Origin of the sequence: Aquabacterium fontiphilum, from assembly GCF_009909205.1 — a bacterium.
Classification (GTDB): domain Bacteria; phylum Pseudomonadota; class Gammaproteobacteria; order Burkholderiales; family Burkholderiaceae_C; genus Aquabacterium; species Aquabacterium fontiphilum.
In genome coordinates this window covers 283,664-484,424 of record NZ_JAAAPN010000001.1, presented here as the reverse complement: position 1 = coordinate 484,424, position 200,761 = coordinate 283,664, and the positions used below count along the sequence as shown (strand labels likewise).

Here is a 200,761-nt window from a genome sequence, read left to right as displayed (position 1 = left end):
GGCTGCCATCGCGCCGATCACGATCGAGGTAGTTGAGCTGCAGGCTGCGGCCTTGCGGGTCGGTCACCTTGATGAGCAGCCCGCGCGGGTCGTACTGCAGACCAAGGATCTCGCCACTGGGCGCCACGATCTGCTGCAGCAGGCCCGCGGCGTTGAAGCTCAGGCGCCGGCCATCGGCCCACACCCATTGGTAGCGGGTCTGCGGGCCCTGTCCTTCGATGAAGATCTTGCCGTGCTCGGGGTTGGCCGGGCTGCATACAGCCGGGTTGCGCCAGTCGCGGCCAAAACCCAGGCGCGAACCATCGGCCTGCACCACCTCCAGTTGCCGACCCTTGGGATACAGGCGGGTTTCATATGACAGCCTCCAGCCTCGGCCCAGCAAGCCGTTTGGCGTCGTGGGTGTGCTGTGCACGCTGTTGTAGTGCCGAACCAGCTCCAGCCCCAGCACCCCAGGCAGCGGTGCCAGGTCCACCTCCCGCTGGTACTTGTTGCCCGTCAGCACGTTGATCGGGTTGCCCGCACCCACCTGGCTTTGTTGCGTGTCCGTGCTCGCAGGGCCCGATTCACCACATCGCGGGCTACCCCCAGCCCCCGCGCCGCATTGCCCCCCTCCACTTGACCCGCCGGGACCACCGGTGCTGTTGGTGGTGATCTGCGCCTGCAGACCGGCACACGCCAGCAGCAGGATCCACTGGATCCCGAAGCGGCCCACAGCCAGACGGAGGCTTTTCTGCGTTCGACCTTTTTCCATGTACGTCACCTTTCGCGCGGAGACACGATAAATCGCTCATCTGTCGGCGATGCGCGCCCTCCCCCGTAAGGGGGTATCGAGCCGGGCCTGAAGTTGCAACAAGTTGTGCGAACGCACGAAAGCCTCTGCACGACACATGGCATTAACGTGAATAGAATGCATGTTTCTTTCAATAACGTGAACTCCTTTCATGCTGGAAATCCGCCACCTCCGCTCCTTGGTCGCCATTGCCGATGCCGGCAAGCTCGCCACGGCGGCCGAGCGGGTGCACCTGAGCCAGTCCGCGCTGTCACACCAGATCCGCGCACTTGAAGACCACCACGGCCTGGCCCTGTTCGAGCGCACGCGCCAAGGGCTGCAGTTCACCCCCGCTGGCGAGCGCCTGCTGACGCTGGCGCGCAGCGTGCTGGGCGAAGTCAGCGCGGCCGAGCGCGATCTGCAGCGCATGAAGGGCGAGACCACCGGCGAGCTGCGCATCGCACTGGAATGCCACACCTGCTTCGACTGGCTGATGCCCGTGATGCATGCGTTTCGGCAGCGCTGGCCCGAGGTCGAGGTGGATCTGGTGGCGGGCTTTCACGCCGAGCCGCTGGCCTTGCTCAAGGAAGGCCGCGCAGATCTGGTGGTCGGCTCGGCGCCCAAGGCGACGCGGGCCTGGCAGGTGTCGCCGCTGTTTCGCTTCGAGATGATGCTGGTGGTGGCCAACGACCATCCCTTGCGACACAAGCGCTTCGTCACCGCCAAAGATTTGGCCGATGAAACGCTGATCACCTATCCGGTACCGGATGCACGCATCGACCTGATCCGCGAAGTGCTGACGCCAGCCAAGGTCAATCCCGCACGCCGAACGGCCGAGCTCACCGTGGCCATCGTGCAGCTGGTGGCGAGCCGCCGTGGCGTGGCCGCCCTGCCCAGCTGGGGCCTGCAGAGCTACCTGGAGCACGACTACGTGCAGGCCGTGCGCATCGGCCCCAAGGGCCTGTGGAGCGAATTGCACGCCATCTGCCCCAAGGCGCAGGCCGCGCGGCCCTACATGCAGGACATGGCCGAGATCATCCGCCAGCAGTGCGCGCAGTTGCCCGGCATCGAATGGCTGGCATGATGCCGCCATGATGCTCGACACCCTGGAACACGAGACCGGCCCCAACCCGCAGCGCAGCCTGATCATCCTGCACGGCCTGGGCGCCGATGGCAGCGACTTCGAGCCCGTGTGCGCAGCGCTCAAGCTTGATGACCTGGGGCCCATCCGCTTTGTGTTGCCCAGCGCGCCGGTGATGCCGGTGAGCATCAATGGCGGCTACCGCATGCGCGCTTGGTACGACATCCGGCCGGTCAGCGGCCCCGAGCGCGAGGATGCGGCCTCGATGCTGGCCTCGCAGCAGGCCGTGGCCGCGCTGATCGACCGCGAGGTGGCGCGGGGCGTGCCAGCCGAGCGCATCGTGCTGATGGGCTTCTCGCAAGGCTGCGCGATGACGCTGCTCACTGGCCTGCGCTACCCGCAGCGCCTGGCCGGCCTGGTGGCCCTGTCAGGCTATCTGCCGCTGGCTGAGACCACCGCGCAGGCGCGCCACCCGGCCAACCACGACACGCCCGTGTTCATGGCGCATGGCGATGCCGATGGCGTGGTGCCCATGGCGCGCGGGCAGCATGCGTTTGCCGTGCTCAGACGCCTGGGCCAGCCCGTGAGCTGGCACGACTACCCCATCGATCACAGCGTCTGCATGGAAGAGATCGACGACATCGCGGCCTGGCTGCGCGGTGTCTGGCGCTGAGCGCGCGCACGCTCCAGCACATAGTCGATGAAGGTGGACGCGGCCCGGGTGTGATGCCGGTTGGGCATGTAGAGCATCATCATGCGCATGCCGAAGATGCTGAGCTTCCAGTCATCCAGCGTGGTCAGCACCTCGCCTTGCGCCACCAGGTCGCTCACCACGTAATCCGGCACCAGCCCCACCCCCAGGCCGGCCACGATGGCCTCGCGCAGAAAGAGAAAGTTCTCTGACGTGAGCGTGGGCGACAGCGGCACCTCATGCCGTTCGCCTTCCAGGTAAGCCGCCAGCCGCAACTGCCGGCCCACCACGCCCGAGGTGATGATGGGCGCGCGGCCCAGTTCATCGAGCGTGCGCGGCAGGCCATGGGCTTCAACGTGGCTGCGTGCCGCGCAGGCCACATAGCGCACGGGTCCCATGTCGCGCGCCACCAGGCTGTCGGGCGGCGTCGAGAGCACGCGCACGGCGATGTCCACCTCGTCACGCAGCAGGTCGGTCACGCGGTTCTCGAACGCCACGTCGAGGACGATGCCGGGGTAGGCGCGCTTGAAATCGATCAGCCAGGGCGCCACCACCATGTGGCCATAGCCACTGGGCAGGCTCAGGCGCACGCGGCCTTGCAGCGTCTGCCCCAGCGTGGTGACCGCCTCGCGCGCGGCGGCCAGCTCCTGCCGGATGCGGCGCCCGTGCTCGTAGAGCTGTAGCCCCACTTCGGTGGCCTGCAGCTGGCGGGTGGTGCGGCGCACGAGCTGCGCGCCCAGTTGTTGCTCGAACTGCTTGAGGTGGTAGCTGACGTTGGCCCGCGTCATGTTGAGACGGCGGGCGGCCTCGCTGAGGTTGCCGGCATCCAGGATGTCGACCAGCAGGTCGAGGGCGGCGGCGTCGAAGTGTGCCAATTCGTGAAGTTTGTCAAATCGGATTTGACAGTCTGTCAATGGCAACCCCGATTGTCAAGAACAAACCCGAAGCGAACAATGTCGCCATGCCTTCCCGACCCATGCCCCCGAACTACCTCGCCCTGGCCGAGGCGCGTGCGCGCACCGTGCCCCAGGCAGAGGGCCACGCGCCCCGGCCCGTGCGGCACGTGGGCGTGGTGGGTGGCGGCACCATGGGCGCCGGCATCGCCGTGGCCCTGCTGCAGGCCGAGCTGACGGTGACGCTGGTCGAACGCGACGACGCCGCGCTGCAGGCCGGCGGCCAGCGCATCCGCACGGTGTTCGACGGCATGGTGACCAAGGGCAGGCTCACGGCCGAGGCGGCGAGCCAGATGCTCGGCCGCCTGCGCCCCAGCACCGCACTGGCCGATCTGGCACCGGTGGATCTGGCCATCGAGGCCGTGTACGAAGACATGGCCGTCAAGCTCGGCGTGCTGGCCGAACTCGATCGGCACTGCCGGCCCGGGGCCATCCTGGCCACCAACACCTCTTACCTGGACGTCAACGCGATGGCCGAGGCGATCAGTCGCCCGGCCGACGTGATCGGCCTGCATTTCTTCTCGCCCGCCCACGTGATGCGCCTGCTGGAGGTGGTGCTGACCGACCACGTCGCGCCCGATGTGGTGGCCACCGCGCTCGATCTGGCCCAGCGCCTGCGCAAGGTGGCGGTGTGCGCCCGGGTGTGTGATGGCTTCATCGGCAACCGCATCCTCGCGGTCTACCGCGCCGCGGCCGACCACATGGTGGAAGACGGCGCCAGCCCGTACGAGATCGACGCGATGGCGCGCGCCTTCGGCTTCCCCATGGGCCCGTATGAGGTCAGCGACCTGGCCGGGGGCGACATCGGCTGGGCCACGCGCAAGCGCCGCGCGGCCACCCGCGACCCGCGCGCCCGTTACGTGGCCATTGCTGACCGCCTCTGCGAAAACGGCTGGTTCGGCCAGAAGACGGGCCGCGGCTGGTACCGCTACGCCCCAGGCAGCCGCCAGGGCACGCCCTGCCCTGACGTGATGGCCATCATCGAGGCCGAGCGCGGCAAGGCAGGCATCACGCCCCGCCGCTTCACCGAAGCCGAGATGCAGACACGCTACCTCTGCGCCATGGTCAACGAAGGCCTGCGCGTGGTCGGCGAAGGCATCGCGCTGCAGCCCTCGGATGTGGACGTCGTCATGGCCCACGGCTATGGCTTCCCGAAAGACAAGGGCGGGCCGATGGCCTGGGCCGATGCGCAGGGGCTGGAGACGGTGCTGGCGCACATCGGCCGCCTGCACGACGAGACCCGCGCGCGCGACCCCCTGTTCTGGCAACCCGCCCCGCTGCTGACGCAGTTGGTGGCCGAAGGGCGCACATGGATTTGAACTTCACCCCCGACGAGCTGGCCTTTCGTGAGGCCGTGCGTGGCTTTCTGCGCGACGACGTGCCCACCAGCCTGACCGCCAAGGTGCGCAACGGGCAGCACCTCAGCAAGGCCGACCATGACACCTGGCACCGCCTGCTGCACCAGCGCGGCTGGCTGGCGAGCCACTGGCCACGCGAATGGGGCGGCCCCGGCTGGAGCCCGGTGCAACGCTTCATCTTCGACAACGAATGCGCGCTGGCCTATGCGCCGCGCACCGTGCCCTTCGGCGTGAACATGCTCGGGCCCGTGCTGATCAAGTACGGCAACGAGGCACAGAAGCGCCACTGGCTGCCGCGCATCCTCAGCGGCGAAGACTGGTGGTGCCAGGGCTACTCCGAGCCGGGCGCGGGTTCGGACCTGGCCGCCGTCAAGACCACGGCCGTGCTGGATGCCTCGGGCGAGCACTACGTGGTCAATGGCCAGAAGACCTGGACCACGCTGGGACACCACGCCAACATGATCTTCTGCCTGGTGCGCACCGACCGCGAGGCCAAGCCGCAAGAAGGCATCAGCTTTCTGCTGATCGACATGCACACGCCGGGCGTCGAGGTGCGGCCCATCCTCACGCTTGATGGCGCACACGAGGTCAACGAGGTGTTCTTCACCGACGTGCGCGTGCCGGCGGCCAACCTGGTCGGCCAAGCGAACAAGGGCTGGAGCTGCGCGAAGTACCTGCTCACCTATGAGCGCACCAACATTGCCGGCGTGGGTTTCTCGGTCGCGGCGCTGGAGCGCGTCAAGGCCGTGGCCAGCCGCGTGATGAAGGGCGGCCGCCCGCTGCTGCATGACCCGCTGTTTGCCGCGCGCCTGGCTCGCGTCGAGATCGACCTGGAGAACATGAAGACCACCAACCTGCGCGTGATCGCCGCCGCGGCCGAAGGTGGCGCACCGGGCGCAGAAAGCTCCATGTTGAAGATCAAGGGAACCGAGATCCGCCAGGAGCTCAGCGCGCTGCTGCGCCGGGCGATGGGCCCGCAGGCCATGGCGCTGTGGGATCACGTTGACGACGAGCAGACGACCGACCAAACCCTTGAGCACAACGCCAAGCAGGACGCCAAGCAGGACGGCCCGCCACTCGAATGGGCCGGTCAGCCCGAGGCGGCCTTCGCCGCGCAGCAGTACTTCAACAACCGCAAGCTGTCGATCTTCGGCGGCTCCAACGAGATCCAGAAGAACATCATCGCCAAGATGATCCTGGGGCTGTGACCATGAACTTCACGCACACCGAAGACCGCCGCATGCTCAGCGCCTCGCTGGGCCGCTTCATCGCGGATCGCTACGACTTCGACACCCGCCAGAAGATCAGCCGCAACCCACAGGGCTACAGCCCCAACCGTTGGCAGTCGTTCGCGGATCTCGGCGCCATCGGTGCGCTGTTTGCCGAACGCCATGGCGGCCTGGGCGGAACGGGCCATGACATCAGCGTGGTGTTCGAGGCGCTGGGGCGCGGGCTGGTGCTGGAACCCTTTCTGCCCACAGCCGTGCTGGCCGGCAGCGCCATCGCCCACGCCGGCAACGACGACCAGCTCAGCCTGCTGCCTGCGGTGATCGAAGGCACATTGATCATGAGCCTCGCCCATGAAGAGGCGCAGACGCACTACCAGCCCGAACAGGTGCGCACCCAGGCCGTGCGCGAAGGGGCGCACTGGGTGCTGCAGGGGCGCAAAACCATGGTGATGCTGGGCCACCAGTCGGAGCTGCTGGTGGTGTCGGCGCGCACATCGGGCCAGCCCGGCGATGCCGATGGCCTGTCGCTCTTCGTCGTGCCCACCGACACGCCTGGCGTGCGCGTGCGGCCCTTCCCCACAGCCGATGGCGGCCGCGCGGCCGATGTAGCGCTCAACGGCGTGGTGCTGCCGCCCTCGGCCCTGCTCGGCGAACTGGGTCAGGGCCTGGCCACGCTGGAGTACGCCATGGGCCGCGGCGTGCTGGCGCTGTGTGCCGAGGCGCTGGGCGCCATGGAAACCATCAAGGCCGCCACGGTGGGCTACCTGCAGACGCGCCGCCAGTTCGGCAAGCCCATCGGCAGCTTCCAGGCGCTGCAACACCGCATGGCCACCGTGCTGCTGGAGATCGAGCAGGCCCGCTCAGCCGTGATCAACGCCGCCGCCGCGCTGGACGAGCCCGACCGCATCACCCGCGAGCGCGCGCTGTCTGCGGCCAAATACACCATCGGGCGTGTGGGGCAGATGGTGGCCGAAGAGAGCATCCAGCTGCATGGCGGCATCGGCATGACCTGGGAGCTGCCCCTGGCCCACTACGCCAAGCGCCTGGTGGCCATCGACCACCAGCTGGGCGACGAAGACCACCATCTGGCGCGGTTCATCGCGCTGGGCCAGGCCTGAGCGAAGCTGACCGGGCGTGAACCGCGCCTACCATTGCGCCATGAGCACCGACCACGCATCCTTCAACTGGGCCGACCCGCTGCTGCTGGACGACCAGCTCAGCACCGATGAGCGCCAGGTGCGCGACGCCGCACGCGCTTATGCACAAGACAAGCTGCTGCCACGCGTGACGCTGGCGTTTCGCAACGAGCAGACTGACCCGGCCATCTTTCGCGAGATGGGCGAACTGGGGCTGCTGGGCGCCACCATCCCGGCCGAGTATGGCGGCGCGGGGCTGAACTACGTGAGCTACGGGCTCATCGCGCGCGAGGTCGAGCGGGTGGATTCGGGCTACCGCTCGATGATGAGCGTGCAGTCGTCGCTGGTGATGCTGCCCATCTACGCCTTCGGCAACGAAGCGACACGGCGCAAGTACCTGCCCAAGCTGGCCAGCGGCGAGTTCATCGGCTGCTTTGGCCTGACCGAGCCCGATCATGGCTCCGACCCGGCCAGCATGAAGACGCGCGCCACACGGGTCGACGGCGGCTACACGCTGCGCGGCAGCAAGATGTGGATCAGCAACGCGCCGATTGCGGATGTGTTCGTGGTGTGGGCGCAGTGTGAGGAAGACGTCGGCGGTCGCGTCAAGGACCAGATCCGCGGCTTCGTGCTCGAGAAGGGTTGGAAGGGCCTGAGCGCACCGGCCATCCACGGCAAGGTGGGGCTGCGCGCGAGCATCACGGGCGAGATCGTGATGGACGAGGTGTTCGTGCCGGAAGAGAACGCGTTCCCGACGGTGCGCGGGCTGAAGGGGCCATTCACCTGCCTGAACAGCGCGCGCTATGGGATCTCATGGGGCGCGATGGGCGCGGCCGAGGATTGCTGGTTTCGCGCGCGGCAGTATGTGCTCGACCGGCAGCAATTCGGCCGGCCGCTGGCGGCCAATCAGCTGATTCAGAAGAAGCTGGCCGACATGCAGACCGAGATCGCGCTGGGCCTGCAGGGCAGCCTGCGGCTGGGGCGGCTGAAGGACGAAGGCAAGGCCGCAGTCGAGATCACCTCGATCATGAAGCGCAACAACTGCGGCAAGGCATTGGACATCGCCCGCCTGGCCCGCGACATGATGGGCGGCAACGGCATCAGCGACGAGTTCGGCGTGGCGCGGCATCTGGTGAACCTGGAGGTGGTCAACACCTATGAGGGCACGCACGATGTGCACGCGCTGATCCTGGGGCGGGCGCAGACCGGGATTCAGGCGTTCTTCTGATCTGCGCGAGGCCTTTACCGGACGGCCTCGTCGATCTCTGGCTGCATGTCCGGCGTCCGCGCGGCGGTCCTTGGCGGCAGCGTCGTGGCGCCTCGCGTGCCGTTGCGCTCGATGTCGTCGGCCAGCAGTTTCATGATGGCGATCTCCTTGACCTGCGCACGGATGATGTCATCGGCCAGCTTGCGGACGCGCGGGTCTCGTATGTTGGCCTTGCGGGCGTTGTTGATCGCGATCGAGTGATGCGGAATCATGGATTTCATGAACGCCACGTCATCAATCAGCGTCTGCTCACGGTTGATCGCGAGCACGCCAAAGCCCAAGAAGATGGCCCCCGCCAGCACCGCCAACTTCATCGCCGGGCCTGCGTACATCTTCCACATGAAGCCCAGCATGATGACGGCCATGACACACCCCATCACGACAGACGACACCAGCCGCGTCAGGCTGAACGTGGCGTGCTCGCCGGTGTAGACCAGTTGATACATCAGCGGGAACATGACGATGGTCGACGTGGCGATCATGGCGAAGAACCTGCCCCAACCCATCTTCATGGCGTGTTGCTTGGCGTCATGCTGGTCGTTCATCGTGCTGAGCCCCTTGTGGCAACGTGTGCTGCGTCTGCGGCAATCGCTGTGCCTGTGGCGTGCGCCCAGCCTCACCCCCCGGCCCGCCCGGCTTGACGATGCCGGTCCCGCTCAACGAGCGGGACTGCCCTGCGATGCTCTCAGCCAGGTGGCGCCGAGGAACTCGCTGCGCGGCCTGCGGCCACTCCGCTCAAACAGCCTCGGCGAGCTTGATGGACAAAGCGCGCTGCGCGCGCCCACCTGACTGCTGCGCTTCTCGGCGACATCGAAGGCGCCGGGCAGGCCGGGGGATGAGGCTGGGGGATGAGGGGCTGAGGCGAGGTGAATCGAGCGACCGAATGTGCGGTGTCGGTGATGGGAGACTGCTATGCAGCGATTGCTGATATCTTTCTGATCGAACCGAAGGACTGGTTAGCTCGGAGAACCAGACATTGGGTCCATATGCCAAGCGGCAAAACGGCCAAATGGATAAGCAGCGCGACGCTTAGCACAGCACTCCGCGAAGAAGCCCCTGTCTGTTGAAAATGAAGCATCGCGGCAGCAAGATTGGGCACCCGCTCGACATGACGCCGACCTACCCCTCCCAATCAAGGCGTTCGGCGCGTTCATCATGTCGTTCGGCGTCCATCTCATATCCTTCAGCGAGGCGATCCAGTGCCTTGGCCGTATGAGGGTGTTCATAAGCGACCGCCTTGGCCCAAGCACGATACTTGGCCGCCTCACTGCGTTCAAGAGCCCCACCGTCGCGCGGCATGCGTGATGTCACACCTCGCAGATTGACTTTGCCCACGCAAAAGCCATCCAGCATCGCTTTGTTGCGGAAGAGATCGAGCACGTCGCGCACAGGCTCCGCCGGCCAGACTCCATCCGCCCCCATTGGCGATGCAGCAAGCATGGTGCCGATGCGATCAAGGGCAATTTCCTCGCGTCCAACGGCCTTGGCAAGACTGCGGGCCTCCTTGATCCAGTTTTCCAGCGCCTTACCGTCAATCGTTCCGTCGCCACGCGTACCTGGCAGGCGATTCCAGAGTCCCAGCAGGCTGTAGGCCTGATGCGCAACTGCACTCGCCTGCTCAGCATCTGCTGGTTCATCCTCAACCACACCACTGTCCTCTGCTGGCCGGAAGACTGCGCTCAGCATCTGAATGAAGAGCTCCGGATCCTCTGACAACGCCTGGAGGAGAACCTTCGGTGGGCGGGAAGAGTCCTCAAGCAGCTGAAGGTAGTTCCACTCCAGCGCGACCAGTGTCTTTCGGTCTACGTCGTCCCGCTCGTCAAGCAAGGCAAGGATATTGGCAACGTGATACTGGAACATGGTCGCATCGTTGCCACTCACGTCATCTTCGACGGGCTGATGCGCGGCCTGCTGCAGCAGCTCAATCAGCAACGCTGATGACAAGTCCACCTTGCCGTTACCGTCGGCCAAGGCGAGTGCATGACGCGCCCGTCCCGCCTTGATGAATTGGTGGATGGCGTATGCGGTGTTGGCACTGTCGCCATCCACCCAAAACACAGGGGCACGTTTCCAGTAGTTGACCTCCGTTTCGCCCCCGATGTCTGCAACCTGATCCCAGACCCATCGCTCCATCGGAAGCGCACGCAGCACCGTCATCAAGGCATCGTCGCCCCAGTGCTCTGCGCATGCCCTGTTGATCAAGCCGACGCCCCAATCTGCGCCCCGCCCCCGCAAGCCAGACACGATCAAACCATGTGCGACGTCACGTTCGCAAGGGTTGTCGCTGCGCGCGGCTGCTTCAATCAACTTGTCTACATCCTCGTTCGCGAGGCCGCCGTCATGCAATGCCTTGCCAATGAAGCCGGGCGCGTCGCTCAGCCTGGATAACGCCAACACGCCAGCGATGCCTTCGCTCGCGTAGAGGGCGTGAGCCGCCTCGACACGGGCGGCATCGACGGCCCGCTGCTCGGCCTCCCAGCCTGCCTTTGGCGGGCTGGGCAACGCCACTGCCTGCTTGAAAAGCCACGCCATTCGCTGCAAGTGATCGGCAGGGGTGAAGTGATCGTAAATGGCTGCCAGACGGTCCAGCACAGCGGGCTGCAAACACCAATCTGCATCCGGGAACTGCCTGTGGCGGTGCAAGACATCGCGCAACTTATCCCAGAAGATCATGCGATCCTCCTGGCGGGTGATGAGCGGTTCTTTTGCCACGAGAACATCCACGGCGGCATCTGGGCCCGGCGCGAGGTCACCAAGTCGGTCAAGCAGCGCCACCCAGCGCACCGGTGTCTCCCCGACATCCGCGAGAAGGCGTTCGCTGATGAGCGTGGCACCGCGCTGTATCAGCCCCCATGTGACGACCTCGACTTCATCAACGCTGAAGTCGCGCCATCGAGGCAAGGGCGAAGGAGTAGACGAATCACGCCCACGCGGCAAGATGCCCAGCATCAACTTCCAGGCCGCATGGGGTTCGCGTTTACGGATCAGGTCCAGTGCACGCAGTCGCTCGTCGAGCGTCGCAAAGGTCTGCGGATGCCACAGCAGATGAATTCCGCGCAGACTGCGTGCGGGACCGTTCGCATAGCGTCTTGGCTTGACGTCGATGGCGTCCAACCGTGCCAGGAGAAGTGTCACACGTGGCATCCACTGCGGCGACCAGGCCAGCGACTCCAACGCCCACATCAAATCGGACAGGTACTCGGTGCCATTCAGCCCGCCTTCGTCTGAGCCGAACAGCGCGCCGATCGGTGGACTGGCTTGGTCCAGGCTGTCCTCCACCGCAGACAGAAAGGCTTCGGGAGAGGCTTCGGCCAAGAGGCGGAAGTCGCGCGACAATGACCACCACCGTCGTCCATCGGCGTCGTGCAGCAGCCTTTCGACAATCGCATCCGCTCGCCGCGACGCGTTGGGTACCGTGGTGACTTCTTTGCCCCAGAGCGCAATGAGGATCAGAACCTGCCCGATCCCATGGCGCAGCATCCCGGAATACACCGGGCGGACGCCTTTGATCGCGGCCATCCAGCGTTCACCAGGCGCCATCTCGAATCGTGGGTCGGCTGAACCCAATACAGCATGAGCGGCGGACTCGAAGCGTTCGATGTCCCTCACCGTCAGGTACCGCGCCAGCCGCAGCCAGGCGTCGTACGGTGAAGCGACGCGCCATGTGGCACCCACTTTCTGCAGTGGGCTGTCGAACTGGCCGACATAGGGCGTCAGGGCAGCGGTGACCCGGTCATAGGGCGCATCGGCAAGTTCCGACAAGCGCGCTTTATCCGCTTCGACGTTTTCATCCCAGCCCCCGGCAAGCAACGCGGCCAACAGCTCATGGGGTGGCGGGCTATCTGCCCACGTGGGCTTACTGCCGGCGGCTGTCGGGATCAGTCGGCGCAAAACAGCGAGGTTGCGAGCGCTGTCGCGTGCCAGGGCTTGGGCTCTTGGTTCGGCGATCCCTGCAGCCTGAAGCGCGCAGGCAATGCCTTCCCTTGATGGCCGAGCCAATGCGCGAACTTGCCCGTTTGAGGCTACGTGCTCGTCATAAGCCTGAAGCACGAAGTGCCCTCGGTCAGCCAGCGTTCGGGCAAGACCCGGCAACTGCTCGGTCAGAACGATGATCAACTCGCTCTGCGCGTTGGCGAGCGCCCGAGCTGCCTCGGCGGTGGTGGCCACAATGGAGCGGGCACGGTAAGCCTTGCTCAGGTCTTCGGGCAGCTCACTGAGTGCGGCATGGAAAAACGCCACCACTTCATCGGTGGTTGTCGCCTGCAAAGACAACACCGACGGCGCGCCACGCAACCAGCGGAGCACCATGGCGGCGTCTTGGTCGCGGTCGGAGAGCACAAGCTCTTCGGTCAGCGGCCACTGCGTGGCTCGCGACCATTCCACCCACATCTCGTCAAGCTCCCGCGTACCGGGCGGCCGCTTGTCCAGTCGAACTGCCAACCACAGGCCAACGGCAGGGGCCTGTTCAATCCAGTGAACTAGGTCGTCAGCGTCATAGACGCGCACGTCAAGCCATGGGCCTTCGGCTTTTTTTGCTGACGCCCATTCGTCTTTTTTGGGCCAGTGCTGCAATGTGACAAAGATGTAGGTCGATGACGCTGGGTCAACCCCATCGGGCTCAGCCGTGCGTTTGCGATAGTCTTTTTCAGCCTTCCCGGGAACGTCGCTGCGCTGAGCACTGAGCTCCCAGCCCGCAGTACCGGCGGGTACGTATTCGCTGGCAACGTCACATACGGTTCTGGCGTCCCAGCCAGGATGTCGAACGCCTTCGTCGGCGGGGATGCGCATCCGAACCGTGTTTCCGTGAGTAGCCCGGATCAAAAACGCCAACAAGGTCGGCAAGCTGAAGGCGCCATCTATGCGGCCTGCCCACTCTGCCAAGTCCGCACCACTGACCCATCTCACGGGCATGCCCGGACGACTGGACTGGCCCGCGATCGGCACCGTTGGACCCATCACCGCGCCGGTGGACAAAAATCGAATCCCCTCCCTTTCAAGGGCGGAACGGATGGCCTGGGCGTTATTGGCCACGGGTGTCCGGCGACCGCGCTCGAAGTCAGCCACTGTGGATGTGGCGACGTTGGCCGCCTTGGCAAGATCCTGCTGCGACCAAGCCAAAAGCGCCCGGGCGGCCTTAACGCGGCGGGGATCCAAGTCGGGGGTCGATTCTGGTTCAAGCAAGCTCATGTCATACTAATTATATGACATCAGCAACATCATCCAACTTCGCCTTTCTTGTCGGCAATTTCTGATTTTTGCCTACAATAGGTAACATGAGGACCAAAGGTCATAGGACACACCGCGAAAACGCGCTCCGTCTAACCAGGGCGCTGGGGATTGCGCGCGCACGCGATTTCAAGGCCGCAGGCATTCCACTCGTCTACCTGAAGCGCATGACCGACGCGGGCGAGCTGACACGCCTCAGGCGTGGGCTTTACCAGGAGCCAGAAAACGTAGGGTCACATGTAGCGCACGATCTCGCAGAAGCCGCGCGCCTGGTGCCAAATGGGGTGATCAGTCTGATCAGCGCCCTGAACTATCACGAGTTGACCACCCAGTTACCGCATGCCGTCTGGATGACGATTCCACACAAGGCCCGCTCGCCTCAAACGCCGGGCTTTCGCCTGGAAATCGTCAGGGCCACCGGCGAGGCCTTGACGGCCGGGATCGAGCATGTCGAGGTGGAAGGCGTCCACGTGCCGATCTACGGCGTAGCCAAAACTGTCGTTGACTGCTTCAAGCACCGACGCCACGTTGGTGAGGATATCGCCATTGAAGCCCTGCGAGATGCCCTTCGCCAACGGAAAACCACGCCTGGCGAGCTCATGGCATTCGCGAAGATTGACCGGGTTGCCGGTCTGATAGAGCCCTTGATCAAGGCCATGCAATGAAAGACATCGCGGCATCGATCCGACAACGGCTCTACAACCACGCCCGCCAGCATGGCGAAGACTTCACCTGGGTGCTGAGCCGCTACGCCATCGAGCGATTCCTGTTTCGCCTGAGCCTGACCGAGGCTGGCGAGCACTACGTGCTCAAAGGCGCCACACTTTTCGTCACCTGGCCAGAGCATGTCTCCCGCCCAACCAAGGACCTTGATCTTCTAGGTCAGGGCAGTCCTGATCCAATCGCCTTGACGGACTTGTTTGCGCGCATCTGCGCCGTCAGTGCACCCGTAGATGGCATCGTTTTCGATCTAACAACATTGAAGGTCGAGCCTGCCCGAGAGGCTGACAAGTACCAGGGCGCGACGCTCAGATTGCAAGGGCTCCTTGACCGTGCAGTCATTCCAGTGCAGATCGACATCGGATTCGGCGATCACGTCTACCCAGCGCCTAAGCGCGCAGACTTCCCGTGCCTGCTCGACGATCTACCCCGGGCCAGCATCCTGATGTACCCGCCAGAGACGGTCGTTGCAGAGAAGTTCGAAGCCATGATTCGGTTCGGCGAGGCCAACAGTCGGCTCAAAGACTTCTACGACATCTGGCTTGCAACCCGAACTTTCACCTTCGACCTAGCGGCGATGGTTGAAGCGGTGTCCGGCACGCTACGACGCCGCGAAACCTCTGTTCCCACATCCATGCCTATAGGGCTTGGCGATACATTCGCGTCCTTCGTCGAGCAGAAGGGCCAATGGACAGCCTTCTTGCGACGCACGCGCCCGACTGTCAACCCTCCTGAGTTCGCGCAACTGGTAGAGGAGTTACGCCGCTTCTTTCGCCCGATCATTACCGGATTGGCACAGCCCGAGGCTGCTCAAGGACAATGGGACCGGCATGCAGCAACATGGCGCTAAGCAAGGGCGTAGACATGTTCTCGGACGCTTCCGGCATGAAGCCCCAAAGCGGTTTGGTCCATTCCGTTGATTTGTTCAATATTGCAGCGGCGCATTCAAGTGACTGCTTTCGTCGGTGGCGGGCGTTCGCTCAGGTCTTGCCGAATGACTTAGTTCAGCCTGTAGCAGCCACCCAACCGCATCCGCTCGGCTACCACTACAGCGCACTCCTGACTCCCCTCCCCTACCCCACCGCCCCCCAAACAGCCCCACCGAGCGGCCCACACAGCGAAGTAAAGGAGGAGTGGCCGGCGCAGCCGGGCACGGGGGACATGAGCGGCGTGGGCCGCTCGGTGGGGCTGTTGCGCGCAAACCCAGGCAAACTGGACGCCACAACCAGCAACCCAGGAGCCCACCATGCCCGCCATGCGCCTCATCGGCATGCTTGATTCACCTTACGTCCGCCGCGTCGCGATTTCGATGCGCTGCCTGGGCGTGCCCTTCGAACACGAAGCGGTGTCGGTGGTCAGCACCTTCGAACAGTTTCAACGCATCAACCCGGTCGTGAAGGCGCCCACGCTCATCTGTGCCGATGGCGAGGTGTTGATGGATTCGTCGCTCATCCTGCAGTTCATCGAGGCGGCGCACACCGGCGGGCGGGCGCTGTGGCCGAGCGACCCGGCCGAGCTGCAGCATGACTTCCGCGCCTTGAGCCTCGCGCTGGCCGCATGCGAAAAAGGCGTGCAGTCCATCTACGAACGCAACCTGCGCCCGGCCGACAAACAGCACGCGCCTTGGCTGGCGCGCGTGCGCGGGCAGCTGGCCGCCGCGCTGGCCGGGCTGGAACACGAAGTGGTGCAACGGGGCGCTGCACTGGCGCCGCGCGACGGCGTGCCCGCGCGGCAGGCGGGCATCACGGCGGCGGTGGCCTGGCAGTTCGTGGGCGCGGTGGAGCCCGATGTGGCCCACGCCCAGGCCTACCCTGCGCTGGCTGCCTTGGCCGCGCAGATGGAAGCCACCGAGGCGTTTCAGTCCTTTCCGCCCGTGGGGCCCGGCGTGAGCCCGCCTGCGGCCTGAACGCCCGCGCAGCCCCCCAAATCCCGATTGGCATCAGGGGTGCTGCCCGAAGTTGTGGCATGGGCGAGCGGCCAACAGAATGGCCGCACACCAACCACTGCGGGGATCACCATGAAACACCTCTTTGCCGCCCTGGCGCTGGGCGCGGCCGCGTTGCCGGCCGTGTCTGCCACGACCTTGGCTTACTGGGATTTCAACAGCGACGACGGACAGGTTTCGACCGGCTCGCTGCTGCCTTCTGAAGGTGGGGGCACGATGGCCTTGATCGGCGGCGCCCAGGGCCTGTTCACCTCGGGCTCGCCGGGCGACCCGGCCGGCTTCCCGCTGGACAGCGGCTGGTCGGTGGGCGGCTTCCCGGCGCAGGGCACGGCCTCAGCCACGGCGGGGCTGGCGGGCTTGGTGTCCACGGTGGGCTACCACCAGATCGTGCTGTCGTTCGACCACAAGACGCAGCCCAGCGGCAACAAGTGGTTCGCCGTCGAGGCCACGTCCGACGCGGGCGACGCATGGGCCCGCGTGGCCACCTTCGCGGTGCCAGCGGCCGACACGTGGTCCACCGCCAGTTTCGACCTCACGGCCGCCCTGCCCGGCCTTGCCAACCAGGCAGGCTTCGGTTTTCGGGTGGTGGCCATCTTCGAGCCCGGCACGCTGGCCTACCAGGCCGTCGAGGCCGGCTACAACGGCGACTTCGGGCTGGTGATCGACCGGCTGACGGTCCAGGCCACGCCAGTGCCAGAGGCCGGCTCGATAGCTCTGGCCCTCGCCGGGTTCGCAGGTGTGGCGGGGATAGCTGGCAGGCAGGCGCGGCGGGGGCCCTGCCCTTCCTAAGCGATTGATTCATCTGAATTCACCGTACGAAATGCGAATTCGAGTTTTTTACGGTGATGCATTACCTTCCCATCTCTGATGCGGCTACCCGCCATGCCATCGACTCGGCCGCTATCCATGCGGAATGGCTGCGCGCGTAGGCCGCTTCTGTGTGCATCCAGGCTGGTGCGCTGGCCACCCAGGATGTCGATCTCTTGTGGGCCGCCCGCAAGCGGGTTCAGTTTGTCAGCATGATGGCCCGGCTCGACAGCTCCATGCTGACACTGCTGCAGCGTGCGGACGCGTTCCTGAACACGCCCCGGTTTGAGCAGACCGTCGTGTCGGCCACGGGACGGATGGCACACATGCTGGATGAGCAGTTGCTGCTTGGGTAAGGGCCCGCGGCACGCCGCCTGCCCATGCGTTGCCTGAGGGCGCCTCGCCCACCGCCTGACCGGCCTGGAGACCCACCATGCACATCCTGCTCACCGGCGCCAGCGGCTTTCTGGGCCGACACATTGCCGCGGCACTGCAAGCCGCCGGCCACACGGTGCAGCCCGTGTCGCGCCGGCAGGGCCATGACCTGTTGCAGTTGCAGCGCCCGGTGGACTGGCTGCCGCTGCTGGCTGGGGTCGATGCCGCCATCAACGCCGCCGGCCTCATCGGCGAAGCGGGCGCGCAGACCTTCGAGGCCGTCCACACGGCTGCGCCCACCGCGCTGTTTGCCGCCTGCGCGCAGGCTGGCGTCGGGCGGGTGGTACAGATCTCGGCACTGGGGGCCGATGCCCAGGCCTTCTCGGCCTTTCACCTGAGCAAGCGCGCCGCAGACGACGCGCTGCGCGCCAGCCCGCTGCGCTGGATGGTGTTGCGACCCGCGCTGGTCTATGGCCCGGGTGGAGCCAGCGCCCGGCTGTTCATGCGGCTGGCGCGGCTGCCGGTGATCCCGGTGCTCGAAGGCGGGCGCCAGCCGGTGCAACCCGTGCACGTGGGCGATGTGGTGGCCGCCGTGTTGGCCGGCGTCGACACGCCCGATGCCGGTCAGACGGTCGACGTGGTCGGCCCCGAGGTGATGACGCTGGCCGAGTGGCTGCAGGCCATGCGGCGGGCCCAGGGTTGGCCGCCGGCCCGCCTGGTCGATGTGCCGCTGGCGTTGGCGCGCGGGGCGGTGGCCCTGGGTGGCCTGTTCACGCCGCTGGCGCGACCCGACAACCTGCGCATGCTGCGCACCGGCTACACGGCCAGCCCCGAGGGGCTCACCGCCTTGCTGGGCCGCCCGCCGCTGCCGGCCACGCCCGCGCGCATCCTCACCATTCTCGACAGGAGCCCATCATGAGCTACCTCACCCTCAAGACCATCCACATCCTGAGCATGGTGCTGCTGTTCGGCACCGGGCTGGGCAGCGCCTTCTACAAGTGGATGGCCGACCGCAGCGGCAATGTGGCCCACATCGCCGTGACCAACCGCCACGTGGTGCTGGCCGACTGGCTGTTCACCACGCCGACCATCGTGATCCAGCCACTCACGGGCCTGTGGATGGCCCACATGATCGGCCTGCCGCTGAGCACACCCTGGATCGCCATCAGCCTGGGGCTCTATCTGCTGGCCGGCGCCTGCTGGCTGCCGGTGGTGTGGCTGCAAATCCGCATGCAGCGCCTGGCCGAGGCGGCTGTGTCGGGCGGCACGCCGTTGCCCGCGAGCTACTGGCGCATGGCGCGCGCCTGGTTCTGGCTGGGTGTACCGGCCTTCATCGCGATGGTCGCGGTGGTGGTGTTGATGGTGATGAAGCAAACGCCCTGGGCCTGATGCCCGACAGGCGAAGGAGACGACCATGGACAACCTGATGCAACGCGCACTCGGCCCGCGGTGGGCCCAGCTGCCACCGGCCTTGCAGGCGCACTATCTGCAAGGGGCCGACGGCATGGCCATGGATCGCGGCCACATGGATGTGAGCTACCCGCGCTTCATGCAGCCCGCACTGAGCGTGCTGCGCTGGGTGGGCGCGCTGGTGCCCCGCCGGGGCGCACAGGTCGCCACCACCGTCTTGCGTCGCGCGGCCACAGGCCGGCTGCACTGGCAGCGCACGCTGACCTTTGCCGACGGCGAGGTGGTGCACTTCAACAGCGCCTGGGAGCCCGGCCCACACGGCAGCGTGATCGAGTTCGTGAACCCGCTGCTGGGCCTGGAGATGAAGCCGTTCGTAGAGGGCGCGCAACTGCGTTACGAGGGCCTGCGCTTTGTCCTGCGTCTGGGCGGGCGGCTGTTCACCTTGCCAGAGTGGCTGCTGGGCCACACCACCATCGTCGAAGAGGCGGTAGACGACACCCACTTTCGCATGGATTTCCGGATGACGCACCCGGTCGCGGGCGAGGTGTTCCGCTATGCGGGCGTGTTCGCCGCGGGGGTGTCCGATTCTCAATGACAGGGTTCGACTCCATGTGCAGGTGGCGCCAATGGCATAAATTGCGCAAAAGCATCACCGGGAGGATCGGCCAATGCAAGGCGTGCAGTGGCGCAATCGGCTTCAGGGCGGCGGCGCCCGCCTGCGCATCGGGCTGGCGTTTTCTGCGCTGGCCATCGTGCTGTTTGGCGGCGTGGGTTACTTCTCGGGGCGCGCAGCCTGGTTGCAAAGCGAACGGGAAGCCGCCGCGACCCTGCAGCAGGTGGCCGACCGGCTGGCCCAGCGGCTCGACGCCGACATGGCCGCCCGCTACCGCGACATCGACCAGCTTGCACAACTGATCGACCTGATGGCGCTGCAGCCCGACCCGGCACGCTGGCGGGAACTGCTGGAGCAGGTTCAGCAATCCAGCCACCACTACAGCTGGATCGGCGTGACCGACCGGCAAGGCAAGGTGATTGCGGCCACACAAGGCCTGCTTGAAGCGGTCGACGTGAGCCAGCGGCCCTGGTTTGCGCAGGGCCTGCAACAGACGAGCGTGCTGGGCGTACATGACGCCAAGCTGTTGGCCTCGTTGCTGCCTGCGCCGGCCTCTGGCGAGCCGCTGCGCTTCGTCGACGTGGCCGCCCCCTTGAAGCAGCAAGGCCACACCGTGGGCGTGATCGGTGCACATCTGAGCTGGGAATGGGCCGATCAGCGGCGGCGCGAGGCGCTGGCGGCGCACACAGCGCGCGCAGGCATCGAGATCGTGTTGACCACCGACGGGGGCGACATCGAGCTGGGCCCGCGCGAGCCCGCCCTGGGTGAGGGGGCCAGGCAAACCATGCAGACACTGCTTCGCACGCCGCAGCCGCTGCAATGGTCTGACGGGCAGCGCTATCTGACGGCCACGAGCGCCAGCAAGGCCATGGGCGATTACCCCGGCATGGACTGGTGGGTGGTGGTGCGCCAGCCCGAGGCGCTGGCCATGGCCGAGCCGGCTGCGCTGGCCAGGCGCCTGTCGTGGACGACGGCGCTGGGCGTGGCGCTGTTTGGCGGCCTGGGATGGCTGCTGGCCGACAGGCTCACGCGCCCATTGCGGCAGGTGGCCGCCCATGCGCGGGCGCTGATGCCACACGCCGGCCCGCAGCCACACGACGAGGTTGACCAGCTCGCCCAATCCTTGAGTGGCCTGCTGGCCGACTTGAAGCAGCGCGAAAGTGAGCTGACCGCGCTCAACGCGGCACTGGAGTCGCGCGTGCAGGCGCGCACGGCCTCGCTGAAGCAGGCCAACGAGGACTTGCGCGCCTTCAGCCGCAGCGTGTCGCACGACATCCAGGGGCCGCTGGGCTCGATGGCGTTGCTGCTGCGCCAGACGCTGGACGCAAAGGGCACCGACCTGCCCGCCGGCGTGCAGCGCACGATGGGCCTGGTGGCGCGGGAATGCGAGCGCCTACGCCAACTCTCGGCCGAGCTGCTGGCGCTGGCCATGGTCGAGCAACGCGAGATGGCCTGCGAACGGGTCGACCATGCGGCGCTGGTGGCCGAGGTGCTCGACGAGCTGCGCGCCGCCGCGGCGGGCCGCTTCCCGGATGTGGTGGTGGGCGAGTTGCCGGTGTCATGCGGCGACCCGCTGATGCTGCGCCAGGTCTGGGCCAACCTGTTGTCCAACGCGGTGAAGTTCTCGGGCAAGGCCGATGCGCCCCGCATCGAGGTGCGGGCCGAGGCGCAGGGCGATCACCTGGTCTTCACGGTGGCCGACAACGGCGAGGGCTTTGACGAGGCCCAGGCCTCGCGGCTGTTCGGCGTGTTCCAGCGCCTGCACAAGGCCTCGCAGTTCCCGGGCACGGGGGTGGGGCTGTCCATCGTGCGAAGGGTGGTCGAGCGCCATGGCGGACGCGTGTGGGCCACATCGCCCGCCGGTGCAGGCGCGCGCTTCCATGTCGAACTGCCCACCCAGGCCTGTGAGGACAAAGCGGACCCAGCCTGACGCCGCCACGCGCTTGCGAGACAATCTCGCCCATGAGCACGCAGCCGGCCGCCCCGCTTGACCGCCACCCGGATCACGACCCCATGCCGCAGCCGCCCGAGCCGCCCGACATCAACGCGTGTTGCGGCAGCGGTTGTGATCCGTGCATCTTCGACGCCCATGACATGGCCATGGACGACTACCGTCAGGCGCTGAGGGCATGGCAGTCGCGCCAGCCCACGGCTGCGGCGCCCGCGGATGGGCCTGATCAGGCGAAATCCCAGACCAGGTGCTGACCGGGGCCCGACATCATCACGCTGCTGCGCGTGGCCTTGCACTGCCAGCGTGACTCGGGCATGGGCGACGCAGCCGTGAGCGCAGCCGGCGTCAGGGCCACCGCACACACCCCACCCGGGTCGCGCACCGAGGCATACCGAATCCAGTACACGCCACGATCGGCCGCCGCTTCGGCCAGCGCCTGGGTGGCGCTGTAGTCGTTGGGGTGCTGCCAGGCCTTGGCGTGGCGCGACCAGGGCTTGGCCATCAGATCGGCACAAGGGCCTTGCACCTGGGCTTGGAAAAAGGTGTGGCGCGTGATGAGCGATTCGCGCACGAGACCCGCGCTGTCCATGATGAAGCGCCAGCGCCAATAGGCCACTTCGGCCGCAGCCGTCTTGAGCTCGGCCGCGCCGTACCAGACCCCCAGCGTACCGGCGCGCCGAAAACGGCTCGGATGCGCCGGCCGGTAGCGAAACGGGGTGAACAGGAGGTAATGCTGGCCGGGCGCGTGCGGTCGCAAGGCGGGCTTGCTGCCTTCCAGCAGCTGTTCGAGCACATCCTGCTCGGCTGCGCTGTCGACCAGTCGCATGGTCGAGGCAATGTGTTGATCCTCTACCCCGCGCCACGCGGCCATGGCCTGCTCGGCCACGTGCTCAGTCAGCCAGTCTGGCGACCAGTCAAGGCGCTTGGTCTGGCTCACGCGGGCGCCCGCATGCCGTCGAGGTAGTTGAGCACGGCCACCAGGCCGTCTGCACGCTCGATGAGCTTGATCGGCTCGCCACCAAGCGCCCGGTTGGCAGAACGCATCCACAACAGCCGCTTTTGATCGTCGTGGCCCACCAGGGCATCCAGCCCGCGGAACACGCGCACGAGCATCAGGGCCAGTTCGCCTTCTTTCGAGGCCGGATCGATGCCCTTGTCGCCATGGTGGATGCGGGAAATGGTGGGCGCGCTCAGGCCGATGACCCGCGACAGCGCCGCGCCACTGAGCCCGAGCATCTCGGCCGCGCGCACGGTGGCCTTGCCCAGCACAAGCTGGGGCGTGGCCTCGGGGCGCAGGGCGGTGACGGCGGGCATGGCGCGGGCTCCGGTTACTTTCAGATGAAATTTTTCAGCGCTGATCTGAAACTATTTCATCATGCCGGGCGCACTTCGTCAAGCGGCGTGCGGATCACTGCCGGTCCCGCCACCTGCTGCCGCCGCCTCGCGCAGCTTGTCCTTCTTGCTCTTGCGCTTGCCCTTGATGCCGCCCGTGCCGTCGGGATCGGTCAGCGGGTTGCGCAGGGGCTGGGGCTTGGTCGGCGCCGTCTGCTTCATCTCGAAGCCCGGCACCTGCTCGCGCGGCACGCGCAGGCCCTGCCGCTTCTCGATGAGGCGGAAGTGGGCCTCGTTGTCGGCGTTCACGAAGCTCACGGCCACGCCGCTGTGGCCGGCGCGCGCGGTGCGGCCGATGCGGTGGAGGTGGTCGTCCGGTGAGCGCGGCAGGTCGTGGTTGACCACCGCGGGCAGCGCCTCCACATGCAGGCCGCGCGCGGCCAGGTCGGTGGCCACCACCACCTGCAGCTCGCCGGCCTTGAAGGCCTGCAGCACCTCGCGCCGCGCGGTCTGGCTGGCGTCTGCGTGGAAGGCTGCCGCCCGGATCCCGTGGCGCTGCAGCTTGAGCGCCACCATGTCGCACGCGTGACGCGTGGCCACAAACACGAGCACCTGGCGCCAGCCCTCGGTCTGGATCAGATGGCGCAGCAGCGGCGTGCGCTGGGCAGCGTCGACCTGGATGGCGCGCTGGTGGATGTCGGGCACCGAGACGGCCTCGGCGCGCACGTCGATGCGGGTGGGATCGTGCAGCAGTTGTTCGGCAAGCGCCTCGACCTCCGGGGCCAGCGTGGCCGAGAACAGCAGATGCTGGCGGCGCGCCGGCAGCAGCGCCAGCACGCGCTTGAGCTCGTCTTCGAAGCCCTTGTCGAGCAGGCGGTCGGCCTCGTCCAGCACCAGGGTCTGCACGCCATCCAGGCTCAACGCGTTGTGGTCGATCAGATCGAGCAGGCGACCCGGCGTGGCCACGACGACGTCTGCCCCGCCGCGCAGCCCCATCATCTGCGCGTTGATGGACACGCCACCGAACACGCAGCCCCAGCGCAAGGGCGCATTCAGACAGGCCGACGCATCGCGGATGGCCTCGCCGATCTGCAGCGCCAGCTCGCGCGTGGGCGCCAGCACGAGCGCCCGCGTGGGGCGACGGGCGCCCGCCCCTGCCCTGGACGCAGGGCCACGCCGATGTGCGTCTTCGATCTGTTGCAGGATGGGCAGCACGAACGCCAGCGTCTTGCCCGAGCCTGTTTGCGCCAGCGCCAGCACGTCGCCGCCAGCCAGCGCCGCCGGGATGGCCGCCGCCTGCACCGGCGTGGGCGTCGACAGGCCGAGTTCGTCGACCGATTGCTGCAGACCCGGGCCCAGGCCCAACTCGGCAAACCCTGCCGAGACTGGGTCGGGCACGGCGTGGTCGGGCCCGCTCACAGCGCCCTCACCTTCACCGACTTGCCCTTGACCTTGCCGCCTTGCAGGCCCTTCAAGGCCTTGTCGGCAATGGCGCGGTCCACGGCCACATAGGTCGAAAACTCGTTGACGTTGATCTTGCCAATCTGGGCGGCCTCTAGCCCCAAGTCTTTGGTCAGCGCGCCCAGCACGTCACCGGGCCGGATCTTTTCCTTGCGGCCACCGAGGATCTGCAGCGTGACCCGCGGCGGGCGCAGCGGCTCGCGCTCGGTGGACGGCGTCAGTTCGCTCAAGGGGTGCCACTCGCTGGCGCGCCCTTGCATGACGTCGATGCGGCCCACCCGGCCCATCTCGTCCATGCTGGCCAGGCTGAAGGCCCAGCCCGATTCACCGGCACGGCCGGTGCGGCCCACACGGTGGGTGTGCACCTCGGGGTCGGGTGTGATGTCGACGTTGATGACGGCTTCGAGCTGCGCGATGTCCAGCCCGCGCGCGGCCACGTCCGTGGCCACGAGCACGCTGCAGCTGCCGTTGGCGAAGCGCACCAGCACCTGATCGCGATCACGCTGGTCGAGGTCGCCATGCAACTCGAGCGCCACGATGCCTTGCGCCTGCAGCACGTCGACCAGATCGCGACACTGCTGCTTGGTGTTGCAAAACGCAATGGTGCTGGACGGGCGGAAGTGATCGAGCAGCAGGCCCACGGCGTGCAGCCGCTCCGATTCCTTCACCTCATAGAAACGCTGGCGGATGCGGCTGGTGTCATGCTGTTCGGCCAGCTTGACCTCTTGCGGCTCGCGCATGAAGCGGCGCGCCAGCTTGTCGACGCCTTCCGGGTAGGTGGCCGAGAACAGCAGTGTCTGGCGCTGCTTGGGCGCCTGCGCCACCACCTGGGCAATGTCATCGGCAAAGCCCATGTCCAGCATGCGATCGGCCTCATCGAGCACCAGCGTCTGCAGGCCGTCGAGGTTCAGCGTTTCGCGCGCCAGGTGGTCCAGCACCCGGCCCGGTGTGCCCACGATGATGTGGGCGCCGTGTTCCAGGCTGGCGAGCTGCGGGCGAATGGGGCTGCCGCCACACAGCGTGACGACCTTGATGTTGTCTTCGGCGCGCGCCAGGCGACGGATCTCGGTGGTGACCTGATCGGCCAGCTCGCGCGTGGGGCACAGCACCAGCGCCTGCACGCCGAAAAAGCGCGGGTTGAGCCGGGACAGCAGCGGCAAGCCAAAGGCCACCGTCTTGCCGCTGCCGGTCTTGGCCTGGGCGATGAGGTCTTTGCCAGCGAGCGCCAGCGGCAGGCTGGCGGCCTGGATGGGCGTCATCGCCCGATAGCCCAACGCCTGCAGGTTGGCCTGCATGGCCTCGGACAGAGGCAATTGCGAGAAGGACGGGCCGCTGACGGCGGCGGGCGTGGTCGGGCGGCCAGAAGCCGGGTCAGACGCCGGGGTCGCCGGGTTGGCCGGCGAAGTAGAAGAGGTCATGCGCGATTATCAGCCCCAGTGCACCGCGGCGTCGGTCGAGATGGCTTCGGTGCGGTGTCGGGGCATCTCGCACAGCCCTTGCGCATCCTGCAACGCCTGCACCCGGATGGTGGGCGGTTGAGACTGGACCGAGCCAAAGATGGTGGCGAACGACACGTCGGCCGCGTCGCGCCCGGTACCAAAGCGCACAAAGCCCATGGGAATGGCCGTGCCAGATGGGTCGAAGATGTACCAGCGGCCACCGAGAAACACCTCGACGTAGGCGTGGAAGTCGGTCGGGCCCAGCGCCGGATCGGCCCCGAAGTCGATGCCGGTAGCAAAGCGCGCCGGAATGTTGAGCGCGCGGCACAGCGCAATCATCAGATGCGCAAAGTCGCGGCAGACCCCGCGCCCCTCATTGAGCGTGTCAATCGCCGAGGTGGCACTGGTGGTGGTGTTGCTCTCGAAACGCACGCGCTGCCGCACCCAGTCCTGAATGGCCACCACGCGCGCATAGCCCTGCGGCAGCTGCCCGAACTCGGCCATCACCAATGGCCCCAGCAGGTCGGACTGGCAATAGCGGCTGGGATAGATGAAGCTCAGCACCTCGGTAGGCAGCCGAGCCACTGGCGTCTCGGCGATGAGCTCGGGGGCACAAATGTGGTGATGTAAATCGACCACCGCGTGATAACTCACCCTCAAAGGACCGGCCCAGGCACTCAGACGCAGGTAGCGGTTATGGCTGACCGGATCGGTGAAGACCTGGGGCAGGACGGCCTGGCTGATGTCCAGCCGTTCGCTGCGGATGACCTGACAGCGGGTGTGCGCGCCATGGATGTTGAATACGAAATCGGCGCCGGGGGGTGCCACTTCGTACACAAGGTCGACGGACAGTTCAATGCGGACCACGGGAATCTCCAGGGCCACACAGGAACGCGACCAACTTTCCGATCCCATTGTGGCCCACATGCGCGCGCCCCGCGCGCCATGCCGGCATCACCCCGCTTTCAGTCGGAGATCGTCACGCCGGGCATGAACGCCACACGGCCCTTGATCTCTTGCGCGGCTTCGGTTGGCTCGGGGTAAAACCACACGGCGTCGGGCTTCATTTCGCCATTGACGAACAGGCTCAACCACTGGGCCTGGCCCTTCCAGGCGCAGCTGCTTCGGTGGTTGCTGAAGGTCACGTACGCGTCCTTCAGCGCAGCGCGGGGAAAGTAGTGGTTGCCTTCGAGGGTGACGATGTCGTCGCTTTCGGCGATGACGACGCCGTTCCAGATTGCTTTCATGATGGGGCCTTGTGTGCTGCGGCGCGCCAGGCGCCATCGGGCGCATGCTACGCCAGTTCGGCAGCGGGCCCGGGCGTTTGGCGCAGCGCATGCAGCTGCCACGCGATGCAGGCCAGCGCGGCGCCCAGGCCTGTGGTCAACATGGGCCAGCCGCCATGCTCCCACAACCAGCCGCCGGCCCAGCCCAGCGTGCCGCCGCCCAGGTAGTAGCACAGCAGGTAGGCGGCCGTCGCCTGGGCCTTATGGACGCCGCCCTCGCGCCCGGCCCAACCCGAACACACGGCGTGCAGCGCAAAGAAGCCGAACGTCATCAGGCTCAGGCCCGCCACGAACACGGGCAGGACGGGCACGCACGCCAGCGCCAGACCCACGGCCGTGATCGCGGCCGAGCCCATGGCGACGCGGCCCATGCCATGGCGCCCGGCCCACCGCCCCGCCAGGCCGGATGACAGCACACCAAAGATGTAGCAGGCAAAGATAAGCCCCGCGTGAGCCGGCCGCAATGACAGCGGCGGGGCCTGCAGCCGAAAGCCCGCGTAGTTGTAAGCCGCCACAAACAGGCCCGAGGCCAGCGCACCACACAGGTACAGGCGCGGCAGGCGACGGTTCAGCAGCACGCGGCGCCAGATTGCCCAGGACACCCAGGCGCCCTGGCGCGCGCCCCGGCCAGCCGGCAGCGCCGCAGAGGCATGGCCCGGCGAGAGCATGCGCGCAATGCACATCAGCGCCGGCACACACAGCGCCGACACGGCCAGCAGGCACGCGGGCCAGCCGACCCACTCGGCCATCACACCAATGCCCACACGCCCACACATGCCCCCCAGCGCCGTGCCGGCCACATAGGTGCCCATGGCGCGCGACAGCCGGCTCGCGGGCACCGCCTCGGCCACGTAGGCCATGGCCGTGGCCGGCACTGCGCCCAGACACAAGCCCATCAGCGCGCGGGCCCACAGCAACTGAGACCAACTGGCGCTCACGGCCGACAAGGCATTGAAGATGGCCGCCGCCAGCAGCGCAGACAGCATCAGGCGCCGCCGGTCGGTGGCCGCGCCGCGCAGGGCGCTCACAAAGAGCGTGAGCGCCAGTGTGCCGATCGACACGGACAAGGCCAGCGCGCTGTCGGCCGCGCGAATGCCGAACTGCTGCGCAAACGCCGGCAGCAAGGGCTGCGCCGCATACAGCAGGGCAAACGTGATGAAGCCGACCAGGAACAGCGCCCATTCGGTGAGGCGGGTATCTGAAGGCAAGGCAGCCGGGGGAGAAGACAGCAGAGACGATGACACCGCGCATTCTTGGATGCCGCTCACCATCTGTCCAATATATTGTTCATCGACAAACCATATGATCTGCATATGCCCATCGAGCTTCGACACCTGCGCTACTTTGTCGCCGTCGCCCAGGAAGGCAACGTCACGCGCGCTGCCGCCCGGCTGCACATCAGCCAGCCACCGCTGAGCCAGCAGATCAAGGAGCTGGAGCAGATGCTGGGCGTCACCCTCTTCCAGCGCACACCGCTGGGCATGGCCCTGACGGCCCCGGGCCAGGTTTTTCTGAACGAAGCACAGCGCACGCTGCAGGCCGCCGAGCAGGCCCAGCAAGCGGCCGTGCGTGCGGCGCAAGGCCGTACCGGCACGCTGCGCGTGGGCTTCACCAGCTCGGCGGCCTTCAACCCAGTGGTCGCGGGCACGCTGCGAGCCTTTCGGCAGCGCTGGCCCGATGTGCAGCTCATCCTGGAGGAGACCAACAGCACCCACCTGACGGAAGCCCTGCTGCAGCGCACGCTGGACGCGGCCTTCCTGCGGCCCGGCCAGGCGCTGCCGCCGGGGCTGCGCGTGCACCGCTTCGCGGACGAGCCGATGCAGGTGGTGCTGCCGGCCAGCCACCCCCTGGCCAGCCGCAAGCGCGTGGCCCTCAAGCAACTGGCGCACGAGCCCTTCGTGCTCTTCCCAAGAGCGGTGGGCCTCAGCCTGTACGACGCCGTGGTGGGCGCCTGCCAGGCCGCTGGCTTCGAGCCCCAGCGCGGTGTCGAGACGACGCAGCTGTCGTCCGTCATCAACCTGGTGGCCGCCGGCATGGGCGTGTCGATCGTACCTGCCTCGCTCACGCAGATTCAGGTCGCCGGTGTGCGCTATCTGGGCGTCCAGGGCCGTGCGCCGCGGGCCACGCTGGGCCTGGCCGTGCACAGCACGCACCCGACACCGACTGTCGACAACCTGATGCGGATTGCGCAGACCGGCCCCCGCCTGTGGGACACTGGATGTCAGCCATGAGCCTGCCTTCGCCCCCCGCCATGACGCACCTGATCGCCGCCGTCGAGGTGGCGGCGATGATTGCCTTTGCCTTCTCGGGCGTGTTCGAGGCCGCGCGCAAGCGGCTCGATGCCGTGGGCGTCTGTGTGGTGGCCGGCCTGGCGGCCTTTGGCGGCGGCACGCTGCGCGATGTGCTGCTCGATCGTCGGCCTTTTTTCTGGGTCGAGCATGCGGTGTGGTTGTGGGGCCTGCTGGCGCTGTGCGCGGCGGCCATGCTGTTCATGCGCGCGCGCCACTTCGCGCCCACGAGCCGGGCCATGCAATGGCCCGATGCGCTCGGCCTGGGCCTGTTCACCGCCAGTGGCACGCAGATCGCCCTCAACACCGGCTCGCCCGCATTGGTGGCGGTGCTCATGGGCGTGATCACGGCCACCTTCGGCGGGGTGTTGCGCGACGTGGTGTGCAACGAAATCCCGACTGTCTTCCGCGATCACCGGCCGTATGCCGTCTGCGCCTTTGCCGGCGCCTGGGCGTTGGTGGGCATGCAGTGGCTGGGCGCGGCCGATTGGCTCGCCCTGCTGGCGGGCGCCGCTGTCGCCAGCCTGTTGCGCATGGTGGCGCTGTGGACGGATTACAGCCTGCCGCAGTGGTCGGCGGGCGACGAAACGTGATTCAGTGAACTCACCCCGCCGAGGTCGTGGCCTTGGGCGGCTTCACGCGGATGACACGCTGAAAGAACAGGCTGTTGGGCACGCGCATGAGGCTGCCTTCCGACTCTGGCGCCGTGTCGCGCAGGGTGGTGTAGATGAGGTTGATGTCCATGACCTCGCCGGCCAGCCCCGCCTTGTCGCCGCTTTCCAGCAGCTCGACCTGATCCTGCAGGCGAAACGGCCGCGTGGTGAACAGCAGCATCGAACAGAAGATGTTCGACAGCACGCTCCACGCTGCGAAGAACGCGACGGCCGCCACGGTGGCAAAGCCGGTGAAGGCCGTCCACAACACGGTGCCCGACACGCCCAGGCGATCCAGAATCAGCAGCGCCGCGCTGGCGAAGATCACGAAGCTGCCCACCCGCCGTGCGCCCACCGTCAGCTCCAGCGGCAGGCGGTGCAGCTCACCCAGCCGCCGGAGGAAGCGGCGCAGCAGCCAGCGCAACAACTGCGCCACCAGCACGATGAGCACGATCTGCAGGCTCAGGTGGATCAGGTCGAACCAGGGGTCGGCCCATTCGGGCAACAGGCTTTTGAAGCGGTGGATCAGCATGATGCCCCTGATTCTAGGGAGGACTGTTTTGGTGCGCCGGGCACAAGGGTTGCTCGTGCGGAGCATGCCCACCCCTTTTCATGTGGTGCTCAACCCCGGATCCGGCCGGCAGGACCGGGACGCACGCCTGGCGCTGATCCGCTCAACGTTGGAGGCGGCGGGCCGTACGTTCGAGCTGGCCGTGGTGAAGCGGCCAGGAGAGTTGACGGCCGTGGGCCGGCGCATGCTCGCGCGGGCGCAGGAGACGGGTGGCGCGCTGGTGGCCGCCGGCGGCGACGGCACGATCAACACCCTGGCCGGTCTGGCCTTGCGCGCCGATGTGCCTTTCGGGATCCTGCCGGGTGGCACGTTCAACTATGTGGCCCGGGCGCATGGCATCCCGACCGACACCGAAGCGGCCCTGCAGGCCTTGCTGCAGGCCCGCGAGCGGCCGGTGGCGGTGGGCATGGTCAATGACAGGCCGTTTCTGGTCAACGCCAGCATGGGCATGTATGCCCAGTCGCTGGACGACCGTGAGGTGTTCAAGCAGCGCCTGGGGCGCAGCCGGCCGGTGGCCCTGCTCGCAGCCGTGTTCACCGCGCTGCAACGCCACCGCCACTGGGTGATCACATTGGAGGCCGACGGCCAGGAAACCACCGTGGTCACATCGACGCTGTTCGTCGGCAACAACCATCTGCAGTTGGCCCAACTGGGCTTTGTGGAAACCGATGCGCCACCATCCGACACTTTGCTGGCCGTGGTCACGGCGCCTCTGTCGCGGCCCGCCATCCTGGGCCTGATGCTGCGCGGTGCCATCGGTCGGCTGGCCGAGGCGGATGGGGTGCGTTGCCTGCCGTTTCAGCGGCTGACCGTGTCGCCCAAGCTCCTCCACAAGCCCCGGCGACTGAAGGTCGCCACCGATGGCGAAACCGCATGGCTGACGACGCCCTTGCGTTTTCAACATGCGCCCCAGCGGCTGCGGCTGCTGGTGCCGGCGTGAGGCGCCCATGCCGCTGGTCATGCTGCTGTCCGACCCGCACTTCGGCACCGAACGGCCCGAAGTCCTGCGCGCGCTGCTGGCCTTGGCCGCGCGAGAGCGACCCGAGGTGCTGGTGTGGTGCGGCGACCTGACCCAGCGCGCCCGACGGGTGCAATTCGACGCCGCGCGGCACGCGAGTGAACAGATCGGTGCGCACCACACGGTCTGCGTCCCCGGTAACCACGACATTCCGCTGTTCAATGTGCTGGCGCGCATGTTCGACCCGTATGGTGGTTACCGGCGCGCCTTCGGGCCGCCCGAGGATGTGCGCCTGACGCGGCCGGGCCTGTCGCTGATCGCGCTGAACACCACGCGCCCGTGGCGACACAAGCACGGCGAGGTCTCGCGCGCGCAGATTGCACGCGCGGCACGGTGGCTGCGCCGGGCGGCGCCAGGGCAGCTGCGGCTGGTGGTGACCCACCAGCCGGTGTGGGTGGCCCACGCCCGAGACCAGCGCGACCTGCTGCGCGGACATGCGGCTGCGTTGCGCGCCTGGGCAGCCGCGGGCGCCGATGTGCTGGTCAGCGGCCACATCCACCTGCCCGGCGTCGCCACCGTCCCTGTGTCGTTCACAGGCCGCGTGCGGCCGCTGTGGTACGTGCAGTCGGGCACCGCGGTATCGAGCCGGGTCCGCCGAGGCACGCGCAACGCGGTGCACCTGATCCATTACACGGTGCCGCCGGCCCCACCAGCCGTGTTGATCGAGCAGTGGGAGTTCGACCCTGCGCAAATGGCGTTCCACCTGGCGCACGCGCAGCCGCTGTGAGCCGCCGTGCGCCCCTTGCGGGCACACGGCCTGCCCGGATGGCGCAAGGCCCCGGCCGGGGTCACACAGACAGGAGCCGCCATGAACGACACGCTTGACACCCAACGCCGCATTCAGCAGGAACAGGATCAGAAGGACCAGCAGGCGCAACAAGCCAGCGACAGCGCGCAGAGCGACGATGAAGGCATCCAGGCCGGTGCACGGCCACAGCCCACCGACCTGCCCGCGCAGCATCTGGACAAGCCCGGCATCGAAGCGGAGCTGGAACTCAAGCCCCGTTACGAGGCGCCCAATTACAAAGGCAGCGCAAAGTTGCAGGACATGGCGGCCGTGATCACGGGCGGCGACTCGGGCATCGGCCGAGCGGTGGCCGTGCTGTTCGCGCGCGAAGGCGCCGATGTGGCCATCGTCTACCTGAGCTCGCATCAGGATGCGCAAGACACGCAACGTGCCGTCGAAGCCGAAGGACGTCGCTGCATCCTGATCGCCGGCGACGTGAAGGATCCGGCCTTCTGCCGCCGTGCCATCGAGGAAACCGTGCAGGCCTTTGGCAAGCTCGACATCCTCGTCAACAACGCCGCCTTCCAGGAGCACGCGGCCTCGCTCGAAGACATCACGGACGAGCGTCTGGACGAGACCATGCGCACCAACATCTTCGGCTACGTGTACATGGCCCGAGCCGCCCTGCCCCACCTGCGCCAAGGCAGCAGCATCATCAACACCGGCTCGGTGGTGGGCCTGCGCGGCAGCGCGCAGTTGCTGGATTACTCAACCACCAAGGGCGCCATCCACGCCTTCACCAAGTCACTTGCGCAAAACGTGATCGACAAGGGCATCCGCGTGAACGCGGTGGCGCCCGGGCCGGTGTGGACGCCGCTGAACCCGGCGGATTCACCCGCTGACAAGGTCAAGGACTTCGGCAAGAGCAGCGACATGAAGCGCGCCGCCCAGCCGGAGGAGTTGTCGCCCGCCTACGTGTTCCTGGCCTCGCCCGCGTGCGCGGGCTACATCACCGGCATCGTGCTACCGGTGACCGGCAGCGTGGGCGCCATCTGATGGAGACAGTCATGAACGACAACGAACTGGTTGAACGCATCACCGCGCTGGTCGACGAAGAGCACCGGCTGCGCGAGAACACGGATGAGGCGGGTGCCCACGTTGAGCAGCTGCGCATGATCGAAGCCCAGCTCGACCAGTGCTGGGACCTGCTGCGCCAACGACGCGCCCGACGCGAGGCCGGGCTGGATCCCGACGACGCGCGCCCGCGCGATCTGGGCACGGTGACGCACTACCTCAACTGAAGCAGGGCAAGGTGCACAATGCGGGCGGTTGATGAGCCTGCCGCCCGATTGTGAAGTCTTCCATCCACGTGGTCGATGTCGACCGCCTTGAAACCTGGAGCCGCTACCGCAACGGTCTGTGTGACCGCTGCGCCGCCAACTGCTGCACCATGCCGGTGGAGGTGAAGCTCGCCGACCTGGTGCGCCTGGAAGTCGTCGATCCCTTCGAGGCGGAACACGCTGCGCCGAAGGACATCGCCAAACGGCTGACCAAAGCCGGGCTGATCGAGCGCTTCAACCACAAGCACGGCATCTACACGCTGGCGCGCCGCGCCAATGGCGACTGCCGCTTTCTGGACGCCCATACACGGCGCTGCACCGTGTATGGCCAGCGCCCCACCACCTGCCGCACCCACCCACAGGTGGGCCCGCGCCCGGGCTTTTGCCCTTACGGTCCCAAGGCCGAGCCCGTCATGGCTTGAGGTCGGTCAGCCAGGTCAGCCGGCCGTGGGCCAGCTCGTCGAGCCCGCGACACACCGCCTCAGCCCGCGTGGCATCCACCTGGAAGCGCAGGGTCACCGCCTGGTCGTGGTCCACCGACAGCAGCGTGGCCCCTCGCGCCTCCAGCTCGCGGCGCAGCGCGCCTTCCATCGCGTAGGCGGCTGAACATGCGTGGATGCTCAACCGCACGATGGGCACTTTGACGCCCCCGAGCAGCGCCTGTGCCACCGTGTCGGTATATGCCCGCACGAGGCCTCCAGCGCCCAGCGGTGTCCCCCCGTAGTAGCGCACAACCGTGGCGAGCACGCCCTCCAGGTCCTGGCGGCGCAGCACCTCCAGCATGGGGCGGCCGGCTGTGCCGCTGGGCTCGCCGTCGTCGACTGCGGCGGACTGCCCGCCGGCCAGCAAGGCCCAGCACACGTGGGTGGCGGTGGGATGATCGGCCCACAGCGCCTGCACCACGGCTTGCGCCGCGGCACGGTCCGGCACCGGCTGCACGCAGCCGATGAAGCGGCTCTTCTTGATCACCAGCTCGCTGTGAACGGGCGACTGCAGGGTCAGGGGCATGGGAAGGCCTGGCGCGCGATCAGGCCTCAGTCGGCGGCTCGGCCAGCACGGTGCGGTTGCGGCCGGCATGCTTGGCGGCATACAGCGCGTCATCGGCACGCGCGAGCAGCCGGTTGATGTCCAGCCCGTGGGTGTTCGAATCGGCCAGGCCGATGCTGATCGTCAGGCGCACGGGCGGCATGTCGTCACCCACATCGACCCACTGTCCGGCCACGGCCTCACGCAGCCGGTCAGCAAAGCGCACGGCGTCATCGGGCTCACAGTAACTGAGCAGCGCCACGAACTCTTCACCGCCCAGGCGGGCCACCACATCACCCTGGCGCATGCCGTTGCGCAGGGTCTGTGCCATGGCCACCAGCACGCGGTCGCCCGCCGCGTGGCCCGCGGTGTCGTTGACGCGCTTGAAGTGATCCACATCGATCAGCATGACGACCACGTTGAACTCATGCCGCTTGGCCCGCGCCAGCTCGGATTCGGCCGTCTCGAAGAACGCCCGTCGGTTGGGCAGACTGGTCAGGAAATCGGTGGCCGACTGGGCACGCAGCGTGTCGATCAGCTTGTCGCGCTCTTGTTCGAGCGTCTCGCGCGCCTGGGTCGCCTGGCGCAAGGCCTCGGCCCCTGCGATGACCTCGGCCATCTCGTCCTGGGCTTGCGGGCGGGGCAAGGGCTGGCTGAGGTCGCCCGCGCTCATCGCGTGCAACGCAGACGAGACCTGCGACAGCGGGCGCACAAAGCGCTGGAACGCCATGCGCAGCATGACCAGCACCAAAAACAGCGCCACCGCAGTGGTCATGCTGACCACCAACAACGTACAGCGGGACGTGGTCTGCACTGCGGCGCTGCGCTGCTCGGCTTCGAGCAGCAGCGCATCGCGCAGCCCGACAATGGGCTCCATCAGCGGGACATACCGGGCCGCGAACTCTGCTGGCGTGAGCCCGAAGCGGCCGTGGGCGTAACCGGTATCGAGCACCTGCCGCAAAAAGGCCTGCCCCTGGCCGAAGTAGACCTGGTCCATGCGCTCGTGTGCGGCGCGCACGGCGGGCGTGGGCTCTTCCATCCCCGCGCGCGCTTCGAGCAGGTCGTGCAGCTGCGCGATGCGGCCCTTGACCTGATGAATGGCCGCCACCTCTTCCGGCGCAAACGGCGCCTGACGCGCCAGCGCGGGCGTGAACAGCGAGCCCAGCAGCCCCGCATACTCGCGCAACTCGCCTGCACGCCGCGCGCCCCAGACCACGGTGGCCAACGACGGGTCGGCGTGGTGCGCATCGTCCGCAAACAGGATCACCGCAGGCGTGAGCATGGGCACCAGGGCCACCATGCCCTGAACCGCCTCGCGGATGGCCGTGGGCTGCCGCTCGCTCTTGGGCGTCGCGGCGAGCTGGTCCACACGCTGGCGGGCCAGCTGAAGCGCCATGCGGTAGGCCTCGGCGCGCTCACGGGCATGCAGGTAGGGCCGATCGCTGCGCGGCTCGGCCAGGACGGCGTGGAGTTGCGAGAAGGCCAGATCGGTGCGCATGCGCGCCTTGCGCAGGCGGTCGCGCAGCACCGGGTTGCCGCCCGGCACCTCATCGCCCAGCACACTGTTACTGGGGCCGCGCTCGCGCGACACCATCTCGACGGCCACCAACGCCAGGCGCAGACGCGCCACCGCCTGCTGGCCCTGCTGCGCGCGATCAAGCTGGCGCCATTCCAGCCACATCAGACGCGAGACCGCCAGCAGGATGAGGAGCATCAGACCGACGGTGATCAGCCGAAACCAGCCCCGCAATGTCAGAGAACGCTTGTCGTTATCCATGTTCTTGAAGCGTGGGCGCGCACCTGCGGGCGGTGCGACACATGCCGGACCGGGTATTCTCGCACCACAGACCCTCTGGAGACCACACATGACTGTGTTCCACCGCTCGTTTGCGGGGCTGGCCCTGGCCCTGCTGCTGACCGCCTGCGGCACGCCCGTCGTCAACCCGGTCACAGGCCAGGCCGAGCGCTCGGTGATGGACGAGCAAGCCGAGATCCGTGAAGGCCGCAAGGCACACGACCAGGTGCTCAAGGAGTATGGCCGCTATGACAATGCCGCGCTGCAGGCCTATGTGAACAACATCGGCCAGAAGCTGGCCGCTCAGTCTCACCGCGCCCACCTGACGTGGACGTTCACCGTACTCGACAGCCCGGAGATCAACGCGTTTGCGCTGCCCGGCGGCTACGTCTACGTGACGCGCGGGATCATGGCCTACATGGACAGCGAGGCCGAGTTGGCGGGCGTCATCGGCCACGAAATCGGCCACGTCACCGCGCGCCACGGTGCCCAGCGCGCGACCCGCCAGCAGACGGCGGGGCTCGGCGTGCTGGCCGCCACCGTGCTCGGCGCCGTACTCGAAGGACAAGGGGTGCGGGGCGCGACAGACTTCGCCAGCCAGGTGTCGCAGACGGCGGCTGCCGGCTTCATCGCCTCGTACAGCCGCGAGCAGGAGCTGCAGGCCGACCAACTGGGCGCCGAGTACCTGTCGCGCACCGCGTATGACCCGAAGAACATGGTCAACGTGATCAACCTGCTGAAGAACCAGGAGCGCTTCGCGGCCGATGTGGCCCGCGCCGAAGGCCGCAGCGTGCCCAGTGGCGCGAACTGGCTGGCATCCCACCCGAGCAACGACCAGCGGCTGGCTCACATCCTGAGCGTGGCCAATGCCTACAAAGGCCAGGGCCAGTACAGCGACGACGGCCGCGCACGTTACCTGAAAGCCATCGAGGGCATGACCTTCGGCGACAGCCCCGAGCAAGGGCTGGTCCGAGGGCGCCAGTTCTACCATGTGCCGCTGAACCTGGCGCTGACCGCCCCGGCAGGCTGGCAGATCGTCAACAGCCAGGAGGCCATCACGCTGGTCAACGGAAACCGGGATGCGGGCCTGGTCATCCAGCTCGCCCCCGCCAATGCGGGACGCGACCATGAAGCGCTCATCCGGCGCCTGGTGCAACCGGTGGACGGCCGCATCGAGCGCCGCAGCCTCAACGGGCTGCCCGCCACCCACTTCACCGGCACCGTACGCAACGCCCAGGGCGCGCAAAGCAGCGTGCGCCTGACGGTCGTGACCGGCCCGGGCGACCGCCTCTACCTGCTGCGCTACGCCGCACGTACGCCGCAGGCGCTGCAGGGATCACTGCGCGAGATGACCGAGGCCGAGAGCAGCTTCCGCGCGCTGACCACAGCCGACCGCCAGGCGGCCAGACCCTGGGTCCTCTCAACAGTGCCATTTCCGAAAGGCGGCTTTGCCGAGTTGGCACGCACCAGCCCGCTCACACCTCAGCCTGAGGGCCAGTTGCGGTTGATCAACAGCGTCTACGGCTCCGCCCGCATGCCCGCCACCGGCGAGCCGGTGAAGACAGTGCGCTGACCCGCTCAGTGGGCCGGGCCGGCGTGCGGCTCCCACTCCATCAGCACGCTGGCCGTCTCGACCAGGCGCCACAGGTGGGGTGGCATCTGCAGGATGCGCTCGGGCGTGCGGGCCTCACGCACCCAGGCGCCGATCTCGGCGTGCTGGTCGGGCGTGAGCAGGCGAAGGGTGAGCATCTCGTCGAGCAGTCTCATGGCAGCCCCTTTGTCGCAACGCACAGGCAATCCTGTGAACCCAATATGGCACACCCGGGGCGCCGGGATCAAACGAAAAGTGCACATGCGGGCGGCCATCCCCCCTGGATCGGGGCGGCAGCCCCCCGCTGCGTCACAACGTTGTCAAAGCGGAGTCAATGACAGACGAAAGGCAAACGGCCCGATTTGTTGCCTCGCGCCGAACTGGTGCGTGAAAGCCGCACTGTTGCGCATTAATCGCCTTGCATGGCTGTCGATACTGCCTCCACGCATCACGGATGTGGAGCCCGAACGGGACCAGGCGAGCCGTCCGGACGATGCGACTCAACCCTCAATGGAGTCCACACATGCTCGCCAGAATGACCATCTCCAAACGCCTGTATCTGGGCTTTGGCCTGCTCATCATCCTGATGGTGGCCGTGACCGCTGTCGCCACCCGGCAAGTTGCCATCATTCAACAGGCCCTGACAGACAACAGTCAGGTCAACATCCCGATCCAGCGCTACGCCATCAACTTCCGGGGATCTGCCCACGACCGCTCGATCGCCATCCGCGACGAAGTACTGGCCAACACGCCCGCAGACCGTCAACGCGAGGCGCAACGCATCACCGAGCTGGCACGCTTCTACGCCGAATCCGCATCGCCACTGGAGACGCTGATACAGGCCCCGAACGCCGACCCGGCCCTGCGTGCGCTTTACGCGGACATTCAGGCAATCGAGGCACGCACGGTGGCCACCACAGAAGCCATCCAGAGGCTGACCGCCCAGGGCGACCTCGATGGCGCCAAGAACAGGCTCTGGCAAGAGGCCAAGCCGCAGTACGAAGCATGGCTGGCTGCCATCAACCGCCTGATCGACCACCAGGAAGCGCGCATCCAGGCGCAAAGCAAGCTGGCGCTGACGGAAGCGGCAGACTTCCTCATGACCATGCTCGCGACGGTGGCGCTGGCGCTGGTCATCAGCGGCCCGACCGCATGGCGCATCAGCCGAAGCGTGCTGGATCAGCTGGGAGCCGAACCGCATCAACTCGAAGCCATCACCCAGCGGATGGCGCAGGGCAATCTGCAGCCCATCGCCGAAGCGCAGGCGGCACGCGCGGGCAGCGTCCTCGCGTCACTCGGCGCCATGCAACAGGATCTGGCACGGCTGGTCGGCCAGGTCCGTTCCGCCGCGGGCAGCGTGGCTGAGGGCACCACCCAGATCGCTGCAGGCAATACCGACCTCAGTCGGCGCACTGAAGCACAGGCCAGCAGCCTGCATCAGACCGCTTCGGCCACCCAGCAACTGGCTCAGGCCGTCGAAGCCAACGCCGAAACTGCCGCAGAGGCCAATCGGGTGGTGAGCATGGCCTCACAGGCAGCAACCAAGGGCGGCATGGTGGTAGGCGACGTGGTTCAGACCATGCGCGACATCAACGAATCCTCACGCAAGATTGCAGACATCATTGGCGTGATCGACGGCATCGCCTTCCAGACCAACATCCTGGCGCTCAACGCCGCTGTCGAGGCCGCACGGGCTGGCGAGCAGGGGCGCGGCTTTGCGGTGGTGGCCTCAGAGGTGCGTGGGCTGGCCCAGCGCTCGGCCAACGCCGCCCGCGAGATCAAGGGCCTGATTCAGAACAGCCTGGAAAAGGTCGAGAACGGCTCACAGCTGGTCGAGCATGCCGGGCAAGCCATGGATGACATCGTGTCGCAGGTCCATGAGGTGACAGCGCTGATCACGCGCATCGCCGATGCCTCCATCGATCAGCAGACAGGCATTTCGCAGGTCGGAGAGGCCATCGGCGTGTTGAATCAGACCACTCAGCAAAACGCTGACCTGGTACAGCAAAGCGCCAGCGCCTCGACGAGCCTGCAGCAACAGGCCACGCAACTGGCCGACACGGTGAGCGTCTTCAAGCTTGCGTGAGCCGCCCGAGCCGCCACAGCGACGTCAGCTCGCGCGAGCGGGCAGCGTGCAGCGGGTCGTCGCGGTCGTGCGCCTTGCCATGACGCGGGCGGGTGTCCAGCCGGCCCAGCACCTGCAGCCCGCCGTCGGCGATCCACTGCGTGAGCTGCTCGCGGCTGCGCAGGCCCAGGTGCTCGGCCAGGTCGGACAGGATGAGCCAGGCCTCGCCGCCCGGTGACAAGTGGGCGCCCACGCCCGCGAGAAAGCCGCGCAGCATGCGGTGATCGGGGTCGTAGACCGCCTGCTCGACCGCGCTGCTGGGCTTGCCCGGCAGCCACGGCGGGTTGCAGACGATGAGGCCCGCTTGGCCGGGCGGAAACAGGTCGCAAGCCAGCAGGTCGACCCGATCACGCAGGCCCAGGCGCCGCAGGTTGTCATCGGCGCAAGCCAGCGCGCGAGGCGAGAGATCGGTCGCCACGACGCGGGCCACCCCCTTGCGCAACAACACCGCGGCCAGCACGCCCGTGCCGGTGCCGACATCCCAGGCTGCGGCCTCTCGCGCCGGGCCGCCAGCTTTGCTGTCCTGAGGCTGCGGGTTCAGAACAGCCGGCAAGGGCGCCTGGGCCACCAGGTCCAGGTACTCGCCGCGCACCGGCGAGAACACGCCGTAATGCGGATGCAGGGTGGCACCACCCAATGCCGCCACCGGCACGCCCTTTTTGCGCCACTCGTGGGCACCGATCAGGCCTTGCAGTTCGCGCAAAGGCACCACACACGGCCCATCTGCTGGTCCATAGGCTTCGGTGCAGGCCGCACGGACGTCCGGGGCGCGGCGCAGCGCGATCGTGTAATCGGCATCCAGCATGATCAGCACCCGTGCCAGGATGCGCGCCCGCTCGGCCTGGGTCTTGCGGTGCAGGTGGAAGGCCTGCGTCAGATCCGGTGGGGCACCCGCCACGCCTTGGCGAGCGGGCTGGCGCGCCTGCCGCTTGTCGATGCGCCGTCCCAGCGCCTGCAGCAACTGGCGTGCGTTCTGGAAGTCACCCCGCCACAGCAGGCCCGTGCCTTCGCAGGCCAGGCGGTAGGCGGTGTCGGCCGGCAGCGTGTCGTCAGCCAGCACGAGCTTCTTGGGTGGCAAGGCACCGGTCTCGCTGCGCCAGCGTGCCGCGTGGGTCTGGCCGTCCTCCGTCCATTGCAGGCGGGGCGCATCGTCGGTCGGGGCGGGGGCTTCGCTCATGCGGCCGCATGGTAGCCCTGTTTTATGCGACAGTGATTCCTGCGCTCACCCCGCGCGCCACACATAAAAGCCAGGATCGACTGCCATGAACGCCCCCACCCACACGACGACCGTGCGCGGCGCCTGCCCGCACGACTGCCCCGACACCTGCGCATTGCTGACCACCGTGGCAGATGGCATCGCCATCAAGGTGCAGGGCAACCCGGCGCATGCGCAAACGGGCGGCGTGTTGTGCACCAAGGTGTCGCGCTACACCGAGCGCACCTACCACCCCGAGCGCGTGCTGCATCCGCTCAAGCGCGTGGGCCCCAAGGGGTCAGGGCAGTTCGTGCGCGTCAGCTGGGACGAGGCGCTCGACGACATCACTGCGCGGCTCAAGGCCATCGCGGCACGCGACCCCGAGGCCATCCTGCCCTACAGCTATGCGGGCACCATGGGGCTGGTGCAGGCCGAGAGCATGGACCGCCGTTTCTTCCACCAGCTGGGCGCCTCGCTGCTGGACCGCACCATCTGCGCCTCGGCCGGCGGCATGGCGATGATGTACAGCGTGGGCGCCAAGATGGGCATGAAGGTCGAGCAGTTCGCGCACAGCTGGCTCATCCTGATCTGGGGCGGCAACCCGATTGGCAGCAGCCTGCACTTCTGGCGCTACGCCCAAGAGGCCAAACGCCAGGGCGCGCGCCTGGTGTGCATCGACCCGCGCCGCACCGAGACCGCCGAGAAGTGCCACACGCACATCGCGCTGCGGCCCGGCACCGATGCGGCGCTCGCGCTGGCGATGATGCATGAGCTGATCACCCACGACTGGCTGGACCACGACTACATCGCGCGCCACACCACCGGCTGGCCGGCGCTGCGCGAACGCGCTCTGCAGTGGCCGCCCGAACGCGCCGCCGAGGTCTGCGGGCTGGACGCGCAGGTGGTCCGCGATCTGGCGCGCGACTGGGGCACCACGCAGCCGGCGGCCATCCGCCTGAACTACGGCATGCAGCGCACCCACGGCGGCGGCAACGCAGTGCGCGCCGTGGCCTGCCTGCCCGCGTTGACAGGCGCATGGCGCCATGCAGCAGGCGGCATGATGCTCAGCGCATCGGGCCACTTTCCGGTTCAACGCGACGCGCTCAGCCGCCCGGATCTGCTGCGGGGGCGCACGCCCCGCACCATCAACATGTCGACCATCGGCGACGCGCTGCTGGGCCTGCAGCCCGAGACGGCACAGCGCCCGATCGAGGCGCTCGTCGTCTACAACAGCAACCCGCTGGCGGTCGCGCCCGAATCGGCCAAGGTGGCCCGCGGACTGGCACGCGACGACCTGTTCACCGTGGTGCTCGAACACTTCATGACCGACACGGCCGACATGGCCGATTACGTGTTGCCGGCCACCACGCAGCTCGAGCACTGGGACATCCACGCCTCATATGGCCACACCGACGTGTTGCTCAACCGGCCGGCGATTGCGCCCGTGGGCGAGGCGCGGCCCAACACGGCCATCTTTCGGGCGCTCGCACAGCGCATGGGCCCGGCATTCGGCTTCGACGACCCCTGCTTTGCCGACGACGACGAAACCTTGTGCCGTCAGGCTTATGGCGATGCGGTCGACTTCGAAGCCCTGCTCGACCATGGCTTTGTGACGCTGCCCGTGCCGGATGCGCCCTTTGCCGAGGGTGGCTTTCCCACGCCATCGGGGCGCTTCGAACTCTTCAGCGAGCGGCTGGCCGCGATGGGGCTCGATGGCCTGCCTGATTACCTGCCCAACCACGAGACGCCGCAGCCCGGCAGCCGCTACCCGCTGGCGATGATCTCGCCGCCCGCACGGCACTTCCTGAACTCCAGCTTCGCCAATCTCAAGAGCCTGCGCAGCATCGAGCGCGAGCCCGTGCTCGAAATTCATCCTCAGGATGCAAAGGCGCGCGGCATCGCCGATGGCGACCTGGTGCGCGTGTTCAACGACCGGGGCGAGCACCACTGTCGCGCGGTGGTGGGCGAGCGTGCCCGCCCGGGCGTGGTCAACGGCCTGGGCATCTGGTGGCGCAAGGACGGGCCCAACGGCACCAACGTCAACGAGCTGACCAGCCAGCGCCTGACAGACATGGGGCAGGCCCCGACGTTCTATGACTGTGCGGTGCAGGTGGTCAAGCTCGTCGACTCAGCCGCGGCCTGACTGCCACCACTGCAAGACCCCGCGCCCCACCCAGCGGCCATTGGCCATGGCCGCCGTGAGCAGGTAACCACCGGTGGGCGCCTCCCAATCCAGCATCTCGCCGGCGCAGAACACGCCGGGCAGATCCTTGAGCATGCCGTGGCCATCCATGGCTTCCAGCCGCACGCCACCCGCCGTGCTGATGGCCTCATCCATCGGGCGCGGAGCGACCAGGGTCAGCGGCAGGGCCTTGAGCGCCAGCGCGAGCTGCAATGGGTCTTCCATGCGCTCGGCGCCGAGCACCTCGTACAGCAGCGCCAGCTTGAGCCCATGAATGTTCAACACGCTCTTGAGATGCGTGGGCCAGCTGCGCGGCCCACGCGGACGACGTACCTTTTCCAGCACCTGCTCGGGCGGGTGATCAGGCAGCAGATCCAGCGTGAGCGTGGCACGGCCCTCACGCTCGATGGCGTCGCGCAGCCGGGCTGCAAACGCATAGATCAGGCTGCCTTCCACGCCGGTGTCGGTCAGCACGAACTCCCCTTGCTGGCGCACGGCCGCCCCGTGCGGCAGGCTCACCGAGGCTGCAACCGGCTTGACCGGCTGCCCGGCGAAACGCCCTCGCAGAAATGGGCTCCATCCACCCGCCACGTCGAAGCCGCAGTTGGCCGGCTTGAAGCGCGCGACATCCACACCGCGTCGGGCCAGCTCGGGCAGCCAGCTGCCATCCGAGCCCAGGCGGGCCCAGCTCGCGCCGCCCAGGGCCAGCACCACGGCATCGGCGTCGATCACGTGCTCGCCCTCAGGCGAGGCCATGCGAAGTCGGCCCGCCTCGTCCCACCCCTGCCAGCGATGGCGCGTGTGTACCTGCACGCCGCTGGCGCGCAGCCGCTGCAGCCAGGCACGCAACAAAGGCGCGGCCTTCATGTCCGTGGGAAAAACGCGACCGGACGTCCCTACAAAAGTGGTAATGCCCAGCGCATGTACCCAGTCACGCAAGGCCTGAGGACCAAAGGCCTCGATCCACGGTCGGACCTCGTCGGCGCGCTCTGCATAGCGGGCAATGAAGCGCTCCACCGGCTCGGAATGGGTCAGGTTCAGGCCCCCGCGACCCGCGAGGAGGAACTTGCGCCCCACCGACGGCATGGCGTCGTACAGGTCCACAGGGGCGCCGGCCTCGGCCAGCACCTCGGCCGCCATCAGTCCGGCTGGGCCGCCCCCGACCACCGCCACACGAGGGAGCGAGCACGGACGGGGGGCGAGACAGGCAGAAGAGAGGGGCATGGCAAACCAGTGGCATGACGCGACCGACTGAACCCTGGCAGGCTGAGCGGCGCGCGGGCACCGATGTTAGACCGAATCGACCTCGGTCGCGCCGCCTCGGGGCGATCCCGGGCGGCCGACATGGGGACTCCGGCACAATCCACCCCCATGAACGACGCGCTCCCACACGACTCAAACGACAGCGCGAGCTTCGAAAGCCATTTCCGCGACCCCGCCGATGCAGCCAGCCACCCGCTGGCCTGGGCCCTGGGCCAGCGCCAGGGCGTGCTGGAGGCGCTGCGCGGCCTGTTCAGCGGCCCGCAGGCGGGTGTGCAACTGCGGCTGTGGTGCTTTCTGGAGCTGGCCAGCCAGCCTCAAGGACGCCTGTCGCGCGATGATGTCAACCGGCTTTTTCACATGCTGGTGCCCGACTCGCTCGAAACAGCCCTCAAGCGCCTGCGCGAGCTCGACCTGCTGGTGTGGGACGCCACCGCCCAGGACTATCACCTCTCGCCGCTGGCGCAGCAGGTGCACGGCCTGCTGGCCACGCTGACCAGCCCGCCACAGGGCGACGCAGCCGACGAGATGGCCGACCTGCTGGCGCAAGTGGCTGGCGCGCAGCAGCTGGGTCTGGTCAACGCCAACCACCTCAAGCACCTGCATGCGCAACTGGCCCGCCTGCACGACGAATTCGCCGAGGCCATCGCCAGCGGGTCGGAAGCCCGCCTGCGCCTGGCCCAACCGCGTTTCGACCGCGCGCTGCAACTGGTCGACCGAGCCGGCCAGGCGCTGACCGCACTGATCCGCGCCGAACACGTCGACCCGCGCCTGGAGCGCGAGGCCCGCGCCATCGGGCAGGCCCAGGCCCGGCTGCTGGCCATGGCCAGCCAGTTCACCCGCGCATTGCAGCAGGCAGATCGCCAGCGCGTGACACTGGGCTCCACCGGCCTGACCACCTCGGACGTGCGCGCCTGGCTGCAGCGTCATCCGGCCCTGTATGAGCTAATGGGCGAGGCGCTGAGCACGCCGGTGCGCCCGGTGATGGTGAGCCAGCACGACCTGGTGGATGTGGCCGAGGGCGAGTTCGAGCGCGACCGACCCCACGCCGGCCAGGCCAGCGGCCTGCCCCCGCCCGCCGAAGCCGCCAGCGGCACCCTGGATACGCTGAGCCTGCCAGCCGAGCTGGGCGGCCTGATCACGCTGCTCGGCCGCTGGCACGCCGAGGCGCCTGAAGGCGAGCGCCCGCTGGCCGATGCCATCCTGGGCGGCCGCTTTGCCCAGGCGGCCTACCGCATGCAGCTGATGCCCCTGGTGGGCGATGCCCAGGCGCAGACCCTCAAAGGCCAGACGGGCGACCTGGCCCGCGCCCCCTGGCAGTGGGCTTTCAGCCCCCGCCACCAGACCACCACCGACGAGGCCGTGGCCCTGATCAGCGAAGGCGTGATCAGCCCCCTGCCCGTGGATGACACCCCGACCCCATGAGCGCACACCTTGACGATGCGGCCTTGCTGGCCGCCGAACTGCTGGCCCGCCGCTGGCTGCCCCGCCAGCACCCACGCGTGAAGCGCGCCCTGATCGATGCCGACCTGTGGGCCGCCACGCAAGACCGCCTGGCCCAAGTGGGCCTGCGCCTGATCGACAACCTCTACGCCGACCACATCAGCGTGGCCCTGCTGCGCCCGGCCGAAGCCACGGTGTTTGGCGAGGCAGGCCTCAACAGCCACAACAACCTCGATCTGCCGCGCGATGCCGTGTCGCTGCTGGTCGTGCTGTGGGCGCTGATCGTGTTGCCCAAGCGCGAGCGTCAGCAAGCCCGCGCCACCCAGGCCGAGGGCGAGATGCAGAACGACATGTTCGGCAAGGACAAGCCCGTGCCCACGGCCGCCAGCGTCAGCCCTGTCGTGCCCTACAAAGCCCTGCTGGCCGACTTCGGCGTGCAGTTGGGCAAGAAGACCCGCCTGGACACCAACCTCAAGCGCCTGGAGCAGCACGGCTTCATCACCCGCAAGGGCGAAGACATCGCCGAAGGCCCGCTGCTGGACCTGCTGCTGGACTACGACGCCCTGGCCCCACGCATCCTGCAAGGCGCGCTCACCGACGTGCTGAGCCAGGCCAAGGAGCTGTTCGGCCACCTCCCGCAGGCCATGACCCAGCCGCCGCTGGAAGAGATCATCGAAGACGACGAGCCCGAGGCCTGACCGCGCTCAGGCCTGCAAGGCACGCAGCAGCAGGGCTTGCTGGGCCGCGCTCAGTGGCGCCTCGCTGCCGCTTCGGATGCAGTCCAGCAGGTGGCCATCGACCACGGTCACCAGCATGCGGGCACGGTCTGCCGGCTCGGGCAAGCCGCATCGGTGCAACGCCGCCTCGGTGGCGGCCAGAAACTGCGCCCGCATGGGCGCCAGCATGGCCGCCAGCTCGGGCTCGCGCGAGGCCACCATGAACAGCTCGAAGCGCGCCGCCAGGCGCACGCGGTTCGGCGCGCGCAGCCAATCCACCAGGCGGTGCTGCACGCGGGCAAGCAGATCCGGCAGCGTCCAGGCGGGGGTGCCGGACGCATCCGCCGCCGCGGCATCTGCCACCAGGTCCGCCATGTCGAGCGCCACATGGCGTGCCAGCGTCAGCCGCAAGAGATCCAGCCGGGTCCGGCAGTAAAACGAGGTCGAGCCCGCCGGCAGCCCGGCCTGGGCGTCCACCGCACGGTGGGTCAGCGCCCGCACACCCTGGCTGCCCAGAATGGCGATGGCGGCATCGGCCAGGCGGGTTCGGCGATCAGCTTGTTCCATGACAGCGGGTTTCCACGGTGGAGGCGGTTTCTCTACGCCTGTAGATTAGCACTCTACAAACGTAGAGGAACGCCATGACTGCCTTGTTCGCCCCTGTGCCATCTGCGGCGCGCGCCCGCGCTTGCCTCTGCCACGCCGTGTCGGCACTGAGCCTGGCCATGCTGCCGCTCGCAGGTGGCACGCTGCTGGCCACCGCGCCGGGCATCGCGCACGCGACGACCGTCAGCACCGCGCAGGCCTGGGTGCTGCAGGGCGTGCGCCCTGAAGCGCTGAGCTGGCTGTGGGACAACCTCGACGCCGCACTCTTCCAGCGGGGCCACCGCGACAACGTGAACCTGCGCTGGCTGCAACCGCCCGCCACCCCGAACGACCTGGGCTACTCGGCCGGTGCGGTCTACGAGGCCCACGTGCGGTGGGACGGCGTGACGCGCCGCATCACCGTGCGCTATCTGCCGCCCGAGCAGGTGCGCGCGCGGGTGCCCTCGGACAACTTCCTGGGCCGCAAGCCCTACAGCTTCCTGGCGGCCGCGGTGTCGGTGGACGACGGCCTGCCATTCACCGTACTGGTGCACTACACCGCCAGCGGCACACAGTTTGGCGACAGCACCGTCCGCATCGAGGCGCTGGACGCCCCGGAGCCCGCCGTGGCCCGCGCCTACGTGGCCCACCTCAGCCAGACCTTGCAGGGCCTGCAGGCCACGCTGATGAAAGAGCTGGACACCTTCTTCAACACCGTGTTCCTCCAGCGTGGCCATTACCAGATCAGCCCGACCTCGCCCCAGCTGACACGGAGGCTGACGGTGGTCCAGGAGATCAAGGGCATCACGCCCGACATGCTGGCCTGGTGGTGGGACCACATCGGCAACACCGACCGCTACCGCATGTGGCAACCGGTCGACCACGTGAGCTTCGAGTGGGCGGTGGCCCCCACGCGGCCCGATCTGCAGTACGACGTCGGCGCCGTGCAGAAGGTCAAGGAGTACATCGGGACGGGCGTGTGGAGCCTGAGCATCACGGGCGCCGACCCCGCCGTGCAGGCCCCGCCCGTGCCCCTCGTACCGGGCGAAGGCCATTTCTACGCGCGGGCCAACCCCACCTGGCTGGGCAACCTGCTGCCCAGCAACGGCCTGGTGCACAGCTGGCGGGCGAATCCGCAAGGCGATGGGGTGATCCTGACCTCCACGTTCGAGAACACCGCGCTGGCCCAGTTGCTGAGCCGCACCTTCTTCGATGACCTGGGGCGCCACGCCTTGCGCGAGTTCCAGATGCTTCCGCATTTCCTGCCCCGCCTGTACCGCCGCGAGCACCTCGGGCAGTAAGGCGCAGCCAAGGACGGCGCTGCCGGCGCGGGCAGCAGACTCCGGCACAATCGGCGGTTCGCTGCCCGCGTACCGGATTTGTCCCTTTTTCATGTTTCACCTGCAAAGCCTCGAACTGCTGCACTGGGACTACTGCCAGCGCCTGACCCTGCCACTGGACGGCAGCATCATCACCGTGGCCGGTCCCAACGGCTCAGGCAAGACCACCTTGCTGGACGCCATGCGCACCCTGCTGGGCCTGGAGTGCTCGGGCGGGCGCAGCTACAAGACCTACGCACGCCACGCCAACGCCGACAGTGCCTGGCTGCGCGCCACGGTGGACAACCGCCCGCGCAACCGCCAGTCCAGCAACCGGCCCTTTGCCCGCTGCCTGCTGTATGCCGATGTGGTCACGCTGGTGTGCCGCATCGACCGCAATGGCGGCGACTGGACGCGCCGCTACATCATGGTCGAAGGCGATGTGAGCATCGAGCAACTGATCGAGCGTGGTGACAAGGAGTGGCTCGGGATCGACAACTGGCGCAAGCGCCTCGAGGGCGCTGGCCTGTCGCGCGCCATCGCCAAGGTGCTGGCGCTGGAGCAAGGCCAGACCGACCGCCTGTGCGAATACAGCCCCAAAGAGCTGCTGCGCCTGGTGTTCGACGTGTTCGGCGACCAGGAGGTGCTGGACCGCTACGACGAGGCCCGTACCCACCAAAAGCAACTGCTGCAAGAGGTGGAGACCGCCGAGCGCGAGCTCTCGCATGGCAAGGCCCAGCGCGCCGAGCTGGAATCGCGCGTGAACCTCTACCGCCAGTACGAGCTCAAGTGCCAGGAGCGCGAGACCCTGGCCACCGAGGTGGTGCCCGTGCTGAGCAATGTGGAGACGCGCAAGCAACTGGCCAACAAGTTGCGCGAGCTGCACCGCCAGCGCCTGCAATCGGCCGACGACCGTCGCCAGCACGCCCAGGTGAAAGCCGACCTGCTGCAACGCCTGCACGAGCAGACCGCTGCGGCCGAGCGCGTGGAATCGCTAGAAGCCCAGGTGCGCACCGCCCGCCGCCTGCAAGAAGAGGCCCGCGATGCCGAGCGCCCGGTGGAGGCGCTGGTCAAGCGCGCCGATGAGCTGCAGGGCCTGGCCGTGGTGGAGGGCGATGCCGGCCAACTCACCACCCGCATCGCCGAACTGAGCGAGCACAAGCAAAAGCTCTCGGCCCAGTGGCAGCGCCTCAAAGACCAGCGCGACGACGCGCAGCGTGCCTTCGATGGCCTCAAGGGCCAGCGTCTGGCGCCGCCGCCCCATGATGTGCAGCGCTTCCGCCGCGTGCTGGATGACGCCGGCATCGTCCACCACGTGATCGCCGACGTGATCGAGATTGCCGATGAGCGCTGGCGGGCAGCCGCAGAAGGCGTTCTGCGCGGCAGCCGCTGGGTGGTGGTGCTGGCCAACCCGCGTCACGAAGCCCAGGCCATGGCCCTGGCCGAGAAAGAACGCTACCGCCACTACATCGTGGCCGATGCCGAAGACGCCCCCGCCCAGCCCGACCCCCACAGCCTGCTGGCCGTGCTCAAGGTGAGTGCGCCCTTGCCCCACTGGTTGCTGCGCCAGCTGGCGCACATCCGCCGCGTGGACAGCACCGAGGCCGGCGTGAAGGTGGGCGGCGAGTGGATCACCCCGGAGGCTTACCACCGCGACGGCCGAGGCGGCCGCAGCGTGTGGGTGGAGCCCGGCCAGTACCAGTTCGGGGCCTCGGCCGTGGCGGCACGCCGTCACTCCATCGAAGCCCGCTTGGCGCAACTGGATGAAGAGATGACGCGCGTGGTGCGCGATCAGGCGTTTTTTGAGCGGCAGCTGCAAGACGCCAAGCAGGCCGCTCAAGGTTTCACCGCCGCCGCCGAGTTGCTCGAGCGCGAGGCCGAGTTCAACGAAGCCCGTCGCCAACTGCCGGTGCTCAAACAAGCCCGGGTGGACGCCGGCGAGCGCTGGCAAGACGCCGAGCGCCAGCTCAAGCACGCGGTGGTCGAACAGACCAACGCCCAACATGCTTATCGGCAAGCCCAGGAGCGTCTGGCCCATCTGGAGGGCCGCAGTGCTCAGCACGCGCGCGAATGGCAACAACGCTTTGACGACGTGATCGCGCAGGCCGTGATGTCACGCGAGGTCAAGCTGTCGCTGCCCGCGCGCTGGCGCCGCCCCGAGCGCGTGCGCGAGATGCTCGAACACTATGGCAATGCCACCCAGGCCCGTCTGCGCGCCGAAGCCGTCGAGCGCGAGCTCAACGATGGCCAGTGGGAAACCGACGCCACCGTCATCGAGCAGCTCACGCTGATGAACGCCAACGTCATGCGCCAGGAAGACGAGCTCAACCAGCGCAAGGCCAGCAATGTGGCGGCCGGCATCGCGGTGGACAACGCCCGCGAGCGCTACACCGACGTGCTCAAAGCCACCGTGCGCCGCTATCGCAAGAACATCGTTGAGCTGGGGCAACTGGCCGGCGTGGAAGTGAACGCCGAGCTGCCCCACCTGGACGGCGACGACACCGTGCTGCGACAGGCCGAACTGCGGGTGCACTTCAACTTCGATGGCAAGGGCGCCATTGGCCTGAACGACGGCGAAGCCTCGGGCGGACAGCAGGTGATCAAGTCCCTGATCCTGCTGGTGGGCCTGATGAAGGACGACGAGACCCCCGGCGGCTTTGTCTTCATCGACGAGCCCTTCGCTCACCTGGATGTGCGCAACATCCAGCTGGTCGGCCACTTCCTGCGCAGCACACGCGCGCAGTACGTGCTGACCACGCCGATCACGCACAACGTCGAGGTGTTCGAGCCGGCCGACATCACCCTGGTGACGGCCAAGAAGCCCAAGGGCGCGCGTTGGGCCCCGCCCATCGGTGTGCTGCAGCGCCGGGTCCCGGCAGAGGTCTATTGACGCGTTTAGCACGGCCATGGCGCACGCATCGCGCGCAAACCCCTACGACAACGGGCGCCAAGCGTCAGGCGCCCGACAGTCACCCCCTCATCCTCGCTGCAGGATGGGCGCACACCCGGTGTAACACCCCATCATAAAAAAACGGTGTCACGCGAAGCTGGGTGCATGTGTCCACACACCTGTTCGAGGAGAGAACCATGTCCCTGCAATCCCTGATTGGCCGCTGTACCCAGATACTGGGCGGCAGCCTGGCGCTCAGCCTGGCGGCGCACGCCGGCTACTTCCAGTGGGAAACCGTCGAGTTGCCGGCCTCCAGCGGCGCCAGCTGCGGCAACGGCACGCCCTACCGCTTCTTCGTCAACCGCACGCCGTTCACCAGCAAGACGGTGGTGATGTTCGAAGGCGGCGGCGCCTGCTGGGATCAGGCGGCCTGCAAAGGCGGCAGCCTGCTGGCGGCCGTGAACCCCGACGGCGTGCCGGCCAACTACATGAGCGACATCAACCGCCAGGCCAAGCTTGGCCTGGTCACGCCGTTCACCGCACGCCTGCACCCGCTGCAGCGCGTGCAGACGCAGGACTGGAACATCGTCTACCTGACCTACTGCAGCGGCGACGTCCACACCGGCAACAAGATTTCGGTCTATGACAATGTCGATCCGACCAAGCCGCTGACCTACTACCACCGCGGCGCGGTCAACGCTCAAGCCGTGGCCAAGTGGATGGCCAGCAACCTGCCCAAGCAGCCCGCCCACCTGCTGCTGACGGGCTTCTCGGCCGGCGGCGTCGGCTCGGCTGCGCTGTACGCCGATTTCCGCGAAACCCTCAGGCCTCGCAAGATGGCACTGCTGGCCGACTCCGGCCCGCTGTTCGACGTGCCGCGCAACGCCACGCCCGAACAGGCGCCCTCCGTCTTGCTGCACAACAAGATCCGCGACGTGTGGGGCCTGGACGGTCCCAACGGTCTGGTCACCCAGCTGATCACCAAGTACCCACAAGCCGGCTCGGCCGACAACCTCGGCAGCGTCACGGCCGGCATCGGCAAGATGTTCCCGCAGGACCGGATCGGCTACGCCGTGTTCCAGGAGGACACCAACTTCTCGGCCTTCTCGTACCAGAAGTTCTATCCCGAGATCGCCGCCGAGCCGGACAAGACGCTGCGCGAGCGCATGCTCAACGTGAAGTGGCGCCAGGAGCTGCGTCCCTGGATCGCACAGATGAACACGCAACCGAACGTAGGCTACTACATCCCCAACAAGCGTGAACTGAACGGCTCGCACTGCCTGACCATCGTCACCTTTGGCGGCACCAGCATCCTCGACAAGGGGCTGCTGTCAGTGGGCACCTTCCTCGACAACCTGCTGGACGGCAAAGGCACGCCCATCCGCGCCTACGAGGACAAGCCCACCAGCCAGCGCGTGCTGTTAAGCGACTGGTTTGCCGACGTGGTGCTGGGCGGGCTGATCTGAGCGCCGCTCAAGCATAAGAAAAGCGAGCCCGAAGGGCTCGCTTTGCTTTGGCTGGCAAGAGGCCGTGGACCGGCCTCATTCAGCTCACTGAGCCTTACGGCGGCGGGCGGCCACGGCGCCAACCACGCCGAGGCCAGCCAGCATCAGGGCGATGGACTCTGGCTCGGGAACGGGCTGAGCGTAGATGCTGCCGATGTACCCGCTGAAGCCGGGCAGCGCGCTGCCCTTGACGGTCAGGGTGTAGCTACCCACGTCCAGACCAGCCGCGGAGAAACCAAAGCCGTTGTTGTTGGCCGTCAGGGGGCCCACGCTGATACCGTTGATCAGAATGTCAGAGAAGGTCACCGAGTTGTTGATGGCGGCGACCGAGCCGATCACGTCGCTCAGGCCGGTGATCGAGAAGGTGTAGCTGTTCGAAAACACGGTCGGCGAAAAGTCCGTCGTGAACGAGAAGTACAGCTCGGGCGCTGCGGTCAGCGGGCCCAGGTCGCCGCCCGGGGGAACGGCAGCGGCGGTGGCCGCGAAAGTCGAAACCGCCAGCAGGGATGCGGCGGCGAGTTGCTTGATTTGCATGCTTGTTTCTCCTTGAAACGAATCTCCGCCGGTACCGCACTGCGCGAGGCAGACCGGGTAGACCGCACGGACTTAACTACCCGGTAAGCGTATTCTTCCGTTGCCACCCGGTGCGGGATATCCCTCATCCGGGTGATGTCAGTTTGCTCACAGGGCTCACGCCCTGTTTCAAACGCGGAGGCACGCTCGTCGACGTGCGATTTTTGTGCACTCCCTCACAACCCGCACCCCCCCGTTTAGGTGAGTCCGTCATGTATTCGGGCAGGGAAACGTAAAAAAGGCCCCGCAGGGCCTTTTTTAAGGAGTCTTTCAGCCAGTTTCAGGCCGCGAGACGCTGCTCGATCTTGGCCTTGGTGGCGGGCAGTTCAGCCGGCAGGTGGTACGACAGCTGGGTGAACAGCTCATCGTGCAGCTTCAGTTCTTGCTGCCAGGCGGCGGTGTCGATGCCGATCACCGACTGGAACTGCTCCTTCGAGAAGTTCAGGCCGTTCCAGTTGATGTCTTCGTACGTCGGGCTGATGCCGAAGGCGTTCTCCACGCCCTGGGCCTGGCCCTGGATGCGGCCCAGAATCCATTCCAGCACGCGCATGTTCTCGCCGTAGCCCGGCCACACGAACTTGCCATCGGCGCCCTTGCGGAACCAGTTCACGCAGAAGATCTTCGGCGTCTGGGCGCCCGACGCCTGCAGCTTGCTGCCGAGGGTCAGCCAGTGCTGGAAGTAGTCGCTCATGTTGTAGCCCATGAAGGGCAGCATGGCGAAGGGGTCACGGCGCACCACACCTTGCTGGCCGAAGGCGGCAGCGGTGGTCTCAGACCCCATGGTGGCGGCCATGTAGACGCCTTCCGTCCAGTCGCGGGCTTCGGTCACCAGCGGCACGGTGGTCGAACGACGGCCACCGAAGATGAAGGCGTCGATGGCGACACCGGCGGGGTTGTCCCACTCGGCGTCCAGCGCGGGGTTGTTGGTCGCAGCCACGGTGAAACGGGCGTTCGGGTGAGCGGCCTTGGCGCCGGTCTGCTTGGCGAGCTCGGGCGTCCACTCGTTGCCTTGCCAGTCGGTCAGACGGGCCGGCGGCGTGTCGGTCATGCTTTCCCACCACACATCACCCTCGGGCGTCAGGGCCACGTTGGTGAAGATCACGTCGCGGTCCAGCGAGCGCATGCAGTTGGGGTTGGTCAGCGTGTTGGTGCCGGGAGCCACGCCGAAGTAACCCGCTTCGGGGTTGATGGCGTACAGGCGTCCATCCTTGCCAGGCTTCACCCAGGCGATGTCGTCACCGATGGTGGTGACCTTCCAGCCGTTGTAGCCCTGAGGCGGGATCAGCATGGCGAAGTTGGTCTTGCCGCAAGCCGAGGGGAAGGCAGCCGCCACGTGGAACTTCTGGCCCTGGGGGTTGGTCACGCCCAGCAGCAGCATGTGCTCGGCCAGCCAACCCTGGTCGCGGCCCATCGTGGAGGCGATGCGCAGCGCGAAGCACTTCTTGCCCAGCAGCGCGTTGCCGCCGTAGCCCGAGCCATACGACCAGATTTCGCGGGTCTCGGGGTAGTGGACGATGTACTTGGTGTCGGGGTTGCACGGCCAGGCAGAATCCTTCTGGCCTTCTTCCAGCGGTGCACCCACGGTGTGCACACAGGGCACGAACTCGCCGTCGGCGCCCAGCACGTCGATCACGCCCTTGCCCATGCGGGTCATGAGCTTCATGTTGACGGCCACGTAGGCGCTGTCAGACAGCTCGACGCCGATGTGGGCGATGTCCGAGCCCAGGGGGCCCATCGAGAAGGGCACCACGTACATGGTGCGGCCCTTCATGGCGCCCTTGAACAGGGCCTGCTCGCCGGTTTGCAGCTTGGCACGCATCTCGGCGGGGTCACACCAGTTGTTGGTGGGGCCGGCGTCTTCCTTGCGGGCCGAGCAGATGAAGGTGCGGTCTTCCACGCGGGCCACGTCGGACGGGTGGGTCCAGGCCAGGTAGCTGTTGGGGCGCAGCTCGGGGTTGAGCTTCTTGAATGAGCCGGCCGCAACCAGTTGGGCGCACAGGCGGTCGTACTCTTCGGTCGTGCCGTCGCACCAGTAGATGTCCTTGGGTTGCAGCAGCGCAGCCATCTCGGCCACCCAGGCAATCAGTTTGGTGTTTTTGACGTAGGCAGGTGCATTCACCTGTGCAGCAGCAGTCGTCATGAGAAGCTCCAAAAGTAAAAAACAGGGTCTCGACAACGCTCTTTGGCCTTGATCTGCGTGCAACGCCTGCAACCGATCCGGCCCACCAACGCTGTCGACACCCCGCCCGACCACCGCAAGAAGACGCAGATGCCCAAAGCCTGCCGGGCGTCATGCTTTCGTCACAGTGGTAACCGCGTAGTTTAGTGCACCCCAATGTTTTTGCGTTCCCCCCTTGTCCGAGGGACCCGGTCGGGCAAACCGGGCTAGGGTGAGAACGGGGTCACGGGATGTGTCGGTTTTTGTATCCTGATACACCTTTGCGGGCGGCCTGGCGCCGGGTCGCCTGGATGGCAGGCACACTGCCAAAGCCCCGGCCCGCGCCGTTCCACGCAGTCGTCATGTCGTCCCTGCTCACGCCGCTCCACTTGCAGTCCCCTTGCACGCCCTCTGACCCGCTGATGTATCCGATGGGGCTTACCCCGGCGTCACCGGTCAACGCCGTCCGCCGGGGCCTGCTGGTTGCCGCTGGCGGGTTGTTGGCAAGTGGACTGGCCTCGGCCGCGCCCCGGGTCCCGCCGCGCGCGGAAAGCCCTCCCGTGGGCATGGACCCGGTGGCGATGTCGTCGGGCCTGGCCGCGCGCTGGGCCGCAGCCATGCACCGAGACATGGGCTGGCAGGCCCGCTGGCAGGCCCTCGGCAGCTTGGCCGTGCTGGCGCAACTGGAAGCGGGCGACCTGCCGATGGGCGTATTTCTGGCCACGCCTCGGGCAGACGCGCTCGATCGAGCCGGGTTGATCCACGATCGCCATACGCTGGCCTACACCGACCTGCTGCTGGTGGGCCCCAAGGAAGACGTCGCCGGCCTGCGCGGCGCGGGCAGCCTGGTCGACGCCTTGCGCCAGGTGCTGGCTGCGCATGCAGCGGGTGCCGCGGAATGGGACGCACCGGCTGCCGGCGACGCGCTGGCCGACTGGGTAACCAAGTGGTCACCAGGGCTCCCCCGCACCAACCGCCCCCCCGTCTCCGCCCCTCTTTCTGCCCTGCCCTACCGACTGGTGACCCGAGCGGCCTGGTCCGGCCGCGCGGCCGACCGCCAAGCCCGCATTTGGGCCGAGAGCTCGCCCGACCAGGCCGTCGCCCTGCAGGTGGCGCGCTCGTTTCGCAGCCGTCACCCCGGCGCCGGCCTGCTCGTGAAGTGGTTACAGGCGCCGCTGGCCATGAAACAGGTCCGCGCCGGGGCGCCTGGCTGGCGGGCGGCGGGGCGCTGAGTGGCCATGGGCAGCTGGATGCAAATCCTCGGGTGGGCGGGCCTGCTGGCTGCCACCACTGTCTTGCTGTGCATGCCCGCAGCCCTGGCTCTGGCCACCTGGATGGCTCGACAGCGCTGGCGCACCAGCGCCTTGCTGGACGTGGCCATTTTGCTGCCGGCAGGACTGCCGCCCGCTCTGGCGGGGCTGGCCATCTGGCTGGGCTGGCGCCGCCCTGATCTGCAGTGGCTATGGCAGGCGCTGCGCGACTGGACGCCGTTGCAATGGGTTCTGGCTACCTTGGCCGCCTGCTGCCTGCTGACGCTCCCATGGATGATTCGCCTGCTGCGCCCAGCTTTTGAAGAACGCAACCCCATGCTGGCCGGCGTGGCCCGCACACTGGGCGCCAGCGCCTGGCGAGCCTGGTGGACGGTGTCGCTCCCGCTCGCCCGCCCGGCCCTGGTGTCGGCGTTGGCCCTGGGTTTCGCGGTGGCCTTCGGCGAAGCCCTCATCGCCATGCTGGCCATCGCCGCCCTGACACCGGACGCGCTACCTGGGCGCCCCGACTGGCTGGCGGTTCGGGCCGCCCTGCGCGCCGCGCTGCAGGAAGAACAAACCTGGTGGCTGCTGGGTGCAGCCGCGATGACGGTGTCCTTCGTGGGCGTGACGCTCAGTGAGTGGAGCCGTCGGGCCTGGCGACGACAACTGCAGCGCCAGCGACAACAGCGGCAGGGCACGGCATGAGCGAACGCAGCCCGAGCGCGCGCCCCTTGAGCGTGGAGCTCAAGCTCAAACTGGCCGCCCTGGACGTGCGCGCGCAGTTCCGCGTCGCAGCCGGGCGCGTGTGCGCGCTGGTCGGGCGCCCCGGTTCGGGCAAGTCCGGCCTGCTGAAGGCCGCGGCAGGCCTGGCGCCGGCGCTCAGCGGCCGGGTGGCGATCGGGTCCGAGGTGCTGTACGACGCGGCGGCCGGCGTGGACCGCCCGCCTCACGCTCGCAGGCTAGCCTGGCTGGATGGCCAGACCCACCTCTTTCCCCACCTGACGGTCAGGCAAAACCTCGTGTACGGTTGCCGCCAGCCCCAGGCCGGCCCGCTCACCTTTGAGGACGCCATCAACTGGCTGGATCTGGGCGCGCTGTTGGGGCGCTTGCCCGAGCGATTGCGCCCGGCACAGCGAGTCAAGGTGGCGCTGGGCCGGGCCCTGCTGTCACGGCCGCATGCGCTGCTGCTCGATGACCTGCTGGGCAGCGTGCATGACAGCGAGCACGACGCGCTGCTCGACCTGCTGGCCGAGGTGCCCACCCGCTTGCGACTGCCCATGGTGCTGGTCAGCCCGCGCATGCACGACGTGGTACGCCTGGCCGACGACGTCGTGATCCTGCACGAGGGCCGTGTGGCCAGCGCCGGACCGGCTGCCCAGATCCTGTCGGATGTCTCGCTGTCCACCTTTCTCGAGGGTGTGCACGCGGGCAGCGTGCTGGAAGGCGAGGTCAAGCGCCATGACATCGAGTGGCTGCTCAGCGAGGTGGACGTGGGTGGGCAGCGCGTGAGCGTGCCGGCCATGCTGTTTCCGGTGGGCACGCGCGTTCGGCTCAAGCTGCGGGCCCGCGACGTCACATTGCACCGTGATCTCCCGATCGACACCAGCTGCGCCAACCACCTGCGCGGGCGCATCACGCAGGTGATGCTGGCCGGTGAGCACGGCACCTATGGCGCCGTCGGAATCGAACTGGACCGCGCAGTCGACCCGCTGCAGCCCCAACTGGTGGCGGGGCCAACCCTGTGGGCGCTGCTCACACGCAAATCCATTCAGCAGATGGGCTGGGCACCCAGCCAGCCCTGCGTGGTGGGCTTCAAGGCCATGGCCCTGACCGCATCGGCCTGGCGCTGACGCGGTATGCTGCCGGGCATGTCGCTGCTGCCCCGCCAACTGCTCTCCGTCAACGTGGCCCAGGCTGAACGCTGGGAGATCGAGGGGCGCAGCATCCTCAGCGGCATCGGCAAGCGGCCTGTGTCGAGCGTGACTGCGCCACAGCGCATCGCCGTGCGCCCGCTGGGGGTAGAAGGCGATGAACAGGCCGACCTCACCGTACACGGCGGGCTGTCAAAGGCCGTCTACGCCTATCCCCATGAACACTACGCTTTCTGGCAGACGGTGCGCGCGCAGGCCGGCGCGCAACCATGGGGCGAGGCCCTGCCGCATGGCATGCTGGGGGAGAACCTCACGCTGACGGGGCTGCTCGAAGGCCAGGCGTGGATCGGTGATGTGCTGGTCTTTCCGGACTGCACGCTGGCCATCAGCGAGCCGCGCCAGCCCTGCTACAAGTTCGCCGCACGCATGGGCTTCCCCCAAGCGGTGAAGATGATGGCCCAGTCGGGCTTTTGCGGCTTTTACCTGTCGGTGCGCAAGCCCGGCACGCTGGCTGCCGGCGAAGCGTATGAGCTGGTTCCCGGCCCCCGCGAAGTCTGCATCGCCGAGCTGTTTCGCACCAAGATGCGAGGACGCAAAGCCGACTGACGGCTGCGCCCGTGCTCAGTCCTCGTCATCCCAGCGGCGCAACGCCTGGCGCACCCCATCGAGCCACTTGCGCACCTCGGCGCTGGTGCGCAGGGTCTGCGACGCCCACTCAGGCCGCGCGCTCGGGCGCTTGGCCAGCCTGGCCACCAGGGCGGCGCCCTCAGCGTCCAGCGCCAGCTCGATCACCGGCTGGCTCTTGCAGGCAAAGCGCACGGGCTGGCTGCTGCCCTGCTCCACGAGCGGCTTGAGCTCGCGCAACTCGCGCCGCAGCTTGACCAGCGCCTCGTCCGCCTTGAATGGCGGCAGCGCAAAGAAATCACCCAACTCGTCGCTCATGCCGCAGCCTCCCGGCTGACCAGGTTGACCACGCCGGCGGCCACATGACCAGATGGCACATGCGGTGCCGCGTTCTCGACGTGGCCGGTCTGGTCATCGAAAAAGAAATCGGGCTCGAACTCACGCAGGAACGGCCCCTTGGGCAGGCCGCCGAGGAACATGGCCTCGTCGACCTCGATCTGCCAGTTCATCAGCGTGCGGATGGCCCGCTCATGCGCCGGGGCGCTTCGCGCCGTGACCAACGCCGTGCGCACGCGCATGCCGCCCTGCGCCGCGCGCCGCTGCAACTCATGCAGCGCCAGCAACAAAGGCTTGAACGGCCCGTCAGGCAGGGGCTTGTCGGCCCGTTCCACCTCATGCGTGTGGAAGGCATCGATGCCACCCTGCTGGAACACCTGCTCGGCCTCATCCGAGAACAGCACAGCATCGCCGTCGAACGCGATGCGCACCTCCCCCGGGTGGCGGTCGCCCGCACGGGCCGCATGCGGCAGCACCCGTGCCGCCGGCACGCCCGCCGCCAGCGCCTGCCGCACATCCGCCTCATTGGCCGACAGGAAAAGATGCGCCCCCAGTGGCTTGAGGTACTGCCAGGGCGGACGGCCCCGCGTGAACACGCCGCGCTCGATGGGCAAGCCATCGTGTTGCGCCGAGCGAAACACCCGCATGCCCGACACCGGATCGTTGCGCGACAGGATCACCACCTCCACCTGGGACGCCGCCGGCGTGTTGAAGGCCAGCAGCTTGCGTACCAGCGCATGGGCCACGCCTGGCCGCGCCGGCTCATCAACCCGCGCGAGCTGCAGTTGCATGTAGGCGTGGTCGTCCGAGCCTTCGAAGACCTGGTTTTCTTCTTCGAAGTCGAACAAGGCGCGGGAGGAAATGGCCACGACGAGGCGGCCGGTCAGGGAGGCTGGCATAGCGATCCGGACGAGACAGACTGCACAGTATCGCAAAGTCCTTGTTCAAGCTGCTCAAGGGCGAAGTGCGGCGGACGATAGCCCTATCCGGAGCATCCACTAAAGGACAGCACATGAGCTGGCTGCACAACCTGCGTATCGGCGCACGCCTGGGCGCCGGCTTTGGCACCATGTTGGTGCTCACGGCCGCGCTGGGCATCTTCGCCTTGATGCAGCTCTCGACGGTCAACCACACCGCTGAGGACATGCAGCAAAACTGGCTGCCCAGCACGCGTCACGCGGCGGAGATGAACACCGCGACATCGGACTTCCGGATCGCCGAGTTTGAAGCGGTGCTCGCCCGGGACGGTGAAGCCCGAGAGCAAGCGGTCGCCGCGCAAAAGCGTGCGTCCGACGCGCTGCAACGTGGCGCGGCGGCGTACGAGCCACTGATCGCGTCGGATGATGAGCGACAGACCTACACGCGGTTTCAGCAAGCATGGGAGGCGTATGTCGCCGGCCACAAGGAAACCATGGCCCTGGCCGTCAGCGGGCAACAGGACGCCGCGCTGGCCCGATTGAACGGCGACGTTCGCACCCGGTTTGACGAAGCCTGTGCGGCACTGGATGCGCTGACCGAACTCAACGCGGCAGCTGGTCACGCGGCTGGGGAGCGGGGGGCGGCGGTGTACGCCGCGGCCAAGGGATGGATTGCGGCGGCGCTGGCAGCCGTCGCCGCCATCGGCGCCGTGCTCGCCTGGCGGATCAGCCGTTCCGTGACGGGGCCGCTGTCCCAAGCCGTGGCGCTGGCTGAACACATCGCCACAGGGGATCTGAGCCAACGCATCACCGTCCAGGGCCGTGACGAAACCGCCTTGCTGCTCGGCGCCATGCAGCGCATGCAAACCAGCTTGGCCGATGTGGTCGCCAAGGTGCGCAGCAACGCCGAAAGCGTTGCCACCGCCAGCGCGCAGATTGCGCAGGGAAACCTGGACCTCAGCCAGCGCACTGAAGAGCAAGCCAGCTCGCTGCAGCAGACCGCTGCCTCGATGGAGCAACTCGGCGCCACGGTCAGACAGAACGCCGACCATGCCCACGAAGCGAATCGCCTGGCAGGTGGCGCCTCTGGCGTGGCCGAGCAAGGCGGCCAGGTGGTTGGGCGCGTGGTCCAGACGATGCAGGATATCCAGCACAGCTCGCGCCGCATCAGCGACATCCTGTCTGTCATCGACGGCATTGCCTTCCAGACCAACATCCTGGCGCTGAACGCCGCCGTCGAAGCGGCACGCGCTGGCGAACAGGGCCGCGGCTTTGCCGTGGTGGCCAGCGAGGTACGCAGTCTGGCGCAGCGCAGCGCCGGTGCAGCCAAGGAGATCAAGCAGCTGATTTCAGCCAGCGTCGAGCAGATCGACACGGGCAGCAGCCTGGTGTCGGAGGCCGGTCAGACGATGTCCGAGATCGTTTCGGCCATCTCACAGGTGACCACCATCGTCAGTGAAATCAGCCACGCCAGCGCTGAGCAGAGTTCGGGCGTGAGCCAGGTAGGCGACGCCATCGGGCAGATGGATCAGGTCACGCAGCAGAATGCCGCGCTGGTTGAAGAAAGCGCGGCTGCGGCTGAAAGCCTCAAGCAACAGGCCGATGCGCTGGTGGACGCGGTCGCGGTGTTCCGCCTCGCCGGGGACAGGTGACTGGCGCCACCGCCCAGTCGCCGTCACCCGCTCACTGCACAAACCCGATCGGGCTGCGCCGCAGCCCCTGCTCTGGCAGGTCGCGCACCTCGATCGCCCCCCGCCCATCCAGCTTGGCGTTGCCGAAGGCCACCATCAGCGCGCGGCGCATCTCGCGCGGGGCCAGCCGGCCCAATGCCTCCAGCACCGCGTCGCTGAGCTGCTCATCAAAACGCTGACCCCAGGCGTGGTCGGCACGGATGCTGCGGTACAGCTTCGAGGCGATCTTGCGCGCCGCATCCGCATCCGGCATCTCGATCTCGAACACATTCATCCGATTGAGGATGGGGTCGGGGATGCTGCGGATGTCGTTGGCCGTGGCCACCCAGATCACCTGGCTGGCATCGATGGGCACCTCGGCAAACTCGTCGGTGAAGTTGCCGGCCGTGTCATGCTCCAGCAGGCTGTAGAGCGAGCCCAGCGGGTCGTAGGCCTGCTCACCGCCGCTCTTGTCGATCTCGTCGACCACCATCACCGGGTTGGCGTACTGACCCTCAACCAGCGTTTCGAACACCTTGCCGGGTCGAGCGCCCTTCCACTGACTGGAAGCGCCTGACAGGATCCAGCCGGCCGTCATGGCGCTCATCGACAGAAAGCCGTAGCCGGTGCCCAGCAGCTGCGCGATCTCGCGCGCGAAGTGGGTCTTGCCCACCCCGGGCGGGCCCAGCAGCAGCATGGGGGTGAGTTCGAGCGCGTCGGTGCTGTCGGCGCACAGTGCGAGCTGGCGCCGGAGGTCGTCGAGCACGTCATGGAAATTGGGCAACTCGTCGTAGAGGTGCTCCATGGCCGGCAGGCCCGATGGCTTGACCTGAAAGCGCTCCGGGCCTTTCTCGAGCATGCGCTCATAGGTGGCGCGCAAGGCCTCGTGCTCCCGCGGCGGCAGCTTGCCCAGCCGCTTCTCGACATCGTCGAGTCGGTAGACATGCCGCATGTGCGCAATCGGAATGCGCCCCTGGAAGTCGTCTCGTTGAACGGGTACGAGATCGGTACAGCTGCTCATTTCAGCCCTCCAGACAACCACGTCGTGCTGGGATCATTGCAGCAAAGCCCTGAACGCCCCAGCCCGCAATCAAGGGAGATGTTTTGCTTCTTATCACCGCATGGCGGGGGCCCGCAAGGGCCGCAGGGGCAAACCCCAAAGAAAAAGGGCCACGGCGGTAAACCGTGGCCCAATCAAGAGCGTGATGACAGCGTCTGAAAACGACTTTCAAATGTAACAAGTGCGGCGCGTCGCGTCGATCCTCCTTTTGGAGGAAGCCGTATCGGACACTTTGCCTTGTCCGCTCAGCAGACGTGCGGATGGGGAGACGCTGGGGCCAGCCGGATCCCCCGCTGCGCCACGGCCACGACGGCCTGGGTGCGCGTGTTCACGCGCAGCTTGCGGAAGATGGCGGCCAGATGCGTCTTGACGGTGGATTCCGACAGCGCCAGGCGACGGCAGATCTCTTTGTTGGGCTTGCCTTCGAGCAGCAAGCGCAGCACATCGAGCTGACGCGCCGACAGGCCCAGGTCCGCCGCGCCCACGTCCCCCACCCCACCGACACCATCGTCCAGCGTCACAAAGCCCGAATCGTTGGCGGCGTGGGGCAGATCGGGCAGGTAGACGCCGCCCGTCAACACGCACTCCAGCGCCCGCTGCATCTCGACAGCCCTCGCAGTCTTGGGAATGAAGCCCAGAGCGCCGGCATCGATGGCCGACATCACCACGTCAACCCGCTCGTCGGCCGACAGCACCACGACTGGCACGAGCGGCGCCAGCCGCCGCCACGCCGTGAGCGTGTCCAGACCATGATGATCTGTCAGCGTCAGGTCCAGCAGCACCAGCCCCAGGTCGGGATGACGGCGCATGACGTCGGCGGCCTCGCGCAGGCTGCCAGCCTCGTGCACCTCGAGTGCCGGCAGCGCCGCCGTCTGCGCATGCTGAAGAATCAGCAGACGCAGGCCCTCCCGGAACAGCGCGTGGTCGTCGACAAGAAGTAACTTCATGCACGAATCGTAGCGAGCCGTGGGCCCGCTGCCCAGCCCTTCAAGGCCGCCCCCCCATAAGGAGGGACGCCTTGTCCGGCTTTCCGGGTGGTCCGGGAGCAATCCGTGGCGTGGCTGTCTCATGCCCGTCCAAGGGCATGAGACCCAGCGTGCGCAATGAAGAATGCCTACTTCACCCAGGTGTTCATCTGCATGATGGGCATCATCACCGACATCACGATCAGCATCACCACCAGGCCCATCGACACGATGAGCAGGGGCTCCAGGATGGTCGCGATGGCCAGGGCCTTGCGCTGCACCTCGGTCGACAGCTGCTGCGCCGCGCGCTGCAGCATCTGGGGCAGCTGACCGGTCTGCTCGCCCAGCCGGGCAAACATCGACAGCAGACCCGGGAAGCGCTTCTTCGCCGCCAGCGCCGAGGCCAGCGGCGCGCCTTCGCGCACCTGCACCAGGGCATCCATGGCGTCGGCGCGCATGGCCCGGTTCGACAGCGTTTCGGCGGCCGCCTGCAGTGCTTTCAGAATGGGCACGCCCGAGCCCGCCAGCATGGCCAGCGTGCCGGCAAAGCGGGCGGCGTTGTAGCCCCGCGCCAGCCGCCCGATGATGGGCAGCTCCAGCCAGGCCGAATCGAAGCGCAGGCGGAAATCTTCGTTGCGGCGGGCAAACGCCAGCCCGACACCGCCACCGATCAGCCCCAGGCCGAGCAGCCAGCCCCAGTTCTGCATGAAGGCGCTCAGCCCCAGCATGAACTGCGTGAGCATGGGCAGCGCCCGCTTGCTGCTGGAGAACACCTGCGCCACCTGCGGCACCACGAACACCAGCAAGGCCACGACGATCAGCACGGCAAACACCGAGACGATGGCCGGATACAGCGTGGCGCCGATCAGTTTGGATTTGAGCTGCTGCTGCTCTTCCAGGTCGGTGGCCAGCTTGTCGAGCACGGCGCCCAGCTGGCCGCTTTGCTCGCCAGCCGCCACCACCCCCCGGTAGACCTCATCGAACTCGCGCGGCGAGCTTGCCAAGGCCCGCGCGAACGGCGAGCCCGCGTTGACCTCGGCCCGCAGATGGGCGACCAGCTCGCTCTGGCGCGGGTCTTCGGCCTCATCGGCCAGCGCCGTCAGCGCGCGTTCCAGCGGCAGACCGGCCACGACCAGACCGGCCAGCTGCCGCGTCCAGATCGACAGCTCCGACGGCGAAAACACGCGCCGCTGGAACAGCTTGCGCGAGGCCTGGGCGCTGCCCTGCACGACCACCGCGTCAACCTGCAGTGGCACCAGGGCCTGCAGGCGCAACTGCGCGCGCGCGGCCTTGGCGTTGTCTGCGTCGACCAGACCGTTGATGGTCTTGCCGGTGGCATCCAGGGCTTCAAAGCGAAAGGCAGGCATCTGAGGGGGTTCCGATCAAGGGCGCGCGGCGCCTCATTCGCGCGTGACGCGCAACACCTCTTCCAGCGAGGTGACGCCTTGCGCCACCAGCCGATCGCCATCGTCGCGCATGGTCTTCATGCCATTGAGCTGCGCCACCTCGAAGAGCTTGGCCTCGGACGCCTGGGCGTGGATCAGCGCGCGCACCTCGTCGTCGGCCACCATGAGCTCGTACACGCCGGTTCGGCCCTTGTAGCCGGTCATCCCGCATTCGCTGCAGCCCACCGGGTGCCAGCGTCCTTGATCGTCTTCGCGCTTGCAGTGCACGCACAGCTTGCGCACCAGACGCTGGGCCAGCACGCCCAGCAGCGACGACGACAGCAGAAAGGGCTCGATGCCCATGTCGGTCAGACGGGCCACGGCCGAAGGCGCGTCGTTGGTGTGCAGCGTGGCCAGCACCAAGTGACCCGTCAGCGAGGCCTGCACCGCGATCTGGGCGGTTTCCAGGTCACGGATTTCACCGATCATGATGACGTCCGGATCCTGACGCAGGATGGCGCGCAGCGCCTTGGCAAACGTCAGCTCGATGCGGTGATTGACCTGGGTCTGGCCGATGCCGGGCAGCTCGTACTCGACCGGGTCTTCGACCGTCAGCACGTTGGTGGTGGCCGCGTCGACCGTGGCCAGACCCGCGTACAGCGTGGTCGTCTTGCCCGAGCCAGTGGGACCGGTAACCAGCACGATGCCGTGCGGCTGGCGCAGCAGGCGCTTGAACTGGTCGAGCGTGTCGCCGCTCATGCCCAGCGATTCGAGCGTGAACTTGTTGGCGTCGCCTTTGTCGAGAATCCGCAGCACGGCACGCTCGCCATGGGCCGACGGCAAGGTCGAGACGCGCACGTCGACCGCGCGGCCGCCAATGCGCAGCGAAATGCGGCCGTCCTGCGGCAGGCGTTTTTCAGAGATGTCGAGCTCGGCCATGATCTTCAGGCGCGAGATCAGCGCGGCGTGCAGTGCCTTGTTGGGCTGCACCACCTCACGCAGCGTGCCGTCCACCCGGAAGCGCACGACCGAGTTGCGCTCGTAGGCCTCGATGTGGATGTCGGACGCACCGTCTTTCGCGGCCTGCGTCAGCAGCGCGTTGAGCATGCGGATGATGGGCGCGTCGTTGCTGGCTTCGAGCAGATCTTCGACCGCAGGCAGGTCCTGCATCATGCGCGAGAGGTCGACGGCGCTTTCGACCTCGCCGACCACGGCGGCGGCGCTGCCTTCACCGGCTGCATAGGCCGCCGCAATGCGTTGCGACAGGGCCTCGGGCGTGTCCTGCTCGACGGTGTGCACCGGGTGCTTGCGCAGCACCTCGGACAGCGCCGCGGGCGACACCGTCTGGCTGGCCCACAGCGTCAGGCGCTGGCCGTCGTGCTCGAGCAGCATGCCATTGGCCCGCGCATAGGCGTAAGGCAGGGGATGGCGCATGGGCATGGCCGTTCTCCGTGCTCAGCGGGGGGCGACCGGCGTCGCCGTGGCAGCCGGCGTCGCTGGCGACAGCCGAGGCGCGTAGCCCGAATCGGCCGGCATCACCACCGTGGGCGCAGGTGCGCGCGGGTCGTCCAGCGGCTGCGTGACCGGTGGCATGGACAGCTGGTTGCTGAGCCGGAGCGGATCCAGCTGCGGCACCTCGTTGATGCCCATGACAGCATTGGGCATGGGGATGCTGTCGATCTGGCGCTGACGCATGAATTCGTAACGATCCAGTGTGAGCGCATTGCTCGCGTCTTGCGTGCGCATTACCACCGGACGCAGGAAGACCATCAGGTTCGATTTCTTGCGCGTGCGCTGCTGGTTCTTGAACAGGTGCCCCAGCACGGGCAGGTCGCCCAGCAGCGGCACCTTGTTCTCGCCGTCACCATACTCGTCCTTCATCAGGCCGCCCAGCACCAGCACCTGGCCGTCGTCGACCACCACGGTGGTCTCGATGGAGCTCTTGGACGTGGTCGGACCGTTGTTGCCGGCCGTGGACGACACGCGCGCGTCTTCCTGGAAGATCGTCATGCGCACGGTGCCACCCTCGCCGACCTGGGGACGCACACGCAGCGTCAGGCCCACGTCCTTGCGCTCGATGGTCTGGAACGGGTTGACCGAGCCACTGTTCGCACCGGTGTTGGTGAAGCTGCCGGTCACGAACGGCACGTTCTCGCCCACGATGATCTTGGCTTCTTCGTTGTCCAGCGTCACCAGATTGGGCGTGGACAGGATGTTGCCACCGGCCTCGGTCTTGAGGAAGTTGGCCAGGGCGCCCAGGCTGTAGCTGCCATCGCTCAGGCGGCGCGCCACGCCCACGGTGAAGCCCTCCAAGCCCGCCAGCGCCTGCACGCCGCCGGAGACCGCACCGACCAGGCCCTGCCCGCCAGTCACTGGCAGGTTGGTGCCGGCACCCACAATGTTGCGGTCACCTGTGGCGCCCGCCCACTGCACGCCCAAACGGGCGGCCTTCTCGGCATCGACCTTGACGATCATCGCCTCGATGTAGATCTGCGCCCGGCGGCCATCGAGCTGGTCGATCACGGCCCGCAGTTGGCGGTACAGCGAATCGGTCGCGGTGATGATCAGCGAGTTGGTGGCCGGGTCGGCCTGGATGAAGCCCCCTGTGGACGGTTGGGCCGATGCGCCCACCGGTGCGGTGGCCTGGCTGGACGCCCCACTGTTGGTCCCGCCGCCCGTGGTGTTGACGCCACCGGCCGCAGGGTTGGGCGTCGTCGGTGTGGGCGCAGCGCCGCCGCCGGCATTGCCTGCCGCCGCGCCACCACTGCCCGGGAAGGCCGCACGCAGCACCTGGGCCAGCTTGACTGCATCGGCGTTGCGCAGGTAGACGACGTGGATGCCGCTGCCGCCCAGCCCCCCCTGTCCGGGTCGGTCCAGCCGCTGCACGACGTTGCGTATGAGGGCCAGACGCGCCGCGTTGGGCGCGCGGACAAGCAGGGTGTTGGTGCGCGGGTCGGCCATCACGATGGTGCCCTGCGCGCCGGCCGCACCCGGCGCGGCGCCACCGCCGCCGCCATCGGCCAGGCGCTGCACCATGGGCGCCACATCCGCAGCGATGGCGTACTGCAACGGGATGGCTTCGGCATCCGTGTTGGTCGGGATGTCGAGCGCAGCGATCATCTGCGCGATCCGCTGCAGGTTGTCGGCGTAGTCGGTGATGACCAGCGTGTTCGTCGACGGGTTGGCGTTGATCGTGTTGTTCGGGCTGATCAGCGGACGCAACACGGTCACCAGGTTGTTGGCGTTTTCGTGCGTGAGCCGGAAGATCTGGGTGAGCACCTGGTCGCCCGAGCGGCGCACGCTGCCGACGTCTACCGTGCCGGTCTGCAGCTTGGCCTCGGCTTCGGGCACGATCTTCAGCAGGCCTGAGACCTCGACCAGCGCGAAGCCCTGCCCGCGCAGCGCCGCCAGGAAGTTCAGGTAGGCCTCACGCGGCGTCAGCGGCTGTTCGCTGTACAGCGTGATGGCGCCCTTCACGCGCGGGTCGACCAGGATCTGACGGTCGACGATGGCCGCCATGGCGCGGGCCACGCCCTCGATCTCGGCGTTGACGAAATTCAGCGTGACCGACGGGCCGCCCTTCTTCAGCGGCGCGGCCGAAGCGAGCCCCAGGCCCGTCAGGGGCAGGATGCCGGTGTGGGCGAAGCTCAGGGCCAGCGCCGTCACCAGCGCAGTGGCACGGGGGCGAGTCAGAAAGCGGTGCTTCATGCCTTATCCGATCGAAATGACGGAGCGCTCGCCCTCGCGGCGCCCGATGATGTTCAACAAATTGTCCAGCGCGTCGCGCTCGGCCTCACTGGCCCGCGCCTCGCCACGGAAGTACACGCCGGCCGGGCGCCATTCGCCCTGGCCGGTGAGGCTCAGCGCACCTTCTTCGGTACGCAGGCTGAGCGCCGCCTGGCCTTCACCGTCGGCACGCACCTCGAAACGGTAGGAGCCGAGGCTGTCGAGCGTGGTGAGGCTGGAAGACACATCGTCCAGCGCCACCACGGCCATGCCTTGCAGCCGCACGCGGCCCTGGACCCACTCGAAGCCAAAACCACTGGCTGAGAGGCGGGCCACGCCCTCGAGTTGCAAGGTGTTCCACGGGGTGCCCAGCCCGGCCAGCCATGCGGCAGGCCAGCGGGCCAGCTCGCCCGTGCGCTCGGCCTGGCTGCCCGGCGCCGGCACGACAGCCAACCGCACACGGCCCCAGCCCGGTGTCAGCCGCAAGGCCACCGGCTCGGTGATGCAGCAGTCCTGCTGCAGGCTGACATCCAGCCCGCCGCGGCCCAGCGACAGGCGCCAGTTCAGGCGCCCCGGCAGTGCACGGGCATCACGGCTGCCCGCACCGCCCGTCAGCACCACGACCGCGTTGCCACGCCAGACCGTGCCGCGCGAGTCGGCCAGGAGCAGGCGCCCCTCTGTGAGTGAGAGCACCCCTTGCGCCAGCCAGGGCGCCGGCGCATAGGCCAGGATGCCGACCAGCGAGCCGAGGCCGACGCCCCACCAACCCCAGCGACGCCCCGCCTTGCGCATGTTCTCCCAGCGGGCGATCTCGAGCGTGGACTCGAGCCAGCGGGTGGTCAGCGCCGTGGCGCCTTTGAACCAGGCGGGGCGGCGTTGGAAGAGTGACAGGCCTGCCATGATGGTTCCTCAGCGTTCACCCAGGCCGTTGCCCAGCGCCAGCACGATGTTGCCGCTGAATGCGCCGGCCGCCGCAGGCTGGACTTCGGCTTCGGTCACGCGGGCCCGGGCCGCGCCGCGGGCTTCCTGCAGCCAGTCGGCCAGCGCCCCGCCGGGGATGTCGGTGAATGTCAGCGTGGCGCGCTCGCCTTGCAGCGTCAGCCGCGCCGTACCGCCCAGCCGCTCGGAGGCCGCGCGCAAGGCGGCTTCGGCCTGTACCGGCGGCACAGGCGGCCGCTGGCGCAATGCCTGCGCCTCCTGCGCGAGACGCCGCATGGACTCGAGTTCGACCTCGACAGCTTGCATGCGCTCAGGCATGGCGCTCAGCGTGCGCCACGCAGGCCGCAGGCCCACCATCACGACCAGCACCAAGAGCAACACCCAGCCGGTGGCCTGCACCAGGCGACGCTCTCGCGGAGCCAATGCGGTCCAGCGCTCCTGCATCTGCTGGCGCCACTGAGCCAGCGCCTGTCCTTGTTCAGTCATGGCACATCGTTCCCGTCAGCGACCAGGCACCTGCCCGGCCGGCAGCGCGCTCAACAGCACGCGGCCATCACCACTGTCTTGCGCCTGCAAGCCCGCACGGGCCATGCGCACACGGAAGAAGTCGGCCTCCGCCGGCCCCCAGTTTGGCGGCAGGGTCAGCGCGAGTCCTTCTGACCCGTAGCGGAAGGCACCCAGCGTGCGGTCTTCCGGCCAGGCACGCACGACCGCGGCCAGCATGGCCTCCAGATCGGCATCGCCCGGGACACCGGCCAGCATGCGCAGCGCATCGGTTTCGCGACGCATCTGGGCCGCAGGATCGACCACCACCTGCACCTGCGGATAGGCCTGCTTGAGCAGCTGCGCCATCTCGGCCTTGCGGGTCTTGAGCAGGCGCTCCTGATGCCAGGCCCACAGGTTCAACCCCAGCACCTGAACGACGATCAGCACGGCCAAGCCCATGCGGGCAGGCCGCCATTGCGGGCCCATCAGGCGACGCCACTGGTCGTTGAAGGCGTACACGCCCTTGCTGCGCGGCGTGAGTTCGAACTGCAGCAGGTTCCACAACGAGCGCGCAGCCAGCAGCAGATGTTCCGACTCGGTCTGTACCGTGACCGGACGGCCGAGCCAGCGCTCGGCAGGCGCGGCCACCGGCGGGGTGGCCAGCACGCGCGTCTGAGGCGGCAGCGGGTCAGGCAACAGCACGTGGGCCAACGTGCCGGTCAGCGGCCAGGTGGCCACGCCTTCGGTGGTCGACCAGCTCAGCATCACGCCAGCGGCACCATCGCTGCCCGGATCGACCCCTTCCTGCGCCTCATGGAACAAGGCCGTGGCCGGCTCGTCAGGCGCCAGACCCGGCACCACGCGGTCCACACGCAGCTTGGCCTTCTCCAGCGCCATCAGCTGACTGGTCAACCAGGTATGGTCGCATGCGGCGACCCAGCAGGGCTGGCCCACCTTGGCCTGCGGCGACAGCGCCAGGTGCAGGTCTTCCGGGTCGTCCAGTACGGCGTCTTCGAGCATCCCAGCCAGCGCCGCGCGCAGGCGCGACGCAGGCGCCTTGGGCAGGGTGATGCGGTGCCAGCTCAGGTCGGTCGGCGCCATCACGGCCACCACGCTGTCGGCACGCGGCAGCATGGGCGCCGTGCAGCGGCCCTGACGCCCCAACGACAGGCCATCGGGGCTCAGCACATAGGCGTACTCCCGGGGCCCCGAGGGCGTGGACGACTCACCACCGTCTGCGTCTGCGACGTGCCGCGGACGAGCCGGCAGTTGGATGATGAGGATGCTCATGCCCTGGGGAAATGCTGGTCGGAATGTGACATGTTGCCAAGCTTATTGGCCTTTCCATTGTAGGAGCGGCGAAATAAGGGCCGTTTAAGGATGAATACCTGCTTTACGTCGCAAAGCTGCCCACTGTCTGGCGAGCCTTCAACGCGCAGGCGCTGCACCGGTCAGGTCCAGACCCGAGAAGCGCGACTGGTGACGCACCAGCACGTCGCCGCCGCTGCGCTGCACCAGGTGGCGTTGCTCGATGACGTTGTCTTCGTAGCGCAGGCGGCCGCGCACCTCGAAGTAATCGGTGGTCACGGCCAGGCGAGAGAAGTCCCAGTTGCCCGCGCCGAGGATGTTGTTGAGCTCTTCGGTGACACGCAGGGGCGTGCGCTGGCGAGCCTGCACCACACGGGCCGCCCGGCCCAGGTCGAGGTTGTCCACCACGGCCGCGATCACCTCGCGGGGGGCGGTGTTGACGTTGACCTTGGTGGCGTCGGGTAGCACGGTGACATACGGCCGCAGGCGTTCCACCGTGCCGGCATCCAGCCCCAGCCACGTCAACTGGTCGGCCGTGGCGGGCATCAAGGGGGCCCGGGTCAGCCCATCGGGCCCACCCAGCGCGGTGAGCGCCTCGGCGTCGTCCAACTGGGTGGCCCGCACGGCCAGACTCGCGCGGCGCCACCCATCGGCAATGCCATCGGCCAGCGACGGCGACAGGCCGGCGAACTCGCACAGGCGGCGCAACACGGCCAACTCGGTCGGCACCACCTTGCCATCGCCGTCGAGCAGGTTGCGCAGGTTGTAGCGCGAGGCCGCATCGTCCACCTTGCCCGACAGGAAGGCCTCCGGCGCGGTGTCTTCCTCACCCACCGTGTTGGTGGCGTCGGCCGCCAGAAAGGTCGACAGGCGCGCTTCGGCCAGCGGCACGGCCCAGGGCTCACCCAGGTGGTCGGCCCCGCCGCTGCGCTGGTCTTCGCGCAGGATGAGCCGCGCCCAGTCGAGCGCGCCGCTGAGCACCCAGCCGGCCTGCGTGCGCACCCGCTCGGCCGCTTCCACCTGCACGGCGCGCCACTGTTGCCACACCATCGAAGCAGCCAGTGTGGCCACGAGGGTGACGATGACCATGGCCGACAGCAGGGCAGCGCCGCGCTGGCGCCCGCGCACCACAGAAAGGTTGGACGGGGTGTGCGTGATCATCAGTTGTTCGTCTGTGGCGCGATCATCATGTCACGCGTGAGGTTGCCACCAAAGCCACTGCCCTCGGCCAGCACCAGCTGCACCCGCAGCGCCTGCGGCATCTGCACCATCCCTTGCACCACGTTCCCGGTGGACTGACAGTTGCTCAATGAGCCATCGCGGAAACAGAACACCTGCCACTGGCCAATGCCCTCCAGCGCCACCAGCGCGCCCGGCTCACTGCCTTGCAGCTGCGCCGCACGCTGCCAATGCTGCTGCAACTCGCCGACCCGCGTGGTTTCAGGGCTGGCCCAGCGCAACAACCGCCCATCGCGCACGAGCCAGGTCACGACCTGTACACCACCCACCGCGCGACGCGTCAGCCGCAACTGGCCGCCGTCAAACTGCAGGCCGGGGACGATGAGCGTGTCGGTCACCTGCCCGAGATCGGCCTCCCATTGGGTCATCACCGACTGCACGCGCAGCGTCTGGCGCAGCTTGTCCTCGGCCACCTGCCGTGAGGTCGAGATCGCATCCATGCCCTTCCATGCGGTGGCCGCCAGCACCGACAGGATCAACAAGGCCACGAGCACCTCGATGAGCGTGAAGCCGTGCAACTGGCGAAAGGGGCGTGTGACGGGCCTGGACATGGTGATCAGAACCGGGACAGCACCGTCGACAGGCGCACGATGGATTGCTGCTGCTCGTCGAACACCTGAGCGTCGACGCGACGGAAGTTCGGGTTGGGTGTGGGCCGCACGACCATGCGCCCCTGCAACTGGCGCCCGAGCTGCACACAGCCGAAGTCGCTGTCGCCCACCGGCGGGTAGGCCTTGGTCAGGCGCAGCGCCGTGAGCTGATTTTCAGCGCACCACTGCGCCACCATGAGGTCATCCATGCGCTGGGCATTGACCGTGAGGCCCCCGGCGGCCTTGATGCCGGCAGACAGCGTGATGGCCACGATGGCCAGCGCCACGAGCACCTCGACCAGCGTCATGCCCCGTGCCGCCATGTGGCACGTCGCCATGGGATCAACGTGCCGCCGCAAGGCTGCCCCCCGGCACGGGCGCGCCCTGTTCGGCCTCCCCGTTGATCACGGCAAATGCTCCCAGGCCATCGGTGCCGATCAGCAACTGTCGCTCGCCCAGGCGCAGCAACACGCTTTGCGCGCCGATCACCGGCTCGGGCCCCAGCACGATGCTGCGCCCGCCCACGACCTCGGCGCGCACCTCGCGCTCCAGCCAGGTCAGCGAGGGTTGCAAGGGTGGCGGCAGGCCGATGAACTGGTAATCGGATTCGGCATCGCGCCCCTGCGGCACCCACAGTACCGTCATGGCGCCCGCACGGGCCTGGGTCCGGGCCGACTCGAGCAAGGCCACGAGCCGGGCAGCCTCGCGCTCCAGCCGCGTGGCCGCCGGGTCGGGCACCGCAAAGCTCACCACCGCCGTGGTGATGGCGATCATCGCGACCACGACCATCAGCTCCAGCAAGGTGAAGCCGCGCGCGCGACGCGACAGCGGCGGCTTACTCCCAGGAGCCGATGTCGGCATCCTTGCCTTCGCCGCCGGGCTGGCCGTCTGCACCGAAGCTGAACACATCCACGGGCCCCTTCACGCCGGGGTTGGCGTACTGGTACGCGTTGCCCCAGGGATCCCGGGGCAGCTTCTCGAGGTAGCTCTTCCAGTTGGGTGGCACAGGCGGCGTGGCTGGACGCGTGACCAGCGCCTGCAGGCCCTGCTCGGCTGTGGGATAGCGCTGGTTGTCCAGACGGTAGAGCTTGAGCGCCTGCATGATGTTGGCGATGTCGGTGCGCGCAGCCGTGACCCGGGCGTCATCCGCGCGGTCGAGCACGTTGGGGACGATCAGCGCAGCCAGCAGGCCGATGATCACCAGCACCACCATCAATTCGATCAGGGTGAAGCCGCGACGCACGCGTCGGGCCAGGGCGCCGGCATGGCGGGGAAGGCGCTCAAACATCGTCATATCCAATTCAAACGGTCACGAAAAACGGTCCAAAAGGCGACACACCGCCCTGCGGCGAGCCTGGGCTGCCAGCATGCCTGACGCCTGGACCCGCGGGATGCGGGATGAACCCGGGGTTACCCGGCCAGTTCGTCACGCTGGCAGCGTTGAACAACCATCATAATGGCCGGACCATGGCATCACGTATCTTTGCGTTCATTCTGTGGGCGGCCGTGGCCGCCAGCCTGGCCTACTGGGGTCTGCGCTGGCTCGCGCCGGCCACGGGTGTGCCGGCTTCGGCCACCTCGGTCAAGCTCGGCGGCCACATACAGGGCGACTATCGGCGCCTGTTCGTGGCCCAGTCGGACCAGACCGCATCGGGTGAGCCAGCGCCTGACCCAGGCGCCGCAGCGCAGCTGGTCAGCCGGCTGCGCATCCTGGGCGCCGTGGCCTCGGCCGGCACAGGCGGGGGCGTGGCGCTGATGTCGATCGACGGCAAGCCGCCACGCGCCGTGCGCGTGGGCAGCGTCATCGATGGCGACATGGTGCTGCTCGCGCTCAACCAGCGCCAGGCCGAGATCGGCCCGGCTGCCGGCCCAGCGCTGGCCCGCGTCGACCTGCCGGTGCTGCCACCGCCGTCCACGGGCACACTGCCGCCCCCTCAGGGTGTCGAGCCCGCGTCAGCCGCCCCCCTCTCGCCTGCGCGCACCGCGCCGGGCCGCATGGGCGGCGATGGCAGTGACGGCAGTGACGACAACGGCACTTGAACAGACCGCTGCGCGCCGCACGCGTCAGCGCAAGAACAGCCGGTAGACCGGGTTGCGCGTCTCGTCCACGTACACATAGCCCAGCCGGTCGAGCACAGCCGAGATCTCGCCCGCCTCGCCTTTGGGCACCTGCAGCCCCACCAGGATGCGGCCGTAGTCTGCCCCCTGGTTGCGGTAGTGGAACAGGCTGATGTTCCAACCAGGCGGCAGGCTGGTCAGAAAGCCCATCAGCGCGCCGGGCTTCTCTGGGAAGACGAAGCTGTACAGCCGCTCGCCCTGGGCCAGGGCCGAGCGCCCCCCCACCATGTGGCGGATGTGGGTCTTGGCCAGTTCGTCGTGCGTGAGGTCCACCGTGCGAAAGCCTTCGGCCTCGAACTCGCGCGCAATGCGGCGTGAATCGCCTTTCTCGCGCGTGCTCAGACCCACGAACACATGGGCCTCGCGTTCGTCCGAGATGCGGTAGTTGAACTCGGTCACGCTGCGCGGACCGATGACTTCGCAGAAGCGCTTGAACGAGCCGCGCTCTTCCGGAATGGTCACCGCCAGCAGCGCCTCGCGCTCTTCGCCCACTTCCGCGCGCTCGGCCACAAAACGCAGCCGGTCGAAGTTCATGTTCGCACCGCAGTTGACCGCGATGTAGGTCTTGCCCTGCCCGCCATGCCGCTCGGCGTACTGCTTGATGGCGGCCACGCCCAGCGCGCCAGCCGGCTCGACGATCGAACGCGTGTCCTGGTAGATGTCCTTGATGGCCGCGCACACCGCATCGGTGTTGACGATCACGAACTCGTCGACCAGTTCGCGCGTGAGCCGCAGCGTCTCTTCACCCACCAGCTTGACCGCCGTGCCATCCGAGAACAGCCCGACCTCGCTGAGCGTGACCCGGTCGCCCGCCTTGACCGAGCGCACCATGGCGTCCGAGTCGCTCATCTGCACGCCGATCACCTTGATCTCGGGCCGCACGGCCTTGACGTAGGCAGCCACGCCGCTGATGAGCCCGCCGCCCCCGATGGCCACGAAGATCGCATCGATCGGGCCGGCATGCTGACGCAGGATTTCCATCGCCACCGTGCCCTGGCCCGCGATCACGTCGGGGTCATCGAACGGATGGACAAAGGTCATGCCCTTCTTGCGCTCAAGCACCTTGGCGTGCTGGGCCGCATCGGAGTAGCTGTCGCCGTGCAGCACGATCTGCACATTGTCACCACCGAAATGGCGCACAGCGTCGATCTTGACCTGCGGCGTGGTGGTGGGCATCACGATGGTGGCCTGGCAGCCCAGGCGCTTCGCCCCGAGTGCCACGCCCTGTGCGTGGTTGCCGGCGGATGCGCAGATCACGCCCTTGGCCAGATGGGCCGCGCTGAGCTTGGCCATCTTGTTGTAAGCGCCGCGCAGCTTGAAGCTGAACACGGGTTGCAGGTCTTCGCGCTTGAGGTAGATGTGGTGGCCGAGCCGGCGCGACAGCGAGCGCGCCTCGTCCAGCGGGCTTTCGATGGCCACGTCATAGACGCGGGTGGTCAGGATGCGCTGGAGGTAGTCCTGGATGCTCAAGGCCCCCGCTTGGCCCGCCGGTTTGCGGGCAGCCTTGGCCGCCGTCTTCTTCTTGCTGGGTTGAGGCTGGGGCTGATCGGTGGCCTTGGGGGCCTTGCGCGCGGCGGGCGCTTTGGGCATGGGGAACTCCGGGCTCGGGGAAGGGTCGAGCCCGCAAGTCTAGCGTGCGCCGCCCATGCCACGCAGATGCGGCGCGGTCGCCTCGCCCATCAGGATGCGCAAATACGCCTCCTGACGGGCCCGCGCCCGTGCACGCCACCACCGCGCCAGTGGGGGCACGGCCTGACAAACCAGGCTGCCCAGCGCCAGCGGCCCCAGCAACATCACGGGGTACCACGGCAGCGCAACAGGCAGGCCCAGGCGCCGCATGCCATCGGCGCCGACAAACCAGCGCACCAGGCTCAGGTGGCGCGCGCGGTTGACACGCCCGCGCAAGGCGGCCCACCGGGGATAGTGGCGCTGCAGCGGCTCGTCGGCCAGGGCGCGGGCCAGCGCCACGCTACCCTCATCCGGCGGTGCCTGGCTGAGCAGGTTCTGATAGAGCCACAAGCGCCCGGTGCGCTCGTCGTCACACAGCCAGGCCTCGTCCACCCCCATCAGCCAGCCGATGTGGCGCCAGAGGTGCATCACATCATCGGCCTGCTGACGGGTCAGGCAGATGCCGGTGGTGCGCAGCGCGATCAACTGCACCACGCTGAACGCCAGGTAGGTGGCCTGCATGTCGACCTGGTTGACGGGCAGCCCCCAGTCATCGGCCCGCCAATCGGGCGAGCGCATCAGCTGCGCGCGCACCAGCGCGTGCATCACGCGCACACGGGCGGTCGACAGAAAGCCCGGGGCGCCAGGTGCCATGCCGCCATCGGCCGTGCAGGCCAGCCACCAGGCGGTGGTTTCCGCCACCCGCCGCTGCGCCCCGCGGTGCAGGGCGCCCGTCAGCAGCAGCGGCTGGTTGATCGCCGAAGCCTGATAGCCGGCCATCAACCCCGCATCGCGCAGCACCATCATGCCGTGCAGGCCGGTGGCCTGCAGCACGCGCGCCCCCCGCGCAGCCCGCAAGGGATCGAGCCACGGGGGCGGAGCACACAAGGCCCGCACGTAGTCACGCACAGGCTGAGGCAAGGCAAGGTCACGGCCTGCGCCCTCGCCCGCGCGCAGCGCCGCTTCCAGTGTGGACCACCCGGCCGGCGCGCCAACCTGCTTCATCCAGGCCACGAGGGCATCCGCAGGCGGATCGCCCAGCCACAAGCCCTCGCCCAGCCGCTGCCACTGCCGTTCGTCCGGCACCGGCTCGGGCCCGCGGATCAGCCACCGCAGACGCGCGGCCATGCGCCGGGCGATCGCGCGATCGGCCCCATGCCGGCTGGGCGCCACGGTGCGGGTTGATGGGGCAGCAGAGGTCGAGACGGGCGTGGTGGCAGAGGGCATGAGCGGATGCTGCCTGCGACGCGGCGGGGCGTCACTGTCCGCAGCCGCCAGCCGGGTGGCGGCTCACGCCGCCGAGCGGTTACCGGAATGCGGACACCCTTTCGCGGCCCCAGGTAGAGATGACACCGGGTCAGGCACATGCATGAGCTCGCGGTGGGCCAGCTGCTGGCGTCGGCCCCATCGGCGCGCCAATGGACGCAGCGGCGGCAACAGCCACCGGCTGACGGACCCCACCGCGTGCGGCAGCCACACCAGCAAAGGGTACCAGGGCAGCGTGGGCGGCAAGCCCAGATTGCGCATGCCTTGCCGACCCACAAACCACCGCACCAGGCTCAGGTGGCGAGCGCGGTCGAACCGTCCGCGCCAGCGCCGGCCCCAACGGTAAGGCCGGCCCAGTGGTTCGTCCATCAAGGCCCGGCCCAGCTTCACGCTGGTGTCGTCAGACGGCGCCTGACTCAGCAGGTTGCGGTAGAGCAGCACGCGCCCCACGGCTTCATCGTCACACAACAGGGCATCTTCCACGCCCATGAGCCAGCCGATGTAGCGCCACAGGTGCATCACGGCATTCGCATCGCGACGGCTGAGCCACTCGCCGGTCATGCGCAGGGCCAGTAGCTGCACCGTGCTGAAGGCCAGGTAGGTGGCCTGCATGTCGAGCTGGTTGATGGGCAAGCCCAGATAAGCAGCATCCCAGTCGGGTTGCGCCTGCAGGCGGGCCCGCACCAGCGCATGCATCAGCCGCACTTTCAGTGTGAGCTGAAAGCCCGGCGCGCCGGGTGCCATACCGCCATCGGCCGTACAGGCCAGCCACCACTGCGCCGTTTCGGCCACACGTCGCTGCGCGCCCTGCTCGAGCGCGCCGGTGCGCACCAGGGTCTGGTTGATGGCCGAAGCCTGGTAGCCGGCCATGAGCCCTGCATCACGCAACACCAGCATGCCGTGGCGCCCTGTTGCCTGAAGCACCCGCGCGCCTCGGCGCAGGCGTGCGTCGTCCAGCCAAGGCGGGCGCGCGTGGGCTTGCAACACATAGGCCCGCAAAGGTGCAGGCCAGTCAAAACCATCGTTCGTCCGAGCGGCCAGACTGGCAGGGTTGGCCGCCAGTGCGCGTTCGATCACGGGCCACGCACGCGCCAGGCCGTGGGCCTGGGCCCATTGCACCACCGCGTCGGCCGCCGGGTCGCCGCGCCACAGCGCCATGCCCAGGGCGTGCCAGGTATCGGCATCGGGCTCGGGATCACCCCGCAACAGCATCCGCAATCGGGCTGCCATTTCGCGCGACCGTGAGAGATCGGCGCCGTGCCGCAAGGGTGGCGCGGACCACGGCCCAGGGCGCACGGCGGGCTGGTCACCTTCGATCGCCTGCTGTGCTGCACCTGCCGCCATTCGCCCTCCACCGCTGTCATGTGTGCGCCCATCTTGACGCAAAGCGCCAACGTGACCTCTGCCCACAAACACCAATCGGACACACCCTGAGGCGGGCGTGACAGCTGCTTACAGACCACTGGAACATGGCGCGACACTGGCGGCAACGGGGGCCACCCACGCGGTCGGCGAGCCCAAAAAGCAACAGCCCGCCAAGGCGGGCTGTTGTCAGGGAATGGCGAAGCCGTCGAAGCGGCCGCGCTTCACTTCTTGCGCATGCGGCGGATGGCAGCCAGCTGGGCCACCAGTTCGGCCAGCTCGCTCTGGGCGCGGGCCAGATCCAGCTCGCCCTTGGCGTTCTGCACGGCCTCTTCGGCCAGACGCTTGGCCTCGCTGGCCTTGGCTTCGTCCAGGTCCTTGCCGCGGATGGCAGTATCGGCCAGCACGGTCACGCAATGCGGCTGCACCTCCAGGATGCCGCCAGCCACGAAAACAAACTCTTCCTGGCTGTTGTCGGCGCGCTGGATGCGCACGGCGCCCGGCTTGATGCGGGTGATCAGCGGCGTGTGGCGCGGCAGGATGCCGAGCTCACCCACCTCGCCCGGCAGGGACACCAGCGTGGCCTCACCCGAAAAGATGGACTCTTCGGCGGAGACGACGTCAACGTGAATGGTGGACATATCGCGCTTTCAAAAAATTGATGAACGACTCTCGCAACGCCTCAACGGCTTTCGCGCAGGAAGGCGCTGCAAGAAGCAAGCGGTCGGTTCGGGATCAAGGCGCCGCGCACAGCCGGACTCAGAGTCCGGCGAGCACGGCAACGCCGAGCCCGGACCGAACGCGCCGCTTATTGCATCGTCTTCGCCTTCTCGAAGGCCTCGTCGATCGTACCAACCATGTAGAAGGCTTGCTCGGGCAGGCTGTCGCACTCGCCGTTCACAATCATCTTGAAGCCACGGATGGTTTCCTTCAGCGGTACGTACTTGCCGGGTGCACCGGTGAACACTTCGGCCACGTGGAAAGGCTGCGACAGGAAGCGCTGGATCTTCCGAGCGCGGGCCACCAGCAGCTTGTCTTCCGGCGCCAGCTCGTCCATGCCCAGAATCGCGATGATGTCGCGCAGTTCCTTGTAGCGCTGCAGCGTGCCTTGCACCTTGCGGGCCACCTGGTAGTGCTCTTCGCCCACCACGTGCGGGTCCAGCTGACGCGAGGTCGAGTCCAGCGGGTCCACGGCGGGGTAGATACCGAGCGAGGCGATGTCACGCGACAGCACCACGGTCGAGTCCAAGTGGGCGAAGGTCGTGGCAGGCGACGGGTCGGTCAAGTCATCCGCAGGCACGTACACGGCCTGGATCGAGGTGATCGAGCCAACCTTGGTCGAGGTGATGCGCTCTTGCAGACGGCCCATTTCTTCGGCCAGCGTGGGCTGATAACCCACGGCAGAAGGCATACGGCCCAGCAGAGCGGACACTTCGGTACCGGCCAGGGTGTAGCGGTAGATGTTGTCCACGAAGAACAGCACGTCACGGCCTTCGTCACGGAAGGACTCGGCCATCGTCAGGCCGGTCAGGGCCACGCGCAGACGGTTGCCCGGCGGCTCGTTCATCTGACCGTACACCATGGCCACCTTGGATTCGGCCAGGTTGTCCTGCTTCACGACGCCTGCGTCAGACATTTCGTGATAGAAGTCGTTGCCCTCACGGGTACGCTCGCCCACACCAGCGAACACCGACAGACCCGAGTGAGCCTTGGCGATGTTGTTGATGAGTTCCATCATGTTCACGGTCTTGCCCACACCGGCGCCACCGAACAGACCCACCTTGCCGCCCTTGGCGAACGGGCACACCAGGTCGATCACCTTGATGCCGGTTTCGAGCAGTTCGGTCGAAGGCGACAGCTCGTCATAAGCCGGGGCCTTGCGGTGGATCGAGGCGGTCTGGGTCTGGTCGACCGGGCCGCGCTCGTCGATGGGGTTGCCCAGCACGTCCATGATGCGGCCCAGCGTGGCGGGACCGACGGGGACGGTGATGGGGTTGCCGGTGTTGTTCACGGTCATGCCGCGACGCAGACCGTCGGACGAGCCCAGAGCGATGGTACGGACGATGCCGTCACCCAGCAGCTGCTGCACTTCCAGCGTCAGCGCCGAGCCATCCATCTTCAGGGCGTCGTAGACCTTGGGCATCTGGTTACGCGGAAACTCCACGTCCACCACGGCGCCAATGCACTGAACGATCTTGCCCACTGCTTGTTGCGTGTCAGCCATCTTTCGTTCCTTCAATTCAATTCAAAATCTTCGGATCAGACCGCAGCCGCGCCGGCCACGATCTCGGACAGTTCGGTCGTGATCGCAGCCTGACGGGTCTTGTTGTAGACCAGCTTCAGTTCCTTGATCACATTGCCTGCGTTATCGGTGGCGGCCTTCATGGCCACCATGCGGGCGGACTGTTCCGAAGCCATGTTCTCTGCCACAGCCTGGTAAACCAGCGCCTCAACGTAACGGACCATCAGCTCGTCGATCACCAGCTTGGCGTCCGGCTCATAGATGTATTCCCATGCATGAGTCGTCTCGCCAGCGAACTCGTCGGCCGCCAGGGGCAGCAGCTGCTGCACCATGGGCTCTTGCTTCATCGTGTTGATGAAGCGCGTGTAGCACAGGTACACGGCAGACAGTTCACCTGCGGCGTAAGCGTCGAGCAGCACCTTGACCGGGCCGATGAGCTTCTCCAGGTGGGGCGTGTCGCCCAGACCGACCACCTGCGCCACGATGTTGGCGCCGATGCGGTTGAAGAAGCCCGTGGCCTTGTTGCCAATGCTGACCACGTCGGCCTTGACGCCCTGACCTTCGAGCTCCTTGAGCTTGTTGGTCACGGCACGCAGCACGTTCGTGTTCAGGCCACCGCACAGACCCTTGTCCGTGCTGACCACGATCATGCCCACCTTCTTGCCACCCTGGTTGGGCAGCATGAAGGGGTGGACATACTCCGGATTGGCCTTGGCCAGGTTGGCCGTGATGTTGCGCACCTTTTCAGCGTAGGGGCGAGCCGCAAGCATGCGATCCTGCGCCTTGCGCATCTTCGAAGCCGCGACCATTTCCATGGCCTTGGTGATCTTCTTGGTGTTCTCGACGCTCTTGATCTTGTTGCGAATTTCCTTGCCTACGGCCATGGTGCGCTCCTTTAGGCGAAGGTCTTCTTGAACGCCACGATGGCCGATTGCAGTTCGGCTTCAGCGTCCTTGTCCAGGGCCTTCTTCTCTTCGATCTTGGCCAGCAGGGCGCCGTGGCTGGTCTTCAGGAACTGATGCAGGCCCGATTCGAAGGCCAGAACCTTCTTCACGTCCACATCGTCCATGTAGCCCTTGTTCACGGCGAACAGCGTAGCGGCCATCAGCGAGATGGACAGCGGCTGGTACTGAGGCTGCTTGAGCAGTTCGGTCACGCGGGCACCGCGGTCCAGCTGCTTGCGGGTGGCTGCATCCAGATCGGAAGCGAACTGCGCGAAGGCAGCCAGTTCACGGTACTGGGCCAGGTCGGTACGGATACCGCCGGACAGGCTCTTGATGACCTTGGTCTGAGCGGCACCACCCACGCGCGACACCGAGATACCGGCGTTGATGGCGGGACGGATACCGGCGTTGAACAGGTTGGTTTCCAGGAAGATCTGACCGTCGGTGATCGAGATCACGTTGGTCGGAACGAAAGCGGAGACGTCACCGGCTTGCGTTTCGATGATCGGCAGCGCCGTCAGCGAACCGGTCTTGCCCTTGACTTCGCCGTTGGTGAAGGCTTCGACGTAGTCGGCATTCACGCGGGCGGCACGCTCCAGCAGGCGCGAGTGGATGTAGAACACGTCGCCAGGGAAAGCTTCACGGCCGGGCGGGCGGCGCAGCAGCAGCGACACCTGACGGTAGGCCACGGCCTGCTTGGACAGGTCGTCGTACACGATCAGGGCGTCTTGACCGCGGTCGCGGAAGTACTCGCCCATGGCGCAACCGGAGTAGGCCGACACGAACTGCATGGCAGCCGAGTCAGACGCCGAAGCGGCCACGACGATGGTGTACTCCATGGCGCCGGCTTGCTCCAGGGCGCGCACGACGTTCTTGATCGACGAAGCCTTCTGGCCGATGGCCACGTAGATACACGTGACGCCTTGGCCCTTCTGGTTGATGATCGCGTCGATGGCGACGGCGGTCTTGCCGGTCTGACGGTCACCAATGATCAGCTCGCGCTGGCCACGGCCGATCGGCACCATCGAGTCAATCGACTTGATGCCGGTCTGCAGGGGCTGGTCCACCGATTGACGGGCGATCACGCCGGGGGCGATCTTCTCGATGGGAGAAGACAGCTTGGCGTTGATCGGGCCCTTGCCGTCGATGGGCTGACCCAGGGCGTTGACCACGCGGCCCACGAGTTCGGGGCCGACGGGCACTTCCAGAATGCGGCCCGTGCACTTGACGGTGTCGCCTTCGGAGATGTGCTCGTACTCACCCAGAATCACGGCACCGACGGAGTCGCGCTCGAGGTTCAGGGCCAGGCCGTAGGTGGGGACACCGGCGGCGTTGGCGGGGAATTCCAGCATTTCGCCTTGCATCGCATCGGACAGGCCGTGGACGCGCACGATACCGTCGGTCACAGAGATGACGGTACCCTGGTTGCGAATGTCGGCGGCCGCGCCGAGACCCTCGATGCGGCTCTTGATCAGTTCGGAAATTTCTGCGGGATTCAGTTGCATGCTTAGCTCCCAGGCTGGTCAAGGGCAGCACCAGGGCATGCCTCGTTGACGACGGCCGGCGACTGCACAGTCGCCGGCGGGGTTAGCGACGGTTCTTGGTTCGAGGTCGGGCTCTGGTTCACGCCAGGAGGGCCGACTTCATGCGTTCCAGGCGAGCCTTCACCGAGGTGTCGAGCACCTCGTCGCCGACTTCCACGCGCACGCCACCGATGAGGTCAGGATCGACCTCGACCTTGGCGGTCAGTGTGCGGCCGAAACGCTTGGCCAGCGGCTCGAGCACATCGGCCACCTGGGCCTCCGTGATCGGATACGCGCTGATCAGGCGGGCTTCGGACACACCCTGACGGGCTTGCACGAGTGCCTGGTACTGCTCGACCATCAGCGGCAATGCCGCCAGACGGCCGTTCTCCAGAACGGTACGCAGAAAGTTGGCCACGGCCGGCGCCAGACTCACCTTGGCGGCCCCGTTGATCACGTCGAAGACCTGCTCCTGGGTGACCCGAGGGTTGTCGGCAAAGGCGCGCAGTTGCGGGTCGCAAGCGACCTGCGACAGCGCCTGAGCCTGCTCCAGCCAGGCGGCCTGCTCGGCGACCGGGGTGGCCTTGAAGAGGGCTTCGGCGTAGGGCCGTGCGATGGTGGCGAGCTCGGCCATGATCACAGCTCCGTCTTCAGGCGGGACAGCAGGTCGGCATGGACCTCGGCTGACACCTCGCGACGCAGGATCTGCTCGGCGCCCTTGACCGCCAGCACGGCGACCTGCTCGCGCAGGGCCTCGCGGGCTTGCACGGCCTGTGCGTCGGCTTCTGCCTTGGCGTCGGCCACGATCTTGTTGGCTTCGACCACAGCGCGTTGCTTGGCCTCTTCCACGATCGCCGCGGCCCGCTTCTCAGCATCGGCCAGACGTTGTGCGATTTCGTCGCGGGACTGGGCGAGCTGCTCCTGGACGCTCTTGTTGGCGTTCGCCAGTTCCAGCTTGGCCTTGTCAGCCGCAGCCAGACCGTCCGCGATCTTGTTGGCGCGCTCGTCGAGCGCCTTCGTGATCGGTGGCCACACGAACTTCATCGTGAACCACCACAGGATCCCGAAGACCACGATCTGCGCGAACAGCGTTGCGTTCAGATTCACGGCTCGGACCTTTCTCGTTTAAATGGGATGTTCAGTCGAGAAAGACCGATTACTGGGGCAGCGAAGCGATGAAGGGGTTCGCGAAGGCGAACAGCATGGCGATACCCACGCCGATCAGGAAGGCCGCGTCGATCAGACCAGCCAGCAGGAACATCTTGGTCTGCAGTTCGTTCATCAGCTCGGGCTGACGGGCAGTGGCTTCGAAGTACTTGCCACCCATCAGGGCGATACCGATACAAGCACCGATGGCGCCCAGGGCGATGATCAGACCACAAGCCAGAGCGACGTTTGCCAACACCAGTTCCATGATTGCTCCTAAAAGAAAGGTTGGTTAAGAAAAAAGGAAGGGGGAAAGAAAAGAAACGAGAGGGAGAGGGGTCAGTGACCTTCGTGGGCCTGACCGATGTACACCAGCGTCAGCATCATGAAGATGAAGGCCTGCAGGGTGATGACCATGATGTGGAAGATCGCCCACGCCGAACCGGCCAGCAGATGCATCACGAACAGGCCTGCACTGCCCAGCGTGAGGGCCGTTGCCGCACCACCCAGCAACGCGATCAGCATGAAGATCAGTTCGCCAGCGTACATGTTGCCCCACAGCCGCATGCCGTGCGAGATGGTCTTCGCGCCGAACTCAACGAGGTTCAGGAAGAAGTTGGGGATAAGCAGCAGGATGGTGCCGACGGGGCCATGGGCATGGAAAGGCGCCGTGAACAGCTCCTTGACCCAGCCTCCGACGCCCTTGATCTTCATGTTGTAGTACAGGCAGACCAGCAGCACGGCCATCGACATGCCCAGCGTGATGGACAGGTCAGCAGTGGGCACGACGCGCATGTAGGCATCGTGCGGATCGCGGCCGGTCGCGCTGTAGTAGCCCTCCCAGAGACGGGGGATCAGGTCAACCGGGATCAAGTCCATGAAGTTCATGAAGAAGATCCAGACGAACACCGTCAGCGCCAGCGGAGCCACGGCCTTGCGCGATGTCGCATTGGGGATGATGGACTTGGCCTGGTTGTCGACCATCTCGACCAGCAGCTCGACAAAGCCCTGGAACTTGCCCGGCACGCCGGGCGTGGCCTTGCGGGCAGCGCGCCACAGGAAGAACACAGCCACCAGGCCCATGGCGATCGACCAGAACACGGAGTCGTAGTTGATGTACGACCAGTCCATGATGGCCTGAGGCTCATGCTTGTTCTGCAGGTGGCGCAGGTGGTGCCCGATGTACTCGGGCGCGGTTGGTGCGTGTTCAGAAGCCATCGTCTCAACTCTTGTCAAACTGAATTCTTCGTGCGGCGCAAGCTCAGGAACAGCGCCACCCCAACAACCTTGAGGCACAAGACCAGGGTCACCAGCAGTGCAGCCCAATCAACGGGCCGGAGCACCACCGGCGCCAGCGCGAGCAGCGCACCGGACAGACCCAGCTTGGCGATCTCCCAGAACAGGAGCCCACCGACGCTGCGCCCAGCATTCGGACCGAACACCCCACGCGCCATCAACAGGCTGGGGATCACGACCACCCCCACCGCGTACAGCGCAGACAGGACAGCCTCGGCCCGATTGGTGAACACCCCCCACACCAGCGCGACCAGCACACCAAACGCCGCCTGCATGGCAATCACGCGCCACACGGAGAGCTTCGGGTACTTGGCGATCAGGGCTTGCGCCTCGGATCGCGTCAGCGGCCGGATGGGCGGCTCGACGTCTTCCTGCCAGTCGGACTCTTCAAAGGTTCGCCAGCGCTGCTTGGGAGCACCTGCCGCGGCGGATGGCTGTGGAGGCTGCTTCATGCACGTTAAACCAGAAGGGCCCGCACGCCTGACCCACTGAAGGAAGCCGCGGCGCACTGAACCGACACAAAAACGCCGACCACACGTCGGCAAAACCCAAGGATTATAAGCAGTTACCCGCAAAGGAACCAAGCCCCTTGCGCATCTGCGTTTGAAACACCCCCACAAGAACGGGGCTGTGCGCGACACCGGCGTGGTCACGACCCCACACACGCGGGTTAACCCAATGCGTTACACATCCCCCATATAAGGGAGACCCTGGGGCAAGCCCGATGACGCGCAGGTCAAGGCCACGAAAAAATGTTTAACACGTAATCAGCGCCATTCAATGGCGGCACCACAGGACCGAGTCGCCCACACGGCGCCAGGCCCTGACGTGATGCCCACTCGGCGTGCACCAGGAGTTCAGCATGTCCACCACACCGGCCCGCAAGGATCCCGTCCGAACCTTCTTCCGCCCGATCGGCCAGATCGGGGCGCGCGACATCCAGCAGATGTACGCGCTGTATGCGTCGTTCTATGAGCAGACGTCGCTGGACGTCTTCCTGACCGACCTGGCCAAGAAGTCCGGCGTGATCCTCGTGCAGCGCAAGGAGGACGACCGCATCGTCGGCTTCTCGACCCAGACTTTCTTCAACATCGTGGTCGATGGCAAGCGTGTGCGCGGCATCTTCAGCGGCGACACCATCGTCGAGCCGGCCTACTGGGGCAACAACGCCCTGGCCAACACCTTCTACCGTCGGCTGATCATTGAGCGTTTCAAACACCCCTTCACGCCCTTTTACTGGTTCCTGATCTCCAAGGGCTACAAGACCTATCTGCTGCTGACCAACAACTTCTACAAGTACTACCCGTGCGTGGAGAAGGAAGACCCGCGCCTGAAGCGGATCACCGAAGCCTACTGCGAACAGCTGTTCCCCGAGTACTTCGACCGCGACAAGATGCTGCTGGACTTCGGCGACAGCTATGTGCGCCTGAAGGAAGACATTGCCCGCATCACGCCTGAGCTGGCTGCGGCCAACAAGCACATCGGCTTCTTCGAGAAGGTCAACCCCAGCTGGGAGCGTGGCACCGAAGTGCCCTGCATTGGCTCGTGCGACTACGGCACCTTCGTGCAGTCGGTGTTCGACGTGCCATGGAAGTGGATCAAGAAGCACATCCTGGGCACGCATCGTCGTCCGGGCACCGAACTCGACCCGGCGCTGGCCCGCAACCGTGCCGCGGCCGCGCGCAAGGCCCAGGCCGGGGCGCCCGCAGCCGACTGGCTGGCCGATGACGAAGACACGCTGAAGCAGGGCGGAGCCTCCTGATGGGGGCCGGCACCACACTCGGACACCACCTCCTCAAACTGCTGGTCGCCCCGGGACGCCGCCGCTTCGAGCGGCACCTGGGTGAGCTGGAATCGGTGCAACGCGCCAGGCTGAGCCGTTGGCTGGCTGCGGCATCGCGTGCACCAGCGTGGCAGCGTCACGGGGTGCGGGCCGACTGGTCCTGGGAGGAGTTCGTGCGCCGTCTGCCGATCTCCACGTACGCCGACTACGCCGAGGATCTGGCCGTTCAGCGGGAGCGCCAGCAGGCATGGCTGATCGACTCGCCCGTGGCCCGTTACCAGCCCACCAGCGGCTCGACCTCGGCCGTGAAGTGGATCCCCTACACCAAGCTCTTTCTGGACGAGCTCGACCAGGTGATCACCGCCTGGGTGGGTGACCTGTACGAGCAGTACCCCAGTCAGGGGCGCGGCACGCACTACTGGTCACTGTCGTGGATCCCGACCACGCTGCGTGCGCAGACCGCTGGCGACATCAACGACGACATGAAGATGCTGTCGTGGGGCAAGCGTGCACTGGCCTACCTGACGCAGGCCGTCCCTCAAGAAGTGGCGCTGGCCGAGACACTGGAAGACTCGCTGTTTGCCACCGTCGCCTATCTGTGCGCCGATGAGGAGTTGGGCTTTCTGTCGGTCTGGAGCCCAACCTTCGGCCTCAATCTGCTGGAGCACATGTCGCAATGGCGTCTGGAGCTGGCAGAGTCCCTGGCGCTGGGCCAATGGGGCACTCGCGCGCCGCGCATGGGCGGCGTACGCTGCCCCCAGTCCACCCGCGCAGCAACCATGTTGTCGCGCTGGGACGGCGCGCTGGATGCGGCCTTCTTTCACCGCCTGTGGCCGCGCCTGGCCGTGGTCAGCGCATGGGACACGGCCGCGGCGGCCCCCTGGGCACGCGCGCTGCACGCCAAGCTGCCGCATGCCGGCTTCCAGGGCAAGGGGCTGTGGGCCACCGAAGGGGTCGTGACCTTTCCCTATCAAGGCCAGTATCCGCTGGCCTACCTCAGCCACGTCTACGAGTTCATCGACGCGAACAACCAGCAGGTGCTGGCCCCGTGGCAGCTGCGCGAAGGCCAGGAAGTCATCCCGCTGCTCACCACCGGCAGCGGTCTGGCACGCTACCGCATGAACGATGTGCTGCGCGTGAGCGGCTTTCTGGGGCAGGTCCCGTGCTTCACCTTCCTGGGCCGCAACGATGGTGTGGACCTCGTGGGCGAGAAGATCAGCGCCACGACGGCCCAGGCCGTGCTGGACGGGCTGCCTCAGGATGGCGGCATGCTGCCCGTGACGCTGCTCGCACTGGACCAGACGGCCAGCGGCCGTCCGGGCTACGTGCTGCTGGCCGAGTGCTTCGACGATGCGCCCACAGGTGACCGGGCGCATGCGCTGTCACAGCACATCGAAACCGCCCTGCAAGGGCACTTCCACTACAAACTGGCGCGTGAACTGGGCCAACTGCAGCCGGCCGAGTGTCTGTTGCGCCCCGGCATGCGCGAGCTCTACCTGAGCCTGTGTCGCGAACGCGGGATGATCGAGGGCAACATCAAGGTCGAGCCCCTGCGTCACTGGCCAGGCGCCCTGCCTGCCACGCTTCGCCCGCTGCTGACCGCCCGCCCCGCTTGAGGAGTACCCCATGGCCCTGACCTACCGCCTTGCCCAACCCTCCGACAACCCGCGCCTGCAAGACCTGGTGGCCAAGATCACGATGCCTGGACCGGCCGAGATGTGCTTCCAGCGCGCGCCGGACTTCTTCGTCGGCGCCAAGGTGATCGGCGAGTCGCAGACCATCGTGGTCGTCGATGACGACGAGCGCCCCGAAGCCCTGGCCGGCGTGACGGTGATCTCGGGCCGCCATGTGTTCATGAACGGCCAGCGCCAGTACGTCTACTACTCGGGCGACACCCGGGTCGACCCCTTCTACCGCCGCCGTGGCATCGGCGGGGGCATGTTCGTCGAGCAGAAGAAGCACCACCAGCCCACCGACCTGGTGCAGGGCGTGATCATCAAGGGCAACACGCGCGCGCTCGAAGCAGGGCGTGGCGTGCAGAACCAGAAGGTGTTCGATTTCTGGCTGAGCCACACGATCGAGACGAGCTTCATGTTCATCCGCAAGGGCGCACCACGTGTGCCGGCGGGTGTGACGCTGCGCGCGGCCACCGAAGCGGACGTGCCCGCCATGCAGGCCTTCCAGGACCGCGAGGCGCCGCGGCGCAACGGCTATCCGGCCTATGACTTCAGCAAGCTGGTGGCGGGCGATCCGTACTACGCCGGCCTGCGCATCGCCGACTACACGCTGGCGCTGCGCGACGGCCAGATCATCGGCATGCTGGGCGCGTGGAACCAGAAAGCCTACAAGCAGACCCGCATCATGGGGTTTCACCCTGCCGCCCGGGTGCTGCGCCCCCTGTACAACCTCTATGTCGGCCTGGTGGGCGGCTTCAAGCTGCCGCCGGTCGGCGGGATGCTGAACTACCTGACCTTGACCAACGTGCTGATTGCGCAAGACGACCCGGCCATCTACCAGGCGCTGATCGACTGGGTCATGGCGCACCAAGGCCAGAAGGTCGATGCGCTGGCCACCTGCGTGACGCATGGTGATCCGCTGGTCGAGGTGCCACGCGGCTACAAGCGCCAGAAGCTGTTTTCGGAACACCTGTGGCTGACGTTTGGCGCCGAAGACCCTCGGCCCGGCATCGACGACCGCCCCCTTTACATGGAGCTGGGCCGACTCTGATCGGCCCGCTGACACGAACGCCAGAAGGCCGAAGATGAAGTACCTCCCCTCTCCCCGCACAGCCGGCGTGGCGCTTGCCGCCGCAGGCCTGTGCCTGACCCTGTCCGGCTGCCTGGAAACCGAGCCCGCCCTGCAACTGCCCGGCTACATCGAAGCCGACATCACGTCGGTGGCCTCGCCGGTGGCGGGCACGTTGCAGCAGGTCCAGGTCAAGGAAGGCCAGCTCGTCCAGCCGGGCGAGCTGCTGTACGTGCTCGAATCGGCCCAGGAGGAGGCCAAGCTGGCCGAAGCCCATGCCGTCAAGGCCCAGGCTGCCGCCCAGAGCCGCAACCTCAGCAAGGGCGCGCGGGCGGCCGAGATCGAGGGCCTGAAGGCCAAGGTGCGCTACGCCGAGGCCCAGCTCGAGCAGGCGCGCACGCAACTGCGTCGCACGGAACAGCTGCGCAACAACGGCTTCGTGTCCGACATGCAGACGTTGCAGGAGCGCACCCAGGTGCAACTGGCCAAGGCCCAGGTGGAAGACGCCATGGCCGCGCTGCGCACGGCACAGCAGGCGGCACGGGTCGATGAGCAGGCCGCCGCAGCGGCAGGTGTGGATGCTGCGGCCGCCGGTGTAGCTCAGGTCGAGTGGCTGCTCAAGCAAAAGCGCGTGACCGCTCCGGTGGGCGGCGTGGTGCAGGAGCTGTACCGCCGCCAGGGCGAGTACGCCCAGCCAGGCGCCACGACCATGACCATCCTCCACAGCGACACGCTGCGCGTGCGCTTCTTCGTGCCCAATGACCTGCGCCCACGCTACCTGCCGGGCACCAAAGTCAAGGTGAGCATCTCGGGCTGCGATGGCGCGCTGGAGGCGACGGTGACGCGCGTCAGCGCACGGCCGGAGTACACCCAGCCCATGATGTTCAGCCTGGAGTTACGTGACCGTTTGAGCTTCCTGACCGAGGCGCGCCTGGCGGCATCGTCGACCTGCACGGCGCCGCCCGGCACGCCGGTGGGCATCGTGGTGCCGGCCGGCGAGAAGGCCGCATCGTGACCGGCGAGGCCATCATCGAGGTCAAGGACCTCACCAAGACCTTTGGCGACAAGACGGTCGTCGACAAGCTGAACATGCGCATTGCGCCGGGCCAGCTGTATGGCTTTCTGGGCCCCAACGGCTCGGGCAAGACCACGGCCATCCGGATGATGTGCGGGCTGGTGCCACCCTCGTCGGGCGAAGGCCATTGCCTGGGCTTCGACATCGTGCGCCAGGCCGATCGGATCAAGCCCCTGCTGGGCTACATGACGCAGCACTTCAGCCTGTACAAGGATCTGACGGTGCGCGAGAACCTGCGCTTCGTCTGCCGACTGTACGGCTTGCGCGACCCCGAAGCGCGCGTGAAAGAACTGGTCAAGCAGTTTGCCTTCGACGCCGAGGGCCGCGAGACGCAACGCGTGGGCACGATGTCGGGGGGCTGGAAGCAGCGGCTGGCGCTGGCGTGCGCGATGGCGCATCAGCCGCGCATCCTGCTGCTGGACGAACCGACGGCCGGCGTGGACCCGAAGGCCCGGGAGGCCTTCTGGGACATCCTGCAGGACATCGCCGCCTCGGGCGTCTCGGTGCTGGTCAGCACCCACTACATGGATGAGGCCATGCGCTCCAATCGCATCGCTTATGTGCTGTACGGGCGCCTGCTGGTCGATGATGCGCCGGAGCGCGTGCTGCAGAACTCGGAGCTGGTGGCCGCGCAGATCCCGTTGAACCGCCCCTTCAACGACCGCGCCATGTCGCAAGACCCGCGTGTGGTGCGCCTGTCCTTGCAGGGCAACAGCCTGCGTGTGGTGGCGCGCAGCCACGAGGACATCGGCTCGTGGTGTCGCGATCTGGGCGACCAGGTGGCAGACCCGGTCGACATCGATGTCGGGCTGGAAGATGTCTTTTTCTACCTGACGCTGCGCCAGCAGGGTGAGGGCACCCGCTTCTGAGCTTGATCATGCTGTCTTCGTTCAAGCGCATCCGCGCCATCGCCACCAAAGAGATGCTGCACATGGTGCGCGACCGGCTCACGTTCGCGTCCCTGATGCTGATGACCATCATGTACGTGGTGGTGTTCGGCTACGCCATCAACCCGGATCCGCGCCACATCCCCACTGTCGTGGTGGACCATGACAAGAGCGAGTTCTCACGGCTGTACCGTGCCGCGCTGCAGCAGTCCGTCTACCTCGAAGTGGATCCGCGACAACTCACGTCGGACCAGGCCAGCGAGATGCTGCGCAAGGCACAGACCTCGGTGGTGATCGAGATCCCCCCCGACTTCACGCGCAACCTGATGACGGGCCTGCCCGCCATCATCCACGTGGAGGCCGACGCCACCGATCCCGTCTCGCTCAACGGCGCCATCAGCTCGACCAGCGAGGTGGCAAAGGCCACGGCGGCCCATGTGTTCCGCCAGGATGGCACGCAACCCGTGCTCGATGGCAGCCCGCAGCTGGACGTGCGTGTTCAGCGGCGCTTCAACCCGCAGGGCGAGCAGACCTTCTTCATCGTGCCCGGTCTGGTGGGCATGATCCTCAACGTGTCCCTGTTGATGATGACAGCGATGTCCATCACCAAGGAGAAGGAGCAGGGCACCATGGAGTTCCTGCTCGTCACGCCGCTGCGTCCGTGGGAGATGATCATCGGCAAGGTGGTGCCGACCTTTCTGGCCGGCTTCGTGCAGGTCATCCTCATCCTCGTGATCGCTTTCGGTCTGTTCAAGCTGCCGCTGACCGGTGACCCGATCGCGCTGGCCGTGCTGCTGCTGGCTTATGGCATCACCACGATGTCGGTCGGCATCCTGATCTCAACGCTGGCCCTGTCGCAGATGCAGGCCATGCAGCTGTCCTTCTTCTACTTCCTGCCCTCCATCCTGCTGTCGGGCTTCATGTTCCCCTACAGCGGCATGCCGGCCTGGGCGCAGTTCATTTCGAAGGGGCTGCCCATGTCGTACTTCGTGGTGGGCTCGCGCGGTGTGTTCCTCAAAGAATTCACCATGGTCGACATGTGGCCCCACCTGTGGCCCATCATGCTGGTGGGCCTGATCATTTCGCTGCTGGCCATCAAGAGCTACCGGCGCACCCTGAGCTGATTCGCCCTCGCCGCACGCCATGCAAGAAGACTGGAACCCCTCCTGGCTGCACCAGCGCTTCGTGCGCCCCTTCACTGCCAACCCCTACCCCACAACGGGTGAAGGGCTGCGCATGATCTGGCGCTTTCTCAAAGGCGGCAGCCAGGACAACCCGGCTGGACTGCGCTTCCTGCCCAGGCAGACACAGCTCAACGACATCACGCCCGCGATGACGCTCGGCTTTGCAGGCGATGCGATGTCGATGTGGGGCAAGCCCCTGCGTTTCGACCGCAGCGTGGTGGATTTCTTCGCGCCCTGCGACCATGTGCTGGTGAACTTCGAAGGCGTGATCACCGACCTGCCGCAATACGCGCCGGATCAGAAGCACACGCGCCCTGTGCTTGACGCGCTGGCTCAGATGGCCCCGCGCGACAAGCTGGTGCTGTCGATGGCCAACAACCATACAGCCGACTATGGTGCCGCCGAATGCCGGAGGTGCATGCAACTGTTGGACCGAGAAGGCTTCACGCATTTCGGTGTGGGCGACACGCCGTTCATCGACCTTGCCCCACGTCTGCGCGTCACCACCGGCACGCAATGGAGCAATCGCAAGGGCTCGCACCTGGCCTGGCTCGACAAGGTCGAGCGGCACGTCAGGCCTGGCGCCTTCAACGTGCTGTTTCCTCACTTCGGTTACGAACTCGAGCTCTTTCCGAGGCCCAGCGTGGTCGATCTCGCCACCAGCTGGCTGGCCCACTTCGACGCCGTGGTCGGTCATCACAGCCATAACCCGCAACCGATCACCGCCCAGGTCGACCGGACGGGCATCCGACGGCTGTGTGCTTACTCGCTGGGCAATCTGTCGTTTGGCATGGCCTATCGACACGTGCCCGGGTTGAGTGCGCTGACCTGGGGCGCGGTGGCCCGCATCACGGTCGGACCGCTGAAAAGCCAGCCCGATCGCTGGGCCGCCGGGGAGCTCACCTGGTCCTTCATCGAATGCCTGCCGCTGCCCGACCGACGTGCAGGCTTCGAAACCCGCACGGTGGCGCAATGCGCGTTCTTTCCGCCGACGCTGATTCCCCCCTCTCACTGACGCGTTGATGCGAATTGCCCCCAATCCTGGCAGCAGGGGTATGGTCAGCCGGCCGACCCGCGCCTAGCATGGGGACATCGTGACTGCCGCGGCCCGCACCGGGCCGGATGCCCCCATGTCTGCGCCTGTTCTGTCCCCACGCCTGCGGTTGACTGGCACATGGTTGACCGCGTGCCTGATTGGGTGCGCCCACGCTGCCGACTGGCAACCCATGGAGCGCGCCGAAGCGCGCGACGGCATCCGCACCTGGTCGCGCGCCGTGCCCGGTCTGGCCGTCAAGCAGTTCCGCGGGGAAACCGAGGTGCCGCATTCGGTGCTGGCCGTGCTCGCGCTGCTGGCTGATGTGCCGGGCATGAAGCACTGGGTCTTCCAGTGCGATGGCGCGATGCAACCGACCGGACTGCCGCCCGACCGCATGTACCTGACGTTCAAGGGCCTGTGGCCGGCCTCGCCACGCGACGTGCTGCTGCGCACACGCATCACCCAGACAGCCGACAGCGTCGTGCATGTGGTCACCCAGGCCACAGAAGGCATGCCTGTCTCCGACAAGCATGTGCGCATGCCCATGCTCAACAACGCCTTCAAGCTGACGCCGCTGCCAGGCGAGTGGACGCGCATCGAGTTCCAGACCCAGGTGGACCTGGGTGGTCAGGTGCCCACCTGGCTGGCCAATCTGGTGTCCACGCGCGCGCCGCTGGTGACGCTGCAAGGCATCCACGCCCGGCTGCCGCAACCGGCCTACCAGATCCGCACGACCGAGCCGCTGCCGATGCATTTCTATGACGGGCCCAAGCCATTTCTGCCGCCAGGGCACCTGAAGCCGGCCTCGCCTTGATCTGGATGAAGGGCGGGGCGGCCTGACTGCCTACAATCCCGGGATGCCATCCCACACCGCCCCCGCTCCTGCCCTGCCCCCGCTGGCCAATGACCGCTTTCTGCGGGCCTGCCTGCGCCTGCCCACCGACTGCACGCCCGTGTGGCTGATGCGCCAGGCCGGGCGCTACCTGCCCGAGTACCGCGCCACGCGCGATGTGGCCGGCAGCTTCATGGGGCTGGCCACCAACCCGGAGCTGGCCTGCGAGGTCACGATGCAGCCGCTGCGCCGTTATGCGCTGGATGCGGCCATCCTCTTCTCCGACATCCTGACCGTGCCCGACGCCATGGGCCTGGGCCTGAGCTTTGCAGCCGGAGAAGGCCCGCGCTTTGCGCACCCGGTGCGCGACGAGGCCGCTGTCGCCAAGCTCGCCGTGCCCGACATGGACAAGCTGCGCTACGTGTTCGACGCGGTGGGCACCATCCGCAAGGCCCTGGCCGATGACCAGGGCGTGGGCAAGGTGCCGCTGATCGGCTTCTCGGGCAGCCCCTGGACGCTGGCGTGCTACATGGTCGAAGGCGGCGGCTCGGACGACTACCGCCTGGTCAAGACCCTGATGTACCAGCGGCCCGACCTGATGCACCGCATCCTGGCCGTCAATGCCGACGCCGTGGCGCTCTACCTCAACACCCAGATCGAAGCTGGCGCCCAGGCGGTCATGGTGTTCGACTCGTGGGGCGGCGTGCTCGCCGACGGTGCGTTCCAGCAGTTCAGCCTGGCCTACACACGCCGCGTGCTCACGCAGCTCAAGCAGTCGCACAACGGCTACCGCATTCCCCACATCGTGTTCACCAAGGGCGGCGGGCTGTGGCTCAACGAGATCGCCGACACCGGCTGCGATGTGGTCGGCCTGGACTGGACGATGAACCTGGGCAAGGCGCGCGCCTTGGTGGGCGACCGCGTCGCGCTGCAGGGCAACCTCGACCCGAATGTGTTGTTCGCCCAGCCCGAGCAGATCGAAGCCGAGGTGATCCGCACGCTGGAGGCCTTTGGCCGGCCGAGCGAGGGCCATGGCCACATCTTCAACCTGGGCCACGGCATCAGCCAGTTCACCCCGCCCGAGCACGTCAGCGTGCTGGTCGACACGGTCCACCGCCACAGCGCGGCGCAGCGCGCTGCCGCCTGAGAACACGGCCTGACTGCCCACGCGGCAGGCCGCGCGCGACGCTCAGCCACCTTCGCGTGCCGCCAGCAGGGCGGCCGTAAGGATGAGGGCACCGCCTGCCAGCGTGGCCGGGCCCAGTTGTTCATCGCCCCAGACCACCGCCGAAGCCGCCGCGAACACGATCTCGGTGAGCATGACCACCGAGGTGATGTGGACCGGCACCCGCGCGGCGCCGTACTGCAACGCCATGTTCGACGCCAGGAAGACACCGCCCAGCGCCACAGCCAGCGGCAGCCAGGCGGCGGATGGCGCGGGCCAGGCCGGCACCAGCGCCTGCGTGGCGAGCAACAGGCCCACCAGCCCTGGCAGCAGCAGCCCGCCGAGGAACATGGCCATCGCGCGCTCCGAGGCCGGCACCTGCCCATGCCGGCGCAACAGCACATTGGTCAGCGCAAAGCCCATGCCGCCCAGCAGGCCCAGCCAGTCGGCCAGCCCGTTGAACTGCGGCCAGCCCCCGCCAGGTGGCTGCAACACCAGCAGCGCACCGCCCAACGCCAGCGCCACGCGCAAGGCGGCCGCCCCACTCATGCGCTCGCCCAACAGCCACCACGCCAAGCCCACCGCCCACAAGGGCATCAGGTAGAACAACAGCACCACGCGGACCACCTCGCCCACGCTCACGCCCCAATTGAAAGCGGCGTTGGTGGCGCCCGCAGCCAGGGCCAGCCACCACAGCGCAGGCTGCTGCAAGACACGCCAAGCCGCGCGCGGCCGCCAGAACGCCACGCACAATGCGCCCACTCCGAAGAACACCATCGTGGCCCACAGCGGATGCAGCCCCGCCTGCTGCAGGTGTCGAAGCGGCAGCCACGACAGCCCCCAGACGCAGGCATTGAACAGGAGTGCCAGATAGGGCATGAAGGTTCCAGGCGGTCTTCAGGAAAGGGCGCGATCGTACGCCCTTTCGTGCGTCAGCGCCGGAACACGAGCAAGGGCTGAACCTGCAAGGCCTGGCGGGCACGCCCAGCCGCCTCCTGCGCCTCGTGCCGTGAGGCAAACGGGCCGATCTTGAGCTTGTACAGCGCCGATTCATGGAACACGGCCAGCATGGGCAGCAACCCCTCCAGGTCGCGCGCCACCTGCTGCTGGATGCGCTCGACCCCCTCACGCCGACTCAACGCCGCCAGCTGCACCCAGAAGCCGCGGGCGGCCGGGGTGTAAGCCGGGCTGGTCGGCAAATCGCGCGGCGTGGGCAGCGACGTGGCAGTGGCCGCGAGCGGCAACGCGGCCCCAGGCATCGGCTCGGCGGCGGGTGTGGCCAGCGACCCGGTTGTCGGCGCCTCCATGGTCGCGACGGCAGCCACAGCCGCCGGGGGAGCCGCATCGGGCAGGGGCACCCCGAGGTCGCCGTCCTGACGCCACGCGCCGGTGCGGATGGCATCGAAGGTCAGGCGCTCGACGGTGACCTCGCCCACACCCGGTCCGACCAGCCCCAGTTGCACGGCAGCCGCATAGCTGACATCGATCACACGGTCGCGCGCGAACGGCCCTCGGTCGTTGACCCGCAAGACCACCGACTTGCCCGTGCGGGCGTGACGCACGCGCACATAGCTCGGGATGGGCAGCGTGCGGTGAGCCGCCGTCATGCCATACATGCTGTAGAGCTCACCGCTGGCCGTGCGGCGTCCGTGGAACTTCTTGCCATACCAGGAGGCCATTCCCTGCTCGGACCATGCGATGTCGTCGGTCATGGGCCGGTAACTCTGGCCCAACACCGAATAGGGCTTGTTCGGCCCTCCCTGACGAATGGGCTCGACCTGAGGCTCGACCTTGACTTCGGCCAGTACGGCCGCAGGCGGCGGCACAGTGGGCGGACCGTCGCGCATCACCGTCTTCGGCCCCGACGCGCACCCCGCCAGCAGGGCGAACACACACGACATGGCCAGCACGAAGCGGCCCTGGATCCAGGCAGCGTGAGTCAACATGCACGCGACCATAACCGATGCGCGCGCCCTTGGCCATTGTGCGAAGACCGGGGCACCCCCACGATGACGGGCACGCCGCCTGCATGCACAATCACGCACGCATCTGCAGCGCCCTGGCCGCCCTCTCGACGATTCCGCACACACCATGTCTTCAAAGCCGCAAACCCCTTTCGACCACGACTTTGAGCGCGGCATGCGCAACCGCCGCGCCGCCCTGGGCGACGCCTGGGTCGACAAGTCCGTGGCCAAGGCCAATGCCTTCAATGCCGGCTTTCAGCACTTCATCACCGACTACGCCTGGCACGGCGTGTGGGGCCGCCCCGGGCTGGACTGGAAGACCCGACGCATCATCGTGTTGGCGGTGACCAGCGCGCTGGGCCGCTGGGACGAGTTCGAGATCCACCTGCGCGGCGCCCTCACTCCGGGCAACGCCCATACCTTGACCCCCGAAGAAGTGCGCGAGGCGCTGATCCAGATCGCCATCTATGCGGGCGTGCCGGCCGCCAACACCGGCTTTGCGCGCGCGGTGGGCATCATGAAAGAGCTGGGCATGGAGCCTCCGCCCCATCCGGCCGACCAGTCCTGGCATCCCGGTGTGGGCCGCTCCTACTTCACGCAGACACGACCCAAGCTGCATGCCACCGTACGTGAGCCGCGCAGTGGCGAGGCCGCCCACACCATCGTGTTCAGCCACGCACTGGGCCAGGACGGCAGCATGTGGGACGCCGTGGCCAACGAACTGGCCGCGACCTGCCGGGTCATCTGCCCGGACACGCGCGGCCATGGCCGCTCGCAAACCCCCGCAGAGCCCTTCACGCTGACCGAACTGGCCGCCGATGCCGCCCGCCTCATTGACGAGCTGGCCGACGGCGAGCCGGTGGTCTGGGTGGGCCTGTCGATGGGCGGCCTGATCGGACAGGAACTGGCCACGCGCTTTCCGGACAAGGTCAAGGCGCTGGTGCTGGCCAACACCACGGCAGGCTACGACGACATGGGCCGTGCGGCCATCGGCCAGCGCATCGCCACCGTCGAGGCGCACGGGTTGGGTGCGATCGCTACCAGCACGATGCACCGCTTCTTCAGCGAGGGCTTCCGCCAGCAGCGGGCGGCCACCGTGTCACGCCACCAGCGGCTGCTGGAATGCACCGACCCTGAGGGTTACACGGCCTGCGCGGCCGCCCTGTGCGAGGCAGACCTCTGGGACAAGCTGGGCCAGATCCAGGTACCCACGCTGGTGATTGCCGGCACGCACGACGAGAGCATGCCGATCGAGGTGGCCCAGGCGCTGACGCGCGGCATCGCGCGTGCCGAACTGGCCACGCTGCAAGGCTGCGCCCACCTCAGTGCGGTGGAGCAGCCCGAGGCCTTCACTGAACTGTTGGGCGAGTTTGTCGCGAGCGTCTGACGCCCACGGCCAGCGCGGCCAGGCCCGTCAGCATCAGGGCCACCGTTCCGGGTTCGGGCACCACGGCCGCCGGCCGCGCCGCGATGAAGTTCAAGGCCCCGCCCGGGTTGCCGTTGTAGGGCGCGCCAGCGTCGACCAGCGTCAGCATGGGCCAGCCAAACGAGGGAATGAACGAGGCGGCCGTGACACCGCTGCCCGTGACCGTCCACGAAGCACTGTTGCCTTCGGCAAAGCTGCCAGAGGCGAACTCGAACCGCCAGTTGTACGTCAGGCCGGCGTCCTGCACCGCCGGGGTGCTCAGTCGCCCCGTACCTGCCACCAGTCCCACACCGCCCGTGCTCGCCCACTGGCCAGTCGGCCCGTTCAGCCACAGCGTCTGCAGGAAAGTGCCAGCCGACGTCGCGGCAGGAAAGCTGTGAATGGGCTGGCTCAGCGTGAAGCGTACGCCCCCCTCTGTGTCTTCCAGCAACAGGCGCGCAACCGGTTCAAAGACCGATCTCGTGTCGAATGCATCGGCCGTCGTCGGGTCGAAGAAGGTGGTGAAGCTGTATTCGTAGGCTGCTGCTTGCGCGCCCACGGCGCTACAGGCGAACAGACAGGCGACGGCAGTTTGGCGCCAGCGGCGGGCGCAGGCAGCATGTTGGTGCATGTGGACTCCTTGTTGTGCTGTAAGGGGCTCGACAGCACGCGATGGCAACATCCGCCAAGCGGCGAATGCCTCTGGTAACGGAGTGTAAGCATCTCGGTGCGACACATCCACTATCCTGTCACCCCCCACCCACGTGGTTCTGTCCCCAATTACCCGCCTCTCCGCGCTGCATGTCGTCTTTTGCCCCCTCCACCATGAACCCGGCCCAAATGGCAGCGGTTCAACATCTGGATTCGCCCTGCCTGGTGCTGGCCGGCGCGGGCTCGGGCAAGACGCGGGTGATCACGCACAAGATCGCGCGGTTGCTGCAGCCCGGGCACGGGGCCGACCTGGCGCCGTCGCAGATTGGCGCCATCACCTTCACCAACAAGGCCGCCGCCGAAATGCGCGAGCGGGTCAAGGCGCTGATCGGGCCGAAGGCGGCCGGCAAGCTGCTGGTGTGCACCTTCCACTCGCTGGGGGTGCGCCTGCTGCGCGAAGACGGCGAGGCCGTGGGCCTCAAGCCCAAGTTCTCGATCCTGGACAGCGACGATGTGCTGAGCATCCTGCGCGATGCGGGCGCCACCACCGATGCGAAGCTGGCGCGCAGCTGGCAGTGGCAGATCAGCCTGTGGAAGAACCAGGGGCTGACCGGCGGCCACGCCCTGAGCCAGGCCGCCACCGATGACGAGGCCCTGACCGCCAAGATCATGAAGCTCTATGAAGAGCGCCTGCTGGCCTACCAGGCGGTGGACTTCGATGACCTGATCGGCCTGCCGCTGAAGCTGCTGTCGGAGCACGAACACGTGCGCCAGAAGTGGCAGCGCCAGTTGCGCCACGTGCTGGTGGATGAATACCAGGACACCAACGCGACCCAATACGAGCTGCTCAAGCTGCTGGTGGGGCCGGAGGGCATCTTCACCGCCGTGGGCGATGACGACCAGTCCATCTACGGCTGGCGCGGCGCCACGCTGGACAACCTCAAGCGCCTGCCGCAAGACTTCCCCAACCTCAAGGTCATCCCGCTGGAGCAGAACTACCGCTCCACCAGCGCCATCCTGCGCGCGGCCAACAACGTCATCCAGCTCAACCCCAAGCTGTTTCAGAAAACGCTGTGGTCGGACCTGGGCGAAGGCGAGCCCGTCAAGCTCATGGAGTGCGACAACGAAGAACATGAGGCCGAGCGCACCGTGGCCCACTTCAACCTGGTGCGCAACCGCCTGCTGCACGACTACCCGGCGAGCGACAAGGGCGACTGGAAGCACTTCGCCATCCTCTACCGGGCCAACCACCAGGCGCGCATCTTCGAGCAGGCCTTGCGCAAGGCCAATATCCCGTACAAGGTGTCAGGCGGGCAGAGCTTTTTTGACCGCGCCGAGATCCGCGACCTGTGCGCCTGGCTGCGCCTGCTGATCAACAACGACGACGACCCGGCCTTCCTGCGCGCCATCACCACGCCCAAGCGCGGCATCGGCCACCAGACGCTGGGCAAGCTGGGCGAGTTCTCCTCGAAGTGGAAAGTGAGCCTGTTCGAGGCGCTGTTCGCCGAGTCGCTGTCCACCGCGCTGTCAGAACGCGCCATCGACGGCCTGCGCGAGTTTGGCCGCTACGTGAACGACCTGGAGTACCGCGCTCGCCACACCCAGGGCTCGGAGGATGCCAAGGCGCTGCTGATGGACTGGCTCAAAGACATCGGCTACGAGCAGCACCTGATGGACAACGAAGACAATGAGAAGGTGGCCGCTGCCCGCTGGAGCAATGTGCTGGACTTCGTGGACTGGGTGGCCAAACGATGTGGTGGCGACGTGGAGGCCGATGGCGGTATGACCACCGAAAGCGAACGCCGTACCGTGCTGGAGGTGGCCCAGACCATCGCCCTGATCACCACCCTGGCCGAGCGCGAGGGGGAGCAGAACGTGGTGACGCTGACCACGCTGCACGCCTCGAAGGGCCTGGAGTGGCCACACGTGGTGCTGGCCGGCGTGAACGAGGGCGTGCTGCCTTTCAGCCGCGAAGAAGGCGAGATCTCGCCGCAGCAGATCGAGGAGGAGCGCCGCCTGATGTACGTGGGCATCACCCGCGCACGCGAAACCCTGGCCGTGAGCGTGCTCAAGCGCCGCAAGAAGGGCCGCGAGTACATCCAGGCCATGCCCAGCCGCTTCGTGGCCGAAATGAAGCTGGGCGAAGGCGGGCCGAAGGAGGACCCGCGGGAGAAGCTGCGCCGGCTGCGTGAAGAGCTTGCAGCGCGGGCCCGGGGGCCCGTGGCGGGCTGAGTCGGCGGGCTGACCGCCCCCCGACCTCCGCCCCCTCTCCGGTTCACAGCGGCGCCAGATCCGCCCCGCGCAAGCCCACCAGCAAGGCCCGCCCCCGCGCGTCGACGCGGAACTCACCAAAGCGTGCGGCCTCCCAGCGACGGGCCTCGCCCTCGGCAAAGAACCACGCGTCGGTCACCACCGTCCAGCCCTGCGGCTTGCGCGTGAGCTGGATGCGGAACTCGCCCGGCGCCAACGCGCCCTCACCCAGGTCATACCGCCTGAGCGTGGCCACACCGCGTGCATCGCGCACCGCCACGGCGTGCCAACGCTGCTCGCCGGGCAAGGCCTCGTGCCAGCCCGGCGCCGCGGCCGACCCCATGGGCGCCGGTGGCATCTCGAAAGCCAGGGCCATGAAGTCGCCCTGCATCAGCGAACGCGGGTCCACGGGCGCCAACGCGATGAACACCGGCTGGCCCTCTCGGATGAGCTGTTCTTTCTGCCAGATCGCGGCATTGACGCCCAACATCGCTACCGCCGCCCCGGCCAGGATCAGGCCGCGGCGGTCGATGGGATGGGCGGAGCGGGGGTCGGACGCAGGCCTTGTGCCGGACACAGCAGCTTCTCGATGCTCCCGCATGCCCCAGGCACCCAAACCACCCAGCAAGGCACCGGCCGCCACCAGCATCACGGCCTTCCAAGCCAGAGGCCAGGCAAGCTGGTAGTAGAAGGCGCCCAACACCCACAGCAACACCAGTGCGGCCCAGCCCGCCAGATATGGCCTGCGGGTCAAGGCACACAGCACCAGCGCCGCCAGCGCCCAGCCCAGGCCCGGGATGACTGCAGCCAGCGCCAGCAGACACAGCCACACCGCCACCCACCACGGCCGGCGCCAGTGCGGCCACGCACGCCACACGCGCGCGCCCGCCACAGCGGCGCCCGCTGCAGACACGGCCGCCCACACCAGCCCCGACTGCTCGAATGCGTGGGCACCGCCGGTGCCACCCGGGCCCATCAGCCCGCCGCCCGCCGCCGGCAGCAACATCGTCATGCCCGACCACGCGGCCAGGGCGGCCAACGCCACCACGGCCATGCCGCCCAGCACGGCCTCGGCCCAGGCCAGCGCGCCCGGCCCGAACCCCTGGCGCACGGCACCATGCCGCACCGCCATCAGTGCCCCCACGACCCATACAGCCCCGTGCACTGCCCAAGCCAGGCCCGCCGTGCGGCCCGCCCAGGGCAAGGCCTCCACACAGGCCATCAGGCCCAATGCCAGGGCCGCCGCGCCCAGCAAGGCCTGGAACGCGCGCTGCGGCACCACCGTCGACACGCCCAGCGCGCACAGCGCCAACGCCCACAAGGCCCCCTCATCGCTCAGATCTCGCGTGAAGCCAAAGGTCAGTGCCCCCAGCCCCAGCAACAACACCGGCCAGGCCAGTTGCTCGACAAACAGCGACAGCCCCCGGCTGCGCACCACCGTCAGCCCGCCACCCAGCAACAGAGCACCGAACGCGTACGGCCCCGGCCCACTGCGCCAAGCGTCGCCGAACAGCAGCGCCAGCACGCCCACCAGAGGCAACAGCGACAACCAGGCGCCCAGCGCGGTCAGGATCACCACCGGCCAGGGGCGAGACACCGGGGCGCTCATGCGGCACCACCTGGCTGCCGGGCCGCGCCGTCCGCTTCAGCGTCCGCTCGGGACCACCGCAGAATCCAGGTCACCGAGGCCGCGAGCGCGCCCATGGCAATCAGACCCAGCAGCAGAAAGACGCCGGCGTCCGATCCGCGCGCCCCGTCGAACAGCAGCCTGGCCAGGCCGCCGACCAGCAGCACATTGCCCAACAGCGCCTGGGCGCTGAGCGCCGCGACGTCGCGCGGTCTGGCGCGCAGGGTCGCGCCCATCAGCCCCGCCAGCAGCAGCCCGGCGACAGCCCACGGGCCACCCCAGTCTGGCCGCGTCAGGGCGAGCACCGCCCCCGTGCCCAGCATCAGCAGCGTCAGCACCAGGGCGGTCAACCAGGCCACGCGGCCGGCGCCGCGCCAGTGTGCCCAGCCGGCATGCAGGGCGGGATGCAGTGCCAGGCTGATGACTGCGGCCAGCGCCCAGGCCAGCCACATCGGCCCCCAGTTGCCGTCGTGACGCCACAGCGAGCCTTGCCAGGTCTGCCACCACAACGCCACGCCCGTCAGCGCGACCAGCGCCCACGCTGCCCACAGGCCATCACGCCGCACAGCCAGGCACAGGGGCAGGCCCAGCGCCGCCCAGGTGGCAAACAGCGTCCACGGGTCGGCGCCCGTTTGATAGGTCTGCCCGAAATAAGTCAACAGGCCCCCGAGCGAGGCGAACGCCACCACTGCCAGCGGCGTGCGCCAAGCCGGGCGCTGCGCCGCCGCCACGCAGCACGCCAACCAGGCGCCCTGCAGGATGGCGAACTGAGCCAGGCGAGGCCAGTAGGCCCAGTTGGCCGCCACCCAAAAGACCACGCCCAAGCCCAGCAGCCCGGCTCCTGACACGGCCACGGCCTGCGGCAAGCCCGTGCCGTGACGCGCCCATTCGGACAACCGTCTTGTCCGATGATCCATGCTGGCTGCTCCTTGTCATGGCCACGAAGACCGATACGGCATGCTACGCCGACGGCCTGGCCGCGCGCAGGACTCCCCTCCTCTTGGGGGAGCAGGCTCAGCCCACACCGCCCAAAAAAAAGCCCGAGGGCCGTTGAGGGCCTCGGGCTGCAATACTTCCCGACCAGGGAGGTAAGTGGAGAGAAACAAGAAACAAGCTCTGGGTGAGAACCTTTACATTCAGAAAAGTTCCGCGGCCGTTGCACCTGCCCTCGTGGCATATTTCACGCCCGCCTTTGTTACCGCAGACAGGACGTTTTTCATGGAATGCACCATCCACTGGCAGCCCGCCTCCGGCATGGCCTTCATGGCCGAAACCGGCAGTGGCCACATCATCAACATGGACGGCGCCCCTGAGGGCGGAGGCCGCAACCTGGCCCCCCGGCCCATGGAAACCGTGCTGGCTGGCACCGGCGGCTGCACCGCCTATGACGTGGTGCTCATCCTCAAGCGGGGGCGCCACGACGTGCGGGGCTGCCAGGTCAAGCTGACAGCCGAACGCGCCGACACCGATCCCAAGGTGTTTACGAAAGTGAACATGCACTTCGTTGTGACCGGCGTGAACCTCACCGAGACCGCCGTGGCTCGCGCCATTCAGATGTCGCACGAGAAATACTGCTCGGCCAGCATCATGATCGGCAAGACCGCCGAGATCACGACCAGCTTCGAGATCGTTGCCGCCTGAGCGGCGGCCTCTCCTTCCCACCGAGCCGGATGCCGGCTCAGATGCGGTGCGCCACGGTGGTCATCACCTTGGCCGCCAGCCGCATCAGGCCCTTGACCGGCGCGGGCAATGCCTGGCCGCCGGCCGCCAAGGCGGCGTCGGCATGGGCGACCTCGTCGTCACGCATCTGCGCCACGATGGCCCGAGAGGCCTGGTCGCCGGCTGGCAGGCGGTCCATGTGGCTGTTGAGGTGATGCTCCACCTGGCGTTCGGTTTCCACCACAAAGCCCAGGCTGACCTTGTCGCCCGCCTTGGCGGCGAGCAGCCCGATGGCAAAGGCCCCGCCGTACCACAGCGGATTGAGCAGGCTGGTGCGCCCGCCCAGTTCCTTGAGGCGCTGCTCCGTCCAAGCCAGATGATCGGTTTCTTCGCGGGCAGCGTGCTCGAACTGCGCCTTCAGCGCCGGATCGGTGGTCCCGAAGGCCTGCGAGGCGTACAGGGCCTGGGCACAGACCTCACCCACGTGGTTCACCCGCATCAATGCGGCCGACAGACGCTTGTCCTCCGCCGACAGCGGGCCGTCTTCGGCCTCTGCGCGCGGGCATGGGCGGCTGGCGGCATGATCGGCAAAGCAGGTGCGCAACGCGCTGTCCACGGCCAGAATCAGGCGGTCCACCGGATCGTGGCGCACGCCGTGGGCCCGGTTGGCGCCGGCCAGAGGGGGTTGAGAAACATCGGTCATGGCGCCGATGTTAGCGCCATGGCGTCAACAGGGTTTGCGTCTCGTCAGGGTCAACGCTGCATCAGGCCGCGGCTGCGCGCAATCGACATCAGCACCCCCATGCCCAGACCCAGCGTGACCATGGCGGTGCCGCCGTAGCTCACGAAAGGCAGCGGCACGCCGACCACCGGCAGGATGCCGCTGACCATGCCCATGTTGACGAAGGCATAGCTGAAGAAGTTCAGCGCCATGGCCCCCGCGAGCAGCCGGGTGAACAGCGTGGGCGCCTGCCACGCGATCAGCAGGCCGCGGAAGATCAACCATAGAAAGCCCACCATCAGCACGAGCACACCGATCAGGCCGTGTTCTTCGGCGTAGCCGGCAAAGGCGAAGTCGGTGGTGCGCTCGGGGATGAACTCCAGATGGGTCTGGGTGCCTTGCATGAAGCCCTTGCCCGTGACCCCGCCCGAGCCAATGGCGATCATGCTCTGGATGATGTGGAAGCCCTTGCCCAGTGGATCGGACATGGGGTCGAGCAGCGTGCAGACCCGGTTCTTCTGATAGGTGTGCAAGCCGGGCCAGTTGACCTCAGGCTGGCAGATGTCGGCCTCGAAAGCCACGATGAGCGACAGGCCCAGCGCACCCACGGCCACCACGGGCACGATCAGCCGCCAGCTCAGCCCGGCAAAGAAGATCACATACAGACCGGCCAGCACCACAAGCAAGGTGGTGCCGAGATCCGGCTGCTTGAGGATCAACGCTGCCGGTAACGCCAGAATGCCGGCGGCCACGCCGAAGTCGAGTGGCCGCAACTGGCCCTCACGACGCTGGAACCACCATGCCAGCATCAGCGGCATCGCGATCTTCATGATCTCCGACGGCTGGATCACTACACCCACATTGAGCCAGCGCGTGGCCCCTTTCTTCGTGACGCCAAAGAATTCGACGCCCAGCAACAGCACCACACCGACCACATACAGCGGCAGCGCCAGGCTCATGATGCGCTGAGGCGGCACCTGCGCCACCACGAACATCACCCCAAGCGCCAGCAGGATGTTGCGGGCGTGCTGGAAGAAGCGCGTCCCGTGATCTGCGCCGACCGAGTACATGTTGATCAGCGCGAGCGCAGACAGAAAAACGATGGCCGCCACCAAGGGCAGATCAAAACCCTGGAACACCGGGCGCAAGCGCTGCCACAGGGAGGGCTTGTCGAACGCAACACTCATGGCGGGCCTCCAGAGTCGCGCGTGGCCGGGGCCGACGGCGCAGGCAGGGCAGGCGGTGCCGGTGCGGCCGGCGAGTTGGGCACCGCGGGTGCGGATGCGACCGGCACCACGACCGCGCTTGCAGCGGCCAGCGGCACGGATGCGGCCGACGCGCCAGACGGCGGCACCGGCGGCCGCGCGGGGTCGGACGGCTGGCCGATCACCTCGCCGTCCACCTCGGCGCCAAAGGCATTGACACCACGCGGCAGCGGCACGTCGGCCACCCGACGTGGCGTGCCGATGGGCGCCGCCGCCCGGCCCTGCTGTACCGCCAAGATGTCTTCCTCGCTGGGGTAGACACCCAGCAACAGATAGTCAAGCACACGACGGGCGATCGGCGCTGCCGCAGCAGCCCCAAAACCGGCGTTCTCGACAATGACCGCAAGCGCCACCTGCGGCCGGTCGACCGGTGCAAAGGCTTCGTACAGCGAATGGTCGCGCTTGTACTCTTCCAGACGCGAGGCCACGTAGCGCTCGTTCTGCCTCAGGCCCACGGCCTGCGCCGTGCCGGTCTTGCCGCCGCTGGTGTAGGCTGCGCCCCAGAAGACGCGGGTCGATGTGCCCTCCTGCGTCACACGGTACATGGCCTCGCGGATCAAGCGCGTGTGCTCGGGCTTGAGCGGCAGGGGCACGAGTGGTTCGCGCGCCGGCGCATGCCGCTCTCGCGAGACCATGTCCTCGATCTCGCGCACCAAACGCGGTTGGAAACGCTGACCGTCGTTGACCACGGTGCCCAGCGCCTTGGCGATCTGCAGCATCGTGAAGCTGTTGTAGCCCTGGCCGATGCCCAGCGAGATGGTTTCGCCCGCGTACCAGCGCTTCTGCTCGGGCCGCCGGTAGGTCTCACGCTTCCAGGTGGTCGATGGCAGGATGCCGCGCAACTCGCCCTTGAGGTCGATGCCGGTGAGCTGACCGAATCCCAGCGGGGCCATCTGGTCGTGGATGAGGTCCACGCCCATCTCGTTGGCCAGCGAATAGAAGTAGACGTTGCTGGACTTGATGATGGCGCGACTCATGTCCATCGGCCCGCCCTGCTCGCCGGCCGGGCTGCGAAAGCGATGGCCACCGAACACAAAGGTGCCGTTGTCCATGATCACGGTGTTGGCCGCGCGCTTGCCGGTGTTCAATGCAGCCAGGGCCATGAAGGGCTTGTAGGTCGATCCGGGAGGATACAGCCCACGCAGGGCCCGGTTCAGCAAGGGCTTGTCGGGCGACTCGTTGAGCGCCTTCCAGCTTTCGTGGTCGATCCCGTCAACAAACAGGTTGGGGTCGAACGTGGGCTTGCTGACAAAGGCCAGGACCTCGCCATTGCGCGGATCGATGGCCACAAGCGCACCTCGCCGGTTGCCGTACAGCCGCTCGATGAGATGCTGCAGCTTGATGTCGATCGACAGGTGCACCGTGTTGCCCGGCGTGGCCGGGTTGGACCGCAGGCTGCGCACGGCCCGCCCACCAGCACTCGTCTCGACCTGCTCAAATCCGGTGATGCCATGCAGCTCGCGCTCGTAGGCTTGCTCGATGCCCAGCTTGCCGATGTACTCGGTGCCGCGGTAATTCGCCTGATCTTCTTCGGGCCAGTCTTCCATGGCCTCGGCATCGCGACGGCTGATGCGGCCGATGTAGCCCAGCACGTGGCTGGCTGTCTCGCCATATGGGTAATGGCGGAACAGGCGTGCCTGAATGTCCACCCCGGGGAAACGGAAGCGCTGCGCGGTGAAGCGCGCCACCTCGGCGTCGCTGAGCCGCGTGCGGATGGGGATGGACTCGAAGCTCTTGGACTCTTCGCGCAGGCGCTTGAAACGGCGGCGGTCGCGAGGTTGGATATCGACCACCTCGGCCAGTGCATCGATCGTGGCCTCCAGATCATCGACCTTCGACGGCGTGATCTCCAGCGTGTAGGCCGCGTAGTTGTTGGCCAGCACAACGCCATGGCGATCCACGATCAGGCCGCGGTTGGGCACGATGGGCACCACCGCAATGCGGTTGTTCTCGGCGCGCTGCACGAAGTCGTCATGGCGGACGACCTGCAGCACGACCATGCGAAAGACCAGCAGACCAAAGCAGAACAGCACGAAGCCCGCCGCGACCCACAAACGCAGGCGCAACCGGCCCAGCTCCTGCTCGACGTTGCGGATCTCGGTCATGGGCTGCCAGCCTTGCGCGTGCCGCTCACAGCGGACGGTTCTTGTCGCGCACCGGTGGACGCCGCTGTGGCGCAAGCAGCAGCATCGTGGCCAGCGGCCACATCAGTGCCTCGAGAACCGGCGCCAGCACCAGCCACCAGCCCGGGAACACCCCGCCGGCCAGCAGGCGCACGATGAGCGACACCACATGTGCAGCCACGAACAGCGGGGCAATCTGCACCACTTGCGAGGACACGCTGAACCACAGCACACGCCGGTGAATCGTGATGGCAAAGAAGCTCAGCAGTGTGTAGGCCAGCGCGTGCTGGCCCAGCAGGGCGCCCTCATGCACGTCCATGAACAGGCCGAACACGAAGGCTGCCCCCACACCGACCCGGCGCGGCTGGTGCACGCTCCAGAACACGAGCACGACAGCCAGAAAATCCGGCATGCCGGCCAGCTGACCCCAGGGCATCAGGTTGAGGACGAGCGCCATCAGCAGCGATGTCCAGATGAACACCGGGTTGACCGGCAGCAGCAGCTCGTTGCCGCGGGGCATCATGGGCGCACCTCCGACGGCGTGGACGCGGCGGGCGCGACGCCCGACGCCGGTGCCGCGGCCGAAGCCGCCGATGCGGCCGACACCGGATTGGGGGCGCCCTCCACGGTGAGCAACAACAGCACATGGCGCGGCTGCTCGGCATGGGCATATGGCTTGAGCACGATGCGCGCAAAGGCGGAATCGGCCCGGCGATCCACTTGTGTCACCTGGGCCACCGGCAGCCCCGGCGGGTAGACTCCGTCCAGTCCTGACGTCTGCAGCACGTCACCGGCCTGGACATCGGCGTTGCCAGCCATGAAGCGCAACTCCATGCCGCGGTGCTTGGGCTGTCCGAAGGCCACGCCCCGCTGCTGCGTGCGAAGGTTGATCACCGGCACGGCCGCATCTTTGTCCGTGACCAGCGTGACCTCGGACGACAGCGGGTACACGCGCGTCACCTGGCCAAGCACGCCGTGCTCGTCGATCACCGGGGCGCCGGGTCGCACGCCGTGGCTGCCGCCGCGGTCGATCACCACCTTGCGACTGAACGGATCTGGCGCGTCGTACTGCACTTCAGCGGCCAGCGTGGGCACGGATGCACGCGGGCGCAGATCCAGCAAGGCCCGCAAGCGCTCGTTTTCGTGCTGCAACTGCTCCAGCCGCATGACCCTGTCGGCCTGGGCCATCAGTGCGCGCTCGGCACGCTGCTGCACCGCCTTCGCTTCCTCCAGCCCTCGGACGTAATGGGACAACGTGTCGTAGCCCCGGGCCGGCGCCAGCAGCCCCTGCTGCACAGGGTGGAGCAGCGTCGCCAGCACAGCGCGCAGCGGCTGGGTGATGGCCCAGCGCGCATCGGCCACCATCAGGAACACGGCCAGCGCGGCATAGAAGGTCAGCCGCGTGAACGCCGACGGCCCCTGCTTGAAAAAGGGCGGCGGCGAGCGGTCAAGGGTGGCCAGCGGCATGGTCGGGGGGCAGGGCCTGCGTGGTCAAACCGGCCCGATCAAGGCCTCACTCAGAGGTGAAGATGCTGCCCAGGCGGTCCATGCGCTCCAGCGCCATGCCGCAACCGCGCACCACACAGGTCAGCGGGTCTTCGGCCACGTGCACGGGCAGGCCGGTTTCCTCGGCCAGCAGGCGATCCAGGTCGCGCAGCAGCGCGCCACCGCCGGTCAACATCATGCCGCGTTCGGCGATGTCGGCGCCCAGTTCGGGCGGGGTCTGCTCCAGCGCGTTCTTCACGGCCGAGACGATCTGGTTGAGCGGGTCGGTCAAGGCCTCCAGGATCTCGTTGGACGAGATGGTGAAGCTGCGCGGCACACCTTCGGACAGGTTGCGGCCCTTGACTTCCATCTCCTTGACCTCGGAGCCGGGGAAGGCGCTGCCGATTTCTTTCTTGATGGCCTCGGCCGTGGGCTCGCCGATCAGCATGCCGTAGTTGCGGCGGATGTAGTTGATGATGGCCTCATCGAACTTGTCACCACCCACGCGGACGGAGCCCTTGTAGACCATGCCGCCCAGCGAGATCACGCCGACCTCGGTGGTGCCGCCACCGATGTCGACCACCATCGAGCCCGACGCCTCGGACACCGGAAGGCCCGCGCCGATGGCGGCGGCCATGGGTTCTTCGATCAGGTAGACCTCTGAGGCGCCGGCGCCGAGCGCCGACTCGCGAATGGCGCGGCGCTCGACCTGGGTGGAGCCGCAGGGCACGCAGATGATGATACGGGGCGACGGCTTCAACACCGAGCGCGGATGCACCATCTTGATGAACTGCTTGAGCATCTGCTCGGTCACGGTGAAATCGGCGATCACGCCGTCCTTCATCGGGCGGATCGCCTCGATGTTGCCGGGCACCTTGCCCAGCATGGCCTTGGCCTCGGCGCCCACGGCCTGGATGGTCTTCTTGCCGTTGGGACCGCCTTCGTGGCGGATGGAGACCACCGAAGGCTCGTCCAGCACGATGCCCTTGTCACGCACGTAGATCAGCGTGTTGGCCGTGCCCAGGTCGATCGCCAGGTCGGTCGAAAAATATTTGCGAAACATCGAATACATGCAGCAGCGCTCCGGGTGGAAGGGCTCGGCCACGGCGGGGGCTGGGGCGGTGCGCCATGGCGCAACGGCATGCCAGATCAAAGCCCTCGGACGCGGTGGCAGACGCCATCCTGAAACAGCGCGCGCAGCCACGCCATCGGAGGCATGCGGCTGCGCGCGAAAGAACCTTGTGGATAACCTACGATAATACCCCAAGGGCTGGCCCTTTCCGGGCTCCGCCACCCGTGTTTACCCCCCAGTAACAAACCATGGCCCTGACCTCTGACGACGTCGGCCGGATCGCCCAGCTCGCGCGCCTTGAACTGCGCGACGACGAGGCGGCCGCCATGCTGACGCAGCTCAACGAATTCTTCGCCATCGTCGAGAAGATGCGCGCGGTCGACACCTCCGGTGTCGAGCCCCTGTCCACCCCCCTGTCGGCCATCGAGGACGTGACGCTGCGCCTGCGCGTCGACGCCGTGACCGAAGGCGACGCCCGCGAGGCCAACATGGCCAACGCCCCGGCCCGCGATGGCGGCCTGTTCCTCGTTCCGAAGGTGATCGAATGAGCGCCGCCGCCCTCCACGACCTGACGCTGGCGCAGCAAGGTGCCGCCCTGGCCAGCGGGCAGACCACCTCGGTGGCCCTGACCCAGCACGCGCTGGACCGCGTGGCCGCCCACGCGGCGCTCGGCGCCTTCCTGCATGTGGACGCGGCCGGCGCCCTGGCCGCCGCCGCGGCCTCGGACGCGCGCCGCGCCGCAGGGCAGCCCCTGGGCCCACTCGACGGCGTGCCGATCGCCCACAAGGACATCTTCGTCACGCAGGGCCAGCCCACCACGGCCGCCTCGAAAATGCTGGCCGGTTATCGCAGCCCGTTTGACGCCACCGTGGTGGCGCAACTGCAGGCCGCTGGCGTGGTCAGCCTGGGCAAGCTCAACTGCGACGAGTTCGCCATGGGCGGCGCCAACGAGAATTCGGCTTACAGCGTGGCACGCAACCCCTGGGATACGAGCCGGATTCCGGGCGGCTCGTCGGGTGGCTCGGCCGTGGCCGTGGCTGCGCGCCTGGTGGCCGGCACCACCGGTACCGACACCGGCGGCTCGATCCGCCAGCCGGCCGCGCTGTGCGGCATCACCGGCATCAAGCCCACTTATGGCCGCTGCTCCCGCTTTGGCATGATCGCCTTCGCCTCGTCGCTTGACCAGGCGGGCCCCATGGCCCGCACAGCGGAAGACTGCGCGCTGCTGCTCGACGCCATGAGCGGCTTCGACCCGCGTGACGCCACCAGCGCCGAGACCGTGCAGCTGCACGACGGCAGCCCGGCCGCCAACCAGCCTGGCGTGATCGGCAAAGACCTGGCCGCGCTGAAGCTGGCCGCCGATCTGGCCGATGCGGCGCGTCCGCTGGCCGGCCTGCGCGTCGGGGTACCCAAGGAGTTTTTCGGTGAGGGCGTGAGCGCCGACGTGCTGGCGGCCACCCGCGCCGCCCTGGGGCAGTTGCAGCAGCTGGGTGCCACGCTGGTCGATGTGAGCCTGCCGCGCACCGAGCTGTCGATCCCCGTGTACTACATCATTGCGCCGGCCGAGGCCTCGTCCAACCTGAGCCGCTACGACGGCGTCAAGTTCGGCCACCGCGCAGCGAAGTACAGCGACCTCAACGACATGTACCGCAAGACGCGCGCCGAAGGCTTCGGGCCAGAGGTGAAGCGCCGCATCATGATCGGCACCTATGTGCTGTCTCACGGCTACTACGACGCCTACTACCTGCAGGCCCAGAAGCTGCGCCGCATGATCGCCGACGACTTCCAGGCCGCTTTCCAGGTGTGCGATGTCATCGCCGGCCCGGTGTCGCCCACGGTCGCGCGCGCCATCGGATCGTCCACCGACCCGGTGCAGGATTACCTGGCCGACATCTTCACGCTGCCTGCCTCGCTGGCCGGCCTGCCGGGCATGAGCGTGCCGTGCGGCTTCGGCGAGCACGGCATGCCCGCGGGGCTGCAGCTGATTGGCAACTACTGGCAGGAGGCCCGCCTGCTGCACATGGCACAGGCCTTCCAGCAGGTGACCGACTGGCACCAGCGCGCCCCGGCCACCCTCGCCTGACGAACCCGACGAGACACATTCCATGGCTAGCAAACTTGTCAGGGGCTACGAGGTCGTCATCGGCATCGAAACCCACGTCCAGCTCTCGACGCAGTCGAAGATTTTCTCGGGCGCCTCGACCCGCTTCGGCGCCGAGCCCAACACCCAGGCCTGCCCGGTCGACATGGCCCTGCCCGGCACGCTGCCGGTGATGAACAAGGGCGCCGTCGAGCGCGCCATTGCGTTTGGCCTGTCCGTGGGCTCGACGATTGCGCCGCGCTCGATCTTCGCGCGCAAGAACTACTTCTACCCCGACCTGCCCAAGGGCTACCAGATCAGCCAGTACGAGATCCCCGTCGTGCAGGGTGGCGCCGTCAGCTTCTTCGTGGGTGACCAGCCCCACACCGTGCGTCTGGTGCGCGCCCACCTCGAGGAAGACGCTGGCAAGTCGCTGCACGACGACTTCATCGGCTTCAATGGCGAGAAGTCGTCGGGCATCGACCTCAACCGCGCAGGCACGCCGCTCATCGAGATCGTGACCGAGCCCGACCTGCGCTCCAGCGCCGAGGCGGCCGAGTACGCGCGCGCGCTGCACACGCTGGTGGTGTGGCTGGGCATCTGCGACGGGAACATGCAGGAAGGCTCGTTCCGCTGCGACGTGAACGTGTCGGTGCGCAAGCCCGGCGCGCCGCTGGGCACGCGCCGCGAAATCAAGAACCTCAACAGCTTCAAGCACATCGTCCAGGCAACCGACTTCGAGATCAACTGGCAAATCGAGCAGATCGAAGACGGCCTGCCCATCCAGCAGGCCACGGTGCTGTTCAACCCCGACACGGGCGAGACGCGCGCGATGCGCACCAAGGAAGACGCGCACGACTACCGCTACTTCCCCGATCCTGATCTGCCGCCGCTGGTGATCGCGCCGGAGTGGGTCGAGCGCATCCGCGCCGAGATGCCCGAGCTGCCGCGCGTGATGGCCGAGCGCTTCGTCAAGGACTACGGGCTGCCCGAGTACGACGCGACCATGATGACGCAGTCGAAGGCCTTCGGTGCGTTCTTCGAGGCCGCCGCCAAGGCCTGCAAGCAGCCGAAGCTGGTGTCGAACTGGCTGATGGGCGAAGTGTCACGCCGCCTGAATGCAGCCGAGCAGACCATCGAGCAATCACCGGTGACGCCAGAACTGCTGGCAGCAATGATCTCGCGCATCGGCGACGGCACCATCTCGAACAATGGCGCCAAGCAGGTGTTCGATGCGCTGTGGAGCGGCGAAGGCAACGGAGACGCGCAAGCCCGCGTGGATACCGTCATCGAGGCCAAGGGCCTCAAGCAGATGAGCGACACAGGCGAGCTCGAAAAGATCCTCGACGACATCCTGGCGGCCAACGCCAAGTCGGTCGAAGAGTTCCGCGCCGGCAAGGAGAAGGCCTTCAATGCGTTGGTGGGTCAGGCCATGAAGGCCACCAAGGGCAAGGCCAACCCGGCCACAGTCAACGATCTGCTCAAGAAGAAGCTCACCGGCTGAGTCAGCTCGCATCGTGTGCCACACTGCCATGAACCACGCGCGAGCGCGAACATGGCACACACACACAAGGGAGTGACGATCCGGCGCACGCTGTTCGGCCTGTTGGCTGCGGCGCTCGGACCGGTTCTGATCGGCACCGTCTTGCTGCTCACCCAGCAATGGCGGGCCGACCACGGGCAGGCGCAGATGCGGTTGCTCAGCGAAGCGCAGCTGCTGGCAGACGGCGTCGACCGGGAGCTGGGCGGAGCCGAAGGCCGACTGCGTGCCGCGTCGGCCAGCAGCGCATTGCGGGCGGGAAACTGGGCCAGTTTTCACGTTTTCGCCCAACGGGCGGTATCAGACTGGCCTGCAGCCCTGATCACCGTGACCGATGCGACCGGGGAAGTGCAAGTCAACACCGGGGTGCCACGCGGCACCCCGCTGCCCAACCTGTGGGCGCTCGAGCGCGCCGAAAGCGAAGTCGTCTGGAACGGGCGCCGCCTGCCGTTCAGCTCGCAGGGGCTCACGCGCCGCGCAATGCAGACCGACTCGGTGCAGTACAGCGGGCTGTTCTACGGCGCCCGGGTACGGCAGCCGTATCTGTCGATCGCCTTGCCGGTGAGCCGAGACGATGGCCAGCGCGTGGTGCTTGCCCTGTCCTTTCCCCCCCAGCGCCTGCAGGCGCTGGTGGCGCATGCCGACCTGGGCCCAGGCGGTGACGTGCTGATCACCGACCGCAGCGGCCGCGTCGTGGCGCACAGCGCCGGCAGCCGCTGGCAGCTCGCCGACCCGATCCCACTGTCCGCGCTGAAGGCGGCACCGGCCGTACACGAAACGGTTGCGCTCGGCGGCGATCGCATGCTGATCGCCAGCGTGACGGCGGCGGGCGGGGCGTTCACCGTCAGTGTCATGCGGTCCGCTGCGCAGATCGAGGCCCTGGCGTGGCAAGCCGCGCTGGCCTGGGGCAGCTTGGCGCTGGGCGCCACGGCGCTGGGCGCGGCCGTGGCATTGCGCCTGGCCCGGCAGATCACCCAGGGGCTCAGCGCGCTGCAGGCCGCCGCGATCGGTACGCCCGCCGCGCCGCAAAGCTTCCGCATCCACGAGATCGACACAGTCGCGCTGGCGCTGCAGCATGCGCGCGAGCGGGTCGCCGCGCATGACCGCGAGGTGGCCATGCGACAGGCCGCCGAGGCGCAACGGGAAGCGGCCGATGCCGGCGAGCGCCACTTGCGCCACGTCATGGACCGGCTGTTCGCCTTTGTCGGCGTGCTGGACACCCAAGGCCGCCTGCTGGAGGCCAATGATGCCCCGCTGACACTGGCAGGCATCGCGCGTACCGATGTGATCGGGCGCTGGTTCTGGGACTGCCACTGGTGGACACACGATGCGACTGTCGCGGCCCAGCTGCGCGCCGCCATCACCCAGGCCGGCGAGGGCACCACGGTGCGGTATGACGCGCCCGTGCGCATGGCCCACGATCAGCTCATCACCATAGACTTTCAGATCGCGCCGCTGCTCGATGAAGGGGGGCGCATCACCCACCTCATCGCCAGCGGCGTGGACATCACCAGCCGCGTCGCCGCGCTCGACGCCTTGCGCCTCAGCGAAGCGCGCGCGCAGGAGGTGGCACAGCAGCACGAACGCGAGCGGCGCCTGCTGGACACCACGCTGGAGGCCGTGCCAGCCGGCATCGCGGTGGCCGACCCGCAGGGGCGGCTGATCCGGGCCAACCGCGCGCTCGCTCAGGTATGGGGCGACCCGCCCGCCAGCGAGTCGGTGGAAGACTACGACCAGTGGCAAGGCTGGTGGGCCGACGGCTCGGCTCGCCACGGGCAACGCGTGCAAGCCCATGAATGGCCGATGGCCCGCGCCCTGCGAGGTGAGGTCTGCCAGGATGACATGATCGAGATCCAGCCCTTCGACCAGCCGGGCGTGAGACGGGTCCTGCTCCTGTCGTCCGCACCGGTCTACGACGCGGCTGGCCACGTGATGGGTGCGGTCACCGCCCAGATCGACATCAGCGAGCGTGTCGCCCACGAAGCCGCATTGCGCAATGCCGACCGGCAAAAGGACGCTTTTCTGGCGGTGCTGGCACATGAACTGCGCAACCCGCTGGCCCCCATCCTCACCTCAGCGGAGTGGTTGGCGCAACGCGCACCATGCACCGACGATGTGGCTCAACGCTGCCACACCATTCTGAGACAGGCACGCACCCTGTCCCGTCTGGTGGACGACCTGCTGGACGTCTCGCGCATCAGCCTGGGTGCCGTCCATCTGCAACGTGCGCCGCTGGATCTGCGCGACGCCATTGCTGGAGCCGTGGATGCCGTGCAGCCAGTCGCCGAGGCGCGCGGTGTGCAGCTGAGTGTCGCCCCAGGCGGTCAGCCCGTGACAGTCGAGGGGGACCTGACACGCCTGACCCAGGTGATCGGCAACCTGCTGCACAACGCTGTGAAGTTCACACCGGAAGGCGGTCGCGTGACCGTGGCGCTCACCTGCGACGGCACAGCCGCCACCGTGGCGGTGCATGACACCGGGCGGGGGATCTCGCCAGCCATGCTGGAGACCATCTTCGACTGGTTCACGCAGGAGCAGCGCAGCGGGCTGGCGGGCAACTCCGGACTCGGCATCGGGCTGGCGTTGGTGCGCCAGCTGGTGACGCTGCACGGGGGACACGTGACTGCTCACAGCGCCGGACCGGGCTTGGGCAGCACCTTCACTGTTTGTCTGCCGCTGGCTCACGCTGACAACGCGCCCTCGCCCGTGCCGACATTGGTGGCCTCCACCCCGCAGGCCAGCCTGAGGGTGCTGGTCGTGGACGACAACGTCGACGCCGCGCAGTCCCTCTCGGAACTGCTCGGGCTCATCGGTCACCGTGTACAGCAGGCCCACTGCGGTCAAGACGCATGGAAGGCCGCCACCGAGGTCCAGTTCGACGCTGTGATACTGGACATCGGTTTGCCCGATGTGTCCGGCTATGAGCTGGCAGGCCGGCTGCGTTCGTCCCTGCCTCGTGTACCCATGCTGATCGCCCTGTCGGGCTGGGGCCAGGCGCAGGACAAGGCACGCGCGCTGGCCTCCGGCTTTGACCACCACCTGACCAAACCCGCCACCTTGTCCACGCTGACCGAGATCCTTGCTGCGGTGCGCTGATTGCGCCGAAGCGGCTGACACGGGCAGCCACACAAGCGGAGTGCATGGCGGCTGGAGCAAGGTCATGGCCACCCAAGTCAGGCGTCCGCCGGCAGCATGGCGTGATCTGCGTCAGCCGCTTCGAACGCCATGCGCCACACCGTCGTCGCCCACACCCCTCGCCGCGCCGTGCTGCCCGCGGTGCCATCTGAGCCGCTCTCTGAGCCGCTCTCTGGGCCCCTCTCGGTGGCGCCCGAGTGGCGCACCTGGCTGCTGCGCGGCCTCGCCTTGCTGGGTGCGATTGGCATGCTGCTATACGGCCTGGCCGCCATTGACGCCGGCATCGTGAACTACCGCGCAGCCGGCAACGAGCAGATCGCGCAGCAACGCATGCAGATGCGCGACGCAGCGGACGCCGGCCAATCCCTGGGCCCCACCTCCGAGGTGGCCAGCCATTCCAGCATCATGCTGGCACTGCTGGCGGCCATCAGTTCGCCCACCTACGCTTTCGGCAGCAACGGGCTGAGCGAGCCCCTGATCCATTACGCCACCATGCCGCGCAGTGTCGGCATCACGCTGTCCGTGCACAACGTGCTCGGTGGCGTCACGATGCTGTTTGGTGCCCTGCAGTTCTGGCCCGCCTTCCGGCGGCGCTTCCCGCTGTGGCACCGCGCCTTTGGCCTCGTCTACATCCTGGCGGCGCAAGGCGCGATGATCGCAGCCATGGTGTTCCTCGTGAGGACACCCGTGCACCTGATCTACGACCAGCTGACGTTCTACGTCGGCCTGTGGGGCCTGGCCATCGGCGTCACCGTGAGCCTGTGGATGGCCATCTACGCGATGGCCCGCAAGCGCATCGCCCAGCACCAGGCGTGGATGGCACTGAACTACGGCATGTTGCTGACCGCGCCGATCCAGCGCTACGGCTGGCTGGCCTTTGGTGCCGCCGCACCCGAGTTGCGCCAACTGGAAGGCAACTACGCCGTGACGGCCGTCCTCGTGCCGCTGTGCGTGATGATTGGCTACGCGCTGTTCACCCTGAACCGCCTGCTGCAGGCCGAGCGCCCGGCCCACACCGTGGCGCGTGTGGCCGCCCCCTTTCAGTGGCATGCCCGGCTTGGGCGTTGGCTGGCGGTGGGCATGATCCCGGTGGTGCTGTGGGCCGGCGTGACGACGGTGCAGCAACTCGCGCTGGGCGACGGACTGGCAGGCGCCCACGACGCCCAGCGGCTGATCCCGGCCGGTGTGTTGGCCCTCGACCAGCAGGTGATGCACGCCCATCCATGGACGCAGGGCCTGTTTGTGACCGGCACGCTGCTGGGACTGAGGGCCGCGGCAGCCTGGCTGTGGTCTGGCAGGCGCCCGGCCGGCGGCCTGCTCGCCACCGGTGGCGCCCTCGCGGGCCTGGCTCTGGTGCAGTGGGGCCTGCAACTGGGCATGCCCAGCTTCGCCACCCTGCATGGCGGCGCGCTGCACGTGTTCGGCGGCGCCATCGTGCTGCTGTTCTCGCTGCTCATGGGCGGGGCGCTGTGGCGCCAACGACCGGCCTGGGCGCGCGAATGGTCTTGGTTCGTCATCGCCGGGCTGGTGGCCACACCCAGCCTGTTCTGGATCATGCCTGCCATCGCCCTGTGGCCCATCGAGGCGCAGTACATCCAGACCGGGCACGCCTTCCGGCTCGCCGCCTATGGGCAGTGGATGCTGTTGATCGGCGCCTTTCTGTGCGCCATCCACAGCCAGGCCACCCACGCTAAACTGGCCCGCTGACCCTGCTGCGCGCCCATGTCCGCCCCAGACCGCGTCCTTCGCTCGCTCACCTTCCCCATCCAGTACCTGGAAATCGGCGAGGCGCTCGCCCGGGAGCTGGGGCAGGACATCGACCGGCTCTATCGCGAATGGGGTATCGACCTGCCACGGCCTTTCATGCCATGGCACACCATGGACGGTGTGCACATGAAGCGCTCGCTGGCCCATTTTCTCGCCAGCGCGCCTTACGGGCCGCCGCCCATCGTGGCCTTCATGGCGCACTTTCCCCTGACCGTGCACGGGCCTGTGGGCATGCTGGCCATCACCTCGGCCAACCTGGGGGAAGCGCTCCAGGGTGCCATCCGCTACGCGCCGCTGGTCATGCCCGCCTTCTCCTTGCGCCGCGAGGATGTGGGCGACGAAGTGCACCTCATCGTCGAGCCCCTGGTCGACTTTGGCGACGTGCAGGATTTCTTCACCGAGACCGTGGTGCTGGCCCCGACCAAGGTCCTGCCTTTTCTGAAGGAGCCGGTGCTCGGCGCGTCGGTCCACCTCCGTCATGCGCCGCTGGGCGATGTCCGCCAGTACGAAGCGGCTTTTCCGGGACGTTTCCATTTCGGCGCGCGGCACAACAAGCTGGTGCTGCCGCGTAGCGCCCTGGCCATTCCGCTGATCGCACCAAGCAAGGCGTCGCACCTGATGATGAAAGCCACGCTGGAGCAGCAGCGTCGATCACGACTCGACGTGAGGCCCGTCACGCGCGAGGTCAAGGAGCGCCTGCGCGCCGGCCTGCTGCGCCGTCAGGTGCCCAGCGCCGAGGAGGTGGCGCACGGCATGGCGCTGTCCGCGCGGACGCTCAGCCGCCGCCTGCAAGATGAAGGCACGACACTGCCGCAACTGCGCGCCGAGGTCTGCATCGAGTACGCCCAGATGCTGTTGCTGGAGACCGGCAAGACCATTGCGCAGATTGCCGAGGCGGCAGGTTTCTCAGACGCCACCGCCTTCTCGCGGGCTTTCAAGCGTGCCAGGGGCCTGACGCCCAGCGCCTTGCGCGAACGCCAGTCTGCCCCTGCCCCTGCCACCGCTGCCGCTGCCGCTGCCGCTGCCGACGGTTCAGACCCCAACCCGATCGCTTCAACATGATGGACACCACCCGGGCCCGCTGCGCGGCCTATGCGCTCATCGCACTGGCCGCCCTGGCCGGCACCGCCTCGCAGCTGCCTTCCTACGCCGCACTGGGGCTGTTGCAGGGCAACGTCCAGTTCTGGCAGGACACGCTGGCCAATCCGGCCAGCCGCTTCATCACGATGGATGTGTTTTTCGTGTTCCTGGTGGTCTGGCCGTGGATGATCGGCGAAGCCAGACGCCTGCGCATGCGCGGTCTGCCCTGGTACTTTCTGGGCTCGCTGCTGGTGGCCTTCAGCGTGGCCCTGCCCGTGTTCATGCTGCACCGCGAGCGTGCGCTGCAGCGCCTGGCGCAGGTGACAAGCCCCCACCCTGCCGAGCACGCGCCCTCGCCGCGTCAGTGGACATGGTGGTCGGTGCTGGCCGTGGCCGTGGCCACCTTGCTGTACACCCTCCGGGCCAGCGGGCTGCTCTGAGCCCGCACGGCGCGGCTGGCAGTCAACGGTCAGCCGGTTCGCTGTCGAGGCTGCCGGGGGCGGCGCCAGCCCACAGCCGTTTCAGTCGCGCCAGCTCGGCGTCGTACAGGCCATTGATGCGAGCCACCTCGTTGCGCTGGGCCTGAACCACATCGCGCTGGGCCTGCTGCTGCGCATCGTTGGCATCGATCTGGGCGCGCAGGCGCGGCGGCAGATTGCGGCCCTTGTAAAACTCGGTTTCTGCATCCAGCCCACGACGCTCCTTGGCCAGATCGGCCAGCTGGCGCTCAGCTGCAGCAATCAGCTTTTGCGCATCTTCCAGCGCATTGGCGCGCGCACGGGTATGCGTAGCCTCATCCGGATAACGGTGAATCAGGTTGCGGTCGCGGCGAATGGCATCCTTGCGCGCGGCTTCCGCCAGCGCCTGCTGCCGCCGTTGCTCCTCGTAGGCTGCACGCTGCTCGGGCGTCATGCGTGGGGGCACGACCTGCCGCTGCGAGCCATCGCGGTTGAGCACGCGCTGTTCGCGGTCGAGGCATTCGGGAATCGGGCGGTCAGAGGTGTGGCGCCGGCCCTGCGCGTCCACGCAGGAATAGATGCCCGTGGGCTGCGCGGCCATCGCGGGCATGCTCACCACGGCACACAGCGCGGCCGCCAGTGAGCCGGCCAGCGCGCCTGCGGCGGCCTGCCGTTGCTTTGCTGCCCAGCGGCTTGCGCCACGCTTCATGCCACGGATCTCCTGCTGGTGACTACCTCGGGTGGCCCGATGCCACCCCCCTTTTCAGACGCCGTAGCGCGTCCGATAGGCCGACACGGGCTGCAAAAACGCAGACAGTTCCGGATCGGACTGAACAGACAAATAGTGCAACAAATCCGACAGGGTGGCGACCGAAATCACGGGCAAACCGTGCTGCTGTTCCACCTGCTGCACCGCACTCAGGGGGCTGTCCTGACCGTTGGCCGTGGCTTTTTCCTGACGATCCAGCGCGATGGCCACGCCGGCCGGGGTGGCGCCGGCCTGGGCAATCAGCGCCAGCGACTCGCGTACCGAGGTGCCCGCCGAAATCACGTCGTCAATGATGAGCACCCGCCCCTGCACGGGAGCACCCACCAGCGTGCCACCTTCGCCGTGGTCCTTGGCTTCCTTGCGGTTGTAGGCGAAGGGCTTGTTGTGCCCCAGACGAGCCAGCTCGATGGCCACGGCCGCCGCCAGCGTGATGCCCTTATAGGCCGGGCCGAACAGCATGTCGAACTGCACGCCCGAATCGATCAGCCGGCGTGCATAGAATTCAGCCAGACGGCCGAGCTTGGCGCCGTCATCGAACAAGCCGGCATTGAAGAAGTACGGTGACAACCGTCCTGCCTTGGTCTTGAATTCCCCGAACCGCAGCACCTTGGACTGCACCGCAAAGGCCACGAAATCCTGGGCCAGCGTGTCGTTGGAGGGGGTGTTGCTCATGATGGATGGTGTCTCGTGTTTCGTCTGGTGTCGCTCAACGTCAATGGCATCCGTTCAGCTGCCAACAAGGGCCTCGTGCCGTGGGCCGAAACCCTGTCGGCCGATTGTATGGGCGTGCAGGAACTCAAGGTTCACGCCGACGACATGCCGCCGGCACTCCGCACGATTGCGGGCATGCAGGGCCATTTTCACCATGCCGAGAAGAAAGGCTACTCGGGCGTGGGCATCTACACGCGCCATGAGCCATCAGATGTGCTGATCGGCCTGGGCACGCACGACGTGACCACGCAGTTCGACGCCGAGGGCCGCTGGGTCGAGCTGCGCTTCGACAAGCCCGGGCGCAAGCTCTCGCTGATCAGCTGCTACTTCCCGAGCGGCTCCAGCGGCGATGAACGCCAGGCGGCCAAGTACCGTTTTCTGGACATGATCGCGCCACATCTCGCGCGGCTGCGTGCCGAGCGCGAGTTCATCCTGGTGGGCGACGTCAACATCGCCCACAAGGAAGCCGATCTGAAGAACTGGAAGGGCAACCTGAAGAACTCCGGTTTTCTGCCGGAGGAACGCGCGTGGATGACCTCGCTGCTTGACCCGGCCGGCGGCGCAGGCCTGGTCGACGTCTACCGCACGCTGCACCCCGACACCACCGACGCCTGCTACACATGGTGGAGCAACCGGGGCCAGGCGCGTGCCAAGAACGTGGGCTGGCGCATCGACTACCACCTGGCCACGCCGGCGCTCGCCGCGACCGCCCGCGCCGCCAGCATCTACAAGGACACCTGGTTCAGCGACCATGCGCCACTGACAGTGGATTACGACTTCGCGATCTGAACGCGGTCTCACCCGCGGGCCGTCGCGCTCACTCGAAGCGACGGCTGACGGTCACGAACCAGCGCACCGGCTCATCCACCGACTCGGCCTGCGGCTTGCCGCCGCGCACGCGGCTGGCCAGTGTGCTCTCGACGTTCCAGCCCTCCGCCCCCCAGCGCACGCCCAGACCAGCACCGGCCAGCCCTCGGTGGGTCGCGCCCGAGCCCGCCCAAGGGTCGGCATTGATCCGCATCCGACCGGCATCGGCGAAGGCAAAGGCCGTGGCCTGCCCCAGGCTCCAACGCAACTCGGCCTGCGACAACCAGCCGCGGTCGCCAGTGCCTTCCCCCATCGGGTAGGCTCGCACGCCCAAGAAGCCACCAATCCCGTACTTCTCGGACGAATCAAGGTTGGCCGACGCCCACTGCGCCGATACCCGCAGGTAGGCCGACACCGGCCCGATCACCCGCTGGATGCGGGCGATGTCCAGATTGGCCTTGGTGAAGCCTCCGTCGGTGCGGGCCGTCGCCGCATCGACCATTCTGGCGTCATCGTCAAGCTTCAGGTGCCCGCCGGTCAGGCTGATCTGTCCGTAGCTGACGCCACCACCCAGCCAGTTGTCGCGGTGATCGAACTGGGCCGACAGCTGCAGCTGGTCGCTGGTCTTGTTGCGCTCGAAACCGATGCGCTCGTAGCGGTCTTCCAACCGCTTGTGTACCCAGGCCAGCGAGGTCTGAACGTTGCTGCGCTGCGAGCGCAGCACGGCGTAACTGCCCTTGAGCGTGACCGTGTCCGCATAGCCCTTGGCACCCAGCACCGCAAAGGCCCCACCGAGCTGGTAACTGGTGCGGGCCACACCCGCCAGCCCGCGCCAGCCGGTGGCGCCCAGCGGCGTGTCGTAATCGAGCGAGCCGAGCCACAGTTGCTCGTCGGTCGTCATCACGTTGAGCGCGAGTCGGTCGCCAAAACGAAATGGGCTGTTGGCGGACACCGCGGCCCGCAGCCGATGCCGACCCGTGCTGCGGCTACCGATGTTGTCCAGCCCGATCTCGCCCGAGACCCGGTTCTGCCGCGTCACCTCGACATCCAGGTCGCCTTCACCGGCACGCGCACCGGGACGGATGGTCGGGCGCACACGAAACCCAGGCTGATCGTCCATCAGCAGCATGGTGCGCTCCAGCTCGCGCTCGCGGATGATCTGTCCGACGGGCATGCCGCTGTCGAGAAACGCCTGGGCCTGCGGCACCAGCGGGTCTGGCCCCTGCACAGCGGCGCGCCCCAGCACGCCTTCGATGATGCGAAGCCGCAAGCGTCCACCCTCGACGGTCTGGGGCGGCGCCACCACCTGAACGAACGGGTAGCCTGCGCGCCGGTACACCTCGGCGACGCGCTGGGCCAGCGACTCGATGCCGGCCATGCCCAGGGGCTCCGATGGCAACGGCGACACCGCCGCCAGCACCGCATCGCAAGCGATGGCCTGGCATCCCTCCAGCGACAGGTGTGTGACTCTCACGCGAGGGCCGTCCTGCTCGGCCGATGGCAACGTCGGCCGTTCGGCCGGTTTCGGAAGAGCCGCTGGATCAGAGCGCTGTGGTTGGGGTGCGGTCGGGCCTTGCAGCTCCGCTGCAGAGGCCACGCCGAGCGCCGAAGCCAGCCCTGCCAACACACCAACTTGCGCGACACCGCGCCGAATGGAAGAGGATTTCACGTGTGTTCCTGCCTAGTTTGTCTGAAGGGGGGCGTGATGCGCATCAGCGCATGTCTGCGTTGATGCCACCGTCGACCACAAAGATGTCCAGCGGTCCGTTGGCGCTCGGCACACGCGTACCCGCCACACCAGGACGTGCGGCGCGGGCCACGCCGCGCTCTTCGCCCGACGCGCGCGCAGGTGCGCCGCCCGACGACGAGCTTGCCACTGGTACCACAGCGTTGCCACTGCCGACGCCAGGGCCGGCCGTATCGGCCGTGTTGCCCAGAACCGGCATGGCAGCACCAATGGAACTCACGCTGACGTAGTTGAGGTTGCCGCCATTTCCGACCTGTCCGCCAGCGCCCAGCGCAGGCACCGCGTTGTCCGGGAAATTGGGAACGGCAGCTGCCCTCGGCATGAAGCGCTCGGCCGTCGGCAGCGCGGCACTCACGGTCAAGGCCTCCGCATTGCCGGCCGCTTGCGCCATGACATAGTTGCCGTACAGGGCGGTCAGCCCGTCCACAACGACACCGTAGCTGCCGGGCTGCGAGGCTGCGCCGGCGGTCGTGGTAAACCGCAGGCTCCCCGTGGTCGCGGAAGCCAGCGTGTCATCACCGACGAATCCGCTCACCGTGGCCTGAAACGGGGGATTGGCAGTGCCAGCCGGACGCGAGACCGGCGCCACCGCCAGCGTCAAGGTCGCCGGCAAGATCTGCAGCACCGCGTTGGTGAAGGTCACGTCGTAGTTGACCGCTGAGGCCCCTCCGACGCTGAATGCCGACGTGTAGCTGCCCGCATTGCGTCCCGTAGCCAGGCCGCTGACGACGATGTCGTCACCCGACAGGAAGCCGCTGAGCGTGGGCGTCAGCAGGCTTTGTGTCGCGCCGTTATAGGTCACGCTACGCCCGGCTGCGCTGACCGTGGCGGCGGCACGCCCGATGTGGCCTCCCGTGTTGCCAACGAGCTGGACGGTGTAGTTGCCACCGTTGTTGCCGTCGTTCACTGTGTAGCCGGAGATGCTCACCATCTTGCCACTGCCTGCCTGACCGTCGGCAAAGCGCTGAACCACGTCACTCACGGTGTCGCTGCCCTGCAGGCCCACGATGCCGATGGATCCGCTGGCTGCATCGGAGCCGTTGTAGGTCTTGGACGCTGCGCTGGCCGTCAGCGTCAAGGTGGCCGGAAGAATCTGCAGCACCGCGTTGGTGAAGGTCACGTCGTAGTTCTCAGCGGCGCTGCCGGTCACGCTCAACACAGATGTGTAGCTGCCCGCATTGCGTCCCGTAGCCAGGCCGCTGACGACGATGTCGTCACCCGACAGGAAGCCGCTGAGCGTGGGCGTCAGCAGGCTTTGTGTCGCGCCGTTGTAGGTCACGCTGCGCCCGGCTGCGCTGACCGTGGCGGCGGCGCGCCCGATGTGGCCTCCCGCGTTGCCAACGAGCTGGACGGTGTAGTTGCCACCGCTGTTGCCGTCGTTCACCGTGTAGCCGGAGATGCTCACCGTCTTGCCACTGCCTGCCTGACCGTCGGCAAAGCGCTGAACCACGTCACTCACGGTGTCGCTGCCCTGCAGGCCCACGATGCCGATGCTGCCAAAGGCGGTGTCGGTGCCGTCGTAGGTCTTGTGTGTTGCCGCAGCCGTGAGCGTCAGCGTGGCCGGCGTGATCACGCCAACGTTGCCGCTGACGGTCGTGGGCAACTCGTAGTTGGCCAGGATGGTGGCGCCCAAAGCAGTGAAATCGCTCTCGCTGAGGCTGACCGTCACGGTCTTGCTGCTACCGGCATGCGCGTTATCGTAGCTCCCGACCGTTTTGGTCACAGTCGCGCCATCCTCGCCGACCCAGCCAGTCAGGCGGTAATGCGAGGGCAGCAACGTGGCCACATTGGTACCGTCGTAGACTTTGCTGACCGTGCCAACGAGTTCGCCCGCGATCACACTGAGCATGGCCGGCTGGATCTTCAGCGTGCCGTCGGCGAACGTGAGCGCGTAGTTGGCCGCACTCAGGCCACCTGCCGTGATGGTGTAAGAGCCAGCATTCACCGCGCCCTGACTGGTGCCGCCGTAATTCAATGTGCCCGTCAGGACCGCGTCATCCTCCCCGTTCACGAAGCCGATGTACTCCACGCCGTTTCCGCCGCTGAACACCAGGCCGTCGTACGTCTTGGTCAGGCTGAGGGCCCTGACGGTCAACGGGGCAGGCGTGATGTTGGCGGTCGCCGAGATCGCGCCGCTTGCTGCAACCGTGTAGTTGCCCGCATCCGCGCCGGACAGTGCCACCGCGGAGACATTCACGCTGATGCCGTTGCCCACGCCCGCGCTGGCAAACCCGCCGGTCGCATTCACGGTCACGGCATCGCCCGAGACGATGTCCGTGCTGGTGATGTTGGCAGCCGTCGTACCGTCATACACCTTGTTGCTGGCCGTGAAGGCGCTGATGGTCCGCGGCGTGATCGAGTAGACGCCTTCGTTGAAGTACGCCACTGCGTAGTCCGTTCCGCCGCTGGTGTACGTACCCAGGTTGCCCGCGCCGGGTGTCAGCGCGGTGTAGCTTCCCACGTGCTTGGTCGGCGTTGCAAACGTCAGGGTGCCCAGGTCGTTGACCGCGAAGCCGGTCGGCCCGCCCAGATGGGTGTAAGTCAAGCCTGTGGCCGCCGTCGTACCGTCATACACGCGGCTGCCACTGCCGGTGAAGATGTACAGCGGCTTCATGGCCATGTTGACTGCGTTGTACCCGGCCGAGGTGTAGCTCTGATTGCCACCCGGAATCACCATCGTGCCGCAGTTGGGGTAGTTGGCATTGCATGGCGGGTTGCGCGTGAACACCGCAGCCTGGTTCGACCCATTCAGACGGAACAGGAAGTGCGCCACACTGGGGGCCCAGAACTGGATGCGGGCCTGACTGCCGTTGTTTGTGAGGCCCAGCGAGCCCAGCGGATCCTGGCTGTTGCGGGCATCCACGACGATGCCGCCGCCCGAAGACGCCGTGCGGAACGTCGTGGTGGTGCCCGAGTTGGCCTCGAGCCCGAAGCCGAAAACCTTGTCATGCGCGGTGCTGTGCCCGCTCATGTAGAGGTTGCCGCCGCCGGTGTCCACCGTGGCACCGGACAGCACGTAAATGCCGCCGCGCGTGCCGCTGTAGGTGCCGCTACCGGTCGCCCCGGAGCGCCCGTTGATCGTGATGTGCGCACCGCCCGAGCGTATGGCCACGTTGGTGCCGATCTGAACGGCAGCCGAGGTGCTGGAGCTGTTGAGCGCGTAGCCAATGCCATAGCTTTGCGCCGTCGTCTGGTTACCGCCGGCGCCACCGATCAGAATCCGCCCGCCGTTGGAGGTCAGGTTGGCATTGACCGCCACGCCACCAAGGTTGCTCGCCGTGTTGTTGGCTGCGCTCAGGGTGATGCCAAGGGTGCCCGATGTGGAGCTGATGGCGCTGTTGACGATGATGTTGCGGTCGGCCAGCAGCTCAAGCGTGGCGTTGCCGCCAGCGGTCTTGTTGATGGCGCTGGCCACCGTGATGTCCCCCGATCCCGACGCGCCACCGCCATAGGCCGCCTGGCTCGTCTGGGTGGTCACCGTGACGCTGGTGCCCGTGTTCAGCGCCGCCACGATGTTGGCCGCCGCCGTGGCGTTGATCACGTAATCGAACGGATCGATCAGCCACTTGCCACCCATGCCGGAAGCAGCCTGCGCGGTCACCGTCAGGCCGTCGAGCGTCGTGACGTGGGCAGCAGAGGTTTCGATGAACCCGCCAGCGCCCCCGACGGGCGCACTCGCGTCCAGCGTACCGCCAGCGTTCAGCTCGCCATGAACCATGTCGCCGATCAACAGGATCTCGCCCTGCGCGCCGGAGGCGAGCGTGCGGGCGCGCACCACCCCGGTCTGGTTGATGACCGAGCGACTGAGTTCATCTGCCGCTTTGGCGGTGAAGAAGATGCGGCCACCATCGGCGCGCACAGCGCCCCCGTTCTCGATCAATGAGTCAATGGCACCCTGGTGCACCTGCAGCTTGACCGCGCCACCGAAATCGACGGTCACGTCCTGCCCCGAAGCCAGCCCGACAAAGCCGCCGTCAGCCTGCAGCGTGCCCACGTTGCGCACGGTCGCGGCCACCAATGCAAGGCCGCCTTGCTGGCGCACCTGGATCTGGCCTTCGTTGACCACGGCCGCCGTGCTGTCGCCCTGCAGGCGATGGCGCGCCGCCATGAAGTCTGTATCGGACATGGCCAGTGTCGACGCCAGCAGCCCGGCGGTGTCGACCTGCGCGGTCGGGCTGAACAGCACGCCGTTGGGGTTGAGGAGGAACACCTGGCCGTTGGCCCGCAAGGCGCCCTGGATCACCGACACGTCGCCGCCCAGGACGCGGTTGAGCGCCACCGCACTGGCAGAGGGCTGAACAAAGCGCACTGTCTGGCCAGCGCCGATGTTGAAGCCCTGCCAGTTGGCCACCATCCTGGCGGTGTCTTGCGTGACCGTCATGGTGTTGCCCACCACACCGATGCTGCCCGAGCCCTGCACGATCTGCCCGCCAGATGGCAAGCCGTTTGCCCCTGCCTCAACGCTCGCCAGCAGCCCCAGCACCCCGAGGGCAACCGCCGCTGCCCGCGCGCGTGCGCCCCCGCGACCGGCCTTGCCACGCGCAGAAGCGCGCTCAGGCACGGGCACCCATCCCATCAGACGCTCCGACCACACCAGACGATACACATGGTTCAACGACGCCGCATGCATGAATGCGCTCCTGCTGGGGCCTGCGCCCGATCGAGACAGGGCTGCATCAACATGCTCAGGCAAACAACGCGTGTTGCCCTGGCGCCGATCCCTGTTACGTCGTTGCCCGCATGGAGGGGGCCGCGTCGGCCCACACCTTTGCGCTATCGACAGGTTTTTTCATTTCTGAATGCCGCCATGCGCGCACTTTGTCACGATACAGACGGCTATCGCGCCACATGAGGACTCCCGAGCTCATCCACGAGCACCGCCTGATGCACCCGCACGGCCCCGTTGCGCGGCCACACCGACCCGCCGCGCTCCTGCAGGTGCGTTCGCGTGAACGCCGCGCCGAGCATCAGGATCAGCGATGAGTAATACACCCACAGCAGGATCAGCACCACCGAGCCGGCCGCGCCGTAGGTTGACGCCGTGGCGGTGTACGCCAGGTATGCGGCGATCCCATAGCGCCCCACGGAAAACAGCACCGCCGTGACCGCGGCGCCGACCATCACATCGCGCCAGCGCAGGACCACATCGGGCAGCACCTTGAAGATGGTGGCGAACAACAATGCCACCACCACCAGCGAGACGGTCAATTCGACCGCTGACAAGAGAGTGGCCACGGCTGGCAGAAACTGGTCGGCGAACTGGAAGAACGCCCGCAGCATCACCCCCAGCAACAACGACACCAGCAGCACGAAGCCTATGGCCAGCACCACCGCGAGGGACAGCAGCCGGGTCTTCACGAGCGACCACAGGCTGCTTCGATCCGGTCGAGCCGTCACATTCCAGATGGCATTGAGCGCGCTTTGCATCTGTGCGAACACCGTGGTGGCGCCCACCAGCAGCGCCCCGAACCCCAGTACGGTGGGCAACAGCCCCGACGTCTCGATGCGTGAACGGGCCACAGCCTGCTCCACCGCGGCGGCAGCCTGATGGCCCATCACATCGGCCAATTGACCGACAATCTCGCCCTGCGCGGCCTGCTCGCCCAGCACGATGCCGATGATGCTGACTGCAATGATGACCACCGGCGCCAAAGAAAACAGCGTGTAGAAGGCCAGCGCCGCGGCGTGGCTGAAAGCCTGGTTGTCGAGCCAGAGCTGCACCGCATTGCGCGCGATGCGCCACCACGGGCGCAACCACTGGCGTATGGCGCCTGTGTCCATGCTGCACCTTCCCCTCTGAATGATCGATGCTGCCATTCTGGGGGCAAGGGGCTTGCCTGCCCTTCATCGACTCAGGCAGTATCCATTGCGGCCACGGGCCTTTGCGTTGTACATGGCGCGATCCGCCACAATCATCAGCTCCTCGATCGATTCGGCATGTTTGGGGAACAGCGCAATGCCGATGCTGACCGACAGATGTGCCAGCCGCCCCGACGTCAGCCGAACCGGCACGCTGAACAGCGCCAGCAGCTTGTCCGCCAGCGCACACACGTCTGCCTCCCGTGCCTGGCGCACCAGCACCACGAACTCATCTCCCCCCAGGCGGATGGCCACATCGGTGCTGCGCAGCGACTCCTGCAGGCGGCGGGCCAGGTCCACGAGTACCGCGTCACCCGCGGCATGGCCCATCTCGTCGTTGACCGCCTTGAACCCGTCCAGATCCAGGAACAGCACGCCAAATCCCTGGCCGCTGTTGCGGAACTCGCTCAGCCGTTCCTGCAGGCACTGCTGGAGGTAGTAGCGGTTTCCCAGTCCGGTCAGCGCGTCGTGGTAGGCCCACTGGCGTAGACGGTGGTCGGTCTGGCGCAGCGCCGAGATGTCCGAGAAGGTGACGACCTGGTGGGCAGCTTGGCCAGCCGGATCGACCACGGACGCCACATGCTGCCACGCAGGAAACACACTGCCGTCGCGCCTGAGACAAGACACCTCGCCATGTCGGACCATCGCGCGTGCCGACAGCGCGCTGGCGCCGTGCAAGGGGTCGTCCGCGCGGCGCGCCTGCAGAAAGGACTCGGGCGTACGCCCCACCACCTCATGTGAGGTCCAGCCCGTCAGCCGCTCGAAGGCCGGGTTCACACGCAGGACCCGCCCGTCGCGGTCCAGGATCAGGATGGCCTCGGCGGCCGAATCGAAGGCCATGGCGGCCTGCCGCAGGCTGTTCTGCTCATGCACGGCACGGCGGTCGCGCAGGTGCCGTGCCCACGCCATGCGCAAGGTGGCATTGAGTTCACGGCCCTCGAAGGGCTTGAGCAGGTAGCCATAGGGCTGCGTGGCACTGGCCCGGCTCAGCGTTTCTGGCTCGGCATAGGCCGTCAAGTACACGACTGGCACACCGTGCTGTCCCTGGATGAGGCTGGCCGCGTGGACGCCGTCTCCTCCCCTGCCCAGGTTGATGTCCATGAGCACCATGTCGGGCGCCGTGCGCCCTACACCCTGCAACGCCGCCTGCTCGCTGCCGGCAATGCCCACCACCTCGAAGCCGAGCGACTCCAGCTGGTCTTGCAGATCCAGCGCGACGATCGCCTCGTCTTCGACGATGAACACACGGGGCGTCGGCGTGACGGTGTCGGTTGCGAGCGTCATGGTGAGACCTCCGCTGGCGGGATGTTCACCACGAAGCGGGCCCCGCCGGCCCGGCCTGCTTCGATGTCAATGCTGGCATCCAGCTGCGCGGCCAGCAGCGGCACCAGCTGAAAGCCCAGCGTGCCCTGCTGCCCCAGACGCACGCCACGGGGAATGCCGACGCCGTCGTCCTCGAACGAGAGCACGATGCTGCCCGCTGGCCCGGCGTCGGCCGTGATGCCAATGCGGCCAGCACGCCCATTCGGAAAGGCATGCTTGATCGCATTGGTGACCAGTTCGTTGACCAGCAGAGCGCAAGGCACCGCGCGTTGCAGGTCGATGCGCAGCCCGCTCTCGGCCGCCTGCACATCAATCAGCACAGCCTGCGCCTGAGGCGCATCAGAGGGAAGATGGGTTTCGCGCAGCAAGTGCGCCAGGCGCTTGAGGTAGAGGCCCAGCTCCAGACCAGCAAAGTCATGGCACTCATACAGCAACTGGTGCGTCAGCGCCATGGCTTTCACGCGGCTGCGGCTTTCGCCGAGCACCCGCCGGACCGGGTCGTCCACATGCTTGGACTGCAGGCGCAGCAGGCTGGCGATGATCTGCAGGTTGTTCTTGACCCGATGGTGCACTTCGTTGAGCAGCACCGTTTTCTCGCGCAGCGCCTGCTCGATTTGCTGCTGCGCCTGCATGCGCGCCGTCACGTCTGACACGGTGATGAGCATCTGCGGCACGCCCGCGCCCGGCAGCGGTGTCAGCCCCACCTCGACGTGCACGACCGAGCCATCTGCGCGTCGGCCAGTGACCTCGCGCTTGGGCGCCATGCGGCGTTCCTGCGGGCGCGACCAGAAGCCCTGCATCAGCTCAGCGTGCCCCGGCCCGTGATCGTCATCGAGCAGCAAGGCCACCGACTGGCCCTGAAGGGCATCGGCCCGGTAACCGAAGATCCGACACAGGCTGGCGTTGACGCGCACCAGCCGATCCGGCGCCTCGATGAGCGCCATGCCATCCGGCGAGGCGTCGAACACGCTGCGGAACCGCGCCTCGCTGGCACGCAGCGCGGCTTCGCCTTCCACCCGGTCTGACACATCGATGGCTGAAGGAATCAGATGGGTGATCTCGCCCTGATCGTTGCGCATGGGCGCCAGCATGAAATCGATCACCATGCGGCTGTCTCCAGCCATGCGCACGGCCACATCGCCCCGGGTGACCTGGCCCTCGCGCGCACGCGCGACCGCTTCGCGCATCCAGTCGACCAGGGCCGCGTCGTGGTTCCACCAGTAGGTATCCCAGAAAGGGCGGCCGATGACGTCTTCCGCGCGGATGCCCGCGGCCTCCAGCGGCGCCTTGTTGGCCTGCACCAGCACCCCCTCGGGCGTGAGCACGCCCACAAAAGCAAACAGGCTGTCGAGCACGCGGCGCAGGTGCGCCTCGCTCTCGCGCAGTGCCCGCTCATGGGCCATCTGCCACGACAGATTGACGGCCTTGACGAGCACGCCCACCACCTCACCGGAGGCCGCGCGCACGGGCAGGTAGCTGGCCTCCCAGTGCGAGAGCTGTCCGGGCTGGCTGGGCACCTCGGCGTCGAGGCGGAAATCGCACAGCGCCTCGCCGTGCAACAGCACGCGCTCCAACAGGGGGCGCAGCAGCGGGTACGCCTCGGGCAGCACCGCGGCCACGGAGCGTCCCAGCGCCTGCTCCCGCGCGACGCCATTGAAAGTGGCCAGGGTCTGGTTGATCAGCACGTAACGGTGCTGACCGTCCAGCAAGGCCAGACCCACAGGCAGTTCAGTCTCGAACAGAACCTGCAAGCCGGCATCCCGAAGCGCCACCCTTGAATCTGCCATAGGCTGTTGTTGTGTGTGGGAAACCCAGACCTTGGCAACAGCGTCTGGAGCTGCGGTTTCCAGTGTGCGCCTGCCTGTCCCCCGACGTCAAACCGTCCGGCGCGCCAGGCGAGTGCAAACCGCGTACAAATCCATGGGACGCGTACGGATGAGCGGGCCGCGCCAAAATGCACCGCGTTGTCAATCGCGGTTTTGCCTTGTCATGAAAACTGCACTGTGGATCCTGACTGCCCTGCTTGCCGCCGCCTGGACGGGGCTGGCCGCCTCGGGGGTGGCACTGACAGACTGGCTGGCCGGTCAGGCCGCCACCACCACGCCCGACTGGCGCGCGCTCATCGCCAGTTGGCCCATCCCTGCCTGGGCCGCCCTCTGGGTCGACACGGCGGCCTTGGAGGCGCTGCGCAACGCGACGATCACGCTGCTCACCTGGCTGGAATCGGTGTCGCCTGATCTGTCGGTGGCGCTGGGCTGGCTCGAGCCGCTGATCTGGGTGGCGTGGGGCGTGGGGCTGGCGTGCATGCTGGCCGCCGCCGGTCTGGCACATTGGGCGATTGGCCGGCTTAGTTCAGGCAGCGCGAGGGCAAGCGGCGCAGGTCCCCGCCCACTTTGACCCCTCATCCGCGGGGGAACCCGCCCTCAATTCACGGGCGATTTGGCCGATAGGGATGTGATGGCCCATTCCCTGACCGAGCGTGACGACACCCGCGTGGCCGTGGTGTGCCGCTGGGTCATGAGCAGTGATCCCAAGCAGCAGCTGCGCATCCAGCGCTTCATGGTCGCCGCCATCAACTACGGCATTTTCGGCGGGCTGCTGTGCTACATGGCCGCGACGGGACGGGTGGCTCAGAGTGCCGCCCTGCAGCTCATCGCGTTCATGGTGCTCAGCGAGACCACGATCTATGTGTTGCTGCGCGGCGGCTTCACGCAGAACTGGAACGATCCCTCGCTGACACTGCCGCAGATCCTCTTGGCGCTGGCCGCCGCGATATGGTCGTATGCCATCCTTGGCGAGTCGCGCGGCGCGGCCTTGATCCTGCTGGCGCTGACGCTGACGTTCGGCATGTTCAACCTGCCCCCGCGGGCCACCCGCCAAGCCGCCGTCTTCGCGCTGACGCTGCTGGGCGCCACGATGATCGGGCTGCACCTGTCGAATCCGACGCACCACCCCGCCAGCCAGGAGGTCATCCACTTTCTGTTCGCCTGCACCTCGCTGCCCACCATCTCGCTGCTGTCGGCCCAGCTGGCTGAACTGCGCCACCGACTGGAAACCCGCAAGCGGGAGCTCACCGAGGCGCTGGACCGCATCCAGACGCTGGCCACCCGTGACGAACTGACCGGTCTGTTCAACCGGCGGCACATGACCGAAACCCTGCACGCCCAGCGCGCCCTGACCGAGCGCACCGGCCAGCCCTTCTGTCTGGCGCTGATCGATCTGGATCACTTCAAGCAGATCAACGACGCACACGGCCATGGCGTGGGCGACGAGGTGCTGCGCCAGTTCGCGGACATCGCCCGTCACAGCCTGCGCGAAACCGATGTGCTGGCCCGTTGGGGTGGCGAGGAGTTCCTGCTGGTGCTGCCGGCCAGCCAGCTGCCCTCGGCCCGCACCAGCCTGGACAGGCTGCACGAGGCCGTACGCCGAAGCCATCTTGCGCCCACGGTGCCCGCGCTGGATGTGCGGTTCTCGGCCGGGCTGACCGAGCAACGCCCCGGCGAGCCCCTGGAAGCCACCATCGAGCGCGCCGACCTCGCCCTGTACGAAGCCAAGCGCCAGGGCCGCGATCAGACCGTCACGGGCTGATCACCGGCGCATCCGGCAGCTTCAGACCCACGGTGCGCACCCGGGGGCCATCCATGGCGCGCACGCACAACTCGGCGCCGTCGAGCAGCACATGGTCCCCCACCACCAGCGGGCGGCGGAAGGCCTGCGCCATCCAGGCATCCAGCGACAGCCGGGCGTCAGGCGGCGGTGTCAGCCCATAGAACTGACATACGTCGGCCACCGAGGTGCCGCCCGACAGGCTGAAATCGCCGAACACCGCGCGCATGGCGCGCTCGTTGGCGTCATCGGGCAACGCCACGCCCATGCGCCGCGCAAACCAGCCAATGCTGGAGCCTTGCAGCAGCAGCGAGGCGAGCACGACCAAAAAAGCCACATTGAAGATCAAGGGCGCATCGGGCACCTGGGCCATGAAGGGGAAGATGGCCAGCACAATGGGCACCGCACCGCGCAAGCCCACCCAGCCGATGTAGGCCACCTCCTTGCGCGTGAAGCGCATGGGCGCCAGGCACAACCAGACCGCCAGCGGCCGCGCCACGAACATCATGGCCAGGGCCACCGCCAGGGCCGGCAACAAGGTGGGCAACATGGTCGAGGGGGTGACCAGCAGGCCCAGCAGCAGGAACATCGACGCTTGCGACAACCAGGCATAGCCATCGAGCGCAGACAGACACGACTCCAGCTGCGCCCCAGCTTTTTTGCTGAGGGCGATGCCAAACAGGTAGACCGCCAGAAAGCCCGAGCCACCGAACCAGGTCACGAAGGCAAACACAGACAGGCCGGCCGAGGCCACCAGCAGCGCCAGCACGCCATCGGGCGCATCCACCAGCCGCGCGGCGCGCTTCATCGCCCAGGCGAACAACAAACCGGCCGCAATGCCGATCAGTGCCCCCCAGCCAAACTGTTCGGCCAGCGCCTGCGCGAAGGCCAGCATGTTGTCGCTGACCGGACCGCTCAGGCCGCCTGCCGAGGCCACGCCAATCAGCGTCAGGGTCAGGAACACCGCCATGGGATCGTTCATGCCTGACTCGATCTCCAGCGTCGTGGCGACCCGCTCGTTGAGGCGCACCCCGGTGTTCTTGAGCAACGAAAACACCGCAGCCGCATCGGTCGAACCCACGATGGCGCCCAGCAGCAAGGCCGTGGGCCACGACACCTGCAGAAAGACCACGGCGGCCACGGCCGTGAAGCCCGAGGTCAGCATCACGCCCAGCGTGGCCAGCAGCAGGGCCGGCTTGAGACCTGTGCGAAAGGTGGTGAAGCTGGTGCGCAACCCGCCGTCCAGCAAGATGATGGCCAGCGCGACGTTACCCACCCAGAAGCTCAGGCGGTAGTCGTCAAAACGCATGCCGAAGGGGCCATCCTCGCCGGCAAGAATGCCCGTCAGCAGAAACGCCAGCAGAAACGAAAAGCCAGCCCGCTTGGAAAACAGGCCGATCAGCAGGCTGATGAAAATGAGGACCGATGCCGTGAGCAACGGCAGGCTGAGGAAATCCAGGTTGAGCATCTCTGCCCGATCATGTCAGATTTCCTCGCCGCGACACCCTGCCCGGTGCCACGCCGCCCTCATCCACGGATCATGGCCATCACCTTGCCAGCATCCAGCCCGGCCGCCTGCTGGCGCATCGCCGGCAGGTACTGCTGCTGCAGGCTCTTGGCCGGCCCCAGCAGCTCCTGATAGGTCTGCCGCAGCAGGTCGGTGCCCATCACACGGCCGCCCCCGTAATACCGTTTGGCCAGATGGCCCAAGGCGTACGTCGTCGCGAAGGAAAAGGCCATGCCCGTTGCCGTACCGGCCAACCCGCCGAGCGTGCGTCCAGCCGCCTTGCCCAGTAAACCGCCCAGCAGCTTGCGGCCGAATTGCTCCAGATACTGCGAGGTCAGGCCCACCCCCACGGTGGCGAGGAACTCCTTGATGTGGCCCTGGTCCAGCTCGACGCCATGCGCCTTGCCGATGCGGTAGACCATCTTGACCTGCAGAGGGATGATGGCCACCGAGGCCCAGGACTGCGGCAGCAACTCGAGCGCACCCGTGAGGATGGCGTAGTTGAGGATGGTCTTGTCCAGCTCGGGGCCCGGCGTGGCGGCCACCTCGGGCGCCAACGCGGGCTCGCTCTGGTCGAGCGGCTGCGAACCACGTTGCGCAATCGCATCGGCCGTGCGCACCGTGTCGGCCAGCGGGCTGGTCGCAGCCAACGCCGTGGCCGCCCCGGCCGCCGCCGCACCGGCTGCTGCCGCGCTGCTGCCCGCACCCGCGGCCACCTGCAACCCCAGTACGCCGCCCAGGTCGGCGAGGAAACGCTGCTCGGCCTCGCTTTGCTGCCCGTCGGCATCGCACACGCACACCGCCATCTCATAGGCAAGCTGGCGGTGGGCTGGGTCGGTCAATGCAGCGGCGGCCTGCTGCAGACTCACCCGCTTGAGCAGCACATCCTGGTAGACGCCTGCCAGCGCCTGACCGTCGGGGCTGCCCGACAGCGACTCGGCCACCCCGCGGATGGCCTCGCGCTCCGCCTCAGCCTTGTGACCGTCGGCCATGGCCGCGTGGATGACGATGTTGAGGAGCGCGCGCTGTTCCTGTGCTTGCATGAGGGAAACACTCCAGAGAAGGGCAATCTGAATTGGGATCCATTTCGCACCGGACAGTTCCTTGCGACGTGTCAGGCACGGTTCAGAAGCTGCGGGTCAGCGTGGTCTGCACCAGCCAGCCCCGCCCGGGCGCCGGCTCGAAGAAGCGGCCATTGCCTTCGTTGACGATGACCGATCCGGCGTAGCGGGTGTCGAACAGGTTCTCGATGCGCGCCAGCGCGTCCCACCGCCAGGCCGTGTCGCCAGCCTGCCACGGCAGGCGCCAGCCCGCCCGCAGCGCCCACAACGAGGCGCCCGGCGCGCGGGCGGTGTTGATGTCGTTGGCCCAGATCGCCCCCTGATGGCGCCACTCGATGGCGGTGTGCCAGTGCGATGCAGGCGGCCGCCATGCCAGCTCGGCATAGGCCTGGCGCGCCGGGATGCCCGGCAGGCGTCGGCCGGCCGGCACGGTCTGCTCGCCGCTTGCGCCCTGCGAGCTGAACGCATCCTGAAAGCGGGCGTCCAGCCAGTTGAGGGCCAGGTAACCCGACCAACCGGAGGCGCTCGCTGCGCCCACCCAGCGCACGCTGGTCTCCACACCCTGACGCTCGGTGCGGCCTACGTTCTGAAAGGTGGCGCGCCCGCCCACACTGGCGGCCACGGCAATCTCGTCGTCCGTGTCCACGGTGTAGGCGGCCAGCTGCCATTGCCAACCGCGGGCCGGCCGGGCCTTCCAGCCCACTTCCCGGTGTCGCGCGGCCGTGGCGCGCAGGTCGCGGTTCCAGCCGGTCTCGGTCCCCAGGTTGCTTCGGTAGGCCACCTCGGCGAGCGTGGGCGTCTCGAAGCTCCGGCCGACCGCCACATACCAGTGCCAGTCGGGCGAAGCCCGCCACATCACGGCAGCCGTGGGCGTGAGCGCGGCAAAGCGCATGCGACCACTGTCGTCGCCATTGCCTTCGGTGATGTAGTGGTCGCGCGAGGCAAAGCCCACGCGGCTGTGGCGCAGTCCCAGGTCGAGCGACCAGGTCGGCGCGGCCTGCCACTGCATCAGCAGATACTGATCAGCGTTGCGCGCGCGGTTGTCTTCATCGCGCCGCAGCGCCCCCTTGACGCCCACTGTCTCTGCACCACCGGCGCCCACGAAATTCTGGAACCCCCGGCGGTCTTCCCACACGCCATCCAGGTTGACGCCCGCCGTCAGCGACAAGGGCCGTTCGGCCAGCTGTGTGCGCCAGGTATAGCGCGCATCCAACCCGCCATACCGGCGCTCGAAATCGATCACGCCACCAGGATGGCGGGCTGTCTGGGCCTCGGGTGGGATGGACTGGAACTGGGTGACGGCGCGCTGTCCGGCATAGGCCATGAGCCGCAGTGTGTCGTCACCCAGCGCGCGCTCGAACACGGCGCCAAGTTGCCCATTGAAGACGTCCTTGCGCGTGTTGAAACGCTGTGCCTGGGGCACCACCGCACGCGGATCGCGGCGCCACGCGTCAGCGGGCAAGCCCAGCGGGTCCTGCACGCCGGGCATGTCCAGCCAGGCGCCCACCACGGTCAGCGTGGTGCGCGCGTCCAACTGCCAGCGCAGCTTGCCGTTGAGCTGGGCGCGCCGCGCGGCACTGTGTTCACGAAAGCCCTCGGTGCTGAAGCGACTGGCATGCAGCACGTAGTTCAGCGCACCCGGCTCCCCCTCCGGTGCCGTTTCGCCCGCCACGCGCAGGTGCTGGCGGTTGAAGCCATCCGGCCCGAAAGCGATCCCCACGCCCAGTTCGGGCACCGGGGGGCCGTCTTCGGTGAACACCTGCACCACACCGCCTGCGGCATTGCCGTACAGCGCCGAGGCCGGCCCACGCAAGACCTCGATGCGTTGGGCCGAGCCCAGGTCAAACAAGGCGCTCTGGCCGGTGCCGTCGGGCATGGTGCCCGGGATGCCATCGGCATACAGGCGCACTCCGCGCACGCCGAAGGTGGCGCGCGCGCCGAAGCCGCGGATGGACAACTGCAGATCCTGCGCGTAGTTTTGACGGTTCAGCACCGACACGCCCGGCACCCGCTGCAGCGACTCCGACAGGTTCACCTGCGGGCCCATCTCGCGCAAGGTGCGCGCATCGAGCGCGTCGATGGCTGCAGGCACCTCCCGCAGCCCTTGCGGCGTACGGGTGGCCGTGATGACCACGGCGTCGGCCTCCGCCGCGTCCGGTCCTGGTGGATCGGCCCAGGCCGGCAACGCGGCGATCGCCAGCGCCCACGCCCGGTGCCGACGGGCACAGTGGACATGTGGCTTGGCCAGCTTCAGGCGCATCTCACGCCCTCATACCCGTTCAAGCACCAGCGCGATGCCCTGGCCCACACCGATGCACATCGTGCACAGCGCGTAGCGTCCACCGCTGCGGTGCAGCTGGTTGACGGCGGTGGTCACGAGACGCGCGCCGCTGGCACCCAGCGGGTGACCCAGCGCGATGGCGCCCCCGTTGGGGTTGACACGCGGGTCGTCATCGCGCAAGCCCAGCAAGCGCAATACGGCCAGCCCCTGTGCAGCAAACGCCTCGTTGAGCTCGATCACATCGATCTGGTCAAGCTTCAGGCCGGTCTGCGCCAGCACCCTGGTGGAAGCTGGCGCTGGGCCAATGCCCATGATGCGCGGCGCCACGCCGGCCGTGGCCATACCCAACACACGGGCGCGCGGCGTCAGACCATGGCGCGCAGCAGCCGCTTCGCTGGCCAGGATCATGGCGCAGGCGCCGTCGTTCACGCCCGACGCATTGCCCGCCGTCACGCTGCCGCCTTCGCGCACCACAGGGCGCAGCCCGGCGAGCGCAGCCATCGTGGTCTCGCGCGGATGCTCGTCCTGGCTCACCACGAGCGGCTCACCCTTCTTCTGCGCGATGCGCACGGGCGTGATCTCGGCATCGAAGAAGCCCGCTTGCTGTGCAGCCGCCGCTTTGGCCTGGGAGGCCAGCGCCATCCTGTCCTGATCCTCCCGGCTGACTCCGAACTCGGCCGCCACGTTCTCGGCCGTCTCGGGCATGCTGTCGATGCCGTATTGCTGCTTCATCAGTGGGTTGACAAAGCGCCAGCCGATCGTGGTGTCATACACCGCGTTGTCACGGGCGAAGGCGCTCGCGGCCTTGGGCATCACGAACGGTGCGCGGCTCATGCTCTCCACCCCGCCAGCCAGCATCAACTCAGCCTCACCCGCCCTGATGGCGCGCGCGGCGGTGCCCACTGCATCCATGCCCGAGCCACACAGCCGGTTGATTGTGGCGCCAGGCAGGCCAATGGGCAGCCCGGCCAACAGCGCCGACATGCGCGCCACATTGCGGTTGTCTTCACCAGCTTGGTTGGCGCAGCCAAACAGGATGTCGGTGACGGCCTCCCAGTCCAGCCCGGGGTGACGCGCCATCAAGGCCTTGAGTGGCACAGCGCCCAGGTCGTCAGCGCGCACCGACGACAGGCTGCCGCCATAGCGGCCAAATGGGGTGCGAAGGGCGTCGCAGATATAGGCGTGCGTGTTTGTCGACATGGGTCAGCCAGGTGATGTGGGGTCTACAGCAATCAGGGGGCCCGGCTCAAATCGCCTGACACGTCAGCGGCACCATGCGGCCGGTCTCGACGCGCAACTCACTGCCTTTGCCGCGGATGCCATGTGGGCCATTGCTGTACCAGAAGCCCGACGCCGCCGGCTGCTGCTGCAGTTCCAGCGTCTGACCGCCACGCACCAGCACGGCCACACCCTGCTCAGGGAAATAGCGTACCTCGATGGCCTCGCCATTGGCGCAGCGGTAGTGCACCTTGTTAACGGGCGTGTTCATGAATGCGGGTGGCGTGACGCAACCCGACAAGGCTCCGACCGACAACAGGGCAGACACGATGGACAATGCGCGCAACATGGCACCTCCGGGGATGGCTGATGCGCCCATTGTGTCAGGCGCGACAGCGCTGTCCAAGGTCAGCTCCAGCACATGGGCACCGTCTCATCCGACCCTTAGCTGCCGATGGCGATCGGACCGCCTCCAGGCAGTTGGCTCACCAGCCCGGCCCCCATCAAACGCGAAGGCGTGATGAAACCGGCGGGTGCATCATGGTGCAACAGATGCTCCGTCACGGCCAGCGCACCTGGGATGGTCAGGCTGTAGCCGTTGACGGTTTTCACCCGTGCAGTGCGACGCTCGCCACGCGCATTGACCGCCTCACCCCACACATACGCAGGCATCTGGGCCCGCGCTGCCTCATCGGGGCCTTTGACGGCCTTGGAAACCAGGGCGCCCAAGAGCCGCTGCACAACAGCAAGCTTCAACAGCGGGCCGAAGACGTTGCCCAGTTTCATGCCGAAGAGCCCGAGGCGAGACGTGGGCACGAACACCGTGATGTCGGGGATGCCCGTGGTGTGGAACGCGGTCGAGACATCGCCCCAGGGCACGGCCACCGCCAGGCGCTGCCCGCGACCAAAGTCGATGCGCCTGACCTCATGCGCCAGCGGCACCCGCATCAGTTGGCCATTGCGGCGAACACGGCCACCCTGTGGCGTGCTCTCCAGTGTGGTCTTCATGGTACCTGGCGACAGGCTGACGGTCGTGTCGAAGCCCAGGCGCAGCTCCACTGCATCCGGCAGGGCTTGTTTCAGGGCCGCCGCGACGCAGTCGGTCGGGATGACATCGAAGCCCACGCCCGGGCAGAGCACCACGCCCGCCTGGCGCGCTTCGCGATCGCGACGTGCCACCTGTTCGAACACGTCGATTTCGCCTGTGATGTCGAGGTAGTGCGCGCCCGCCCGAATGCAGGCCTGAACCATGGGCTGGCTCGTGGCCGAGAACGGCCCCGCCGTCAGCAAGACCACCTGGATGCCTTTCAGCTGGGCCACGATGTCGGTGGCGCTGTCCAGATCGAAGACGCGGTATTCCAGCTTCAACTCCCGGGCGAGCCGTTCAATCTTGGCCTTGCTGCGCCCCGCGAGAATCGGGCGCATGCCCCTAGCGACGGCTTCACGGGCGATGAGTTCACCTGTGTAGCCGTTGGCACCGTAAATCATCCATGCCATGGTGTCAGCCGCATGTCACTTGAACGGATTGAACGTCTTGCCCGCTAGGTAACTCATCCACAGCGGCATGGGCCGCATGATGGCCGCCAAGAATTTGTTGACCGCGCCGGGTACGCAAACGGGCTTGCCCTTCATCACGGCCTTGATCCCTTCAGAGACCACATCCTCAGGCTGTTGCCACAAGATGCTCGGCAAGTGGTTGGCGGTGTCACGCGTGCCCATCACGTCATGGAACTCGCTGTAGGTGAAGCCCGGGCACAGGGCCGTCACATGCACCCCATGCGGTTTGAACTCCATGTCCAGCGACTGCGACAACACCAGCACGTAGGTCTTGATGGCCGAATACAGCAGGCTCTCGCCAGGTGGCGACAGGGCGGCCAGCGACGACACGTTGATGATGCGCCCCCAGCGCCGTTCGATCATGCCGGGCGCGATGCTGTGCGTCAACTCGGTCAGGGTGGTCATCATCAACTGGATCTCGCCACCCAGCGGTGCCCACGGGGACGCTGCAAACTTGGCGTGCCCGGACAGCCCTGCGTTGTTCACAAGGAAGTCGATGTGCCAGTTCAGCCGATCCAGGTGGGCCATGACCGTGGCAGCGGCTCCCACGCTGGCCAGGTCCACCGACAGGATCTCGCAGCGAACGTTGTGCTGCCGGGACAGCTCAAGCGCCAGATTCTTCAGCCGGTCGCCACGGCGTGCGGCGAGCAGCAGGTCGTAGCCTTGCGCGGCCAGCTGCCGTGCGAACGTGGCGCCAATGCCAGCGGAGGCGCCCGTGATCAGGGCTTTGCGACGGGGAGTACTCACGGTGATCAGCCTTTCTGCCTTGCTGTTTGCTTGAACGCGGGAATTTCTTGATGAACATCGAAGCCCTTCTTGGCGCGGCCGATGTGGCCGGCGTAAGGCGCAACGGGGCCACGCAGGACGAAGGGAAGCGGCACCTGACGTTGGCCGTCCGTGAAGCCCCAGGTGCCGATGCCCAGGTAGAGGCCCGGCGCCACCCGCCGCACTTCGTCCACCATGTGGATGGCACCGCACATCGATGGGAAGGCGGCGTACACCAGGGTGTAAGCGGGGCGCCGGTCATAGCGGGAAGGCGCGATCAGCGTCTGCATCGGGTAGCGCTGCACCGTGCGGCCCAGGTGGGCAAAGCTGTTGTAGCCCTGGCCGCGCTCGGCGGACACGGGCTTGAAGGCCTTGCACAGCCAGCGCCCCGGCATGAGCGGGTTATTGACCGTCAGGTTGCCGATGACCTGCGCCACGGCGTTGGGCTGCGCCAGCAGGCGCGCGGCGAACTCGCCATCCATCTCCTGGATGGACGGCGCTGGCAGCTTGCCAAACAAGGCCATGAGGCCCTGGATGCGCATGGCCAGCAGGTCAGATTCGGTCAGCTCGCTGACAGGTTGACGTACGACGTTCATGATCTTGAATGGCATTCAACGACCGCGTGACTGTAGCACGTGTTGAATGACATTCAAGATGTCATTTAAGATGTCACCCATGGCCCGAAACAAGCGCGATGTGGATGCTGAAGTGAAGCGTGAGCAGATCGAGGAGGCCGCCTGCGCGCTTTTCCTGGCCGACGGGTACGAGGCCACGTCCATGGCGGCGGTGGGCAAGGCCGCTGGCGTGGCGCCCAACACGCTGTACTGGTACTTCGGCAGCAAAGACGATCTGCTGGTGGCCACACTGGACCGACTGGTCAACAAGGCCCTGCTGCAACTGGCGGGCATGCAGGACCAGTCGCTGGGGGATCAATTGCGCTGGCTGCTGGGGGAGTTTCAGCAGGCCAGCAAGCTCATCTCGACCGTGCATTCGCGCCTGGATCGCTCAGAGACGGTCCGCGAGTGGCACGACCGCTTTCACGAGATGCTCGACGCGCTGCTGGTTCAGCAAATGGTGTCCAAGGGCATGTCCCGGACGAAAGCCTCTGTCATGGCGACGGTGGGCACTTATGTGGTCGAAGGCCTGTTATCCCACCCCCATACCTCGCAACAGTTTGACAAGGTCGTGCACTGGCTCGCGGGCAATGGCAAGCTTTGATGCGGCCGAAGACCGGCGCGGCGAACACCGGCAGGCAAGGCTGTAGAGTACGGCCCCAGCCAACGGACCGCTGCCACCGGCCGCCCCTCATGACCGACGCGCCCTACACCACCTTGCCACCGTGGCCCCACGCCTATCCGGCCACCGGCGCCAGCGCCACCCTGAAACGCCTCAACGAGGATTTCATCGTCACCGAACTGCCGCTGCAGTTGCCCTCGGGCGAGGGCGAACACCTCTGGCTGGATGTCGAGAAGAACGGGGCCAACACCGCCTACGTCGCCCAGCGCCTGGCCGAGGCCGCCGGCGTACAGGAACGCGACGTGGGCTATGCCGGCCTGAAGGATCGCTACGCCATCACCCGCCAGTGGTTCAGCATCTATCTGCCAAGCGGCAAAACCGGCGAGACGCCCGACCTGACCTTGCTTGAGCACCCGGAGTTCAGGGTGCTGAGCCAGAGCCGCCACGTGAAGAAGCTGCGCCCTGGTGACCTGCAGGGCAACCGCTTCCGCATCACGCTGCGCGACGTGACGGGCGATCACGATGCGATCGAGGCCAATCTGAAGGCCGTGGCCTCACAGGGCGTGCCCAACTACTTCGGCGCGCAACGCTTCGGTCACGACGGCGGCAACATCGAGCAGGGCCGCGCCATGCTGGCGCGCGAGATCCGCGTGCGCAACCCGAAAAAAAAGGGCATCTACCTGTCGGCGGTGCGCTCGTTCGTGTTCAACGAGGTGCTGGCGCTGCGCATTCAACAGGGGCTGTGGGGCCAGGTCTTGCCGGGTGACGTGATGGACGAGGCCGGGCGGCCCACCGGGCCTCTGTGGGGACGGGGCCGGGTGGGCACGACCGACCAGGCACAGGCCCTGGAAAACAGCGTGGCCGAGCGCCACGCCGTCTTGTGCGACGGCATGGAGCACGCCGGCCTGGATCAGGCTCGCCGCCCCCTGGTAGCCTGCCCGGCGGACATGTCATGGACATGGCCGCAAACCGATCAGCTGGTGCTCACGTTTGCTTTGCCTGCCGGGAACTACGCCACATCCGTGCTCGACGAAATCCTGCGCACCACGGAGCCAGACCGGCACACAGAGGACGAGGCCGCGGCGGTTGAGTGACGGTGGCGCGCCGGCACGGCTTCAAGCCGTCCAGCGTGTCAGCGCCACGACCACCACCAGCACACCCAGGGCGAGGTTGACAGAGACCCATGTGCGGATTTGGGCCAGGGCCGCACCACCCGCCGCCCAATCCGATGCGGCGACGGCACGGCCCAGGCGCTTGAACAGCGCAAAGCGGATGTGCATGAAGATCGCCACCATGAGCGTGCCAACAACCGCCATCACGGTCCAGGCCAGCGGCATCTCGAAGCTGCCGCCTGACTGCACCACCTGCTTGGCCACACGCCCCAGCATCCACACTCCGGTGCCGAGCGTCAGCAGCGAGGCCGTGAGCACGGCCTTGAAGAAGCGCCCGAGCACGTCGTGCATCAGCTTCAGGCGCACGGGCGCCTCCAGTTGGGCCACCGCGGGCCGCAAGCAGAAGTGCGCGAACACCATCCCGCCGATCCACACGATGATGGACAGCACGTGGACCGTCTTGAGAAGCGCGTAGATCATCGGTCAAATCCGGTGAATGCAGGCCCGACGCGGGCGGGTCAGTCGTTCTCGCGGGTCAGCCGCTCTGCGTAAGAGATGCCAATGGCCGACAGGACGAACATGAAGTGAATGACCGCCACCATCACCACGACCTGGATGTTCTCGAGGTTCAACTGGCCGCTCAGATAGGTCTTCAGCGCGTGAACGCCTGAGATGGAGATGATGGCAAATGCGAGCTTGAGCTTGAGGTTGTAGGTGTTGACGTGGTCGAGCCAATCGGGCTTCTTGATGTCCAGTTTGTCGAAGTGGCCGGTGGTCACGAAAAGCGAGACACCCGCCAGCGCCACCACCCAGACAAGCTGGGCCACCATGGTCATGTCCACCAGTTCCAGCACCTTGATGATCAGATCGATCTTTTCGAGCTGACCAAACAACAACGTGCTCATCAGCTTGAATGTTTCAAACAGGAACTTGCCCAGGATGCCGAAAATGATTGCCACCAGGCCCACATAGAAGAACAGCATGGTGAACCGCATGCCGTAAAGCAGGGACCCGACTCCGGAGAGCAGTTTTTCCATTCTCGACCACCGTAAAACAGAGCAGACACTTCCATCCAACCACACTGCGCACACCGCCGGGCGGACGGCCGTCATTGTGACGCAGAAGGTCGCAGCCCCCGCTCACGGATGTCTGTATTCTTGAGCCCACGCCCAGAGAAATTGCAGACCTCATGCTCCACCGCCTCACCCTCCCCGTCACTGCCTTCGAACAGAACTGCTCGCTCGTGTGGTGCGACCAGACCCACGAAGCCGCCCTGATCGACCCGGGCGGTGACATCGGCACGCTGCTGGAAGCCGTCGAAGCGCGCGGGCTGACACTCAAGGCGGTGTGGCTGACCCACGCCCACATCGACCACGCCGGCGGGACCGGCACGCTGGCGCGCACGCTGGATCTGCCCGTAATCGGTCCACACCCCGGCGACCAGTTCTGGATTGACGCGCTGCCGCAGCAAAGCCAGATGTTCGGCTTTCCGCACGCCGAGCCGTTCGCGCCCACGCGTTGGCTGGATCAGGGCGACACGGTGCAGATCGGGCACAGCACGCTGGACGTGCTGCACTGCCCGGGCCACACGCCGGGTCATGTCGTCTTCTATTCGCGCGAACTGCAGCATGCCTTTGTGGGCGATGTGCTGTTTGCCGGCAGCATCGGCCGCACCGACTTTCCCGGCGGCAACCATGCCGACCTGATCCATGCGATCAAGACGCGGCTGCTGCCGCTGGGCGATGCCGTGACCTTCACGCCCGGCCACGGACCGGAAAGCACCCTGGGCGAAGAACGCCGGTACAACCCTTACTTGCGCTGAACCAGCCCGCCGGGCACACCGGCCAAGCCGAAAATCAGTGCACGTGCCCCTCATGCCCCCAGCGCACCGCGCTGGGCGTCGCAGCGACCGGCGCCACGGCCCGGCCCCAGTAGGCCAGCGGCTCGAAGCGGTCGTAATAGCTCTGGCCGAAGCGGAGAGGCTGGTCGAAGCGGCGGTCGGGCTTGGGCGCGCGCTCGAAGATGGGCTGCACCCGGGGCAGATTGGCCTGGATGTCGCGGATGCGGTTGTTGCCTGAAGGATGGGTCGAGAGCCACTGGGGCGGCGCGCCCTTGGCGGCCGCGCCCATTTTCTGCCACAGCGTGACACCGGCGCGCGGGTCATAGCCGGCGCGCGCAGCCAGTTCCATGCCGACCAGATCGGCTTCCGATTCGTCTTCGCGGCTGAACTTCAGCGTGAGCAGTTGGCCGCCCATGTTGAGCAACGCATCACCCACGCTGCCCAGGCCGAACAGACCCGAGATGATGTTGGCACCGATGCGCGTGGCCGATTGTTTGCCGATTCGCTCGCGCGCGTGTTCCCGCAAGGCGTGGGCCACCTCATGGCCCATGATCATGGCAACCTCGTCATCCGTCAGCTTGAGCTCTTCCAGGATGCCGGTGTAGAAGGCGATCTTGCCGCCCGGCATGCAGAAGGCGTTGAGCTCTTTCGAGCGCAACACGATGACCTGCCACTGCCACTGCGAGGCCCGACGGTTCCACGGTGTGCTGTGCGGGATGATGCGCTGGGCGATGGCGCGCAAGCGCACCACCTGAGGGTGGTTGTCAGGCAGCAGGGCGTTCTGTGCCCGGGCCTGGGCAATGATCTGTTCGTATTGCTGTTGGGCAGCGGCCTCCACCTGCTCGGCCGGCACCAGGCGGGCAAAGCCGGACTGGCTGCCCACCTCCACGCCTTCTTTGGCCAGCGCCACGCCCGGGGCCACAACAACCGCCCCGGCGAGAGCAGCAGCCAGTGCCACGGCCGCCCAACGCCCCGGACCAGCTGAACGGGTGGGGGCGTCGGGGCAAGGCAGGGCGGCGGATGTCCCGCCGGCCAAATGGTTCATGTGCAACATCGGTCGGTTCTCCTGCGCGGCCGCCATCAGGTGGGGCCACATCGCCTTTCTTTCAACGTGCGAGCGTGCGATCAAGCATACGGCGTACCGCCGGCAGCAACGCATACGCGGGGAACGACAGCCAGAACGTCAGGAAGAAGAAGGTGGCGTAGCCCATTTCCTGCACGCCCAGGCCGCCAGCCCAGCCGGCCACGGCGCGCGAGAACGCAAAAATCGACGACAGGATGGCGTACTCGGTGGTGGCGCGGGCGCGGCTGGTGATGCCCATCAGGAAGGCCAAAAACGCCCCCGTGCCCAGGCCGCCGGTGAAGCTCTCAAGCGCACTGGCTGCATACACCGCCGCCTGGAAGTGAGCGGCCACTTCCATTCCCGCGGGCGTGGGCTGGACGTACCAGGCGGCCGCTGCGTATCCCAGGTTCGACGCCGCCTGCGCCAGGCCCAGCACCCACAGCCCCTTGAAGATGCCCACGCGGTCCACATACCAGCCGCCGGCCAGGCCGCCCGCGATCGACAGGCCCAGACCCACATTGACCGACACCAGCCCGATGGCCGCAGGCGAGAAGCCCGCGTCCACCCAGAAGGGTTTGACCATGAAGCCCATGGCCGCGTCTCCGAGCTTGAACAACAGGATGAAGGCCAGCACGGCCAGCATCCCTGGGCGAGCCAGCAGCTCGACCAGCGCACCGAACACCGGGCCGTCTTCCATCACGCGCGAGCCGGGCTGGCGCGCCGCCACCACCATCAGCCCGGCGCCGGCCATCATCAGCCCGACCGGCACGGCCCCCTTGAACCACCAGGTGGCACTGACCTGAGTCAGCGCCGACCAGTCAGCGGCCCTGGCCACGGGACCCAGCACGGGCCACAACAGGCCGCTGATGAACAGCCCCAGCGCCAGCAACCACACCGGGCGCGCCCGCAGCAGCGCCCATTCACGTCCCACGCCGCCGTGCTCCGCCGCGGGCGGGCGCCATGGCAGGGCCGGCGCCGCCAGGATGCAGCTGGCGTTGAACACCATGGTGGCGGCCGCGAGCAGGTAGGCTGCCGTCCAGTTCGGCGCCCCGCTGCTGCCCAGCCAACTTGCCGCGATCAAGGTGCCCCCCGCGGCCAGCATGCCGACGCGGTAGAAGCCGATGCGGATGCCGTTGGCCACCCCGTACTGCTCCTTGGTAAGCGCCTCAATGGTGTAGCCATCGGTGGCGATGTCGTTGGTGGCCGACAACACCGTGAAGGCCGCCAGCAGCACCCAGGGCCACGTGTGCCCCAGCGCCAGCGCCTCGGGGCGGGTGGCCAGCGTGGCCAGCACCACCGCCATGCCCACATTGGCGCCCGCCATCCACACCTTGTGCCCACGCCAGGCCTCGACGACCGGCGCCCACAGGAACTTGACTGTCCAGGCCAACCCCAGCAGGCTCAACAGGCCGATGTCCGCCGGGCTGACCCCGGTCTGCCGCATGTGCACCGGAAAGAGGTCGTAGAACAGCCCCAGTGGCAGCCCCTCCGAGAAGTAGAGCAAGGCCACCCAGAACAGGAGGCGACGGTGGGGGGCGGGCCGCTGAGGCGCGCCGGGCAGCGAGGAAGACATCCGGGGATTGTAGAAAGCTGCACGCGGCGTCCGGAAAGCCGAGCGATTAACCGACTTTTCCCAGCTTTCCGCTTCAGTCGGCCGCGCATGATGCCGATACACATCCGGGACCCTGGGCTTCCCCTGGCTGCCCGCTCCCTGTAGGAGGCACAATGAAATTCCGCACCAAGATCTGGATGCTCCCCGCCAGCGCCGCCGCCGTGTTCATCGTCGGCGTCGCGGTCAGCTTCATGGTGGGCAACCGCACCTCGGAGGTGCTCAAGCACCTGCGTGACGTGGACAACCCCCACATGGCCCACGTGCAGACCGTCGACCTCAGCGCCGAGCAACTGCGCCTGACGCTGCAGACGGCCGCCGCCGAGGGCGATCCGGAGAAACTCAAGGAGACCGACGCCATGGTCAAGGCGGCCCGCGATGCGGTGGCCGGCATGGCGCAGCTCGAAAACAAGCAAGCCATCGCCAAGGAGCTCGGCAGCGCCTTCGACGCCTACCAGGCGGCCTCGATTGGCGCGACGCGTGCCTTGCTGACTGGCCAGCCGCCGGGTGAGCAGGTGGCGCAGATGCAAAGCACGCTGCGCACACTGCAGGGCCTGCTGGAGCGCCACAAGAAAGAAGCCAAGGCGGCCATTGACACCGCGCAAGCCAATGCGACCAACGGCGTCACGACCAACCTGTGGGTGACCGTGATCACCGGCGTGGTGGTGCTGGGTGTGCTGGGCGTCGCGTCAGCCTCGATCGTGTCATCGGTCTGGAAAGACCTGGGTGAAGAGCCGGACGTGCTGCGTGCGACCGTGGGCCGCATCGCCGATGGCGACCTTGACATTGACCTGGCCGATCATCCGGGCGACACCAACTCGCTGCGGGCATCGGTGGTGGCGATGACGCGCAAGCTGCGCGACACGATTGCCGTGATCCGCCAGGCCACCGATTCGATCTCGACGGCGTCGACCGAGATCGCCACAGGCAACCAGGATCTGTCGGTGCGCACAGAGCACACCGCCTCGAACCTGCAGCAGACGGCCAGCTCCATGGAGCAGCTCACCGGCACCGTGCGCCAGAGCGCCGATGCCGCCCGTCAGGCCAATCAGCTCGCCTCAGGCGCGGCCACGGCGGCCCAGCGTGGCGAGCAGATCGTCTCGCAGGTCGTGGCCAACATGTCCGAGATCGACGGCGCCAGCCGCAAGATCACCGACATCATCACCGTGATCGACGGCATCGCCTTCCAGACCAATATCCTGGCGCTCAATGCCGCGGTGGAAGCCGCCCGCGCGGGCGAACAGGGCCGCGGCTTTGCCGTGGTGGCCGGCGAGGTGCGCACGCTGGCGCAGCGCAGCGCCCAGGCGGCCAAGGAGATCAAGACGCTGATCAACGCGTCGAGCGAGAAGGTCGAATCGGGCTCGCGCCTGGTGCAGGACGCCGGCTCCTCGATGATGGAGATCCTCAACAGCGTGCAACGCGTGTCAGACATCATTGGCGAGATCAGCGCCGCCTCGAGCGAGCAGAGCGATGGCATCAGCACGGTCAACCAGTCGGTCAACCAGCTCGACCAGATGACGCAGCAGAACGCCGCGCTGGTGGAAGAGTCTGCTGCAGCGGCTGAGAGCCTGAAAGACCAGGCCAGCCGCTTGGCGCAGGCCGTGGCGGCCTTCAAGCTGGGCCACCACAGCGGTCGAACGGGCGGCGGCTTCTCTGCTGCTGTGCCCACCGCCGCGACGGTGGCCAGCGAGGTCATCGCCAAGGCGCAGGCAGCGGCTCCGACGCTGCGCGAAGAGGTCAAGCCCGTGCCGCTGGCCGCCACAGCCGTCAAGGCCCCCACGGTGCCTGCCCCCGTGCCTGCCTCCGCGCCCGCACCGCGCAAGCCCGTTGAGCCGGCGCTGGCCGCCCCCGCGCCCAGCATGGCCAAGCCCGAACCCATGCCGGCCAAGGCGGCCGCCACCTCGGCGCCCGACGACGACTGGGAAACCTTCTGACCCTCCGGGTCAGCGCGCGTCACAGGCGCGCGCAGATCGGCTACCCTCAGCGGTTGATTGCCTTCGGGCAGCAACCGCTTTTTTCATGTCTGCGCCGCCCCTGCGTTTTGCCGCCAACCTGAGTTGGCTCTACACCGACCTGCCCTTTCTCGACCGCTTTGGCGCCGCCGCACGCGACGGCTTTGCCGGCGTCGAGTGCCTGTTTCCCCATGAGCACCCCACGGTCGAGGTGACCGCGCGCCTGCGCGATCACGGACTGGCGCTGGTGTTGTTCAACGCCGAGCCCGGTGACTGGGCGGCCGGCGAACGCGGCCTGGCGAGCCTGCCTGGTCGAGAAGACGACTTTCGCCGCAGCGTCGACGCCGCCCTCGCCCGAGCCGACGCGCTGGGCTGCGCACGCATCCATGTGATGGCCGGCGTGTGTGACGAAGCCGACCGGGCTGCCGCATGGGCCCGTTACGAGACCAACCTGGCCTGGGCCGCGCGCCAGGCCGAAGGTGCAGGCAAGGTACTCACGATCGAGCCCATCAACCCGCGCGACATGCCCGGCTACCTGCTCACACACCAGGCCGATGCGCATGCGCTCGTGGCCCGCATCGACTCACCCGCGCTGCGCGTGCAGATGGACCTGTACCACTGCCAGATCGTGGAAGGCGACGTCAGCATGCGTCTGCGCCAGTGGCTGCCCACCGGTCAAGTCGGCCACATCCAGATCGCGGCGGTGCCTGACCGGGGCGAGCCCGATCAGGGCGAACTGCACTACCCCTGGCTCTTTGACGAGCTCCGACGCCTGAATTGGTCCGGCTGGATCGGCTGCGAGTACCGCCCCCGCGGCGCGACCTCGGCCGGCCTGACCTGGCTGCCTCGCGCGCGCCTGCACATCCCCTGTTGATCCTCCTGCTGCCCCGTTGCTGTCGACCATGTACACCAGCCCCACCCCCCTGCCCACCAGTCTGCGCACCCGCGACGGCCTCGAACTGGTCACCCGCCACTGGCCGCTGCGCCATGGCGAGCCCCCTCGGGGCGTGGCGCTGATCGTGCACGGCCTGGGCGAACATGCCGCGCGCTACGACCATGTGGCCACCAGCCTCAACGCCCTGGGCTGGGCCGCGGCCAGCTACGACCACCGCGGCCATGGCCGCTCGCCCGGCCCGCGCGGCAAGCTGGCTCAGGACGACGACCTGCTGCACGACCTGGCCAGCATGGTCGACGCCGTGCGGCAGGCCTATCCCGGCCGACCGCTGCTGCTGGTGGGTCACAGCCTGGGTGGTGCCATCGCCGGGCGCTTCGTGTCTGCCCTGGTCGCACCACAGGAAGACGCCTCCTGGCGTCGCCCTGTCGAGGCGCTGGTGCTGTCTTCGCCCGCGCTGGCGCTGCCACTCAACCCGATCCAGAAGCTGCTGCTGGCCACGGTGGCTCGCCTGACGCCGGATGTGGCCGTGCCCAATGGGCTCAAGCCCGAGTGGGTCTGCCACAACCCGGCCACCGTGCAGGCCTATGTGGCCGACCCGCTGGTGCACGACCGCATCAGCGGCCGGCTGACGCTGTGGCTCAAAGCCGCAGGCGAGACCGTGCGCGCCCGCGCGGCGCAGTGGCCCATCCCCACGCTGATCATGTGGGGCGGCGAAGACCGCTGCGTGGACCCGGCAGGTTCGGCCGCCTTTGCAAGCCTCGCCCCGGCCGACCGCGTGCAGGCCCAGCCCTGGCCACGCCTGTCGCACGAGATCTTCAACGAGCGCGAACAGGACGAGGTGCTGGCCGTGATGCGGGCCTGGCTGGGTCGCGTTTTTGGCGGATGATGGCGGGTTTTCCGAAGGACGCACCATGGCACTGAAGGCCACCATCTACAAAGCGCAGCTGCAACTGGCCGACATGGACCGCCACGTCTACGCCGACCCGGCCATCACGATCGCCCGCCACCCGTCCGAAACCGACGAGCGGATGATGATCCGGGTACTGGCGCTGGCCCTGGGCTGGCCCGCCGACACCAGCGAAGGCACGCTGGAACTGGCCAAGGACATTTGGGAGCCAGATGAGCCCGCGCTGTGGCACAAGAACTTCTCTGACGAGATCCTGCACTGGGTCGAAGTCGGGCAACCCGATGACAAGCGCCTGATGAAGGCCTCTGGGCGCGCCCGAGCAGTGAGCGTCTTCGCTTTCCAGAGCAGCACGCCCATCTGGTGGGAGGGCCTGGTCAACAAGGTCTCGCGCGCCACCAACCTCACGGTGTGGCAGATCCCGAGCGAACAGAGCCAGGCCCTGGCTGCCCTCGCGCAGCGCAGCATGCAGCTGCAGTTCACCGTGCAGGACGGCACGGTGTGGGTCAGCGACGGCCAGGCCAACGTCGAGCTGACACCGCTGAGGCTGACGCCCGAACGCTGAAGGCCGCGTCGCCTTCTCGCCCCCACCGCCTGAAGTGGCTGTGGCATGGGGCACTGTTTGCCAACTTCCGCAACCTGGCTGCACGCGACCATACACATCGTCGACCTGACTGAGGTTGACCGCCGCCCTGGGGTGCGTGCAACGGACATGTGATGCCGCCGTTGCCCGCAGCAGTTCCGTCGGGCGGACCGACGGGCTTCGGCCCCGAGGAGCATGTACTCGTCCTCGCAGAAAGGTATCACCACCATGTGGATGTGGATTCGACAATTCAGTGTCGCCTGGCGCTTGCGCGTGCTGGTGGCCACCGCCAGCCTGCTTGTGCTGACCGTCGCAGCATGCCTCTTGTGGCACAGCTATGAACGCAAGGTGAACGACAGGCGCATGGCCGTTCAACAGACGGTCGAGCTCGCGCATGGCCTGCTGCAATGGGCCCACGCACAAGAGCGATCAGGCAAGCTCTCTCGCGCGCAGGCTCAATCACAGGCCATCGCCCAACTCGATCAGCTGCGCTACGGTCAGGGTGAGTACTTTTGGGTCAACGACATGCAGTTGCGGATGGTGCACCATCCGATCAAGCCCAAGCTCAACGGCCAGTCGGTGCGTGACATGCAGGACCCGAACGGCGTTTACCTGTTCCGCGATTTTGTCGAGACGGTGCAGCGCGCAGGCGCGGGCTTCGTGGCCTACCAGTGGCCCAAGCCGGGCCATGACGAGCCGGTGGACAAGGTGTCGTTCGTGCAGGGCTTTGCGCCCTGGGGCTGGGTTGTGGGCTCGGGGCTCTACATCGACGACCTGCAAGCCGACTTCCGCCGCGAGGCGCTCGTGATGCTGGTCATCGTGGCGCTGGCCAGTGCCGCACTGTGGGGCGCGGGCATCCGGACGGCACGCGACGTGGCCGACGGCATGGCCGAGGCCGTGCATCGGGCTGAAGCCATTGCGGCAGGCCACATCGCCGCTGGCGAGGCGCCCCACCCCCTGAGCGACGGCCGTGACGAAATCGCACGCCTGTTCCAGGCCATGCGCCACATGAGCGAGCGGCTGAGCGCAGCCATGCGCGAGGTGCGCCAGAGCGTCGACAGCGTGGCCATGGCCAGCCAGCAGATTGCCGCAGGCAACCAGGACCTCAGCCAGCGCACCGAGGAAACCTCGGCCAACCTGCAGCACACCGCTTCGTCCATGGAGCAACTCTCGGGCACGGTGCAACACAACGCCCAGTCGTCGACCACGGCACAGCAAATGGCCACCGACGCCGCCACCGAAGCGCGCCGCGGCGGCGAGGTCGTGGCGCAGGTCGTGCAGACGATGGAGGCCATCCACCACAGTGCCCGCAAGGTTTCCGAGATCATCACCGTGATCGACGGCATCGCTTTCCAGACCAACATCCTCGCGCTCAATGCCGCCGTGGAGGCCGCTCGAGCGGGCGAGCAGGGACGCGGCTTCGCAGTGGTGGCAGGCGAGGTGCGCACGCTCGCGCAGCGCAGCGCGCAGGCCGCACGCGAGATCAAGGCGCTGATTCAGTCATCGACCGAGCAAGTGGAAAGCGGCGCCACACTGGTGCAGGACGCAGGGCAGACCATGTCGTCCATCGTCCAGGCCGTCGAGCGCGTGGCGGGGCTGATTCACGAGATCGCCAGCGCCACCACCGAGCAAAACCAGGGCATCGTGCAGATCCACCAGGCCATGACCCAGCTCGATGACGTGACACAGCAGAACGCCGCGCTGGTCGAGCAGTCGGCCGCAGCCGCCTCCAGCCTCAAGGACCAGGCCGACAGCCTGGCCCAGGTGGTCAGCCGCTTCCGCGTGGCCGGCGCCTTCTGAGCGTCAGCCCGCACCACCGATCGTCAGTCAGCCCCCCACACCGGTCGTGGCCGCCACGCCGGTGTGGTCATGGGTTTCAACAGACGTTCAGCCCGCCAGCACGGCGGCAAACGCCTGGGCCACCGCATCGACGTTGTTGGCGTTGAGACCTGCGGCGCACATGCGCCCCGAGCGCAGCACGTACACGCCGTGCTGCTCGCGCAGCGCATCGGCCTGCTCGGGCGAGACGCCCGTGTAGCTGAACATGCCGCGCTGGTCGATGAAGTAGCGCACATCACGGCCCGGCAACTGGGCAACCACGCCGTCATACAACCGCTGGCGCATCAGCTTGATGCGCTGACGCATCTCGGTGAGTTCATCGGCCCACATCTGACGTAGCTCGACCGATTGCAGCACCCGCGCCACGATCTGCGCGCCATGCGTGGGCGGGCTGGAGTAGTTGCGGCGCACGGCCGACATCAGCTGACCCAGCACGAGCTGGGCCTGGGCCTTGTCCGGGCAGACGACGCTGAGGCCGCCCACGCGCTCGCCATACAGCGAGAAACTCTTGGAAAACGAGTTGGCCACAAAGAAGCTCACGCCCGCATCGGCCAGCGCGCGCAGCGCAAAGGCGTCTTCGTCGATGCCGTCACCGAAGCCCTGGTAGGCAATGTCCAGGTAAGGCAACAGCTGGCGCTGCTTGAGCACGGCGATCAGCTGTGTCCACTGCGCATTGTTCAGGTCGACACCTGTCGGGTTGTGGCAGCAGGCGTGCAGCAGCACGATGCTCCTGGCCGGCAACGCATCGATGGCCGCGAGCATGGCGTCGAACTTCAGACCCTTGGTGACAGGGTCGTAGTAGGGATAGGTGTTGACCTGGAAGCCCGCCCCTTCGAACATGGCCCGGTGGTTGTCCCAGGTCGGATCACTGACCCACACCTGCGAATCCGGGAAGTAGCGCTTGAGGAAGTCGCCGCCCACCTTCAGGCCGCCCGAGCCGCCCAGGGTCTGGATGGTCGCGATGCGCCCACTCTGGACGGCCTCGTGGTCGGCGCCGAAGAGCAGCTCCTGCACGGCCTGGCGGTAGCCCACGTGGCCGGTCATGGGCAGGTAAGGCTTGGGACCGATGGTCGACAGCAGCGCGGCTTCGGCTTCGCGCACGGCGCGCATGACCGGCAGACGGCCCGCGTCATCGAAGTAGATGCCGATCGACAGGTTGATCTTGCCCGCGCGCGGGTCCTTCTGGAAGTCTTCGTTCAGGGTGAGGATGGGATCGCCGGGGTAGGCGTCGACGTGCTGAAACATGAGAGGGCCTTGGTCCACAGATGAAACGGGCGCCGGTCTGGCGAACAGTGCATTATCCCGTGATGACCCGCCATCTCGTTCTGGCCGGCGCCGGCCACGCCCAACTGCATGTGCTGCAGGCGCTCGCCCGCCAGCGGCCAGCCACGCCGTCGGGGCTGCGCGTCACGCTGGTGAGCCCCTCGCGCTGGCAGCACTACTCGGGCATGCTGCCCGGCTGGATGACAGGCGCCTACACGCTGGCTGACTGCCGCATCGACGTGGCGCCACTCGCCCAAGCGGCCGGCGCGCACTTTCTGGAAGACCGCGTGACGGCACTGGACGCCGCACGCCGCACGCTGCATCTGTCGGATGGCCAGACGCTGCGCTACGACCTGCTGTCGCTGGATGTGGGCAGCGAGATCGACACGGGCTGGGCCGAGCCGCTCGGTCCACGCCTGCTGCCCATCAAGCCGCTGGATGCGTTTGCCACCGTGTGGCAGGCCTTGCTGGCCGATGCCGCGCGGCAGCCAGACACACGCCTTCGGCTGGCCGTGGCCGGCGGCGGCGCGGCCGGGGTCGAGGCCGCGCTGGCCGCCGCCGCGGCCCTGCGAAACAGCCCCGGGGTCCGCCTGTGGCTGATCGCCGGCCGGCAGGGTGTGCTGCCGGGTCATCCGGCCGCCGTGCAGCGCCATGCGCGGCAGGCGCTGGCCCGCGCCGGGGTGCAGGTCTGCGCGCAGCACGCACAGGGCACGCCAGACGGGCTGAGACTGGGCGACGGCAGCCTGCTGCCCGTCGATCACGTCATCGCCGCCACGGGCGCACGGGCGCCGGCCTGGCTGGCCGGCTCAGGGCTGGCATTGGATGCGGCCGGTTTCGTCCAGGTGGGGCCCACACACCAGAGCGTGTCCCACCCCGACGTGTTCGCCGCGGGCGACGTGTGCGCCCGGGTCGACACGGCCCTGCCGCGATCCGGGGTGCACGCGGTGCGGGCCGGACCGGTCGTGGCCCACAACCTGCTCGCCTCGCTCGCCGGCAAGGCGCTCTTGCCGTATCGGCCCAGACCCTGGTCGCTCTACCTGCTGGCCACGGGCGACGGGCGCGCCATCGCGTCATGGGGGCCGTTCAGTGCCGAAGGCGGGTGGGTGTGGCGACTGAAGGACCACATCGACCGGGGTTTCATGGCGCGCTTCGCCTGCACGCCCGGCGATTCCATTGCATGATCGACATCGCCCATCCCGGCCCCACTCTGGCCCCGAACGAGCAACCCCATGCACGCCACGCTTCCCCTCCTGGCCGACACCCGCTTCCCGGCCATCCGCCGCCAGCCGCTGCGCACGCTGCAGGTGAACCTGGGCTACCGCTGCAACCAGTCGTGCCTGCACTGTCACGTCAACGCCGGGCCCAACCGCACCGAGATGATGGACGCCGCGACGCTGGCGCTCATCCCCGAGGTGTTGAAAGCGCGTGCCATCGAGACGCTGGACCTGACAGGCGGTGCGCCCGAGTTGCATGAGGGCTTTCGCACCCTGGTCACCGCCGCCCGGGCCCTGGGTGTGAAGGTGATTGACCGCTGCAACCTGACCATCCTGTTCGAGCCCGGACAAGATGATCTGGCCGAGTTCCTGGCCGAGCATGCGGTGGAGGTGGTGGCCTCGCTGCCCTGCTACTCGGCCGACAACGTGGACCGGCAACGCGGCACGGGCGTCTTCGACAAAAGCATCGCTGGCCTGCAACGCCTCAACGCGCTGGGCTATGGCCAACCGGGATCAGGCCGGGTGCTCAACCTCGTCTACAACCCGCAAGGTCCGTCGCTGCCGCCCCCGCAGGCCAAGCTCGAGGCCGACTACAAGCGCGAGCTGCAGCAACACTTCGGTATCACGTTCAACACGCTGTACGCGCTGGCCAACATGCCCATCCAGCGTTTTGGCTCCACGCTGATTTCCAAGGGGCAGTTCCACACCTACATGGACCTGCTCAAATCGCAGCACCGCGACGAGAACCTGGCCGCCGTGATGTGCCGCAGCCTGGTCAGCGTCGACTGGCAGGGCTGGCTGTACGACTGCGATTTCAACCAGCAGTTGGGGCTGCCCCTGCCGCCCCGCCGTGACGATCGCACCCGCCTGCACCTGCGTGACCTGCTCGCTCAGGGCGTGGATGAGCACCCGATCCGCGTGGCCGACCACTGCTTTGGCTGCACAGCCGGCAGCGGTTCCAGCTGCGGCGGCGCACTGCAAGGGCCGGCTGCATGAAGCGTCTGGCCCTGTTGACGTTGGTGGCGGCGGCCATCGCGCTGTTCTTCATCACCGGGCTGCACGAGCGCCTGACGCTGCAGGGCATTCAGGCCAGCCTGGGCGAGTTGAGCGCCTGGCGCGAGGCGGCGCCGCTGCAGATGGCGCTGGCCTTCATGGCGGCCTACATCGCTGCCACGGCCCTGTCGCTGCCCGGCGCCGCCGTGCTGACCCTGGCGGCCGGCGCACTGTTCGGCCTGGCCTGGGGCACGCTCATCGTGTCCTTTGCCTCCACCATCGGGGCCTTGCTGGCCTTTCTGGTCTCGCGCTACCTGCTGCGCGATGTGGTGCAGCAACGCTTTGGTCAGCGCCTGCAGGCCATCAACGAGGGCATCGCGCGGGATGGCGCCTTCTACCTCTTCACCCTGCGCCTGGTGCCCATCTTCCCGTTCTTCCTGGTCAACCTGCTGATGGGGCTGACGCCCATGCGGGCGGCGCGCTTTTACTGGGTCAGCCAGATCGGCATGCTGGCCGGCACGGTGGTCTACGTGAACGCCGGCACCCAGCTGGCGCGCATGGACAGCCTGGCTGGCATCCTGTCGCCAGGCTTCGTGCTGGCGGCAGCGCTGCTGGGCATCTTCCCCTTGCTGGCCAAGAAAGTGCTGGGCTGGGTTCAGGCCCGGCGGGTGTATGCGCCGTGGTCACAACCCAAGGCGTTCGATCGCAACCTCATCGTCATCGGTGGCGGCGCGGCCGGCCTGGTCACGGCCTACATCGGCGCGGCTGTCAAGGCCAAGGTCACACTGGTGGAATCGCACAAGATGGGCGGCGACTGCCTGAACTACGGCTGCGTACCCAGCAAGGCCCTGATCAAGAGCGCCAAGCTGGCGCATCAGATGCGCCACGCTGAGCGCTACGGGCTCATCGCCGCCGGCGCATCCTCTGCCGATGCCGCCCCGCGCTTTTCGTTCAAGCACGTGATGCAGCGCGTGCACGAGGTGATCCGCGCCATCGAGCCGCACGACAGCATCGAACGCTACACCGGCCTGGGCGTGGACGTGGTGCAGGGCCACGCCCGCATCGTCGACCCGTGGACGGTCGAGATCGCCCGTACGGACGGCAGCAGCCAGCGCCTGACGGCCCGCAGCATCGTGATCGCCGCCGGTGCCCGCCCCACCGTGCCCCCACTGCCCGGGCTGGACGAGGTGGGCTACCTCACCAGCGACACGTTGTGGGAGGCCTTTGCCGAGCTGGATGAGATTCCCCGCCGCATCGTGGTGCTGGGCGGCGGGCCCATCGGCTCGGAGCTGTCGCAGGCCCTGGCCCGACTGGGCGCGCAGGTCAGTCAGGTGGAAATGGGCGAGCGCCTGCTGGCCCGCGAAGATGCCGAGGTGTCGGCCATGGCCCAACAGGCCCTGCAGGCCGATGGCGTGCAGGTGCTCACCCGCCACAAGGCGCTGCGCTGCGAGCGCACGGCCGAGGGCGACAGGCAACTCATCGTCGAGCACCAGGGCCAGACCCGCACCCTGCCCTTCGATGTCTTGATTTGCGCGGTGGGCCGCAGCGCCCGCCTGAGCGGTTATGGCCTGGAGGCCCTGGGCATCCCCACCGACCGCACGGTGCAGACCAACGAGTACCTCGAAACCCTCTATCCCAACATCTACGCGGCCGGTGATGCGGCCGGGCCCTTCCAGTTCACGCACGTGGCGGCGCACCAGGCCTGGTATGCCGCCGTCAACGCCCTGTTCGGCACCTTCAAGAAGTTCAAGGTGGACTACCGCGTCATCCCGCGTGCCACCTTCCTCGATCCCGAAGTGGCCCGCGTGGGCCTCAACGAGCTGGAGGCACGCGAACAGGGCATCGCCTACGAGGTGACCCGCTACGGCATCGACGATCTGGACCGCGCCATCGCCGACAGCGCGGCACACGGCTTCGTCAAGGTGCTGACCGTGCCCGGCAAGGACACCATCCTGGGCGTGACCATCGTGGGTGAGCATGCCGCCGACCTGCTCGCCGAGTTCGTGCTGGCCATGCGCTGGGGACTGGGGCTCAACAAGATCCTGTCCACCATCCACACCTACCCCACGCTGGCCGAGTCCAACAAGTACGTGGCAGGCGAATGGAAACGCGCGCACGCCCCGCAGGCCCTGCTGCACTGGGTGGCCCGCTACCACGCGTGGCGACGCGGAGCCCGCGCATGAGGCTCAGCGTGGTCGTGCCCATGCTGAACGAGGCCGCTGCGCTGCCGGCGCTGCTGAGCCACCTGCGGCAGCTCCAAGCGGATGGGGCCGAGGTCGTGCTGGTGGACGGCGGCAGCCACGATGACAGCGTCATGCTGGCTCGCGCGGCAGGCTTCACCGTGGTGGAGGCCGAACGGGGCCGTGCACGCCAGATGAACGCTGGCGCACAACACGCCCATGGCGACATCGTGCTGTTTCTGCACGCTGATACGCGCCTGCCTGAAGGGGCCATGCAGCAGGTGATCCAGGCACTGGCGCCGGCCAGCAGCCAAGAAGCTCACAGACCCGCCCCGGTGTGGGGGCGCTTCGATGTGCATATCAGCGGGCGGTCGCCCTGGTTGCGCGTGGTCGCGCGCATGATGAACCTGCGCTCGCGGCTGACCGGCATCGCCACTGGCGATCAGGCCATCTTTGTGCAGCGAGGCGCGTTCGAGTCGTGTGGCGGCTTTCCCGAGCAGCCACTGATGGAAGACATCGAGCTGTCGCGCCGACTCAAGCGCCTGTCGCGCCCAGCCTGCCTGCGTGCGCGTGCCCTGACGTCAGGTCGCCGCTGGGAGAGCCGCGGCGTGTGGCGCACCATCGTGTTGATGTGGCGGCTGCGACTGGCCTACTGGCTGGGCGCCTCACCTGAATCGATCGCGAAGGCGTACCGATGAACACCCAGAGTGTGCGCTTCATCGTGATGGCCAAGGCGCCCCGCGCCGGCCAGGCCAAGACGCGCCTCATTCCTGCCCTGGGCGCCGAAGGGGCGGCCGCCTTGGCGCGGCGGCTGCTGCACCACACCCTGGGCGAGGCCCTGGCCGCCGCTCAATCTTTGAGAAACGCGCAGATCGATGCCGCCGTGACCTTGTGCGGCACACCCCTCGCTGAGTTGCCCGCCCAGGGTGAGTCCCTGTGGGGCCTGCCCGAACTGACCGACTGGCTGCCCCACCTGCACCTGCAAGACCAGGGCGATGGCGATCTGGGCGCCCGCATGGCGCGCGCGGTACACGGCCCGCTGATGGCAGGCCAGTCGTGTGTGCTGATCGGCACCGACTGCCCCAAGCTGGGCCGCGAGGCACTGCATGGCATCGCGCTGGATCTGCACCGCCACGATGCCGTGATGGTGCCGGCCACCGACGGCGGCTACGTGGCCCTGGGCCTGAGGCGCTTCGAGCCCACGCTGTTCACCGACATGCCCTGGAGCACGCCTGAGGTGGCCCATTTGACCCGCCAGCGCCTGGCCGCGGCAGGCCTGAGCCTCCGCGAATGGCCGGCTGAGCACGACCTTGACGAGCCTGCCGACCTGGCCCACCTGCCCCATGGCTGGCCCACCACCGGCTGAGCACACTCCGCCCCACTCACCCCACAGGCACGCATTACCCCATGTTGCCCCTGGACACCCCACCCACACCGCCCACCCCACCCGCCGCACCGCCGGCGGCCATCGTCATGGTAGGCCAGTTCCACCAGCCGTCGGCCCAGGTGCCTGCGCCGTGGCAGCTGGTGCGCCTCAACGAGCGGCTCACCCCCACTCGCTACCGCGTCACCACCTGGGATGGCGTGACCGGCATCGAGGCGCAGGCCGACGCCAGCATGGCCTTGATGGCTCGCCCACTGGCCATCACGCTCACCAACACCCCCGTGCTGTGCTGGCGCTGGCGCGTCGATGACGTGCTGAAAACCGCCGACCTGACGCGCAAGGCCGGCGACGACTATGCCGCCCGTGTTTACGTGGCACTGAAGCTGCCGCCCGAGGCCCTGAGCTTTGGCGTGCGCGCCCAGCTGGCTTTGGCCCGCAGCCTGTTTGGCCAACAGGTGCCCGACGCCGCACTCAACTACGTGTGGGACAACCGCCACCCGGTGGGCACCACTCGACCCAACGCCTACACCGACCGCACGCAGATGATCGTCACGCGCAGCGGCGCGACCGAAGCCGGCCGCTGGGTGACCGAGCGCCGCGATGTGCTGGCCGATGCGCGCCGGCACTTCGGCGCCTTCGAGCACCAGGCCGCCTTGCTGGCCGTCGCCTCGGACACCGACAACACTGGCGAGCGCGCCCGGGCCGGCTTCGCCGACCTGCACTTCGTGGCCCGCGATCAGCCGTGTCGCTTCCCGACAGGCACGACGCTGCAGCCAGCCTCATCCTCATCGAACACATCCCCCACACAGGAGCCCTGACCATGCACGACCTGGTTCAAGACTATTACGGCAAGCAGCTCAGCAGCACGGCCGATCTCAAGACCACCGCCTGCTGCGACATCAGCCAGGTGCCCGAGTGGCTCAAACCCCTGCTGGCCAAGATCCACCCCGAGGTGCTCTCGCGCTACTACGGCTGCGGCCTGGTGTGCCCGCCCTTGCTGGAAGGCTGCCGCGTGCTGGACCTGGGTTGTGGCTCGGGCCGCGATGTATACGCGCTGGCCCAACTGGTGGGCCCCACGGGCGAGGTCGTGGGCGTGGACATGACCGACGAACAACTGGCCGTGGCCCGCGCCCATCAGGCCTACCATGCCGAGGCCTTTGGCTACGACAACGTGCGCTTTCTGCACGGCTACATCGAACGGTTGGATGAACTGGATCTGGCGCCCAGCAGCTTCGATGTGATAGTGTCGAACTGCGTGGTGAACCTGTCGCCGGACAAGGCCGCCGTGCTGGCCGGCGTGCAGCGCCTGCTCAAACCCGGTGGCGAGTTCTATTTCTCGGACGTCTACGCCGACCGTCGCGTGCCCGACGCGGTGCGCAACGACCCGGTGCTCTACGGCGAGTGCCTGGGCGGCGCGCTGTACTGGAACGATTTCTTGCGCCTGGCCCGGGGCGCGGGCTTCATTGACCCGCGCCTGGTGGACGACCGCCCCCTGGCGGTCACCGACCCGGCCCTGGCCGCCAAGACCGGCCCCTTGCGCTTTTATTCGGCTACCTACCGCCTGTTCAAGCTCGACGCACTGGAAGACGCCTGCGAAGACCATGGCCAGGCCGTGATCTACCAGGGCAGCATCCCCAACCAGCCTCACGGCTTCATGCTCGACAAGCACCACGCCATCGAGACGGGGCGCGTCTTCCCCGTCTGCGGCAACACCTTCCGCATGCTGCACGAGACGCGCTTTGCGCGTCATTTCGCGTTCATCGGGGACTTCAGCGCACACTACGGTTTGTTCGAAGGCTGCGGCAGCAGCATCCCCTTCGACGCCGGCAGTGCGACGGCCTCGGGCGGCGGTTCGGCTGGCGCTTCTGGCGGCTGCTGCTGAGCAGGCACACGGCTTTTTCGGTATCGTGGGCAACCCGTTGAACACGTCGAACAAGAAGGACCCCACCATGCAAACCCGCGCAGCCGTGGCCTGGAAAGCAGGCGCCCCCTTGACCATCGAGACCGTCGACCTGGCCGGCCCACACGAGGGCGAGGTGCTGGTCGAGGTCAAGGCCACCGGGATCTGCCACACCGACTACTACACACTGTCGGGCGCCGACCCGGAAGGCCTGTTTCCGGCCATCCTGGGCCACGAAGGCGCCGGTGTGGTGGTCGATGTGGGCCCCGGCGTGACCAGCTTGCGCAAGGGCGACCACGTCATCCCGCTCTACACGCCCGAATGCCGTCAGTGCAAGTTCTGCCTGAGCCGCAAGACCAACCTCTGCCAGAAGATCCGCGCCACGCAGGGCAAGGGCCTGATGCCCGATGGCAGCTCCCGCTTCTCGCTCAATGGCGAGCCCATCCTGCACTACATGGGCACCTCGACCTTTGCCAACCACATCGTCGTGCCGGAGATCGCGCTGGCCAAGGTGCGTGAAGACGCGCCCTTCGAGACCATTTGCTACATCGGCTGCGGCGTGACCACTGGCATCGGCGCCGTGCTGTTCACCGCCAAGGTCGAAGCCGGCGCCAACGTGGCCGTGTTCGGTCTGGGTGGCATCGGCCTGAACGTGATCCAGGGCGCCAAGATGGTCGGGGCCGACAAGATCATCGGCATCGACATCAACCCCGAGCGCGAAGCCATGGCACGCCAGTTCGGCATGACGCACTTCCTCAATCCCAAGGACATCGAGGCCGCAGGCGGCAACATCGTCGACGCCATCGTGCAGTTGACGGATGGCGGCGCCGACTACAGCTTCGAATGCATCGGCAACACCAAGGTCATGCGCCAGGCACTGGAGTGCACGCACAAGGGCTGGGGCCGCAGCATCATCATCGGCGTGGCCGAAGCGGGCGCAGAGATCAGCACCCGCCCCTTCCAACTGGTGACCGGCCGCAAATGGGAAGGCTCGGCCTTCGGTGGCGCCCGCGGCCGCACCGACGTGCCCAAGATCGTCGACTGGTACATGGACGGCAAGATCAACATCGACAGCCTGATCACCCACAAGCTCAAGCTCGAACAGATCAACGAGGGCTTCGACCTGATGAAGCGCGGCGAATCGATCCGCTCCGTGGTGGTGTTCTGACATGGCGCTGGAGCTGCTCAGCGAGCACGCCTGCTTTGGCGGCGTGCAGCGCTTCTACCGCCATGCATCCGACGTCATCGGCCTGCCGATGCAGTTCGGCGTCTACCTGCCGCCGCAGGCGCTGCAACCCGGGGCGCGGGTACCGGTGTTGTTCTACCTCGCCGGGCTAACCTGCACCGAAGAGACTTTTGCCATCAAGGCCGGTGCGCAGCAGCACGCCGCGCAGCACGGCTTGGCCATCGTGACGCCCGACACCAGCCCACGCGGCACCGACCTCCCCGGCCAGGCCGACAGCTGGGACTTCGGCGTGGGTGCCGGCTTCTATCTGGATGCGACCGAAGCGCCCTGGGCGGCGCACTGGCGCATGGAAACCTACCTCACGCAAGAGCTGCATGGCCTGGTGGGCCAGCACCTGCCGGCGGACCCGGCGCGCGCGGGCATCTTCGGCCACTCAATGGGCGGCCATGGGGCGCTGACGCTCGCGCTGCGCCACCCCGGGCAGTACCGCAGCGTCTCGGCCTTTGCGCCCATTGCCAACCCGGTCAACTGCCCGTGGGGCGAGAAAGCCTTTTCCGGCTACCTGGGGCCCGACCGCAGCCGCTGGGCGGCGCACGACGCCGCCTGCCTGATGGCGCAGCAGCAGGCCGTGCCTTACCCGGAGGGCATCCTCATCGATCAGGGCCTGGCCGACAAGTTTCTGCCCACACAGTTGCACCCAGAGGCCTTCGAGGCCGCGTGTGCCAAGGTGACGCAACCGCTGACGCTGCGCCGCCATGCGGGCTACGACCACGGCTATTACTTCATCCAGAGCGTGGTGGCCGATCACATCGCCCACCACGCCCGGTCGCTGGGCGCCTGAATCAGGCGCCGTGGTCCTTGAGCCAGTCGAAGGCCAGCTGCTGCGCATAGCGCGCCGCCCCCTTGTCATACGTGGGGCGGTAATCGGCGTTGAAACCGTGGTTCACATTGGGGAACACGATGATCTCGGAGCCGCTGCCTGACTTGGCCAGGCCGGCGCGCATGCGGTCGACCACCTCCATCGGAATGTAGGCGTCGATGCCGGCATACAGGCCCAGCACCGGCACCTTGATTTGCTCGGCCAGGTCGACCGGATCGGCCGGCTTGATGTCGGACTTCATGCCGCTGAGCAGGCCGTAGTAGGCCACCGCGGCCTTCAGCTTCGGGTTGTGGTGCGCGTAGATCCAGGCCGTGCGACCGCCCCAGCAGTAGCCCACCAGGCCCACGCGGCGCGTGTCTGCACGGCCGCTGGCGCCGGCAAAGGCCACGGCCGCGTCCAGATCGGCGCACACCTGCGCATCGGGCACCTTGGAGACCACCTGCGACAGGATGGCGTTGATGTCCGTCATCTTCGAGACATCGCCCTGGCGCGCGAACATCTCGGGCGCGATCGCGTAGTAACCGGCCTTGGCGTAGCGGCGGCACATGTCCTTGATGTGCTCGTGCACACCGAAGATCTCCTGCACCACCAGCACCACCGGGTGCTTGCCCGCCTTGGCCGGCATGGCGCGGTAAGCGGGGATCTGCCCGCCGGCCACCGGGATCTGCACCTCACCAGCAACCAGCCCCTTGGTGTCGGTGGTGATAGCCTGCGCCAGCAGCGGCTGTGAGGCCACGGCAAAGCCCGAGGCCAGCGAGGTCACCACGAAGCTGCGGCGCGTCAGCCCGTCAGCCGCATCGCGCGACGCGGTGCCCGGGTTCTGGAAATCGATCGGCTTGACGCCGTAATCCATCAGCTTCATCGTGATCCTCGCAAATTGGGTGTTGGATCGCGCATTGAAGCAGCAAAGCGCAAACCCGATGCAGGCGCTCGGGCTTTTTGCCACACGCTCGCGTCAAGCGCTGGCCGCCAGCGCGGCCTCGATGTCCTTGATCAGCGACTTGGGCGAATCGGTGGGCGCATAGCGGCCCAGCACACGGCCATCGCGCCCCACCAGGAACTTGGTGAAGTTCCATTTGATGGCCTTGGTGCCCAGGATGCCGGGCGCCTGTTCGACCAGATAGCGGTACAGCGGATGGGCATCCGGGCCGTTCACATCGATCTTGGCCATCATCGGGAAGCTCACACCGTAGTTGCGCTGACAGAAGCCGGCGATCTCGTCGTTGCTGCCCGGGTCTTGCCCACCGAACTGGTTGCACGGAAAGCCCAGGATCGCCAGGCCGCGCGGGCCGTGGCTCTGCCACAGCTGCTCCAGCCCCTCGAACTGCGGCGTGAAGCCGCACTTGCTGGCGGTGTTGACGATGAGCATGACCTGCCCGCGGTACTGCGACAGCGGCACGGTTTCGCCAGAAATGGATTGCGCGTCGAAACGATAAATGTCAGACATGAACGGCCAGGCCAGGAAACAGAAACCCCGTAAGCGTAGCCGCACACCATGTACCCTTGCCAAGCCCGGAAATGCCTGTGGGTGACCGTTCACATCCGGTGACGTTCCCTGGTGGCGACATGGGCCCGATACCCGTACACTGACCCTCCAACGGTTCGGAGCCGAGACATGTCCCAACGTCCTGCCGACACGCCAGAACAGGCCCGCGAGGCCGCCACGGACCCGCAGGCACAACAGATCCTGCAGCTGCAGTCTGCCCTGCAGCGCGCCCAGGCCACCAACCAGGAACTGGCCCTGATTGCCGACCGCGTGACGGACGCCATCCTCATGTGCGACGCACGCCGCTGCATCACCTGGGTGAACCCGGCCTTCACACGCATGACCGGCTTCACGCTGACCGAATGCCATGGTCAGTTGCCCGAAGAGTTGCTCAGCGGCCCCCAGACCGATCCGGCCACGATCGCGCGCATCAACCAGTCGTTGTCGCACGGCCAGGGCCTCGACAAGCTGACCGTATGCCATCACCGCAAGGATGGCGAAGCCTTCTGGGTGGCCCGCTCGGTTCACCCCATCCAGGGCGCCGACGGCGAGATTCACCGCTACATCGAGGTACTGACCGATCTGGGTGATCGGCGCCGGGCGGAGGCCGAGCACGATCGCCGACTCGAAACCGAGATTGCGCTGGCCACGCGCACCGAGTTCCTGTCGCGCCTGAGCCACGGCATGCGGGCGCCGCTCAATGCCATCCTGGGCTTCACCCAGCTGCTGGAGATGACGGCCGCGGCCAACATGGACGACACCACGCGACGTCACCTGTCGCATCTGCACGCCGCCGGCCATCAGTTGCTGCATCTGCTGGACCAGGCGCTGGACTACACCCAGCTTGAAGCCGCCCCGGTGCGCCCCCGCACGCAGCGCGTCGAGCTCAGCGCCCTGCTCAAGGACGTCTCGGCTGCGGTGGACGAAGAAGCCCGCCAGCGCCGCATCACCGTGGTGCTCGACAGCCAGTCGCCGGCCGTCTGGGCCGACGGGCAGCACACCCGGGCCATCCTGCTCAACCTGCTGCGCAACGCCATCCAGTTCAGCGCACCGGGCAGCACGGTGTGGCTGGTGGGCAAGGTCTCGCCCGACTCGCAGGAAGGCATCGTGGAGGTACGCGACCAGGGCTTCGGCATCTCGGCCGACGACCTGCCGCGCCTCTTCCAGCCCTTCACCCGCCTGGCCAACGCGCCCGAGGCAGGGGGCGCAGGCAACGGCTTGGGTCTGGCCATCTCGCAGCGCCTGGCCGAGCTGATGCACGGCCGCATCGCGGTCAGCAGCACGCTGGGCCACGGCAGCGTGTTCTCGCTGCACCTGCCGCTGGCGGAAACCCAGACGGGGCGCGCCGCCACGCGCAAGCCTTCGCCCACCGTGGTACTGCCGGCGCTGCGTGTGGTCCATGTCGAAGACAACGCGCTCAACCGCAGCCTGGTCGAAGCCCTGTTCGCACCCTACCCGCAGGTGCGCCTGCATGCTGCCGAAACGGCCGCCGAGGGCGCCACCTTGATCGAGTCCGTCCAGCCCGATGTGGCGCTGATCGACATCGGCCTGCCGGACGGCTCGGGGCTCGATCTGTGTCGGCGCCTGAGCCAGCAGCCCGCCCACAAACGCGTGCAGTGGATTGCGCTGAGCGGCGACGCGCTGCCCGAGCACATCGCGCGGGCGCTGCAGACCGGCTTCCACCACTACCTGGTCAAACCGCTTCAGATCCAGCGCCTGCTGGACATCCTGGCACACCTGCCAGACGGTCAGTCACCCCCAACGCGTTGAGGGGCCTGAGCGCCTGCAGGGACGCCCCGGCAGCGCTCAGCCCGCGCCGAGGCGGTCGGCGGTCCAGCGCAGCAGGTCGAGCCACATCTGGCGGATCTCGGCCTCTTGCGGGGTACGGATGGCGCTGGGCAGCTCGATTGTGACCACCGGCACCTTTTTGTGCACACCGCCGTAGTTGCCCAGGCTGCCGGGGAAGATGCCGACCTGGTCGAGGTACAGGCGCCCCAGACGCTCGGGAGGCACGGTGGGACCGTCGAAATCCAGCACGCCATAAGGCGCGTGGATCGAGACAATCAGATGCGGCTTCCAGCGCTCCATCTCGTCGTGCAGCCAGCGCGACTCGGGCTCTGACAGGGGTCTCGGACCAGGATAGCGGCGTGGGTCCTTGCGGGTGCGTTGCTGCCAGTAGTGCGTGGCTTCCTTGTCCCAGTTGGGTGTGGGGAAGTTGCGGTTCAGATCCACCCCGTTGGCGTTCATGCGCGTGGGCTTGGCCCGCAGCATGCCGTCCGGGTTCATCAAGGGCACGAAGCGCCAATGGATGTTGGACGGCGTCTCCTTGGCGGCGCGAATCCAGTGCAAGGCCAGCGCAGTCGATGACAGCTCATCGCCATGAATGCCGCCGACCACCAGCACGCGCAACTGCGCGTTGGGCGACACCACATCGCGCTGGAACAGCGGCATCCCCTTGACAGAGCGTGCGGAACTGTGGCCGAGCTGGGCGCTCGCGCACAGTGCCGCAGAAACGTTGGGCAACTTGCGCACGACCTGCTGACAGAAACCCGCAGCCGAATCCACGGGCGGCTGCCCCTCGCGCGCCGCGGATGCCGAGGGCGCCACGGTCGCCAGACTCAGCGTCAGCGCGCATGTCCCCCATCCAGCCCAGCTGGCGCATCGCGCGCGCCACGCGGACCACCCGCCCGATCGTGCCCATACCGAATTCATGGCGGCCGATGATAGCTGCATCAGCGCGCCAGTGCCTTGAGGGCCTGCTTGATGCCCTCGCTGACAGACACGTCCGGTGGCAGCGCCTTGAGCGCGACCTGAGCCTCCTTGTCAGAGTAGCCCAGCGCCACCAAGGCCTGAAGGATGTCGGCCTGGGCGTCGGACGCCGGGGCCTGCCCGGGCAGCACGAGCGCCGGCGCCAGCTTGCCCTTGAGTTCCAGCAGCAGGCGCTCTGCTGTCTTCTTGCCGATGCCTGGCACCTTGACCAGCCGCGAGGTGTCCTGGGCCGACACGGCCTGCGCCAGCTCGTTGGCGCTGAGGCCCGACAGCAGGGCGAGCGCAATGCGCGGCCCCACGCCGCTGACCTTGATCAGCTCGCGAAACGATTCGCGCTCAGCGGCGGTGAGAAAACCGAACAGCAGCTGCGCATCTTCGCGCACGATGAACTGCGTGAGCAGCGTCACCTTGCCGCCCAGCTCGGGCAGGTTGTAGAAGGTGCTCATCGGCACCTGGACTTCATAGCCGACACCGTGAACGTCGACCAGCACAAAGGGCGGGGCCTTCTCGGCCAGCACCCCGCTCAAGCGGGCAATCATCCAGCCAGTTTAGCGACGGAACAGGCCCAGGCGCTGTGCCTCGAGCGCCGCTTCTGCGCGCGACGACACGTTGAGCTTGCGGTAGATTTGCTTGACGTAGTCGGCGATGGTGTGGCGCGACAGGTTGAGCTGCTGGCCGATTTCGGGCAGCGTGAAACCCTTGGCCACGCGCAGCAACACCTCGTTCTCGCGGTCGGTGAGCTGCACATGCGGCGTGACGGTGTCGGGCTGCTGGGCGGGCTGCATGCGCGCCTGGGCCGTGAAGTACTGGATCACCCGGCGGGCGATCGACGGCGACAGCGGCGGCTCACCCTGGCTGATGCGGTGCAGTTGCTCGGCGAGTTGTTCGCGCGACTGCTCTTTGAGCAGGTAGCCAAAGGCACCGGCCTGCAGCGCAGGGAAGAGGTGTTCGTCGTCATCGTGGATGGTCACGACGACCGACTGGGTGTCGGGCTGCTTGTCGCGCAGCGCCTGCACCACCTCGACACCGGAGCCATCAGGCAGGCCCAGGTCGACCATGGCCACATCAAAACGCATGGCATTGACCAGCTCCAGCGCATCGTGAATGCGGGAAGCCTCACTGATCTGCGCGCCGGGAAACACCTGGAACGCCAGCGTCTTGAGCCAGGCCCGGATTTCGGGCAGGTCTTCCAACAAGAGGATTTGCTTCATGCTTGACGCCTCATCGCGTGTGAGCCTCCATGCTAGCAGGAGGCGGTGAACCGGGGGCAGCGTGCGCCCGGACTTGTTGCACGCTGGCGATCTCCAGCGGCAAGGTCAGGCGGATCACGGTGCCAAATCCGGGGCCGGACTCCACCAGACACTGCCCGTTGAGCTGCTTGGCCCGGTGCTTCATCGTGGTCATGCCGTGGCCGCGGTCGAGTCGACCATCGAGCTCCAGCGGAATGCCACGGCCATTGTCCTGGATGACGAGCACGAAATCGTGCTGCTCGAGGTTCACATCGGCCGAAATGATGACGTGCGAGGCTGCACTGTGCTTGATGATGTTGCTCACCGCCTCGCGCACGATGCGCGTCGTTTGCACATAGGTGCGCGACGACAGCGGCTCTTCGATGGTGTCGTTGGGGTTGCGCCATTCGCATTCAATGCCCGCCTGCCCCAGGCGCGAGACCACTTCGCTGCGCCAGTCGGCCAAGGCATCGGACAGCACCATCGGGCGGCCCGTCAGCCCGCGCACCGACAAACGCATCTCTTCCAGTGCCTCGCGCGCCAGTGTGGAGATGCGGTCGTTGTCGCTGGTGTGCACGATGGTCAGCAGCTTGGCCCCCAGGTCATCGTGCAGGTCGGCCGCGATGCGCTTGCGTTCGCGCTCGGCGATCTGCTCGACCCGCAACTCGGCGATCTGCGTGAAGTTGCGCTCGATCTCGATGCTGATTTCCTGCACGCGCTTCTCAAGCTGCACGCGCGCCCCCTCGGCGGTCTGGAGCGCGCGGGCATACACCTGGATCAGGCGCACGGCGACGGCCGCATACAGCAGCGGCATGACCAGGTGCGTGATGTGCACGCCCCAGACCTGCAGCCAGCCAAACTGGAAGGCCAGCTCGATGCCGACCACGGCGGCCACCGCGCCCAGCGCCACACTCATCAGCCAGAACTCGACGCGCCCGCCCCGGCCCGCCACCCACAGGAAGTAGGTGATGGCCGTAAACAGCTCGAGCGCAAACAGCGTGAACCACACCCGCGTGACCAAGAACAGCAGCGACTCGCCCGCGACCAGCACCGTCAGCGGGAACAGCAGGCATTGCGCCCACAACCCCCAGACAATGCGACGCCGCCAGTCAACGCCGCGGATCACGAGACGCGCATCGCCGGCATAGCCCAGCAGGAATTGCACGGCCAGCCCGGTCATGGGGGCGAAGATGAAGGCCACCAGCAGCTCCAGCGCCGCGTTGGGCACCGGCCAGTCCTCCGCCCAGAAGCGCCCGCTGGACAGCGCCCAACCGATGGTCAGCAGCCCGAAGTAGACCAGGTAGGGCAGACGTCGGACCCACGCCAGCCCCAGCGCGAACGCGCCCAGCACCAGCAGCACCCCGCCCAACACCTGCGAGACGGTGGACGTCCAGAACACCTGCGCCTCGTGCAGGCTGCGCAGCGCCGGCAAAGGGCCAATCTTCACGCCGGCGAGCCCACCGGCGCGCTCGCGCGCCGTGACCCGCTCCAGCGGATAGCCCACGACCTTCAGGTCGAGCTGGTTGTCTCGCCCCTGCATCAGAGCAGACGGTAGCGGCACGAGGTGCGGCCGGTGACACTGGCGCGCCACAGGCTCACGCAGACGACCGCTGCGGTAGAGCAATTGGCCGTTGAGGTGAACCTCGACGGCCGAGCAAGCGCGCTCGATGTGCAGGGCCAGCAGGTCTGCCCGTGCATCGGGAGGCGGCGCATCGAACAGAAAGCGATACCAGACGGCGCCCTGATGGCCAGGGTGGCTGCGTGCCCATTCGTCAGGCAGCATCACCAGGCGACCCACGGCACCCAGCGGGTACACGGCTTGCTCACCGACAACAGACCAGGCCCGGGTCAGTTCCTGCACGCCGGCTTCACGGCTGGCCCCCGACGGCTGGGTCAGCGCGCCAGAAGACTGGCTGAGCCACCAGACGGCCGAGCCGGTGATGGCCGCCAGCACCAGGCTGACCAGGGCCAGCCCGATCCACCCGGCGCGCGCGCGCGCCCAGACCGCCATCCGGCCGAGCCGCGGCGAAACGGAAGAATCCTGACCCTCGGGTATGTTGTGCTGCGTGTCTTGCATCGTGTGTCCCGTCCGCCCTGCGCGGCCAACATGGCCCTCGACGGGATGCGCACCATTGTCGCAAGAGATGTCACACCGGGAAGCGCCCGGCAGGCGACAATTTGCCCGCCATCTTTGACACAACGTCGTCTACTCTTCCCACATGCTCCTTCGCCACAGCCTCGCCCCCGCCGACAACGGCCGCCTTGCCCGCCTGTGCGGCCCGCTCGACGAGCACCTGCGGGCCATCGAGGCCGGCTTTCAGGTCACGCTGAGCCGGCGTGGCGAGCGCTTTCGCATCGAAGGGGAGCGGCATGTGGTGGCGGCGGTGGCCAGCCTGCTCGACGAGTTGTACGCCCGCACCGAGCGGCCGCTGAGCCTGGAGGCCGTTCAGCTGAGCATGGCCAGCCGTCTGCGGCCCAAAGGTGGTGGTCGCGGCGCAGGCTCGGCCCCCCCTGACGACGACGACGACACCGCAGACGGGCCGCTGCTGCACACCCGGCGAGCTGACCTGCAGGGACGCACACCCAACCAGGTGGCCTACCTGCGCCACATCCTCGACCATGACCTGACCTTCGGCATCGGGCCGGCCGGCACGGGCAAGACCTTTCTGGCCGTGGCCTGCGCCGTCGATGCGCTGGAACGCAGCGCGGTGCAACGCATCGTGCTGACCCGGCCCGCGGTTGAGGCCGGCGAGCGACTGGGCTTTCTGCCTGGCGACCTGACCCAGAAGGTCGACCCCTACCTGCGCCCGCTGTACGACGCGCTGTATGACCTGATGGGCTTCGACCGCGTGACCAAGGCCTTCGAAAAGGGGCTCATCGAGATCGCACCGCTGGCCTTCATGCGCGGGCGCACGCTCAACCACGCCTTCGTGATCCTGGACGAAGCCCAGAACACCACGCCCGAGCAGATGAAGATGTTCCTCACGCGCATCGGCTTTGGCACCAAGGCCGTCGTGACGGGCGACATCAGCCAGATCGACCTGCCCCGCGGCGCGCGCAGCGGCCTGATCGAGGCCGAGCGCATCCTCAAACGGGTCAAAGGCGTGGCCTTCACGCACTTCACGGCGGCCGACGTGGTGCGCCATCCGCTGGTGGCCCGCATCGTCGAAGCCTATGACGCAGCCCAGGCGGCACAATCACGCGAGCCGGACGCCCGGCGCCGCGCCGACCGCGGCCCGGCTGACCCGGACACCGCCCCGGACCGTACCACCTGAACCTGCATGAAACCGTCGTTGTCCCTCTCGCTGCAATTCGCCGACAAACGCCACCGCGATCTGTTGCCCCGCCACAAGGTCGCACGCTGGGTGCGCGCCGCGCTCAAGTCGGATGCCGAACTCACCGTGCGCATTGTCGACGCCGAAGAGGGCCAGGCGCTGAACCGTGATTTCCGCAAGAAGGACTACGCCACCAATGTGCTCACCTTCGATTACGCCCGCGAGCCGGTGGTGACGGCCGACCTGATCCTCTGCGCCCCGGTGATCGAACGGGAGGCCGAGGAGCAGGGCAAGGACGTGGTGGCGCATTACGCGCACATGCTGGTGCACGGGACGCTGCACGCGCAAGGCTGGGACCACGTGAAGAAAAAGCAGGCTGACGCCATGGAGGCGCAGGAGCGCGAGATTCTGGCCGAACTGGGCTTCGGGGACCCCTACGCGTAAAAACTGGGATACGAATAGGGTTTTATTCCCCTCATCGGGAAGGGGATTTGGTCTCAGCATTCATACCGTGACCTGCCCGCGCCTTTCGGGCCATGTCGCATCGGTAATCGGATGTCCCCCCAGAAAGGCCAGCCATGACACTCACCTCCTGGCGCGTCCGCACCCAACTGGGTGTCGGGTTTGCGCTTCTTGCCGCACTGCTCCTGACGACCGCCCTCACGGGCGTCGTGCTGCAGACCCGATCCCACGATGCTTACGCACATTACGTGCACCACACGGCCGAGCGCTTGGCCCTGGTCCAGCAAGTACAGGACCGCACCAACGCACGGGCGATCGCGGCCCGCAATGCCATCCTGGCCGATGACGGCGACCGCGCCGTTCACCGAGCCGCGCTGATCGCTGCGCACAGTGCGATCGGCGAGCGGCTGAAGGCGCTCGAAGCACAGGTCCACCGCGATACGCCGCCGGACGACCCCGAACGCCAGCTCGTGGCACAGTTGTTGGCCACCGAGACCCGCTACGCGAACGTGGCGATGGCCATCCTCCGCCTGATCGACGAGGGCCAGCGTGAGACGGCCATCCAGCGCATGAACCGCGATTGCATGCCGCTGCTGGCGGCGCTGACCGCGGACACCCAAGGGTATCTTCAGCATGTACAGCAACTGGCGTCAGCCGAGGTCGGCGAGCAGGCGCAGCAGCAGGCGCTGTCACGCCAGGGTCTCGTGGCGTTGACCGCCGTCGGGCTGTTGCTGGCGACGGGATTGAGCGTGGCCATCACGCGCGCGCTGACCCGGGCCCTTGGCGCCGAGCCGCGTGACCTCGGCGCCTTGGCGCGGCGCGTGGCCCAAGGCGACCTGCGCCCGGCGGATGTCCGTGGGTTGGCCGCCGATGGCAGCGTCCGCGCGTCGCTGGAAGACATGCGTGCCCGCCTGGCACAGCTGGTGGGCGAAGTGCGCCAGTCATCCGACTCGATCGCCACGGGCTCGGGCCAGATCGCCACCGGCAATGCCGATCTGTCTCAGCGCACGGAGGAGCAGGCATCCAATCTGCAGCAGACGGCGGCATCCATGGAAGAGCTCAGCGCCACCGTGCGCCAGAACGCGGAGACGGCGCGCTCGGCGAGCGCGCTGGCGGCGGATGCCCGGGAAGCGGCTGACCGTGGCGGCGCCCTGATGCAAGAGGCGGTCGACACCATGCAGGAGATCGCCGCCAGCGCACGCAAGATCACCGACATCATCGGTGTGATCGACGGCATTGCCTTCCAGACCAACATTTTGGCGCTCAATGCAGCAGTCGAGGCCGCACGCGCCGGTGAACAGGGCCGCGGGTTTGCGGTCGTGGCCGGCGAGGTGCGTACGCTGGCCCAGCGCAGCGCCGAGGCCGCACGCGAGATCAAAGCCCTGATCGGCACCAGCGTAGACAAGACCGACCGAGGCAACACACAGGTCAGCGAAGCAGGGCAGGCCATGGCGGTGATCGTCTCCCAGGTGCAGCATGTCGCCGCCTTGATCGGCGAGATCAGCACGGCGAGCATCGAACAGACCACGGGCATCGGGCAGGTCAGCGACGCCGTCGGCCAGCTCGATCAGGTCACCCAGCAAAATGCTGCGCTGGTGGAGGAATCTGCCGCGGCGGCCGAGAGCCTGCGACATCAGGCCGACCACCTGTCGGCGCTGGTGGCACGGTTCCAAACCTGAGGTAGCCCGCTGGAGCGCACCATCAGGCGTGAAATGCGCCCCGGCATGGCATGCGACGTCGCGTTGAAGCCGGCCTCGGCGGCATGGGCATACCCCATCAGGTGAGGAACTTGTGTAACGTCGATCATCCACTCTTGGGAGCCGATGGATGAGGTCCTTCCCTGCCCTGCTGTTGTCGGTCTGCCTGACCAGTGCGACGGTGCTGCCTGCCTACGCTCAAAGCCGGCCCCCTCTGCAGACGGTGCCCTCCGTGGACCTGAAGCAGTTCCAGGGCCGCTGGTATCAGATCGCTTACTACCCCAATACCTTTCAACGTCAGTGCGTGGCAAACACCACAGCGGATTACCGGCTGCTGATGACCGGCCAGATCGAGGTCATCAACACCTGCAGCACGGCCAACCGCGGCAAGAGTCAGGTGATCGGGGCGGCACGGGTCAAGCCGCCCAAGTTCCTGGGGATCCCGGTGGCACAAGGCACCGACACGGCCAAGCTGGAAGTGCGTTTCGCCCCGACATTCCTGGCGTGGATCAACGCAGTGTGGGCCCCGTACTGGGTGATCCAGCTGGCGGACGACTACCGCTACGCCGTGGTGGGCGAGCCAAACCGTGAGTTCCTGTGGATCCTGTCGCGCACGCCCTGGCTGGATCCCGCGGATCGCGCCCAGATTGACGCCCGTCTGGCTGAGCAGAGCTATGACGCAGGCCGATTGGTCGACGAGCCACAGCCTGGCCCGTGGTGAGCGCGCGCCCTCACGCCCTCACGCCCGCAGGGCGCTGAGGAAGCCCGCTGCCTGCCCGTCGTGCAGACAGCGGGGCTTCCATTGCCCCACGCGCCGGGCAATCTCGGCGATGTGATCGGGCGTGGTGCCGCAGCAGCCACCCGCGATGTTGAGGAAGCCGGCACGGGCAAACTCCTCGACCAGGCCGCCGGTGATCTCCGGGGTCTCGTCAAAGCCCGTGTCACTCATCGGGTTGGGCAGGCCGGCGTTCGGGTAGCAGCTGATGAAGGTATCGCCAGCGATCTTGGCGAGCTCTTCCACATAAGGGCGCATGAGGGCCGCACCCAGCGCGCAGTTCAGGCCGACGGCCAAGGGGTGAGCATGACGCACAGAGTGCCAGAAGGCGCCGACCGTCTGCCCTGACAGGATGCGACCCGAGGCGTCGGTCACCGTACCAGAGATGATGATGGGCAGGCGCTCGCCGGTGTCTTCGAACAACTGGTCGATCGCGAAAATGGCCGCCTTGGCGTTGAGCGTGTCAAAGATCGTTTCGACGAGAAACACATCGCAGCCGCCTTCCATCAGCGCCTGGGCCTGCTCGTAATAGGCCTGACGCAGGGTATCGAAGTCGATGTTGCGCGCCCCGGGATCGTTCACATCGGGGCTGATGCTGGCGGTTTTGGGCGTCGGGCCGATGGCGCCAGCGGCAAATCGGGGCTTGTCGGGTGTGCTGTACCTGTCGCAGGCCTCGCGTGCCATGCGGGCGGCGACCAGGTTCATCTCGCGCGCCAGTTCGGGCAGCTCGTAATCATCCTGAGCCACCGTGGTGGCACCAAAGGTGTTGGTCTCAATGATGTCGGCCCCGGCAGCCAGATACTGCTCGTGGATCTCGCGGATGACCTCGGGTTTGGTCAGCTGCAGCAATTCGTTGTTGCCCTTGAGATCCTTGGGATGGTCGGCGAACCGGGTGCCGCGGTAGTCGGCCTCGCCCAGCTTGTAACGCTGGATCATCGTGCCCATGGCGCCGTCGAGCACCACAATGCGCTCGCGCATGATGTCCGGCAGGCGGGCTGCGCGGGTGTAGGGTCGTCGCTCGACGGGCGGCAGGGCGGTGGCTCGGTTCATCCCAGTATTTTAGAGAAGCGGCGCGTCGGCGGTATAACGTCGTCATGGTGACCGACCTCGACAAGCCGCTGAGCGGCTGGCGCCTGCGCGCCTACACCATCATCTTCGAAGCCGATACCCGGGCCGGCCGCTGGTTCGACCAGGCCTTGATCGCCGCCATTTTGGTGAGTGTGACGGTGGTCGTGCTCGACAGCGTGCCGGCCATGAACCAGCGCTATGGCTCGGTGTTCGACGTGCTGGAGTGGTGCTTCACCCTCGGCTTCACCATCGAGTACCTGCTGCGTCTGGCCTGTGTGCGACGGCCCGTCGCCTATGCGACCAGCTTTTTTGGCGTGATCGACCTGCTGGCCGTTCTGCCCAGCTACCTCGCGCTGATTGCGCCCGAAGCCCATTTCTTCATCGACGTGCGGGTGCTGCGCCTGCTGCGCGTGTTCCGTGTGTTCAAGCTCACGGGGTATGTCTCAGAGTACACGGCCCTCGGTCAGGCCTTGAAGGCCAGCCGCCGCAAGATCCTGATCTTTCTGTCGTTCGTGCTGATGGTGGTGCTGATCATGGCCACGGTCATGTACGTGGTCGAGGGGCCCGACAACGGCTTCACCAGCATCCCGACTGCCATGTACTGGGCCATCACAACCATGACCACCGTGGGTTTCGGCGACATCACGCCGCACACCGACCTCGGCAGGCTGATCTCCGCCATGATGATGCTGCTGGGGTGGGGCATCCTGGCGGTGCCCACGGGCATCGTCACGGCAGAGATGACTGCGCAGCGAGGCATGGCCGCGCGGCCCACGACGCGCACTTGCCACCACTGCCTGACCGAGGGCCACGGCGCCCATGCCGACTACTGCTGGCATTGCGGCAGCGCCCTGCCCGCCTACCACCGAGACTGAGACACGCCGGGCGCGATCACGTGCATCAAGGCGTCTGGCCCTGGCCGCTGGTCCACTGCAGCAACTCGTCGGCCGGCATCGGACGACCAAAGAGATAGCCTTGCAGCTCGTCACAGCCCAGGCGCCTGAGCAAAGCATGCTGGCCGGAGGTCTCGACACCTTCCGCCACCACAGTCAACCCCAACGCGTGGGCAAGCCGGACGACAGCCTTGACGATGGCGCGGGCGTCTTCCTCCTGCTCGAGGTCCTGAACGAAGCTGCGGTCGATCTTGAGTTGCGTGGCCGGCAGTTTGCGCAGGTAGCTGAGACTGGAGTAGCCGGTGCCAAAGTCATCGATGGACAGCGTCACGCCAATGGCAGCCAGCCGCTCGAACAGGCGCAACGAGGCCTGCGGGTCTTCCATTGCGGCCGACTCCGTCACCTCGAAGGTAAGGCACGATGGGGGAACACCGTGTCTTGACAGCGCCTCCTGCACACGCACAGGCAGATCGGCCTGTCGCACCTGATGCATGGACAGGTTGATGGCGACCCGCATCTCTCGCCCTGAGGCGCGCCACTGATGCAGCTGCCGGCAAGCGTCGTCGAGCACCCATTGCCCCAGTGCACCGATCAGACCGAAGCGCTCGGCCACCGGAATGAACTCAACAGGACTGACGGCGCCACGCACTAGGTGCCGCCAGCGCAGCAAAGCCTCCACACCCGTGAGCCGCCCCTGCCGCGCATCGACCTTGGGCTGATAGTGCAGCGACAGGCCCTTGCCAGATTCGATGGCGTCGCGCAGGTCGCGCTGCATGTCAATGGCGGCCTCCGCATCCTGTTCCATGCGCGGCTCGTAGAAGCAATGCACATTGCCACCCGCCCGCTTGGCTGCCAGCATGGCGGCGTCCGCATGCGCGATCAGCCGCCCCTTGGGACCGTGATCCGGGTAGAGCACGATGCCGATCGAGCAGCACAGCCGTACCTCCTTGCCCTGCAGAAGATACGGGCGTTGCAGCGCCTGTCGCACGCGATCAGCCACCAGGGCCGCGGCGCTCGCGTCAGGGTCGCCATCAAGCAGCATCAGAAACTCGTCGCCGGCCATGCGGGCCAGCCCGTCGGTGCTGCGCCCCAGTCCCTGGAGCCGCCGCCCAACCTCCTTGAGCAGTTGGTCGCCCGCACCATAGCCAAAGGATTCGTTGACGGGCTTGAAACCGTCCAGATCGATGTACAGCAAGGCGAAGCGCCGCTGGCGCGCCTCGGCGCGCATCACGGCGGCGGCGAGGCGGTCCTCCAGCAGCAGCCGGCTGGCCAGACCGGTCAGCGGATCGTGCAGAAGGGGGGCAGAAACGGGAGCAGAAATGGCGTCCGATTGTTCGGCGGAGGAAACCGCCGCGACGGCCGCAGAAGGCATCGTCACGGCCGCCAGGGACAAAGCGGTCTTGGCGCCGGACGACCCGCTGACCGGGCGCTGCCGTGTGGCCGGCGGCAGCGGTGGCGGCGGTGGCACGGCCCGGGCACGCCGACCAGCCAGCCAGCCGCGCGCCGCCCCCGCCACCAAGGCAAGAGCGAGCAAAACCAGCGGTACCCACCACTGGCTCAGCGCATCCGGTGGCAAACCGGTCATCCCGTCAACTCCTCCAGCTCGGACCAAGCGGTGACGATGTCATCCTCCCCGAAGGCCGCCGGCGCGGCGCCGCGCGGCGCAGTGTCGCTGGGCGCTGCGCGCAGGGTGTCCACACCAGGCCGCCAGCCGCGCTGCACCAGCCAGGCCAGGAGCTCGTGCTCAGGCATGGGACGCCCGAAAAGAAAGCCCTGCAACTCGTCGCACTGCAGCTGCGCAAGGATGTCGGCCTGGTCCTGGGTCTCGACCCCCTCCGCCACCACCTTCAGCCCGAGCGCATGCGCCAGGCGCACGACGGCTTCGACGATGGCCTGGGCATCCCGGCTGTTGGCCAGATCCTTGACAAAGCTGCGGTCGATCTTGAGCTGCCGTGCCGGCAGACGGCGGAGGTAGCTCAGGCTGGAGTAGCCGGTCCCAAAGTCATCAATGGACAGGCGCACGCCGATGGCATCGAGCATGTCGAAGACGCGGATGGACGCATCGATGTCGTCCATGGCCACGGACTCGGTGATCTCCATGATCAGCATGCGAGCCGGCACGCGATGGCGACGCACGGCTTCGCGCACGCGCTGCTCCAGATCGGCACGCCGCAACTGATGAGGTGACACATTGACCGCGATCGGAATGTCCAGGCCCTCTTCATGCCAGGCACGCACCTGCCGGCAGGCCTCATTGAGCACCCACTGTCCGAGTTCGCCAATCAGCCCGAAGCGCTCGGCCACCGGAATGAACTCGACCGGGCTGACCATGCCACGTGTGGGGTGGCGCCAGCGCAGCAACGCCTCCACCCCCGCCAGGCGGCCATTGTCGGCTCGCAGCTTGGGCTGGTAGTACAGCGACAGCTCGTTGCGTTCGATGGCATGGCGCAGGTCACGCTGCAGTTCGATCTGCTGAGCATTTCCGCGATCCATGCCACGCTCATGGAAGCAGTACACCCCGCCGCCCGCACGACGGGCCGTCAGCATCGCGTCGGTGGCGTGCCGCAGCAGTTGCTCGACATTCGTGCTGTCAGGGTAGTGTGAGATGCCAATCGACGCGCTCACAGCCAGATCATGGCCGTTGATCATGCAAGGCTCACGAACGAGCTCCAGCAGCCGCTGCGCCAGTTGGGCCGTGGGATGCTCACCGCCCATGGCCGGACACATGAGCATGAACTCGTCAGAATCGGCCCGGGCGAGAACATCGCCCTCGCGCGCCACGGAGCGCAGCCGGCCGGCCAGATGACGCACCAGGTCGTCGCCGAGCGCGTGTCCATAGGTTTCGACAAAGGCGCGAAAGCCGTCGATCGTGAGGGCGATCACGCTGAGGTCGGCTGGCGCATCCCCCTCGCCTTCCATCTTGCGCTTGAGCGCTCGCTCAAAGCCATTTCGGTTGGGCAGGCCCGTCAGGTTGTCCTGCTGCGCCGCTTCCTCCAGCGCGTTCTGCGCCTGCCGCAGCGAGGCCGCCAGCCGCTGCTGACGATGATGGGACTTTTCGTCCTGAACCGTACCGAGATGCCCCATGACCAGCAGCATCAGCACCGTGGCCGTCAGCAGGAACTCGATGGAGTCACCACTGAGTTGCCCGGTGCTCAGGCTGAAGCTTCCTGCAGGCACCTGCACTGCAAAAACCAGCATCCACTGGCCCAACGCCATTACGGTGCCCGCGGCTACCGCAACGGTCAGCAGCTTGTGAAAGACGTGTTCATCAGCCAGGTTGCGCCGCAACAGTACCGAACCAAGCGCGGCCCCGGCCACCAGCATGGCCACGCCGCCCAGGGACCAACCGCCATGCCAGTGAACCTCGGGGCGCAGCATCATGGCCGACACGTCCACAAAGGTGATCATGGGCACACCGACGGCGATGGCCACGCCGCCCAGTGCCCGCAGACGGTTGGACAGATGGGTGTGCGTCAGCATCCAGATCGTCATGCCCGAGATCACCACGGCCGGCAACCAGGCCGCCAGAATGATGTCGGGCACAAAACCGGTCTGAATGGGCAGCTTGAGCGACACCAGACTCAGCAACGTCGAGGCCCACACCCCCGTGCCCACGCACACGGCACCGCCCAGCCACCAGCCAAAGCCGGCGTCCCGGTCATTGGCGCGCACGCGCCGAACGATGAGGGCCTGCAGGTAGACGGCATAGACCGCCAGCAACCATGCCGCTGCCAGAGCAGACGGCTGGTAGTACGCAGGCAGGAAAACTTGTGACATGGACCTTCCTCAGCCCATCCACCTCTGACGAGGCGGCACCGGGCCCGACCAACGATCAGGGAAAGCACTCCCTGATCGGATATCGGCAAAGAAAGGTCAAGCTTGAACTTGCGGGCAAGCCCAAGTGTTCAATGCATCACGACAGGCTGCTGGGCCATGCCGGCAAAACGCTCCAGGTAGGCGTCGAACTCCTCGACGCTAGGCGAGTTCTCGATCAACTCCTCGACCCCTTGCTTGAAGGTCTCGGCCAACGCACCCTGGATGAAAATCTCCTTGCGGGCGAACTTGTCGACGATCTCGTAGCCACCGCGGGTCAGCGCGGGCTCGGCGGAGACGGTCTCCCCGGTGGGGAGCTCGATCTGGACCACCGCGTAGCTATCCGAGTTGTACAGCATGTGCATCTTGTGACTCCAGGCTCATTGCTTTGTCTGCCTTGCATGATGGGGGCATGGCCGCCCGTCTCAAGGCCATCATGACGGAAGCATCGACCGCGTCACCCCCCGACTTGAGTGCTGTTCGGCGATGGTGGCGGCGGGCTGTGGCGAAATCCACAGCGCCAGCCTTCATTCGCCGGTGAAGCGACTCACGGCGGGGAAGTACAGACTGTGGGGCAGGTGCCGCAGCAGCTTCAACCACCATGTGAAACGGCGCGGGAAGTGGATGTCAAACCGGCCCGATTCCCAGCCCGAGACTATGGCCTGTGCCGCCTGTTCGGGCGTCAGCAGGGCTGGCATGCTGAAGTCGTTGTTGGCCGTCATCGGCGTGCGCACGAAACCCGGGTTGACCACCGAAACGCCAATGCCCAGCGGGTGCAGATCCAGATACAGCGTCTCGGCCAGGTTATTGAGGGCCGCCTTGGTCGGGCCGTAAGCCAGCGCCTTGGGCAGCCCGCGGAATCCCGCCACGCTGGCGACGAGGCTGAGGTGGCCACTGCGCTGGCGCCTCAGCGTGGGCAGCACGGCTGCCAGCAGGTTGAGCGCGCCGTCGTAGTTGATGCGCTGGTGGTGCAGCGCCTCAAGCAGATCGAAGTTGTCCGCTCGCATGGGCTGGTAGTACCCGGCGCAGTACATCACCAGATCCAGTCCGCCGTTGGGGCTCACTTGGCACGCCGCATCGTGCGCATCCTGCAGCGCCCGGGCATCGGTCACGTCCACCGGTAGCGCGACGCTGCCGGGATGAGCGGCCGCGAAGCGGCTCAAGGCGTCGGCATTGCGGGCAGACACCACCACCCGCGCGCCGCGGGCATGCAACAGGCGGGCCGTGGCCTGTCCTATGCCGGTGGAGGCCCCCACCAGCCAGACAGTCCGCCCCGTCCACCGGGTGATCTGGGGATTCAACGACATCTTGAACCTCTTGGCGCCGTGGGAGTGCTCATGGCCGCCGGAACGACAACAGCACTTCGCCCAGCCGGATGCCGAACTTGCTCATCACCGCGCGGTTGAGCATGACGCGCTCATCGACCAGGAACATCCAGTCGTCGAACTGCACCTCGTAGACCCGCCCGTCAACGGGCAGTTTGAGCGTGTAACGCCAGTTCAGCGCGTTACCAGCCGCTTCACCGCTGGCCTGGCCCACGACATCGGCCGCCGTGCCGCTCCAGCGGCCATTGCCCATATCCTTGAGCGTCCACACCCGGCGATCGATGCTGCCATCGCTGAACACGAAATCTTCTTCAAGCACACCCGTATCGCCCTGCCAGGTGCCCACCATCTTCACGGTGAAACGCTTGACGACGCGGCCCGATCGGTCGATGAACACGCCGTGAGCAGTCAGCGGGCCATTGAAGTAGCTGCGCAGGTCCAGTGCGGGCTGCTCCTGCGCATAGTCGGCCGGCACGGGTCGGCTGGCACAGCCCGACAGCACAGTCAGCAGCGCCAGCGCGCCCGCAGCCAGCATGGTCCGCAACATTTGCATGGTCATGGTGTTTTCTCCTTCATGAAGCCAGCGCCGCGTGGCCCCGCCATCGCCAGCAAGCCGCCAGCGCCAGCAGCTTGAGGCCACAAGGCAATGCGCCGTATGCCAGCGTCAGTGCCCACAACGCGTCCGAGTCGCGGGCGCCGGGCGCGTAGCCCAGCCACTGCAGCGCTGGCAGGGCCACGCCCGCCGCCAGCGCCAGATTGAGCTTGGTGGCCCAGTGCCACCAGCCGGCATACGCGCCCTCAGCCTGGCCGTGATGACCCGCGCGATGCACGACACCGGTGAGCAAGGTGCCGGGCGCCGTCAAATCGGCCCCCAGCGCCCACCCCGTGGCCAGGCACACGAGGCCAAAGGCAGCCACGTCGCCCGCATCCAGCGTCAGCACGCCCACGAAACCCATCACGCTCAGCCCCATGCCCAGGGCCCACGCGCGCATGGGACCGATCCGCGCGATGCACCGCACCCACCAGGGCACGCTCAGCGCGCCCACCAGAAAGTAGCCACCGAGAAAGGCTGGCGCATAGGCCATGGCGTCCAGCCGGTCCTGGATGAAGAACAGCACCAGCGTGGCCGGTATGGCGCTGGCAATCCCGTTGAGCAGAAACACCGTCATCAGGCGACGAAAGCCCGCGCCCTGCCAGGGCAGGCTCAAGGACGCAGCAACCGCAACAGGCGCCGACTGCGCCGCAAGCGGCTGCGGCGCGCGCATCAACAGCGCCACGCCCAAGCCCAGCGTCAGTGCCAACGTGACGGCCGTCCACCCCGGCCCGGCCTGTGTGGCCAGCACATTCGCCGTCACCACGCCCACCAGCCCGCACCCCTCTCGCCAGGCCACCAGCCGGGTGCGCTGTCGCGGCTCACCGCCCAGGCGTGTGCCCCATGCAAGATGAAGCACCGTGGCCAGGCTGTAGGCGAGGAAGGTGAACATGACGGTCAGCCCGCACCACAGCAGCAGCGCCTGCTCACCCGCCACCTGCGGAAAGAACACCGCCACGAAGCCCGCCACCAGCAGCACGCAGGCCCAGGCCATCCACCGCCCCCCGGCGCGCGGGCGTTGCAACAGCCTGTCCACCCAACGCCCGAGCAGCGGGTCGATCAGCGCATCTGCCAGGCGTGTGAGCAACAGCACCGCGCCCAGCCACGCCAAGGGCACGCCGAGTTGCTGCCCGTAGTGCGCGGGCAGCACCACATACAGCGGGATGGCAGCAAACGCCAGCGGCAGGCCAATGAGGCCATAGCGCGCGCAGGCAGCGTGAGGCAGCATGGTCGTGCTCAGCCTGGCTTGCGCAGCGTGTACTGCACAACGTTGGTGTTGCCCATGTCGAAGGCTGCCTCGCAGTAGGCGAGGTAAAACTCCCAGATGCGCTGGAAGCGCAGGTCGAAGCCCAGCCCTTGACTGGTCTGCAGATGGGCGTGGAAGCCCGTGCGCCAGCGCCGCAGCGTCTCGGCGTAATCCGGCCCGAAGGCCATGGCCTCGACCACTTCGAGCCCGGCACGCCGTGCATGGGCGCGGAACACCTGGTCGGACGGCAGCATGCCGCCGGGGAAGATGTACTGCTGGATGAAATCGGTCGAGCGGCTGTAGCGCTCGAACAGGTCGTCGTGGATGGTGATGGTCTGGATGCAGGCCTTGCCACCCGGCTTCAGACAACGTGCCACCGTCTCGAAGTAGCCCGGCCAGTAGGACTGGCCCACGGCCTCGAACATCTCGATGGAGACGAGCGCGTCGAACGGTGGATCGGCGATGTCGCGGTAGTCCTGCAGACGCAGGTCGGCCTGCTCGGCCAACCCGGCACGGGCCATCCGGTCCTGGGCCCAGGCGAGTTGCTCGGTCGACAGCGTGACGCCAGTGACGTGGGCGCCGCATTCGGCCGCAGCGATCTCGGCCAGCCCGCCCCAGCCACAGCCGATCTCAAGCACGCGCTGTCCAGGCTGCTCAGCGGTGACGCCCGCCTCGCGCAGCGCGCGGTGCACCTTGGCCCGCTGAGCCTGAACCAGATCACCATCCCGCCGACCCTCGAACCACGCGCTCGAGTAGCTCATGGTGGGATCCAGCCACAAGCGGTAGAAGTCGTTGCCCAGGTCGTAATGGGCCTGGATGTTCTTGCGGCTGTTGGCGCGCGAGTTGTGGTTGAGCAGGTGGCGAATGCGGTAGGCCAGCCGCCCCCACCAGTGGCCGTAGATGGCCGATTCGATGTGATCGCGGTTGGCGATGAACAACTTGAGCAGCGCCGTCAGGTCGGGCGTGCTCCAGTGGCCATCGATGTAGCCCTCGGCGAAGCCGATGTCGCCAGACTTCAACACGGCCGCGCACACGGCCCAGTCATGCAGGATCAAGCCGGCACGGGGTTCGGCGTCGCCCACATGGCGCGCCTGGCCAGTGCGCATGGTGCTGCCGTCGGGCAGTTGCAGCTCCAGCGTGCCCACCTTGAGCCGCTGCAGCAGCCGCAGAACGGCGCGCGCCGCAGCCGGCGCATCAGATGGCATGCTCAGGGCACCCGGCCCGGAAGACGACAGGGTCGAGGAGGATGTTTTCATGGCTTCGGTCCTTGTTGGCCCGTGACGAACTGCGCCGGCGCCGCCGGCTTGGAGAAGAAGGGCACCCGCTTGCGCCACAGCTGCAGCGCCTGCCAGTGGATGCGTGCGATGACGCCCAGCGTCATCAGCGGCCAGCCCACGATGGCCTGGCGGACGCTGGCCGCGGTGACGGCGGTCAGGCGGCCGCTGATGGCCGTCTCGATGACCACGCCCGCCTCATCATGGTGGTCGACACGGGCGACGAGGCGCTCATCGGCGCGCATGAAGCGAAAGCGGTAATGGCCCTCGGCGCGGCAAAAGGGCGAGACATGAAACACCTTGTCGGCGCGCATCTCGTGGCCCCAGCGCAGCGCAGGCCCGCTCAACAGGTAGATGTGACGCTCGCCAAAGGTGTTGTTGACCTCGGCCACGACCGCATGCAGCGCGCCATCGGCGCGATGGACGTACCAAAAGCTCACCGGCTTGAAGACGTAACCCAGCACACGCGGATAGGTCTGCAGCCAGACCTCGCCTTGCGTGAGGGCGTCGTCCCAGCAGCCGTGTTGACGCAGCACGCCGTCCAGCCACGCCAGGGCATCCGGCCCGCCTACGCCATGATCCGCATCGTGAAAGCTCAGCCAACCGCGCCCATTGCGGCGCAGCAAAGGCTCCGGCTGATGCGCCAGCGTGCGCATGGGTAGCAACCAGAAGAAGCTACGGTAGCGGAAAGCATGCAGGACTGGCTTCAAGCGCTTGTGTTGCACCTGACCGAAGCCGAACTGCGCACGTGCCATGCTCATGCTGCCGCCACACTCGCCAGCGTGTGGGTTCGCAATGAGGCTGCCTCTGCGCGTCCCGCCCAGGCCATCACTCCCTGCGCGGCCGCGAGCCCCGCCTTCAGACCATCCTCGTGGAAGCCGTAGCCCGCCCAGGCTCCGGCGAACCACACTCCGCGTCGACCCTGCAACCCGCTCAGACGGGCCTGTGCGTCGATGGCCGCCTGGTCGAAGACCGGGTGCGCATAGTCGATGCGGGCCAGCACGGTTTCGGGGCGCGGCTGGCGCAAGGCGTTGAGCGAGACGATGACCGGCTGTGCAAAGGGCAGCGGCTGCAGCCGGTTGATCAGATAGTGCAGGCAGACGTGCTGGTCTTCCTGACCGGGTGCGACCGCGCGCTCGTAGTTCCAGGCGGCCCAGGCCTGCTCGCGCTGCGGCAACACGCCGGTGTCGGTGTGCAGAATGGCCTCATTGGGATGGTAGCGGATGGCGCCCAGCACGGCGCGCTCTTCCACGGTGGCTGCGGCGCCCAGCATGGCCAGCGCCTGATCACTGTGGCAAGCCAGCACGACCGCGTCGAAGCGCTCGGCACCCGCGCTGCTGTGCACCATCACGCCCGCTTCGCCGACAGGGCCCAGCGGCACCACGCCATGCACGGGTGTGGCCAGCCGCACATCCGGCAGGTCACGGGCGATACGCCGCACGTACTCACGCGAGCCACCGCGGACGGTGTACCACTGCGGGCGGTTGGCCACTTGCAGCAGCCCATGGTTGTGGCAGAAGCGGATGAGCGTGGCAATGGGGAACGCCATCATCTGTCGCACAGGACACGACCAGATGCAGGCCACCATGGGCAGCAGGTAGCCCTGCTGGAAGGCATCACTGAAACGGTGGCGCACCAGCCAATCACCGATGGGCTCACGCAACGCGGCCTCTTCACCGGATTCGGCCAGCGCGGTGGTCAGCCGGTTGAAGCGAACGATGTCAGCCAGCATGCGCCAGAACGCCGGCGACACCAGGTTGCGGCGCTGCGCAAACACCGTGTCGAGTGAAGAGCCGCACCACTCCAACCCTGGGCGCAGACCCGCCAGGCCCCGGGCGTCGGGCGGCACCTGCACAGAGAACGACATGTCGGACGGCGCCGTGGGCACGCCCAGCCGACCAAACAACTCGATCAGCCGCGGGTAGGTGCGTTCGTTGAACACCAGAAAGCCGGTGTCCACCCCGTGGGTGACCGCACACCCCGACGCGTCGGGCAGCGTGATGTCCACCGTGTTCGCGTGACCACCCAGGCGTGCACCGGCCTCGAACACCGTGACCTCGCATCGCGCGCCGTGCTGGGCCAGTGTCCACGCTGCACCCAGGCCGGCTATGCCCCCACCTACCACCGCGACTCGCTTCATTGTGCATCTCCATCGCGGATACATACCGCGTAGTTCATATAATAACTGATCAGTATTTATTTCGCCAGTGCCTGTTCGATGTCGCGAAGCAGCGTGGCATCTTGTGGCGCCACCTGACTGGCATACGCCTTGACCGTGCGGCCGTCGCGCGCGATCAGGTACTTGTGGAAGTTCCAACGGGGGGGAGCGCCTGACAAGCGCGCCAGATCCGCGTACAGCGGGCTGGCCTGAGGCCCACGCACCACCGTCTTGCTGAACATCGGGAAGCGCACGCCAAAGGTGTTCGCGCAGAAATCAGCGATCTCGCGCGCGCTGCCGGGTTCCTGGGCAAAGTCGTTCGACGGAAAGCCCAGCACCACGAAGCCACGGGCTCGATGGCGCGTGAAGAGGGCCTCAAGCCCTGCGTACTGCCCGGTGTAACCGCAGCGGCTGGCCGTGTTCACCACGAGAATGACCTGGCCCGCGTACTGGCACAGGGACTGCGGCTGTTCATCCTGCAGCCGCAGCACCGTCCGGTCCAGCAAGGGCGGACAGGGCACAGCGGCCCGCGCGGCGGTGTCTGTCTGCGCCAACGCCAGGCCGGACCAGACCCAGCAGAGCAGCCCCCAGCCCACGTGAACGGCCTTTGTCTTCATGCGACACCTTGTTTGTCTTGGTCAAAATAGGGTTGTTGGCCTATATTAGGTTCAACCTGAATCATTCACAATCTGTTGTCCAGGTCAAAACGGCGTCGCTCACAGTTTTTGCACACGCCTCGCTCACCCGCCTGCTTTTACGCGGCACGCTTGCCGACGGATGCACAATCAAGATGAACAAACCGCTGCTGCTGTCCATCGCCGCCGTGGAGCGCGACACCGGCTTAAGCAAGGACACCTTGCGCGTCTGGGAGAAGCGTTATGGCTTTCCGCGCCCGGAGCGTGATCGACAGGGCGAGCGCAGCTACCCGATCGATCAGATCGAGCGACTGCGGCTGATCAAGCGACTGCTGGATGTAGGCCACCGTCCGGGCAGGGTGGTCAGGTTGCCGTTGGACGATCTGCAGATGCTGGCGGGCCGCAGCGCAGATGCGCAGGGTCTGCGGCCGGAGCAGGTGCGCCGCCGTGCCACCATGCCGCTGCGACACACCCCGCTGCATCAGGGCGACGCCCCGCCGGAACCGAGTGCCTATGCGACGCCACAGGAGGCCCTGCCGACCACCGACTGGATGGCCATGGCCCTGGCTGCGGTTGATGCGCACGCCCCTCAGCAGCTGAGACGTCTGCTGCGCCTGGCCTTGATGCAAGAAGGTCTGGCCCGCTTCCTCACCCATGTGGCCACCCCGCTGATGTACGCCATGGGCGACGGCTGGCTGCGCGGCCGGTTCAATGTGCCGCAGGAGCACTGGGTCAGCCAGGCTGTGCAACAGAGTCTGCACGCTGCACTGAGCCAGTTGCCGCTGCCGGCCGAACACGACCGTCCCAGGGTGCTGCTGAGCACCTTTCCTGGCGAGGCCCACGGCCTGGGGCTGCAGGTGGCTGAGTGCTGGCTGAACCTCCTGGGTGCGCACCCCATCAACCTGGGCCCGCAAACCCCGCTGTGGGACCTGGTTGAAGCCACAGGCCGCTACCGTGTGGATGTGGTGGCCATCGGCTTTACTGCAGCGGCGCCAGCACCGCTGGTCACCGACATGCTCGCGGAGCTGAGGGCCAAGCTACCCGCCCACGTCGCGCTGTGGGCGGGGGGGCAGCACCCGCTGCTGCAGCGCAGGCCGCCGGACCATCTGAGGGTGATTGGCTCGCCCGCACAGCTCGCCCAGGAAGTGGCGAACTGGCGTCAGCAGCACACAGCCATGCGGGCGGACTGAGGTGTCTACGCCGCTCAAGGGCTTCAAGGCCCACCTGCCCGTCAAGCCTTGCGTCCATTGCCAGCGCCCCATGGCCTGGCGCCGCAAATGGGCCCGCACCTGGGACGAGGTGCGCTACTGCAGCGAGCGCTGCCGCCGCGCCGCGCGGGGCAGTCAGCCGTGCGCGACCTGATCCTCATCCTGGGCGACCAGCTCGCGCACGATCACCCCGCGCTGGCCGAGGCCGATCCGGCCCAGGATGAGGTGCTGTTGATCGAAGCCCCGGGCGAAGCCACGCATGTCTGGAGCCACAAGGCCCGTATTGCGCTCTTTCTGGCCGCCATGCGCCACCACGCGCAAGCGCTGCGCGCCGCAGGCTGGCAGGTGCACCACATCGCGCTGGACGAGCCGGCGCACGCCAGCACGCCCACGCTGGCCGGTCGCCTGGCGGCCACGCTGCGCACCCTGCGCCCCGCCCGCCTTCGTGTGATGGAAGCCGGCGCCTGGCGGCTCGCACGCGACATTGAAGCCACCGCGCTGACCGAGGGCGTGCCGCTCACGTGGATGCACGACCCGCACTTCCTGTGCAGCCGGGCGGACTTCGCCAAGTGGGCCGCGCGCAAGCGCGAACTGCGCATGGAATGGTTTTACCGCTGGATGCGTCAGCGCCACCACGTGTTGCTTGATGCCAGCGGCGAACCCGAGGGTGGCCAGTGGAACTTCGACGAAGACAATCGCGCGCCCTACCCCAAGCAGGGCCCCGGCCTCATCCCGCCGCCGGCCCATTTTGCGCCTGACGCGCTCACGCAGGACGTGATCGCGCTGGTAGAGGCCCGCTTCCCGAATCACCCCGGCTCGCTTGCGCACTTCGGCTGGCCGGTGACCCGCGCCCAGGCCCTGCAGGCGCTGGACACCTTCATCCAGACGCGCCTGAGTGGCTTTGGTCGCCATCAGGACGCGATGTGGGAGGCCACCCCCTTCGGCTGGCATTCGCTGCTGTCGGCCGCACTGAACCTGCACCTGCTGCATCCGCGCGAGGTCATCGCAGCCGCCGAGGCCGCCTGGCGTCAAGGCCGGGCCGAGCTGGCCAGCACCGAAGGCTTCATCCGCCAGGTGCTGGGCTGGCGCGAGTTCATACGCGGCGTCTATTGGCTGGACATGCCGGATCTGGCCGAGGCGAACCACCTGCGCGCCGAAGGCGATCTGCCCGCTTTCTTCTGGACGGGCGACACCGACATGGCCTGTCTGCGCGATGCCCTGCGCCAGACACTCGATCACGGCTACGCCCACCACATCCAGCGCCTGATGGTGCTGGGCTTGTACGGTCTGCTGGCCGGCGTGCGGCCCCAGGCGGTGTCCGACTGGTTTCTGGCCATCTATGTCGATGCGGTGGAATGGGTCGAGTTGCCCAACGTCGCCGGCATGGCGCTGTACGCCAACGGCGGCCGCTTCACCAGCAAGCCCTACGCGGCCTCCGGCGCCTACATCCAGCGCATGAGCAACCACTGTCGGGGCTGCCGTTACGACCCCAAGCAACGCAGTGGGCCTGACGCTTGCCCCTACACCGCGCTGTACTGGGACTTTCTTGCGCGCCACGAGGCCGAACTGGCCGCCAGCCCGCGTACGGCACTGATGGTGCGCAACCTGCAGCGCCTGAGCGCGGATGAAAAAAGGGCCGTCCATGAGACGGCCCTCCAGTGGATGCCCCGCCCCACCGGCGAGACACCTGCTTGACGCGCGTTTCAGGCGGCGCGGCGACGGCGTGCCGCCAGCCAGCCCACCAGCGCCAGACCGCTGGCGGTCAGGGCGTAGGTCTGAGGCTCGGGCACGGGTGCCGCCACCATTTCAAACGAGTACGAGCCCTTGGTCAGGCCGGTGCCCACAGCGTCACCCTTGATGACCATCCAGAACGGCGTGGTCGCGTACGAGAAGTTGGTGCTCACGCTGTCGGCGGGGCCGTTGGCGGCGGTCAGGGTCAGCGACTTGAAGGCCGCGCCCGTGATCTGCTTGGTCAGAGGATCGTAATCGCCATAGGCATAGAACGCGACCGAGTCGAAGTTGATGTCGACGATGCTGTTGAGCTTGAGCTCAGTCAGCGCAAAGCCCAGTTCGGCCGCCGGGAAGGCGTCGAAGCCCGAGCCGAACTCGATCAGGTGAACATCCGTGAAAGCGCCTGCATCAGCGAAGGTCTTCGAGCCTTTCGAGACCTCATAGGGTTGCAGGGTCAGAGCGGAGGCCGACAGGGCGGAGAACGCCATGACGGCTGCGAAGGCGACGGACTTGAGTTGCATAAGAGACTCCCGAGTTTGTACTGCGTTGAACCAGGTCCCAGTGACCCGACTCACACCCTGGACAGGTGCGGGGGCAAGGGTGTAGCCGCACCTCTCGCATGTCAACGAATGCAAACCGTGCCGTCCCCTGTTCGCGGGGGGCTTGACAAGCGCGTTTTCCGTGAAATGCGACACGAGTTGAAACGCTTTGCAAGACCTTAAAGGATGAGACTCGAAAAGCACTCAACGGCACGTCATTTGCCAGGCCGCCGGCCCTGCGGCCGGGGCCCCTCCCTTTCTTCTTTGGCGTCATCAGGCGCCAGACGTTCGCGTGCCGCGGCGTACACGGCCCAGCCGACCATGGCCAGTCCGCTGAGGGCCAGCGCGTAAGTCTGCGGCTCAGGCACCGGCGCGGCCACCATCTCGAAAGAGTAAGACCCCTTGGTTCCCGC

General features: G+C 67.3%; 181 protein-coding genes and 1 pseudogene (1 of these 182 only partly in view). 85 read left to right on the top strand and 97 right to left on the bottom strand.

The window, feature by feature from the left end:
- Positions 1–751, bottom strand: a 751-nt coding sequence (locus GTZ97_RS02065) for an RHS repeat domain-containing protein (protein WP_161648829.1), incomplete at its 3' end; no start/stop codon positions are given.
- Between the two features lie 190 nt (positions 752–941).
- Between GTZ97_RS02065 and GTZ97_RS02060 the strand changes: the two genes are divergently transcribed.
- Both GTZ97_RS02060 and GTZ97_RS02055 read left to right on the top strand, forming a co-directional pair.
- Positions 942–1,853, top strand: a complete 912-nt coding sequence (locus GTZ97_RS02060) for a LysR family transcriptional regulator (RefSeq protein ID WP_161648828.1) — start codon at positions 942–944, stop codon at positions 1,851–1,853.
- Between the two features lie 7 nt (positions 1,854–1,860).
- On the top strand, positions 1,861–2,523 hold the full coding sequence (locus GTZ97_RS02055; RefSeq protein ID WP_161648827.1) for an alpha/beta hydrolase: 663 nt from the start codon (positions 1,861–1,863) through the stop codon (positions 2,521–2,523).
- Here the strand turns inward: GTZ97_RS02055 and GTZ97_RS02050 are convergent.
- Positions 2,460–3,416: a LysR family transcriptional regulator gene (locus tag GTZ97_RS02050; RefSeq protein WP_236650945.1), complete on the bottom strand. Its 957-nt coding sequence runs from the start codon at positions 3,414–3,416 to the stop codon at positions 2,460–2,462. The genes GTZ97_RS02055 and GTZ97_RS02050 overlap by 64 nt on opposite strands.
- 125 nt (positions 3,417–3,541) lie before the next feature.
- On the opposite strand from GTZ97_RS02050, the pseudogene GTZ97_RS02045 reads away from it, so the two are divergent.
- The 4 genes and pseudogenes from GTZ97_RS02045 to GTZ97_RS02030 all read left to right on the top strand — a co-directional run.
- Positions 3,542–4,813 (top strand): annotated as a pseudogene (locus GTZ97_RS02045) (3-hydroxyacyl-CoA dehydrogenase); the annotation flags it as partial.
- A complete protein-coding gene (locus GTZ97_RS02040) occupies positions 4,804–6,060 on the top strand; it encodes an acyl-CoA dehydrogenase family protein (protein WP_161648824.1) in 1,257 nt (418 codons plus the stop codon). The pseudogene GTZ97_RS02045 and the gene GTZ97_RS02040, both read left to right, overlap by 10 nt.
- 2 nt (positions 6,061–6,062) lie before the next feature.
- The gene (locus GTZ97_RS02035; protein ID WP_161648823.1) at positions 6,063–7,199 is read left to right on the top strand and encodes an acyl-CoA dehydrogenase family protein; all 1,137 of its coding nucleotides are present in this window, start codon (positions 6,063–6,065) and stop codon (positions 7,197–7,199) included.
- Between the two features lie 40 nt (positions 7,200–7,239).
- On the top strand, positions 7,240–8,445 hold the full coding sequence (locus tag GTZ97_RS02030) for an acyl-CoA dehydrogenase (RefSeq protein WP_161648822.1): 1,206 nt from the start codon (positions 7,240–7,242) through the stop codon (positions 8,443–8,445).
- Positions 8,446–8,459: 14 nt separating this feature from the next.
- Here the strand turns inward: GTZ97_RS02030 and GTZ97_RS02025 are convergent, their stop codons facing one another.
- Both GTZ97_RS02025 and GTZ97_RS02020 read right to left on the bottom strand, forming a co-directional pair.
- Positions 8,460–9,029, bottom strand: coding sequence for a DUF305 domain-containing protein (locus GTZ97_RS02025; RefSeq protein WP_161648821.1), 570 nt, complete (start codon positions 9,027–9,029; stop codon positions 8,460–8,462).
- A gap of 574 nt (positions 9,030–9,603) precedes the next feature.
- A complete protein-coding gene (locus GTZ97_RS02020; RefSeq protein WP_161648820.1) occupies positions 9,604–13,671 on the bottom strand; it encodes a helix-turn-helix domain-containing protein in 4,068 nt (1,355 codons plus the stop codon).
- An 86-nt stretch (positions 13,672–13,757) separates the two neighbouring features.
- Here GTZ97_RS02020 and GTZ97_RS02015 point away from each other — a divergent pair, with 86 nt between their 5' ends.
- The 10 genes from GTZ97_RS02015 to GTZ97_RS01970 all read left to right on the top strand — a co-directional run bounded on the left by GTZ97_RS02015 (position 13,758) and on the right by GTZ97_RS01970 (position 21,785).
- Positions 13,758–14,375 (top strand): type IV toxin-antitoxin system AbiEi family antitoxin domain-containing protein, encoded by a 618-nt coding sequence (locus GTZ97_RS02015; RefSeq protein ID WP_161648819.1) that lies wholly within the window; start codon positions 13,758–13,760, stop codon positions 14,373–14,375.
- Entirely contained in the window at positions 14,372–15,280 is a 909-nt protein-coding gene (locus tag GTZ97_RS02010; RefSeq protein ID WP_161648818.1) for a nucleotidyl transferase AbiEii/AbiGii toxin family protein, read from the top strand. Before GTZ97_RS02015 ends, GTZ97_RS02010 begins: the two co-directional genes overlap by 4 nt.
- Before the next feature lie 405 nt (positions 15,281–15,685).
- The gene (locus GTZ97_RS02005; RefSeq protein WP_161648870.1) at positions 15,686–16,336 is read left to right on the top strand and encodes a glutathione S-transferase family protein; all 651 of its coding nucleotides are present in this window, start codon (positions 15,686–15,688) and stop codon (positions 16,334–16,336) included.
- Positions 16,337–16,447: 111 nt separating this feature from the next.
- On the top strand, positions 16,448–17,164 hold the full coding sequence (locus GTZ97_RS02000; RefSeq protein WP_161648817.1) for a hypothetical protein: 717 nt from the start codon (positions 16,448–16,450) through the stop codon (positions 17,162–17,164).
- A gap of 149 nt (positions 17,165–17,313) precedes the next feature.
- Positions 17,314–17,538: a GSU2403 family nucleotidyltransferase fold protein gene (locus GTZ97_RS01995; protein WP_161648816.1), complete on the top strand. Its 225-nt coding sequence runs from the start codon at positions 17,314–17,316 to the stop codon at positions 17,536–17,538.
- 77 nt (positions 17,539–17,615) lie between these two features.
- Positions 17,616–18,476 carry a complex I NDUFA9 subunit family protein gene (locus tag GTZ97_RS01990; protein WP_161648815.1) on the top strand — a complete coding sequence of 287 codons (861 nt, stop codon included), beginning with the start codon at positions 17,616–17,618 and terminating at the stop codon, positions 18,474–18,476.
- A complete protein-coding gene (locus GTZ97_RS01985; RefSeq protein ID WP_330863525.1) occupies positions 18,470–18,946 on the top strand; it encodes a DUF2269 family protein in 477 nt (158 codons plus the stop codon). The genes GTZ97_RS01990 and GTZ97_RS01985 overlap by 7 nt, the downstream gene beginning before the upstream one ends.
- Positions 18,947–18,971: 25 nt before the next feature.
- Positions 18,972–19,562 carry a DUF4166 domain-containing protein gene (locus GTZ97_RS01980; RefSeq protein ID WP_161648813.1) on the top strand — a complete coding sequence of 197 codons (591 nt, stop codon included), beginning with the start codon at positions 18,972–18,974 and terminating at the stop codon, positions 19,560–19,562.
- A gap of 73 nt (positions 19,563–19,635) precedes the next feature.
- Positions 19,636–21,510 (top strand): sensor histidine kinase, encoded by a 1,875-nt coding sequence (locus GTZ97_RS01975; protein ID WP_161648812.1) that lies wholly within the window; start codon positions 19,636–19,638, stop codon positions 21,508–21,510.
- Positions 21,511–21,542: 32 nt separating this feature from the next.
- The gene (locus GTZ97_RS01970; protein WP_201748120.1) at positions 21,543–21,785 is read left to right on the top strand and encodes an oxidoreductase-like domain-containing protein; all 243 of its coding nucleotides are present in this window, start codon (positions 21,543–21,545) and stop codon (positions 21,783–21,785) included.
- Here the strand turns inward: GTZ97_RS01970 and GTZ97_RS01965 are convergent.
- The 7 genes from GTZ97_RS01965 to GTZ97_RS01935 all read right to left on the bottom strand — a co-directional run bounded on the left by GTZ97_RS01965 (position 21,758) and on the right by GTZ97_RS01935 (position 28,293).
- Positions 21,758–22,468 (bottom strand): RES family NAD+ phosphorylase, encoded by a 711-nt coding sequence (locus GTZ97_RS01965; RefSeq protein WP_330863523.1) that lies wholly within the window; start codon positions 22,466–22,468, stop codon positions 21,758–21,760. The two genes, GTZ97_RS01970 and GTZ97_RS01965, sit on opposite strands and share 28 nt — an antisense overlap.
- A complete protein-coding gene (locus tag GTZ97_RS01960) occupies positions 22,465–22,845 on the bottom strand; it encodes an antitoxin Xre/MbcA/ParS toxin-binding domain-containing protein (protein WP_161648811.1) in 381 nt (126 codons plus the stop codon). The genes GTZ97_RS01965 and GTZ97_RS01960 overlap by 4 nt, the downstream gene beginning before the upstream one ends.
- A 78-nt stretch (positions 22,846–22,923) precedes the next feature.
- Positions 22,924–24,282 carry a DEAD/DEAH box helicase gene (locus GTZ97_RS01955; protein ID WP_330863522.1) on the bottom strand — a complete coding sequence of 453 codons (1,359 nt, stop codon included), beginning with the start codon at positions 24,280–24,282 and terminating at the stop codon, positions 22,924–22,926.
- Positions 24,279–25,619 carry an ATP-dependent RNA helicase DbpA gene (gene dbpA, locus GTZ97_RS01950; protein ID WP_236650971.1) on the bottom strand — a complete coding sequence of 447 codons (1,341 nt, stop codon included), beginning with the start codon at positions 25,617–25,619 and terminating at the stop codon, positions 24,279–24,281. Before dbpA ends, GTZ97_RS01955 begins: the two co-directional genes overlap by 4 nt.
- Positions 25,620–25,751: 132 nt before the next feature.
- Entirely contained in the window at positions 25,752–26,630 is an 879-nt protein-coding gene (locus GTZ97_RS01945) for a transglutaminase-like domain-containing protein (RefSeq protein ID WP_161648809.1), read from the bottom strand.
- Between the two features lie 98 nt (positions 26,631–26,728).
- The gene (locus tag GTZ97_RS01940) at positions 26,729–27,010 is read right to left on the bottom strand and encodes a DUF427 domain-containing protein (RefSeq protein ID WP_161648808.1); all 282 of its coding nucleotides are present in this window, start codon (positions 27,008–27,010) and stop codon (positions 26,729–26,731) included.
- 47 nt (positions 27,011–27,057) lie between these two features.
- Positions 27,058–28,293, bottom strand: a complete 1,236-nt coding sequence (locus GTZ97_RS01935) for an MFS transporter (RefSeq protein WP_161648807.1) — start codon at positions 28,291–28,293, stop codon at positions 27,058–27,060.
- A gap of 75 nt (positions 28,294–28,368) precedes the next feature.
- Here GTZ97_RS01935 and GTZ97_RS01930 point away from each other — a divergent pair, with 75 nt between their 5' ends.
- Entirely contained in the window at positions 28,369–29,280 is a 912-nt protein-coding gene (locus GTZ97_RS01930) for a LysR family transcriptional regulator (RefSeq protein WP_161648866.1), read from the top strand.
- Positions 29,277–29,930: a trimeric intracellular cation channel family protein gene (locus tag GTZ97_RS01925; protein WP_161648806.1), complete on the top strand. Its 654-nt coding sequence runs from the start codon at positions 29,277–29,279 to the stop codon at positions 29,928–29,930. The genes GTZ97_RS01930 and GTZ97_RS01925 overlap by 4 nt, the downstream gene beginning before the upstream one ends.
- A 10-nt stretch (positions 29,931–29,940) precedes the next feature.
- Here GTZ97_RS01925 and GTZ97_RS01920 read toward each other — a convergent pair whose 3' ends face one another.
- Entirely contained in the window at positions 29,941–30,522 is a 582-nt protein-coding gene (locus tag GTZ97_RS01920) for a mechanosensitive ion channel family protein (RefSeq protein WP_161648805.1), read from the bottom strand.
- A gap of 64 nt (positions 30,523–30,586) precedes the next feature.
- On the opposite strand from GTZ97_RS01920, the gene GTZ97_RS01915 reads away from it, so the two are divergent.
- From GTZ97_RS01915 to GTZ97_RS01895, 5 genes are all read left to right on the top strand, one after another.
- The gene (locus tag GTZ97_RS01915; protein ID WP_161648804.1) at positions 30,587–31,501 is read left to right on the top strand and encodes a diacylglycerol/lipid kinase family protein; all 915 of its coding nucleotides are present in this window, start codon (positions 30,587–30,589) and stop codon (positions 31,499–31,501) included.
- A 7-nt stretch (positions 31,502–31,508) separates the two neighbouring features.
- A complete protein-coding gene (locus GTZ97_RS01910; protein ID WP_161648803.1) occupies positions 31,509–32,306 on the top strand; it encodes a metallophosphoesterase family protein in 798 nt (265 codons plus the stop codon).
- A gap of 81 nt (positions 32,307–32,387) precedes the next feature.
- Positions 32,388–33,362 (top strand): SDR family oxidoreductase, encoded by a 975-nt coding sequence (locus tag GTZ97_RS01905; RefSeq protein WP_161648802.1) that lies wholly within the window; start codon positions 32,388–32,390, stop codon positions 33,360–33,362.
- 11 nt (positions 33,363–33,373) lie between these two features.
- Positions 33,374–33,607 carry a DUF2630 family protein gene (locus GTZ97_RS01900; protein WP_161648801.1) on the top strand — a complete coding sequence of 78 codons (234 nt, stop codon included), beginning with the start codon at positions 33,374–33,376 and terminating at the stop codon, positions 33,605–33,607.
- Positions 33,608–33,657: 50 nt separating this feature from the next.
- On the top strand, positions 33,658–34,068 hold the full coding sequence (locus GTZ97_RS01895; RefSeq protein WP_161648800.1) for a YkgJ family cysteine cluster protein: 411 nt from the start codon (positions 33,658–33,660) through the stop codon (positions 34,066–34,068).
- Here GTZ97_RS01895 and GTZ97_RS01890 read toward each other — a convergent pair.
- Positions 34,058–34,654: an IMPACT family protein gene (locus tag GTZ97_RS01890; protein ID WP_161648799.1), complete on the bottom strand. Its 597-nt coding sequence runs from the start codon at positions 34,652–34,654 to the stop codon at positions 34,058–34,060. The two genes, GTZ97_RS01895 and GTZ97_RS01890, sit on opposite strands and share 11 nt — an antisense overlap.
- A gap of 19 nt (positions 34,655–34,673) precedes the next feature.
- Positions 34,674–36,449, bottom strand: coding sequence for a GGDEF domain-containing protein (locus GTZ97_RS01885; RefSeq protein ID WP_161648798.1), 1,776 nt, complete (start codon positions 36,447–36,449; stop codon positions 34,674–34,676).
- An 88-nt stretch (positions 36,450–36,537) separates the two neighbouring features.
- Between GTZ97_RS01885 and GTZ97_RS01880 the strand changes: the two genes are divergently transcribed.
- Positions 36,538–38,040: a M48 family metalloprotease gene (locus GTZ97_RS01880; RefSeq protein WP_161648797.1), complete on the top strand. Its 1,503-nt coding sequence runs from the start codon at positions 36,538–36,540 to the stop codon at positions 38,038–38,040.
- Between the two features lie 5 nt (positions 38,041–38,045).
- On the opposite strand, the gene GTZ97_RS01875 is transcribed toward GTZ97_RS01880, so the two are convergent.
- Positions 38,046–38,234 (bottom strand): hypothetical protein, encoded by a 189-nt coding sequence (locus GTZ97_RS01875; RefSeq protein WP_161648796.1) that lies wholly within the window; start codon positions 38,232–38,234, stop codon positions 38,046–38,048.
- A gap of 347 nt (positions 38,235–38,581) precedes the next feature.
- On the opposite strand from GTZ97_RS01875, the gene GTZ97_RS01870 reads away from it, so the two are divergent.
- Positions 38,582–40,144, top strand: coding sequence for a methyl-accepting chemotaxis protein (locus tag GTZ97_RS01870; RefSeq protein ID WP_161648795.1), 1,563 nt, complete (start codon positions 38,582–38,584; stop codon positions 40,142–40,144).
- On the opposite strand, the gene GTZ97_RS01865 is transcribed toward GTZ97_RS01870, so the two are convergent.
- A complete protein-coding gene (locus tag GTZ97_RS01865; RefSeq protein ID WP_161648794.1) occupies positions 40,131–41,360 on the bottom strand; it encodes a N5-glutamine methyltransferase family protein in 1,230 nt (409 codons plus the stop codon). The genes GTZ97_RS01870 and GTZ97_RS01865 overlap by 14 nt on opposite strands.
- Before the next feature lie 85 nt (positions 41,361–41,445).
- Here GTZ97_RS01865 and GTZ97_RS01860 point away from each other — a divergent pair, with 85 nt between their 5' ends.
- On the top strand, positions 41,446–43,521 hold the full coding sequence (locus GTZ97_RS01860) for a molybdopterin-containing oxidoreductase family protein (protein WP_161648793.1): 2,076 nt from the start codon (positions 41,446–41,448) through the stop codon (positions 43,519–43,521).
- Here the strand turns inward: GTZ97_RS01860 and GTZ97_RS01855 are convergent.
- Positions 43,507–44,784: a TIGR03862 family flavoprotein gene (locus GTZ97_RS01855; RefSeq protein ID WP_161648792.1), complete on the bottom strand. Its 1,278-nt coding sequence runs from the start codon at positions 44,782–44,784 to the stop codon at positions 43,507–43,509. The two genes, GTZ97_RS01860 and GTZ97_RS01855, sit on opposite strands and share 15 nt — an antisense overlap.
- A gap of 147 nt (positions 44,785–44,931) precedes the next feature.
- Between GTZ97_RS01855 and GTZ97_RS01850 the strand changes: the two genes are divergently transcribed.
- Together GTZ97_RS01850 and GTZ97_RS01845 are read left to right on the top strand one after the other, a co-directional pair.
- Positions 44,932–46,245: a hypothetical protein gene (locus GTZ97_RS01850; RefSeq protein WP_161648791.1), complete on the top strand. Its 1,314-nt coding sequence runs from the start codon at positions 44,932–44,934 to the stop codon at positions 46,243–46,245.
- The gene (locus tag GTZ97_RS01845) at positions 46,242–46,961 is read left to right on the top strand and encodes a DUF4194 domain-containing protein (protein ID WP_236650943.1); all 720 of its coding nucleotides are present in this window, start codon (positions 46,242–46,244) and stop codon (positions 46,959–46,961) included. The genes GTZ97_RS01850 and GTZ97_RS01845 overlap by 4 nt, the downstream gene beginning before the upstream one ends.
- Before the next feature lie 6 nt (positions 46,962–46,967).
- Here the strand turns inward: GTZ97_RS01845 and GTZ97_RS01840 are convergent, their stop codons facing one another.
- Complete coding sequence (locus GTZ97_RS01840) at positions 46,968–47,546, bottom strand: TetR/AcrR family transcriptional regulator (protein WP_161648790.1); 579 nt, start codon at positions 47,544–47,546, stop codon at positions 46,968–46,970.
- Between the two features lie 74 nt (positions 47,547–47,620).
- Here GTZ97_RS01840 and GTZ97_RS01835 point away from each other — a divergent pair, with 74 nt between their 5' ends.
- From GTZ97_RS01835 to GTZ97_RS01825, 3 genes are all read left to right on the top strand, one after another.
- Positions 47,621–48,865: a DAPG hydrolase family protein gene (locus GTZ97_RS01835; RefSeq protein ID WP_161648789.1), complete on the top strand. Its 1,245-nt coding sequence runs from the start codon at positions 47,621–47,623 to the stop codon at positions 48,863–48,865.
- A 91-nt stretch (positions 48,866–48,956) separates the two neighbouring features.
- Positions 48,957–51,773: an ATP-binding protein gene (locus GTZ97_RS01830; protein ID WP_161648788.1), complete on the top strand. Its 2,817-nt coding sequence runs from the start codon at positions 48,957–48,959 to the stop codon at positions 51,771–51,773.
- Positions 51,774–51,970: 197 nt separating this feature from the next.
- Entirely contained in the window at positions 51,971–53,239 is a 1,269-nt protein-coding gene (locus GTZ97_RS01825) for a pectin acetylesterase-family hydrolase (RefSeq protein WP_161648787.1), read from the top strand.
- 84 nt (positions 53,240–53,323) lie between these two features.
- Here GTZ97_RS01825 and GTZ97_RS16455 read toward each other — a convergent pair whose 3' ends face one another.
- Together GTZ97_RS16455 and GTZ97_RS01815 are read right to left on the bottom strand one after the other, a co-directional pair.
- On the bottom strand, positions 53,324–53,812 hold the full coding sequence (locus GTZ97_RS16455) for an FxDxF family PEP-CTERM protein (protein ID WP_201748117.1): 489 nt from the start codon (positions 53,810–53,812) through the stop codon (positions 53,324–53,326).
- Positions 53,813–54,131: 319 nt separating this feature from the next.
- Complete coding sequence (locus GTZ97_RS01815) at positions 54,132–55,991, bottom strand: phosphoenolpyruvate carboxykinase (GTP) (protein ID WP_161648786.1); 1,860 nt, start codon at positions 55,989–55,991, stop codon at positions 54,132–54,134.
- A 380-nt stretch (positions 55,992–56,371) separates the two neighbouring features.
- Here GTZ97_RS01815 and GTZ97_RS01810 point away from each other — a divergent pair, with 380 nt between their 5' ends.
- From GTZ97_RS01810 to GTZ97_RS01795, 4 genes are read left to right on the top strand one after another with little or no spacing between them, the layout of a single operon-like run.
- Positions 56,372–57,241, top strand: a complete 870-nt coding sequence (locus tag GTZ97_RS01810; protein ID WP_161648785.1) for a hypothetical protein — start codon at positions 56,372–56,374, stop codon at positions 57,239–57,241.
- 6 nt (positions 57,242–57,247) lie between these two features.
- Positions 57,248–57,964: an ABC transporter permease subunit gene (locus GTZ97_RS01805; protein ID WP_161648784.1), complete on the top strand. Its 717-nt coding sequence runs from the start codon at positions 57,248–57,250 to the stop codon at positions 57,962–57,964.
- Positions 57,961–59,109: a molybdenum ABC transporter ATP-binding protein gene (locus GTZ97_RS01800; RefSeq protein ID WP_161648783.1), complete on the top strand. Its 1,149-nt coding sequence runs from the start codon at positions 57,961–57,963 to the stop codon at positions 59,107–59,109. Before GTZ97_RS01805 ends, GTZ97_RS01800 begins: the two co-directional genes overlap by 4 nt.
- Before the next feature lie 18 nt (positions 59,110–59,127).
- Positions 59,128–59,736, top strand: coding sequence for an MOSC domain-containing protein (locus tag GTZ97_RS01795; protein ID WP_161648782.1), 609 nt, complete (start codon positions 59,128–59,130; stop codon positions 59,734–59,736).
- 15 nt (positions 59,737–59,751) lie between these two features.
- Here GTZ97_RS01795 and GTZ97_RS01790 read toward each other — a convergent pair whose 3' ends face one another.
- Together GTZ97_RS01790 and GTZ97_RS01785 are read right to left on the bottom strand one after the other, a co-directional pair.
- Positions 59,752–60,072: a hypothetical protein gene (locus GTZ97_RS01790; RefSeq protein WP_161648781.1), complete on the bottom strand. Its 321-nt coding sequence runs from the start codon at positions 60,070–60,072 to the stop codon at positions 59,752–59,754.
- Positions 60,069–60,989 carry a 5'-nucleotidase gene (locus GTZ97_RS01785; RefSeq protein ID WP_161648780.1) on the bottom strand — a complete coding sequence of 307 codons (921 nt, stop codon included), beginning with the start codon at positions 60,987–60,989 and terminating at the stop codon, positions 60,069–60,071. Before GTZ97_RS01785 ends, GTZ97_RS01790 begins: the two co-directional genes overlap by 4 nt.
- 113 nt (positions 60,990–61,102) lie before the next feature.
- Here GTZ97_RS01785 and GTZ97_RS16935 point away from each other — a divergent pair, with 113 nt between their 5' ends.
- A complete protein-coding gene (locus tag GTZ97_RS16935; RefSeq protein ID WP_161648779.1) occupies positions 61,103–62,659 on the top strand; it encodes a methyl-accepting chemotaxis protein in 1,557 nt (518 codons plus the stop codon).
- A 31-nt stretch (positions 62,660–62,690) separates the two neighbouring features.
- On the opposite strand, the gene GTZ97_RS01775 is transcribed toward GTZ97_RS16935, so the two are convergent.
- From GTZ97_RS01775 to gspG, 13 genes are all read right to left on the bottom strand, one after another.
- Positions 62,691–63,698, bottom strand: coding sequence for an AAA family ATPase (locus GTZ97_RS01775; protein WP_161648778.1), 1,008 nt, complete (start codon positions 63,696–63,698; stop codon positions 62,691–62,693).
- A 284-nt stretch (positions 63,699–63,982) separates the two neighbouring features.
- Positions 63,983–64,684: a response regulator transcription factor gene (locus tag GTZ97_RS01770; RefSeq protein WP_161648777.1), complete on the bottom strand. Its 702-nt coding sequence runs from the start codon at positions 64,682–64,684 to the stop codon at positions 63,983–63,985.
- Between the two features lie 167 nt (positions 64,685–64,851).
- Positions 64,852–66,069, bottom strand: a complete 1,218-nt coding sequence (gene gspF / locus GTZ97_RS01765) for a type II secretion system inner membrane protein GspF (RefSeq protein ID WP_161648776.1) — start codon at positions 66,067–66,069, stop codon at positions 64,852–64,854.
- Between the two features lie 33 nt (positions 66,070–66,102).
- Positions 66,103–67,521: a type II secretion system ATPase GspE gene (gspE, locus tag GTZ97_RS01760; protein ID WP_161648865.1), complete on the bottom strand. Its 1,419-nt coding sequence runs from the start codon at positions 67,519–67,521 to the stop codon at positions 66,103–66,105.
- 21 nt (positions 67,522–67,542) lie between these two features.
- Positions 67,543–69,795, bottom strand: a complete 2,253-nt coding sequence (gene gspD / locus GTZ97_RS01755) for a type II secretion system secretin GspD (RefSeq protein ID WP_161648775.1) — start codon at positions 69,793–69,795, stop codon at positions 67,543–67,545.
- A 3-nt stretch (positions 69,796–69,798) separates the two neighbouring features.
- Entirely contained in the window at positions 69,799–70,713 is a 915-nt protein-coding gene (gene gspN, locus GTZ97_RS01750; protein ID WP_161648774.1) for a type II secretion system protein N, read from the bottom strand.
- A 9-nt stretch (positions 70,714–70,722) separates the two neighbouring features.
- Positions 70,723–71,238 (bottom strand): type II secretion system protein M, encoded by a 516-nt coding sequence (locus tag GTZ97_RS01745; RefSeq protein WP_161648773.1) that lies wholly within the window; start codon positions 71,236–71,238, stop codon positions 70,723–70,725.
- A gap of 15 nt (positions 71,239–71,253) precedes the next feature.
- On the bottom strand, positions 71,254–72,528 hold the full coding sequence (gene gspL, locus GTZ97_RS01740) for a type II secretion system protein GspL (protein ID WP_161648772.1): 1,275 nt from the start codon (positions 72,526–72,528) through the stop codon (positions 71,254–71,256).
- Positions 72,529–72,666: 138 nt separating this feature from the next.
- Positions 72,667–73,707 (bottom strand): type II secretion system minor pseudopilin GspK, encoded by a 1,041-nt coding sequence (gspK, locus tag GTZ97_RS01735; RefSeq protein ID WP_161648771.1) that lies wholly within the window; start codon positions 73,705–73,707, stop codon positions 72,667–72,669.
- On the bottom strand, positions 73,707–74,336 hold the full coding sequence (locus GTZ97_RS01730) for a prepilin-type N-terminal cleavage/methylation domain-containing protein (protein ID WP_161648770.1): 630 nt from the start codon (positions 74,334–74,336) through the stop codon (positions 73,707–73,709). Before GTZ97_RS01730 ends, gspK begins: the two co-directional genes overlap by 1 nt.
- Positions 74,337–74,341: 5 nt before the next feature.
- Positions 74,342–74,713 (bottom strand): type II secretion system minor pseudopilin GspI, encoded by a 372-nt coding sequence (gene gspI, locus GTZ97_RS01725; protein ID WP_236650942.1) that lies wholly within the window; start codon positions 74,711–74,713, stop codon positions 74,342–74,344.
- A 4-nt stretch (positions 74,714–74,717) separates the two neighbouring features.
- Positions 74,718–75,236 carry a pilus assembly FimT family protein gene (locus tag GTZ97_RS01720; RefSeq protein WP_161648769.1) on the bottom strand — a complete coding sequence of 173 codons (519 nt, stop codon included), beginning with the start codon at positions 75,234–75,236 and terminating at the stop codon, positions 74,718–74,720.
- Entirely contained in the window at positions 75,211–75,669 is a 459-nt protein-coding gene (gene gspG / locus GTZ97_RS01715) for a type II secretion system major pseudopilin GspG (protein WP_161648768.1), read from the bottom strand. The genes GTZ97_RS01720 and gspG overlap by 26 nt, the downstream gene beginning before the upstream one ends.
- Positions 75,670–75,842: 173 nt before the next feature.
- On the opposite strand from gspG, the gene GTZ97_RS01710 reads away from it, so the two are divergent.
- On the top strand, positions 75,843–76,415 hold the full coding sequence (locus GTZ97_RS01710) for a hypothetical protein (protein ID WP_161648767.1): 573 nt from the start codon (positions 75,843–75,845) through the stop codon (positions 76,413–76,415).
- Positions 76,416–76,439: 24 nt separating this feature from the next.
- On the opposite strand, the gene ilvA is transcribed toward GTZ97_RS01710, so the two are convergent.
- The 12 genes from ilvA to GTZ97_RS01650 form a co-directional block, all read right to left on the bottom strand.
- Positions 76,440–78,083, bottom strand: a complete 1,644-nt coding sequence (gene ilvA / locus GTZ97_RS01705; RefSeq protein ID WP_161648766.1) for a threonine ammonia-lyase, biosynthetic — start codon at positions 78,081–78,083, stop codon at positions 76,440–76,442.
- Positions 78,084–78,122: 39 nt separating this feature from the next.
- Positions 78,123–79,388 carry an oxygenase MpaB family protein gene (locus GTZ97_RS01700; RefSeq protein WP_161648765.1) on the bottom strand — a complete coding sequence of 422 codons (1,266 nt, stop codon included), beginning with the start codon at positions 79,386–79,388 and terminating at the stop codon, positions 78,123–78,125.
- 63 nt (positions 79,389–79,451) lie between these two features.
- Complete coding sequence (locus GTZ97_RS01695) at positions 79,452–80,657, bottom strand: oxygenase MpaB family protein (RefSeq protein ID WP_161648764.1); 1,206 nt, start codon at positions 80,655–80,657, stop codon at positions 79,452–79,454.
- 356 nt (positions 80,658–81,013) lie between these two features.
- Complete coding sequence (locus GTZ97_RS01690) at positions 81,014–81,430, bottom strand: F0F1 ATP synthase subunit epsilon (RefSeq protein WP_161648763.1); 417 nt, start codon at positions 81,428–81,430, stop codon at positions 81,014–81,016.
- Positions 81,431–81,597: 167 nt separating this feature from the next.
- Entirely contained in the window at positions 81,598–83,013 is a 1,416-nt protein-coding gene (gene atpD, locus GTZ97_RS01685; protein ID WP_161648762.1) for a F0F1 ATP synthase subunit beta, read from the bottom strand.
- A 35-nt stretch (positions 83,014–83,048) separates the two neighbouring features.
- Entirely contained in the window at positions 83,049–83,915 is an 867-nt protein-coding gene (gene atpG, locus GTZ97_RS01680; RefSeq protein ID WP_161648761.1) for a F0F1 ATP synthase subunit gamma, read from the bottom strand.
- A gap of 11 nt (positions 83,916–83,926) precedes the next feature.
- The gene (gene atpA, locus GTZ97_RS01675; RefSeq protein ID WP_161648760.1) at positions 83,927–85,480 is read right to left on the bottom strand and encodes a F0F1 ATP synthase subunit alpha; all 1,554 of its coding nucleotides are present in this window, start codon (positions 85,478–85,480) and stop codon (positions 83,927–83,929) included.
- Between the two features lie 118 nt (positions 85,481–85,598).
- Complete coding sequence (locus tag GTZ97_RS01670; protein WP_161648759.1) at positions 85,599–86,132, bottom strand: F0F1 ATP synthase subunit delta; 534 nt, start codon at positions 86,130–86,132, stop codon at positions 85,599–85,601.
- A 2-nt stretch (positions 86,133–86,134) separates the two neighbouring features.
- Entirely contained in the window at positions 86,135–86,605 is a 471-nt protein-coding gene (locus tag GTZ97_RS01665) for a F0F1 ATP synthase subunit B (RefSeq protein ID WP_161648758.1), read from the bottom strand.
- A 49-nt stretch (positions 86,606–86,654) separates the two neighbouring features.
- Positions 86,655–86,912: a F0F1 ATP synthase subunit C gene (gene atpE / locus GTZ97_RS01660; RefSeq protein WP_161648757.1), complete on the bottom strand. Its 258-nt coding sequence runs from the start codon at positions 86,910–86,912 to the stop codon at positions 86,655–86,657.
- 71 nt (positions 86,913–86,983) lie between these two features.
- A complete protein-coding gene (atpB, locus tag GTZ97_RS01655; protein WP_161648756.1) occupies positions 86,984–87,862 on the bottom strand; it encodes a F0F1 ATP synthase subunit A in 879 nt (292 codons plus the stop codon).
- A 14-nt stretch (positions 87,863–87,876) separates the two neighbouring features.
- Positions 87,877–88,392, bottom strand: coding sequence for an ATP synthase subunit I (locus GTZ97_RS01650; protein ID WP_161648755.1), 516 nt, complete (start codon positions 88,390–88,392; stop codon positions 87,877–87,879).
- Positions 88,393–88,802: 410 nt separating this feature from the next.
- Between GTZ97_RS01650 and GTZ97_RS01645 the strand changes: the two genes are divergently transcribed.
- The 9 genes from GTZ97_RS01645 (at position 88,803) to hemE (ending at position 98,629) form a co-directional block, all read left to right on the top strand.
- Complete coding sequence (locus GTZ97_RS01645; protein ID WP_161648754.1) at positions 88,803–89,702, top strand: hypothetical protein; 900 nt, start codon at positions 88,803–88,805, stop codon at positions 89,700–89,702.
- Positions 89,702–91,339: a GH3 family acyl-acid amido synthetase gene (locus tag GTZ97_RS01640; protein WP_161648753.1), complete on the top strand. Its 1,638-nt coding sequence runs from the start codon at positions 89,702–89,704 to the stop codon at positions 91,337–91,339. Before GTZ97_RS01645 ends, GTZ97_RS01640 begins: the two co-directional genes overlap by 1 nt.
- Positions 91,340–91,349: 10 nt before the next feature.
- Positions 91,350–92,450 carry a hypothetical protein gene (locus GTZ97_RS01635; protein WP_161648752.1) on the top strand — a complete coding sequence of 367 codons (1,101 nt, stop codon included), beginning with the start codon at positions 91,350–91,352 and terminating at the stop codon, positions 92,448–92,450.
- A 34-nt stretch (positions 92,451–92,484) separates the two neighbouring features.
- The gene (locus GTZ97_RS01630) at positions 92,485–93,483 is read left to right on the top strand and encodes an HlyD family secretion protein (RefSeq protein ID WP_161648751.1); all 999 of its coding nucleotides are present in this window, start codon (positions 92,485–92,487) and stop codon (positions 93,481–93,483) included.
- Positions 93,480–94,412, top strand: a complete 933-nt coding sequence (locus GTZ97_RS01625; protein WP_330863520.1) for an ABC transporter ATP-binding protein — start codon at positions 93,480–93,482, stop codon at positions 94,410–94,412. The genes GTZ97_RS01630 and GTZ97_RS01625 overlap by 4 nt, the downstream gene beginning before the upstream one ends.
- Positions 94,413–94,420: 8 nt before the next feature.
- On the top strand, positions 94,421–95,554 hold the full coding sequence (locus tag GTZ97_RS01620; RefSeq protein ID WP_161648750.1) for an ABC transporter permease: 1,134 nt from the start codon (positions 94,421–94,423) through the stop codon (positions 95,552–95,554).
- 19 nt (positions 95,555–95,573) lie between these two features.
- The gene (locus GTZ97_RS01615) at positions 95,574–96,629 is read left to right on the top strand and encodes a CapA family protein (RefSeq protein ID WP_161648749.1); all 1,056 of its coding nucleotides are present in this window, start codon (positions 95,574–95,576) and stop codon (positions 96,627–96,629) included.
- A 115-nt stretch (positions 96,630–96,744) separates the two neighbouring features.
- Positions 96,745–97,464 carry an START domain-containing protein gene (locus tag GTZ97_RS01610; RefSeq protein WP_161648748.1) on the top strand — a complete coding sequence of 240 codons (720 nt, stop codon included), beginning with the start codon at positions 96,745–96,747 and terminating at the stop codon, positions 97,462–97,464.
- Between the two features lie 43 nt (positions 97,465–97,507).
- A complete protein-coding gene (gene hemE, locus GTZ97_RS01605; RefSeq protein ID WP_161648747.1) occupies positions 97,508–98,629 on the top strand; it encodes a uroporphyrinogen decarboxylase in 1,122 nt (373 codons plus the stop codon).
- A 42-nt stretch (positions 98,630–98,671) separates the two neighbouring features.
- Here the strand turns inward: hemE and GTZ97_RS01600 are convergent, their stop codons facing one another.
- Positions 98,672–99,526, bottom strand: coding sequence for a DMT family transporter (locus tag GTZ97_RS01600; protein WP_161648746.1), 855 nt, complete (start codon positions 99,524–99,526; stop codon positions 98,672–98,674).
- A gap of 53 nt (positions 99,527–99,579) precedes the next feature.
- The gene (locus GTZ97_RS16850; RefSeq protein WP_161648745.1) at positions 99,580–100,593 is read right to left on the bottom strand and encodes a septal ring lytic transglycosylase RlpA family protein; all 1,014 of its coding nucleotides are present in this window, start codon (positions 100,591–100,593) and stop codon (positions 99,580–99,582) included.
- 193 nt (positions 100,594–100,786) lie between these two features.
- Between GTZ97_RS16850 and pcaCD the strand changes: the two genes are divergently transcribed.
- Positions 100,787–101,998 carry a bifunctional 4-carboxymuconolactone decarboxylase/3-oxoadipate enol-lactonase PcaCD gene (pcaCD, locus tag GTZ97_RS01590; protein WP_236650941.1) on the top strand — a complete coding sequence of 404 codons (1,212 nt, stop codon included), beginning with the start codon at positions 100,787–100,789 and terminating at the stop codon, positions 101,996–101,998.
- Here the strand turns inward: pcaCD and GTZ97_RS01585 are convergent.
- Positions 101,961–102,647 (bottom strand): PEP-CTERM sorting domain-containing protein, encoded by a 687-nt coding sequence (locus GTZ97_RS01585; protein ID WP_161648743.1) that lies wholly within the window; start codon positions 102,645–102,647, stop codon positions 101,961–101,963. The genes pcaCD and GTZ97_RS01585 overlap by 38 nt on opposite strands.
- A gap of 209 nt (positions 102,648–102,856) precedes the next feature.
- On the opposite strand from GTZ97_RS01585, the gene GTZ97_RS01580 reads away from it, so the two are divergent.
- On the top strand, positions 102,857–104,899 hold the full coding sequence (locus GTZ97_RS01580) for an ATP-dependent helicase (protein ID WP_161648742.1): 2,043 nt from the start codon (positions 102,857–102,859) through the stop codon (positions 104,897–104,899).
- Positions 104,900–104,942: 43 nt separating this feature from the next.
- On the opposite strand, the gene GTZ97_RS01575 is transcribed toward GTZ97_RS01580, so the two are convergent.
- Both GTZ97_RS01575 and GTZ97_RS01570 read right to left on the bottom strand, forming a co-directional pair.
- Complete coding sequence (locus GTZ97_RS01575; RefSeq protein ID WP_161648741.1) at positions 104,943–106,526, bottom strand: GDYXXLXY domain-containing protein; 1,584 nt, start codon at positions 106,524–106,526, stop codon at positions 104,943–104,945.
- Positions 106,523–107,461 (bottom strand): DUF2157 domain-containing protein, encoded by a 939-nt coding sequence (locus GTZ97_RS01570; RefSeq protein WP_161648740.1) that lies wholly within the window; start codon positions 107,459–107,461, stop codon positions 106,523–106,525. Before GTZ97_RS01570 ends, GTZ97_RS01575 begins: the two co-directional genes overlap by 4 nt.
- A gap of 301 nt (positions 107,462–107,762) precedes the next feature.
- Between GTZ97_RS01570 and GTZ97_RS01565 the strand changes: the two genes are divergently transcribed.
- Positions 107,763–108,185: an OsmC family protein gene (locus tag GTZ97_RS01565; protein ID WP_161648739.1), complete on the top strand. Its 423-nt coding sequence runs from the start codon at positions 107,763–107,765 to the stop codon at positions 108,183–108,185.
- A gap of 37 nt (positions 108,186–108,222) precedes the next feature.
- Here the strand turns inward: GTZ97_RS01565 and coq7 are convergent, their stop codons facing one another.
- From coq7 to GTZ97_RS01535, 6 genes are read right to left on the bottom strand one after another with little or no spacing between them, the layout of a single operon-like run.
- The gene (coq7, locus tag GTZ97_RS01560) at positions 108,223–108,906 is read right to left on the bottom strand and encodes a 2-polyprenyl-3-methyl-6-methoxy-1,4-benzoquinone monooxygenase (protein ID WP_161648738.1); all 684 of its coding nucleotides are present in this window, start codon (positions 108,904–108,906) and stop codon (positions 108,223–108,225) included.
- A gap of 50 nt (positions 108,907–108,956) precedes the next feature.
- Positions 108,957–110,111: a rod shape-determining protein RodA gene (gene rodA / locus GTZ97_RS01555; RefSeq protein WP_161648737.1), complete on the bottom strand. Its 1,155-nt coding sequence runs from the start codon at positions 110,109–110,111 to the stop codon at positions 108,957–108,959.
- Positions 110,108–112,294, bottom strand: a complete 2,187-nt coding sequence (mrdA, locus tag GTZ97_RS01550; protein ID WP_161648736.1) for a penicillin-binding protein 2 — start codon at positions 112,292–112,294, stop codon at positions 110,108–110,110. Before mrdA ends, rodA begins: the two co-directional genes overlap by 4 nt.
- A 25-nt stretch (positions 112,295–112,319) precedes the next feature.
- On the bottom strand, positions 112,320–112,835 hold the full coding sequence (gene mreD / locus GTZ97_RS01545; protein WP_161648735.1) for a rod shape-determining protein MreD: 516 nt from the start codon (positions 112,833–112,835) through the stop codon (positions 112,320–112,322).
- A complete protein-coding gene (mreC, locus tag GTZ97_RS01540) occupies positions 112,832–113,779 on the bottom strand; it encodes a rod shape-determining protein MreC (RefSeq protein WP_161648734.1) in 948 nt (315 codons plus the stop codon). The genes mreD and mreC overlap by 4 nt, the downstream gene beginning before the upstream one ends.
- Before the next feature lie 46 nt (positions 113,780–113,825).
- Positions 113,826–114,869 (bottom strand): rod shape-determining protein, encoded by a 1,044-nt coding sequence (locus GTZ97_RS01535; protein ID WP_161648733.1) that lies wholly within the window; start codon positions 114,867–114,869, stop codon positions 113,826–113,828.
- A gap of 248 nt (positions 114,870–115,117) precedes the next feature.
- On the opposite strand from GTZ97_RS01535, the gene gatC reads away from it, so the two are divergent.
- The 7 genes from gatC (at position 115,118) to GTZ97_RS01500 (ending at position 124,911) form a co-directional block, all read left to right on the top strand.
- Entirely contained in the window at positions 115,118–115,417 is a 300-nt protein-coding gene (gene gatC, locus GTZ97_RS01530) for an Asp-tRNA(Asn)/Glu-tRNA(Gln) amidotransferase subunit GatC (protein ID WP_161648732.1), read from the top strand.
- Positions 115,414–116,952 (top strand): Asp-tRNA(Asn)/Glu-tRNA(Gln) amidotransferase subunit GatA, encoded by a 1,539-nt coding sequence (gene gatA / locus GTZ97_RS01525; protein WP_161648731.1) that lies wholly within the window; start codon positions 115,414–115,416, stop codon positions 116,950–116,952. The genes gatC and gatA overlap by 4 nt, the downstream gene beginning before the upstream one ends.
- Positions 116,953–116,974: 22 nt before the next feature.
- Positions 116,975–118,453, top strand: coding sequence for an Asp-tRNA(Asn)/Glu-tRNA(Gln) amidotransferase subunit GatB (gene gatB, locus GTZ97_RS01520; protein ID WP_161648730.1), 1,479 nt, complete (start codon positions 116,975–116,977; stop codon positions 118,451–118,453).
- Between the two features lie 51 nt (positions 118,454–118,504).
- Positions 118,505–121,585: a hybrid sensor histidine kinase/response regulator gene (locus GTZ97_RS01515; RefSeq protein WP_161648729.1), complete on the top strand. Its 3,081-nt coding sequence runs from the start codon at positions 118,505–118,507 to the stop codon at positions 121,583–121,585.
- Positions 121,586–121,714: 129 nt separating this feature from the next.
- Positions 121,715–123,331, top strand: a complete 1,617-nt coding sequence (locus GTZ97_RS01510) for a DUF2306 domain-containing protein (protein ID WP_161648728.1) — start codon at positions 121,715–121,717, stop codon at positions 123,329–123,331.
- A 15-nt stretch (positions 123,332–123,346) separates the two neighbouring features.
- Positions 123,347–124,453 carry a helix-turn-helix domain-containing protein gene (locus GTZ97_RS01505; protein WP_161648727.1) on the top strand — a complete coding sequence of 369 codons (1,107 nt, stop codon included), beginning with the start codon at positions 123,347–123,349 and terminating at the stop codon, positions 124,451–124,453.
- Entirely contained in the window at positions 124,450–124,911 is a 462-nt protein-coding gene (locus tag GTZ97_RS01500) for a DUF2834 domain-containing protein (protein ID WP_161648726.1), read from the top strand. Before GTZ97_RS01505 ends, GTZ97_RS01500 begins: the two co-directional genes overlap by 4 nt.
- Before the next feature lie 22 nt (positions 124,912–124,933).
- Here the strand turns inward: GTZ97_RS01500 and GTZ97_RS01495 are convergent, their stop codons facing one another.
- Together GTZ97_RS01495 and pyrE are read right to left on the bottom strand one after the other, a co-directional pair.
- Complete coding sequence (locus tag GTZ97_RS01495) at positions 124,934–125,638, bottom strand: DUF4124 domain-containing protein (protein WP_161648725.1); 705 nt, start codon at positions 125,636–125,638, stop codon at positions 124,934–124,936.
- Between the two features lie 54 nt (positions 125,639–125,692).
- On the bottom strand, positions 125,693–126,370 hold the full coding sequence (pyrE, locus tag GTZ97_RS01490) for an orotate phosphoribosyltransferase (protein WP_161648724.1): 678 nt from the start codon (positions 126,368–126,370) through the stop codon (positions 125,693–125,695).
- A 15-nt stretch (positions 126,371–126,385) separates the two neighbouring features.
- Here pyrE and GTZ97_RS01485 point away from each other — a divergent pair, with 15 nt between their 5' ends.
- Positions 126,386–127,198, top strand: a complete 813-nt coding sequence (locus tag GTZ97_RS01485) for an exodeoxyribonuclease III (RefSeq protein WP_161648723.1) — start codon at positions 126,386–126,388, stop codon at positions 127,196–127,198.
- 28 nt (positions 127,199–127,226) lie between these two features.
- Here the strand turns inward: GTZ97_RS01485 and GTZ97_RS01480 are convergent, their stop codons facing one another.
- The 5 genes from GTZ97_RS01480 to GTZ97_RS01460 all read right to left on the bottom strand — a co-directional run bounded on the left by GTZ97_RS01480 (position 127,227) and on the right by GTZ97_RS01460 (position 137,932).
- Positions 127,227–128,690 (bottom strand): ShlB/FhaC/HecB family hemolysin secretion/activation protein, encoded by a 1,464-nt coding sequence (locus GTZ97_RS01480; protein WP_161648722.1) that lies wholly within the window; start codon positions 128,688–128,690, stop codon positions 127,227–127,229.
- 238 nt (positions 128,691–128,928) lie between these two features.
- Positions 128,929–133,593: a beta strand repeat-containing protein gene (locus GTZ97_RS01475; protein WP_161648721.1), complete on the bottom strand. Its 4,665-nt coding sequence runs from the start codon at positions 133,591–133,593 to the stop codon at positions 128,929–128,931.
- A 206-nt stretch (positions 133,594–133,799) separates the two neighbouring features.
- The gene (locus tag GTZ97_RS01470; RefSeq protein ID WP_161648720.1) at positions 133,800–134,744 is read right to left on the bottom strand and encodes a YihY/virulence factor BrkB family protein; all 945 of its coding nucleotides are present in this window, start codon (positions 134,742–134,744) and stop codon (positions 133,800–133,802) included.
- Positions 134,745–134,807: 63 nt separating this feature from the next.
- The gene (locus tag GTZ97_RS01465; RefSeq protein WP_161648719.1) at positions 134,808–136,106 is read right to left on the bottom strand and encodes a diguanylate cyclase; all 1,299 of its coding nucleotides are present in this window, start codon (positions 136,104–136,106) and stop codon (positions 134,808–134,810) included.
- Positions 136,103–137,932, bottom strand: a complete 1,830-nt coding sequence (locus tag GTZ97_RS01460) for a PAS domain S-box protein (protein ID WP_161648718.1) — start codon at positions 137,930–137,932, stop codon at positions 136,103–136,105. Before GTZ97_RS01460 ends, GTZ97_RS01465 begins: the two co-directional genes overlap by 4 nt.
- A 202-nt stretch (positions 137,933–138,134) precedes the next feature.
- Between GTZ97_RS01460 and GTZ97_RS01455 the strand changes: the two genes are divergently transcribed.
- Both GTZ97_RS01455 and GTZ97_RS01450 read left to right on the top strand, forming a co-directional pair.
- Positions 138,135–138,542 carry a hypothetical protein gene (locus tag GTZ97_RS01455; protein WP_161648717.1) on the top strand — a complete coding sequence of 136 codons (408 nt, stop codon included), beginning with the start codon at positions 138,135–138,137 and terminating at the stop codon, positions 138,540–138,542.
- 60 nt (positions 138,543–138,602) lie between these two features.
- Complete coding sequence (locus GTZ97_RS01450; RefSeq protein WP_161648716.1) at positions 138,603–139,733, top strand: diguanylate cyclase; 1,131 nt, start codon at positions 138,603–138,605, stop codon at positions 139,731–139,733.
- On the opposite strand, the gene GTZ97_RS01445 is transcribed toward GTZ97_RS01450, so the two are convergent.
- The 8 genes from GTZ97_RS01445 to GTZ97_RS01410 form a co-directional block, all read right to left on the bottom strand.
- Entirely contained in the window at positions 139,723–141,219 is a 1,497-nt protein-coding gene (locus GTZ97_RS01445) for a potassium/proton antiporter (protein ID WP_161648715.1), read from the bottom strand. The two genes, GTZ97_RS01450 and GTZ97_RS01445, sit on opposite strands and share 11 nt — an antisense overlap.
- Before the next feature lie 59 nt (positions 141,220–141,278).
- Positions 141,279–142,301, bottom strand: coding sequence for a YcjF family protein (locus tag GTZ97_RS01440; RefSeq protein ID WP_161648714.1), 1,023 nt, complete (start codon positions 142,299–142,301; stop codon positions 141,279–141,281).
- A gap of 82 nt (positions 142,302–142,383) precedes the next feature.
- Positions 142,384–144,579: a TonB-dependent receptor family protein gene (locus GTZ97_RS01435; protein WP_161648713.1), complete on the bottom strand. Its 2,196-nt coding sequence runs from the start codon at positions 144,577–144,579 to the stop codon at positions 142,384–142,386.
- 9 nt (positions 144,580–144,588) lie between these two features.
- Complete coding sequence (pcaF, locus tag GTZ97_RS01430) at positions 144,589–145,800, bottom strand: 3-oxoadipyl-CoA thiolase (RefSeq protein WP_161648712.1); 1,212 nt, start codon at positions 145,798–145,800, stop codon at positions 144,589–144,591.
- A gap of 46 nt (positions 145,801–145,846) precedes the next feature.
- Positions 145,847–146,167 carry an MliC family protein gene (locus tag GTZ97_RS01425; RefSeq protein WP_236650940.1) on the bottom strand — a complete coding sequence of 107 codons (321 nt, stop codon included), beginning with the start codon at positions 146,165–146,167 and terminating at the stop codon, positions 145,847–145,849.
- A gap of 95 nt (positions 146,168–146,262) precedes the next feature.
- The gene (locus GTZ97_RS01420; protein ID WP_161648711.1) at positions 146,263–147,315 is read right to left on the bottom strand and encodes a saccharopine dehydrogenase family protein; all 1,053 of its coding nucleotides are present in this window, start codon (positions 147,313–147,315) and stop codon (positions 146,263–146,265) included.
- Between the two features lie 15 nt (positions 147,316–147,330).
- Positions 147,331–148,122: an SDR family NAD(P)-dependent oxidoreductase gene (locus GTZ97_RS01415; RefSeq protein WP_201748115.1), complete on the bottom strand. Its 792-nt coding sequence runs from the start codon at positions 148,120–148,122 to the stop codon at positions 147,331–147,333.
- Positions 148,123–148,127: 5 nt separating this feature from the next.
- Positions 148,128–148,736 carry a hypothetical protein gene (locus GTZ97_RS01410; RefSeq protein ID WP_161648710.1) on the bottom strand — a complete coding sequence of 203 codons (609 nt, stop codon included), beginning with the start codon at positions 148,734–148,736 and terminating at the stop codon, positions 148,128–148,130.
- 79 nt (positions 148,737–148,815) lie between these two features.
- On the opposite strand from GTZ97_RS01410, the gene GTZ97_RS01405 reads away from it, so the two are divergent.
- Both GTZ97_RS01405 and truD read left to right on the top strand, forming a co-directional pair.
- Positions 148,816–149,358, top strand: a complete 543-nt coding sequence (locus GTZ97_RS01405) for a TetR/AcrR family transcriptional regulator (protein WP_161648709.1) — start codon at positions 148,816–148,818, stop codon at positions 149,356–149,358.
- A gap of 89 nt (positions 149,359–149,447) precedes the next feature.
- Entirely contained in the window at positions 149,448–150,470 is a 1,023-nt protein-coding gene (truD, locus tag GTZ97_RS01400) for a tRNA pseudouridine(13) synthase TruD (protein ID WP_161648708.1), read from the top strand.
- 21 nt (positions 150,471–150,491) lie between these two features.
- On the opposite strand, the gene GTZ97_RS01395 is transcribed toward truD, so the two are convergent.
- On the bottom strand, positions 150,492–150,968 hold the full coding sequence (locus GTZ97_RS01395; RefSeq protein ID WP_161648707.1) for a CopD family protein: 477 nt from the start codon (positions 150,966–150,968) through the stop codon (positions 150,492–150,494).
- 38 nt (positions 150,969–151,006) lie between these two features.
- Positions 151,007–151,525 (bottom strand): YqhA family protein, encoded by a 519-nt coding sequence (locus GTZ97_RS01390; protein ID WP_161648706.1) that lies wholly within the window; start codon positions 151,523–151,525, stop codon positions 151,007–151,009.
- A gap of 152 nt (positions 151,526–151,677) precedes the next feature.
- Here GTZ97_RS01390 and GTZ97_RS01385 point away from each other — a divergent pair, with 152 nt between their 5' ends.
- Positions 151,678–152,310 (top strand): MBL fold metallo-hydrolase, encoded by a 633-nt coding sequence (locus tag GTZ97_RS01385; protein ID WP_161648705.1) that lies wholly within the window; start codon positions 151,678–151,680, stop codon positions 152,308–152,310.
- 34 nt (positions 152,311–152,344) lie between these two features.
- Here the strand turns inward: GTZ97_RS01385 and GTZ97_RS01380 are convergent, their stop codons facing one another.
- On the bottom strand, positions 152,345–153,373 hold the full coding sequence (locus GTZ97_RS01380) for a M48 family metallopeptidase (RefSeq protein WP_161648704.1): 1,029 nt from the start codon (positions 153,371–153,373) through the stop codon (positions 152,345–152,347).
- Positions 153,374–153,434: 61 nt separating this feature from the next.
- A complete protein-coding gene (locus GTZ97_RS01375; protein WP_161648703.1) occupies positions 153,435–154,964 on the bottom strand; it encodes an MFS transporter in 1,530 nt (509 codons plus the stop codon).
- Positions 154,965–155,116: 152 nt separating this feature from the next.
- Here GTZ97_RS01375 and GTZ97_RS16930 point away from each other — a divergent pair, with 152 nt between their 5' ends.
- The 5 genes from GTZ97_RS16930 to GTZ97_RS01350 all read left to right on the top strand — a co-directional run bounded on the left by GTZ97_RS16930 (position 155,117) and on the right by GTZ97_RS01350 (position 161,134).
- The gene (locus tag GTZ97_RS16930; protein ID WP_161648702.1) at positions 155,117–156,934 is read left to right on the top strand and encodes a methyl-accepting chemotaxis protein; all 1,818 of its coding nucleotides are present in this window, start codon (positions 155,117–155,119) and stop codon (positions 156,932–156,934) included.
- 85 nt (positions 156,935–157,019) lie between these two features.
- Complete coding sequence (gene otnI, locus GTZ97_RS01365; protein WP_161648701.1) at positions 157,020–157,826, top strand: 2-oxo-tetronate isomerase; 807 nt, start codon at positions 157,020–157,022, stop codon at positions 157,824–157,826.
- Positions 157,827–157,854: 28 nt separating this feature from the next.
- Positions 157,855–158,733, top strand: coding sequence for an alpha/beta hydrolase (locus GTZ97_RS01360; RefSeq protein ID WP_161648700.1), 879 nt, complete (start codon positions 157,855–157,857; stop codon positions 158,731–158,733).
- A 25-nt stretch (positions 158,734–158,758) separates the two neighbouring features.
- Entirely contained in the window at positions 158,759–159,316 is a 558-nt protein-coding gene (locus GTZ97_RS01355; RefSeq protein WP_161648699.1) for a YaeQ family protein, read from the top strand.
- A gap of 252 nt (positions 159,317–159,568) precedes the next feature.
- Positions 159,569–161,134, top strand: a complete 1,566-nt coding sequence (locus GTZ97_RS01350) for a methyl-accepting chemotaxis protein (RefSeq protein ID WP_236650939.1) — start codon at positions 159,569–159,571, stop codon at positions 161,132–161,134.
- Between the two features lie 87 nt (positions 161,135–161,221).
- Here the strand turns inward: GTZ97_RS01350 and GTZ97_RS01345 are convergent, their stop codons facing one another.
- Complete coding sequence (locus GTZ97_RS01345; RefSeq protein ID WP_161648697.1) at positions 161,222–162,418, bottom strand: amino acid aminotransferase; 1,197 nt, start codon at positions 162,416–162,418, stop codon at positions 161,222–161,224.
- A 62-nt stretch (positions 162,419–162,480) separates the two neighbouring features.
- Here GTZ97_RS01345 and GTZ97_RS01340 point away from each other — a divergent pair, with 62 nt between their 5' ends.
- The 9 genes from GTZ97_RS01340 (at position 162,481) to fghA (ending at position 172,134) form a co-directional block, all read left to right on the top strand.
- A complete protein-coding gene (locus tag GTZ97_RS01340; RefSeq protein ID WP_161648696.1) occupies positions 162,481–163,617 on the top strand; it encodes an FAD-dependent oxidoreductase in 1,137 nt (378 codons plus the stop codon).
- A 48-nt stretch (positions 163,618–163,665) separates the two neighbouring features.
- The gene (gene arsS / locus GTZ97_RS01335) at positions 163,666–164,646 is read left to right on the top strand and encodes an arsenosugar biosynthesis radical SAM (seleno)protein ArsS (protein WP_161648695.1); all 981 of its coding nucleotides are present in this window, start codon (positions 163,666–163,668) and stop codon (positions 164,644–164,646) included.
- Entirely contained in the window at positions 164,643–166,826 is a 2,184-nt protein-coding gene (locus tag GTZ97_RS01330; RefSeq protein WP_161648694.1) for a dihydrolipoyl dehydrogenase family protein, read from the top strand. Before arsS ends, GTZ97_RS01330 begins: the two co-directional genes overlap by 4 nt.
- Positions 166,823–167,521 carry a TIGR04283 family arsenosugar biosynthesis glycosyltransferase gene (locus GTZ97_RS01325; protein WP_161648693.1) on the top strand — a complete coding sequence of 233 codons (699 nt, stop codon included), beginning with the start codon at positions 166,823–166,825 and terminating at the stop codon, positions 167,519–167,521. The genes GTZ97_RS01330 and GTZ97_RS01325 overlap by 4 nt, the downstream gene beginning before the upstream one ends.
- On the top strand, positions 167,518–168,189 hold the full coding sequence (locus GTZ97_RS01320) for a TIGR04282 family arsenosugar biosynthesis glycosyltransferase (protein WP_161648692.1): 672 nt from the start codon (positions 167,518–167,520) through the stop codon (positions 168,187–168,189). The genes GTZ97_RS01325 and GTZ97_RS01320 overlap by 4 nt, the downstream gene beginning before the upstream one ends.
- Before the next feature lie 41 nt (positions 168,190–168,230).
- Positions 168,231–169,025: a DUF3047 domain-containing protein gene (locus GTZ97_RS01315; protein WP_161648691.1), complete on the top strand. Its 795-nt coding sequence runs from the start codon at positions 168,231–168,233 to the stop codon at positions 169,023–169,025.
- Positions 169,026–169,027: 2 nt separating this feature from the next.
- Complete coding sequence (locus tag GTZ97_RS01310; RefSeq protein ID WP_161648690.1) at positions 169,028–170,089, top strand: methyltransferase domain-containing protein; 1,062 nt, start codon at positions 169,028–169,030, stop codon at positions 170,087–170,089.
- A 67-nt stretch (positions 170,090–170,156) separates the two neighbouring features.
- Entirely contained in the window at positions 170,157–171,275 is a 1,119-nt protein-coding gene (locus GTZ97_RS01305) for an S-(hydroxymethyl)glutathione dehydrogenase/class III alcohol dehydrogenase (RefSeq protein ID WP_161648689.1), read from the top strand.
- Position 171,276: 1 nt separating this feature from the next.
- Positions 171,277–172,134 carry an S-formylglutathione hydrolase gene (gene fghA, locus GTZ97_RS01300; RefSeq protein WP_161648688.1) on the top strand — a complete coding sequence of 286 codons (858 nt, stop codon included), beginning with the start codon at positions 171,277–171,279 and terminating at the stop codon, positions 172,132–172,134.
- A gap of 1 nt (position 172,135) precedes the next feature.
- On the opposite strand, the gene GTZ97_RS01295 is transcribed toward fghA, so the two are convergent.
- Both GTZ97_RS01295 and GTZ97_RS01290 read right to left on the bottom strand, forming a co-directional pair.
- Positions 172,136–173,035, bottom strand: a complete 900-nt coding sequence (locus tag GTZ97_RS01295; RefSeq protein ID WP_161648687.1) for a dienelactone hydrolase family protein — start codon at positions 173,033–173,035, stop codon at positions 172,136–172,138.
- A gap of 93 nt (positions 173,036–173,128) precedes the next feature.
- Positions 173,129–173,620: a glutathione peroxidase gene (locus tag GTZ97_RS01290; protein ID WP_161648686.1), complete on the bottom strand. Its 492-nt coding sequence runs from the start codon at positions 173,618–173,620 to the stop codon at positions 173,129–173,131.
- A gap of 168 nt (positions 173,621–173,788) precedes the next feature.
- Here GTZ97_RS01290 and GTZ97_RS01285 point away from each other — a divergent pair, with 168 nt between their 5' ends.
- Positions 173,789–175,429, top strand: a complete 1,641-nt coding sequence (locus tag GTZ97_RS01285) for an ATP-binding protein (protein WP_161648685.1) — start codon at positions 173,789–173,791, stop codon at positions 175,427–175,429.
- 36 nt (positions 175,430–175,465) lie between these two features.
- On the opposite strand, the gene GTZ97_RS01280 is transcribed toward GTZ97_RS01285, so the two are convergent.
- Genes GTZ97_RS01280 through GTZ97_RS01265 form a run of 4 tightly spaced genes read right to left on the bottom strand, consistent with a single transcriptional unit; the run spans position 175,466 to position 179,734 of the window.
- Positions 175,466–176,371, bottom strand: coding sequence for a M14 family murein peptide amidase A (locus tag GTZ97_RS01280; RefSeq protein WP_161648684.1), 906 nt, complete (start codon positions 176,369–176,371; stop codon positions 175,466–175,468).
- Between the two features lie 20 nt (positions 176,372–176,391).
- The gene (gene ruvA / locus GTZ97_RS01275; RefSeq protein WP_161648683.1) at positions 176,392–176,967 is read right to left on the bottom strand and encodes a Holliday junction branch migration protein RuvA; all 576 of its coding nucleotides are present in this window, start codon (positions 176,965–176,967) and stop codon (positions 176,392–176,394) included.
- A gap of 9 nt (positions 176,968–176,976) precedes the next feature.
- The gene (locus GTZ97_RS01270) at positions 176,977–177,639 is read right to left on the bottom strand and encodes a response regulator (protein WP_161648682.1); all 663 of its coding nucleotides are present in this window, start codon (positions 177,637–177,639) and stop codon (positions 176,977–176,979) included.
- 10 nt (positions 177,640–177,649) lie between these two features.
- Positions 177,650–179,734, bottom strand: coding sequence for a sensor histidine kinase (locus GTZ97_RS01265; protein WP_161648681.1), 2,085 nt, complete (start codon positions 179,732–179,734; stop codon positions 177,650–177,652).
- Positions 179,735–179,876: 142 nt separating this feature from the next.
- Between GTZ97_RS01265 and GTZ97_RS01260 the strand changes: the two genes are divergently transcribed.
- The 4 genes from GTZ97_RS01260 to GTZ97_RS01245 all read left to right on the top strand — a co-directional run bounded on the left by GTZ97_RS01260 (position 179,877) and on the right by GTZ97_RS01245 (position 183,812).
- On the top strand, positions 179,877–180,932 hold the full coding sequence (locus GTZ97_RS01260) for a PhoH family protein (RefSeq protein ID WP_161648680.1): 1,056 nt from the start codon (positions 179,877–179,879) through the stop codon (positions 180,930–180,932).
- Positions 180,933–180,938: 6 nt separating this feature from the next.
- On the top strand, positions 180,939–181,376 hold the full coding sequence (gene ybeY, locus GTZ97_RS01255; protein ID WP_161648679.1) for an rRNA maturation RNase YbeY: 438 nt from the start codon (positions 180,939–180,941) through the stop codon (positions 181,374–181,376).
- A gap of 134 nt (positions 181,377–181,510) precedes the next feature.
- Positions 181,511–183,073 carry a methyl-accepting chemotaxis protein gene (locus GTZ97_RS16925; protein ID WP_161648678.1) on the top strand — a complete coding sequence of 521 codons (1,563 nt, stop codon included), beginning with the start codon at positions 181,511–181,513 and terminating at the stop codon, positions 183,071–183,073.
- 148 nt (positions 183,074–183,221) lie between these two features.
- On the top strand, positions 183,222–183,812 hold the full coding sequence (locus GTZ97_RS01245; protein ID WP_161648677.1) for a lipocalin family protein: 591 nt from the start codon (positions 183,222–183,224) through the stop codon (positions 183,810–183,812).
- Positions 183,813–183,830: 18 nt separating this feature from the next.
- On the opposite strand, the gene GTZ97_RS01240 is transcribed toward GTZ97_RS01245, so the two are convergent.
- Positions 183,831–184,916, bottom strand: a complete 1,086-nt coding sequence (locus tag GTZ97_RS01240; protein ID WP_161648676.1) for a homocysteine S-methyltransferase family protein — start codon at positions 184,914–184,916, stop codon at positions 183,831–183,833.
- Positions 184,917–184,960: 44 nt separating this feature from the next.
- On the opposite strand from GTZ97_RS01240, the gene GTZ97_RS01235 reads away from it, so the two are divergent.
- Positions 184,961–185,809 (top strand): ion transporter, encoded by an 849-nt coding sequence (locus GTZ97_RS01235; protein ID WP_161648675.1) that lies wholly within the window; start codon positions 184,961–184,963, stop codon positions 185,807–185,809.
- A 25-nt stretch (positions 185,810–185,834) separates the two neighbouring features.
- Here the strand turns inward: GTZ97_RS01235 and GTZ97_RS01230 are convergent, their stop codons facing one another.
- From GTZ97_RS01230 to GTZ97_RS01185, 10 genes are all read right to left on the bottom strand, one after another.
- Positions 185,835–187,412, bottom strand: a complete 1,578-nt coding sequence (locus GTZ97_RS01230; protein WP_161648674.1) for a putative bifunctional diguanylate cyclase/phosphodiesterase — start codon at positions 187,410–187,412, stop codon at positions 185,835–185,837.
- Positions 187,409–189,604, bottom strand: coding sequence for a putative bifunctional diguanylate cyclase/phosphodiesterase (locus tag GTZ97_RS01225; protein WP_161648673.1), 2,196 nt, complete (start codon positions 189,602–189,604; stop codon positions 187,409–187,411). Before GTZ97_RS01225 ends, GTZ97_RS01230 begins: the two co-directional genes overlap by 4 nt.
- Positions 189,605–189,732: 128 nt before the next feature.
- Positions 189,733–190,005, bottom strand: coding sequence for a BTH_I0359 family protein (locus GTZ97_RS01220; RefSeq protein WP_161648672.1), 273 nt, complete (start codon positions 190,003–190,005; stop codon positions 189,733–189,735).
- Between the two features lie 162 nt (positions 190,006–190,167).
- Positions 190,168–190,947, bottom strand: coding sequence for an SDR family NAD(P)-dependent oxidoreductase (locus tag GTZ97_RS01215; protein WP_161648671.1), 780 nt, complete (start codon positions 190,945–190,947; stop codon positions 190,168–190,170).
- 28 nt (positions 190,948–190,975) lie between these two features.
- Positions 190,976–191,518, bottom strand: a complete 543-nt coding sequence (locus tag GTZ97_RS01210) for a DUF3833 domain-containing protein (RefSeq protein WP_161648860.1) — start codon at positions 191,516–191,518, stop codon at positions 190,976–190,978.
- Positions 191,519–191,537: 19 nt separating this feature from the next.
- Positions 191,538–192,785, bottom strand: a complete 1,248-nt coding sequence (locus GTZ97_RS01205; protein WP_161648670.1) for an MFS transporter — start codon at positions 192,783–192,785, stop codon at positions 191,538–191,540.
- An 8-nt stretch (positions 192,786–192,793) separates the two neighbouring features.
- Positions 192,794–194,059 carry an SAM-dependent methyltransferase gene (locus GTZ97_RS01200; RefSeq protein ID WP_161648669.1) on the bottom strand — a complete coding sequence of 422 codons (1,266 nt, stop codon included), beginning with the start codon at positions 194,057–194,059 and terminating at the stop codon, positions 192,794–192,796.
- Positions 194,056–194,838, bottom strand: coding sequence for a DUF1365 domain-containing protein (locus GTZ97_RS01195; RefSeq protein ID WP_161648668.1), 783 nt, complete (start codon positions 194,836–194,838; stop codon positions 194,056–194,058). Before GTZ97_RS01195 ends, GTZ97_RS01200 begins: the two co-directional genes overlap by 4 nt.
- Positions 194,835–196,217, bottom strand: coding sequence for an NAD(P)/FAD-dependent oxidoreductase (locus GTZ97_RS01190; RefSeq protein ID WP_161648667.1), 1,383 nt, complete (start codon positions 196,215–196,217; stop codon positions 194,835–194,837). Before GTZ97_RS01190 ends, GTZ97_RS01195 begins: the two co-directional genes overlap by 4 nt.
- Before the next feature lie 56 nt (positions 196,218–196,273).
- Positions 196,274–196,852 carry a glutathione peroxidase gene (locus tag GTZ97_RS01185; protein ID WP_161648666.1) on the bottom strand — a complete coding sequence of 193 codons (579 nt, stop codon included), beginning with the start codon at positions 196,850–196,852 and terminating at the stop codon, positions 196,274–196,276.
- A 173-nt stretch (positions 196,853–197,025) separates the two neighbouring features.
- Between GTZ97_RS01185 and GTZ97_RS01180 the strand changes: the two genes are divergently transcribed.
- The 3 genes from GTZ97_RS01180 to GTZ97_RS01170 are packed head-to-tail and all read left to right on the top strand — an operon-like array spanning position 197,026 to position 199,773.
- Positions 197,026–198,060, top strand: a complete 1,035-nt coding sequence (locus GTZ97_RS01180; RefSeq protein WP_161648665.1) for a MerR family transcriptional regulator — start codon at positions 197,026–197,028, stop codon at positions 198,058–198,060.
- Position 198,061: 1 nt separating this feature from the next.
- Complete coding sequence (locus GTZ97_RS16560) at positions 198,062–198,232, top strand: DUF2256 domain-containing protein (protein WP_161648664.1); 171 nt, start codon at positions 198,062–198,064, stop codon at positions 198,230–198,232.
- The gene (locus tag GTZ97_RS01170; RefSeq protein WP_330863519.1) at positions 198,220–199,773 is read left to right on the top strand and encodes a cryptochrome/photolyase family protein; all 1,554 of its coding nucleotides are present in this window, start codon (positions 198,220–198,222) and stop codon (positions 199,771–199,773) included. Before GTZ97_RS16560 ends, GTZ97_RS01170 begins: the two co-directional genes overlap by 13 nt.
- Before the next feature lie 8 nt (positions 199,774–199,781).
- Here GTZ97_RS01170 and GTZ97_RS01165 read toward each other — a convergent pair whose 3' ends face one another.
- On the bottom strand, positions 199,782–200,330 hold the full coding sequence (locus GTZ97_RS01165; protein ID WP_161648662.1) for an FxDxF family PEP-CTERM protein: 549 nt from the start codon (positions 200,328–200,330) through the stop codon (positions 199,782–199,784).
- A gap of 233 nt (positions 200,331–200,563) precedes the next feature.
- Positions 200,564–200,761, bottom strand: the final stretch of a protein-coding gene (locus GTZ97_RS01160; protein WP_161648661.1) for an FxDxF family PEP-CTERM protein. Its footprint extends 417 nt past the window's final position; only the last 198 of its 615 coding nucleotides appear in the window; its start codon lies beyond the right edge, outside the window; it ends in the stop codon at positions 200,564–200,566.

Bases quoted from the DNA above. Each gene is read 5' to 3' on its own strand.
- GTZ97_RS02060 (WP_161648828.1), top strand. From the start codon at position 942: ATGCTGGAAATCCGCCACCTCCGCTCCTTGGTCGCCATTGCCGATGCC.
- GTZ97_RS02055 (WP_161648827.1), top strand. From the start codon at position 1,861: ATGATGCTCGACACCCTGGAACACGAGACCGGCCCCAACCCGCAGCGC.
- GTZ97_RS02040 (WP_161648824.1), top strand. From the start codon at position 4,804: ATGGATTTGAACTTCACCCCCGACGAGCTGGCCTTTCGTGAGGCCGTG.
- GTZ97_RS02035 (WP_161648823.1), top strand. From the start codon at position 6,063: ATGAACTTCACGCACACCGAAGACCGCCGCATGCTCAGCGCCTCGCTG.
- GTZ97_RS02030 (WP_161648822.1), top strand. From the start codon at position 7,240: ATGAGCACCGACCACGCATCCTTCAACTGGGCCGACCCGCTGCTGCTG.
- GTZ97_RS02025 (WP_161648821.1), bottom strand. From the start codon at position 9,029: ATGAACGACCAGCATGACGCCAAGCAACACGCCATGAAGATGGGTTGG.
- GTZ97_RS02020 (WP_161648820.1), bottom strand. From the start codon at position 13,671: ATGAGCTTGCTTGAACCAGAATCGACCCCCGACTTGGATCCCCGCCGC.
- GTZ97_RS02015 (WP_161648819.1), top strand. From the start codon at position 13,758: ATGAGGACCAAAGGTCATAGGACACACCGCGAAAACGCGCTCCGTCTA.
- GTZ97_RS02010 (WP_161648818.1), top strand. From the start codon at position 14,372: ATGAAAGACATCGCGGCATCGATCCGACAACGGCTCTACAACCACGCC.
- GTZ97_RS02005 (WP_161648870.1), top strand. From the start codon at position 15,686: ATGCGCCTCATCGGCATGCTTGATTCACCTTACGTCCGCCGCGTCGCG.
- GTZ97_RS02000 (WP_161648817.1), top strand. From the start codon at position 16,448: ATGAAACACCTCTTTGCCGCCCTGGCGCTGGGCGCGGCCGCGTTGCCG.
- GTZ97_RS01990 (WP_161648815.1), top strand. From the start codon at position 17,616: ATGCACATCCTGCTCACCGGCGCCAGCGGCTTTCTGGGCCGACACATT.
- GTZ97_RS01980 (WP_161648813.1), top strand. From the start codon at position 18,972: ATGGACAACCTGATGCAACGCGCACTCGGCCCGCGGTGGGCCCAGCTG.
- GTZ97_RS01975 (WP_161648812.1), top strand. From the start codon at position 19,636: ATGCAAGGCGTGCAGTGGCGCAATCGGCTTCAGGGCGGCGGCGCCCGC.
- GTZ97_RS01970 (WP_201748120.1), top strand. From the start codon at position 21,543: ATGAGCACGCAGCCGGCCGCCCCGCTTGACCGCCACCCGGATCACGAC.
- GTZ97_RS01960 (WP_161648811.1), bottom strand. From the start codon at position 22,845: ATGCCCGCCGTCACCGCCCTGCGCCCCGAGGCCACGCCCCAGCTTGTG.
- dbpA (WP_236650971.1), bottom strand. From the start codon at position 25,619: ATGCAGGCCAACCTGCAGGCGTTGGGCTATCGGGCGATGACGCCCATC.
- GTZ97_RS01940 (WP_161648808.1), bottom strand. From the start codon at position 27,010: ATGAAAGCAATCTGGAACGGCGTCGTCATCGCCGAAAGCGACGACATC.
- GTZ97_RS01925 (WP_161648806.1), top strand. From the start codon at position 29,277: ATGAGCCTGCCTTCGCCCCCCGCCATGACGCACCTGATCGCCGCCGTC.
- GTZ97_RS01920 (WP_161648805.1), bottom strand. From the start codon at position 30,522: ATGCTGATCCACCGCTTCAAAAGCCTGTTGCCCGAATGGGCCGACCCC.
- GTZ97_RS01915 (WP_161648804.1), top strand. From the start codon at position 30,587: ATGCCCACCCCTTTTCATGTGGTGCTCAACCCCGGATCCGGCCGGCAG.
- GTZ97_RS01910 (WP_161648803.1), top strand. From the start codon at position 31,509: ATGCCGCTGGTCATGCTGCTGTCCGACCCGCACTTCGGCACCGAACGG.
- GTZ97_RS01905 (WP_161648802.1), top strand. From the start codon at position 32,388: ATGAACGACACGCTTGACACCCAACGCCGCATTCAGCAGGAACAGGAT.
- GTZ97_RS01900 (WP_161648801.1), top strand. From the start codon at position 33,374: ATGAACGACAACGAACTGGTTGAACGCATCACCGCGCTGGTCGACGAA.
- GTZ97_RS01890 (WP_161648799.1), bottom strand. From the start codon at position 34,654: ATGCCCCTGACCCTGCAGTCGCCCGTTCACAGCGAGCTGGTGATCAAG.
- GTZ97_RS01885 (WP_161648798.1), bottom strand. From the start codon at position 36,449: ATGGATAACGACAAGCGTTCTCTGACATTGCGGGGCTGGTTTCGGCTG.
- GTZ97_RS01880 (WP_161648797.1), top strand. From the start codon at position 36,538: ATGACTGTGTTCCACCGCTCGTTTGCGGGGCTGGCCCTGGCCCTGCTG.
- GTZ97_RS01875 (WP_161648796.1), bottom strand. From the start codon at position 38,234: ATGAGACTGCTCGACGAGATGCTCACCCTTCGCCTGCTCACGCCCGAC.
- GTZ97_RS01870 (WP_161648795.1), top strand. From the start codon at position 38,582: ATGCTCGCCAGAATGACCATCTCCAAACGCCTGTATCTGGGCTTTGGC.
- GTZ97_RS01865 (WP_161648794.1), bottom strand. From the start codon at position 41,360: ATGAGCGAAGCCCCCGCCCCGACCGACGATGCGCCCCGCCTGCAATGG.
- GTZ97_RS01860 (WP_161648793.1), top strand. From the start codon at position 41,446: ATGAACGCCCCCACCCACACGACGACCGTGCGCGGCGCCTGCCCGCAC.
- GTZ97_RS01855 (WP_161648792.1), bottom strand. From the start codon at position 44,784: ATGCCCCTCTCTTCTGCCTGTCTCGCCCCCCGTCCGTGCTCGCTCCCT.
- GTZ97_RS01850 (WP_161648791.1), top strand. From the start codon at position 44,932: ATGAACGACGCGCTCCCACACGACTCAAACGACAGCGCGAGCTTCGAA.
- GTZ97_RS01845 (WP_236650943.1), top strand. From the start codon at position 46,242: ATGAGCGCACACCTTGACGATGCGGCCTTGCTGGCCGCCGAACTGCTG.
- GTZ97_RS01840 (WP_161648790.1), bottom strand. From the start codon at position 47,546: ATGGAACAAGCTGATCGCCGAACCCGCCTGGCCGATGCCGCCATCGCC.
- GTZ97_RS01835 (WP_161648789.1), top strand. From the start codon at position 47,621: ATGACTGCCTTGTTCGCCCCTGTGCCATCTGCGGCGCGCGCCCGCGCT.
- GTZ97_RS01830 (WP_161648788.1), top strand. From the start codon at position 48,957: ATGTTTCACCTGCAAAGCCTCGAACTGCTGCACTGGGACTACTGCCAG.
- GTZ97_RS01825 (WP_161648787.1), top strand. From the start codon at position 51,971: ATGTCCCTGCAATCCCTGATTGGCCGCTGTACCCAGATACTGGGCGGC.
- GTZ97_RS16455 (WP_201748117.1), bottom strand. From the start codon at position 53,812: ATGCAAATCAAGCAACTCGCCGCCGCATCCCTGCTGGCGGTTTCGACT.
- GTZ97_RS01815 (WP_161648786.1), bottom strand. From the start codon at position 55,991: ATGACGACTGCTGCTGCACAGGTGAATGCACCTGCCTACGTCAAAAAC.
- GTZ97_RS01810 (WP_161648785.1), top strand. From the start codon at position 56,372: ATGTCGTCCCTGCTCACGCCGCTCCACTTGCAGTCCCCTTGCACGCCC.
- GTZ97_RS01805 (WP_161648784.1), top strand. From the start codon at position 57,248: ATGGGCAGCTGGATGCAAATCCTCGGGTGGGCGGGCCTGCTGGCTGCC.
- GTZ97_RS01800 (WP_161648783.1), top strand. From the start codon at position 57,961: ATGAGCGAACGCAGCCCGAGCGCGCGCCCCTTGAGCGTGGAGCTCAAG.
- GTZ97_RS01795 (WP_161648782.1), top strand. From the start codon at position 59,128: ATGTCGCTGCTGCCCCGCCAACTGCTCTCCGTCAACGTGGCCCAGGCT.
- GTZ97_RS01790 (WP_161648781.1), bottom strand. From the start codon at position 60,072: ATGAGCGACGAGTTGGGTGATTTCTTTGCGCTGCCGCCATTCAAGGCG.
- GTZ97_RS01785 (WP_161648780.1), bottom strand. From the start codon at position 60,989: ATGCCAGCCTCCCTGACCGGCCGCCTCGTCGTGGCCATTTCCTCCCGC.
- GTZ97_RS16935 (WP_161648779.1), top strand. From the start codon at position 61,103: ATGAGCTGGCTGCACAACCTGCGTATCGGCGCACGCCTGGGCGCCGGC.
- GTZ97_RS01775 (WP_161648778.1), bottom strand. From the start codon at position 63,698: ATGAGCAGCTGTACCGATCTCGTACCCGTTCAACGAGACGACTTCCAG.
- GTZ97_RS01770 (WP_161648777.1), bottom strand. From the start codon at position 64,684: ATGAAGTTACTTCTTGTCGACGACCACGCGCTGTTCCGGGAGGGCCTG.
- gspF (WP_161648776.1), bottom strand. From the start codon at position 66,069: ATGCCTGCCTTTCGCTTTGAAGCCCTGGATGCCACCGGCAAGACCATC.
- gspE (WP_161648865.1), bottom strand. From the start codon at position 67,521: ATGCGCCATCCCCTGCCTTACGCCTATGCGCGGGCCAATGGCATGCTG.
- gspD (WP_161648775.1), bottom strand. From the start codon at position 69,795: ATGAAGCACCGCTTTCTGACTCGCCCCCGTGCCACTGCGCTGGTGACG.
- gspN (WP_161648774.1), bottom strand. From the start codon at position 70,713: ATGGCAGGCCTGTCACTCTTCCAACGCCGCCCCGCCTGGTTCAAAGGC.
- GTZ97_RS01745 (WP_161648773.1), bottom strand. From the start codon at position 71,238: ATGACTGAACAAGGACAGGCGCTGGCTCAGTGGCGCCAGCAGATGCAG.
- gspL (WP_161648772.1), bottom strand. From the start codon at position 72,528: ATGAGCATCCTCATCATCCAACTGCCGGCTCGTCCGCGGCACGTCGCA.
- gspK (WP_161648771.1), bottom strand. From the start codon at position 73,707: ATGATCACGCACACCCCGTCCAACCTTTCTGTGGTGCGCGGGCGCCAG.
- GTZ97_RS01730 (WP_161648770.1), bottom strand. From the start codon at position 74,336: ATGTCCAGGCCCGTCACACGCCCCTTTCGCCAGTTGCACGGCTTCACG.
- gspI (WP_236650942.1), bottom strand. From the start codon at position 74,713: ATGGCGACGTGCCACATGGCGGCACGGGGCATGACGCTGGTCGAGGTG.
- GTZ97_RS01720 (WP_161648769.1), bottom strand. From the start codon at position 75,236: ATGCCGACATCGGCTCCTGGGAGTAAGCCGCCGCTGTCGCGTCGCGCG.
- gspG (WP_161648768.1), bottom strand. From the start codon at position 75,669: ATGACGATGTTTGAGCGCCTTCCCCGCCATGCCGGCGCCCTGGCCCGA.
- GTZ97_RS01710 (WP_161648767.1), top strand. From the start codon at position 75,843: ATGGCATCACGTATCTTTGCGTTCATTCTGTGGGCGGCCGTGGCCGCC.
- ilvA (WP_161648766.1), bottom strand. From the start codon at position 78,083: ATGCCCAAAGCGCCCGCCGCGCGCAAGGCCCCCAAGGCCACCGATCAG.
- GTZ97_RS01700 (WP_161648765.1), bottom strand. From the start codon at position 79,388: ATGCCCTCTGCCACCACGCCCGTCTCGACCTCTGCTGCCCCATCAACC.
- GTZ97_RS01695 (WP_161648764.1), bottom strand. From the start codon at position 80,657: ATGGCAGCCCGATTGCGGATGCTGTTGCGGGGTGATCCCGAGCCCGAT.
- GTZ97_RS01690 (WP_161648763.1), bottom strand. From the start codon at position 81,430: ATGTCCACCATTCACGTTGACGTCGTCTCCGCCGAAGAGTCCATCTTT.
- atpD (WP_161648762.1), bottom strand. From the start codon at position 83,013: ATGGCTGACACGCAACAAGCAGTGGGCAAGATCGTTCAGTGCATTGGC.
- atpG (WP_161648761.1), bottom strand. From the start codon at position 83,915: ATGGCCGTAGGCAAGGAAATTCGCAACAAGATCAAGAGCGTCGAGAAC.
- atpA (WP_161648760.1), bottom strand. From the start codon at position 85,480: ATGCAACTGAATCCCGCAGAAATTTCCGAACTGATCAAGAGCCGCATC.
- GTZ97_RS01670 (WP_161648759.1), bottom strand. From the start codon at position 86,132: ATGGCCGAGCTCGCCACCATCGCACGGCCCTACGCCGAAGCCCTCTTC.
- atpE (WP_161648757.1), bottom strand. From the start codon at position 86,912: ATGGAACTGGTGTTGGCAAACGTCGCTCTGGCTTGTGGTCTGATCATC.
- atpB (WP_161648756.1), bottom strand. From the start codon at position 87,862: ATGGCTTCTGAACACGCACCAACCGCGCCCGAGTACATCGGGCACCAC.
- GTZ97_RS01650 (WP_161648755.1), bottom strand. From the start codon at position 88,392: ATGAAGCAGCCTCCACAGCCATCCGCCGCGGCAGGTGCTCCCAAGCAG.
- GTZ97_RS01645 (WP_161648754.1), top strand. From the start codon at position 88,803: ATGTCCACCACACCGGCCCGCAAGGATCCCGTCCGAACCTTCTTCCGC.
- GTZ97_RS01640 (WP_161648753.1), top strand. From the start codon at position 89,702: ATGGGGGCCGGCACCACACTCGGACACCACCTCCTCAAACTGCTGGTC.
- GTZ97_RS01635 (WP_161648752.1), top strand. From the start codon at position 91,350: ATGGCCCTGACCTACCGCCTTGCCCAACCCTCCGACAACCCGCGCCTG.
- GTZ97_RS01630 (WP_161648751.1), top strand. From the start codon at position 92,485: ATGAAGTACCTCCCCTCTCCCCGCACAGCCGGCGTGGCGCTTGCCGCC.
- GTZ97_RS01620 (WP_161648750.1), top strand. From the start codon at position 94,421: ATGCTGTCTTCGTTCAAGCGCATCCGCGCCATCGCCACCAAAGAGATG.
- GTZ97_RS01615 (WP_161648749.1), top strand. From the start codon at position 95,574: ATGCAAGAAGACTGGAACCCCTCCTGGCTGCACCAGCGCTTCGTGCGC.
- GTZ97_RS01610 (WP_161648748.1), top strand. From the start codon at position 96,745: ATGTCTGCGCCTGTTCTGTCCCCACGCCTGCGGTTGACTGGCACATGG.
- hemE (WP_161648747.1), top strand. From the start codon at position 97,508: ATGCCATCCCACACCGCCCCCGCTCCTGCCCTGCCCCCGCTGGCCAAT.
- GTZ97_RS01600 (WP_161648746.1), bottom strand. From the start codon at position 99,526: ATGCCCTATCTGGCACTCCTGTTCAATGCCTGCGTCTGGGGGCTGTCG.
- GTZ97_RS16850 (WP_161648745.1), bottom strand. From the start codon at position 100,593: ATGTTGACTCACGCTGCCTGGATCCAGGGCCGCTTCGTGCTGGCCATG.
- pcaCD (WP_236650941.1), top strand. From the start codon at position 100,787: ATGCGCAACCGCCGCGCCGCCCTGGGCGACGCCTGGGTCGACAAGTCC.
- GTZ97_RS01585 (WP_161648743.1), bottom strand. From the start codon at position 102,647: ATGCACCAACATGCTGCCTGCGCCCGCCGCTGGCGCCAAACTGCCGTC.
- GTZ97_RS01580 (WP_161648742.1), top strand. From the start codon at position 102,857: ATGGCAGCGGTTCAACATCTGGATTCGCCCTGCCTGGTGCTGGCCGGC.
- GTZ97_RS01575 (WP_161648741.1), bottom strand. From the start codon at position 106,526: ATGAGCGCCCCGGTGTCTCGCCCCTGGCCGGTGGTGATCCTGACCGCG.
- GTZ97_RS01570 (WP_161648740.1), bottom strand. From the start codon at position 107,461: ATGGATCATCGGACAAGACGGTTGTCCGAATGGGCGCGTCACGGCACG.
- GTZ97_RS01565 (WP_161648739.1), top strand. From the start codon at position 107,763: ATGGAATGCACCATCCACTGGCAGCCCGCCTCCGGCATGGCCTTCATG.
- coq7 (WP_161648738.1), bottom strand. From the start codon at position 108,906: ATGACCGATGTTTCTCAACCCCCTCTGGCCGGCGCCAACCGGGCCCAC.
- rodA (WP_161648737.1), bottom strand. From the start codon at position 110,111: ATGAGTGTTGCGTTCGACAAGCCCTCCCTGTGGCAGCGCTTGCGCCCG.
- mrdA (WP_161648736.1), bottom strand. From the start codon at position 112,294: ATGACCGAGATCCGCAACGTCGAGCAGGAGCTGGGCCGGTTGCGCCTG.
- mreD (WP_161648735.1), bottom strand. From the start codon at position 112,835: ATGATGCCCCGCGGCAACGAGCTGCTGCTGCCGGTCAACCCGGTGTTC.
- mreC (WP_161648734.1), bottom strand. From the start codon at position 113,779: ATGCCGCTGGCCACCCTTGACCGCTCGCCGCCGCCCTTTTTCAAGCAG.
- GTZ97_RS01535 (WP_161648733.1), bottom strand. From the start codon at position 114,869: ATGTATTCGATGTTTCGCAAATATTTTTCGACCGACCTGGCGATCGAC.
- gatC (WP_161648732.1), top strand. From the start codon at position 115,118: ATGGCCCTGACCTCTGACGACGTCGGCCGGATCGCCCAGCTCGCGCGC.
- gatA (WP_161648731.1), top strand. From the start codon at position 115,414: ATGAGCGCCGCCGCCCTCCACGACCTGACGCTGGCGCAGCAAGGTGCC.
- gatB (WP_161648730.1), top strand. From the start codon at position 116,975: ATGGCTAGCAAACTTGTCAGGGGCTACGAGGTCGTCATCGGCATCGAA.
- GTZ97_RS01515 (WP_161648729.1), top strand. From the start codon at position 118,505: ATGGCACACACACACAAGGGAGTGACGATCCGGCGCACGCTGTTCGGC.
- GTZ97_RS01510 (WP_161648728.1), top strand. From the start codon at position 121,715: ATGCGCCACACCGTCGTCGCCCACACCCCTCGCCGCGCCGTGCTGCCC.
- GTZ97_RS01505 (WP_161648727.1), top strand. From the start codon at position 123,347: ATGTCCGCCCCAGACCGCGTCCTTCGCTCGCTCACCTTCCCCATCCAG.
- GTZ97_RS01500 (WP_161648726.1), top strand. From the start codon at position 124,450: ATGATGGACACCACCCGGGCCCGCTGCGCGGCCTATGCGCTCATCGCA.
- GTZ97_RS01495 (WP_161648725.1), bottom strand. From the start codon at position 125,638: ATGAAGCGTGGCGCAAGCCGCTGGGCAGCAAAGCAACGGCAGGCCGCC.
- pyrE (WP_161648724.1), bottom strand. From the start codon at position 126,370: ATGAGCAACACCCCCTCCAACGACACGCTGGCCCAGGATTTCGTGGCC.
- GTZ97_RS01475 (WP_161648721.1), bottom strand. From the start codon at position 133,593: ATGCATGCGGCGTCGTTGAACCATGTGTATCGTCTGGTGTGGTCGGAG.
- GTZ97_RS01470 (WP_161648720.1), bottom strand. From the start codon at position 134,744: ATGGACACAGGCGCCATACGCCAGTGGTTGCGCCCGTGGTGGCGCATC.
- GTZ97_RS01465 (WP_161648719.1), bottom strand. From the start codon at position 136,106: ATGACGCTCGCAACCGACACCGTCACGCCGACGCCCCGTGTGTTCATC.
- GTZ97_RS01460 (WP_161648718.1), bottom strand. From the start codon at position 137,932: ATGGCAGATTCAAGGGTGGCGCTTCGGGATGCCGGCTTGCAGGTTCTG.
- GTZ97_RS01455 (WP_161648717.1), top strand. From the start codon at position 138,135: ATGAAAACTGCACTGTGGATCCTGACTGCCCTGCTTGCCGCCGCCTGG.
- GTZ97_RS01450 (WP_161648716.1), top strand. From the start codon at position 138,603: ATGGCCCATTCCCTGACCGAGCGTGACGACACCCGCGTGGCCGTGGTG.
- GTZ97_RS01445 (WP_161648715.1), bottom strand. From the start codon at position 141,219: ATGCTCAACCTGGATTTCCTCAGCCTGCCGTTGCTCACGGCATCGGTC.
- GTZ97_RS01440 (WP_161648714.1), bottom strand. From the start codon at position 142,301: ATGCAAGCACAGGAACAGCGCGCGCTCCTCAACATCGTCATCCACGCG.
- GTZ97_RS01435 (WP_161648713.1), bottom strand. From the start codon at position 144,579: ATGCGCCTGAAGCTGGCCAAGCCACATGTCCACTGTGCCCGTCGGCAC.
- pcaF (WP_161648712.1), bottom strand. From the start codon at position 145,800: ATGTCGACAAACACGCACGCCTATATCTGCGACGCCCTTCGCACCCCA.
- GTZ97_RS01425 (WP_236650940.1), bottom strand. From the start codon at position 146,167: ATGTTGCGCGCATTGTCCATCGTGTCTGCCCTGTTGTCGGTCGGAGCC.
- GTZ97_RS01420 (WP_161648711.1), bottom strand. From the start codon at position 147,315: ATGGCATGGATGATTTACGGTGCCAACGGCTACACAGGTGAACTCATC.
- GTZ97_RS01410 (WP_161648710.1), bottom strand. From the start codon at position 148,736: ATGAACGTCGTACGTCAACCTGTCAGCGAGCTGACCGAATCTGACCTG.
- GTZ97_RS01405 (WP_161648709.1), top strand. From the start codon at position 148,816: ATGGCCCGAAACAAGCGCGATGTGGATGCTGAAGTGAAGCGTGAGCAG.
- truD (WP_161648708.1), top strand. From the start codon at position 149,448: ATGACCGACGCGCCCTACACCACCTTGCCACCGTGGCCCCACGCCTAT.
- GTZ97_RS01395 (WP_161648707.1), bottom strand. From the start codon at position 150,968: ATGATCTACGCGCTTCTCAAGACGGTCCACGTGCTGTCCATCATCGTG.
- GTZ97_RS01390 (WP_161648706.1), bottom strand. From the start codon at position 151,525: ATGGAAAAACTGCTCTCCGGAGTCGGGTCCCTGCTTTACGGCATGCGG.
- GTZ97_RS01385 (WP_161648705.1), top strand. From the start codon at position 151,678: ATGCTCCACCGCCTCACCCTCCCCGTCACTGCCTTCGAACAGAACTGC.
- GTZ97_RS01380 (WP_161648704.1), bottom strand. From the start codon at position 153,373: ATGAACCATTTGGCCGGCGGGACATCCGCCGCCCTGCCTTGCCCCGAC.
- GTZ97_RS01375 (WP_161648703.1), bottom strand. From the start codon at position 154,964: ATGTCTTCCTCGCTGCCCGGCGCGCCTCAGCGGCCCGCCCCCCACCGT.
- GTZ97_RS16930 (WP_161648702.1), top strand. From the start codon at position 155,117: ATGAAATTCCGCACCAAGATCTGGATGCTCCCCGCCAGCGCCGCCGCC.
- otnI (WP_161648701.1), top strand. From the start codon at position 157,020: ATGTCTGCGCCGCCCCTGCGTTTTGCCGCCAACCTGAGTTGGCTCTAC.
- GTZ97_RS01360 (WP_161648700.1), top strand. From the start codon at position 157,855: ATGTACACCAGCCCCACCCCCCTGCCCACCAGTCTGCGCACCCGCGAC.
- GTZ97_RS01355 (WP_161648699.1), top strand. From the start codon at position 158,759: ATGGCACTGAAGGCCACCATCTACAAAGCGCAGCTGCAACTGGCCGAC.
- GTZ97_RS01350 (WP_236650939.1), top strand. From the start codon at position 159,569: ATGTGGATTCGACAATTCAGTGTCGCCTGGCGCTTGCGCGTGCTGGTG.
- GTZ97_RS01345 (WP_161648697.1), bottom strand. From the start codon at position 162,418: ATGTTTCAGCACGTCGACGCCTACCCCGGCGATCCCATCCTCACCCTG.
- GTZ97_RS01340 (WP_161648696.1), top strand. From the start codon at position 162,481: ATGACCCGCCATCTCGTTCTGGCCGGCGCCGGCCACGCCCAACTGCAT.
- arsS (WP_161648695.1), top strand. From the start codon at position 163,666: ATGCACGCCACGCTTCCCCTCCTGGCCGACACCCGCTTCCCGGCCATC.
- GTZ97_RS01330 (WP_161648694.1), top strand. From the start codon at position 164,643: ATGAAGCGTCTGGCCCTGTTGACGTTGGTGGCGGCGGCCATCGCGCTG.
- GTZ97_RS01325 (WP_161648693.1), top strand. From the start codon at position 166,823: ATGAGGCTCAGCGTGGTCGTGCCCATGCTGAACGAGGCCGCTGCGCTG.
- GTZ97_RS01320 (WP_161648692.1), top strand. From the start codon at position 167,518: ATGAACACCCAGAGTGTGCGCTTCATCGTGATGGCCAAGGCGCCCCGC.
- GTZ97_RS01315 (WP_161648691.1), top strand. From the start codon at position 168,231: ATGTTGCCCCTGGACACCCCACCCACACCGCCCACCCCACCCGCCGCA.
- GTZ97_RS01310 (WP_161648690.1), top strand. From the start codon at position 169,028: ATGCACGACCTGGTTCAAGACTATTACGGCAAGCAGCTCAGCAGCACG.
- GTZ97_RS01305 (WP_161648689.1), top strand. From the start codon at position 170,157: ATGCAAACCCGCGCAGCCGTGGCCTGGAAAGCAGGCGCCCCCTTGACC.
- fghA (WP_161648688.1), top strand. From the start codon at position 171,277: ATGGCGCTGGAGCTGCTCAGCGAGCACGCCTGCTTTGGCGGCGTGCAG.
- GTZ97_RS01295 (WP_161648687.1), bottom strand. From the start codon at position 173,035: ATGAAGCTGATGGATTACGGCGTCAAGCCGATCGATTTCCAGAACCCG.
- GTZ97_RS01290 (WP_161648686.1), bottom strand. From the start codon at position 173,620: ATGTCTGACATTTATCGTTTCGACGCGCAATCCATTTCTGGCGAAACC.
- GTZ97_RS01285 (WP_161648685.1), top strand. From the start codon at position 173,789: ATGTCCCAACGTCCTGCCGACACGCCAGAACAGGCCCGCGAGGCCGCC.
- GTZ97_RS01280 (WP_161648684.1), bottom strand. From the start codon at position 176,371: ATGAATTCGGTATGGGCACGATCGGGCGGGTGGTCCGCGTGGCGCGCG.
- ruvA (WP_161648683.1), bottom strand. From the start codon at position 176,967: ATGATTGCCCGCTTGAGCGGGGTGCTGGCCGAGAAGGCCCCGCCCTTT.
- GTZ97_RS01270 (WP_161648682.1), bottom strand. From the start codon at position 177,639: ATGAAGCAAATCCTCTTGTTGGAAGACCTGCCCGAAATCCGGGCCTGG.
- GTZ97_RS01265 (WP_161648681.1), bottom strand. From the start codon at position 179,734: ATGCAAGACACGCAGCACAACATACCCGAGGGTCAGGATTCTTCCGTT.
- GTZ97_RS01260 (WP_161648680.1), top strand. From the start codon at position 179,877: ATGCTCCTTCGCCACAGCCTCGCCCCCGCCGACAACGGCCGCCTTGCC.
- ybeY (WP_161648679.1), top strand. From the start codon at position 180,939: ATGAAACCGTCGTTGTCCCTCTCGCTGCAATTCGCCGACAAACGCCAC.
- GTZ97_RS16925 (WP_161648678.1), top strand. From the start codon at position 181,511: ATGACACTCACCTCCTGGCGCGTCCGCACCCAACTGGGTGTCGGGTTT.
- GTZ97_RS01245 (WP_161648677.1), top strand. From the start codon at position 183,222: ATGAGGTCCTTCCCTGCCCTGCTGTTGTCGGTCTGCCTGACCAGTGCG.
- GTZ97_RS01240 (WP_161648676.1), bottom strand. From the start codon at position 184,916: ATGAACCGAGCCACCGCCCTGCCGCCCGTCGAGCGACGACCCTACACC.
- GTZ97_RS01235 (WP_161648675.1), top strand. From the start codon at position 184,961: ATGGTGACCGACCTCGACAAGCCGCTGAGCGGCTGGCGCCTGCGCGCC.
- GTZ97_RS01230 (WP_161648674.1), bottom strand. From the start codon at position 187,412: ATGACCGGTTTGCCACCGGATGCGCTGAGCCAGTGGTGGGTACCGCTG.
- GTZ97_RS01225 (WP_161648673.1), bottom strand. From the start codon at position 189,604: ATGTCACAAGTTTTCCTGCCTGCGTACTACCAGCCGTCTGCTCTGGCA.
- GTZ97_RS01220 (WP_161648672.1), bottom strand. From the start codon at position 190,005: ATGCACATGCTGTACAACTCGGATAGCTACGCGGTGGTCCAGATCGAG.
- GTZ97_RS01215 (WP_161648671.1), bottom strand. From the start codon at position 190,947: ATGTCGTTGAATCCCCAGATCACCCGGTGGACGGGGCGGACTGTCTGG.
- GTZ97_RS01210 (WP_161648860.1), bottom strand. From the start codon at position 191,518: ATGCAAATGTTGCGGACCATGCTGGCTGCGGGCGCGCTGGCGCTGCTG.
- GTZ97_RS01205 (WP_161648670.1), bottom strand. From the start codon at position 192,785: ATGCTGCCTCACGCTGCCTGCGCGCGCTATGGCCTCATTGGCCTGCCG.
- GTZ97_RS01200 (WP_161648669.1), bottom strand. From the start codon at position 194,059: ATGAAAACATCCTCCTCGACCCTGTCGTCTTCCGGGCCGGGTGCCCTG.
- GTZ97_RS01195 (WP_161648668.1), bottom strand. From the start codon at position 194,838: ATGAGCATGGCACGTGCGCAGTTCGGCTTCGGTCAGGTGCAACACAAG.
- GTZ97_RS01190 (WP_161648667.1), bottom strand. From the start codon at position 196,217: ATGAAGCGAGTCGCGGTGGTAGGTGGGGGCATAGCCGGCCTGGGTGCA.
- GTZ97_RS01185 (WP_161648666.1), bottom strand. From the start codon at position 196,852: ATGAAGACAAAGGCCGTTCACGTGGGCTGGGGGCTGCTCTGCTGGGTC.
- GTZ97_RS01180 (WP_161648665.1), top strand. From the start codon at position 197,026: ATGAACAAACCGCTGCTGCTGTCCATCGCCGCCGTGGAGCGCGACACC.
- GTZ97_RS01165 (WP_161648662.1), bottom strand. From the start codon at position 200,330: ATGCAACTCAAGTCCGTCGCCTTCGCAGCCGTCATGGCGTTCTCCGCC.